Genomic DNA, 187,594 nt, shown 5'->3' with positions numbered 1-187,594 from the left:
TGTGCCTTGGACCATTCTGTCGATAAAATCACCAAAACCGAAGAAATGTCGTCATTATCTCCGATTCTCTGAGTCTCACAAGGGAAATAGCGTTAACAGGAAGTCAACGCACAGCAGAAGTGCAGGTCATAGCGATTCTCTGTTAAAGGGAAGGTCGTGGTTTTCATATTCACAGATCATGTTGACTGCCGTCAAAACGGTCGATTTTCGCAACAAGCGCAATGGCTTAAAAGTTTTCGCGACTCAGGGTCTGTCTTTGCCGCTCAAAACGTGTCGCGACGGAGATCAGAGAGAGAATGCCGGCAATCGACCGATCGCCTGGCGTGAGATCCGAGACGCCGGCGAATCGCGGAGGCCGCATATCCTATCGCAAGCAGAAGAACTCTTATTCGGTCAAAAATGCGATCTCCGCGCCTCACCGTACTGTCGACGCCTTTGACCCTACCTCGGCAAGGATTGCAGAGGCCTGCTTGGAGAGGCGGCCGAAAAGGCGAGGCAGGCATCCGACGCATCCATTGGGGGTTCACCGGATCGCGATCGAGGGCCGGGCGGATCGATTGGACAAGCAAGCGTCCATTCCCAGCGCGGTTTGCCTAAACGACGGGGAAAACGACTCCGACATTATGCGGATGATCCATGCGATGGACTGTTGCACAGTGGTTCTCTCGACAGTTTCTGCCTGCCGTCGTCGGATAGCGATTTCACGCGGTTCGCCGCCCGGATCCGAGAGCCGGGCGTCGATGTTTTCACCTGTGGCGAGCAGAAGACCGGCCGAGAGTTTCCGACTGGCCTGCCAGCGGTTCATCTACACCGAGAACGTTCTTCCCCGGGCGAAACCATAGACGAGCAGAGCCCCGCGCCTGCCGACAACTCGTTGCAGCCAGCAACTGTGACCGTGCCGTTCATCAAAGGTGCTGTCACAAGAGAGCACCGAAGACCGACGTAGCAATCTGCGCACCGTCGGCTCCAGAACCTGGTGTCAGACTTCGACCCACGAACGTTTGGCTTTCGCAAACTCGGCGATCTCATCCGCAAGACAACCAGTTCGAGTTCCCCCAAGCCGCGGCCCGTCGGCATCCGGGTTGAACAGCAAGACCGAAGTCGCGCCGCCACTGTGAGGGGTCGGCGGGGCAGGGAAATGTTGGGATGGCTTTCGTGGAGTTCAGAAACGTCTATCAGTACAAGCGATAATAGGAGGGTTGCTTGGACCGAAAGTCCGGCAAGACTACGATCAAAGGGAAGACGCAATGGCGACCGGTACGGCAAAGTGGTTCAACGCAACGAATGGCTTCGGCTTCATCCAGCCGGACGACGGCAGTACCGATGTGTTCGTCCACATTTCGCGGTAGAGCGGGCTGACCTGCGTGGCCTCAAAGATGGTCAGAAGATTGCCTACGAACTGGTGTCGACATTCATGGTATCCAGATCTTGATTGCAGCGAGATGGATGAATCATGTGAAGTGGATACTTCGACGCTCGTAGCGGGTGACAAAGCGTCGGGAGTGCTTCAGGCGATTGAAGCGTCTTTCGATGCGATTGCGCCGCTTGTAGATGATCCGATCATGCGGGAGCAGCGGCTCTTCAAGATCAGGCCGATCGCATGGGGTAACTGCTCGCCGATTGATGTTGCTCGTCGGAAGACCGGGCCAGTTCGATCCGTGCCAATCCGTTCCTCCCCGGTCGGCCGATCAATACGACACCCTCATCCGCCGCTGTTATCCTGGGAGCGCCGAGACGGAAGGCAGGGCAGGGCAGGGCAGGGCAGGAGAGCGATGCCGCATCACCAGGACTGTCAGCAGACCCCTCATCGACATGATATTCAATGCGAAGTGGGCCTGCTTTTGGGTCGTCGAGCCCGGACGAGAAGGCGGTCAACAAGAGCGCCCGGTCACGAATATCAGCGTGGCTTTTGGCCTCGCGGGCCTTCAGAAGCTTCTCGAGTACACCGCGGCGCGCGCTGGAGCTTATCCGCCAGCGCGGACGGATGGGGGGCTCGCACCGCCGGCCGCATTGCGGTTTCCGGCGATGGTGACGAGAAAGAACCGGGGAACCCAAGCCAGCGGGGTCAGAAGCCGACCAGGATGTCCGACGCCTGTGAACCGTGTCAGGCGCATGCGGCCCGAGCACTCTCAAAGATCCGTCCGGCGGAGTTCAGCTTCAACCGACCGCCATGCCCGTGCCTGAGATCTTCCGAGCGCTTGATCGGATCCCAAAGGTGATGAACCACGAATTTTGGGGAGCAACGGTTCCGGCACCTGGCAGGGAGGGGAGGGGAGAGACCTTGGAAAGAGGGCACCAGACTTCGCGATAAGCGAGATTGGAGGCGAGTGCCTTTAATTGGCCGGCGAGATGCTCGTGCTTTGCGACCTCCGACGGATGTATCGAGCGCTATCTGTTTGGACGGCCGTGTTCGTCGTAGAGATCGTCATGGACGGAGGTCGGCCTGAACGGCGCCATGAACCGGCCGGGCCGCGAGATCCCCGATCGTGTCGATCGGATGGCGGTTCTTCCGCTGCCCTAGTGCGATGTCGTAACCCTCAAGCGCTTGCTCAAGGAGCTTCTCAACCTGCCTACTGGTGCGCCGTGCGGGCGAATGGGTAGTTCTTCGCCCTGGCGCAGAGGACGGAGAGCCGTTCGGAGATCGGTTTGCGCTCTGCGCTACAGATCCAAGAGCTTACATCTGAGCGCAAAGGCGGCTCATTACCGACACCTGCCCTATTGGTGGCAGAAGTAATAGGCCATATCGCTTCTAGTTAACGCGGGATTTACCAAAATTTCAATGCGTTATGATGGTGATAAGTAGTCAAACGACGCTACGTGCTGACGGAGGACGGTGATCTTCACGTGCTGGACGTGATCAAGGGCGAGATCGTTCGCAAGGGTAAGGTCACGGAAGCCTACAGCAAGGACGGCCATTGGCGTGATCCGCGTCCGCGTCTCGCTGTTGCGGACGCCCATCTTGCCATTACCGATCCGCGGCATTCGCTGGTTCGCATCGTCGACGCCGAGAGCTTGAAGGAAGTTCGTGCGATCCCAGTCGAAGGCAAGCCCTTTACGATCGTTGCTGTAGGCGGCTCCGGCGCCTCGCATTGACGCGATGGCCTCGGTCCGGAAGCATTTGTTAGCTTCGGACCGAGCTCATTCCATGGGGAGATGGCGATGCAGCATACCCTCGATGACGACCTGAAGCTCGCGAAAACCAGAGCCTGGTGCTCTCGATTCACGCCGGAAACAAAAGTTCAACGACGGTTCCCTTGCCCGGTAGCGAGGCAATGCGAGCGTCTCCACCGCTTTGGCGTACGAAGCCATAGACCACTGCAAGGCCAAGACCCGCGCCTCCTTCCGCGCCACGCGTGGTGAAATAGGGCTCGAACGCCTTGTCGACGGCCTCCGGCAACATGCCGATGCCGTCATCCGTCACGCTGACGCTGACGCCAGCCTCGCTGCGGGAGCAACGAATAAGGATTGTTCCACCCGCTGGCATGGCCGCAGCGGCGTTGAGACAGAGATTGAGGATCGATTGCTCGAAGAGCGCCGTGTCGATGAAGACGATAGGCAGGCCATCGGCAATTTCGAAGGCAAGCCGGCAATTTTCGCCGATCGCGATTTCCAGCACGTCGGCCATTCCGCGCAGCACGGCGCCAATCTCCACCGCGCCTGGATGGATCGGCTGCTGGCTGCCGATGGAAAGCATGCTCCCGGCCAGCGACCTGCCACGGTCGGCAGCTTTACGGATGCGGGCGAGGTGCCGTTTTTGCCGGTCATTGAAGCCGGTTTCGCGCTCCAGCAGGCCGAGGCTACCGGTGATGATGCCGATCATGTTGCCTACTTCGTGGCTCACCTGGTGGGTCATGCGCATGATGCCGTCGAGGCGTTGGATCTTTGCTGCCTCCGCCTCCTGCCGGTCTATGTCGGTAATATCGCGCGCCAGCAGCACGATTCCGCCATCGGGCTGGCGCGACAGCGACACTTCCGTCACCCGCCCCGCGTCGGAGCGGTGGCGCAGCACCGACCGATCGGAGAGCAGCCCAGCATCGTTTTCGGCCGGCAGGAGGGTCGGCTCGATCTCCGTTAGCGGCGCCACGAAACTGCGGAGCGGCAATTTCCTGGCCGAACCAGACCAGCCGACCAACTCGATGACACGCCGGTTCATGGTGATCGGCCGGCCGCGCGGATCAAACAACGCGATGCCCTCGTTCATGCTGCGGAAGGTGGAGCGGATGGTGCGTGCGGCGGCCTCTGCCGTGCGCCGCAGCTGCGTCACGCGCTCGACGCTCTCCCGGAACGCGCGGAAGGCTTCGAGCAGACGCACGAGCTCGGTTTCCGTGCCGTCATAGCGCGGCGTATCAACATCCTTGCGACCTTCTGCCAGCGCGTTCATGCCGTTCGAAAGGGAGACGATGCCGCGTGAGACGCGCATGACCGATCGGATCGAGACGACGGCCATTGCCAGCACCAGCAGCGAGGCGACGGCGACGATGACGAGGATGCGGCTCAAGGCATCGGAGGTCGAGACGAGGTCATCACTGAGGCTGCGGGCGACGGCCTCGCTTTGGGTTTCAGTCGCATGCGACAGATCGCGTGAGACGTTGTGCAGGCGCGAGACGGCGGCGCGGATGGCGAACATTTCGAGGAGATATCGCGTCTGTGCCTCGAAGACCCGTTCGTAAGGCGCAAGCTCGGCGGCGGCAATCCGGGTGTCAGGCGCAGCGCGTTCGAGGCGCGGGGCGGTTTCCGAGACGTAGCGCCGGCGCAATTCGCCGAGCTGAAAGAGGCTGTCCGAGTTGGAGGCGGATTGCACGATGGCATTCAACCGACTGCGGAAACCGGCATCTGCAATGCCGCTGCCGGTCGCGATCTCGCCGAGCGCTGCCGCAGCCTCCGCCTTGTGCTGCTGGGCCGATTCCGCGTCGCCCGCAAGCGTCGTCGTTTGCGTGCGGATCGTTTCCAGCAGCTCGATGATGCGGCTACTTGCAAAACCCTGCACGACAGCCCCGTCGTTTTCAGGTTGCATGGCGCGCAAAAGCGCGTCGACCTGCACGACGACCGAGCGGCTTTCGCTGGAGACCCGGTAGGGTGAGGTCGCATTCATCAGGAAGGGCGCACTGGAGACGAGATCGGAAACCTGCCGCGAGACCAGCGAGGCCTTGGCGAGACTTGAAAACGCCTGCAGGCCATAGGCGGCCATCTCTTGGCGCGCCCGCTGCAGGCCGTAGACGGCAATGGTCGAAAGGCTGAAGACGAGCACGCAGATGAAGGCGATGGCGAAGGGCAGGCGAAAGGCGATGGAGGAGAGGAAGGGGCGGCTGATCACGGTGCGATCTCGCCATCGTCTGTGTCGAGAACATAGCCCTTGCCGCGGCGCGTCTTGATATGGCGCGGCAGGTCCGGATTGCGCTCGATCTTGCGACGCAGACGCAGCACGAGCACGTCGACATTGCGGTCGATATAGCGCTCGCTTTCCGCGCCCAATCGATCGAGGATATGCGCGCGGCTAACGGGTGTGTTGGGTGTTTCGGCGAGGATTTCGAGCAGCGCGAATTCGGCGCTCGTGAGCGACTTGGCGGGGTCGGTGCGGCAGATGGCGCGGCGGCCTTTGAGATCCACCGACCATTCGCCGAGCTTCAGGGATGTGGGTTCATGCTCCCGCTCACTTTCCCGGTCCGGCTTCAGCGAGGGGATCGTCCGGCGCAGCACGGCCTTGATACGGGCAGTCAACTCGATAGGCTCGAAGGGTTTGACGACATAGTCGTCTGCCGCGGTTTCGAGACCGAGCACCCGGTCCACGGCGCTACCGGCAGCCGTCACCATGACAATGCCGATATTGGCCTGTGCGCGCAGGCGCTGCGCGAAGGTGCGGCCGGAGGTGCCGGGCAGGTTATGGTCGACGAGCACGAGATGCACGGTTTCGCGCGAAAGCACGATCGTGGCCTCTTCCGCCGACGGCGCGGTGAGCGCTGTCCATCCTTCCGCCTCAACCAGGTCGGAGATAAGCTCCGCCATGTCCGGATCGTCCTCGACGATCAGAATGGTTATCCTCTCATTCAACACATGCACGTCCTCCCGCGCCTATTATAGGCAGAGCCGTCACGATCTTCAAAGCGAGCTCTTGTTATGCGGTTTGTCACATTTGTAACCTTTGTCATGTTTTCGACGATGAAGCCGCTCCCGCTGTAAGAACCGTAACCATTCTTCGATTGCGCAGCGAAACAGATGTGACATCCTGACTGCGGAGATTGGGACGCACCGTCCAATGGGAGGAAATTGTGAGAGGCATCACCGCTTTCAGCGCGGTAGCAGCTTTGTGGCTGGCGAGCGCCAGCACCGGCATGGCAGCCCCGTCGCTCACCGTTCTGTGCGGTGTGGACGAGATGTGGTGTGCCGCGATGAAGACGGCCTATGAGGCAAAGACCGGGCTCGAAATTTCGGTGACGCGCAAGAGCACCGGCGATATCCTCAATCAGATCCGCGCGGAGAAAGCGGCGCCTACCGTCGATGTCTGGTGGGGCGGCACCGGCGATACCCATCTGCAGGCCGGTTCTGAAAATCTTCTCGAACCGTATCAGCCTGCCCGTGAGCGCGACATGCTGCCGTGGGCGCAGAACTTCTTCGCCATGTCCGGCGGCCGCTCGGCCGGCATTTATGCAGGCGCGCTCGGCTTTGCCTACAATGCCGACCTGCTGCGCGAGCTGAAGCTGCCCGCGCCGACCTGCTGGAAGGACCTCACGGACGTCGCCTATCGCGGCCGCATCCAGAGCGGCAATCCGAATTCGTCCGGCACCGCCTTCACGGCGCTTGCGACGTTGGTGCAGCTCTTCGGCGAGGACGAGGCTTTCCGTTATCTGGCTGCGCTCAACCGAAATATCGAGCGTTACACCCCCTCGGGGGCTGCGCCCGTCAAGGCGGCGGCGCGCGGAGAAACGCTCATCGGCATTTCCTTCATGCATGACGCCGTCACGCAGAAGCAAGTCGGCTTTCCCCTCGTCATCGTCGCGCCCTGCGAGGGCACCGGCTACGAGATCGGCGCCGTGAGCATCGTCAAAGGCGCAAGAAATATCGAAGAAGCAAAGCGCTTCGTCGATTTCGCGCTGAGCCCGGAAGGGCAGGGTACGGGCGCGGCGTCCGGCCAAAACCAAGTGCCATCCAACGCGAAGTCCAGCCTGCCGCTTGCAGCCCCGGATATCTCGATGATCAAGATGGTGGACTATGACTTTGCCACCTTCGGCTCGCCGGGTGAACGAAGTCGACTGCTCCGCAGGTTCGATGCGGAAATCGCCGTGACAAACTGATCAAGGTCTTTCGACAAACCACAATCCGAAAACATGCACACGCCGCCGCGGGCAGGCCGATGGCCGCGCTGTGTCTTGTTCTTGCGAGAATTAACCCAGGCAACAGGAGGATGCCCCAATGAAAATGAAGACCCTTTCCCTCATGCTCTTCGCCGGCACGGCGCTCGGTGCGCTACCGGCGCAGGCGGCCGGCGAACTCAACCTCATCTGCTCGGCGGACGTCGTGATCTGCGAGCAGATGAAGGGCGATTTCGAGAAGTCGCATAGCGACATCAAGGTGAACATGGTTCGCCTCTCGTCGGGCGAGACCTATGCCAAGGTGCGCGCCGAGTCTCGTAACCCGAAGACCGACATCTGGTGGGCTGGTACAGGCGATCCGCATCTCCAGGCGGCATCAGAAAATTTGACGCTGGAATACAAGTCGTCGAAACTCGACGAACTCAACGACTGGGCGAAGAAGCAGGCAGAAAGCTCCGGTTACAAGACCGTCGGCGTTTATGCCGGCGCGCTCGGCTGGGGCTACAACACGGAAATCTTCAAGACCAAGGGCTACAAGGAGCCAGTCTGCTGGGCCGACCTTTTGGCACCGGAACTGAAGGGTGAAATTCAAATCGCGAACCCGAATTCTTCCGGCACCGCTTACACGGCGCTCGCCTCTCTCGTGCAGATCATGGGCGAGGACCAGGCTTTCGACTACCTGAAGAAGCTGAACGGCAACATATCGCAATATACCAAGTCCGGATCGGCACCCGTCAAGGCCGCAGCACGCGGCGAGACGGCGCTCGGCATCGTCTTCGTGCACGATGCGGTGGCGCAGACGGCTGAAGGCTTCCCGGTCAAGTCGATCACGCCTTGCGAGGGTACCGGCTATGAGATCGGCTCCATGTCGATCATCAAGGGCGCCCGCAACCTCGAAAATGCGAAGGTCTGGTACGACTGGGCGCTGACGGCGGAAGTCCAGTCGCGCATGAAGGATGCCAAGTCTTTCCAGCTGCCTTCCAACAAGAGCGCCGTAATCCCGAAGGAGGCGCCGCGCTTCGAGGACATCAAGCTGATCGACTACGACTTCAAGACCTATGGCGACCCAGCAAAGCGCAAGGCACTGCTGGAACGCTGGGATCGGGAAATCGGCGCCGCCGCCAACTGATGCCCTGACCGGCGGCGCCCGTCTCCCCGGGCGCCGCCTCCTCACACTCAAAGACAGCGAGGTCAGCCATGAGACATGGCAATCGTAGGCTGGACATCGTCCTTGTCCTCGGCGCGGTCGCATTGACCCTATTGCCCTGGTATCGGATCGAGAACGGCTTCTTCGGACTCGGTTGGCTGGCCGCTTTCCCCCTTTCTCCGGAGGCCGCCCCCGGTATCGTGCAGATTTTCGCGCATGGCCGGCTGTGGCTTGCCGGTGCGCTCGTGCTCTTTCTTCTGGCGATCGTGGCCCGCGGCATGGCAGACCCGATGCGCCGCGGCGCCGCGCTCGCCTGGACCGGCGCGATCGGTGTTCTCTTCCTGTCGCTCCAGGGCCTCGCCATCGGCTTGTCCGGCTGGACCTGGACGGTGAGCGAAACGCTCTTCGGCACACTCTCGAACGGCCAGGCTTCCATGGGGGCGGGTGCGGTGCTCTCTGCCATCACCTTCGTGCTGCTCTTCGCCTTCGGCCTTGCCGAGCGCGGTGTCATGAAGGGCGACGCCTTTGTCGTCAGCGCGATTGCGCTGCTCGTCTTCCTCGTCGCAGTCTTCGTCTTCTACCCGATCGGCAGCATGTTCGTCGGCTCGGTGCAGGATTTCGATGGGTCTTTCAATGCGGATAACTTCATCCGTAACGTGCAGGATCCAAGCATCTGGAGCCTCAATTGCCTGATCGGCGCCGGTCGCTGCGGCGTCGCCTGGCGTACGCTCTGGCTCGCCATCATGAGCGGCCTCGGCTCGACCCTGCTCGGCCTCGCCTTCGCGCTCGTCGCCACCCGCACGCGTTTTCCCTTCAAGAAGGGCCTTCGGCTGCTGACGATCCTGCCGATCATCACTCCACCCTTCGTCATCGGTCTGGCGCTCACCCTGCTCTTCGGGCGCGCCGGTGTCGTCACGCAGGGGCTGTCGCAACTGTTCGGCTTCGAGCCCGGGCGCTGGCTCTACGGCCTCACCGGCATCTGGATCGCGCAGGTGCTGTCCTTCACGCCGATCTCCTTCCTCGTGCTGATCGGGGTCGTCGAGGGCGTCAGCCCGTCGATGGAGGAGGCGTCCACGACGCTGCGCGCCGACCGTTGGCGCACGTTCTGGCGGGTCTCGCTGCCGCTGATGAAGCCCGGTCTCGCCAACGCCTTCCTCATCGGCTTCATCGAAAGCATGGCCGACTTCGGCAATCCGCTGGTGCTCGGCGGCAGCAATGGCGTGCTCTCGACGGAAATCTTCTTTGCCGTGGTCGGGTCGCAGAACGATCCGTCGCGCGCCGCCGTGCTCGCAACGGTGCTGTTGCTCTTCACGCTGTCCGCCTTCCTCGCCCAGCGCGTCTGGCTGTCGGGCAAGAACTACGCCACCGTCACCGGCAAGGGCGATAGCGGATCGCATATTGCTCTGCCGCGCGGGCTGTCGATCGGCGTTCACGCCGTCGTCATCCCGTGGATTCTCTTCACGCTCGTCATCTACGGCATGATCCTGATCGGCGGTTTCGTGAAGACCTGGGGTCTCGACAACTCGTTGACGCTCGACCACTACGCCAAGGCCTTCTCGATCAGCTTCGAAAATGGGATTGCCTGGACGGGCGTCGCCTGGAACTCGTTCTGGACAACGATGGAAATCGCGTTGGTTTCTGCCCCGCTGACCGCCGCCGTCGGCCTGCTGACGGCGTACATTATCGTGCGTCAAAAATTCGTCGGCAAGAATGCCTTCGAGTTCGCCCTGATGATGAGCTTTGCCATTCCCGGCACAGTCATCGGCGTCAGCTACATCATGGCCTTCAATCTGCCGCCCTTGGAAATGACCGGCTCGGCCCTCATCTTGATCGCCTGCTTCGTCTTCCGCAACATGCCGGTCGGCGTGCGCGGCGGCATCGCGGCGATGAGCCAGCTCGACAAGAGCCTGGATGAGGCCTCCCTGACGCTCCGGGCCAACAGCTTCCGTACGATCCGCAAGGTCATCCTGCCGCTCTTACGCCCGGCCATCACCGCCGCGCTCGTCTATTCCTTCGTGCGCGCGATCACCTCCATCAGCGCCGTCATCTTCCTCGTCAGCGCCGAGTACAACATGGCGACCTCCTACATCGTCGGCCTCGTCGAGAACGGGGAATACGGTGTGGCCATCGCCTATTCCACCATGCTGATCGTCGTGATGATCACCGTCATCGCCGGCTTCCAGCTCATCGTGGGCGAACGGCGCCTGCGCCGTGAAAACCGCGTCGCCGGCCTCGCCACATCCGCTTCCTCTCGCCAGGAGAAAATCGCATGATCAACCCCAAAGCCGGTTCCGTCGTCTTCCAGAACGTGCGCAAAACGTTTGGAGCCTTCACCGCCATTCCGGACCTCTCGCTCACCATCGAGCGCGGCACGCTCGTCACCCTGCTTGGCCCTTCCGGCTGCGGCAAGACGACGACGCTGCGCATGCTTGCAGGCCTCGAACATCCTTCGGCCGGAAAAGTCCTGATCGGCGGCAAGGACGTCACCATGCTGCCGGCCAATGAGCGCGATGTTTCGATGGTCTTCCAGTCCTATGCGCTCTTTCCGCACATGAATGCGCGCGACAACGTCGCCTATGGCCTGGAATCCTCCGGCTTCAACCGCAAGGAAGCGCGCGAGAAGGCAGAGGAGGGGCTGGCGCTGGTCGGCCTTGCCGGCATGGGCCATCGCCTGCCCGCCGAACTCTCCGGCGGCCAGCAGCAGCGCGTCGCCGTCGCCCGCGCGCTGGTGCTGGAGCCGCAGGTGCTGCTGCTCGACGAGCCGCTTTCCAACCTCGATGCGCGCCTGCGCCGCAAGGTACGCACAGATATCCGCGAACTCCAGCAGCGTCTCGGCTTCACCGCCGTCTATGTCACGCACGATCAGGACGAGGCGCTTGCCGTGTCCGACCGCATCATTATCATGAAGGATGGCGAAGTTGCCCAGTCCGGCGCCCCGCGCGACCTCTATGAATCGCCGGCTTCCGCCTTCATCGCTGATTTCATGGGAGAGGCGAATGTCATCCCATGCGAGGTGGTTGGCATCGATGGCGCAGATGCTGACATCCGCATTGGCGGTTTCAAACATCGTGTGCCGGCGGGTAGGGCGACGCCGGGCGCGGCGAGCCTTGCCGTTCGTCCCGGCGCGATCGCGCTCTCCGAGGGAGGGGGGCACGGGCTTGCCGGCCGCATCCTCCATTCGGCCTATCTCGGAGATCATGTCGAGTACGAGGTCGAAACCGACGTCGGCACGCTCTTCATCGTCGACCACGCCGTCGACCGTATCCTACCGGTCGCCTCCGACGCCACGCTCGGCTTCCGAAGTCGCGGCATCGCCCTTATCAGCACGTGAGAGCCTCTGACACGAGGCCCTGGGCCGAGCCGCGTTCGATGCCCGTTGACCAGGACGATTACGCCTGAATGGAGCCTCGCGTCAAACCGATGTTCGCCCGCCGGAAGGATGAGGTATGATTGATATTCTATCGCTGGAAAATGATTTCGAGGCCGTGATTTTTGATTGCGACGGCACACTTGTTCACACGCCCCCTGTCTATGCGGACGCATGGGCGGCCGGCTTTGCCCTTTCCGGCAAACCGATGAGTGAGGCTTGGTATTTGATGCGGGCCGGAATGTCTGAAGTGGTTCTTATGGACGCCTTTGAGCGAGAATTCGACGTTGTGCTCGATCGCGCATCCGTCATCGCCACCATGCGATCGCACTTTCTCCAGAATGTCCACAATGTGCGCGAAGTTCGCGCGGTTGCTGCAACCGTTCGCCGGTTGGCCGGCTTGCGTCCCATGGCTGTTGCATCCGGCGGTTCGCGAGAAATTGTCACAGCGACCCTACAAGGAACGGGCCTGCGGGAGTATTTCGACCAGGTGGTCACGATCGATGACGTGCCAAATCCAAAGCCGGCGCCGGACCTGTTTCTGCAGGCGGCCGCTTTGTTGGGAATAGAACCAGCCCGGTGTGTCGTGTTTGAAGATAGCGAACAAGGTCTTGAAGCAGCTCGACGGGCGGGTATGAGCGCCATTGATGTGAATCGACTTGATCTCCATGAGCAGCAACAGCTTGCAGATGAATGCCTGAGCATTCGGTCGGTGCAGGCGCATTAATCCTGCGGCAGGTTTTGTCCTAAAGAACCGCCGGGGCCGGCTCTTGCACGCAATTGCAATTTGTGCACAGTCCGGGCAAAGGGAGTTGCCGGTGGTCATGAAGGATTTTGTCAGCGCGCAGGAGGTTGCTGAGAAAGCGGGCGTTTCGCGCTCGGCGGTATCGCGTGCCTTTACCCCGGGTGCCAGTGTATCGGCGAAGACGCGCAGACGCGTGATGGATGCGGCCGAGGCGCTTGGCTACCACGTCAATCATCTGGCCCGGGGGCTGATGACGAATGAAAGCGGCATCGTTTGTCTTATCGTGTCGGAACTCGGAACGCCCTTTCGCTCATCTCTGATCCGGGCGATCACGCAGCAGCTTCAGAATAGTGGAAAGATTGCCATGCTCATTAACACCGACCGTTCCGACGGCAGTGTGGATCGGGCGCTGCGCCAGGCAATTCACTACCGGGCCGATGCGTCGATCATCCTATCCGGACTGCCGGACAAGTCGATCACACAGCTCTGCCTGAGGAATGGTCAACGCCTTGTCCTCATCAACCGTGATGACGACCAGCCGGGGCCGCTGCGCATCAACATCGACGACCAGGAGGCCGCCAGCCGCATCCTCACCGCCTTCATGCGTGCAGGCTGCCAACAACTGGCATTCGCCAATTCCGAGGTCGGAACACCGAGCCTGATGGCGCGCGAGCGCGGTTTCGTTGCGGCGGCTGCGGCCCTCGGCATCGAGGTTGCGGTCGAGCGTCATGGCTCGACTGGCTACGAGGCTGGAAAGGTGGTTGCCCAGAGGCTGCTGACGCGCACGAATCGGCCCGACGCGATCTTCTGCGCCAACGATCTGCTCGCCTGCGGCGTCATGGATGCCGCGCGCCATCAGTTCAAGATCTCTGTTCCTGACCAGCTTTGCATTGCAGGTTTCGACGATATCGAGCAGGCGTCGTGGTCTTCCTACGATCTGACGACCTTCGCACAGCCGGTTGAGATGGTGGCGCGCGAAGCGGTCGCGTTTCTAGCTGCTCCTACCCTTCCGGAAGATGCCGGTGAGGTTAGGTCTCTGAAACTTCATGCCGAACTGGTCTGGCGCGGCTCGATCCGCGGCGGGTGACATATTCCCCCGTCAAACCCTCGCGCGAGTAACCTGGAAAGGCTTCATATCCGTCCTCGGGAAACACATGAAGAACGACGATAAACGCCAGAAAAACAAAGCCGCGGGTTTGCTGCACCAACTTGCGCTCGTGCCCGAGACCTTGTTCAAGGGAGCCTTTCTGCAGCAATATGGCGCGGTCTGCTTTCGCTATCTCGGCGACGAGGACAAGGTCGAGATCCTGTTGGTCACGTCGCGTCAAAGTCGTCGATGGGTCATCCCCAAGGGCTGGCCGATGAGGAGAAAGAAGCCATTCGAAACGGCTGCCACTGAAGCCTGGGAGGAAGCTGGTGTTCAAGGGAGCGTGCGCAAGAAGCCGATTGGCCGATACACCTATCTCAAGGAACTTGGTCCTGACGTGGTTTCGCCATGCATGGTCGACCTGTTTCAGATCGAGGTCGAACGCCTGACGGACGACTTCAAGGAGCGTGGCGAGCGGGTTCTCGTCTGGGTCTCTCCCGATGAGGCAGCCCGGCGCGTGCGTGAACTTGAACTCAAATCGCTCCTCGTGTCGTTTCGACCACATCGACCGAGAGTAAAGATAAAAAATAGGTAGTGAGGGCCGTCCTCGGGCCTTCTGACTGTTCAGACATCCATTTTCCCAGCACGAAGCAGGCGCCGACATTCAAACAGTCTTTCGAAACAGATAGAGCTTGGCTTCATATATTTGGCCCGGCATATCCAGCCATGAACAGGAACCGATACGGCCATGGATCCATCTTCAATCATGAAAACGTCAGAGCAAGGCGCGGGACCGGACATCATCACAGTCGATTCGCGGGAGGTCTATGCCAACCGGTGGATGACGGTCCGCGAGGACAAGATCCTGCGCCGTGACGGGTCGCCCGGGCTCTACGGCTATGTCGACAAACCCGACTTCGTGATGATCCTGCCCTTCGACCGGGGTCTCGTTCACCTCGTTCAACAATTCCGATATCCGATCAAGTCGCGCCAATGGGAATTTCCTCAGGGAAGCTGGGAGGAGAAACCGGACGCCGATCCCGACGAACTCGCCCGCGGCGAATTGCAGGAGGAAACCGGGTTGATTGCGGGCTCATTAATCAGGATCGGCACTATCTACCCACTTTATGGAACGGTGACCCAGAGATGCCATGTCTTCTTCGCGACGGATCTCACGCCAGGGGATAACAAGCTCGAGCATGAAGAACAGGACCTCGTTCGCGCCACCGTTTCGGTTGATGAGCTGCAACGGATGATCCTCGACGGCGATCTCCAGGATGCGGGCACGATTGCCGCTTTCGGGCTTGCCAGGCTGCGGAAGCTTCTGTGACAGCCTCGTCACGATATGTGACGAGGGGAGAACTTTTGCACGTAATCCGCGCAGGCTATGCATGTGCTTCTAAAGATCGCGAGCGGGTATGAAACGGATTGTATTATTCTCGGGCGGCAGCGCCTGTCGATCGATCAATGTGGCGCTGTGCCAACGTGGAGCCGATGTCACCCGCGTCGTGCCTGCTTGGGATAGCGGCGGCAGCTCGAAAGTTATTCGCGAGCGGCTCTCCATCCTCTCAGTGGGAGACATCCGCCAGGCTCTGATGACGATGGCACATGGAGAAGGCTGCGCCGGTGACGTCGTCAAGATCTGCAACGCCCGGGTATCGGCCAATCTTGGCTTTGACGATGCCCGCAAGGAATTCCTCTTCTACGCCGAAGGCCGTCATCCGTTGCTCGAGAGAATGGAGCCGGGCCTGCGCGGTGCAATCCTGAATTATCTGAACACATTCGCCACTTCTGTTGGTCGAGATTTCGACTTCAGGCACGGCAGCGTCGGGAACTTCATTCTGACGGGCGCCTGCGTGGCGCATAATGGAGACGTCAACACGGCGATCTTCGTGTTCAGAAAGCTGTGCGGCATCGTCGGAAACGTATGGCCTTCGTCCTGTGACAACGACTTGGTTCTCTCCGCAACTCTGAGGGACGGTCGGAGGCTTGCGCCGCAGGACGTCATCACATCGATGGGGGCAGGGGATGCAAAGGTTGGGATCGCAGAGGTCGAGCTGGCTGGCGCCGATCAGGCCCTGCCGGTTGCCAACTCGGCTGTGCTGGACGCCGTTGCCCGGGCGGACCTGATTGCCATCGGTCCGGGCAGTCTCTACACGAGTATCCTTCCTCATCTTCTGGTGACGGGCCTCGTTTCAGCTATCGAGAAGGCCAACTGCCCGAAAGTCTTCATCGGCAACATCCTGCAATGCCGGGAGACCATGGGACTAACGCTCGAAGACGTCCTGGCGGCCGCGGATCTGCATGCGCGCAAGGGCGGCGGAACCTCGAATCTGTTCACCTTCGTTCTCGCAAACAGGATGCTGTTTCCCTTCGAGAAGACGGTCGGAACGTTTCCCTATCTCAGAGAGAAACCGCAGGAAAAGAACGGGCGTCACATCATCAAGGGCGAATTCGAAGATGCCTGGAGCCGCGGTCAGCATGACGGTGATGCAACCGCTGCAGCCTTGCTGAAAATCGCATCCGGAGACGCTTCAGATGCATGAGATAACAAGTAGGGTCGACGAGGTCAGGCGCCTCAAGGGTTTCCTGACCATTGCGCAAACGCTGCAGCTTGCAGATCTGGGCGTCACGGTCATCGATCCGTTTTCGACCTTGATTTCCTCTCGCGCCAGCCTGGGGTCTGGCGTCTTCCTCTGGCCTAATGTGACAATCGAGGTCGGCCCGGAGGGATCGGTCAGCATTGGCGCGTCGACCGTGCTTCACAGCGGCGTGCGGATCGAGGCCGGCGCCGGTTCGATTGCCATAGGCGCAAACGGCGATCTCGGTCGGGAGGGGGGCTTTACCCTTGTGGTTGGCGCACAGAGTGACAAAATCGATGTCGGAAACGATGTCCGGTTGAATGGCGGCGGTTCGATTACCCAGAGCGCAACGCTTGGCAACGGCGCGCAGGTTCTTGGTCCGATCCGCATCCAGAATTGCCAGCTTGGCGGCGGCGGCTCCTTTCGCGAGCGTGATCCGGACAAGCGAGGAGCAGTCCTGAAAGGCAGCGGGGTTGCCAGAAACATCGATCTCCCGGCGGGCATGGTCATTCAGGCATTTGGGCTGTTTTCCGAGGCGCCGAAGCGGTGGCAGAGCTATTTTCATCCCCAGAAAGACGAGCGATCCTAAGCCGCTGTGGAAGAGGGGCGACATCGATTGGGCTTCAACATTTTCCAGAGGCCGGCAGATGGTCGGGCGCGCTTGCAACCATCAAGGAAAACGGACGAACAGAACCAAGTGATCACCAGCGATCGCATGACTTGACCCGATTGCACGCGCGTGCAAATATGAGCGCGCGTGCAAAACACCTGAGGGGAATCATATGCATTCAGTATCCGATGCAGCCTTGGCCGAAACCCGCGCGGATTATTGCCGCGCCGTCATCCGCACTGCCGGGGATCTGGTTCTCAAAGGCTTTCATGCCGGAGTGGCAACCGGTCTGTCGATGAAGGGGCCACAAGATTACCTGACGGAAACGGATGCCGCGTCCGAGGCCTTGATCCGCGACAGCATCCTGGCTGGCTTTCCCGGCGACAGCTTCTTTGGAGAAGAAGGCGGCGGCGCAATCGGTGAGCGCGTTTGGGTCGTCGACCCGGTCGACGGTACAGCCAATTTCGCGCGCGGTATTCCGCATTTCTGCATCTCGATCGCCTACGTAGAAAAGGGTGTGACGGAATTTGGCGCCATCTATAACCCCGCGCTCGATGAGTTGTATTTCGCAGAACGCGGCCGCGGCGCCAGTTTGAACGGCAAGACGATTCGGGTCGCTGCGACACAACGTTACGATGCCACTACCATCGAAATGGGGTGGTCGACGCGCGTTGCGAACGAGACCTACCTCGAGGTCGTGAAAGGATTGCTTGATCTCGGCACAAACGTCCGAAGGGCGGGCTCGGGTGCATTGGCTCTGGCCTATGTGGCCGACGGCCGCTCCGACGGATATGTCGAACTGCACATGAATTCCTGGGACTGCCTGGCCGGCCTTCTCCTCGTCAGCGAGGCGGGGGGCGATGTCTGCCCCTTCCTCGATATCGGCAGCCTGGAAAAGGGTGGTCCCGTCCTTGCCGCCGCTCCAGCCATTGCCGCAGGGATCAGCAAGGTCGCCAAAATCCCGCTTTCGACGGCAGGCAATTCGCCTGAGAAAGCACACTTGGGTGGCCCCGGGGCTCTCGCAGGAGCTTGAGAACAAGCTCAATCCGCCGGTAGCGGCGACAGGCGCACGCGGCGCGAAGGAGGACTTGACATGGACGGACCCGTTTACGCTCGCCCGGCGATCAGCCTGATCGCGGAAGGGCTAGGCCCTTTCGGGGCGGCTCTTTTCATTGGCGGGAGCACCGGTGCAAGCGACATTGGTCTCCTGCGCCAGCACCAGATCACGACTGTGGTGAACTGCGCCGTCAATCTCGATATCAACTACGTGCAGGCAGACCAGGGAACGGCTGACCTGCGGGCGTCAGGCTACGGAGATATTCGCTACTACAAAATTGGCCTCATCGACGGGGAGGGCAGCCCTGATACGATGATGCTCGGCGCCTATTACATTCTCGACGGCGCTCTGCGCCAGACCATGCCGAAGCGGCAGACCTACCCCTTTCCCGACGGCGGCAACGTGCTCGTCAATTGTCGAAGCGGGCGCAGCCGCTCTGTTTCGCTGGTTGCGCTTTTTCTGCACAAGCAGCAGCCGCATCTCTATCCAAGCCTGGATGACGCCCTCGCCGTCATCCGCGAGCGGCGCGAGCTGCGTCCCGACGAGTGGTTCGAAACGCCAAAGCCGATGCTCTACGGAGCAGCCCAGCGGGCGTCGGAGTGGATCGACATGATCGAAGAACGCAGGCAACGCAATTCATGATGCCCCGATCCTATCCCGAGATTGCCGTCATCGCGGATGCACATTTTCACGACGTCGATGCCGATTTCGGCTTTTCCGGTGTCAGGATCGGCGGTCGCGCCATGACGATGCGCAGTTGGTCGGACACACGCCAGTCAACGCGAGTCTTCAACGAGAGTGCCGGCGCACTCCTTGCGGCGCTTGAACACGTACAGAAACGTGGCATCCGACATGTCGTGCTGCTTGGCGACTACAGTGACGATGGCCAGCGGGCAACGACGGAAAAGCTCGCCGACATTTTGCAACAGCACAGCCGGGAGCATGGAACGGCCTTCTATGCGCTGCCGGGAAATCACGACATATTCGGCCCGCGCGGCCGTCATCACACCAAGCAGTTCCTGACGGAAGGTGGTCAGGCGATCCTCGTCTCGAGCGATGCCGGACTTGCACGCGAGGGTGCAGTCTTCAGCGACAGGATGTATTGCGAAGGATATCCGGATGGGCTTCGCGCGATGGCGAATTTCGGCTATTTCCGCCGGCCGGAATACATCCATTGGGAAAGCCCTTTTGGATTATCAGATGCTCAGGAGGATAGGGTCTACGAGGTGACGTCGCCGGACGGCGTCAATCGCTATCGGCTCATGGACGCATCCTATCTCGTCGAACCAGAGCCTGGCCTCTGGCTGCTGATGATCGACGCAAATGTGTTCGAGCCCCTCGATGGAGCCTTCGCCGATGGTGAGGAGGCAGCCTTCACCGACAGCACCGCCGGCGGCTGGAATGCCATGCTGCGTGCTAAGCCTTTCATCTTTTCATGGGTCAGCGACGTTACGCGCCGGGCACGTCTTCTCGACAAGACCGTGCTCGCCTTTTCTCACTATCCGGCGCTCGATCCCTTCGACGGCGCTTCCGATGCGGAAAAAACGCTCTTCGGTGAGACCAACGTCGTGCGCCGCACGCCCCGGCGGGAAGTCGAAGAGGCGATCCTTTCGGCAGGCTTGCAGGTCCACTTCAGCGGCCATCTGCACGTTGAAGGCGTCACCACGCGAGGTTACGATAGCAGCCATGTGACCAATATTGCTGTCCCGTCGCTCGTCGCATTCCCCCCAGCATTCAAGGTCATACGACCAACTCGACACCATTTGGCCGTCGATACGGTCGGGCTTTCGGCAATCGCTGTCGACCGTGATCTCCTCTCAGGCTATCGGCTTGAAACCAACGGTCGCCATGAGCGCGGCGCCGATGCGCTGTCTGCTGACAGCTACGGCGCCTTTCTCCAGGCCCACAAGCGGGCGCTGGTCGTCCATCGTTACCTGCCGAAGGAATGGCCAGGCGCGTTCGCGGCAGCGATCCTGGAGATGAATGTCGCGCAGGCAGCACAATGCGTAGCAGGGGGCGCCGCAGGGGAAAGTGACTGTCTCGAACTGTCGAGTTCGGCCCAGGCAGAAGATCTTCCGATGATCGATCTGATCGCCGACTGGTATTGCCTGAGACAAGGCGGGCATCTGTCAATCGAGCATATAGAACCCGAACGACTGGCACTCTACCGGTCGCTGACAAATCAGTTCGGTCGCGCGCCCGACGCCTATGATGGATCGCTTCCTAGCTTTCTTGGCGTTTTCCTCGGAGCACTTGGCCTATTCCTGGACCGCGCGGCAAAGGGCAGACCTAACATCGTTGTCCCGCTCGAAAGGGTTCAGCAGGATGTCCCGGCATAGCAGCGCGACATCGAACGACGATAATGTGAGTTGGAATAAAATAGGGGTCTGACGACGCGTTTGGTCGCCATGAATGCCGGAACGCGAAGCCGGCAGAATGCAGCAGGTGTGATATGGAATCGGCTATCGTCAGCATCAATCTTTTCGGCGCGGTCGCTCTGCTTCTGTTTGGTCTAGCCCAGGTCAAGGGCGGCATGACGCGCGCCTTCGGTACGAAACTTCGTGCGGGCCTTGCCAGGAGTACCAGAAGCGGCACCAGATCCCTTTGCGCTGGCTTCATTGCCACTGTTGCTCTGCAAAGTTCTACGGCCACCGCCTTGATGGTTGCCTCCTTCGTCGAGAAAGACCTGATCGTGCCGGCCATGGCACAGATCGTGCTCCTCGGAGCGAACGTCGGCACCGCTGCGACCGCTTGGATCGTCGCCCTCGGCCTCGGCTGGCTCTCGCCATTGTTAATCCTTGCCGGCGCCATCCTGTTACGGGGCCGCTCCACAGCCCGCCAAGGCACGGGTACGGCACTGGTGGGGATCGGCCTCATGCTGCTGTCTTTGCATCTGCTCTCGGGAGCGACCGATCCCATCCGACAATCGCCGGCGCTCAGCCTGTTCATAACTATGCTCGGAAACGCGTGGCCGGTTGCCTTGATCTTTTCGGCCGTTCTGGCGATCCTGGCATCTTCCAGCCTTGCGATTGTCGTTCTTATTCTTTCACTCGCCGCCGGTGGTGGCATCGACACGGGGCTCGTGATCGTGCTCGTCCTTGGCGCCAATCTCGGAGGCGCGGTTCCGCCCGTTCTTGCCACCCTTCGGGCGCCGACGAGCGCCCGAAGGGTTACACTCGGGAACCTCATCGTACGGGCGATCGGCGTTTGCATCGCCCTTCCCCTTGCAGGCTATGGCGCAGACCTTCTGGAACTGTCGCCGCTGCCGCATCAGAATTTCGCAGTCGACGCACATCTCGCCTTCAATGTGCTCGTCGCTCTCGTTGCCTGGCCTTTGTCGCCATACGTCCTGTCACTGATGTCTCGCCTCCTGCCGGAGGAAGAGAAAAATCTTGAGAACAGCTATCTGGACAGCAATGATCTCGCACGTCCGCTCTCCGCTCTCGCCGGGGCAAGCCGCGAGGTCATGGTGGTCGGCGATCTAGTCGAACAAATGCTGTCGCAGGCGGCTGAGGCGATAAACCGAAACGATTCCTCCACTCTTGCCGGAATCGCAATGCTGGAAGGCCGGGTCGATCGGATTCAACACGCGATCAAGGTCTATATATCCAAGCTTGGTCATGATGGCTTGAGCGCAGAAGAACATCGTCGCTCCATGGGCATCGTTGAATATGCCATCAATCTGGAACACATCGGCGACATTATCGAAAAAGGGATACTCCCGGAAATTGCCAAGAAAATCGAACGTGGCCTGCAATTTTCGCCGGATGGGAAAGAAGAAATCTCCGGCCTGTTCGCTGTTACGTTCGACAGCCTAAGGATGGCACAGACGGTTTTTGCAACACAGAACGCCACGCTGGCGCGCCGGCTCGTCGAAATCAAGGAAGACGTGCGCCGGCTCGAAAAGCAATCGGCCCAACGGCACCTGCAGCGCCTGCGCGAAGAGCGGCCCGAAAGCATTCAGACGAGCTCGCTGCACCTCGATATTCTGCGCGACCTGAAACGCATTCATGCCCATATCGCGGCCGTCGCCCATCCGATCCTCAATCAAAGCGGTCTTTTGATTGAAAGCCGAATCCGCCAGGCCAACTAGCGGGCTGTTGTCCTCTCCACCATGAACACCGACACGACTTGAAGCCGGGTCTCTGTCTCGTCGCTGTCGAGCGCCGTCAGAACTTTGTCTGTCAGGTCGTCAAGCGGTTGGGCAACCGTGGTCAACTGGTAGCTCTTCCAGCTCGCCTGAGGTATGTCATCGAAACCGACGACCGACAGATCTTCAGGCACGCGGCGGCCCATTTCCAGGCGGGCTGCATCCAGAAATCCGAGAGCCATGAGGTCGGTGACGCAGAATGCGCCATCAATAGTCTTGTCCGAAAGCAGTTCGCAGGCGGCCTTATAACCGCTGTCATAGGACGTCGGACCACCCGACCAAGCCACGACCTCTATGCCTTCTATCCCCATGCGCTGGCTGAAAGCGTTCGCCCGACGAACTTGTGACGGGGTCTGGCTGCTGCTCGAGACGACGACGACCTTTTTGCAATCGGCTTTGACAAGTCGCATGGCGGCGAGCTCGGCACCGTGGGAATCGTCGCTTAACACCATGCTCGTATCGGTTCTGTCGAGGCGCTGGTTGATCAGGATGAGGCGAACACCGTTGGCGATGCACTCGTCGATGATCGAGGTTGGAGGCTCCCCCGAAAGAACGATGATTGCTTGAGCCCGGAACTCGAACAGAAGTTCGATGAGGGGTGCAATATCCTTGCGTGCATCTGCTGCGTTGAGGAGCAGGCATTGCAGGCCCCGCCGCAACAGACCGATGCTGAGAAGATCAAGCTGCCTGGAAATGAATGGCGAACTGAGATTGGCGCCAACCACACCGATGAGATTGGAGCGCTCGCTCATCAGACCCTGAGCCAGACGGTTGACGCGATAGCCGAGTTCACCGGCGGCTTTGAGGACCTTGCGTCGCACCGATTTCGATACACTTCCGCCATTGAAAGTGCGCGACACGGCCGAGCGCGAAACTCCCGCGCGCTTCGCCACTTCTTCTGCCGTCACAAATGTTTGTGCCATCAATATTTCCACTCGAACCAGGGTCTTTATCAGTGGCCATAAAGTCCTGGTTTTTCCAATCGAATATTTTCAATCGCCTGCCAGTCACGCTTAGCGGCAGCTGACCAATCAGCATCGCCGGCTGCGCAGGATGAGACCTCACACCATATCGCGGCTGGCCGCCATGCATACCTGTTCGAAAGTACATTTTAAATTGATAAAAATATTTAATGAAAACAACTGGATAACATATTGACCGCGCGTGCATTTTCTCGTTGACAAAGGGCACGTTTCAATGGATCATGCGTTCTATAGAAGAGCATAAATGGAATGCTTATTCCGTTGAGGATGCCTTTGACGAGCGCGCCGGGAGGAGCCGGCTCGCTCGCCGGTGCGCGGGCCTTAGAGGCCTGTGGAAAATTGAATTCTTGCTCGCGCTTTTTGCGCGCAGGGGCATCCCGTTCGCGGGAGCCTTCTGTGCATGCCTTCGCTTGGACGACGTCATGCGAGCAAGGAGATGACGATACGGGAGGTACGATGGCTCTTTTTAGCGAGACGATGAAGGCAAAAGCGCCCGCCACGGGTGTTGGTGCAAAGCCATCCGGATGGCAGGTGTGGCGCTATCGGTTCAAGGTCGCGCTGCGCGAGCCAACGACGCTGATCGGTGTCTTGACGGCCCTGCTGTTCACCTACCTGATCGTCGTTCCGATCATCTCGATCGTTCTGGACGCCATACGCGTCCAGTTTGGCAATGAGCGACGGCTCGGCAAACAGGTCGGCGACCTCACCTTCTATTATCTCGATCGGACATTCTTCTCTCCTGTTGCGACCGACCTGTTCTGGCACCCCCTCGTCAATACCTTGACCGTTGCATTTGGTGCCATAGCCCTTTCTCTGGTGATCGGCACCATCCTGGCCTGGTTGATTAGTCGGACTGACATGTTCGGGCGACGCTGGTTTGCGACCGCGTTGATCGTTCCGTACATGCTGCCTGCGTGGACCTTCGCGCTCGCATGGATGACGCTGTTTAAGAACCGGACGATCGGCGGTCAGCCGGGTTGGTTCGAGGCAATGGGCATGACGCCACCGGATTGGGTCGCCTATGGTCGCTTTCCGATCACAATCATTCTTGCCTTGCACTATACGCCCTTCGTCATCCTCCTTTTTGGTTCTGCGCTCCGTCGCTTCGATTCCCAGCTTGAGGATTCCGCCCGCATCCTGGGCGCCCGGCGTTACCAGGTTGCCTTGCAGGTCATTCTGCCTCTGATGCGGCCGGCTCTCCTGTCAGCAATGGTTTTGATCTTCGCCAAGTGCCTGGGCGAGTTCGGCGTTCCCTACGTCCTTGGCCTGCCCGTCAAGTTCGAGGTGCTTTCGACCTCGCTGTTTCGTAGTATCGCCTCGCGCCAGACTGGCGTGGCAGGTGTCGTCGCAGCCTCGATCATGGTGATCGGCATCATAACGCTGATGATCGACGCACGGTTGGTGCGCGAGGCCCGCCGCTTCGTCACAATCGGTTCGAAGGGGTCTATGAACCGCCAAAGCCGCCTGGGTAAAATGCGGCTTCCGGCGACGGGGTTCGCCGCAGCGATCTTCCTTCTCGGTGTCGGACTGCCGCTGCTGACGCTCGCATTGTCTACCGTCATGAAAATTCCGGCGCAGTTCACACTCGACAACTTCACGCTCGACTACTGGATCGGCACCAATCTCGATACGGTCGCGCTGCAGACGGGCATTCTCTTCAGTCCGGATCTCTGGGCAGCGGCCGGAAACACATTGATGATCGTCGGCCTAGCATCCCTGACCTCGGGTATTCTCGGTCTCTTCGTCGGGTATGTCGTCATCCGTACACCGGTCCGCGCGCTGTCGGTCTACCTCCGTCAAGTGACGTTCCTGCCTTATCTCGTGCCGGGTATCGCGTTTGCCGCGGCCTATCTCTCCTTGTTTGCCGTTCCGCGCGGGCCGATGCCGGCGCTTTATGGGACCGTGACCATCCTCGTGCTTGCCCTTATCGCCGATCAGATGCCCTACGCTTCCCGCGCTGGCATCTCCGCAATGACGCAGCTCGGCAAGGATCCGGAAGAGGCCGCCCAGATCGCCGGTGCAGGGTGGTTGCGGCGCATGATCTCGATCGTGATCCCGATCCAGAAGGGCTCCCTGGTGACCGGCGTGCTTCTTCCGTTCATTTCCGGGATCAAGGGCCTCAGCCTCTTCGTGATCCTCGCCGTCCCGAGCACCGACGTTCTGACCACCTATTCGCTCCGGCTTGTCGATTATCACTACACCCAGGCGGCCAATGCCGTCGTCCTGATCATCGCCGGCATTGCCTATTTTGGCACGCTGCTGGCCCAGAAACTCACCCGCACAAATCTTGCAGAAGGACTTGGAAGCTGATGCCTACGATCAACCTGCGCGGTGCGCAAAAAAACTACGGCGTGAATGCAGCAAACGCGGTCTCGGACCTCGATCTCGAAATTCGCGATGGTGAGTTCATGTGCCTTCTCGGCCCCTCCGGCTGCGGCAAGACGACGACCTTGAGGATGATCGCCGGGCTGGAGAACCTGTCTGGAGGTGAAATTCGCGTCGGAGACAGGCTGATCGATTCCGTTGCCGAGGGCGTTTTCGTTCCTCCCGAAAAGCGCGAGATGGGTCTCGTCTTTCAGAGCTACGCGCTGTGGCCGCATCTAACGATCGAGCGGAATACCGATTTCGGCCTGCGGCTGCGCAAACTGCCGAAAGCCGAGCGTGAGGCCCGCGTGGAAAAGGTCATGCAGGCGCTCGACATCGCCAAATATCGCGATCGCTATCCCTCGCAGCTTTCCGGCGGCCAGCAGCAGCGCGTTGCGCTTGCGCGCATGCTCGCGGTCAATCCGGGCGTGCTGCTTCTCGATGAGCCTCTGTCCAATCTCGACGCTCGGCTTCGGCTGGAGATGCGCGCCGAACTCAAGCGGCTACACAAGGAGTTCAAGACGACCATCGTTTTCGTGACCCATGACCAATGGGAGGCAATGACGCTTGCGACCACGATCGCCGTCATGAACGAGGGCACGCTCCAACAGATGGGGACGCCCAATGACATCTATGACCGGCCGGCCAATCGTTTCGTCGCGGAGTTCGTCGGCAGCCCGCCGATCAATATCCTGACATTCGGACAGCCGGGTGTCTCCGATATCGCCGACAAGGCTGAAGCCTATTTCTCGGCGCGGTATCCTGCACTCTCCGGCATCGGCTCGGTCGGCATCCGGCCGGAGGCGATCGGGTATGTCTTGAAGCTCGAGGACATACCGCAAGGTGATTTTTTCGGCGAGATGACCGTCACTGGCGTCCTGCCGACAGGTGGCAGTTGGATCCTCGAATTGCGGAGCGACAACCATACGCTGTTTCTCACGACCCACGCGCTGCCGCGTATCGACGCCGGGGAGCGCGTGTTTTTCCACGCACCACCTGAGGCCCTGCATGTTTTCGATGCACGCGGAGAGCGAATTACGGAGTCAGATACGCTGCTGAGGCAGCGGCGTCTACAACTGACACCCGCGCAACCAAGAATAGCTTACTGAAGGAGGAGCAGTAATGAAGAGAAACCTGATCGGCGGCATGGGCCGCGTGTTGTGTGCGACTGCCGTTGCGATGGCTTTGGGAGGTGCGGCAAGCGCCGAGGAGTCGTTCGACCTTGATGCGTTGATCGCGGCTGCCAAGAAGGAAAAGCCGATTACGGTCTATGACAGCACCGGCAAGATCGTCGAAATGGCGAAGAATTTTGCCGCGAAATATGGCCTGTCGGCAGAAGGCTCGAAGGTCAAGGCGTCGGCGCAGCTGGAGATGATCATCCGCGAGGCCCGCGCAAACAACATACAGGGCGACGTGTCGATCGTCAGCGACGCTCCGGCTGCCATGGCCCAGCTGATCCCGCAGGGCTTTGCCGAAAGCTGGCTGCCGCCGGACCTGGCCAAGAGCATCCCTGCCGAATATCAGGATCCACTGACGGTCGTCACGAGCGCGAACGTGTGGTCCTATAATACGGCGCTGTTCGACAAATGCCCTGTCGACAACATTTGGGAACTGACCGAGCCGAAATGGAAAGGCAAGGTTGCGATGCAGGATCCGCTCGGAAAAGCGTCCTATGTCGACTGGTTCAACCAGATGGCAGAACATGGCGACGACAAGGTTGCTGCGGCCTACAAGGAGCGATACGGCAAGGATCTTCAGACGGATGAGGCAAGCGCCACCGCAGCATGGGTCAAGGCGCTGGCCGCCAATGCGCCGCTCCTGACCGATGCCGACGCCGCCGCTGCGGACGCCGTCGGCGCCCCCGGGCAGTCTCAGCCCTTCATGGGGCTCATAAGCTCGGCCAAGTTTCGCGATAACGCCGATAGCGGCATGAAGCTCGGCCTTTGCAAGGACCTCAAGCCATGGCTCGGCTGGCTTTATCCCGGCGTAGGCCTGATCACGAAGGGTACCGACAGCCCGAATGCCGCTAGGCTTTTCATCCACTACGTCATGACCGCCGAGGGCATCGCACCGCAGGCTATCGACGGCAAGATGTCGACGAACAAGGATGTCAGCCTTCCCGCCGATGAGCCATCCGGGATCGGCGCGGCTCTAGACCAGTTGCTGCCATACCAGATGGCGACCAGCCTTGACGACTGGGATGCCCGCGAAACGTGGCAGGACTTCTGGCGGATGAACTATCAGAAATAACGAGCCGACCAGGGAGGCACATCATGGCCCATTCGAACCAGACAAGATCGGCATGGCGAGGCTTGCTCGCCGGGACTGCGGTGCTCGTCTTCGCGTCCGCCCTTTCGGCCGCGGCCTATGCCGAAGACACGTTCGATCTTAACGCGCTGATAGACGCTGCAAAAAAAGAACCACCCATCACGGTTTATGCAGTCACCGGCAAGATCGTCGATACCGCCCAGGCCTTCACGAAGAAATATGGCGTGCAGGCGAGCGGCAAGAAGGTCAATGAGGCGACGCAGGTCGAATTGTTGATCCGCGAGCGGCAGGCAGGAAATGTCGTCGGCGACGTCAGTGTGGCAACCGACGTCGCCGCGGCAGTGGGCGAGCTTCTGCCGGAAGGCGTGGTGACAAGCTGGGCGCCGCCGGATCTTCAACAGGATATTCCAGAAAGGCTGCGCAACCCCTTGGTCGTCGCCTCGGATGCGCATGTCTGGACCTACAATACCGAGAAATACGACAAATGCCCGGTGACCAACATCTGGCAACTGACCGAGCCGCAATGGAAGGGCAAGCTCGCCATGCTCGATCTGTTCGACAAGCCGCTCTATGCGGATTGGTTCAACCAGATCGAGATGCATCACGACGTGGATGTCGCCAAGGCCTATGAAGCGCTCTACGGCAAGAAGCTCGACACGAGCAGCCAGAGCGCGACAGCGGCCTGGGTCAAGGCGTTTGCCCAGAACGGACCGCTTCTGTCGGACTCCACCACTGTTGCCGATGCCGCCGGGGCGCCTGGCCAGTCCGACCCTTTCTTCGTGATCACATCGACGGCGAAGTATCGCGACAATGAGGCCAAGGGCCTGAAACTCGGCCTATGCACCGGGGTCCAGCCTTTTTCGGGTTTCCTCTATCCTGGCTTCGGTTTGATCGCCACGCAGACCAAGAGCCCCAACGCGGCAAAGCTCTTTGTCCGTTATCTTATGACCGAAGAGGGAATTGCCCCGCAGACGGTGGATGGAAAGATCTCCGGGAATTCGGCGATTAGCTTGCCGTCCGATGAGCCGTCGGGCATTGCCGCCCATCTCGATGAGCTCATCGCATTCGATGCGTCCACCGCAGCCGCGGATCTCGACAAGCGCGAGGGGTGGCAGGACTTCTGGCGCATGAACTACAAGAAATAAGCCGTAGCAGCCTTTGGCGATCTCCTGGGAGGGAACGATGAATAGAAATGCCAAGATTTCAGTCGCGGCGATCGCCGCCATGGCGACAGCGGTTTTAGCTGTTCCGGCAGTCGCTGGCGATACGGCCGATATCAAAGCTTTGGTCAATGCGGCCAAAGGCGAAAAGCCGATCAATGTCTATGACAGCACCGGCAAGATCGTTGAGATGGCCGAAAACTTCAGCGCCAAATACGGTTTGAAGGCGACGGGCATGAAGGTTTCGGCCAACAGCCAGCTCGAGATGATCATACGAGAAAGTCAATCCAACAACGTTCAGGGCGACGTGGTGTTGATCACCGATGCTCCGGCGGCGTTGGCACAGTTGCTGCCGCAAAAGTTCGTCGAAAACTACCTCCCTGCGGACATGGCCTCCAAGATCCCCAAGCAGTTCCAGAATCCTCTGGCGATCTCGACCAATGCAAACGTATGGGCCTACAACACCGAGGCCTATGACAAATGCCCCGTGGCCAACATCTGGGAGCTGACGGAGCCGAAGTGGAAAGGCAAGGTTGCAATCATCGACCCCCTGACGAAGGGCAATTACACGGACTGGTTCAATCAACTCGATGCCCACGGCAGCGATGCGGTTGCTGCCGCCTATAAGGCGCATTTCGGCAAGGAGCTGCAGACTGATGAAAAGAGCGCTGCTGCCGCCTGGATCAGGGCCCTGGCTCAGAATGCCCCGCTGGCAACAGATAGCGACGACCGGATATCGGAAGCCGTGGGCGCACCAGGTCAGAAGGAACCGTTCTTCGGCCTGTTGAGCTCTGCGAAATTCCGTGACAACGAAGACAAGGGTTACAAGCTCGGCATCTGCACCACGCTCGATCCCTGGGTCGGCTGGAACTATATCAAACTCGGCCTGATCGCCGCCAAGTCGCAAAGCCCGAATACGGCAAAGCTCTTCATCCATTATATCCTGACCGAGGAGGGCATCGCGCCGCAGATGAAGGACGGCAAACTGCCGACCAATAGCGACGTCAGGATGCCGGACGACGAGCCTTCCGGCCTGATGAAGGTCGCCGACAAGCTGCAGGCCTATGACACGTCCACCGGTCTGGATGATTTCGACCGGCGCGAGGAATGGCAGGATTTCTGGCGTGTAAACTACACGAAGTAAGCAATTCCGACGTGAAGCGCGGGAACCTGTTCCCATATGACAGACTGGACATGCCGATGCAAAACCCCACTCGCGTCAACCCGAGCCCCGACAATGAAGACGCGCTTAAGCGATCCCGCAGGTTGATGGAAATCGCCAAAGGCGCGGCGGTAGCCGTACGCGAGCCTCTGCTGCAAGCCTTCCGATCCAATATAGACGTTGACTACAAGGTCGATCTCCACGATGTCGTCACCATCCACGATAAGCGTGCCGAGGCGACGATCCGGGCTTATATTCTCAAGCATGAGCCCAATTCGGCGATCATGGGAGAGGAGGGCGGACAGACGGGCAGTGGGGGTATTCAGTGGTATGTCGATCCAATCGACGGAACGGCGAACTTTGCCCGTGGCCTGGCATTCTGGTGTGTATCGATCGCCGCCGTCATCGGTGGGGAGGTTGTTGCCGGCGCGATCTTCGATCCAGTTTCCGGAATGATGTTCACGGCAGATCTTGCGGGCGCCGATCTGAACGATCGTCCGCTGCGGTCGCGTGCGGTTGCAGAGGAAGCGCATGCGACGCTGATCACCGGCTATCCGGTGGCGCGGGATTTCCGGCTCGACGGTCGCGAGATCGCACTCGCCAATATGGGTGAACTGGTCGAGACCTTTTCGACGTTGCGTCGTCCCGGAAGCGCCGCTCTCAGCATAGCGCATGTCGCCGCCGGATGGGTGGATGCCGCCGCCGGATTTGGCGTCAACGCGTGGGACGTTGCCGCAGCCACGCTGATCCTGAAGAATGCAGGCGGACGATACGAACCGTTGACCCTCGGCAAGGTTCCCGTAGGGGCGGCCGATTTCCTTTGTCCTGGTTACGTCGCTACAGGCGAGGGCGCGCACTACCCGACATTGGAGCGGGTGGCACGGTCCATCTGCGAAAACAGGGCAGCCAGGGCGGCTGCCTAGCAGGATCACCGGCGGCGACGCATCAGTCGATGCGCAGCCTGCCATCAACCATCACTTTTTGAACGCCGCCTGCCTCAAGGGTAGCTGCCGTGGAGACGACACATGCAGAAATCTGAAGCCGCGATTGGACAGGCCGAGAGACACCTGCCCAAACTGAGCCGCATCTATCAATCGCACCCGTTTTACGGCGTCGATATTTTCATATCGGGAAAGGAGGGGGCAAGCGACCTCGGCCTTCTGCGCCGAAACGGCATCACGACGGTAGTCAACTGCGCCGTCAACCTCGACTTCAATTTCGTGCAGCAGGACAAGATCGTCTCGGATCATGAGGGCAGCGTCTATGGGCCGGGGGAGATTCGCTATTACAAGGTGGGCCTCATAGACGGCGCCGGAAATCCGGATACCCAGATGGTTGCCGCCCACTATATCCTTCGTGCAGCGCTTGAACAGATCCTGCCTGACAAACCGTCCTATCCGCTTCGCGAACGTGGCAGCGTTCTCGTCAATTGTCGTGGTGGCCGTTCTCGTTCAGTCGCAGTCGTAGCGCTCTTCCTGCATCTCACGTTGCCAAATGAGTTTCCAACACTGGACGACGCGATCGATTTCGTTCGTCGAAAGCGAGAGTTGCCTGTCGATGAATATTATAAAGCGCCGAAGCCAGTTCTCGCAGAAGCCGCACGGCGGGCGGCTGGGTGGATACGGACGATTGATGCCGCAAAATAGGCTTCGTCTGGCAAGGCTAATGGTTCCAATGCGGTATCGAGCGATATGATAACGAAACGTCAAACTTCCAACAGCCAACCCAAGAACTTGCGCGATCTGAAAAACATGATCGCGGCACGGGTGGTCGTGTTCAACGGGCAGTCGGAACGCGTCATTCGTATCGCGCTCGAAAAACCGGAGTTGATTGCCTTCGGGACATTACAGTCAATCGCCACCGAATGTTCGGTTGCCCCGACGACTATAGTCAGAGTTGCCCGCCTCGCCGGGTTTGCAAACTTCGCGGATTTCAAGGCAATGTATCGGCTACACCTCAGGGGGATTGGGCCCGGGGCAGAGAGCCCGCGCCCCGGTCCTACCGCGCTATTCTAATCCGGACGGCTTGCCGCGCTCAGTCGACATGCTTTTCGCGTAATGTTCAACAGCAAGCCGGTGGATTAGTCTTAACTTCGCTACTGATGTGGTGCGGTCATCGGAGCAGATCTCTTCTAGACCTTCGATGGCAATTCGCGGATCAAGGGTTCGGTCCGATCAAGGCGGTTAATTTTGCATCCGTCAAGCAAAGGCCGTCTTCCCCATGGGAGTTTCAAGCTGAGCGGCGGCGACGCTGCGAATTCTCCGGATGCTGCTCACTCACCGCCGGTTCAAGAAAAAGTTCAAGAATTTCGCGGCCGCCTCGCGATCTTTCGAACCCGAGATTTACCCGTTGCCTTCATATCCTTTGGAACCGATGGCCGCATCCTGGCCGGGTTTGAGAGGGATGCGCTCGATTTCGTTGCTCTGCGTCTTAATAGCTGGTTGAGCGAGAACATCGATGACCTAATCTGCTCGCCTGCGGCGTCATGTGAGCGTCTCTCGCCGCGAATTCCCGCAGGATAAAAGACGCTCCGTGGCAGGCAGGTGGGTCGATGGCGCCTCTCGTCGACCATCATGTAAAGGTTGTTCGCCCCTTCGCCACGTCAGACTTTACTCCGCCTGGCAAGCTGATAGAACGAGCGCCCGCGGAAATCGCCCGGACCCGGGCAGTGCGTTGGAACTATGAAACTGTTTTGTACGTTTTTCGGCCGCCAAAAGGAGTTTTAACGACATGAACATGGTCTCGAAGATTGTGAAATCCCCTGTTGCTCTGTCCGTCGGCGGCTTGCTTGCGGAAGCTCGCGCGGCTCGCGGCTATTCGCTGGATGACGTTGCAGAAACCACTGGTCTGACTGTGGCCGAAGTGACAGCTCTGGAGAACGACACGGATTTCGACGCGTCAAGGATACGAAGGACCGCGGCCGCTCTAGGGGTTTTAGACAAGATTTGAGACGTGCGTCGCGCACTACACAGCTTTTTCACGGCAGCGTCTTATCTGTTGACCCGCAGAGACTGTGTCTCCGATTTAGCAGAACCCGTTCAACTTGAGGATTTTATGGGCGTCGATTGCCGCTTGGAGCTCAGCTTCCGAGTTTCGATCTCCTCGGTTGGCGTCTGGATGATGTAGCTTGAGCATCTGCTTATAGCGGCGCCTGATCTCCTCGGGCGCCGCGTCCTGCGAAAGGCCGAGCGTTTCGAAGGCTTTCGCTTCCAATACCTTGAGCTTACGTCGCTGGAGATCAGTTTTCGTTGCTTGATGTTGGGCAGCACTCTTGCGTGCATTAAGGGCTTTTGCCGTGCCCGAGCGGACGGTCGAAGGAAGCGGCATCTCTGTCGCATGATCAACGCGGGTACCCCACGTCTTACGGGCGCCGCTTGCTGCCTCACTCTGATAGCGGGCGGTCACCGGATCGGACAGATTGCTCGCGAAATTATACCCCTTATTGTATTCTCTCGCATGTTGCGGGCAGAACAGCAGGTACAAACCCTCCGCATCCCGCCCAACGGGCGCACGATTGGTGCCGCCGCTTTCGCAACCGTCCCACTGGCATTTCGACTGGGAAGGCTCGGGGGGAAGAGCTGATTTTTTGCTCGTTGGCCTCAGGCCGACAAAAATTTTCGAATCAAACGTCATCGCGCGTTATATGGTGGTCTTCATGGAAGCGGCAAGCTGCCACGCAGCCTGTCGGCCCGATGCCCGCTCATCGGCCGCACGCAAAAGAGCATCCCGAAGCTCAACGCTATCGATCCATTCGCCTACCTGACCGGCTCGCTCACCGCTATCGTCAGCGGCCCCAAACATTCTCGGATTGCCGAGTTGTTGTCATGGACAGATCAAAACGACGCCATTGCTTGATGCCATAAGTCCGCGGTTCACTCGCTCTCGACGAACATGAGATGGAACTACAGAGGCTGAACTGTGACGAGACAACATTCCGATACAGTTCCGAGGGTGAGCGATGTGGATCAATGCGCCACGACAGTGAGAGCTGTTATGCCTGCCTCTTCGGCCGCGCGCAAAAGCGCTTCGCGAAATTGTTCCGGAGGAATCTGCCCACTGATTGCATCGACACAAGCTTTCACGGCGGCGACATATTCCTCACCGTCATCGGATGGCCAGTCCCTGATCAGGATATCCGCGGCATCGCCGAGCGTCCGGACGATCTTATGCGTGGCCGGGCCGCGTAGAGCTAGTCCGACCGGCTTGAATGCCGACGATGTGTTCCAGCACATTGTCCTCGACCCCTCAAGGTTATGGATACTGCAGTCCCCCCACCGCAGCATACGCGCCTATTCTAAAATTAGGAATTCAAGACTGAATGATCGATGACTGCGTTGACGCAAGCAGGGAGTTCCAAGATCTCGGCAGTTCTTGATCACCCGCTGAACGATCGGATGCCCTTCGCGAAGGCGGTTTTCGATTTCCACCATCCCCAAATTGAGCCTTCGATGAGTGCCGCAACTGTCGAGTATCGTCGATGGTCATGCCCGCAAGTTCGCGGAACAGGCCGACAGCAATCGTCGGGCCCGGCGTTCGTCGCGTCTTTCCTCTTCCACAATAACGAGTCCTATCGCGTCATCAATGCTCACCCCTCGATGGCACTCAAATATCTTGTCATCGACTGGTCCACGATACGAGACCCTTCTCGTTCGATCGTTCGGCCCGAAAATCCACCATAGACCGCCTCGAACCGATATGGGCGTACCGCTTCCCCGATACGTCTCACCGCCTCTGGGCCGAGCGGAATGAGGTTGGGATAGCTGCGCATGAAACTCACATATTTGCGGTCGAGTGTAACCTGCATCGTGTCGCCGGCGAATAAGGCGCCCTGGCCGTCCGCCAGCCAGGGACAGTACATGACTGAACTACCGGGGAAATGGCCGCCGCATCGGATCAGGGTCGACCGACCGAGTTGCACGCTTTCACCCTTCCATTGATTGAGCGCTCCGCCAGACCTTTGTACCCATTCGCCATCGTCGGAATGAATGTAGATCGGCACATCGCCCAGAGCGGAACTCCATTCCATCATCGAGGTGTAGAAATGCGGGTGCGAAATGGCGATGGCGCTCAGACCTCCCAATGCACCAATTCGGTTTATGCTCGCCTCGTCAATGAGACTGAGGCAGTCCCAAAGAATGTTGCCGTCGGGGCTCTCGATCAGGAAGGCGCGCTGGCCGATCGCGAAATCAGGCGAAACCTGAAGGCTGTGGATGCCTCCGGCTTCCTGACGCCAGGTCACATCATGGGTGCGACCAAGTGCTGCGATGTCCGTCCACGCCTGCCCCGATGCAGGAACAAACTGACGATCGTCTTCGCAGATGGGGCACGCGGGCGGCGGCTTTAAGCGCTCGTCGAACTGAGTGCCGCAAGCGGTGCAGATATGAAACCCCATGGTTATGTCCTTCCCCTGCTTTTCCGGCTTTCAAAACAATATGGACAATCCGACACTTGCGTTGCCGGCCGTGAAAAATAACGGGCAACGACCCGATGGCGTGGCCTGCACGGCTCCGTCTAAATAGGGTCAGAGCCTGCCCCTTATCGCAGCGCGCAATATGCCACGTGCAATCCTGCCAGCCGGAACCGTCTTCCTGCAAGTAGGCGAGCATGTCGCTGTCGATTTTGATCGAAACAAGATTTTGTCGGCAGCGCCGTTCGCTCGATGCCCGTTCCCCAGTTTCTTTGCCGTCTCGAACATGTTTCGGCGGCATCCATCGGATCGACCGCGCTGCAGGGCCGGTTTGCCATGGTTGCTGGCGTCGGGGACATTCCGGATCGGGCGCAATTCAGACCCTCCGGCCCAGCCGATGCTGGCGGTCTAAAGCGCAAGCCGCAACTGTGGTGCCGTACGAGAAGCCCGCCGTTTTTCCAGTGACGACAGCGTGACGCCGAGTAGGCGTATGCCTTTTCGCGGCGGGAAGATTGGCGCAAGAAGCAGGTCGACCACCTCGTCCAGATCGGTGATCGCCGGCAGGGGAGCCGGAACGGTTTTGCTGCGGGTGATCTGGCTGAAGTCGGCATATTTGACCTTGAGCGTCACCGTCTTGGCGCCGATCTCATTGGCCTCGCAGTAGCTCCAGACTTTCGAAATCAGCGGCTGAAGCCCTTCGCGCGCGGGCTCAAAGGAATGGATGTCCTGCGAAAACGTGTCTTCCGCTCCGATGGATTTCCGCACCCGATCCGGCTTGACCTGGCGATTGTCGATACCGCGGGCGATGCCATAAAAATACGGTCCTGACTTCCCGAAATGTTCGACGAGGAAGTCGAGCGTTCTCTCCTTGAGGTCCGCGCCTGTTTCGATCCCGAGCCGATGCATCTTCTCGGCTGTTGCCGGCCCGACGCCATGAAACTTCTTGACGGGCAGGCGCTCGACGAAGGCCGGACCGTTCTTCGGCGTGATGACGAACTGGCCGTCCGGCTTGTTCTGGTCGGATGCCATCTTGGCGAGGAACTTGTTGTAGGAAATGCCGGCCGAGGCGGTGAGCCCGGTGGTTGCTTTGATTTTGGCGCGGATTTCCGCAGCTATCTCGGTGGCGATCTCCATGCCTTTGAGATTTTCAGTGACGTCGAGATAGGCCTCGTCGAGCGACAACGGCTCGATCATCGGCGTGTACTCGGCAAAGACCGTCCTTATCTGCAGCGAGACGGCCTTATAGACATCGAAGCGCGGCTTGACGAAGATGAGGTCCGGGCATTTCCGCTGCGCAGTCACCGAAGGCATGGCGGAATGCACACCGAACTTTCTGGCCTCATAGCTGGCGGCCGCCACCACGCCGCGGGCAGCAGGACTGCCGACGGCAACCGGCAAGCCACGCAGCTCCGGATTGTCACGCTGCTCGACCGATGCGTAGAAGGCATCCATGTCGACATGCACGATCTTGCGCGGCCGCACTCGGCTTTCTTCACCCGTCATCCTCTAGCTTCCATCAGCTAGACCACTACCCAAACATGGGAAATGTGCCCCACACTTGTCACCCCCGGGCGTCTGCATGCGCTCGCAGCCCATGGCCATGCGTCGGCGGATTTCCGCGAAGCTGACGCTTGCGCCAAACGCTTTCACCAACAGCCTGCGCTCATGCGCGCAATGGCGGCTGCACAGACGGCAGAGGAGTTCAACCACCGGGACCTTGTGATCTTTCAGTCTAGGGATCGCATCGTCCACAAGCCGCGTTCGGCGCATCCGAAAATAACCTTCCTTGCCATCCGCTTGAATCCGATGGCGATTTTTCTGCCTTGCACTCGTGGTCAACTTCAGCGGTCATATGCGCATTGACTCATTTACGCGTTAAGAACAAATATAGAACATATAGCTCCTACTCAAGCTGAAAACGGGTTGCCGTTGAAGGTAGATCATGAACTCCGCCGCCCAAAGGCCGTCCTTGACAGTTTGCGCGAACAGATCGCGCACCTGGAAAGCGCAGGTCAGCGTAAGCGAGACGTTTTGCCCTTCGGCGTGGCGTCGATCGACGAGTGGCTCCCGGGCGGTGGTTTGGCCTACGGGGCGCTGCACGAGTGCGCTGGCGGCGGGGGTCGGCACCGTCGACGTGGCGGCAGCCACCCTGTTCATGGCCGGGATTGCCGCGCGTACCAAAGGCAAGGTCGTCTGGTGCCTGACGCGTCGCGACCTGTTCTTTCCGGCTCGGAAATCTCCGAACTGTCTACGAACGCGATCCCCGATCCTACGGAAGAATTTCCAGGAGCAGAGGCTGAAGAGCCGTCCAACGATTGGTCGGGAGCTTTGCCCTGACCGGCAGGCAATAAAAAAGGCCGGGGCGAAACCGCACCGACCTTTCAAACATCGCTCTTCACACCAGTGCCAGTACATCCGTGGTCAAAAGCAGATAAGCGACTTCGGCAGTCGCGAACACTCTCGTGGAGCGCTCACCAGCAACGCCGATGACCTGAAGATAGTCGAGCACAGCGTCCGTTTCAAGGCCTGCCATACGAAGCGGCCCGGAGATTACCTTGCTTTAGAACCGCTGGGACCCGCAATAGGCCTCCTTAGCGAAGCAATCCGTCGCGTCCGAACTCCTCCCAGCCTGCCAGTTCCGTGCGAGGTGCCTCGTCGGATCCGGCGACGGTATCCCCCTTGACGGTCTTGCCCTTCTTCAGCGACCGCGTCAACTTCGCCTTATATGCTGCCCGCCGTCGGTTCTCCACCGCCGCCGCCGCATCCTCCTCGCGCCATTCTTCGACGACGCCTCGATCGAGCAGGTCTTCCACGACGCGCGGGTCGAAGACGTGGAACGTGATCTTCCGCGCGCGACCGCGCAGTTTCACCGTGCGCGTTCCAGCACTCGGCAGGCGGCCGTCCTTGAGCCAGCGATGACGCTCATTCGTCTTGATCGAAAGGATATCCTGGATCTCGCGCGGGATTACCGGCAGGCTTTCGATGTCTTTCAGCGCACTGGCGACAACAGACGCCGCTGCATGGAATTCTATCTTGACACTTGCAGGCATCGACAGCGTGAGTTCTCCTTGCTCGATATCGAGCGACTTCATCGAAGCGACCGGGAGCCGTGCACGGAGTTCGAGCAGAATTCCCTTCGCGCGGATCGACGATCCGAGGGTCGCTGCTGGCGGCAGCACCCACGTCTTGACCAGCTCGACATCGTTCTTTTCGTGTTTCGGCATGGCGCCTAGATGGGATCACCAGCGTTCCTCGTCAACGAGCGCGATATTCGCAGGATAAGCCAGGCGCGACCGATCGCTCGTCGCTGCTCACCCAAGTTCCTGGGCAAGCCCGATAAGAAGACCTTCGGGTCCGCGAATGTAGCAGAGCTTGTAGGCGTCCTCATACCGGACGACATCGCCGACAAGCTGGGCGCCGCGCGTGCGCAGCCTCTCAACGGTCTCTTCGACGTCGTCGACCGTGAACATGGCTCGCAGATAACCAAGGGCGTTGACCGGGGCGTTCCGATGATCCGCGACGACATCCGGTCTGAGGAAGCGCGACAGCTCCAGCCGGCTGTGCCCGTCCGGCGTGCGCATCATGGCGATCTCGACGCGCTGATCGCCAAGACCCGTGACACGACCGGCCCATTCGCCTTCGATCGTCGCGCGGCCTTCGAGTTCGAGGCCTAACTCCTGAAAAAAGTCTATTGCCACTGCGAGGTCTTCGACGACAATCCCGATGTTGTCCATTCGCTTAAGCGCCATGCTCTCCATCCTCCGGTTTTCGTTTCGATTTCCTTCTAGGACGTGGATGGGCCATCGGTCCCGACATCGCTATCGAAATCTTTAGGCAAAACATCGGATGGTGTGACAACGGCGCCCAGTTCAGGATCGTTAGCATCCGAATTTCCGAGCCCGACGATGTCGAGGTGATCGTTGACGGCAGTTGCTGCCTATTCCCGCACGTCTGAAGTTCTGGCCGGAAGTGGTCCGCCACGCTCGTCCGGCACAATTCACCTGGCGGCCCACCCGCACCTGCGAGGAATTGCGGCCATTAGCTCGACGGTGGGCGTCGTGCTCACATCTTTTTCTGGCATGCCCGTGCCAAATAGTCGTCAGACGTGTGTCACGTTGATTTCACGCGATTTCCAAAGTGGGCTCTATTAGATTTTTTCGTAATCTCGCCGGGACGCAGAGCGCTTGTCGTTGGATCGCATTTCTGACAGCGCCGATCATCGAAGAGGCAATGAGTTCTCGTGCCGATCAAGCCTTCTCCTCGGCGGCGGTCTGTTCATCTTGGTCATGCTGTAGTGCAGGGAGGTAGCTTAATATGCAATTTCTGATCCATTCAAAGACGATCGCGGAACTTGAATACGACGACAAGGCTTGCCTCTTGCGGGTCGTCTACAAAGACGGACGAGTTCGGTCTGTTCCTGATGTCGCTCCCACACTCGTAATGAAAATCGTAGCGCAGGTTCCCGTCGAGCAATCTCCCTACCTCATGCAGGCCGCAATCTGAAGGTTCCGCGAGCGGAGACGCGGCACTTTCATCTTCCTCACCGACGATCAGGGACCGTGGGCTTGGCTTCCCAAGGCAGGGCGCCTACGATCGCTTTGATAGATACGGTCCAATCGCGGCCATGTCATCTGACGCGGGGATCTGGGAAATGCGCCGCGAGCCACAGGAGCTTCTCCATTCGAGGCTCATGTGCTGGGTGGCGGTCGATCGGGGAATTCGCCTCGACGATCGCAATAAGCAGGAATGGCGCCCGTAAAATCGACTGGACGCATTCGGCGTCTGATTGAGGTAGCCGAAACCGATCGGCCGCTTCCATTATTATCCAAGCCGTTTGTAGCATCGACCTCACCTCCGTGGCGCAAGCCACGGAGGTGAGGTCCCACTTGCTATTCGTCCGCGGTTTGAAAAAGGGAGTATTTGCGCAAAAAAGAAGCACATCATGCGCTCACCGCATAGCTGAGATGAGAGATTGTGGCTGTTTTAAACCGATTGAAGCGCCTATATCTCCATCATCGAAACGGCGCCGGAACCAACCAAGGTTGCTGACGTCAGACAGCCCTCATGAAAGGGGATCATCATGAACGTAGCACGCTCTTTCAACAACTGGCGCAAGTTCCGTCAGACGGTCACCGAACTCGGACGCATGTCCAGCCGCGAACTGCAGGACCTCGGCATCGATCGAGCAGACATTCGCAGCGTTGCCCGCGCCTCGATCGCGCGCTAACCGCCCAGCACGACTTGAATCCACATTAGTTGATGCCCGCTCCTAAGGCGGGCATTTTTGCGTCGAGGGCCGTGCCCCGGCGGCGTATGGAGCTCCAGTCGTATTGGATTCTTGCGGTTTGCGCCTTACGCATGGCTGCAGTGCAACATAAGACATTTGCATCGTCCGGGGTCTGTGTATGATCGTATCTGTCGAAGCAATGCACCTCCTCCCGCAAAGCTTCGCTTTCAGCCGGCCCACTTCTCCTCCCATGGGGCGTCTGTAAAAACAGCGGCACTCCTCCTCCCAGTCGCTGTTCGATCTTCAAAAAGCCTGCCGCACCTCCTCCCGCGGCAGGCTTTTTGTATCAAGCCTCTTCCCGATGCAGATTAAGATCAAGTGCAGCCGTTCCCAACCTCATCACTCAGCCCACCGGACTCGGCTGCCCCTGGCACCGGGCCGGCAGTTCGCTCGAGAGCGATATCCCGCACAGCAACTGCTCTATCGATTGTCGGCCTCGCAGGAGACTCTGATCCAATACCGGCGCCGATGAAGAGGCTGTCAGTCATCGCATCATAAGGAGGTGCCGATCGCTATGAGCCTTCGCCCGCCTCAACGGCTTTAATGAACTCATCGAATGTCCGTCCAAGCACGCGGACCTCTTCCGACCACGCGCCGGCAAAGACAAACGGAACGGAGATGTAACTTCCGCCGATTATCCCATAAGCGGTCGGGCCGCCATTCGAACCAATCAAGAACCGGTCGACCTGAAACTCGAAGAGTTCATAACCGTCGGCCTTGGCAAGCTCCGCGACACTCCACAGAACGAGATATCCTTGACCGACTTCATCGTTGAATCCATTCGAGATGCGCAAGAACGCCTTGTAGTCTTCCGGCAAGATGATCGAGAGCGAAGCCTCACATGCCTCGATCTCCGACAGACTGGCGCCAGGCAATTGATATCCATGCCGCAACTTTCCGAGCATGCGAGACACTCCGGTTCGAAATGCGATAGGCGTTGACGAGCGCAGAATAGGGCATCCCACTCCGCACGCAACCGCGCCTGCGATACGAACCCGCCGGCCGATTCGAAGGCAAGGAATATAAGGTTAGTCTCGACGAGGCTTACGTTACGAGCGTTTAGCCGCCCTGAAATCCGTTGGGCTCGAGCCGATCAGTTGCCGGAACTGTGTCGAAAAATGGAACGCCGAGTGAAAACCCAGGAGACCGGCGATCTCCTTGATCGATTTGTCGGTGTTCACCAGAAGGTCGATGGCCCGCTGGATGCGCACCCTCATCTGATATTGCTTGGCCGACATGCCAGTCTGCTCGCGAAAAAGACGCCGGAAATAGGGATAGCTGACGCCAAGTTCGTCGGCAAGCTGTTCGACAGACAGAGGCTGGCCGCAGCGCTCCATCAGAATCATCCGTGCACGATCGACGAGCCTATCGGCAGCATTGCTATTGAGATCGGCGGGGCGGCATAAAAGGGCCAGCAGTTGAAGGCCGAGGGTCGACAGCAGCGGCTGATTGCGCAGGCAATCGTCCTGCGCCAGCGCGTGAATCGACGCGAAAACACCAGAAATCTCGGAGCTGCTGGCATGGGCCGGCAGCTCGGGGCGCAACAGGCCTGCATCGCGCGCAAAATCGAAGGCGCTTCCCCGGCATTCGATCCAATGTTCGACCCATCCAGTCCGGCGGTCCGGAGCAAAACGGTGCCAGACGCCGGGAAAGAGCAGGAAAATAGAGCCTTCGGCGATGGTAACCTGCCGACGTTCTGGTCCGAACTCCAGCCTGCCGCTGCCCGCGCTGATGTGGACGATCTGATAGGCGCTCAGGATACGGCCACGCGACCAGCTGAAATGGTGGTCGTTGGGATGACGGCTCGGTGGGTAGTCGGAATTCGGTCCGATCTCTGTGTACCCAGTGGAGATGGCCGTACAGCCCCAGGCGGCGCAGAGGCGGTTGTCGGGCATGTAGACGAAGTAGCTCTGCATGATAGCGGCCAAGTCTGAGGATCATATTTTGCATGCAAAAGATCACTTTTGCGGAAATTGCCGACGTGTCAACGAAAATTCCTAGTGTTAACGTCACTATGCAAGGTCAGTTTTAGAATGACGCTGCAAAATATTTGCTGAGATCATCAGCGGGCCGCCGCTGCCGGGGAGGGCAGTGGCCGGGAGGAGAAAGACATGAAAAATCAAGCCACACTGGTGGTGGTTGCCGCGTGCCTTGCGGCTTCCGCTTCTTATGCCGAGGACTTTCACGGGTTCGATCCGGCGAAGTTCGACGGCAAAATGCTATCGACCGAAAATCTGAAGGCGATGGTGGTCGATGCGACCAAGGCAAAGCCGCCGAGAAACGGAAAGAGCTACAGTATTGGTTTCGCCAATCTGCAGCGCGATATCGCCTTCGGCGTGCTCGTCGAAAAGGGGATCCAGGAAAATGCCGATGCTGCCGGCGTCGAACTTGTGATTGCGGATAACCGCCTCGACGGGCCGACTGCGCTCGCCAATGCCAAATCCTTTGCAGAGCGCAAGGTTGACTACGTCATCGAATTTCAGACGGACGCCAATTTCGGGCAGACGGTGATGGATGTGTTCAAACCGGATGGCACGAAGGTCACTGCGATCGACATCCCGATGCCGGGCGCGAGCTTCTTCGGGGTCAATAACCCGAAATCTGGCTTCATGGGTGGGTCCTATCTCGCAACGGCGGCCGCAAAGAAATTCGGCGCCGATGTCGTAAAGACCGGTTATCTGGTCGTCGGCGCTTTACCGCAGTCGGGCGTCATCCCGCGCATGCGCACGGATGGCCAGCGGGCCGGCTTTATGGCGCTGACCAAGGATTTCCCCGCCGATCATATCATCGAGATCGATACCAAGAACACGCTGCAGGAATCTTTTGCGCAGATGAACAATGTCATCGGTCGCATTCCGCCCGGTGCGCCGATCCTCATCATTGCCATCAACGATCAGGCGACGATGGGGATGCTGCAGGCCGTGCGGGCTGCCGGTCGCGTCGATCAGGCAATTGCGGTCGGCAACGGGGCAGATGAGGCCGAGGCGCTCGCCGCCGATCCGAACCTGGTTGCTGCCACTGGTTCATTCCCCGGCAGCTACGGCAACTATCTGATTCCGATCGCGCTCTCCGCTCTTGCCGGAAAGCCGGTTCCGGAGGCGACCTTCGTGACGCACCAAATGGTCACCAAGGCCAATATCTGCAAGTTCTACAAGGAGTTTCCCTGTGCCGGCGAGGCGGATGGATACGTGTTTCCGGAAGCGGAATTTTCAACCTACCTTGCAGACCTGAAGAAGCAGGATTGGCTGAAGGGCTATGAGGCCATTCTCCCTCAGCAATGAGCGAGACAGCGTCAGGGAGCGTGACATGACCGTCCAGAGCACCGAAGGGAGCCGCAATCGGCGGCTCCAGATCGCCAATGTCAGCAAAGCATTTGCCGGCGTGACGGTACTGAAGAACGTGTCGCTTTCTGCCGATGCGGGCGAGATCGTGGCGCTTCTTGGCGCCAATGGCGCGGGTAAGTCTACGCTCATGAAAATCCTCTCCGGTGTCTACACGCTGGACACCGGACAGATTAGAATTGACGACACGGCCAGGAATATCTCCACGCCTCGGGATGCCGTTGCGGCCGGCATCCGGCTGATGCCGCAGGAGCTTTCCGTACATCCGGACCTTTCGGTCGCCGAAAACATCGCGCTTGGCTCCATGCCGAAGCGCCGCTTTTTGGGTATTCCGATGATCGATCAGGTGGCCGTCGACGCACAGGCGCGGGCGCTCCTGAAGCGATTGCGGCTCGACCATATCGAGCCCGGCCGGCGCATGGGCTCGCTGCCATTGTCCGAACAGCGCATTGTCGAAATCGCCCGCGCGCTGGCCGGCAAGGCGCGGATCCTGATCATGGACGAGCCGACGGCGTCGCTGAGTGAGGCAGATGCCGACAATCTGTTCGAGGTCATCGAGGCCCTGAAAGCCCAAGGCGTCACCATCATCTATATTTCGCATTATCTTGACGAGGTCTTCCGGCTAAGCGACCGTATCGTTGTCTTGCGTGACGGCGAGGTCCGAGGTCAGTTCGAAACCCGCGACACCAATCGCGACGAAGTTCTGACGGCGATGCTCGGCAGCGAACTCGGCGACCTCTACCCCGTAAAATCGAAAGTGCTTCAGGACGCAAAGACCGTCCTGTCCGTCGATGGACTGTCACTTCCCGGATGGCTCGACGGCGTGGCATTGACCGTGCGACGCGGCGAGGTTTTCGGCGTCTTCGGCCTTATCGGCTCCGGCGCCGAGAAAATAGGCCGGGCAATCTATGGCGCCGAGCCTGCCGCCCATGCCGAGGCCATTCTGCTGAACGATGTGGACATTGGTCTCTCTGGGCCGCGAAAGAGAGTGCATAGCGGCATCGGGTTCGTGGCCGCAGAGCGAAAGCGCCAGGGCCTGATTGGCAATTTGTCAGTGCGAACCAACACGACACTGCCCTATCTCAGCCTGTTCACGCAATCCGGCGTTGTCGACCAAAAGCGGGAAGACGACAGCACCCGTGAATGGATCAAAACCCTGCGGGTCAAGACCTCAGGTCCGGACCAAGAGATCCGCCTTCTGTCCGGCGGCAATCAGCAGAAGATCTGCCTTGCGCGTTGGCTGCTCGGAAACCCGAATGTTCTGATCCTCGAAGAGCCGACACGCGGGGTCGATCTTGGTGCCCGGCGCGAGATCTACATGGAAATACGTCGGCTGGCAGAGGCGGGGCTGGCGATCCTGATCGTCTCCTCGGATGCGGAAGAGGTGGCGGGGCTCGCAGATCGCAGCCTCGTTCTCGAGGATGGCAAGGTCGTCGCCGAGCTTGGGCAGGACGCAACCGCGACGGATCTGATGCAGGCAGCCGAGCCGCGGGCAGCCCTCCGCGATAGGAATGAACTGGAGAAAACATGACCAACTCGTCTTCCATTCCCGCAGCGTCGGAATCGTCGAAGAGGTCGGCAAAATCACGCAGCGACCTTCTTGGCCGCCCGGCCGCCGGCATCGCTCTCTTGCTGGTGTTCTACGTACTGCTGCTGATCGCCTTTTCGGTTTTCTCCCCCTATTTCCTGACGCTGAGCAACCTGTCCAACATCGGCACCAACATGGCCTTCATCGGGCTGATGGCAGCCGCGGGCACCCCGCTGATCATCGGCGGAGGGCTCGATCTGTCCGTCGCCGCCGTCGCCGGTCTTGCCGGCGTCATTGTGGCGCTGATGCATGCCAAGGGAATCAACATCTGGGCGGGCTGCGGCACCGCTCTCCTCATCGGCTGCGCGGTCGGCGTCCTGAACGGCTTCATCGTCACCCGACTGAAGCTCAACCCGCTCATCGCCACGCTCGGCACAATGAGCATCTTTTCCGGCCTCTCAATGGTGCTGACCGGCGGCCTTTCGAAGCCGCTCTTCATTCCGGCTTTCAACTGGCTCGGGTCAGGGCGCCTTTTTGGAATCCCGTTTCCGATCATCCTGATGCTGTTGGTCTTCATCGCACTTTGGCTGATCCTGTCGAAGACACCGTTCGGACGCTTCGTCTATGCGAGCGGCGGCAATCCGGAAGCAAGCAGCCTGCTCGGCGTGCCCGTCGAGCGGACCCAGATGGTGCTCTATGTCGTCTCCGGCCTTTCGGGGGCGGCAGCTGGCATCATCCTTGCAGCGATGCTCGGCGCCGCAGCACCCAACGCCGCGGGCCAGCACCTGCTCACCATCATCGCCGCCATCATCCTTGGTGGCACCAGCCTCTTTGGTGGACGCGGCAGCGTCTGGGGCACGCTGATTGCCGTTTTGATCCTCGGCACGCTGAACAACGGCCTGACGCTGATGAACGTGTCCTCCTTCTGGCAGGACGTGACCCGAGGCGTCGTCCTTCTAATGGCCGTCGGCCTCGATCAGCTTCGAGTGCGCCTGCAGAGCTGACGTCATTCTCACCCCATCGGAGAAACAGAAATGTCTGAACGCCCCCTGAAGGCCGGCCTTTTCGGTATCGGTCTGGAGGCCTATTGGTCGCAATTCAACGGTCTGGAAGCGCGGTTGCGCGGCTATGTCGATACCGTCGAGGCAAAGCTTGCGCGCCCAGGCGTCGAGGTCGTCAACCTCGGGCTGATCGACGCGCCCGAAAAGGCGATCGAGGCCGGTCACCAGTTTCGCCAGGCCGATGTCGATATCATCTTTCTCTACATCACCACCTATGCGTTGTCGTCGACGGTTCTTCCAGTAGTCCGTCGCGCCAAGGTTCCGGTGATCATCCTCAATCTGCAGCCGACCGCGACCATCGACTATGCCACTTTCAACGCCCTCGGCGATCGGACAGCGATGACCGGCGACTGGCTGGCGCATTGCTCTGCCTGCCCCGTCCCCGAAATCGCCAATGTCTTCCGTCGAGCGGGCATCAGCTTTCACCAGGTGACCGGCGTTCTCACCGGCGATCCCGTCGTCGAAAACGAGATCGACGGCTGGATCGAGGCCGCCCGCGTCGCACATGTGATGGCGCATAACCGGCTCGGCGTCATGGGCCGCTACTACAACGGCATGCTGGATATCTATTCAGATCTCACCGCGCAGGCAGCGGCCTTCGGCACCCATATCGAGGTGCTGGAAATCGACGAACTGGCGCAGTTGCGGCGTGATTTGAGCGAGGAAGACGTCTCCACCTGCTTGGCGACGATCATCGCCGAATTCGATGTCCAGCCGGATTGCGACCCCAAAGAACTGGCACGTGCGGCAAAGACCGCCGTGGCGCTTCGCAAGCTGGTCGATAAGAAATCGCTCGGCTCACTTGCCTATTACTACGAATCCCAGCCCGGCCACGAATACGAGGATATCATCACCTCGGTCATCGTCGGCTGTTCGATGTTAACGGCCAGCGGCGTGCCGGTTGCCGGCGAATATGAGATCAAGAACGCCCAGGCGATGAAAATCATGGACAGCTTCGGTGCGGGCGGCTCATTCACCGAGTATTATGCCATGGATTTCGCCGCAGATGTCGTGCTGATGGGGCATGACGGGCCGGGGCATACGAAAATTGCCCAGGGGCGTACGAAGATCCGGCCCCTCAACGTTTTTCACGGCAAGGTCGGCTCTGGCGTCAGCGTTGAAATGTCGGTTCAGCACGGGCCGGTGACGCTGCTCTCTATCGTCGAAGACGCCGGCAACATCAGGCTGCTTTGCGCCGAAGGCGCCTCTGTGGCGGGCCCGATCCTCGAAATCGGCAACACCAACAGCCGTTATCGATTTCCACTTGGAGCCCGGCGCTTTGTTGAGACGTGGAACGCGCAGGGACCTGCCCACCATTGCGCAGTTGGCGTCGGACACATTGCCGGGCGCATCGAGAAGCTTGGAAAACTCCTGGATCTGGACGTCGTAAAAGTCTGCTGACAAGATGGGAAGCGCGCCACAGTGAGCAACCGCTTCATCGTGCGAAAGCGCTCGCAAGATGCGTTTGGGCCATTGCGGCAAAGCACCTGCCAGTCAGCGTCCGTTCAGTCCCGCGTGCCGGGTAAAGAACTGTCGTGGGCGCTTTTCGGGGGAGCCAAACGCCATAAGCCTGGCCAGCGATGCCAGCTCCTTGACCTGTTCCCCACTCATCTGCGTAACTCTTGCTACGGCTGTTTCGGGCATCTGGGTGTCCTTAGCGGCTCCCTTTGCCCGCGCGTACGACAAAGCGGAGACGACTTAGTTCTCTTGAACGAACATGCGCGTGACAGGACTGCACCGCCTTTCAGATCTCAGAAACCGGCCCGCGCAAAGCCTCGCAATATTATTCCTTCTGCCAAGTGGGCCCTTTTTCTGGAAGTGCCACCGATTGCCCGTCTGGGTCGATCAGCCGCAACTCGCCAAATGACGCGAGCCTGAGCTCTATGCGAGTATCGCCTACCAGTGTACCTGATTACTCTCCGAGCGGATGAGTGATATCCGCTTTGGAGGTCCCCGATGTCAGACCATCGCTTTCCGCCTGCGCCATCGCCTTCACCAGCGCGATGACCGTTTCGCGGATATTGCTGTCGGCGATCTTTAGAAAGGCGCGATTGAGCACCATTCCCTCTTTCGTTCGCAGGAATTCAGTGACCGGGTCCATATTCGCAGCTAGATCCAGCCCTTGCAGCGTCAACGGCTCGGAATTCTCCTGCTCGAAGAAGAAGCTTGGCGACGTCTGAAGCACCTCGGCGATCCGCTGCAGCCGGCTGGCGCCGATGCGGTTGATGCCCTTCTCGTACTTCTGAACCTGCTGAAAGGTCACGCCGATCTGCTCGCCAAGCCGTTCCTGGCTCATCCCGAGCAACTGCCGGCGCATTTTGATACGCGCTCCGACATAGCTGTCTATTGCATTCGCTGTCTTGACATTCATCGTGTGTTTTCAGCCTCGATCGCATTTTCAATCGGCGCAGCTGTAGTATCCCCCGCATGGCTTTTCCATGGTTGTTTTCATATAGCATAGTGGATATGCGACGATCGCGACTGACTGTGATATGAAAGCCCCCCCAAAAAGACGTGAAATCACGCAATAATCACTCGGCGGAAGCGTAAATCGAACCAAAGCCGTACCGATTAGGATAAAACTGGGCTGTAATTGCGTCCCGGCTTGCGTTAAATGCTCTCCAGCGACCGTCGCACGAGAGTCTTCCCAGCCCCGATCGCCCGAAAATCCATCGAATAATAGCGACGTGGCACGGCACCGGCCGTGCCTGTGCAGGAGAAGTATTGATGGCAACCGTTGCCGAGAGCGCGCCTCGTTTCGAAAAAACAACCATGTCTATCCTGATGGCGGTCAGCTTCTGCCACATGTTGAACGACATCATGCAGTCGCTGCTCGCCTCACTCTATCCGCTGTTCAAGGCGAACTACGATCTCGATTTCGTGCAGATCGGCCTCCTCACCATGACGTTCCAGGTCACGGCTTCGCTGCTGCAGCCGCTGGTCGGCATCGTCACCGACCGCTGGCCGATGCCCTATTCGCTGCCGGTCGGCATGGCCAGCACCTTTTGCGGCCTCATTCTGCTCGGCAATGCCGGCAGTTTCACCCTGCTACTGGTTGCCGCAAGCCTGATCGGCTTCGGCTCGGCGGTCTTCCACCCGGAATCTTCGCGTGTTGCCCGTCTAGCCTCTGGCGGCCGCCACGGTTTCGCACAATCCTTCTTCCAGGTCGGTGGCAATGCCGGCCAGGCGATCGGCCCGCTGCTTGCCGCCTTCATCGTGCTGCCGCTCGGTCAGCACAGCGTCTCCTGGTTCGCCGCCATCGCCATGGTCGGCATGGTCGTGCTGAGCTGGGTCGGCAACTGGTACATCAGCCACAGGCGCCAGAATGCCAGCAAGCCGGCAATAAGCCGGACCCTGCCGCTGCCGCAGAACAGGGTCGTCTGGGCGCTGCTCATCCTCGTGCTGCTGACGGCAACGAAGAATGTCTACATGGCCAGCGTATCGAGCTACTTCACCTTCTATGTCATCGACAAGTTCGAACTCACCGTGCAACAGGCACAGCTGATGCTCTTCCTGTTCCTCGGTTCGGTCGCCGTCGGCACCTTCCTCGGCGGGCCGATCGGTGACCGCTTCGGTGCCCGTTTTGTCATCTGGTTCTCGATCCTCGGCGTCATTCCCTTCGCGCTCCTGCTTCCCTATGCCAACCTTTTCTGGACGGGTGTGCTCAGCGTCGTCATCGGCTTGATCTTCGCTTCGGCCTTCTCTGCAATCGTCGTCTTCGCGCAGGAACTGGTGCCCGGGCGCGTCGGGTTGATTGCCGGGGTCTTCTTCGGCTTCGCATTCGGGGCAGGGGGGCTTGGCGCAGCCCTGCTCGGCAGTTTCGCCGACACCCATGGCATCGATTTCGTCTACCGCATCTGCTCCTACCTGCCGCTGCTCGGTCTCCTCACGGTCTTCCTGCCGCGTATTCCCAAGCGGAAACCAGTCTGAGGCGACATCGCTTATGGACAATCGATCGAGCCGGAATGTCACCGACACTCCGGCTCGATTTCGTACATCGCCTTCGCCCATAGGCCCGAACGTATTTTTCTCCTCCTATGGGGAAGAGGGATCACCATTCCTTTAATCCACTATTTTTATAGATAATATTCGTGAGAATAATGACGTCGGTCTCGGCACGATATTGGAAGGAAATGGCATGTCTGCTCACAAACTGGTCGGCCTTGCGGGTAGCTTCAACCGCCCCTCGAAGACCTTTGCGCTTGTCGAAAACGTTGCCGGTCTCGCCGGTGAGAAATACGGCTTCGACACCACCATCTACGATCTGACCGATGTCGGCCCCTCGCTTGGCCAGGCGCTGCGCCGTGCCGATCTCGACAGTCGCGCCAGGGAAGTCATCGATGACATCGTCAATGCCGATGTGCTGGTCATCGGAGCGCCGACCTACAAGGGCAGCTATCCCGGTCTCTTCAAGCATCTGATCGACCTGATCGACCCGCATGAGCTGCGCGCCAAGCCAATCATCATCACTGCGACCGGCGGCGGTGACCGCCATGCGCTGATGGTCGAGCACCAGCTCCGGCCGCTCTTCGGTTTTTTCATGTCTCACACGCTGCCGACCGAGGTTTATGCATCCGACCGCGACTTCACCGATTACCGCGTCTCATCCGATCCGCTGTCCAAGCGGATCAGCGAGGTCATCGGCGAACTCGCGGCCTTCTTTCCCAGCCGGAATCAGGCGCTGATCGCTGCCGAGTAAAGAGCGTCGGCATAAGCTTGAAACGGCGCCACGAAGGCGCCGTTTTCACTTTTGGAGCATGCTCTCAAGCCGCAATTAATCCATAAATTTTGTGGAACTTTATCCTGCCGATATCGATGGCAGGGCAAGAGTTTTTCCGGGCCTTGCTCCACATCAGACATTCGTGCTTCGCTCCCGATCTGCGCATTTGCCATGATCGGCCTGCTCGGGGCGTTCGGCCTCATTCAGTCAGACGGGATATACAATGACCAAGAACAAAAATCTTCGCGCCTTCCACCTTTCGCGCCGGGCGGCTCTTGCCGCCGTCGCCATTTCGGCGGCCGCAGTCTTTTCCTTTGCCGCACCCGCGCCTTCCCATGCCGAGGACAAGTCGATCAAGGTCGGCATCATGGCCGGCGAGGAGGAGGATATTTGGCGCGTGGTCGCAAGCGAGGCGGGCAAGAAGGGTCTCAAGATCGAGACCGTCATCTTCAACGACTACACGCAGCCGAATGAAGCGCTGGAGCGCGGCGAAGTCGATGCCAACGCCTTCCAGCACCAGCCCTATCTCGACAACCAGATCCAGCAGCACGGCTATCACATCGTTCGTGTCGGTTATACCGGGGTCTGGCCAATCGGCCTTTACACCAAGAAATACAAGTCCGTCGCCGAGATCCCGGAAGGTGCCGTCATCGGCGTGCCGAACGATCCCTCGAACGAAGGCCGTGCACTGCGTGTGCTCCAGAGCGAAGGCCTGATCAAACTGAAGGACGGCACCGGTATTCTCGCGACCGTCGCCGATGTCACCGACAATCCGAAAAAGATCGAGATCAAGGAACTCGACGCCGGCATCGTCGGCCGTTCGATCGACGATCTGGATGCCGGTATCGTCAACACCGACTGGGCGCTGAAAAGCGGTCTTTCGCCGGCCGAACGCATTGCCCAGGAGCCGATCGCTGATAATCCATACCGCAACTTCATCGCCGTCAAGGACGACAGCAAGGATGCCGAATGGGTCAAGACGCTTGTGTCTTCTTATCAGAACGACACCGTCAAGGCCGAATTCGAGAAGGTCTATAAGGGCACCGGTCTCAGCGCCTATTGATCAGAGGCTGGGCTGGGGTTAAGGCCTGCCGAGAGGCGGTCCGGGCGTTCTTTGCCCGGGCCGCCTTCAGCATTTGCAAGGAAAAACACATGAATTCCTTTGTTTCCACCACGGCGATCGAGGCAGAGCCGCAAACGGCGACCGAAGAGGTGGTGAGGCTTACCGGTGTGAAGCGGCGGTTCGGGACCACTGCAGCACTCGACGGCATTTCGCTGACGGTGAAGAGAGGCGAGATCCTTGGCATCATCGGCCGCAGCGGCGCCGGCAAATCGACGCTGATCCGCTGCCTGAACGGCCTGGAACGCGCCGATAGCGGCGAGATCCTCATCGAAGGCCGAGATATCACCGGACTTTCAGAACAGGAATTACAGCCGCTGCGGCGCCGCATCGGCATGATCTTCCAGCATTTCAATCTGCTTTCTGCCAAAACCGTCGAAGAAAACGTCGCGCTGCCTCTGAAGATCGAGGGTCTTGCAAAGAGCGAGCGCCTGAAACGGGCGCACGAGCTGCTCGAACTCGTCGGCCTTGCCGACAAGGCGAAGGCTTATCCCGTATCGCTATCCGGCGGCCAGAAACAACGCGTCGGCATTGCCCGGGCGCTGGCGGCACGCCCGGCACTGCTGTTGTCCGACGAGGCGACATCGGCGCTCGATCCGGAAACGACCCGGTCGATCCTGGCATTGCTGAAGGACATCAACCGTAAGCTCGGACTGACCATTCTGCTCATCACCCACGAGATGGAAGTGGTACGCGGCATTGCCGATCGCGTCGCGGTCATCGATGCCGGGCGGATCGTCGAGGAAGGGCAGGTCTGGTCGGTCTTTGCCAATCCGCAGGCTGAAATCACCGGGAGCCTGCTTGGCGGTATCCGCCCGCAGCTTCCTGAGCATATCGCCGGCCGGCTGTCGGCGACGGCGGGCAGCGAAGCGATCCTCAGCGTCGATCTCGCCGGGCCACAGGCGCAGGGCGCGCTATTTGCCGAACTCTCGGCAGCATTGCCGCATTCCTTCCGCCTCGTCCATGGCGGCATCGACCATATCCAGAACCAGCCGGTGGCGCGGTTCTTCATCGCCGTTCCCGCGCGCGACCCCGCGCTTGCCGGAAAAGTCGAACAATTCCTGACGGCCCGGTCCGCCCGGGTGGAGGTGCTTGGTTATGACACCGATCATGCTTGAACTGCTTATTCGCTCCCTTTGGGAGACGGTCCTGATGACCCTCGCCTCGGGATTGATCTCGCTCGTCGCCGGCCTGCCGCTCGCCCTTGCTCTGGTCGCGACAGCGCGCGGCGGCATCGCCGAAAACCTCTGGATCAATCGCATGCTCGGGTCAGTCATCAACGGTTTCCGCTCGGTGCCTTTCATCATCCTGCTGGTGGCGCTGATCCCGCTGACGCGGCTGATCGTCGGCACCGCGCTCGGCACCTGGGCGGCCATCGTGCCGCTCGCCATCGCTGCAACGCCCTACTACGCCCGTATCGCCGAAGTATCGCTGCGCGAGGTCGACCGCGGGCTGATCGACGCCGTGCGCGCCATGGGCGGCAACCGCTGGACGATCATCCGCGAGGTGCTGGTGCCTGAAGCGCTGCCGGGCATCGTCGCCGGTTTCACCGTCACGCTGGTAACGCTGATCGGCGCCTCGGCCATGGCGGGCGCGATCGGCGCCGGCGGCCTCGGCGATCTCGCCATCCGCTACGGCTATCAACGTTTTGAAACCAGCGTGATGATCGCGGTGGTGGCCGTCCTCATCGTGCTCGTCTGCGGAATCCAGTGGCTTGGCGACCGGCTGGTCGCCAGGTTGGACCACCGATAAGTCAGCGCCGGAACTGGGCAGCGGGATGAGCGGCGGGCAACCTGCCGTTCCCGCCGCCGAAAAGCTTCTGCCGCAAGGGTCCTGCAGCATAGTCCGCCTTGAAGACGCCGCGCTCCTGCAGCACCGGGACGACCAAGTCGACAAAATCGCGCAGGCTTTCCGGCGCCACTGTCCGCGCCAGATTGAAGCCGTCGATGCCACCCTCGTCGATCCATGCCGTGAGATGATCGGCGATCTGTTCCGGCGAACCCACTATCGGCTTCATCCGGCTGCCGAGCACCATCTGGTCGATGATGTTACGCAGCGTCACGGGCTTTGGCGCCTGTTTCGTGATGGCCGCAAGCGCCGACTGATTGGCGTTGGTCGAGCTCTGGTCGATGACGTCGTCCAATCCATACTTCGAAAAGTCGATGCCTGTCGAAGCGGAGTAATGCGCAAGCGAAGCCTCAACGCTCGCATGGCGGCGATAGTCCTCCAGTCTGTCCCGTGCTTCCTTCTCCGTCCGCCCGACGACGACGGTGATCAGGCTCAGGATCTTCAATGCGTCGGCGCCGCGGCCGAATTCCTTCGCCTTCGCCCGCAGCGCATCGATGGTCGGCTTGGCCGCCTTGGGATTTGGCCCGGCAATGAAGACGCATTCGGCGTGACGTGCGGCGAAATCCTGCCCGCGTGCCGAGGCGCCGGCCTGGAAGAGCAGGGGCGTGCGCTGCGGCGAGGGCTCGGAAAGATGGATGCCTTCCATCCGGTAATATTTGCCGTCGTGACGGACAGAGCGCACTTTGGAGGGGTCGGCATAGACACCGCCTACCTTGTCGCGCACCACCGCATCGTCGTCCCAGCTCCCTTCCCAGAGCTTGTAGAGTATTTCGAGATATTCCTCGGCCGCATCGTAGCGCGCATCATGTTCCGGCAGCTTGTCGAAACCCATGCTGCGGGCGGCACTGTCGAGATAACCGGTGACGATGTTCCAGCCGATCCGTCCCTTGGTCAGATGATCGAGCGTCGACATGCGCCGCGCCAGCAGGAAGGGTGGCTCATAGGTGGTGTTGACGGTGACGCCGAAACCCAGATGTTTCGTGACATAGGCCATCGCCGAAATCGGGATCATCGGATCATTGACCGGGATCTGCGCGCCCGTCTCGATCACCGGCGCCGGGCTACCCTTGTAGACGTCATAGACACCGACGATATCGGCCAGGAAGATGCCGTCCAGCTTGCCGCGTTCGGCGGTCTTGGCAAACTCTGTCCAGTAGTCCAGATCGGTATAATGCGCTGAGCGGTCGCGCGGATGCGTCCACAGGCCGTGGTTGATATGCCCGACGCAGTTCATGTCAAAGGCATAGATCTGCATGGTCTTCATGAGGCGGGTCCCAAAGCCGGCAATAGAAATCAAGGATTTGCCGCATTAATAATCCTAGAGCATGATGCCGAAAAGTGTGAGCGGTTTTCGGACGACATCATGCTCTAACTATATAATATAGAACAGGATTCAGATTTTGGGCCGGCTCGGCCTAAAATCATCCTGTTCGGGCTCTATCGCACGAGGAGCCGGTGAAATGGTAGGGTGGGAATGAAAAAAGCCGGAGGAACCGCATGACGAAGAAGACGCTGTCGGATTGGGCGGAGCTTGCGCAAAAGGAACTGCGCACCTCGCCCGAGAAGCTGACCTGGCAGACGCCGGAAGGCATTGCCGTCAAGCCGCTCTATACGGCCGAGGATCTTGACGGCGCCGGGCATCTTGGTTCGCTTCCCGGCTTCTCGCCTTTCACCCGCGGCCCGCGGGCGACGATGTATGCCGGCCGGCCCTGGACGATCCGCCAATATGCCGGCTTCTCGACGGCAGAGGAATCGAATGCCTTTTATCGCCGCAATCTGGCGGCCGGCCAGAAGGGCCTGTCGGTCGCCTTCGATCTTGCCACCCACCGCGGGTATGACAGCGATCATCCGCGCGTCGAGGGTGATGTCGGCAAGGCGGGTGTGGCAATCGACAGCGTCGAGGACATGAAAATCCTGTTCGACGGCATTCCGCTGGCTGAAATGTCGGTGTCGATGACGATGAACGGCGCCGTCGTCCCGATCCTTGCCTCCTTCATCGTGGCCGGCGAGGAGCAGGGTGTTTCGCGAGCCGACCTTTCTGGCACCATTCAGAACGACATCCTGAAGGAGTTCATGGTCCGCAACACCTATATCTATCCGCCCGAATCATCGATGCGGATCGTTGCCGACATCATCGACTATACCGCCCGCGAGATGCCGAAGTTCAACTCCATCTCGATCTCCGGCTACCACATGCAGGAAGCCGGCGCGACACTGGTGCAGGAACTGGCCTTCACGCTGGCCGACGGCCGCGAATATGTCCGCGCCGCCATCGCCAAAGGCCTGAGCGTCGACGAGTTCGCCGGCAGGCTGTCCTTCTTCTTCGCCATCGGCATGAACTTCTTCATGGAAGCAGCCAAGCTGCGCGCCGCCCGCCTGCTCTGGACGCGGATCATGGAAGGGTTTCATCCGAAGAAACAGTCCTCGCTGATGCTGCGCACCCATTGCCAGACCTCCGGCGTCTCCTTGCAGGAGCAGGACCCTTATAACAACATCATCCGCACCGCTTTCGAGGCGATGTCGGCCGTGCTCGGCGGCACGCAGTCGTTGCATACGAATTCCTTCGACGAAGCGATTGCGCTGCCGACTGAGTTCTCCTCTCGTATCGCCCGCAACACCCAGCTCATCCTGCAGCACGAGACCGGCGTCACCAAGGTCGTCGATCCGCTCGCCGGCTCCTACTATGTCGAAAGCCTGACGGCCGAACTGGCAGACAAGGCCTGGGCGTTGATGGAGGAAGTCGAGGCACTCGGCGGCATGACCAAGGCGGTGGCAGACGGCCTGCCGAAACGGCTGATCGAGGAAGCGGCCGCACGCCGCCAGGCGGCCGTCGACAAGGGCGAGGAGGTCATCGTCGGCGTCAACCGCTATCGGCTCGACAACGAGCAGCCGATCGACATTCTGGAGATCGACAACAGCGCAGTACGCAAAGCGCAGATCAGACGTATCGAGGAAACCAAGCGGCGGCGCGATGGCAAAGCCGTGCGCGAGGCCTTGGCGGCCCTGGCCGAGATCGCACAGAGCGGCAAGGGCAACCTGCTTGAAGCCGCCATCGAGGCGGCGCGGGCCCGCGCCACGGTCGGCGAGATATCGGATGCGATGCGCGATACCTTCGGCGATCATGCCGCCACGCCAGTGGTGATTAAGGGCGTCTATGGCCAAGCGTATGAAAACGAGCCGGAACTCGCCGTGCTCAAGACCCGCATGACGGAGGTGACGGAAGCCATGGGTCACCGGCCGAAGATCATGGTCGCCAAGCTCGGTCAGGACGGACACGACCGAGGCGCCAAGGTGATCGCCTCGGCCTTCGGCGACATCGGCTTCGACGTGCTCGCCGGTCCCCTTTTCCAGACACCGGAGGAGGCTGCCGGTGTCGCACTCAGCGAAAAGGTCAACGTCGTCGGCGTCTCGTCGCTGGCGGCCGGTCACAGGACGCTGCTGCCGCAGTTGATCGACAGGCTGAGGGAACAGGGCGGTGGTGATATCATCGTCGTCTGCGGCGGTGTTATCCCGCGGCAGGACTATGAATTCCTGCATGAACACGGCGTTGCAGCCGTGTTCGGCCCTGGGACAAACGTTCTCGAAGCGGCAAACTCCGTTCTCGACTTGCTGCAGGGCAAGCGGCGAAACCAGTAGTTTAGAGCAGACCGCGCTTTGCGAGGTTGCTCATCAGCGCCGAAATACCGAAGGTCCAGGGCGGGCATTCGGTGGAGAGGCGCACGGTGTTGACGAGCGCGCCGAGGCCTGCCGAGGAAATCTCGACGACATCGCCGATCTTGTGCGTAAAGCCTTGCTTCGGCGCGTCGCGGTCCTGCGTCGGCGCAAACAGCGTGCCGAGGAAAAGCATGAAACCGTCGGGATATTGATGATGGGCGCCGACCGTCTGCTTGACGAGATCCGTCGGATCGCGACTGATCTGCGACATCGAACTCTTGCCGTGCATCACGAAGCCGTCCTGGCCTGACACCTTCAGGTCGAGTTCAGCCTTGCGTACATCATCGAGGCTGTAGCCGGCATCGAACAAGCGGATGAAAGGACCGATGGAGCAGGAGGCGTTGTTATCCTTGGCCTTGCCGAGCAGCAGCGCCGAGCGGCCCTCGACGTCGCGCAGGTTGACGTCGTTGCCGAGCGTCGCGCCCGTGATTTCGCCGCGGCTGTTGACCGCGAGCACGATTTCCGGCTCGGGATTGTTCCAGGTCGAGATCGGATGCAGGCCGACATCCGCACCCCAGCCGACGGAGGAGAGCACCGGTGACTTGGTGAAGACTTCGGCGTCCGGCCCGATACCGACCTCAAGATATTGCGACCACATGCCTTCGTCGATCAGTGCCTGCTTGACTTTGGCAGCCTCCGGCGAACCGGCCTTCAGATTGGTGAGGCTGCCACCGATCAGCGTGCTGACGCGCTCGCGGATCGAGGCGGCACGCTCCGGACTGCCGGCCGCCTTCTCCTCGATGACGCGCTCGATCATCGACTGCGCAAAGGTGACGCCGCAGGCCTTCACTGCCTGAAGGTCGACGGGCGCCAGGAGATAGGGACGCGCTTCATCCGGCGTGCCGGTGCTGTTGGCGGCGATATCCTGCAACGAGCCGATCGCCTTGCCGCTCGCAGCGCGCACGAAACCAGCAGCGTCCTGTCGCTCGAGCAGCGCGCTCAGTGTCGGCGCCTCGCGCGAGGTGATGTCGACCAGCTCCCCCTCTCGAAGCGTCACGATGCTTGGCCCGGCAACTTCGGGATTCCAGGCTCGGCCGACAAAAAGACCATCCGAAGCGGCGATATCGAGCAGAGGTTGAGACATGGTGGATCTTCCGTCACGGGCGAGCGGGGAGCGCTCTTCAAAACATTGCGGGGTGTTGCCGCCCTCCAGCCCGGCGGCAGCCGAAATCGATCACATTCACGGAGATGGGGCAAGATGCGTCGGGGAAAAAGACTTTCGCCCGATCGGTTCAAGCCGTGGCCCTTTGTCGAAAGACCAAGCGTAAAAACCTGCAAAATAACTATTTAGATACAAATTAATCGTTATATTTCATATGTTTAATTTGCAACTCGGTCGATTTCCCCTTTCATCTCGCCTTGACAGGCGGCGGCTTTCGTTATCTGTTTTGCGCGACATGGAGGAGGCTGGCGTCAGGCGGCCACACGAAAATCCCAGGAGGATATTGCAGCGATGTTGAGATTTGCCGTCGTCGGAATCGACCATGGGCACACGTTCGATCACGTGAAGGGATTGCTGGCCGCGGGCGGCGAGTTCGTCGGCTATTGCCCGCAGACCTCGGTGCCGGCGTTGCGCGAGGCCTTCGAGAAGACCTATCCTGACGCGCCGCAGATCGACAGGCAAAAGCTGTTCGACGATCCGTCGATCGATGTCGTCTGCATTTCCGCGATTCCGCGTGATCGTGCCGGGCTTGCCATCCGCGCAATGAGGTCGGGCAAGGACGTGATGATCGACAAGCCGGGCGTGACCACCTTCGCCCAACTCGAGGACGTCAGGCGTACCGTTGCCGAGACCGGCAAGATCTTCTCGATCTGCTTTTCCGAGCGCCACTGCGTCCGCTCCGCCGTCAAGGCCGGCAAGCTCGTCGCCGAAGGCGCGATCGGCAAGGTGATCCAGACGCTCGGTGTCGGTCCACACCGGCTGCAACTGCCGACCCGGCCGGACTGGTTCTTCGATCCCGAAGCCTTCGGCGGCATCATCGTCGATATCGCTTCGCACCAGGTCGACCAGTTCCTGTTCTATACCGGCTCGACCACAGGCGAGGTCATCGCAAGCTCGATCGGCAATTTCGGCATGCCCGACAAGCCCGCCTTCGAGGATTTCGGCGAGGTGCTTCTGCGTTCCGACAAGGCGGCGGGCTATGTCCGTGTCGACTGGTTCACGCCGGAGGCGCTGCCGACCTGGGGTGATGGGCGCCTGACCATCCTCGGCACCGAAGGTTACATCGAACTGCGCAAATATATCGATATCGCCGGCCGGCCGGGCAAGGATCACCTCTTCCTGGTCAACGGCAAGGAAATGACCCATATCGATTGCAGCGGTGAAAAACTCGATTATTTCGACGCTTTCACCGCCGACGTTGGCAACCGCACGCAGACGGCGATGACCCAGGATCACGTTTTTGAAGTCTGCCGTCTTTCGCTCGAAGCCCAGGCGAAAGCCGCGCGCATCGGCGCTCGCTGAGGAGGATATCATGACCAGAAAATTGCGCGTCGGTGTCATCGGCGCAGGCATCGCTGCGCGGCATCTGGCCGGCTTCGGCTGGAACAAGGAGCTTTTCGAAGTCCCCGTGCTCTGCTCGCTCGACGAGGAGCGCGGCAAGGCGCTGTGCGAGGAGTTCGGCATTGGCGAATACACGCAGGATGCGGATTCGCTGTTTGCCCGTGACGATCTCGACGTCATCGACATTTCGACGCCGCCGAGTTCGCATTTCGAACTTTGCCGCAAGGGTATCGAATCCGGCAAGCACGTGATCTGCGAGAAGCCGCTCTTCGGCTCGATCGCCGAGGTCGACGAGATCGGGCGCATCCTCGATCGTTACCCCGGCAAGAAGCTGATGCCGATCTTCCAGTATCGCTATGGTTCCGGCCTGCAGAAGCTGAAGCTGCTGATCGAACGTGGCTTGGCCGGCAAGCCGTTCCTGACCACGATCGAAACCCATTGGTGGCGCGGGCCGGATTATTATGCCGTGCCGTGGCGCGGCAAGTGGGCGAGCGAACTCGGCGGTGGCCTTCTCGGCCACGCCATCCACGCCCATGACATGCTAAACTATGTGCATGGCCCCTGCGCCGAGGTGTTTTCCTATGGGGCGACGCTGGTCAATCCGATCGAGGTCGAGGATACGGCAGCCCTTTCGGTGAAGATGCAGAATGGCTCGCTGGCGACGCTGTCGATGACGCTGGGTTCGCGCAAGGAGATCTCGCGGTTGCGCTTCTGCTTCAACGACCTCGTCGCCGAAAGCATCATCGAACCCTATACGATGGGCCGTGATCCGTGGACGTTCGTCGCCGGGACAGAGGAACATCAGGCGCGGATCGACGAAGTGCTCGCCGCCTATGTGCCTGGCGAGGATGGCTACACCCGTCAGTTCGAGCTCTTCCATAAGGCGATCGTCGAAGACACCGACCCACCGGTGACGCTGCAGGATGCCCGCAATTCGCTGGAACTGGTAACGGCCGCTTATTTCTCGCAGCGAACCGGACAACCGACGCCGATGCCGATCGCCGCCGATCATCCGCTCTATCGCTCCTGGCTTCCGGCAGGGGAATGGCGGGCTGCGGCCACCGTCTGAACCGGGAAGGGCTCTCCGATGCTGAAATCCTTCGAGCATGTCGGCATGACGGTCGGCGACATGGACCGCACCGTCGATTTCTACTGTGGCCTGCTCGGCCTCAGCCTCGTGCTGCGCAAGACGATGGCGAATGGCATGCAGGTCGCGTTCCTCGATGCAGGCGGCGGCATGCTGGAGGTCTTTGCGCCGCCCGGCGGCGCGTCGAGAGCGGTCGACGTGCCTGAAGATACGGCCGGCGTCCGGCACCTCACCTTCTATTTCGACAATGTCGACGAGGCCTTCGCCCGCCTTGAACAGGCGGGCGTCGAGATCAAGGAGCCGCCGCGCTTCGCCGTCCACTCCGAGATGCTGAACAAGATCGCCTTCGTTCGCGATCCCGACGGCATCATCGTCGAGCTTGCCGAACGCTCTCAGAGCCGCCAGGGCTGACACAGGTGCTGCCGATCGCTTCGCTGCGGGCGGTCAGACCGTCCCGCAGCAGATCGATCAGGCGCCAGACGAGTTTTGCCGCCATGTTAGGCTCTCCTCAGCTCGCCAGCTTGGCGCTAATATAGTTGCGCCAGCCGCCAAGAGCGGTGATTTCCTCGGCACCTTTCACCGCATGCGCCTCGCAGACGAAGCCGGAGACGCTGGAACCGTCTTCGAGCGTCAGCTTACCGATGCCGAGGGGTGCCGGAATCTTCTGGACGAACCTGCCGAAAGCATCGGCCGGCAGTGCCCAGACCTCGACCTCCAGCCCCTGACCCTTGTGGCCGGGCTCGCGCAGCAGCCCCGGTTTCGGCGGCGTGGTATTGGGTAAGACGAAGAGGCGATAATCGCCGGCCGTGCGGCAGGTCCTGACCAGACGCCCGCCAGAGCCTGCCAGTTCGTGATTGAGCGGCATGCCGGTCAGATGCGCACCGACGACCGCAATTTCGATAAAACCGTCATCGCCGGGCACAACACGGCTTGCTTCGGGGATCGCAGCCTGCCGGTCGATGCCCATGCCGGAGCTTGCTGCGCGGTGCAGCGCGTCGGCAAGTGGTGCCAGCGCATCGTCGGTGAAGGCAGGTGCGATGACGGTAACGCCGCCCGGCAGGCCACCTTTTCCGAAGCCGGCCGGAACGGCGATCGCCGCGCAATCGAGCAGGTTGACGAAATTGGTGTAGCGACCGAGGCGGCCGTTGAGCACGACGGGATTGGCCAGCATGTCGGCGACCGTGTAGGTAGTCGGCGCCGTCGGCAGCAGAAGCACGTCGGCCTTTTCCCATTCGGCCTCGGTCTTGCGGCGCAGTTCCTCGAGCCGGTATCGGCCGTTGAAAGCCTCGACCGCGGTCTTGCCCTTGGCACCCTCGATAATCCCTCTGACCGTCGGGTCGAAATCGGCCGCGTTCGTGGCGAGGAAGGTCTCGACCGCCGCCAGACGCTCGGCAACCCATGGCCCGTCGTAGAGGAGGGCGGCGGCCTCGCGGAATGGCGCGTAATCGAAAGGCACGATGGTCGCACCGAGCGCTTTGGCGCGTTCGATCGCCTGGTCGTAGAGCGCCTCCACCTCCTTGTCGCCGAAGAACTCCCGCTCGGCGTCGGTCAGGACGCCGATACGCAAGCCCGATACCGGCAGGTTCGCCGGCTTGGGGCGACGGGAGAAAGGATCGGCATCGTCGAAACCCTCGGCGACCTTGCGGATCGTAACACCGTCGCCGACGGTCGCGGCAAAGATTGTGATGCAGTCGACGCTCTTGCAGGCGGGCACGGCGCCGGTATTCGGCAGAAGGCCCGGCGTTGGCTTGATGCCGACCAGATTGTTGAAGGCAGCCGGCACCCGGCCCGAGCCCGCCGTATCGGTGCCGAGTGCGAAGGCCGCGAGGCCGGAAGCAACCGTGACAGATGATCCGGAGCTCGAGCCACCGGAGATATAGCCCGCATCGAAGACCGAACGCGGCGCGCCATAGGGCGAGCGCGTGCCGTTGAGGCCGGTCGCGAACTGGTCGAGATTGGTCTTGCCGATGATGATGGCGCCGGCTGCCTTCAGCCGCGCAACGACGGTAGCGTCCGCTTCCGGCCGATATTCGTATGCCGGGCAGGCGGCCGTCGTCGGCAGGCCGGCGGCATCGATATTGTCCTTGACCGCGAAGGGCACGCCCCAGAGCGGCAGGCTGTTTGCCTCAGGCGCCCGCGCCATCAAGGCTTTGGCGGCGGCCCGCAGCTCCTCGTCGGGCACCGCCGTGATGAAGATCGCCGGATCTTTCGAGGCGGCGCGGCGGGCGATCACCTCTTCGATGGCGTCGAGCGGCGTCAGGCCGGATTGATAGGCGGCGCGAAGGCTTGAGAGATCGAGGATGGTCGGCAGCATGTCAGCATTCCTCCAGAACGACGATGATATCGCCGGCTTTGACGTTTCTTCCCGGCCCGGCGCGCAGGTCGCGGACGCGGCCTGCCGCATGGGCGGTGACGTTGATTTCCATCTTCATCGATTCGATGATGGCGAGTGTATCGCCGGCCGCAACCGAGGCACCCGGCTCGACCAGCAATTTCCAGATATTGCCGGGTACGGCGCTGGCAACACCGAAGCAGCCGTCGGGAATATCCCCATCCGGACTTTCGCCTGTGCCTTCATCGGTGACGAAGCTGTCGAGCCCGGCTTCCTTCCAGCGTTGGCGCTCAGTATCGAAGGCGGCCTGCTGGGTTGCCTTGAAACGGCCGATCGACGCCGAATTCGCCTGCAATTCCTTCTCATAGGCAGCATAGGAGAATTCCGTCTCCTCGATCCGAATCGGATAGCCGCCATGCGGGAAGGCGGCGCGCGCCTCCGTCAATTCCTGATTGCTAACAGGGAAGAACCGGATCTGATCGAAGAAGTTCAGCAGCCAGGGCTTGCCCCTGGCGAAGGCCGGTGTCTCCCGCCATGTGTTCCAGACCTGGATGGTGCGGCCGAAGAGCTGGTAGCCGCCCGGTCCTTCCATGCCGTAAATGCACATATAGGCGCCGCCGATGCCGACGGCATTTTCCGGCGTCCAGGTGCGGGCGGGATTATACTTCGTCGTCACGAGGCGGTGGCGCGGATCGGTCGGGGTCGCAACCGGCGCACCGAGATAGACGTCGCCGAGACCGAGCACCAGGTAGCTGGCATCAAAGACGATATCGCGGACGGCCTGTTCGTCGGGAAGGCCGTTGATACGGCGGATGAACTCGATATTCGACGGGCACCAGGGTGCGTTCGGGCGCACGAGTTCCTGATATTTGCGCATCGCAAGCTCCGCATCCGGATCGTTCCAGGAAAGCGGCAGATGCACGATGCGGCTCGGCACCGTGACCTCCTGCGCTGCCGGAAGCGTCGCCTCAATCTCGGAGAGCAGCCCCAGCAGACGCCGACGCGTCAGCTGCGTGCCGTCATAATGGATCTGCAGCGAGCGGATGCCGGGGGTGAGGTCAACGACGCCGGGAAGGTGGGCCTCGATGACCGCCTGCATCAGCAGGTGCACCCGTAGCCGCAGCGCGATATCGAGCGTCATCGGCCCATATTCGACGAGCAGATTGTCGTCGCCCTGGCGGCGATAGACGACAGAAACCGGGCCATCCTCGCTGATGCCGAGGATCGGCGAACCTGCTTCTTCCGAGGGCCGCCGCGCCGCCGGGCCAGCGATCGGGTCTTCCGGCCGTACTACTGCATGAAAACGGATGCGGTCGCCGGGCTTGAACTGGCCCATCTTCCATTGCTCGTCGCGGGTAATCACCGCCGGGCAAACGAAGCCGCCAAGGCTCGGACCGTCGGGGCCGAGAATGATCGGCATATCGCCGGTGAAATCGATCGCCCCGATCGCATAGGCATTATCGTGCAGGTTGGAGGGGTGCAGTCCCGCCTCACCGCCGTCGCTACGTGCCCAAACCGGGGCGGGACCGATGAGGCGAACGCCGGTGCGGGCGCTGTTGAAATGGACCTCGTAGGCGGTCGAAAACAGCGTCTCGATATCCCCATCCTGAAAGAAATCGGGAGCCCCGTGCGGGCCATAGACGACGCCGACATCCCATTCGCGCGTCAAGACGGCTGCCTCCGTCGCTGGTCTCACCGGTTCAGCCGGTACTTGGCGGGCAAAGTGCAGCACATGCCCTGTCTTCAGGGTGCCGGTGGCGTTGCCGCCGAATTGGCCAAGGCCGAAGGTCGCGCGCGAGCCGAGCACAACGGGAGCGGCAAAACCACCGGCGACCGCGAGGTAGGCGCGCTGCCCCGGTCCTTCGATCGCACCGATCGACAGAACCTGACCGGCACGGATCAATACCGGGGTGTCATGCGGCAATCTTGCGCCGTCGCATGTCATAGGCATCCGGGCGCCGGCAAGCGCGATCGTCTGGTCGGCATAAAACCGCAATGTCGGACCGGAAACGGTCAGTTCCAGCGCAGCCGTCACATCGTCATTGCCGACCAGCCGGTTGGCATGGCGGAAGGAGCGCTCGTCCATCGGCCCGCTCGGCGGCACGCCGACATGCCAGAGGCCGAGCCGGCCCGGCAGTTCCTGGATGCTCGACTGGGCGCCGGGCGCGAGAACCTCGACGACATCGGGAACGAAGGCGAAGTCGCGTAGAGCCGTCGTTGCCACCTTGGCGCTGGCCAGCAATTCGGAAGCGGCGATCGTTCTCAAATAATCGAGATTGGTCTCGATGCCTGATATCGACGTTTCGGCGAGCGCTGTCTTCAGCTTCTCGATCGCCGCCGGCCGGTCTTCCGCCGCCACGATCAGCTTGGCAAGCATCGGGTCATAGAAGGGCGTGACCTCGGTTCCCGTCTCGATCCAGCCGTCGACACGGGCGCTTTCCGGAAAAATGACCTCGGTCAAAAGGCCAGCGCTCGGTCGGAAATCGGCATGCGGCATCTCGGCATAGATACGCATCTCGATCGCCGCACCCTTCGGCGTCAGGGCCTTAGCACCCGAGAGCACGTCCTCGCCGGCCGCCTGCCGGATCATCCATTCGACGAGATCGATACCGAAGACGGCTTCCGTGACGGGATGCTCGACCTGAAGGCGGGTATTGACCTCGAGGAAATAGAATTCCTCGCGCTGGGGATCATAGATGAATTCGACGGTGCCGGCCGATTCATAGGACACCGAGCCTCCCAAGTCGACCGCCGCCTTGTGCAGCCGCGCCCGTATCTCCGCGGAAAGGCCAGGAGCAGGCGTCTCCTCGACGACCTTCTGGTTCCGCCGCTGCAGCGAGCAGTCGCGTTCGCCGAGCGCGATCACGCGGCCCTTGCCGTCGCCGAAGATCTGCACCTCGACATGGCGCGCTTCGGCAACGAATCGCTCGATGTAGACGCGCGCATCCCCGAAGCTGGCGCGCGCGGTCCGCTGCACGCTTTCGAAGGAAGCCTTGAGGCCGGCGGCATCGGCGCAGAGCTGCATGCCGATGCCGCCGCCGCCCGCTGTGCTTTTCAGCATGACGGGATAACCGACGGTCTCGGCAGCCGAAAGCGCCTCGTCGATACTCTGCAAGAGATCGGTTCCGGGCAGCAGCGGCACGCCGCTCGCCTTCGCCAATTCGCGCGCCGTATGCTTCAGGCCGAAGGCCGACAGATGCTCCGGGCGCGGGCCGATGAAGACGATACCTTCGGCGGCGAGCCGCTCGGCAAAACCGATATTCTCCGAGAGGAAGCCGTAGCCTGGGTGCACGGCCTTAGCGCCCGTCGCCTTGCAGGCGGCAATGACGGCATCGACGTCAAGATAGCTTTCGGCAGCAGGCGCCGGGCCGAGGCGGACGGCCTCATCAGCGGTCAGGGCCGGCTTCGAGAACCGGTCGGCATCGGAATAGACGGCAACTGAGGCAATTCCCATCCTCTTCAATGTGCGGATGACGCGGACGGCGATTTCGCCGCGATTGGCGATAAGGACTTTGGTGAACATCGATCAGTCCTCGCCATCCCAGATCAGCACCCGGATCGGCGTCGGATCGAAACCGTTGCAGGGATTGTTGATCTGCGGGCAGTTGGAGATGACGCAGAGCACGTCCATGTCAGCCACCAGCTCGACATAGTCGCCGGGCGCGGAGATGCCGTCGACGATGGTCATCTCGCCGTTCGGCTTGATCGGCACGTTCATGAAGAAATTGATGTTCGGCACGATGTCGCGCTTGCTCATGCCGTGTTTTGTCACCTCGAGCACGAAATTGTCGCGGCAGGCATGCAGGTATTTGGTGCCGTGGCCGAAGCGCACGGTGTTGCTCTCGCAGGAGCAGGCGCCGGCTGATGTATCGTGGCGGCCGCAGCTGTCGGCCGTCATGACAAGCATGACGTTGCCCTCGTTCGAGATGATCTTCGTGCCGGTGCCGATATAGGCGCCACCTTGCGCCCGCATCGTATCCTGGTTGGAATAACGCTCGGCAAAATCATCGGCGCGATAAAACAGCGTGTCGATTGCCTGTTGGCCGTAGCTGTCCTCGATGCGGATGGTCTGGCCCTTGCGCACGATGCCGGACCACGGCGCTTCGGCCGGGATGAAATGATCCTGCACGGCGTTTTCGAGGCTGCGCGAAGCTGAAGTCTTGATGAAATCGGTCATCGTCATCCTCCCTCAGGCCAGCATCGAGGCGTTGTTCTCGAAGCCGCGAAGGGCTTCGGCGGTCGCCGTTCGCGAGAGGTCGTCGACTGCGGGTGCGGGCGCGCGAAAGCGCGTGACGATCACCGGCTTCGGCGCATAGACCGGGTCGGGATCGAGCGGATGCGGGCAATTGGAAAGGCCGACGATCATGTCCATCTCGGCGCGCAGCTCGGCATAATCGCCGCTGTTGGAGAGTTTGCCGCGCCAGTGGAAGCCACCGTCATCGTCGACGCGGACCGGGGCGAAGAGATTGAGAATCCCAGGGATGTCGCGCCTGGTGAAACCAAGCTTGCCTGCGACGAGCACGAGATTGTCGCGGGTGTTGCGGGTCTTGACGCCGGGATACTTTGCGGCGTTCGAAGCTGCGGTCGAGCCGCCCATCAGGCAGTCGTGGGCGCCGGAGCTATCCTCGATCAGCGAAAACATCACCCGGCCCATGTCTGAGAAGATGACGCGGCCCTTGCCGAGGGCGGTCGTCCACTGCACCTTGACCGTATCGACGAGATTGAGCCGTTCGCTCGTGTCAGCGGCGTTCCAGGCGACGAGCGCCACGGTCGATCCGCCTTCGCCCTGATCGATGCGGAGAGCCTCGCCGCGCTTCAGCGCGCTCGACCAGTGCCAGCCGCCGGGGATGGTTTCCTGATGGATGATTGCAGCCGCATCGATTGCGGGGGCCGGCAGAGGGCTCGGCGCCGGAAAGGCCTTCGGCGCAAATTCCAGCCCCTTCTTCTGATGTTCCTCGTAACGCTGCCGGTTGGCAGCGATCTCCTCGGGCGAACGTCTGACATGCATCATGGTTTTTCTCCTGACGGACTGGAAGCCGGGTCGTCCCGGCGAAGGCCCAGAGAAATGACCGGGCCGTCCCGGTCGGGGCTGAAGATGGAGGGCGCGCCGGCAAGCCTCGGCGGCCAGATCGAGATATCCTTGGTGATCGTCGCGCCGTAGCGCTCCTTTTCCTCCGGGCGGTCACGCTTGCGCTCGAAGGCGACGACGCGCGTCGCCAGCGTGAAGGCTTCGCGCATGTCATGTGTCACCATGACGACGGTCATCTGCGTTTCGTGCCAGAGCCGCTTCATCAATGTGTGGATCTCGGCTCGGATGCCGGGATCGAGCGCACCGAAGGGCTCGTCGAGCAGCAGCACCTTCGGCTTCATGATCAGCGCCTGCGCCAAAGCCAGGCGCTGCTGCATGCCGCCTGATAGTTGCGCCGGATATTTGTCCTCGGCGCCGGAAAGGCCGACTTCGGCAATCAGCCGCCGTGCCTCGTCGATGGCGTCGCGACGGGCGGCGCCGAAAAGCTTGGCCTTGTAGCGGGACGTTGAGAGTTCCCGCCCAAGCAGCACGTTGCCGAGCACGGTTAGATGCGGGAAGACGGAATAGCGCTGGAAGACGACGCCGCGATCCGGCCCCGGCTCCTGCGGTAGGGCTTCGCCGTCCAGCAGGATTGTCCCTCGCGTCGGCCGCTCCTGGCCGAGCAGCATGCGCAGGAACGTCGACTTGCCGCAGCCGGACGGGCCGACAAGGGCGACGAAGGCGCGCGAAGCGACGGTCAGCGACACATCCTCAAGCACGATCTGGTCGCCATATTCCTTCCAGACCTTTTCGATCACCAATTCGCTCATGCCTGCTTCTCCAACTCCGACCAGGGGAAGACGGCGATGCGGATGCGATCGAGGATATAATTCATGATCACGGCGAGCAGCGTGATCCAGACGACATAGGGAAAGATGACGTCCATCGAGAGATAGCGGCGGACGAGGAAGATGCGGTAGCCGAGACCGGAATCCGACGAGATCGCTTCGGCGGCGATCAGGAACAGCCAGGCCGGACCGAGCTGAAGCCGGAGGCAGGTGATCAGCCGCGGCAGGATCTGCGGCAGCACGACACGAAGGCCGATTTGCCAGGAGGAACCGCCGAGCGTTTCAGCCTTGACGATCTGTTCGCGTGGCAGCTCCAGTGCCTTCAGCGCAAGATCACGGATCATCGTCGGCGCGACGCCGATGACGATCAGCGCGATCTTGGAGGCTTCACCGAGACCCATGGCAATGAAGAGGACCGGCAGCAGCGCCAGCGGCGGCACCATCGAGATAACGGCGACGAAAGGGGAGAGCAGCGCCCGGAGATAGGGCAGCATGCCGATCAGCATGCCGATGACGAGCGCGGTGATCGTGGAGATGCCAAGGCCGGCAAACAGACGAATCAGGCTCGCCCCGGTATCGGACCAGAGCAGGTATTGGCCGGTGCGCGGATCGGCGATGAAGGCGAGGCGGTCGATCGCATCGGCAAAACCGGCAAGACCGGGCAGCAGCTTGTCGTTGGCGTTTTCCGCCAGCCGTGCTGCCGAGCCGAAAGTATAGGCAACAATCAGCAGCACGAAGGGCAGCAGCGTCAAGGTAAGCTGCGCACCCCGGCTCGGCCTCGTGTTGATCCAGCGCATAGGGGAAAGCTCCGCTGATGAAGGGTGGGCGGTGCGGTCAACTCCGCACCGCTGCTTTGACATGGCTCAGAGCGAACCGTCGGCGGCGGCCTTCATGTAGGTCTCGGTGAAGCGCAGCTTGACGTTCCCGCTGTCGCCGAGGATCTTGCCATCAGGCATTTCGATGCCGATGACGTCGGCCGATGGCGCGCCATTGCCGAGCAAGCCTTTTTCGAACAGGAAGTTGCGGACGAGATCCATTGTCTTCGGCAGGCTGCCCGACGAAGTGAAGGCAACGGCATCGGCCGGCTTGGCAAACAGCTTGGTGGCGGCAAGCTGGGATTCGAAGCCCTTGAGATCGGTGCCCGATGCCTGGCCCATCGCCTCGCGCGCAGCCTTGCCGTCGGCACTGTCAGCAGTCAGAAGTGCTGCGGTTTCATACCAGATGCCGGCGAGCGCCTTGCCGAAATTCGGATTGTCCTTCAGCACGCCTGAATTGGCGACCATCAGGTCGATGATCTCGCCCGGCACCTGCGAGCTGTCGAAGACCTTCTTGGCCGTGGGATCCTCGAGAATGGTCGAGACCAGCGGGTTCCAGGTGACGACCGCGGTCACGTCAGCCGTCTTGTAAGCGGCGACCATATCGGCGTCGGAGGTGTTGACGACTTTCACATCGCGCTCGGTCAGCTTGATGCTCTCGAGCGCGCGGGCGAGCAGGTAGTGCGAGACGGAAAATTCGACGAGATTGACGTTTTGTCCCTTGATGTCGGCAAGGCCCGCCTTGTCCTTGAGGATGACGGCATCATTGCCGTTCGAGAAGTCGCCGACAATTACGGCTGTCGTATCGACGCCGCCGGCGGCCGGGATCGACAGGCCGTCCATGTTGGTCAGCGTCACGGCGTCGAAGGCGCCTGCGGTATACTGGTTCATCGATTCGACGTAGTCGTTGAACTGGGTGACCTCGATCTTGATGCCGTATTTGTCGGCCCACTTCTTGACGATGCCGTGATCAGCAGCATAACCCCAGGGCATCCAGCCGACATAGATCGACCATGCGACCTTGAAGTCGGTCTTCTGTTCGGCCTTGGCGATGGAGCCCAGTCCCAGCGCCAGGGACGCCGTCAGTGCGGTAATCGATAGAATCTTCGAAAAAGTCTGCATTGAAATTCCCCTTTTGCTTTTCTTCAAAAGGGATCGGCAATGACCATCGTGCCGCCAATCCCTTGGCTTACGAGGTCTCCCGGGCTTTTGTCCCGCCGTGCACCCGGCGGGATGTCTCCCCTGCCGGTGGCAGCTCTCGGACCAGCCACGCCTTGCGACGCCGGAACCCTAGCCACCAACTCTGCAACCATCGAAGCAAAGTGCGTGCCAAATTATAAATCATTGATTTTATTGAGAGTGCGATGGCGCCGATTCCCTCGCAGATGCAATAGTGCATGCACTTGCACAGAAAATGTGCATATTCTCCCACCTTAGGCGTTGGTTCTTTTTTGCCCAGTGAAAAACAAGTCGCAGGCAGACGCACACAGATCGCCGAATTGCGGCTGGCCCTGAGCTAGTTCCGGAAAGCCCCGGCCGGGACCGTCGTCACCAGCCGGATATCGCGGCGGAAGTCCGATGGTGACATGCCGGCGATGTGGCGGAAGGATTTGTTGAAGGCGCTGATCGAGCCGAAGCCACTGTCCATCGCCACTTGCAGTACGTTGGCGCCCTCGCTCATCAGCATCGCCTGGGCGCGCGACAGCCGCAGCAGCGTCACATATTTGCTGAGCGTCATGCCGGTCGATCGCTTGAACAGGTTCATCGCATATTTCGGATGCAGGTCGGCGGCGCGGGCGATATCGACCGAATCGATGTCATGCAGGAAATTGGCGGCGATGAAATCACACATGCGCGCGACGCTGCGCGAGGAATGCGGGTGCGGGTGATCACCTTCGAGACTGATGATGGCCTGCGACGTCATCGAATAAGGTTCGAGCGCGATCCGCTCAATGCGCAGCAGCAGCTCGTCGACGGCGTGCTGGGCCTTGGCCGCGTCGCCGGAATTGGCATAGCGGAACCAGCGGGCGAAGTTTTCGTTGTCGGCGGCATCCGTTGCCGAGGTCAGCAGCGTCTCACCCTTCATAAGCCGGCTGGAAACGCTGATCGGCAGGCGCAGCCGAAAGAAATAGACGAGCGGCAGATGGGCGCCGGCATAGAGCGAATCATCTGAGGATTCGTCCATCTGATGCGGCTGACCACCCCAGAAGAGGCACATTTCCCCGGCGTTCAGCCGGAATTCGTGATCGCTCATCCGGTAGTGCACGGTGCCGCGCATCACATAGTTGACTTCGACCTGCGCGTGCCAGTGCGGCATGGCCATTACAGGCGGATGGGCATGAAACATCTGCAGCGCTGTCGGCAAACCCTCGATGCTGCTCGCGCCGGGCTGATAGATTGCACGTGTCCCGACCTTACTTTCCGCCAAATTCATGTTCCCTTTTTAGGAGACACCCGCTCCCTTACAGATAGTCTAACCGCGTTCGTGAAAGATCGGCAATTGAAAAGGGAGGATTTTCAATGCGCTTCAAACTTCTCGCTGCGACCGCAGCTGTCGCAGTGCTTGCTTCCGGCTCCGCATACGCGCAGTCGGCCAATCTTACCATCTGGAGCTGGAATGTCGCCGCGTCGGCGTTGAAGTCCACGCTTCCAGGCTTCAACAAACAGTTTCCCGATATCAAGATCACCGTCGAGGACCTCGGCAACAGCCAGGTCTTCGATAAGACGCTCGCTGCCTGCGCCGCCGGCGGCGACGGTTTGCCCGACATCGTCAGCATCGAGAATTTCGAGGCTGAAATCTTCTGGAGCCGTTTCCCGGATTGCTTCGCCAATCTGAAGGAGCTCGGCTACACAGCCGATATCCAGGCGAAATTCCCTGATTTCAAGCGCACCGAGCTTGAAGTCGGCGATGTCGCCTATGCCATGCCGTGGGATTCCGGTCCTGTCGCCGTCTTCTACCGCCGCGATCTCTACGAAAAGGCCGGCGTCGATCCGAGCACGATCAGCACCTGGGACGATTTCATCGCTGCCGGCAAAAAGATTTCCGCCGCCAATCCCGGTGTCGTCATGGCGCAGGCCGACTTCAACGGCGACAGCGAATGGTTTCGCATGCTCGCCAACGAACAGGGCTGCGGCTACTACTCGACCGACGGCCAGAATATCACCATCAACCAGCCGGCCTGCGTCGCCTCACTGCAAAAGGTGAAGGAGATGAAGGATGCCGGGACGCTGACGTCGGCCAACTGGGACGAAAAGATCCAGGCCAATACCGCCGGCAAGGCCGCAAGCCAGCTTTATGGCGGCTGGTATGAGGGCACCGTGCGCTCGACCTCTCCCGATCTCAAGGGCAAGTGGGGCGTCTACAAAATGCCGAGCCTGACGGCCGATGGCCCGCATGCGGCCAATCTCGGCGGTTCGTCGCTCGCCATTTCGGCGACATCCGCGAATAAGGAAGCCGCCTGGAAATTCGTCAACTACGCCCTCGGCACGGATGAGGGCCAGATCACCATGCTGAAGGAATTCGGTCTGGTCCCGTCGCTGCTTTCGGCTGAGAAGGATCCCTTCGTCAATGAGCCGCAGCCCTATTGGGGCGGCCAGAAGGTCTGGGCGGATATTCTGGCGACACTGCCGAAGATCGTACCGAGCCGCGGCACCGCCTTCCAGAGCGATGCGGAAGCCATCTTCAAGGCGACGCAGACGAAGTTCTTCGCTGGCGGCTATCCCGATGCGAAGGCGGCTCTCGACGATGCCGCCAACCAGATCGCTTCGGCGACCGGCCTTCCGATCGCGCAATGAATGACGATGCCGGGCGCTTCAGGCGCCCGGCTTTCCCCCGGTTGCAAAGCGGCCGGTCATTCGTTCGTGAGGAGGAGGCTTGATGCCGTTCAGAACCCGGAGCGCCTATGCGTTCCTCGCCCCCTATCTGCTGGTCTTTGCCACCTTCTGGGTCTGGCCGATCATCAATTCGTTCCTGATTTCGTTTCAGAACACGCGAATCAATCCGTGGAAATTCAGTTTCCAGGCCAATTGGGGCCGGCTCTTCTATGACCCGGCTTTCTACAACGCTCTCTACAATACGCTGATCATCCTGGTGATCCAGGTGCCTGTGATGATTGCGCTTGCGACGGTCATGGCCGTAATGCTCAATTCGCCGCTGCTAAAAGCGCGGCCGCTCTTCCGCTTCGCCTTCTTTGCGCCTGTCGTCGTCGGCGAGGTCGCCTATGCTGCCGTCTTCCGGCTCATGTTCAGCCTCGATTTCGGCATCATCAACAAGCTGATCTCGGCCGTCGGTCTCAGCCCGGTCTCCTGGTTCGACAACGCCAATGCCGCCATGGCGCTGATCATCCTTGCCGTCACATGGCGCTGGGCGGGCTACAACGCGATCATCATCCTCGCCGGTCTGCAGTCGATTCCCGACGATGTCTACGAGGCAGCGACACTCGACCGGGTGAGCAAGATCCAACAATTCTTTCATATCACCCTGCCGCTTCTGAAACCGATCATCCTCTTTTGCGTGGTTCTTTCGGTGATCGGCACCATGCAGCTGTTCACCGAGCCCTTCCTGATCACCAATCGTGGCGGTCCCGGCGGCGGTACCGAGACGCTCGGCCTGCTGCTTTATCGCCAGGGCTTCACCTCGCTGAACTTCGGCTATGCCTCGGCGATCGCCTATACGATGGCTGCCCTTGCCGTGGCGATCTCGCTTCTCAATCTCTGGGTCGGGAGGGATCCGAAATGAAATCCAGATCGCAATCCCTTCTGCTGCGCCAGATCGCGTTGCATGCCGCACTGGCGCCGCTTGCAATAATCTGGCTGTTTCCGCTCTGGATGATGTTCGTCTTCTCGACCATGCCCGACAACGGCATCTTCAGCCCTGACATCGTGCTCTGGCCATCGACGAATTTCGTCGAGAATTTCAAGAACCTGCAGGCCGATACCGATTTCATCGGTGCGATGGTGATCTCCATCGGCGTCGCGCTCATCTATACGGTCCTGTCGGTCCTGCTGACTTCGATGGCGGGCTGGGCCCTGGCGCGTTACCGTTTCGTCGGCCGCTCCATCGTCATCGCCATCATCCTCGGTACCATCACGCTGCCGTTTTCGGTGGTCGTCATCCCGCAATTCATCATGGTGGCCCGAGAATTCAAGCTGGCAAACACCTGGGTGGCACTGATCGTGCCACCGTTGTTCAATTCGCTCGGCGTTCTGTTCATGCGGCAGTCCTTCTCGATGATGCCGGGCGAGCTTTTCGATGCCGCCCGCGTCGAGGGCGTCAAGGAATGGCAGATCTTCCTGCGCATCGCCCTGCCGCTGGCGCGCCCGACCATGGCCGCACTGGCGATCATCCTCTTCCTCGCCTCCTGGAACAACTACCTCTGGCCGCTGCTGATCAATTCCAAACCGGGAATGATGACGGCGCCTGTGGCGCTCGGAACGCTGATCGGCCTCACCAAGGTCTCCTGGGGCGGCATCATGGCTGGCGCGGTGCTCCTGACGGCGCCGATCCTCGTCATCTTCGTGGCTCTTCAACGCCATTTCATCGCCGGCATCGCGGCCGGCGCAATCAAATAATCGGGCAAATAATCGGGAGGCTGCATGGCAGAGCTTTCACTCAGCAACATCGTCAAGCGCTTCGGCGGCTTTGAGATCATCCACGGCGCCAATCTGGAGGTGAAGGACGGCGAATTCGTCGTCTTCGTCGGCCCGTCCGGCTGCGGCAAGTCCACGCTGCTCAGGATGATCGCCGGCCTCGAGGACATTACGTCAGGCGAGCTTCAGATCGGCGGCAGGGTCGTCAACGACGTCGAGCCCGCCGATCGCGGCATCGCCATGGTCTTCCAGTCCTACGCGCTCTATCCGCACCTGACCGTCGAGGAAAATTTGAGCTTCGGCCTGCGCATGAATGGCAATCCGAAGGGCGACACCGAGCGGCGCGTGCGCCATGTCGCAGAGATACTGCAGATCACCGAGTTGATGAAGCGTCGGCCGAAGCAGCTTTCCGGCGGTCAGCGCCAGCGCGTCGCGATCGGCCGCGCCATCGTCCGCGAACCACAGGTCTTCCTGTTCGACGAACCTTTGTCGAACCTCGACGCCGAACTGCGCGTACAGATGCGCGTCGAGATATCAAGACTGCACAAGAAGCTCGGTACGACGATGATCTACGTCACCCACGACCAGACGGAAGCGATGACGCTCGCCGACAGGATCGTCGTGCTGCGCGCCGGCAATATCGAGCAGATCGGCGCGCCGCTCGACCTATACGATGATCCCGCCAATCAGTTCGTCGCCGGCTTCGTCGGCTCGCCGAAGATGAATTTCCTTAAGGCCGTGGTGGTTGAGACGCAGCCGGGCAGGGCGGTGATCGCGCTGGAAAGCGACGCCAATACCCGCCTGACGCTGCCGGTCGCCGATACCATCGAAGCCGGCGCAAAAGTGACGCTCGGCATCCGTCCCGAACATTTCGTCGATGCGGGCACGGGCGATGCCGACCTCACCGTCACCATCGACGTCGCCGAACACCTCGGCAATACCAGTTACATCTACGCCACCATAGGCCCCGAGCAACTGATCATCGAGCGGCCGGAATCGCGCGTCGTCGGCAATCGCGACACGCTGACAGTCGGCCTTCCCGCCAACCGCTCATTCCTTTTCGACGGCGCCGGCAAGCGGCTTCGCTGAACTAAAATCCCAGGACACAAAGACGAAAGAGGATTTTCCATGACTTCAGATCAACCGATCCGCTGGGGCATCATCGGCCCCGGCACCATCGCCCGCACCTTTGCCGATGGCGTCGCTCATTCGCGCACCGGCAGACTGGTGGCGATCGCCACCCGCAATCCTGCAAAGCCGGGTCTTGCCGAAGGTTTCCCCGGCGCCCGCATCGTCGATGGTTACGAGGCGTTGCTCTCCGATAAGGAGATCGATGCGATCTATATCGCCGTCCCCCACACCGGCCATGCCGAATGGGCGATCAAGGCGGCACGTGCCGGCAAGCACATCCTGGTGGAAAAGCCGATCGCGCTCTCGGCCTACGATGCCGAAGCGGTTTACTACGAGGCGAAAAAAGCCGGCGTCTTCGCCGGGGAAGCCTTCATGTACCGCGTGCATCCGCAGACGGAGAAGCTGGTCGAACTCGTCAAAAGCGGCGTCGTCGGCACCGTTCGCATCATCCGCTCGAGCTTCGGCTTCAACATGGGCAGCTATAAGCCGGAACACCGGCTTTTCGCCAACGACACCGCCGGTGGCGGCATTCTCGATGTCGGCGGTTATCCGGTCTCGATGGCCAGACTGATTGCCGGCGCCGCGGAAGGCAAGGCCTTCCTCGAACCGGAGAAGGTCTCGGGCGTCGCCCATCTCGGAGAGAGCGGTGTCGATGAATGGGCATCGGCCGTCCTCAAGTTCCCCAACGAGATCATCGCCGAAGTCTCCTGCTCGATCATGGCGCAGCAGGACAATGTGCTGCGCATCATCGGCTCGGAAGGCCGGATCGAGGTCCAGGACTTCTGGTTTGCCTCCGGCCACAAGGGCGGTGTCGGCAAGATCGAGATCTTCAAGGGCAGCAGCCGAGAAACCGTCGAACTCAGGGAGGATCGCTGGCTCTATTCCTTCGAGGCGGACGCGGCCGGCGATGCCATCCGCGCCGGCAAGACTGAATTCAGCTCTCCCGGCATGAGCTGGGCGGATTCGATCGGAAACCTGCGTGTGCTCGACCAGTGGCGTGCCTCGGTCGGCCTCGAATACGGCGTGGAAAAAGCCAGCAAACGCACGGCAAACATTGCCGGCGGCGCGATCGCGCGCGGCAATACCGTTCCGCAGCGTCAGATTCCTGGCATTTCCAAGCCCGCCTCGGTCGTTACACTCGGCTTCGAATTCTTCCCGAACTTCGCCTCTGCCTCGCTGACGCTCGACGCCTTTTACGAAGCCGGCGGCAATGCCTTCGACACGGCCTATGTCTATGGCGGCGGCAAGACGGAAGCGATCTTCGGTGACTGGCACACGAGCCGCAAGGTGGCTCGCGAGGAGATCGTGCTGATCGGCAAGGGCGCCCATTCGCCGCTCTGCTATCCTGATATGATCGCAAAGCAGCTCGACCAGTCGCTTGCCCGGCTGAAGACCGACTATGTCGACATCTATTTCATGCATCGCGACAATACCGACGTGCCCGTCGGCGAGTTCGTCGATGCCATGGATGCCGAGGTCAAGCGTGGACGCATCCGTGGCATATTCGGTGGCTCGAACTGGACAAGGGCGCGCTTCGACGAAGCGATCGCCTATGCCGAAAAGACCGGCAAGACGGCGCCGGCAGCGCTTTCCAACAACTTCTCGCTTGCCGAAATGCTCGATCCGATCTGGGCCGGCTGCGTTGCTGCTTCCGACGACGACTGGAAGAAATGGCTGAACGAGAAGCAGATCCCGAACTTTGCCTGGTCGAGCCAGGGCCGCGGCTTCTTTACCGACCGCGCCGGCCGCGACAAACGGGACGATGAGGAGATCGTCCGGGTCTGGTATTCCGAGCGTAATTTCGGACGCAGGGACCGCGCCATCGAGCTTGCCAACAAGCTCGGCCGCAATCCGATCCACATCGCACTTGCCTATGTGATCGCCCAGCCTTTCCCGGTCATTCCGCTGATCGGGCCGCGCACCGTCGCCGAATTGGAAGACAGCCTCTCGGCGCTCGACATCAAGCTGACGCCCGAGCAGGTGAAGTGGCTGGAAGGCTGAAGCAATAGAGAGGGCGCGGTTTGAACCGCGCCCTTTGCTTTTCTACTTAAGTGGCTCGGAAGCTTTTTTCCTGGCTGCGTCGTCCATCAGCTCATACCACATGGCGTTGAGGACGGCGAAGGCTGCGGCCAGCGGCAGGCCGAGGATCCATGCAAAATACCACATCGTTTCGTCTCCCTCAGTAAGCGTGACTGTTCTTGTCGGTGATGGACTTCTCATCGACCTTGCCCCACAGAACCTTGTAGACCCAGGCTGTGTAGGCGAAGATGATCGGCAGGAAGATCGCCGTCACGACCAGCATGATGAACAGCGTCATGTGGCTGGAGGATGCATCCCAGACCGTCAGGCTCGATCGCGGATCGAGCGAGGAGGGCAGGATGAACGGGAACATCGACAGGCCGACCGTCGAAATGATACCGAAGATCGCCACCTTGCTGAAGAGCAGCGTCATGACCTCGCGCCTTGCCCGCACGGCAATGAAGGCCAGTGCCGCGCCGACGAAGCCGAGGACCGGCGCGATGATCATCCACGAATGGGTGGTGTAGTTGGTCAGCCATGCGCCTTTCTCCAGCGCCACGGTCTTCAGCAGCGGATTGGAGGGGCCGATCGGGCTGATATCGCTGGTGATGCGATAACCACCGACGCCGATCCACAGGAAGAGGCCACCGAGTGCGAAAAGCACGATCACGGCAAGGGCGGCGATGCTGCCATAGCTTCTGGCGCGCTCGGCGACCGGGCCACTCGACTTCAACACCAGCCAAGCCGCACCATGCATCGTCAGCATCGATAGGGAAAGCAAGCCACAGAGCAGCGCATAGGGGTTGAGCAGGGCAAAGAACGAGCCCTCGTAGAAGATCCGCATATCGTCGGCAAAGCGGAAGGGTACGCCCTGCAGCACATTGCCGACGGCCACGCCGAAGATCAGCGACGGCACGAAACCGCCGACGAAGAGCGCCCAGTCCCAGCCGCTCCGCCAGCTGGCGCTTTCCCGCTTCGAACGATATTTGAAGCCGACTGGGCGCAGGATGAGCGCGAAGAGGATCGCGAACATCGCCAGATAGAAGCCCGAGAAGGAGACCGCATAAAGCGGCGGCCAGGCGGCGAAGATGGCGCCGCCGCCGAGGATCAGCCAGACCTGGTTGCCCTCCCAGGTGGCGCCGATGGTGTTGATCGCCACGCGCCGTTCCGCATCGGTCCGGGCAACGAAAGGCAGAAGCGTGCCGACGCCGAGATCGAAGCCGCCGGTCGTCGCAAAAGCGATCAGCAGGATGCCGAGCAGCAGCCACCAGATGAGACGCAGGGTTTCATAGTCGATGAGTTCGTGAAGGATCATGGCAGGTCACTCCGCGGCCGGGACGAGGGTTTCGGAAATCAGAATCGCTTCCGGCTCGTCATCCGGCTCCGGTCCTTGCTTGATCGCCTTGATCATCAGGCCCATCTCGATGACAATCAACACGGTATAAAGTGCGCCAAAACCGATGATGGTCAGAAGCACGGTGCCGGCGCCGAGGTTGGAGACGGCTGCTGCCGTCGGCAGCACGCCTTCGATCACCCAGGGCTGGCGGCCGAACTCGGCGACGACCCAGCCGAGCTCGATGGCGACCCAGGGCAGGGGGATCGCCAGCACGGCAATCCTGAGAAGCAGCGGATATTTGTCGAGATGGCGGCGCGCCGACAGCCAGAAGAAGGTGGCGGTCAGCAGGATGAAGAAGATGCCGAGGCCCACCATGATGCGGAAAGACCAGAAGAGCGTCGGCACGTGCGGGATCGTATCACGCGCAGCCTGAACGATCTGCTCGTCGGTCGCCTGGCGCGGATCGTCGACGTAGCGCTTCAGCAGAAGAGCGTAGCCCAGATCATGGCCGAGATCCTCGAAGGAAGTACGCACTTCCTGCGCAACCTGACCCTGTGCCGGTGCCGAACGGATCTGCATCAGCGCGTCGTAAGCCTTGATGCCGTCGCGGATCCGGGTTTCGGCCTGCTGTTCGAGCTTGTCGATGCCGGGGATTTCGGTGGTCAGCGAGCGCGTGCCGATCAGGCCCATGACCCAGGGAATGTGCACGGCAAAATGCGTCTCGCGCGCCTCCTGGTCGGGGAAGCCGAAGGCGGTGAAGGCTGCCGGCGCCGGTTCCGTCTTCCACATACCCTCGATCGCGGCGAGCTTCATCTTCTGGTTCTCGGTGGCGAGATAGCCGCTCTCGTCGCCAAGCACGACGACTGATAGAGCCGAAGCGAGACCGAAGGAGGCGGCGACCGTCATCGAACGCTTGGCAAGCTCGATATGTCGACCCTTGAGGATATACCAGGCAGAAACACCGAGCACGAAGATCGAGGCGCAGACATAGCCCGCCGACACGGTGTGGACGAATTTCGCCTGGGCAACGGGGTTGAAGACCACGTCGAAGAAGCTTGTGATCTCCATGCGCATCGTCTGCGGATTGAGCGCCGATCCCACAGGGTTCTGCATCCAGCCATTGGCAATCAGGATCCAGAGGGCAGAAAAGTTCGAGCCCAGCGCCACCGCCCAGGTGGCGACCAGATGGCCGACCTTTGACAGCTTGTCCCAGCCGAAGAAGAACAGCCCGACGAAGGTCGCCTCGAGGAAAAAGGCCATCAGGCCTTCGATCGCCAACGGCGCGCCGAAGATGTCGCCGACATAATAGCTGTAATAGCTCCAGTTCATGCCGAACTGGAACTCCATGACGATGCCGGTGGCGACGCCGATTACGAAATTGATGCCGAACAACGTGCCCCAGAATTTTGTCATCTGCCGCCAGATCTGGCGGCCAGTCATGACATAGACGGTTTCCATGATCGCCAAGAGCACGGACAGGCCGAGCGTCAAGGGCACGAACAGGAAGTGGTAAAGCGCCGTCAGCGCGAATTGGAAGCGCGAAAGTGCTACGATATCTAGTTCCATTGTCTTCTCCCACGGTCCCACGGGGTACAGGGCGTTCCTCAGCGCCGACCGGCGCGTGAGGGCATGCGGTCTCGCTCAGTCCGGCCGAAGCCGGTCGAGCGCCTTTTCGAACGCCGCCTCTCCGCGGCGAGAAACCTCTGTGATGCGACCGCCTTCGATAATGGCGATGCGGTCTGCGATCGCCGCCTCGCGGCGAATATGCGTGGCGATCACCAGCGAGCGTCCCGGCGCCATTGCCGACAGACGGCAGAGCACGTCGCGGGCGGTGACGCCATCGAGGCCCTCGGTCGGCTCGTCGAGTAGCCAGAGCGGCGTGTCGCGCAGGAAGAGCCGGGCCAGTGCCAGCCGGCGCGATTGGCCGCCGGAAAGGCCGAGCCCGCCTTCGCCGAGCCGCGTATCGAGCCCCCGCGGCATGGCCTCGATATCGGCAAGCAGGCCGGCGGCGGCAAGCGCTTCGCGAAGCCGGGCCTCGCTCGCATCCGTGTTCGCAAGGAGCAGGTTGCCGCGCAGGCTGTCCTCAAAAAGTTCCGTCCGTTGCGTCAGCAGCGTCGCCGTCATCGCGGCAACGTCTCCCGTCCTTGCCGGTAATTCACCGGAAAGCAGAGCAAGCAGGCTCGACTTGCCGGCGCCGCTGCTGCCGATGACGGCGAGGCGTTCGCCCGGTTGAAGCGCGAGATCGATGCCTTGGAGCGCCGGCACGGCGGAGTTTTCATGGAAGGCTGACCCACCAGTCAGCGAAAAAACGCATCCTGGTGACGGCACCGCCAATGGTTCGGGTGTCGCCGCGACGGCAAGCCGCGGCGCGATGCGCCTTGCCGCAAGCAACGTCCGCCCGAGTTCCAGTGCGCCACGGCGGAGCGCTGCGAAGGGTTCGGTCGCGGCGAAGGCGACCAACAGGCCGAATGCGGCGACCGGGGCAGTGATGGTCTTCGTTTCCGCAAGTACGGCAAGGGCAAGCAGCGATCCTGTCAGCAGCAAGGTCGAGACGAGGCCGAAGCCAAATGTCAGGCCGGTCTCGACGCGGTTCAACTGGTCGTCGGCGCGGGCAGAGTAAGCATCGGCCGCAGCGATGGTACCTGTCTGCGCGGCAAGCCGGCCGGCCATCAGCAGATCGGTCTGGCCGGCAACGAGATCGATCGTCCGCGACCGCAACGCCTCGATGCCGTGGGCGCGTCTGCGGGCATGTTTGCTCGCCGCCCGCCCGGCGATGACAGGCAGCCCGAGGCCGGCACCGGCGAGAAAAAGGCCGAAGCACAGGCCGAACAGGGAATGCATCAGCCCCAGCACTACGCTTGCCGCCAGTGCTGCACCGATCGCCACCGCAGCCGGCACGAGGATGCGCAGGTAGAGGGAATCGAGCGCATCGATATCGGCCGTCAGCCGGAAGAGCAGCCGTGCGGGACGATGTGACAGCGCGCGAGCCGCACCCGGTTCGGCAAAGCCACGAAACAGCCTTTCGCGCAGGGCGGCGAGCACGCCGAGCGTTGCGTCATGGGTCGCAAGCCTTTCGCCGTAGCGCGCGGCCGTACGGACAATGGCAAGCAGGCGGATGCCGGCTGAGGGCGCAAAGACGTCGAAGGTGATGACGGCAGCGGCCGAAAGGCCGGCGAGTGAGGTGGCGGTGATGAACCAGCCGGACAGGCCGAGCAGGGCGATGCCGGCGGTTACCGTCGCTGCCGAAAGTGCTGCGCCAAGCAGCAGCGCACGCCGGCGTTCGGCAAGGAACAGATGCAGAATCGGCTTGAGGTCTGCAGCAAATCCGCTCATTCGGCGGCCTCCCTCATAACGATGTCGGCATCGACGCGCATGGTGCGATGCATGCGGGCGGCAAGCAGCGGATCGTGGGTCGCAACAATAAGGGTGCGGCCCCTGGCGAGCAAAAGCAGGCTCTCGGTCACCTCGGCGGCGGTAGTAGCGTCGAGATGTGCGGTCGGCTCGTCGGCCAGGATAATCCGGAGATGCGGATTGCAGGCCGCCCGCGCAATCGCAAGCCGCAGCGCCTCGCCGCCGGAAAGCCCGATCCCGCCTTCGCCGAGCGGCCGGTTGCCATAGGCGGCGGCGACTTTTCCGAGCCTGGCGGCGTCGAGCGCATCCGTCACGTCGTCGCGCAGGATACCAGGCCTGCCGAGTGCGACATTGCCGGCGATGGTGCCGGCAAAAATATGCGGTCGCTGGCCGATCCATGCCATGCTGGCCCGCAAGGCATGGGTGCTGTCATCCACAAGTTCGACGCCGCCGATGATGATGCATCCGCCGGTGCAGGGCGCTAGTCCTGAAATCAGCGAAAGAAGCGTCGACTTGCCGGAACCGCTGGCGCCGAGAAGCGCCAGATGTTCGCCGGCGGTGATATCGAGGTTGAAACCGTCAAGGATCAACGGTTCGCCGGCGTCGTAGCGAAAATCGACATTCTCAAGGCGGATGGACGGCGCTTCGACGACGGCAGATACCGCCGGCGCGACGTCGGCTGCTCCTCGAATGGACAGGCGGCCGGCAGCGAGGGCGTCCAGGGCCTTCAGCGCCGCCTCGCCGGCCGCCCGATCGTGCCAGACAGCGGAGAGTTCGCGCAGGGGCTCGAAGAAGGCCGGTGCGAGCAGCAGGATGAACAGTCCCTCGGTCAGGTCGAGCCGGCCCACCCAAGTGCCGAAGCGAATTTCGCCGAGCAGGCTGAAACCGACATAGACGGCAATCATCGCCACGCCGAGTGCGGCGAAAAGCTCGAGCACCGCCGAGGAGAGAAAGGCGATCTTCAGCACCGCCATGGTGCGCGTACGCAGCGACTCCGCCTCCCGACGCAGCCGTAGCGCCGTTGCATCGACTGCGTCGAGTGCACGGATGGTCGCCAGTCCGCGCAGCTGATCGAGCAGGAAGCCGTTGAGGCCACCGGTGGCGACGAGCTGTTTTTCGCTGGCCGCCTGGGCGCGCCAGCCGATCAGCGCCATGAAGATCGGGATCAGCGGCGCGGCGAACAGCAAAACCAGCGCGGCAATCCAGGAGACCGGAAGGATGAAGGCAAGGATGACGAGCGGCACAAGGCTCGCCTTCATGCGCGCCGGCTGGAATCGGGCGAGGTAGGGCACGATCAGTTCGGCCTGTTCGCCAATGACGCTTGCGGCTTTGCCGGAGGCAGGTCGGCCGCGATCGACCGGCGACGACATGGAAAGTGCCGCGACGGCGATCTGCCGCCTGCGGCTGAGTTCGGCGCGGGCGGCTTGAAAAGCCAGGCGGCCGCCGACTGCGTCGAGACAGCTTCTTGCAAATCCGAGGACGAGGATGCCGAGGGCTGGCCAGAGAACGTCATGCAATCCGCCGCCATCGGCGATGCGGCCGACCGAGACGGCCAGCAACCCGGCCTGCGGGATCCAGACGGCGGCGGCCAGCGACTGCAGCATCGCCGCTCTGCGCAGCCCGCCTTTCGCATCATCTGGGCCGGTGACAGGCGAGACTATATCGCCGTCCGGCAGCGGCTCGGCCTCTTGTCTGTCCTTCGCGTCGAAGAAAGCAGTGCCCATGGCGCTAACTCCTGTTCGCAGGATTCGGCCGGCGGCTGCGGCCGAGCGAAACGACCCGGTCCTTGGCCTCCAGAAGCTTGGTCACTTTCGCGCCGAGCGAGAGTAGCGTTGCAAGCCTTTCTGTTTCAAGTTGTTTTACGTCGTCATACCAATGCGTCAGTTGCTCGATCAGCGTGTGCATCTCGCTCATGCGCTGCTGCGCATGGCGTTCGGCTTCGCTGGCCGGCCGCTGCATCAGGATCTCACGCAAAACCGACAGCGTCGGATCGACTTCACGCTTCTTTCGCTCCTCGGCAAGCGTCCTCAATATCTGCCAGACATCATCAGGCGTGGTGAAGAAGTCGCGGCGATCGTCTGGCTTGTGTTTCAGGATGACGAGGTTCCAGGCCTGCAGTTCGCGCAGGCTCATCGACACATTGGAGCGCGAGATGCCGAGTGACTCGGCGATCTCTTCGGCGCAGACCGGCGCGGGCGAGACGAAGAGCAGGGCATAGATCTGGCCGACCGTGCGGTTGATTCCCCAGCGCGATCCCATTTCGCCGAAATGGAGAACGAAGGACTGAACGAGAGGCGGAAGATTCATGGTCGTTTCCGTTGCGTCTGTGATTTCAGAAATTTCTGAAATCACTATACTGACTTTCGCGTCTCGCCGGCAATCGGCAAGGCAGGCCTGCGTCAATTTGGATGTCCGTTCGTTGATGGTGGGCTAAAGCGCGTCACGTTCAATCGGATTCATGCGACGCGATTTAGTCTTTGTTTTAATGCATGTTGTTATCCCAAAACCGCTGCACATTTTTGGGCGACATGCAGTAGATATAGCCGGGTGCGGCGCAGGCCGATTTGACTTGGATCAAGTCTACAGCACTTGCAGCGATGGCGCAGAATCGCTCGGCAATGCGCGGTGGATGCCGAGCGTTCTGGTTGGATCGTAATGTCTTGGTGGCTTTACTTCCTGATTTCAATTGAAGCCGTAAGCCCGAAGTGGTTATCGAGGCGCACCGCCTTGAGATTGTTCCCACAATGTTTCCGTGATGTACTTTACATATTGCTAAAGTAGTGTTCAGCTAACCTCGGGGATCAATCCCGCCGGGATGGCCACGCAAACAGACTTACATATACATTTCTGTTTCGAATAGCTTCGCTCAAGGCTCGGCAATACACCCTCAGCCATCGGGCCGCAGGTGCAACAGAATACGCAGCTGTTGATTTCAATGGAGGGTATTCGCAATGACCGCTAATCTTAAATCCGTAACCGGGGCAGCTGCAGTTGTAGCCGGCGTCTTGGCAGCCTGCTTCTGTCACCCAGTCTGGTCGCAGGAGGCCGAACATACTGATATCGGGGATCTCGACAAAGAAAAAGCCGCGCAGCTTTTCCCGAAACAGCGGCCTTATTCGCCTTACGCCGACAGAAATTTTCCAACGCGCCCCTTCTTTGGGGACACGCACCTTCACACCTCATTTTCGATGGATGCCGGAGCCTTCGGCGCGAGGATAGGTCCTCGGGACGCATATCGGTTTGCCAGGGGCGAACAGATCACAGCTTCCTCGGGACAGCCTGCGAAGCTTTCGCGTCCTCTGGACTTCCTGGTGGTCGCGGACCACTCCGACAACATGGGATTCTTCCCCGATCTGTTTGCCGGCAAACCAAACTTGCTCGCCGATCCGACGGGGCGCAAATGGTACGACATGTTGCAATCGGGCAAGGGCGCGGGCGCCGCGATCGAAATTATTGTCGCGTTCTCCCACGGCAAGTTCCCGAAAGACCTCATGTATTTTCCGGGAACCGACTCCTATCGAAGCGCCTGGCAGGACACGGTCGCTGCCGCAGAAGAATTCAACGAGCCGAACCGCTTCACGGCCTTCATCGGTTATGAATGGACCTCGAATACCAACGGCAACAACCTGCATCGCAATGTTATTTTCCGTGACAATGCTGACAAGGCAAGCCAGGTCGAGCCGTTCACTGTGTATCCGCCATTTGGCAGCGACAATCCTGCCGATCTTTGGAAATGGATGGCGGCCTACGAGCAGAAGACGGGAGGTCGGGTGCTGGCAATCGCGCATAACGGCAATCTCAGCAATGGCCTGATGTTTCCCATCGTCGAGCAGTTCGGCAAGAAGATCGACGTGGATTATCTCCAGACCCGCGCCAAGTGGGAACGTCTCTACGAAGTGGCGCAAACCAAGGGATCAGGTGAGGCACACCCCTTCCTGTCGCCGAACGACGAGTTCGCGGACTTCGAAATCTGGGACAAGGGCAATCTGGACGGTAGTGTGGCCAAGACGAACGAGATGCTCGAATTCGAGTACGCGCGTTCTGCTTACAAGAACGGGATGAAGCTCGAACAGCAGCTCGGCACCAATCCCTACAAGTTCGGGCTGATCAGCAGCAGCGACGCCCATACCGGGCTCGCCGCAATGGAGGAAGACAACTTTTTCGGCAAGACGACGCCGCAAGAGCCTAGTCCACATCGCATGACGGCGACTTTCGTCGACAACAAACAGACTGGTGTCAAGATCATGGACTGGGAGGTGTCTGCGGCGGGCTACGCGGCCGTGTGGGCCACAGAAAACACCCGGGCCGCTGTGTGGGATGCTATGCAGCGCAAGGAAACCTATGCGACGACTGGCCCGCGGATGGTGGTTCGCTTCTTCGGAGGATGGGATTTCGAGGCAAAGGACGCGCAGAACCGTATGCCGGCAGAGATCGGCTATACAAAGGGCGTGCCGATGGGCGGTGATCTCACCGCCGCACCGACCGGCAAGGTGCCGACATTCCTGGTTGCCGCCCTCAAGGACCCGATCGGAGCAAACCTAGATCGCTACCAGATCGTCAAGGGATGGTTGGACAAGGACGGCAATGCGCAAGAAAAGGTATATGACGTCGTCTGGTCCGATGACCGGAAACCTGCTGCAGATGGGAAATTGCCTCCTGTCGGCAATACGGTGGATTTATCGACCGCCACGTGGACAAATACGATTGGTGATCCCGAACTTATGGCTGTTTGGAAGGACCCGGAATTCGATCCGACGCAGCGGGCGTTCTATTACGGCCGGGTGATCGAAATCCCCACACCCCGATGGACTGCCTACGACGCATACCGCTTCGGCGTAAAGCCTCTGCCCGGCACCGCAATGACGCTGCAGGAGCGCGCCCTTACGTCACCGATCTGGTACAACCCGTCATGACGACGTGAACGTGGTAGGATGGCTTGAAAGAGGTGGCGGCGTTCGATTGCCACCTCGTCAATCTGGGAGTCACCCGCGTTTTTCGTACCAGTCTAAAGCGCGTCGCGATCTTTCAGATTCGCTCATCGCGCCTTAGGTCTTGGTTTTTACGCATGTCGTGAGCGCAAAACCGCTGCACATTTTTGCGCGACATGCATTAGCAATCAATGGCCGGAGGGCCTGCCTCATGCTCATCCGTAAAGTCCTGGTTGAACCCCTGTTCCACTTCCTGATTCTTGGCGTCGTCGTCTTCAGCCTCTATACGCTGACACGTCAGCCTATGACTGTTGGAGAGGATCTGGCCATCGTTGTCGACGAGGGCCAACTCGCACGCATGTTCGACACCTATTCCCGCACCTGGCAACGTCCACCGACGGAGGACGAATTGAAGGGACTCGTCGAGGGTTACATCAAGGAGGAAATCTTCTACCGCGAGGGTCAGAAGATGGGTCTCGCCCAGGACGATACCGTCTTCCGGCGGCGCATGCAGCAGAAGATGGAATTTCTGCTCGAGCCAAGCGTCGAGGAGCTGGCGCCAAAACCGGGGGAACTCGAAGCCTATTTCACGGCGCATGCGCAAGACTACCGGCTGCCTGAAAAGCTCGCCTTCCGGCAGATATTTTTCAGGAGCGAACGCACGGGTGACAAAGGCGATCTGAGCGCAACCGCGGTGCTTTCGAAACTCAAATCCGACGCCGCGTCGATTGATATGACCTCTCTCGGCGACTCCTCGCTCCTGCCGGAGAGGACGGCGCTCAGCGACGCCGAACTGATCGCGACCAGCTTCGGTCAAGACTTCGTGTCCGAATTGGCGTCCGCGCCTGAAAACCGATGGTACGGGCCGATCCGGTCGGCATACGGCGCTCATCTCGTCTTCGTTTCAGAACGGCTCATGAGCCATCCGCTCGCACTTTCCGACGCTGGGACCGCAGTGCTTGCAGATTGGGAAAGTGCCCGACGCAAAGACATCGCTGACGCACGCTATGCGGCGATGAAGAAGCGGTACGACATCGAGATCAACTGGCCGCGAGACATCGACACATCGCCGATCAAGACATCGAGTCTGCCATGAGCCGCATCCTCGGTCTGTTTTTTGGGTGTTTACTTTGGGCCACTTGTACTGCCAACGCCCATGAACTTCGCCCGGCCTTTCTCGAAATCAACGAGATCGCGCCGGAAAGCTATGCGATCACCTGGAAGGTGCCGGCGCGCGGTGAATACAAAATGGCATTGTCCGTTCACTTGCCGGACGCTTGCCAGCAGATGACCGACCCGGTCGGAGGCTATATCGACACTGCCTATGTCAGCCGATGGCAAGTAAAATGCCCAGGCGGGCTCAGTGGCAAAACTGTATTCATCGGCGGACTATCATCGACATTTACCGATGCGCTGGCAAAGCTAACCAACCTGGACGACACGACCCAAACAAGCCGCATCGCCCCTTCCGATCCGAACTTGACGATCGCTAAAAGCCTGACGCCCTGGGGCACGGCAAAGACCTATTTCTTCCTCGGCGTCCAGCATATCCTGGAAGGCGTCGATCACCTGCTGTTTGTCTTTGCTCTGTTGCTGCTGATCCGCAACCCGCGAATGCTGCTGCTTACCATCACCTCATTTACCGTGGCGCATTCGATCACGCTTGCAATCGCCTCGCTGGACGTCGCCCGACTCCCACAGCCGCCCGTCGAGGCGCTGATCGCATTGAGCATCATGTTCGTCGCTGCCGAGATCATCCGAAGCGGTCGCGGCAGGCGCGATCTTTCCAGCCGTTATCCCTGGATTATCAGTTTCGTGTTTGGCCTCTTGCATGGCTTCGGCTTTGCCGGCGCCCTGCGGGAAATCGGCCTTCCACAGAAAGATGTGCCTTTGGCCCTGTTCACGTTCAATCTGGGGGTGGAAGCCGGTCAACTGGCTTTCGTCGCGATTGCACTGCTCGCCGTGGCCAGCTTTAGGCTTGTACGTTTATTTGATTTTTCGCGCATGCACTTCTGGCTTGCCTACCTGATCGGCACCGTCTCGGCCTTCTGGTTCGTGCAGCGTGTGGCTGGTTTTTAGCCGACAAATCGCCACTAGCGCATCGGCCTGAAAATCAGAATCGGTTTTCAGGCCGATGCGTCGATTCAAAATGTTACAGCGTCCTTTTCGCATCTGAAAAGACACGCGGCAGCTGTAATGGCGCTTTTGACCAAGCGCCTGGGCATCATCTGTCTTGCCGGCGGCTCAGATCACGCCCGTCAGGATGCCGACACCGGCAACAGCGGCGAGGCCGCCGGCCGTCCGCACGACGAAGGGACCCTGACGCTCACCGATGCTGGCGATCAGTAAGCCGAGACCGAGGCCGGCGGCATGGAGAAGCGCGGTCGCGAACATGAAGCCGGCGGCATAGGCGGCACCACCGGCGTCTTCCGGCATTTCCGCGCCGTGCGCATGCCCGTGGAAGATCGCGAAGAGACCGACGATACCCATCGCTACCGCAGTCGGAGCCTTGACGTTGAGCGCCACGATTGCGCCGAGGACGATGACGGAAAGCGCAATGCCAACTTCAACGAAGGGAAGGTTCACGCCTGCTATACCGAGCCCGCCGCCGACAGCCATGACAAGGACGAAGGTCGCCGGCACGAGCCCGACCGCACGGCCGCCGAGCTGGAATGCGAAAACACCGACCATCACCATGGCAAGGATATGGTCGAGACCGGAAATAGGATGGCTGAAGCCGTGCATGAAGCCAGAGGTCTGACCGACACCGGTATGAGCATAGGCAACGGCCGGAAGTGCTGCGGCGGCAAGGGCGAACAAACCGGTCTTTAATGCTGATTTCATTGTTCGATTCCCTTGAGTTTTGAAGATCCTGCGGCCGCCGAACACCGGGCATGGTTCTAAAGTCGCGGGGACTAGGCTAATTCAAAGAATTTATACCGTCAAATAAAAATGCCAAGAAATACCAAGCCAATTCAACTGCTTATCTGATAGGCAAATGCCACTTTCGATAGCTTCTCCCGGCGCGACGCGCCTCAAGATCGAACTGGAAACAACTCCGCACAGAGGCTATCAATCGTCCGGCAGAGACGGCGCAGACTGCCGCGATGGAGGAGACGCCCATGACGAATACCGAACGGCCGCTGGCGATCAGCGCGCCCGAGCCGCGCACGCTCGATCTGATCTTCAGCGACAAGGCGCGCGCCGAACTGCAGGAGAAATATGAGATCGTCGAGGCCGACCCCGAGAACATCGCCGGGCTCGGCGACGACATCCTCGGCAGGGCACGCTACATCATCGGCCAGCCGCCACTTTCGGCCGAAACGCTAGCCAGAATGCCGGCCTTGCGCTCGATCCTCAACGTCGAAAGCAATCTGCTCAACAACATGCCCTATGAGGTGCTCTTCCAACGCGGCATCCATGTCGTGACGACAGGGCAGGTCTTTGCCGAGCCGGTCGCCGAAATCGGCCTCGGTTTCGCGCTGGCCTTAGCGCGCGGCATCGTCGATGCGGATGTCGCTTTCCGCCAGGGCACGGAACTCTGGGGCGGCGAGGGAAATGCAAGCGCGCGGCTGATCGCCGGCTCCGAGATCGGCATCGTCGGCTTCGGCGATCTCGGCAAAGCGCTGCGCCGGGTCCTGTCCGGCTTCAGAGCCAAGATCCGGGTGTTCGATCCCTGGCTGCCACAATCGATCCTCGAGGAGAACGGCGTCGAGCCTGCAAGCCTCGATGACGTCCTGACAAAGAGCGATTTTGTCTTCGTCGCCGCTGCCGTGACCAGCGAGAACAGGGGATTTCTCAGCGCTGAGGCCTTCGCCAGCATGCGCAAGGGCGCGGCCTTCATCCTGCTCAGCCGCGCTGATGTCATCGATTTCGATGCGTTGATGGCAGCTGTCTCTTCAGGCCATATCGTCGCGGCGAGCGACGTCTACCCTGAGGAACCGTTGCCACCCGATCATCCGGTGCGGAGCCTAAAGGGTTTCATCCGCTCGGCGCATAGGGCCGGCGCCCTCGACAGTGCCTTCAAGAAGATGGGCGACATGGTGCTCGAAGACATGGACCTGATGGATCGCGGCCTGCCGCCGATGCGCTGCAAGCGGGCGGAACGCGAGACGGTCTCCCGCATGCGTTCAAAACCGGTCGCGGTGAATTAGAGCATGTCGCGCAAAAGTGTGGAGCGGTTTTGCGATACCGCCTACGCAAAAGCAAAGATCTAAAGCGCGAGGCGAATCTGAAAGATCGCCACGCGCTTTAGAGCAAAATACCGATTTCGCGCGTCGCTTTAGGCGGCGCGCTGCTCGGCACCCTGGATCGCCGCAAGCTTCCAGTCAGCGCCGGACTTGCGCACGAAAGTCCAAACCTCGGTGCTCTCGCTTGGACGGCGATCGTCGCCGGAAACGACGCGGCCGCTGTCGCGCTCGACAATGGCGTCGATCGAGGAATAACGCATGGCGAGCGTCGCATATTCCTGGCCGTCCTCGCGCCAGGCCTCGGCAATATCGCCCTGCAGCAGCTTGACATCGGAGACGCGGTTGCGCACGCCGTTGGTGGCATTTTCGCCGAGTTCCTCAGCGAGATAGGACATCGCCTCGGGCGTCGTCAGCCGGCGCAAGGTACCGTAATCCTCGGCGCCGTAAGCGGTCTGCACTTGGGTCAGCAGTTCCTCGAACTGATCGAGATCGGCTTGCGCCAGCCCGATCTCGTCGCTCGGCCGATTGCCGCGCGACTGCCCGCCGAAACCGCCCCCCGAACCGATCGTCGGGATCTGGAACGACGACTTATTCGTGGGCGACATGTTATAGGACCGGCTCTGGCCTCCGACGCCGTAGGAAGGCTGGCGGCGGTTGGCGAAATAACGCATGGCGAGCATGACGGCGCCGCCGATCAGCGCGATCTGCAACAGCATGCCGAGCAAGCCGAAGCCGCCGCCGAAACCGTGACCGAGCAGCATGCCGAGAAGGCCGCCGGCAATCAGGCCGCCGATCATCGAACGGCCGAAACCGCCGAACAAGCCAGGGCGCTGGGCGCCAAGAGGCTGCTGCGCGGTGGCAGGTGCCGTGGTCTGCGAACGCGGCGTCATCGACCGTTCGATCGGTGCTGTGGCCCCAGGTGCGGTGCTGGTGACCGGCGGAGCCTGGAAGGTGCGCGTGCCGCGGCTTCCGAAACCGCCGCTGCCGGCGCGGCGCGCTTCTGCATCGTCAAGGGAAGCAAAAACGGTAGCGCTCGTCAGTGCGGCAATGGCCGCGATCTTGGCAAAACGCGAAACGGCACTCGGCATTCCTGATCTCCTGTCATGCACAATCACGGCATATCGAGAGCTAATATAGGTACTCTTTCCCGAGTGTGAAGCTCCCCGGATGCGTTACTGGCAGACATCGACCCAGTTGGCGCCAGTCAGCTCAGCCAGCCGTCCGGTTTCGATGCGTACGGCCGAGTTGGTCGAGCCGGCGGCCGGCACGACTTCATCGAAGCGTTTCAGCGAGATATCGCAATAGATGGGCAGCGGCGAGGGCAGGCCGAAGGGGCAGACGCCGCCGACCGGATGGCTGGTGACTGCCACAACCTCTTCGGCATCGAGCATGCGCCCCTTGGCTCCAAACGTGTCCTTGAACTTGCGATTGTCGAGCCGCGCCGTGCCGCCGGCTACGACCAGCATCATCTGCTCGCCGACGCGCAGGCAAATCGTCTTGGCGATCTGGGCCGGCTCGACGCCATGGGCTTCGGCGGCAAGCGCAACCGTCGAGGAGCTCTCGGCGGTTTCGATGATTTCGATATCGGGTGCGTGGGCGCTGAGGAAGGCGCGGACAGATTCAAGGCTCATGACGTGATGCTAGCCCAGGAAATACGCAATTTGAAGCGTAAAAGACGCCTGCCGAAAACCGCCGCTTGCAAGTCGCGCGGACATCGTCATAATAATTTTGCACACGTGCTCAATTTTGTCATTCGGCCGTTACGTTCAACCCCTAGAGCGGGATACGCCACGTTTTCGTGGGGTTTCGGAACGGTCATCATCAGCAGTGCTGACCCGTCAAGAGGCCTCACACTGCTCTTCTAGGGAGACGAAGAAGATGACTATTTTGCCGACACTGAAATCCCTTGCCGTCGCAGCCGCCATCCTGGCGTCGACGTCTGCAATTGCACTCGCCAAGGACGTTCACATCAGCGTCTGGGCCGGCGGCACCGGCCCGAACGACGTCTATCGCCTCGACGCCATCGAGATCGCAGCCCAGCAGCTGCAGCGTGAAGCCGCTCTTAAGGGCGAAGACCTGAAGATCACCGTCGAGAAGAAGCCTTATTCGGCCTGGGAGGACTTCAAGCAGGCGCTGACCCTTGCCGCCGAAGCCAAGACCGCTCCGAATATCGTCGTAAGCGGCCATGAAGACATAGCACCCTGGTCGCAGGCCGGGCTGATCGTACCGATCGAGGATTATGTCGATCTCGACTCTTGGCCGCTCAGCGACATCTATGAAAACCTGTTGCAGATCGCGTCCTATAACGGCACCGTCTACGGTATCCCGCAGGACGCCGAATCCCGTCCGATGTTCTTCTGGAAGCCTTACATGAAGGCGATCGGCTACAGCGACGCCGATCTGGATGCGCTGCCGCAGAGCGTGCAGGACGGCAAGTACACCATGAAGAACCTGCTCGAAGACGCCAAGAAGATGCAGGATAAGGGCCTCGTCCAGCCCGGCTATGGTTTCTATCCGCGCACCAGCAACGGCCCTGATTACTGGCAGTTTTACACCAGCTTCGGCGGCACGATGGAAGAAGGCGGCAAGCTCGTTTTCGACAAGGCCGCGATGACCCGCACCTATCAGTTCTTCGCCGATGCCGTGAAGAGCGGTGTTACCAAGAAGAACCACATCGGCATGCCGGGCGACCAGTGGTGGAAGGAAGTCGCCACAGGCAAGGCCGGCATCTGGGACGGCGGCACCTGGCACTATGCTCGCCTTGTCAACCAGGAAGGCCTGAAGGACTTCTTCGGCAACGTGATCTTCACGCTGATCCCCGCCGGCGAAGGCGGCAAGGCCAACACGCTGACCCATCCGCTCGTCTACCTGCTGACCGCAGGTCACGACCAGGAAGACACTGAGATCGCCGCCCAGTTGGTTAAGATCGCCTCCGAGCCACGCATCAACGCGCTGCATGCAGTCAAATCGGCCCATCTCGGCATCTCCAAGTCGGAATCCACCGTCGAATTCTATTCGGCCGACCGCTGGACCCGCGAAGCCACCGAGCGCCTGCTGCCACATGCCAATGCGATGCCGAACAATTCCGATTTCGGCAAATATTGGAACATCATGTGGAAGAACCTCGAAGCATCCTGGACCGGCGCCAAGACCGTAGACGCCGCGGTCGGTGATGCAGAGAGCGAGCTGAAGAGCACGCTCGGCGACAAGATCGTCATCCGCTAAGGTCGAAGCACTCTTCCGGGCGGCGGTAACCCGCTGCCCGGTCGGTCCGCGATGAGGGGCTTCCATGAAATCGTCCAGAACGCTCGGACTGGTGATGATCGCGCCTGCGGCGATCATGATCGTTCTTTTCTTCCTGATGCCGGTCGTTCTGACGGCGGTCTTTTCGATGACCAGCATGACGACGGCGACCGGTATTTCCGGCGGCGTCTATCAGATCGCACCCAACTCCATGATTGCGCTAAAATCGGCAATACCGGACATTGCCGCCGAGATGGCCGAACCGCGCTACACGATCGACGAGGCGGGCCTCAAGGCCGTCGAAGGACTCGGGCTTGCGCCGGGGATTGCTGGGGAATTGCGCGCCAAACATGCAGGTGAGGTGTTCACGGCACGCCGCGACGTCGAGCGCATGCTCAAGGATCTCGCCGACCGGCCTTCGACGCGCGACGTCAAGCAGATTTCCGAACAGTTCAACCGCTCCGTCCTCAACACCCGCTTCGACAGCAAGGAGCAGCTCTTTTCGGCGCTGGATAGTCTGGGTTTCAAACTGACACCGGAGCAGAAGGAAACGGTCGCCAAGGCCACTTATACCGGCTGGGTTTGGACGACCGACAATTTCTCGCGCATGACCACCTCACCCGATATGGCGCGTGTACTCTTGAATACCGTGCTCTACGTCGCGCTGGTGCTGATGCTGTTCAATGTCGGTTATGCGCTGCTACTTGCCATTTGGACGCATTACATGCCGCCGACGCCGGCCTCGATCTTCCGCGGCATCTGGCTCCTGCCGCGCATTACCCCTGTCGTCATCTATGTCATGCTATGGAAGTGGCTTGCCTGGGATACCGGCTTCATTTCGATCCTGATGGGCAAGTTCGGCTATCCGCCAAAGAACTACCTTCTCGACAACGCTTACAACGCCTGGTTCTTCGTCGTGTTGATCAACGGCTTCATCGGCGCCTCGATGGGCATGCTGGTGTTCTCCTCGGCGATGAAGGCCATTCCGAAGAGCCAGTTCTATGCGAGCGAGGTCGACGGCGCCTCGCGCTGGCAGCAGATTCGCTACATCATTCTGCCACAGATGCGCTGGCCAATCCTCTTTGTTACCTGCTACCAGACCTTGTCGCTGCTTGCCTCCTTCAATGAAATCCTGCTCGCCACCAATGGCGGACCGGGCAATGCGACCGAGGTCTGGGCGCTCTCGGCCTATCACACTGCGCTGAGGAACTATGCCGGCAACCTCGAATACGGGTTGGGTGCCGCCATGGCCTTGGTGCTCGTCGTCATCGGCGTGACGCTGTCGCTCCTCTATCTGCGCGTCTTCAACTACGGCACGCTTGTCGCCAAGCCCTTGATCGAGGATTGACCATGGCCGAACGATCGCAGCCCTCGGCAAACTACCGCAGCTGGCCTGTCATAACGGCGCTGACCATCGTCAGCCTGCCGCTGCTCCTGATGTATGTCTATCTCTTCCTCGACACGGTGACCGTGAAGCAGGCGGACGCACTGCTGCCCTCCGGCTTGACGCTCGACCACTGGCGCTTCCTCTGGCAGACGACGGAGGGCAAGGCGAACATCTGGCAGGTGACCGTGAATACGCTGCTGTTTGCGGCCTGCACCACCAGCCTCGTGCTCATCGTCTCGTCGATGGCGGGCTACGTGCTATCGCGACTGAACGTCCCGGCACGCGGCTTCTTCCTCGCCGGCGTCATGGTCCTGCATGCCTTCCCGTCGGTGACGCTGATCATCGCCATCTTCATCGTGCTGCAGATGATCGGTCTCTACAATTCGCTGATCGGCGTCATCCTGGTAAAGGCGGCGATCGACCTGCCGCTCGGCATCTGGTTGATGAAGGGCTTTTACGACACCGTGCCCTGGGAAATCGAAATGGCCGGCGTCGTCGACGGCGCCTCGCGCTTCCGGGTCTGGCGCAGCCTCGTGCTGCCGCAGGTCAAGCCCGGCATCATGGCGCTTGGCCTCTTCTCCTTCCTCTCCGGCTGGGGCGAGTTCATCCTGCCGCAGGTGCTGGCACCTGGTAATCAGGTGCAGGTGCTTTCGGTCTATCTCGCGGCCTTCCTCGCCGACGACAACAACTATGATTTCAACATGTTCAAAGCCGTCGGCGTCTTCTACCTCGTTCCGGTGCTGATCGTTTACGCGCTCTTCAACAAATACCTCATGAACATCTATGGCGGCGGGAGCAAAGGCTGATGCGAATCCTCCTCGACAATTTTTCGAAGAGCTTCGGCTCCACCAAGGTCATCGAGAACATGACCCTCGAAGTCGGCAACGGCGAGATGCTGGCGCTGCTCGGTCCTTCCGGCTGCGGCAAATCGACGACGCTGTTTTCCGTCTGCGGCATCCATCGGCCAAGCGGCGGACGCATCCTCTTCGGCGACCGCGACGTCACCGACCTGCCGAGCCAGGCTCGCAATGTCGGCGTCGTTTTCCAGTCCTATGCGCTCTATCCGCACATGACGGTTACCGAGAACATCGGCTTTCCGCTGAAGGTGAAGGGCATGCCGGCTGGCGAGATCCGCAAGGAGGTCGACCGTATCGCGGCTCTCGTTCAGATCGGTAACTTGATGGGCCGCAGGCCGGCCGAGCTTTCCGGCGGCCAGCAGCAGCGCGTCGCCCTGGCGCGCGCGCTGATCCGCAAGCCCGATGTGCTGCTGCTCGACGAGCCGCTCGCCAATCTCGACGCCAAGCTGCGCCTCGAAATGCGATCGGAAATCCGCCGCCTGCAGCGCGAAACCGGCATTACCGCCATTCTCGTCACCCACGACCAGGTGGAGGCGATGAGCATGTGCGACCGCATCGCCATCATGAAGGAGGGCGAGATCGTCCAGATCGCCACGCCGGCCGAAATGTACAATGATCCGAAGACCGCCTTCGTCGCCGGCTTTCTCGGCAATCCGCCGATCACCTTCCTGCGCGGCATCGTGGACAAGGGCGCATTCACAATCCCGCAAAGCGAGATCCGCGTGCCGCTGCCCGATACCGTCGGTGCCGCCGAAGGTACCAAGCTGATGCTCGGCGTCCGGCCCGAGCATTTCACGCCGGCAGGCGACATCGCCGTCCCGGGCAAGGTCACCTTCGCCGAAACGCAGGGCCGCGAGAACCTCTACGACGTGGCTCTTGCCGGCGGACCGCTGTTGCGTTCGATCCAGCCGGTGCGTAGCGATGTTCACGTCGGCGACGACGTCCGCTGGGCGATCGACAGCCGCGGCATATTCGTTTTCGACGAAAATGGCAGGAGGCTCTGATGACCCGCGATTTCTCGGTATTCTTCCAGCGTTACGGTTGGCCAACGGCCAAGGGCCGGCTTCCCTTCTGCATCGGCCATCGCGGCGCCAGTGGCCATGAACGCGAGAATACAATAGCCGCTTTCCGCCGTGCCGCCGAACTCGGCGCGGAAATGTGGGAGCTCGACACGCAGCTGACCAAGGACGGCGTAGTCGTCGTCTCGCATGACGACCATCTCGAGCGTGTCTTCGGCATCGACCGCCGCATTTCCGAAATGACGGCGGCAGAGCTCGCCCGCCTCGACGGCGTCGACGTGCCGAGTTTTTCGGAGGTGGCCGCACTCGGCCGCGAGACCGGAACCGGTCTCTATGTCGAGCTGAAGGCGCCTGGAACCGGCCTGCGCTGCTGGCAGCACCTTGTCGAGATGAACCAGCGTTTCGCCTGTCTCGGCTCCTTCGACACGGCACAGGTGCGCGAACTTCGCGACGCGGCCTGCGATTTTCCGCTTTCGGTGCTGATCCGGGTCGGCCACGATCCGCACGCGCTCGGCGACGAGGCCGGCGCCGATATCCTGCATCTGTGCTGGGAGAGGGCAGGCGAACGTCCGCAGGATCTGGTGAGCGAGGTGTTGATGCGCCGCGCCTTCGAGGCTGGCCGCGAGATCGTGCTCTGGCACGAGGAACGGCCGGCCATCCTCGATGACCTCATGAAGCTTCCGGTTCTCGGCATCTGCACGGATCTACCCGATCTGATGCGGCCGCCTGCGGCTAAGGAAAAAGCAATTGACAGACAGGGATAAGGGACCGCGCAAGGTAACCTCCTTCGACGTGGCGCGTGTGGCCGGCGTCTCGCGCGCTGCCGTGTCGCGCGCCTTCACGCCGGATGCCAGCGTCTCGCCGAAGACGCGCGAGAAGGTCTATCAGGCCGCCAAGGAACTTGGCTACCGGGTCAACTATCTTGCCCGAAGCCTCACCAACAAACGCTCCGATCTCGTCGGCCTTGTCGCTGCCGGCCTCGACAATCCGTTCCGCACGCTGCAAATCGAAAACCTGGCAAGAGTGCTGCTCGCCCGCAATTTCCGCCCCATCCTACTGCCGACCTCGCCGGAGGCTGATACTTCGACGGTCATTGGCCAGCTGCTGCATTACGCCGTATCAGGCGTCATCGTCACCTCGGACGCACCGCCGACCGAGATCTGCGAGCAGTGCGCGGCCGAGGGTGTGCCGATCGTGCTGATCAACAAGGGCAACGACATTCCCTTCGTCGACCGCATCATCTCCGACGACCGCATGGCCGGCCATCTCGCCGCCACCCACCTGATCGACAGCGGCGTGCGAAAGCCCGCCGTGATGGCTGCCCCTGCCATATCCTATACGGCGCGGCGGCGCAGCGAGGCCTTCATCGCACGCTGCAAGCAGCTCGGCGTCGAGGCGCAGTTTCTGCAGGTCAGGATCAACGACTACCGGAGCGGGTACGATGCTGCAACCGAACTTGCCGCATCCGGCATCGACGGGCTGTTCTGCGCCAACGACTACATGGCCTGCGGCGTGGTCGATCGCATCATGCAGGGCCGCGGCCGCGAGGATGCGCCGCCGCTCTCCATCATCGGCCATGACGACATTCCTCAGGCGAGCTGGGCGGCCTATGATCTCACGACCATCCGCCAACCCTGCGACGTCCAGGCCGAAAAGACGGTCGACCTGCTGATGAGCCGCATCGTCGAGCCGGACCTGACGGCGCGTGTCGAATTCACGCCGGTGACACTGATCAGAAGAAGGACTGCCTGATGAACTCCGTATTCGACGCCGCCGCCATCCGCGCACGGGCGGAGGTCGCCATCACCGTTGCCCTCGATGTCGGACGGGAGACGGCCCGGTTTCGGCACGATTCCGACCCCGGCGCGCTTGCCGTCGAGAACAAGGGATTGCAGGATTTCGTCACCGTTGCCGACAGGAGGGCCGAGCAGGCGATCCGCGAAGGGCTGCTCTCGCGCTTTCCGGATGACACTTTCATGGGCGAAGAGAGTGGCGGACGATCGGGTAAGGGCGGCACCTGGGTCGTCGATCCGATCGACGGCACGACCAACTATATCAGAGGCTTCCGGCACTGGGGCGTTTCGATCGCCTTTGTCGTCGGCGGACAGGTCGAGATCGGCGTGGTCTACGACGCCGCCGGCGACAAGGTCTTTCACGCCGTCCGCGGCGGCGGCGCCTTTAAGGACGGTTTGCCGGTGCATGCGGCTGCGACCGCCGATCCGGCAAATGCGCTTGTCATTCTCGGCCATTCCCGCAAGACGAGCTTCGACGACTATCTTGCGCTCTCCAAACGGCTTCACGAACGCGGCATGGATTATCGCCGCACGGGTGCGGCCGCGATCGACCTCGTTCGTGTCGCCGAGGGTGCTGCCGATCTCTATTACGAACGCCACCTCAATGCTTGGGACATGCTCGCCGGCGCGTTGATCGCCGAAGAGGCCGGCGCTGCGGTGGCGATGCCGCCGGTCGAGAGGCTGCTTGCGCAGGGCGGACCTGTCATCGCCTACTCGCCGGGGCTTGCTGGCGAGTTCGCGTTCATCCTCGACATCGAGGGGCTATAGATAGACCACTCCCGGCGACGGGATCCGCCCGATTTCTGAGACTGCGAACTTTGCCCGGAACGCCCGTTACGCAACAACGCGATTGCGACCGGTCTTTTTCGCCGCATAGAGATTCTGATCGGCGATCGCCAAAATCTCGTTCGGAGACTTGGCAGACAGGGTACCGGCGACACCTATGCTGATCGTGACGTGCAGCCCGTTGCAGATCTCAGACCAATCCCATCGTTCAATGGCTGAACGCAGCCTCTCGCAGAGATCTGCGGCCCCTCGGGGAGCGCCGGCGAACAGGACGACGAATTCCTCGCCGCCAAACCGAATTGCCTGATCGGTAACGCGCAACTGGCTGCGCAATATGGTTCCAATGGCACTCAGGACCCGGTCACCGATCATGTGAGAGAAGTCGTCGTTGATCGACTTGAAGTGATCGACATCCAGCATCGCGATCGAATATGGACGCTTCTCAGATGTCAGCGCTTTAAAGCGGCTGTCGAGATATTTGCGATTATAGAGCCCGGTCAGTGCGTCCAGATAGACGGCATTTGCAAGGAGATCGGTTTGCTCCTGCAATTTCTGATAGGATGCCTCCAGCGTTTCTGCGCGCTTCGACTCCGTTTCGGCAACTTCCTTGAACCGTTTGGTTTCATAGTAGATTTCAGCGAGACGTGCGCGTCGCTGCGTACTCTCGGCGCTATTGCGCAAATAGGCTTGGTGGTATTTTTTATGGGCCGCCAGCGCCGGATCGAACTGTCCCAGCCCCTCATAGGCCTGCGACAGATAAAGATAGATCTGGACATAGGAATCGAAACTGCCGCCGGCGTCGATCAGCTCCACCGCCTCGAGCAGCGGCGACAGGGCTTCGGTGAATTTTCCGGAATTGTTGTAGATCTGGCCCAAAGTGTAGAGATATTGCTGCCTGTCCCTGACATAGCTGTTCTCTTGAAACAGCCGATAGCGGGCCATGCACTGGAGCGCCTTCTCATGCTCGCCCAGGTGGCTGTAGAATTCGGCTTGGTTGCCGAGACAGAGGCGAGCGGCCCAGCTGTCGCCGATCTCGATTGCGATGTCGAGCGCCTGTTCGGTCAGTGCCAGCGCCCTGACCAGCATCTGGTGTTCTTCCTCCGGCTGGCCGAGCGCCCGCGCGATATATCCACCTTCCGAATGAGCGCCGCCGAGATTGATAAGCCACCAGCATTCATAGTTCTTATTGCCAATCGATCTGGCGAGTTCGACAGATCTCTCGCTCATCAAGATGGCCCGGTCGGGCTGTTTGTTGCACCAGAAGATAATCCCTATGACGTTGGTGGCCAGGCTTTGTGCTTTCGGATCCGCGGCCTTGTCGGCCAGATCCAACGCGCGGGTCGCTTCTTCGATCGCTTCCTCCGGCAAGCCCAGTTCCAAGAGCAACCATCCGAAATAGGCCCGGGCACAGGCTTCCTCTTTGCGCTCCCCGTGCAATTTCCAGAAGTCTATCGCCCGCCGGACATGCGTCAGCCCAAGTTCGGCCTTGCCGATTTGAAAACAGTACCAGGCAATATCGGTGTCGCATTGCGCGGCGAGCCGATCGTCGCCCCGCGCCTTGGCATCAACAGGAATTTTGCCGGCCAGCGTGAGGGCCTCAACCGAACGGCCTGTACATCCAAGATGCCACGCTTCCTGTAAGCTGGAATTTGCTTGTCGAGTATTTGCTTCGGCATCAACAATTTGCATATCGGACACCAACATTTGTCTGCTGGCTATGGATAGCATCAGAAGTTTAAAATGATGCAAACTGCAAAAAGCAGGCGACAAACCTAGAAACAGGGTAGCGAAAGCCTCTCACACCTTTCGGCATCATGCTCCAACGCCCACCGGTTAATTCGCCATGCGGCGGCCCCAGCCGCGTTCAGTCGCCGGCGCCTCGTCGGTGGTGATCTGATCCGGCTTCAGGGCCATCAGCGCTGAAAAGCCTCGCCATTCCTCTTCGCTGAAACCGGCCTCCGGATCCTTCAGGGTGAAGGTCCAGGCATCAACGCGTTTGCCTTCGTCCCGGCAGAGCGCGATCAAGTCGAGACCTTGATTGGCGGCATCAAGGATCAGCGGCCAGTGCAGATAGATCGTGTCCGGTTCAGTCGGGCCGCGCAGGTCAGCGCGCAGTTCCGTCTCGACCGCCTTCCAGCCGTTGGCCATCCTGATATCGTAGAGCTTGTTGGTCGGATCGATGCCGCGCAGGAGATGGGGAAGCTTCTCCTTGACCGCGATGATGAGGTCGAGACTGTCGCCGCTGACAATCACCGAGGCGGCGATATCCCTAAAATGCGCGGCCAGATGCGCGACGCCCTTGGCGCCGATCGCTTCAAAGTCATCCTTCATGTCGAATTGCAGCAGTGCGGCTGGATGCGTCGATTGCATCATGGCGGCAAGATCCTCGCTGAGGATCAGCGGCCGGTCGCCCTCTTGCATCCTGATATCGCTGAGGTCACCGATACTCTTTTCGGCGACCGGTCCATGTCCTGTCGTCTCGCCTTCGAGATCCTTGTCGTGCAGCACGACGAAACCGCCGTCGGCACGTACGCGCAGATCGAGCTCCATCGAAGCGCCTGCTGCAAATCCCTCCGCCATCACTTCGGCTGAGAACAACGGATCGGCAAACCGTTTGCGCAACCGGTGCCATTTCAGGCGGGTCCGGTGCCCCTCATGTGAAATCTCCAGGCCCTGCGCATCCAGCAATCTTGTCATCTGCACCAAGTCTCCGCGATACTACTCTCCTGCCTTGATGAACCATGATTATCAAGGGCCGAATACGGCTTTCATCGACTGTAGGCTGCGGATATTGCCTCCGAGGCGGCTGATATATCCGAGGGATGGCCTGCCTGCCTGAGAGCGGCGCCATACGCCACGACATTCGACAGCACCGTCTGGAATGCGGCGCGCGAACCCGTGTGGTTCAGCCGCACGAGACGGGCCGGCGCTGTTCCAACGCCTTCGCTCAGCTCGACCCCGAGCTGCCCGGCAGCTGCGATCAGCGCGGCAGGCGCGAGCGCCTCCGGCACCGGCACTGCCGTGACCAGGTTCGACGCCTTTACTGCCGGCACCCATCCCGGGGCACCGAGCGCGGCAAGCCCCGCTCGCGTCGCCGATGCCGCCAGCGCATGGCGAGCGACCACATTCTCCAGACCCTCGGCCTCGATGCGGTCGAGCGCTGTCTCCAGCGCGAAGAATTCCAGCGACGCCGGTGTTCCCGGCAGGCCACGCCGGCCGCCGTCGATCCAGCTCTTCAGATCGGCCAAAGACAAGATCGAATCGCGCGGTGCGCCGTCACTGAGGATCAAATCCCAGGCCCTGCCGCTGACCGAAAGCGCGGACACGCCAGCCGGACCGCCGAGCGCCTTCTGTGGCCCGATCACGGCGATGTCGATGCCGAGACCGTCGACATCGAGCTGATGGCCGCCGACCGATGCGACCGCGTCGACAACCGTGACGACGCCGCGAGCCCGGGCAAGCGCCAAGATCTCGGGCAGGGGGTTGAGAATGCCGCTTGCGGATTCCGCGTGCACCAGCGCGAGAACATCGATCTTCGGACCTGTCTGGAGCGCTTTGGCGACTGTTTCGATCTCGATCGGCAGGCCCGGTTCGGCGACGATATCAGCGACCGACGCGCCACCCCGCCGCAGCCATTGACCGAACCAGCCGCCATAGGGACTGGTGATGATGTTGAGTGCTGAAAGGCCGGGGCGCGCAAGGCTGAGCGCCGCCGCCTCCAGCGCCACCACCGCCTCGGCCTGCACCAGTAATATATCGTTGCGGCTGCACAATATGTCGCCGATCCTGTCGGCAAGGACGGCGTAGCGCTCCGCGGGATAGGAGGGCACGGCATGCAGGGGATTCCAACCAAGATCGGACATGGATACTTCCTTCAGCAAAGATCGGTCACGAGACGGGGGACGGCGCCCACGAGCGCGCGGGCGGCCTCCGATTGCGGAGCGGCAACGACCGCCGCTGCCGGACCGGTCTCGACGATCCGTCCGCCATCGATAACGGCGATGCGGTGGGAAACGGCGCGCACCACGGCCAGATCGTGCGAAATGAACAGACAGGCAATGCCCTGTTCTTTCTGCAGATCGACCAGAAGCTCCAGGATCCTGCCACGCACGGTGACGTCGAGCGCCGAGACCGCCTCGTCGAGCACCAGCATCGACGGCCGCGTCGCAATCGCCCGCGCAATCGCCACGCGCTGGCGCTGGCCGCCGGAGAGCGAACGCACCGGCCGGGCGGCATGATCGGCGGTGAGGCCGACACGCTCTAGCAGATCGACGATCTCGCCGGGGCGCCGGTCTTTTGCGACGCCGTGGATGCGAAGCGGATCGTCGAGCACTGCACTAACGCTCGCCAACGGATTGAAGGCGGCGAGCGGATCCTGAAACACCATCTGCATACGCGCCCGCCGGCGGCGTAAAGGCGCGCCATTCAGCGCGAGCCAATCCTCTCCCTCGAAGCGAATCGAGCCGGCATCGGCAGCAACAAGCCGCAGCAGGATGCGCGACAGCGTCGATTTTCCGCTGCCGGAGGCGCCGACGAGGCCGAGCGTTTCCCCAGGCGCGATCGTCAGCGACACATTGTCGAGAGCGGCAACCTGGCGGCCCGCAGAAGCAAACCCTTTCGACAGGTTTTCGACGGAAAGCAGCACATCGTTCATGGTAGCTCCTCCGCGATCAGCGGCGGCGTCGCGAGGTCACGATGGCTGGCGATGAGGGCGGCGGTATAGTCGCTCTTGGGCGCTGAAAGCACCGAACGGACGGGGCCCGCCTCGACTAGCCTCGCATTGCGGAAGACGGCGATGCGATCGACGAAGCCGGAGACCAGCGCGATGTCATGGGTGATGAAGAGAAGCGTCATGCCATCCTCGCGCACCAGCCCGTCGAGCAGCCGGACGATCTCGGCCTGGACGACGACGTCCAGCGCGCTGGTCGCCTCGTCGGCGATCAGCAGCGCAGGCCTCGCGGCAATGGCCGCCGCAATCGCCACGCGTTGGCGCTGGCCGCCGGAAAGCTGATGCGGAAAGGCCCGCATCGCCTTGTCGGGCTGCGGTATCCGTACCCGCTCGAGTAATTCTTCGGCCCTGGCATAGGCCTGTTTCCAGCTGAGGCCGAGGTGGCGCCTGGCGCCCTCGGCGATCTGCTCGCCGATCGTCAGGACGGGATTGAGGCTGGAGCCCGGATCCTGGAAGACGAAGCCGAAATCGCGGCCGGGACGAGGCGGATGGCCAAGTGCAGGCCAGAGCATCTCGCCCCGGACCTTAGCGCCCTCCGGCAGCAGGCCTGCAAGCGCGCGGGCGAGCGTGCTCTTGCCGGAGCCGCTTTCGCCGATGATCGCCAGCCTTTCGCCGGCGGCGATATCGAGATCGACACTGTCGAGCGCGGCAGCAGCGCCGCGCCCATAGGTGACTGAAAGCTGCCGCAGGCTGCAGAAGATGCCGCTCATGCCGCCCTCGCATCGTTATCGCCGAGCGCCTTGCCGAGACCCTCGCTGAAGAGATGGACGCCGAGCACGGTGATGGCGAGCGCCGCGCCCGGTATGACGGAGAGATAGGATGCCGAGCGCAGCACGCTGCGGCCCTCGGCGATCATCGAACCCCAGGTGGCGATATTGGGGTTGCCGAGGCCAAGGAAGGACAGCGCTGCCTCGGTGAGGATCGCGCCGGCGACGATGGTGGCGGAGAGCGCCAGCACCGGCGGCAGCGCGTTCGGCAGGATTTCCCGGAAGGCGATCTCGGCCGGATGCATGCCGATCACCCTTGCCGAGGCGACGTAATCCTGCTCGCGGATGGCAAGCACCTGCGCTCGCGTCAGCCGCGCCGGATCGGCCCAGGTGCCGAGCGCAATGGCAATGACGACGACAGGCGTCGAGACGCCGATGGTGCTGACGAAGGCAAGGGCAAGCAGAAAAGCCGGCACGATCTGGAAGGCGTCGACCACGCGCATCAGCGCTTCGTCGACGAGCCCGCCGGCAAAACCGGCGGCCATGCCGACGCAGAGCCCAAGCACCATGGCCGAAAACGCTGCCGCAAGGCCAACGGCCAGCGAGGTCCGCGCGCCATAAAGCAGGCCCGCCAGCACGTCGCGGCCGAGCCGGTCGGTGCCGAGCGGAAAAGCCGGATCGGTGAAGGGCGTCAGCAGCGCACGGCCGGCAATCTTCAGTGGATCGCCCGGTGAAAGGATAGGGGCGAGCAGCCCGGCCGAAAGCAGGACGAGAAGGATCACAAGCCCGATCACGCCTTCCGGCGTGCGCAGCAGGCGGCTCATGTGCCGCCCTCCGAAGCGCCGATGCGCGGGTCGAGTGCTGCATAGACGAGATCGACGAGGAAATTGACGGAAATGACGAGGACGGCGCTGGTGACGACGATGCCCATCAACAGCGGCGCGTCGCGGCCATTGACCGCCTCTTGCGCCAGACGCCCGAAACCCGGGATCGCAAAGACGCTCTCGATCACCACGCTGCCGCCGAGCATCGCCGCCGATTGCAGTCCGAGCATGGTGACGAGCGGCAGCAGCGCGTTGCGCGCCACGTGGCGCAGCACGATCCGGCTCCGCGACAGGCCCTTGGCGCGGGCGAAGAGCACGAAATCGAGCTTCCACGCCTCGACCATGCCGCTGCGCATCACCCGCAGGAACAGAGCGAGATAGATCAGCGCGAGCGCGCCGACCGGCAAAACGAGGTGATCGGCGATATCGAGCGCGCGCGAAAATCCTGTCTTGCCGGAAGCGATCGTCTCGACGCCGGCGATCGGAAACCAGCGCAGCTTCACCGAAAAGGCGATACTCAGAACCAGGCCGAGCCAGAAGCTTGGAATGGCATAGACGATCAGCGAACCGATCGACAGCAGCCGATCGCGCATGCTGCCCGGCCGCGCGCCGGCAAGAATGCCCAGCGCCGAGCCGAGGCCGAAGGAGAGCGCGGTGGCGCTGCCCATCAGGAGCAGCGTATTGGGCAGGCGCTCGGCAATAAGCGCGCCAACCGGCCGGCCGAAGGCGACCGACCAGCCGAGATTGAGCCGCGCCAGCGATGAGAGATAGAGCCAGAGGCGCGCAAGCATGGACTGGTCGAGACCGTAACTCTCGCGCAGCGACTGCCTAAGTGCCGCATCGCCGCCGCCGATCGAGCCGAGATAGGCGTCGACCGCATCGCCCGAGGCTGACTCAAGCAAGAAAAAGGTGAAGATCACCACGATCAGCAGCACCGGAATACTACTGATCGCCCTGCGCCTCAGGAGGATGATGGCTCGTTTCACGCCTGACAGGGCCTCTGGAAGGGAATTGCCGCCGATCCTATCACGATTGCAGCGCGGTATCGCCCCAGTTCGAGACGGCCCAGCGCGGATTGTTCGAGACGTTAAGCACGGTGTCGCGCGCAACGGTTATGAAGCCCCATTCAGCGACGTTGATCAGCGGCAGGTCAGCGACGACGAGCTGCTGGAACTTGCGGTAGAGATCGGTGCGCGCCGCCGTGTCGACGGTTTCGGAGGCCTGCTTGATGATCTTGTCGAGCTCCGGATTGACGTAGCCGCCCTGGTTGGAAAAGGGCACGCCGGCTGGGGTGCCGGACTGGACGAGAATGGTGGTGGAGATCGCCGGATCGCCGCGGAAAACCGGTGGGCCGACGGCGAGGTCGAAGTCGTGGTCGGTATAAACAGCCTTCTGGTGTGCGGCCGCATCGGCATTGACGATCTCGGCATTGATGCCGATCACGGCCAGCGCCTGGCGAAGATAATCGCCGAACTGGCGGGTCTCGTTGAAATAGGGCGCGGGGCGGAGCTTCAGCGTAAAGCGGTTGCCATCAGGGCCCTGCTTATATCCGGCCTTGTCGAGAATGTCGTTGGCCGCAGCCGGATTGAAATCATAGGCCGCGACGTCAGGCGTATAAAACTGCAGCGCATTCTTCGGCACCGGGCCGGTCGCGGCGGCGGCGTAACCCAGGAAGATCGTGTCGACCACGAATTTCTTGTCGATCGCCTGCGCGATCGCCTGACGGACCCTGAGGTCGGCCAACTCCTTGCGGCGGTGATTGATCTCGACGACGAGCTGATAGGTCAAAGCCTCATAGCCCTTCGAAATCACCTTGATGCCGGCGACCTTCGAGATGCGGTCGAGATCGGCCAGCGGCACCGCCGAGAAGGCGGCAAGCTGGATTTCCTCGGCTTCGAGCGCCGAACCCGCCGCTTCGCGATCGGGCAGCACGCGGAAGACGATCTCATCGAGTTTCGGCTGGTCCTTGTCCCAATAATTCTCGTTGCGCGCCAGCCGGTAATATTCGCCAGGCTTGTGTTCGGCGAACTTGAACGGGCCGGTGCCGATCAGCGTGTTGTTGGCCGGGTTGGTGGCGATGTCGGTGCCGTCGAAGATGTGCTTGGCGACGACGCTGGTGACGACAGGCAGCGCGTTGCGGATCAATTGGAACGGCGTTGGCTTGGAGAAGCGGAAGATGGCGGTGTAATCGTCGGGCGTGTCGACGGCTTCGAGATTGGCGAAGACCAGGCGGCCGAGATTCTGCAGCGGCTTCCAGATATTGAGCGCGGAGAAGGCGACATCGACTGAGGTGAACGGCTTGCCGTCGTGCCAGGTGACGCCGTCGCGCAGCTTGAAGGTGACGGAGAGGCCGTCATCCGAGCCCTCCCAGGAGGTGGCAAGGCGCGGCGCAAGCCCGTCCTTGCCGTCGAACGACGCTTCGGCCAGCGGCTCGATCACCTTGCTTGCGACGAAGAAGACGCCGTTCGAGGCGACGATCGCAGGATTGAGGTTCTTCGGCTCGGAATCGGCCGCAACGATCAGCCGGCCGCCGGCGGGAGCAGCTTGCGCAAGCGCCTGTCGGGCGAGCGCCGTCGAAGCAAGCAGCAGGGCAGTGCCCTTCATCAGCGTGCGCCGCGAGATAGATGATACGGTCATGACCCCTCCTGGTCGGTGAACAATTCGCCAGACTATATTCGAAGCGAAAAGATCATTGCGACGGATATTAAATTCAAATGCGCAAGCCGGGCGAGATATTTTTCTGCCCTGTGCGCATTCGCCCGAGCAATCACTGCCGGTCAGCCGCCGGCGGCAAGCCTGACCGGTTCTCCCGCCAGATTACGATAGGCAGCACCCGGATGCGGCGCGACAAGGCGCGGCCCCGCTCCCCCAAGCTTTTCCCGCAACGTCCCCTTGGCGTAGTCGGTCTTGTAAACGCCGCGCTTTTGCAGTTCCGGCACCAGCAGATCGACGGCATCCTCGAAACTCTCGGGCGTCACGGCATAGGCGAGGTTGAAGCCGTCGACATCGGTATCCTCGATCCATTCCTGCATCAGGTCGGCGACCGTTTGCGGTGAGCCGACGAAAACAGGGCCGAAACCGCCGATGCCGACCCAATCGGCCATTTCGCGCACGGTCCATTCCTTGGTGGGATCGATTGTCGTGAAGGTTTCGACGGCCGATTGCACCGCATTGGTATGGCGGTGGCGCAGCACCTCGTCCGGTCCGAACTGGCCGAAATCGATGCCGGTCCAGCCGGAGATCAGCGTCAGCGCGCCCTCGAAGGAGGCGTATTTGCGGTATTCGTTGAACTTCCGCTGCGCCTCCGCATCCGTTTCGCCGAGGATCACGGTCTGCAGGTTGAAGGCAAGGATTTCGCGCGGGTTGCGGCCGATCCGTTCGGCCGCCTCGCGGACATTGGCGACATAACGCTTCAGCACAGGCTTCGACGGCGACGCGACGAAGATGCACTCGGCATGGGCGCCGGCGAAATCCTTGCCGCGGCTGGAAGCACCGGCCTGATAGAGCACTGGCGTGCGCTGCGGCGAGGGCTCGCTCAAGTGAATGCCGGGCACGTTGAAATGCTTGCCGGCATGGCGGATCGGGTGGACCTTGTCAGGATGGGTGAAGATACCGCTTTCCCGGTCGCGGACGACGGCGCCATCCTCCCAGCTTCCCTCCCAGAGCTTGTAGCAGACCTCGAGATATTCCTCGGCGAGGTCGTATCGGTCATCATGCTTCGTCTGCGCCGGCTGGCCGATATTGAGCGCGCCGCTGTTGAGATAGGAGGTGACGATATTCCAGCCGACGCGCCCCTTGGTCAGATGGTCGAGCGTCGATATGCGGCGGGCGAAGGTGTAGGGGTGCTCGAAGGAGAGCGACGCCGTGAGGCCGAAGCCAAGATGCTCGGTCTCGTAGGCCATGGTTGGGATCAGTTGCAGCGGATCATTGACCGGCACCTGCGCCGAATGGCGAAGTGCGGCATCGACATTGCCGTTCAGCACATCGTAGACACCGAGCACGTCGGCGATGAACAGCCCATCGAACTTGCCGCGCTCCAGCGTCTTTGCCAGATGCACCCAGTAGTCGAGATCCTTGTAGGTTGAGGACTTGTCGCGCGGATGGCGCCAGAGCCCCGGCGACTGGTGTCCGACGCAATTCATGTCGAAGGCGTTCAGCCTGATTTCGCGGGTCATGTTTTCTTCCTTGGAATTAGGGATTGCTGCGGCCGAGGCCGTAGGTCAGCGCTAAGGCTCCGACGAGCACGGCGCCCTTGACGAAATCCTGGGTGTAGTAAGGGGCGTTCAGCATGGTGAGGCCGTTCAGCAGCACGCCGACGAAGACCGCGCCGGCAATGGTGCCAAGCACGTTTGGACGCCGCAGGTTGAAGACGGCAAAGCCGATCAACGCGGCGGCGACCGAATCCATCAGCAGCGAGCCGCCGGACGAGATATCACCACGCCCGACGCGGGCGGCGATGACAATGCCGCCGAGCGATGCCAGCGTGCCCGATAGGACATAGGCAAGCGTCTTCAGCCGCACCGTCGAGGCGCCGGCAAGCCGGGTCGCGACCTCATTGCCGCCGGTCGCAAACAGCAGCCGGCCGATGCGAGTGCGTTCGGTGAGAATGAAGAGTGCGATGGCGACCACCGCCATCAGCACCACGGCAACGGGCAGGGTGCCGAGGATGCTGTAGCGGCCGATCAGCAAAAAGGCGGGGTCGTAGGCGCCGGTCGCCTTCGAGCCGTCAGGCAGGGTGAGGCCGGCCGAAATCGATCGGCCGGCGGTCGGGATCAGCTGCAGGCCGGAAAGCAGGAACATCATCGCCAGCGTCGCCAACAGATCCGGCACCTTCAGGCGCACGATGAGGAAGGCGTTGACGAAGCCGATCAGGGCGCCAAAGGCGAGCACCAGCGGCACCGTCGCATAGGCATCAAGGTGCCAGACGATCATCGCATAACTCGCCGCCATCACGCTCGATGCGGCGACCGCGCCGATCGACAGGTCGAAACCGCCGACAGCCAGCGTCACGGTGACGCCGGCGCCGAGGATGGCGACGACGGACACCGCCTGCAGGATGCTCATCAGATTGGCGATATTGATGAAGGCGGGTTGGGCAATGGTGAAGCCGACGATGAGCAGCGCCAGCAGGATGAACACCGCGCCCGCACGCAGGAACGCCCCGAGGGCGGCGAGACGGCCGTTATCGGCTTGCGGCGAGGCCCTCGGCCGGACGCTTGCCTGTGGAAGAGTGTCGTCATCGATCGTCGTCATGCGGATATTCCCTGGATGGCGGAATGAAAAGCCTCGCCGGCCGCCGGTCTCAACACGTGGCGGTCGATGACGAGGATGCGGTCGGCCACTTCATAGGCCTCCTCCGGATCGGAGGTCGCAATCAGCGTCGCCCGATCGGTGCGGGTGCGGATCGCCTGGATAATGTCGCGGCGGGCGCCGACGTCGACACCCTGGAAAGGTTCGTCGAGCAGCAGCAAACGGCTCGGTTCCGCCTCCCAGCGGGCGATCACCGCCTTCTGCTGGTTGCCGCCGGACAGTGACCAGACCGAGGCGAGCGGACCCGCGGCCTTGATACCGAGACGAGTGATCGCCAGTTCGGCTTCGCGTCGTTCACGGCCGCCGACAAGGAAACCGCGCGGATACCATTTGCCAAGATGCGGCAGGCTGATCGTCGCCGACAGCGAATGGCCGGGCCATGCCGGCGGCATCAGCGAGGAACGATGACGGTCTTCGGCCGCCATCGCCACACCTGCGGCGATCGCCTCGGCCGGGCCTTTCGGCCGGTAGGGCCGACCGCCGAGGAACATCGCACCGCCGGCAAGCGCCGTCACCCCGAAGATCGCCGACAGCAGCCGGCTCTTGCCGGCGCCGAGCACACCGGTCACCGCCACCACCTCGCCCTCATGCAATGACAGATCAAAGGAGGCGGCCCCAGAGAGCAGGCTGATATCACGCATCTCCAAAATCACTGGTCCGGTCGCGGGCCGCACATCCGGCCGGGCCGCATCCAGTCTGCGGCCGATCATCGTCTCGATGGCGCTCGAAAAATCGATCGGCCGTGAGAAGGTGCCGACGACGCGGCCGCCGCGCATGACGAGCGCGCGGTCGGCGATGGCTTCGAGATCGGCGGTGCGGTGCGAGATATAGAGGATCGCTAGTCCCCGCTTGCGAAACCTCAGCAGAATATCGAAGAGGCGGCGGCTTTCCTCTCCGGAAAGGCTCGCCGTCGGCTCGTCGAGGATGAGGAGGTCGGCGCGGTTGGCAAGCGCCCGGGCAATCGCCACCAGTTGCCGATCGGCGCTGGCGAGGTCACCGAAATCACGGTCCAGCGGCAGGGTGAAGCCGGCGGCATCGAGCATGGACTGCGCGGCACGGCGGATGCCGGCGCGCGAGACGAAGAAGGGTGTGCTGCGATCGCCAAACCGGTTGAGCAGCAGGGCATCGGCAACGGTCAGACCGGGCGCGCCGACGAGATCCGTCGACTGATGCACCGTGACGACACCGGCCCTTGCTGCTTCGGCCGGGCTACGCGGCGCAAAGGCGCGGCCATCGAGGCTGACCATGCCGCCATCGGCCGGAAGCACGCCGGAAAGGATCTTGACCAGAGTCGATTTTCCCGCGCCGTTTGCGCCCATCAGCGCCACGATCTCGCCGCGTTCCATAGAAAAATCAGCGCCGGCAAGCGCCCGCGTCGACCCGAAACTGCGGGTGATATTTTCAATGTGAAGAAGCGGCATCGATAAAGGTCCGAGACTGCAATCGAAGCCGGAGTGTGCCCTGTCCGGGCGGTCGAACTCCAGGCACGCCTTTCCCCGGCGAACTGCCCTCGGGAAACAAAGAATCTCCCACAGCCCATAAAATCGGATCATTTACTCTACTAAAAACATAGAGATTATATCTAATAATCCGACGCGTCGCGAGGGCTGCCAGACCTGTCAGACGACGCTCCCGATTGCTAAAAGGAACGCGACGATGAAATCCCTCGCACGGCTCGCACTGTCCGCCGCCGTCATTCCGTTCATTTTCATTCAAGGCGCAAAAGCCGACGGTCTGTCCGGCGCTCCTGCCCCTTTCGACAAGGGCGGCGTCAAAGTAGCGCTGATCAGCTACATCTCGGCCGGCGATTTCTTCCAGGCGTACCAGGCAGGGGCTGAAGCCCAGGCCAAGGCGCTGGATATCGACCTGCGCATCTTCCCCGGCCGGCAGGATGCCGCCGAGCAGCGCGAACAGATCCTTCAGGCGATCAATCTCGGCGTCTCCGGCATCGTCATCGACCACGGCCTGCCGGAATCGCTCGGCGACGTCGTGCAGCAGGCGCTCGACAAGGGCATCACAGTCGTGGCCTTCGACGTCAACCTCAACAACCCCAAGATTCCGCAGGTGGAGCAGAGCGATCACGAACTCGCGTCACTGGCGCTCGAACAGGTGGTGAAGGACAACGGCAACAGCTTCAACGCCGGCTACGTCTATGTCGCGGGCTTTGCGCCGCTCGACCGCCGCAACGAAGTCTGGGACAAGTTCAAGTCGGACAATAAAGGCGTGGTCGAAAAGGCCCGTTTCGGCAATGTCAGCGACACGACGGCGACCTCGACCGCCGATCAGGCGAAGGCCGTGCTCACCGCCAATCCCGATATATCGGTCATCTTCGCCCCCTATGACGAATTCGCCCGCGGTGTGAAGCTCGCCGCCAACGACCTCGGCATATCAAACAAGCTCAAGATCTATTCGGCCGACGTCTCGACGGCCGATATCCAGGAAATCACCGAGGAAGGCAGCCCTTGGGTCGCGACCGTGGCGACCAATCCTGCCGTCGTCGGCGCCGTCTCCATTCGCGCCGCAGCACTCGAAATCGCCGGACAGACGGTTCCCCACCAAATCACCGTGAAGCCAACGCTTCTGACGCAGGAAAGCCTGCGCGCAGCCGGTGTCAAGACGATCGAGGAGCTGGCCGAAAAGATCCCGGCCTTCAGCACGAGCGATGCGGCGACCGCCAACTGGATTCCGGACAAGCTTTTCTGAGGAGGTCACCCTCGATCCTTCCGGCGGGAGCCTCGTCTCCCGCCGGATCATCTTTTTGGAGAATTGGAGTTCCGCCTATGAGCCAGTCCAATGTCGTCTTCGCGACCAGCCGCAACCCGACGCGCGAAGACCTCTTTGCCCGTGCGCAGGATATCTCTGCCGACCTTTCCGGGCGCGCCGCAGACCTCGATCGCGAAGGCCGCCCGCCGCTTGGCGAAATCGTCAAATTGAAGAATGCCGGCCTGCTCAATGCGCTGCATCCCCGTGAGATCGGCGGCGGTGGCCTCGATTGGGTCGACGGGCTGAGGCTGGTGCGCATTCTCGCGCGTGGCGAGAGCTCGATCGGCCAGCTGCTCGGCTACCACTATGTCAACAGCCAGTACATCTATTGGGCCCTTGATACCGCACGCGCCCATGCGCTGGGCAGCGATACGGTCGCCAGGAACCTCTATTGGGGTGCGGCCGTCAATCCGCGCGATCCCGGGCTGGTGCTCACCCGTCGCGGCAACGGCTATGTGCTGAACGGACGCAAGTCCTTCTCCACGGCAGCGCGGGTCTCCGATTACATCAATGCCAATGCGACGCTCGACGACAAGATCGCCGGTTTCGCCGTGCCGACCAATCGTCAAGGTTACGTCGCCAATGACGACTGGGACAATATCGGTCAGCGCCTGTCAGACAGCGGTAGCGTCGAATTTCATGATTTCCCCGTTTACGAGGAGGATTTCGTCGGCGTACCCGCCGCACCCGACGCAGCACCGCCGGTGCTGTCGACCTTCAATACGCCGTTCATCCAGCTGGTCTTCGTTAATTTCTATCTCGGCACCGCGGAAGGCGCGCTGCACGCGGCCGTCGATTACGTCCGCAACACGACCCGGCCGTGGATAACCTCCGGTGTCGAGCGGGCGGCGGATGATCCTTATATCCTCGAACGCGTCGGCGAATTCACTGCCGCGCTGAAGGCCTCGGCGGCCCTTGCCGACAGTGCCGCAGCCGCCGTGCAGGCGGGTCTTGCCCGCGGCCGCGACGTCACCGAGCGCGAGCGCGGCGCCGCGGCGGCGGAAGCCTATGGCGCCAAAGTCCACGCCACTCATGTCTCGCTTGACATCACGTCGCGCGTCTTCGAGCTGACGGGCGCACGCTCAACAGCCGACAAATACCGCTTCGACCGTTTCTGGCGCAATGTCCGCACCCATACTCTGCACGACCCGGTCTTCTACAAGGCGAGGGAAGTCGGCGAATTCGTGCTGAACGACAAGATACCGCAGGTCAGCCTCTACAGCTGAGGCGACCACTCTTCCATCGAAGAACGAAGCCCCATTGCCGGCATCGGCAATGGGGCTTTTCCTTGGTAGGAATGGAGGTTTCAGAGCGCACCGTTCTTCGGTGGCGTTACGCCGTTCAAATGGTAGTTGCCAACGACGTGATATTTCCAACGCACGGGATCGTGTAGCGTATGGGTGCGGGCATTGCGCCAGTGGCGGTCGAGGTTGAGGCCTGTTTGTACTGACGAGGTTCCGGCAAGCTCGAAAAGCGTGTTCGAGGCCTCGAGCGCCACTTCGGTCGTCAGTACCTTCGCCGCAGCGACTGCAAGCGTGGCCGCGATCACCTTTTCCTCCGTCGTCTCGACCTGCGCGGCATCGACCTTGTGCCCGGCGCGCTCCACCAGAGCCGTTGCGGCTTCCAGCCGGATGGCGATCTGGCCAACCTTGGCGATCGTCAGCGGATCGTCTGCGGCACGCTCAAGGCCGCTATCCATCCAGGGGCGTGATTTCGTCCTGACGAACTCCAGCGTTTCGGCAAAGGCCGCCCGTGCAATACCGAGATCGACGCCGGCATGGATGATCTGACCAACGGAGCCGATCGTCGTCGGCCGCTCGAAGCCCTTGTGATGGAAAACCACGGAATCGGCGCTGACATAGACATTGTCGAGGATCGTCGTACCGCTGCCGGTGGTGCGCTGGCCAAAACCGTCCCAGTCGTCGACGATCTCGACGCCTTCAGTACCCTTCGGCACGAAGGCCATGGTCAACCGGTCCTCCGGATCGAGCGCGAAGATGGTGATCCAGTCGGCGAAGAGGACGCCGGTCGAATAGAATTTGCGGCCGTTGATCCGGTAACCCGGACCGTCGCGGGTGATGCGCGTGTTGTAGTGGCCGACCGTCTTGGTGCCGCGCTCGGACAGCGCATTACCGAAACGGTCGCCGGCCAGCACGCGGCCGAAGAAATAGCGCTGCTGCTCCTCGCCGCCGTCGGTTCTGAGCGCCTCGAGAATATAGAAATGGTTCTGCGGGATCTGGCCGATCGAACCGTCCGCCTCAGACAGGATCGCGGTGACCTCGGCAAGCACGGCGTTGGAGACGTCAAGCCCGCCATATTGCGCCGGTACGGTGATCGCCAGAAGGCCGGACTGGGCGAGAAGATCGAGTTCACCAAACGGCAGGATCCGTTCGGCGTCGCGCTCGGCGGCGCGTGCGGCAAATTGTGCCGCCAGTCTGCGGGCGGTGGCGATCGCCTCATCATCGCTGCCGATACGGTCGGCCACGGGCCGGATCTGATCTGCTTGCCTTAGCACGGTGTTCATCGATGTCTCCACTTCTGACGATGCTATCGGTGAAAGAAATCGAGCGTCGAGATAAGAGCATAAATTCTATAGACGTCATCGAAAATGAAAAGTGTTTGCTTATCAGCCTCCGGCGGTCGCGATTAGGCTTCCGGTCTGGCGTTCGCGCGAAAACGCGGGTCGGAGAAGCAATGAAATTCCTGCCGGAAATTACCACCGCCGGCCTCGATTTGATTTCACCGACCTCCTACGTAACCGATATCCGATGCGTCGCCGCAGCGGCTCCAGACAGAACGCCCAATGCGGGGCAGGCGGCCGCCTTGCCCGATCCATGAGGAAAGTCATGACCCCACGGCAGTTGCGCCTCGGCGCCTTCATGCGTCCCGTCAGCCTGCATACCGGCGCCTGGCGCTATCCCAGTTCTTATCCCGACGCCAATTTCAATTTCGCGCATCTGAAGTCCTTCGCACAGGCGCTGGAACGGGCGAAATTCGACGCCTTCTTCATGGCCGATCATCTTGCCGTGCTCAACATGCCGGTCGAGGCGCTCAGGCGCAGCCACACCGTGACCTCCTTCGAGCCCTTTACGCTGCTCTCGGCGCTGGCAGCGGTGACGGAGCGCATCGGCCTCGTCGCCACGGCCTCCACCACCTTCGACGAGCCCTATCACATTGCCCGGCGTTTCGCCTCGCTCGACCATATCAGCGGCGGCCGCGCCGGCTGGAACATCGTCACGACGTCGAACCCTGATGCCGCGCTCAATTTCGGCCTCGACGAACATGTGGAGCATGGCGAGCGGTATCATCGCGCCCGGGAATTCTACGACGTGGTCACCGGGCTCTGGGACAGCTTCGCCGACGATGCCTTCATCCGCGATCGGGAAAGCGGCCTGTTCTTCGATCCGGCAAAGATGCATGTGCTGGGCCACAAGGGCGAGGAACTGAGCGCGCGCGGGCCACTCAATATCGCCCGGCCGCCGCAGGGTTGGCCCGTCATCGTCCAGGCCGGCCAGTCGGACCCCGGCCGCCAGCTTGCCGCGGAAACCGCCGAGATGGTCTTCTGTTCGCCGCGCGATCTTGCCGCGGGCAGGGCGCTTTATGCCGATATCAAGGGCCGCATGGAAGCCATCGGCCGTAACCGCGAGCACCTGAAGATCCTGCCCGCCGCCTTCGTCATCGTCGGCGACAGCATCGAGGAGGCGCGCGCCAAACGCGCCACGCTCGACAGTCTGGTGCATTACGACAGCGCCATCGCCTCGCTTTCAATCGCGCTCGGCCATGACGCTTCGGGCTTTGATCCCGACGCGCCGCTACCGGCCGATATTCCCGACACCAATGCCAGCAAGACCGGCCGGGCACAGGTGCTGAAGCTTGCCGCGGAGGAAAATCTGACGGTGCGTCAGTTGGCGCAACGTTTTGGCGGCTATGCCGGCCTTGCCTTCGTCGGCACGCCTGCCAGCATCGCCGACGAGATGGAACGCTGGCTTGATGAGGAAGGCTCGGATGGTTTCAACGTCGTGTTCCCCTATCTGCCGCAGGGTCTCCTCGACGTCACCGACCGGCTGGTTCCCGAGCTGCAGCGCCGCGGCCTGTTCCGTAGCGAATACGAGGGCACGACGCTGCGCGAACATCTCGGATTGCCGCGGCCTGAGAACCGGTTCTTTGCAGCAGGTACATGAAGGGGCTCGCTTCTGTTTTCCGGAAGCAAGCCAATAGTGCTCAGGCCATGACCTCAACCCGAAACGCGTCGCTTTCGCCCGCCATCAGTTCGAGGGGCCAGATGATGTTGCGGTCGCCTCCCGGATAGAAATCTCGATAGACCGGCATGGTGGCGAGAAGCATCCGGGCGAGCGCGACGCCGAGATCGTAGAGCGACATTCGAAAGCAGCTGAGCGAGGGCTGCAGGAACCGTGCGCGCGGAGCGTCGCGGAAGCCGATCACCGCAAGGTCGCGGCCGGGCATGACGCCCGATTCCATCAGGCGGCGGTAAAGGCCGATCGCCATCAGCTCGTAGATCAAGATCACCGCCGTCGGCCGCTCTTCGAGCAACAGCAGCTCATGGGCCGCCAGATAGCCGCCCTGTTCGCTCGACTTGACGCGGATGACGAGCGAGGGGTCGAAGGGAATATCGTGCCGCTCAAGCGCCCGGCAATAGCTGTCGATAAAGAGATAGCCGAGGTTGGCCTCGCTCGACGGCGCGGTGATCGCGATCCGGCGGTGGCCCAGCGCGATCAGCCGCTCGACGGCATGGTCGGCCACGCCCTCGAAATCGAGATCGATCCAGGGGAAATTGTTGGCCGAAAGGCTGCGGCCGAGCGCGACGAAGGGGATTTTCGCCCTCGACAGAAAATCAATGCGCCGATCGACGCGCTGCGTGTCCGAGATGATCATCGCATCGACGATGCGCCGCGCCACCATCCGCTTCAGATATTCGTGCGGGTCCTCGTCGCTCGGGCAGGGCAGCATGATGAGGTCGAGCTTGTGGCGGGCAAAGACGCTTTGCAGGCCGCTGGTGACGCCGAGGAAGAAGTTGTCGGCGTTCTCGACCGTTTCCTTGCTGGATTCGATCATCAACCCGATGACCTTCGTCTCCCCCTGCCTCAGGCTCCGCCCGGACTGATTGGCGACATAGCCGAGTTCCTTGGCCGCCGCCAGCACCCGCCGGCGGGTTTCCTCATTGACATCGGGCTTGCTGTTCAGCGCACGGGAGACCGTGCCGATCGAGATATCCAGGTATTCGGCAAGCTGGCGAATCCCCTTCATCGGCCGCGATTTTCTTTCGGTCTGCAATTTCGCATTTTGCCTCTATTGACACGGTAAAATGTTTCCGCATACAGTCGTAAACGTTTACGGAGTGCGTGTCATCAGGAGTTGGCGCCATTCTTTCGGAGGAAATCGTGAAATTCAGTGCCATTTTGTGCGGGTGCGGAGCTATGTCCAAAGGTTGGTTGCGCGCCATCGCTTCCAACCCTCTGCTGGCCGAATCCATCACCATCGTCGGCCTTGTCGACCTGAACCGGGAGACGGCCGAAAAGCTTGCCGCGGAGTTCGGCCTTGAAGGCGCCGTCATCGGTTCGGACCTGTCTGCCGTCATCACTGCCACGAAGGCTGATCTGGTCTTCGACATCGTCATTCCGGCTGCGCGCTACGACGTCGTTTCGACGGCACTCAAGGCCGGCTGCCATGTGCTCAGCGAAAAGCCGATGGCGGCCTCGCTTGCCGAGGGCGCTGCGCTGGTCGATCTTGCCGCCGAGACCGGCCGTATCCACGCTGTCATCCAGAACCGTCGCTTCATATCAGGCGTCAGGCGCCTGCGTCGCTTCGTCGACAGCGGCGCGATCGGCGAACTCACCGGCATCCATTGCGACTTCTTCCTGGCGCCGCATTTCGGCGGCTTCCGCGAAGAGATGGACAATGTCCTGCTTCTCGACATGGCAATCCACACCTTCGATTCGGCGCGCTACGTCGCCGACCGGAAGCCGCTCGCCGTCTATTGCGTCGAGCGCAATCCGAAGGGTTCGTGGTACCGGCACGGCGCCTCGGCCAATGCCATTTTCGAATTTACCGACGACATCGTCTTCACCTATCGCGGCTCCTGGTGCGCCGAGGGCGAGCGCACCAGCTGGGAAAGCCAGTGGCGTCTCGTCGGCTCGAAGGGGATGCTCACCTGGGATGGCGAGGAGAGTTTCAAGGCGACTGTTGCCGGCGAAGAGCCCGGCCTTTTGCATGGTTCCGCTGCCGTAAACGTTCCCGGTCCGGAACATGACGAGGAAACCCATGGCCACGCCAGCGTCATCGCCGACTTCATCGCGGCGATCGGCACCGGCAAACGGCCCGAGACGGTCAATTCCGACAATATCCGAAGCCTTGCCATGGTCTTCGGCGCAATCGAAAGCGCCAAGACGGGCAGGCGCGTCGAAATTTCAGCATAGGATGACGTGACGTGAGCAACCCTGCAAAATCCATTCGTATCGGCACCATGGTCAGCGGCAACAAGGGCGATGCCGCCGCGCGCATCGGCGAGATCGCCGGCATGGGCTTCGAAAGCTTCGAGCCCTTCTTCTGGCAGACGACGAAGGGCCAGGACCTGGCCGAGCTCGGCAAGCGTTGCCTCGATGCGATCGGCGACCGCGACATCACCATCTCGACGCTCGGCATGTTCGGCAATCCGCTGGAAGAGACCGCAATCGACCTCGAGACGCTGGAGGGCTGGAAACATTGTATCGACAATGCCCATCACTTCGGCGCCACCTGCGTTGCCGGCTTCACCGGCCGCATCCGCGGCAAGCCGCTGACAGACAGCCTGCCTCGCTACAAGCAGATCTGGAGCGAGCTTGCCAAGCGGGCGGCCGACAAGGGCGTCAAGATTGCTTTCGAGAATTGCGCCATGGACGGCAACTGGGCGACCGGCGACTGGAATATCGCGCATAATCCCGACGCCTGGGAACTGATGTTCAACGAGACGCCTGACGATAATATCGGGCTGGAGTGGGAGCCGTGCCATCAGATGGTCTATCTGATCGACCCTTTGCCGCAGATCCGCAAATGGGCGCACAAGTTCTTCCACGTCCACGGCAAGGACGCGACCATCCGCTGGGAGGTCATCAAGGAACACGGTATCTTCGGCAAGGAGAAATTCGTCTTCATGCGCACGCCGGGCTTCGGCGACAGCAACTGGACCGACATCATTTCTGAACTGCGCCTCGCCGGCTGGTCGGGCTCGATCGACATCGAAGGCTGGCACGACCCGGTCTATCGCGACGCGCTTGAAATGACCGGCCAGGTCTATGCGCTGAACCACCTCAAGCATGCCCGGGGCGGCGAATTCGTCGTCGACCCCATCTGATGATATCGTTTCCGGCAAGGAGGAATTGCCGGAAACGGGGATAACCACAAAGGAGGAGAACCATGGCTATCCACAAATATGCAATTCTGGGCGCTCTCGCACTTGCAGGCGTCTCGCTGTTCGGTCTTTCGGCCAAGGCCGAAGACGTCACACTGACGCTCTGGTCGCTGGATAAGGACACCCAGCCGGCGCCGAACCTCGTCAAGGAGTTCAACGCCCAGAACAACGGCATCAAGATCGAATATCGGCTGATCCAGTTCGACGACGTCGTCACCGAGGCGATGCGTGCCTATGCGACCGGCCAGGCGCCCGACATCATCGCCGTCGACAATCCGGAGCATGCGCTGTTTTCGTCGCGCGGCGCCTTCCTGGATCTTACCGACATGATCGCCAAGTCGACCGTCATCAAACCGGAGAATTATTTCCCCGGCCCGCTGAAATCGGTCGAGTGGGACGGCAAGTATTTTGGCGTGCCGAAGGCGACCAATACGATCGCGCTTTACTATAACAAGGACATGTTCAAGGCCAAGGGCCTCGACCCGAACAAGCCACCGCAGACTTGGGACGAGCTCGTCGAGGACGCGCGTAAGCTGACCGACCCCGCCAAGAACGTCTATGGTCTCGCCTTCTCGGCCAAGGCCAACGAGGAGGGCACCTTCCAGTTCCTTCCCTGGGCTCAGATGGGCGGCGGCAGCTATGAGAACATCAATGCCGAAGGCGCGGTGAAGGCGCTCGGGATCTGGAAGACGATCATGGACGAGAAGCTCGCTTCTCCCGACACCTTGACGCGCGGCCAGTGGGATTCGACCGGCACCTTCAATTCCGGCAATGCGGCAATGGCGATCTCGGGCCCGTGGGAGCTCGACCGCATGACGCAGGAAGCGAAGTTCGACTGGGGCGTCACGCTGCTCCCGGTTCCCAAGGAAGGGGCTGAACGCTCCTCGGCCATGGGCGACTTCAACTGGGCGATCTTCGCCACCAGCAAACATCCGGCCGAAGCCTTCAAGGCGCTCGAATATTTCGCCTCGCAGGACGACAAGATGTTCAAGAACTTCGGCCAGCTTCCGGCCCGTTCCGACATCTCGATCCCCGAGACCGGCCAGCCGCTGAAGGATGCAGCCCTCAAGGTCTTCCTCGAACAGCTGAAATACGCCAAGCCGCGCGGCCCGCATCCGCAATGGCCGAAGATCTCCAAGGCGATCCAGGACGCCATCCAGGCAGCACTGACCGGCCAGATGAGCCCGAAAGACGCGCTCGACCAGGCAGCCGACAAGATCAAGGCAGTACTAGGCTGATCATTGGCTGCAAGCGAGCCGCTTGCTCCCTCTTCTCCCCAGCGGGGAGAAGAGGAACCGGAAGCAACGCGTCTTTTAACCGGATGAGCCTCGGTTCATCGCATCATTTCCTCCCGGCAGGGGCCGTCTTCCGCAGCATGCGCCAGGCGGCCCCGTTCGGAGTATCGGAGGACCCATGAAGAGGATCCTGATGAGCGTCAGGGACGGCCGCGGTTTCGATATCGTGCTGGTCGCTTTCCCGCTCGGCTTTCTGTTCCTGATGGCGGGGCTGCCGCTGATCTACAATGTCGTGATGAGTTTCCAGGAGGTCGACATGTTCAGCCTCGGGACCTTCTCGCGTCCCTTCGTCGGCTTCAAGAATTATACCGACCTCTTCGCGCAGCCGGAGACGCTGCCGATCCTCTACAACACCGTCATCTTCGTCGTCGGCTCCATCGCCGGCCAGTTCCTGATCGGCTTCGGCCTGGCGCTGTTCTTCTGGGTCAATTTTCCCGGCGCCTCATGGATGCGCGGCCTGTTCCTCGTCTCCTGGGTGATGCCCGGCCTCGTCGTCGGCGCCATCTGGAACTGGATTCTGTCGGGCGATTTCGGCGTGCTGAATTTCATTCTCAAGGAAAGCGGCATTATCTCGGGTAACATCTTCTGGCGCTCGGACCCGCATTATTCGCTTTATGCCGTCATCATCGCCAATGTCTGGCTCGGCACCTCGTTCAACATGATCCTGCTTTCCGTCGGCCTTGCCGGCATTCCCGCCGATCTCTACGAAGCCGCCGAACTCGACGGCGCCAATGTCTGGCAGCGCTTCTGGACGATCACGCTGCCGATGATGCGCTCGACCATCGGCGCCATCATCGCACTTGGCCTGATCTTCACGTTACAGCAATTCGATCTTTTCGCCGCGATCACGTCGGGCGGGCCGAACAATTCATCGAACGTCACGCAATATTGGGCCTGGGATCTCTCCTTCCGCCAATACGACTTCGCCAAGGGCGCAACGATCTCCGTCATCATGATCGTCTTCGTCATGTTCGCGTCCGTCGTCTATGTCCGGTCCACACGCCACGAGGTGCGCGGATGATTACGACGAATCGCGACCGCCTGATGCTCGCCATATCGATCGTCATGGCGGCGATCTATCTGTTCCCGCTCTACTGGATGTACATCACCGCGCTGAAAAGCGGCTCGGAGATGTTCGCGACGCCGCCGAGCTTCTGGCCGGCTGCACCCCAATGGGGCACCTATGCCTATGTCTGGGAAAGCCGCGACATGGGCCGTTATCTCTGGAACTCGCTGGTCATCGCGCTCGGCTCCATGGCGCTCATCACGCTGCTTGGCGTCGGCTGCGCCTATGTGCTCGCCAGATACCGCAATGTCTGGGTGGATATCGGTCTGTTCCTGATCCTGATGCTGCAGGTCCTACCGGCATCGCTGATGATCACGCCAATCTTCGTCGGCTTTTCGCAGATCGGCATGCTGAATTATCCACGCCTTGCCGTCATCATCGCGGTCGCGGCAAAGAGCATGCCCTTCTTCGTCATCCTGGTGCGCGCCACCTTCATGAGCGTTCCCCAGGAGTTGGAGGAGGCGGCTCTCGTCGACGGCAATTCGCGCGTCGGCGCCTTCTTCAACATCGTGCTGCCGCTTGCCCGCAACGGCATCCTGGTCAGCGCCATCCTGATCTTCATGCAGGCCTTCGGCGAATTCGTCTATTCGAAGTCGATGATCCAGGCGGTCGACCTTCAGCCGGCAAGCGTCGGCCTCAATTCCTTCATGGGGCCGAACACCAACGAGTGGAACAACATCATGGCCTACGCCACGATGTATGTGACGCCGATCCTTGCCATCTTCGTTCTCTTGCAGCGCCGCATCGTATCCGGCCTCACCTCTGGAGCCCTCAAATGACCACACAGATCGAGCTCAGAGGCGTCAACAAATATTACGGCGCCTTCCACGCCCTGAAGAACATCGACCTTTCGATCGCCAAGGGCACTTTCGTCGCGCTCGTCGGCCCCTCGGGCTGCGGCAAGTCCACGCTGCTGCGCTCGCTTGCCGGCCTCGAAAGCATTTCGTCGGGCGATCTCAGGATTGCCGGCGAGCTGATGAACGGCGTGCCACCACGCAAGCGCGACGTCGCCATGGTGTTCCAGTCCTATGCCCTCTATCCGCATATGACGGTCGAGGAGAACCTGACCTACAGCCTGCGCATTCGCGGCATCGCCAAGGCCGAGGCCAAGAAGGCGGCCGAGGACGTGGCGGCGACGACCGGTCTTTCGCATCTCCTGAAGCGCTATCCGCGCGAGCTCTCTGGCGGTCAGCGCCAGCGCGTCGCCATGAGCCGCGCCATCATCCGCCATCCCAAGGCCTTCTTGTTCGACGAGCCGCTGTCCAATCTCGATGCTGCGCTGCGCGTCCACATGCGCAAGGAAATCCGGTCGCTGCACGACCGGCTGCACGCAACCTTCGTCTACGTCACGCACGACCAGGTCGAAGCGATGACGATGGCCGACCATGTGGTGGTGATGCGCGACGGCATCATCGAACAGCAAGGCGCGCCGCTCGACCTCTACGACCGGCCGGCGAACCGGTTCGTTGCCGGCTTCATTGGCTCGCCGGCCATGAATTTCATTCCCGCGATCGCCGCGGAAGACGGCAAGAGCCTGATCCTGGACTTCGGCGCGGTGAAGCAGACGCTTGCGATATCACGTGCCATCGAACCCGGCCGCAAGCTCATCGCCGGCATCCGGCCGGAGCACATCGGCGTCGTCGAGCCCGGCCATGGCAGCTTCGACGTGCCGATCGCCTTCGTCGAATCGACCGGCTCGTCGACCTTCATCGTCGCGGAGACCCAGCCGGAACTGACAATCGTCGAGACGCGCCGCGACAGGGTCAAGGCAGGAGACATGATCGGACTTTCGGTCGATCCGGGCCAGGTCCATCTCTTCGACGCGTCGACGGATCACCTCATATAAAGGCAGCAGCCCTCGGCTTGGAATTGTCATAAAATCGAACCCGGCGACGCCGTCGAGCCAGATCTCGAAAGCATCACCGGCGACTGGCTGCGCGACAAGCTCGACCGGACGATCGCCTGAGGGCTTGTCCGGTCGAGCTTCGATCGGATCGCAAGAAAAACGAATGCCGCACGATCATCGCTGTTGACAACGGGGCACAATCGATATTGTCTTGTAAAGCGGTTTACTAAACCGCTTTACAATAGGTTCAGTCAATGGCCAAGGGAACGACACCAAGTCTGAAGGATGTTGCGGCAGCGGCCGGCGTGTCGATCACCACCGTGTCGCGTTTCGTCAATGGCAGTCTCGATCTTCCCTTTCAGACCAAGAAGCGCATCGAGGATGCGATCAAGACGCTGAACTACCGGCCGAACCCGCATGCGCGTCGCTTAAGCAGGGGGCGCTCGGATACGATCGGCCTCGTCGTGCCCGATATCGCCAATCCCTTCTTCGCGACGCTCGTCGCCGCCGTGGAGCAGGCGGCCGATGAAAAGAAGCTCGCGGTCTCCTTGCACGCCACCCTCAACCGGCCGGGACGCGAGATTGAATATCTGCAGCTGATCGAGCGCAATCACGTCGACGGTCTGATCTTCGTCACCAACCACCCCGACGATGGCGCGCTTGCCGCGCTGATCAACGGCAGCGGCAAGGTTATTATCGTCGATGAGGACATTCCCGATTCGAAGGCGCCGAAGCTATTCTGCGACAATGAGCAGGGCGGCTATCTCGCCGGTCAGCACCTGGCCGAACAAGGCCATCGCCATGTCCTCTTCATCGGCGGCGACGAGCGTATGATCAGCGCCCGCAGGCGCTATGACGGCCTGCTGAAGGCGCTCAGGGAGCGGCATGGCGGCGAGGCCCGAGCCGATCGCTATGCCGGCGAATATACGATCGAATATGGCCGTGCGGCGGCACTCGACTATCTCTCCGGAGACCGAAAAGCGACGGCGATCTTTGCCAGCTCCGACGAGATCGCCATCGGGCTGGTCGAGGTCTTCAGAAGCCGAGGCGTCTCGATCCCAGGCGACATCTCAGTCATCGGCTTCGACGACGTCGGTCCGCTTCATCTCTTTGCGCCGCCGCTGACGGCCATCCGCCAGCCGGTGCGTGAGATCGGCCGGCGGTCGCTGGAGCTGCTTCTGGAAACCAATTGGCACGAGTGGAAACCATCCGCCTCGGAAGAACTCCTGCCTGTCGAAATCGTGGTGCGGAACTCCGTTGCGCCGCCCGCGAAATAATAATCAGCAACGTCAAAAAACCAAAAGAGGATGAGAACATGACACTGAATTTGACAAGACGAACGATGATCGCAGCCGCCGGCTTCACGGCATTGACCTTCATCGGCCTGTCCAGCGCCGCGGCGCAGGAAAAGAAGACTGTCGCGCTGGTGCAGATCAACCAGCAGGCGCTTTTCTTCAATCAGATGAATGAGGGCGCCCAGAAGGCGGCCGATGCCGCTGGCGTCAAGCTGGTGATCTTCAACGCCAACAACGAGACGACGGCGCAGAACAGTGCCATCGAAACCTACGTCCAGGAAAAGGTCTCCGGCCTTGCCGTCGTGGCGATCGACGTCAATGGCATCATGCCGGCGGTCAAGCAGGCGGCCGATGCCGGCATTCCGGTCGTCGCCATCGACGCCATCCTGCCTGATGGTCCGCAGAAGGCGCAGATCGGCGTGGACAATGCCGCAGCCGGCGCCGACATGGGCAAATACTTCCTCGACTACGTCAAGGCGAACATGGGCGGCAAGGCCAAGCTCGGCGTTGTCGGAGCGCTGAACTCGTTCATCCAGAATATCCGCCAGGACGGCTTCGAGAAGACCCTGAAAGGCGTCGACGGCATTGAAATGGCCGGCGTCGTCGACGGGCAGAACATCCAGGACAACGCCCTTGCGGCGGCAGAAAACCTGATCACCGCCAATCCTGACCTGACCGCGATCTACGCCACCGGCGAGCCGGCCCTGATGGGGGCGATCGCCGCCGTCCAGAGCCAGGGCAAGCAGGATAAGATCAAGGTGTTCGGCTGGGATCTGACTGCCGAAGCCATTGCCGGCATCGATGCCGGCTTCGTCGTCGCCGTCGTCCAGCAGGATCCGGCCGCAATGGGCGGTGCCGCCGTCGACGCGCTCGTCAAGGCCTCGGCCGGCGAAGCCGTCACCAAGACGATCTCGGTGCCGATCACCATAGTGACCAAGGAGAATGTGGAGCCGTACCGGGCCGTCTTCAAATGATCGAAAGCGGACAGCGTGACATCGCTGCCGCCGGTTCCGGAGGCGTCGCATCCTCCGGAACCGGAACATCCGGCGGCACCCGATCCGACCCGCGCATCTCGCTGCGCGGCATCCGCAAGTCGTTCGGCTCGCACCAGGCCCTGCGCGGCGTCGATCTCGACATCTTCCCCGGCGAATGCCTGGGCCTTGTCGGCGATAACGCCGCCGGCAAATCGACGCTGACGAAAATCATCTCGGGAACCTACATTCCCGATGCCGGCACGATCAGTATGGAAGGCGAAGAGGTTCGCTTCTCCGGCCCCGCGGATGCGCGTGGCAGAAACATCGAAATGGTGTTCCAGGATCTCAGTCTCTGCGACCATATCGATGTCGTAGGCAATCTCTTCCTCGGCCGCGAACTCAGCCGCGGGCCGTTTCTCGACACCAGGACGATGCTGTCCGAAGCCCGCAAGATGCTGGATTCGCTTGAGATCCGCATCCCGAGGCTGACCGGCAAGGTCGCCCAGCTCTCCGGCGGGCAGCGTCAGGCGATCGCGATCGCACGCGCTGCCTCCTTCAAGCCGAAGGTGCTGATCATGGACGAGCCGACGTCGGCACTTGCCGTCGCCGAGGTCGAAGCGGTTCTGGCCCTGATCAACCGCGTCAAGGCGAACGGGGTTTCGGTGATCCTCATTACCCACCGGCTGCAGGATCTCTTTCGGGTCTGTGACCGAATTGCGGTGATGTACGAGGGCACGAAGGTGGCCGAACGGCAGATCGGTAGCACCAATCTCGAAGATCTCGTCAGGCTGATCGTCGGTGAAGGAGCCAGACAATGACGGCTTATACGGAACGCGGCCACGGCTCGCGCGTCGCCGATTTCTTCGGCGAACACGCACAGGTCCTGTCGATCGCCATCTTCTTTCTGGCCTGCATGATCTTCTTCTCGATCGGCAGCGAAACCTTCTTCACGCTCGGCAACATCCTGAACATCGTGCGGCAGGCTGCTCCCATCCTGATCGTCGCCATCGCCATGACATTCGTCATCATCACCGGCGGCATCGATCTTTCGGTCGGCTCGCAGGTCGCCCTCATCAACGCGGTCGCGGCGATCGTTATGGCGATGGGTGTTCCCTGGCCGTCGGTGGTCATCGGCATGATCGTGCTCGGCGGCTTCATGGGACTGGTCCAGGGCTGGTTTGTCGCCTATCAGGGCATCCCGGCCTTCATCGTGACACTTGCCGGCCTATCGATCCTGCGCGGTCTGGCGCTCTATCTGACCCAGGGCTATTCCATTCCGATCAAGGATGCGCCGGGCTTCTTCGCGCTCGGCCGGGGCGAAATCCTCAGCTTCCCGATCCCCGCGGTCATCGCCGTCATCATCGCCATTCTCGGTTACGTCGTTATCACCGCGACCAAGTATGGCCGCCAGGTCGTGGCGGTCGGCTCCAATGCGGAGGCGGCGCGGCGTGTCGGCATGCCCGCCAAATGGATTATCGCCTCAGTCTATATCATCTCCGGCGTCGCCTGCGCCGTCGCCGGCCTGTTGATCGCCGCTCGCCTCGGCTCCGGCTCGTCCAATGCCGCCGTCGGCTTCGAGCTGCAGGTGATCGCGGCCGTCGTGCTCGGCGGAACGTCGCTGATGGGCGGACGCGGCACCATTCTCGGCACCGTACTCGGCACGCTGACCATCGCCGTCATCGGCAATGGCCTGATCCTGATGCACATATCGCCGTTCTTCACCCAGATCGTCACCGGCGCCATCATTCTCGTCGCCATCTGGCTGAACACGCGCATCTTCACGGCCAATTTCCATTTCCGGCTGGGCAGGAAAGGATGAAGCTATGAGCGAACAGGCAGCAGAAAGCCTGTCCGAAGCGCATGTCCGCTCCGGCAAGGTGATGACCGTCACCGGCCCGATTTCGGCGGATGCGCTCGGCGTGACGCTGATGCACGAGCATATCCTCAACGATTGCCGCTGCTGGTGGCACGCGCCGAAGACACCGGAACGGCAATATCTCGCCGAAAGCTTCGTCTGCATGGAGATCCTCGGCGAACTCCGGCAGGACCCCTTCGTCAACAAGCACAATATCACGCTCGACGACGAACATCTGGCGGTGACCGAACTCAAGGATTTCGCGACGGCGGGCGGGCGCACCGTGGTGGAGCCGACCTGCAAGGGCATCGGCCGTGATCCGCTGGCGCTCCAGCGCATCTCGAAAGCATCCGGCCTCAACATCGTGATGGGGGCGGGTTATTACCTCGGCTCCTCGCATCCGGAAGGCGTCGCGGCAATGAGCGTCGATGAGATCGCGGGTGAAATTGTCCGCGAGGCGAGGCAAGGCGTCGACGGCACCGGCGTCAGGATCGGCCTGATCGGCGAGATCGGCGTCTCCTCGGATTTCACCGCCGAGGAGGAAAAGTCGCTACGCGGTGCGGCGCGTGCGCAGGTGCTGACCGGGCTTCCCCTGATGGTGCATCTGCCGGGTTGGTTCCGTCTCGGCCACCGCGTGCTTGACGTGGTCGCCGAAGAGGGGGCGGATCTCCGCCATACCGTGCTTTGCCACATGAACCCGTCGCATGACGACATCGCCTATCAGAGCGAGCTGGCGGAGCGTGGCGCCTTCATCGAATACGACATGATCGGCATGGATTTCTTCTATGCCGACCAGCAGGTGCAATGCCCGAGCGACGAGGAGGCGGCGCGTGCGATCGTGCGTCTCGTCGAGGCCGGATATCTCAACCGGATTCTTCTGTCGCATGACGTCTTTCTGAAGATGATGCTGACGCATTACGGCGGCAATGGCTACGCCTATATCCTTCGCCATTTTCTTCCCCGTCTGGAGCGGCACGGCCTCGATAGGACGGTTCTCGACGAGATGATGCGCGGCAATCCGCGCCGCGTCTTTCATGCCGGAGCGTAGCTCCATCCAATCAATCGATCACAGGTAACCGCAGACCATGACCAAGAAAATCCTCCTTGTCGGCGAGAGCTGGGTCAGCTCCGCCACGCATTACAAAGGCTTCGACCAGTTCGGCAGCGTCACCTTCCATCTCGGCGCCGAACCGCTGGTGAAAGCGCTCGCCGGCAGCGCCTTCGAGCTCACCTATATGCCGGCGCACGAGGCAGTGGAGAAGTTCCCCTTCGATATGGCGGGGCTCGATGCCTATGACGCCATCATCCTCTCGGATATCGGCGCCAATTCGCTGCTGCTGCCGCCGGATGTATGGCTGCATTCGCGCACGGTGCCGAACCGGCTGAAACTTCTGAAGGCATGGGTGGAAAAGGGCGGCGGCCTGCTGATGGTCGGCGGCTACTTCTCCTTCCAGGGCATCGACGGCAAGGCGCGCTGGCGGCGCACCCCCGTCGAAGACACGCTGCCCGTCACGTGCCTGCCTTACGACGACCGCGTCGAGATCCCCGAGGGCACGGTTGCCGAGGTGGTGAAGCCGGAGCATCCGACGGTGCAGGGGCTTGAAGGCGCCTGGCCGGTGCTTCTCGGCGTCAATGAGGTCGAAGTGCGAGCCCGCGCCGATGTCGAGATCGTCGCGCGCCTGCCCGAGGATCAGGGCGGCCATCCGCTGCTCGTCGTCGGCACGCATGGCACTGGCCGGACGGCGGCCTGGACGTCGGATATCGGCCCGCACTGGCTCTCGCCCGCTTTCTGTGAATGGGAGGGCTACGGCCGGCTCTGGAAGAACATCCTCGGCTGGCTCACCGAAAAGCAGGCGTGATGTCGGCACGCGCCAGGAATTGGAAAGGGAGGAATGACATGCAGGAAATTTCGGACAGGCCGTCCCACGCCATCAGGGATATCTTCGGCAGGGACAAGGTTCTGATCGGCATGATCCATTGCCCGGCCTTTCCGGGCGCGCCGCGCTACCGAGGGGCTGCGATGAATGCGATTTACGACGCCTGCATGCGCGACGCCGAAGCCTGCATGGAAGGCGGCCTGCATGGGCTGATCATCGAAAATCACGGCGATGTGCCGTTTTCGAAGCCCGAGGATATCGGCCCCGAGACGACCGGCTTCATGTCTGTCGTCACCGACCGGATCGCGCGCGCGGCCGGCATTCCGCTCGGCGTCAACGTGCTGGCCAATGCGCCGATCCCGGCTTTCGCCATCGCCATGGCCGGTGGCGCCAAATTCATCCGCGTCAATCAGTGGGCCAATGCCTATGTCGCCAATGAAGGTTTTATGGAGGGCAGGGCCGCCGAAGCCATGCGCTACCGCTCGCTGCTGAGGGCCGAACACATCAAGGTCTTTGCTGACAGCCACGTCAAGCATGGCAGCCACGCCATCGTCGCCGACCGTTCGATCCAGGAGCTGACGCGCGATCTCGCCTTCTTCGATGCCGACGGCGTCATCGCCACCGGCCAACGGACCGGCAATTCGGCAACGATGGAGGAGATCGAGGAAATCGGCGCGGCGACACACCTGCCGCTGCTCGTCGGCTCCGGCGTCAACAAGGACAATATCGTCGATATTCTCGCCCGCACCAATGGCGTCATCGTTGCGTCTTCGTTGAAACACGGCGGCGTCTGGTGGAACCCGGTCGATATCGAGCGCGTGCGCGCCTTCCGCGCGGCGGCCGAACCGGGCCTGGAGGGCTGAGCATGGCGGCAGAGAGCCTTTCGGCCCGCATCCTGCGCGAGAACAACGCTGTCCTTGGCGCGATGCTGAACCACCGCTTTGTCGAGGACGTGAAGAACGACAGGCTGAGCAAGGAGGCTTTCGAGCGTTATCTCGTCTATGAAGGCGCCTTCGTCGACAGCGCCATCTCGATCTTCGCCTATGCGGCGGCGACCGCCAACACCATGACGCAGAAGCGCTGGCTGATCGCGGTTCTCGACGCGCTTGCCAACGAGCAGATCGCCTATTTCGAACGCACCTTCGCCGGCCGCGGCATCGATCCCTCGTCCTTCGACACCGGCATCGCCGAGGTCGAGGCCTTTCGCGCCGGCATGTTGGAAATCGCTCGCCAAGGCGGCTTCCTCGACACGGTCGCGGCGATGTTTGCGGCCGAGTGGATGTATTGGACCTGGTCGAAGGAAGCAGCTAACCGCCCGATCAGCGATCCCCTCTTGAAGGAATGGGTCGACCTGCATGTCGATCCGAATTTCGCCGCCCAGGCGCAATGGCTGAAGAATGAACTCGACATGGCAGGAGAAACGCTGGAAGAGGATGAGAAAGCGCGGCTCAGCGCAATCTTCGGCCGGGCGATGCAACTCGAGATCGATTTTCACGATGCGCCTTATCTTTAGCTTCACCTTGCGAAAGCGGATGCATGCGCGCCTACATAGTCGGTAACGTCGCCATCGACGAAACCATCGCCGTCTCCGAACTTCCCGTTATCGGTGCCTCCATCCTCGGCAATGCCGGTGGCAGCGATCTCGGCGGCAAGGGCACGAACCAGGCGGTCGTCATGGCCCGCTGCGGCGTTCCGACAACGCTGGTGGCGCCCATCGGCAGGGATGCGAGGGCCGATACAATACGCCATTACCTCGCGGACGAACCGCTTCGGAGCGAACTGATCGAAATGGAAAATGCATCGAGCGATGTCTCGATCATCTTCCGGCTGCCGGGCGGCGAAAATGCCATCGTCACGACGACGGAAGCGGCGCAGAGCCTGTCCCTGTCCGATGTCAGGCGGATCCTGTCGACGGCCGGCCCTGGCGATCTTATGATGCTGCAGGGCAATCTGTCCGACCAGACGACCCGCGATATCCTGGAGCATGCAAGAGCGATGGGCATGGTCACCGCCTTCAATCCCTCGCCGGTGCGCTCTTATTTCTCTGATCTTTGGGGGTTGATCGACATCGCCTTCCTCAACAAGGGCGAGGCGCAGACCCTGACGGGAACGACGGGCGGGCAGGCTGCCGAATATCTGCTAAGCCGGGGCCTGCGAGACGTCGTTCTGACGCTCGGCAGCGACGGCGCGATGCTCGTGAACCGGCACGATAGTGTCGAAGTACCGGCCCAGGTCTGCGATGTTGTGGATACAACGGGCGCAGGCGATACCTTCATGGCCGCAGCACTGGCATCCTGCGTGATGCGCGGGCAGAGGCTGGACCGTCTAGCCATCGAACACGCAGCCGCGGCCGCAGCCATCACCGTCTCAAGACATGGAACAAGAAAGGCGTTTCCGACCACTTCCGAGCTTGAAGCGATCCTGAGATAACCGGCACGGTGTGACGAGCGCTTCATAAAACCATCATCAGCCTCTGCGAAGGGATGGCTTCTCGCGATTCCCTCCGCTACATCCGGACCTTCCTCATGACATCACCCTCGATTACCGCGCGTCTTTCCCCGACCGCCTCGTCCCGCCTCGTTGTGCTTGCCGAAACGGTATTGAAGGCGGGCGAGACCGCCCGTGGCTCGCTGCGGCGACGAACGTCGGCAGAAATGCTCGCCAAGGCGCCGCGCGATTATCAGACCGAAATCGATGTCGCCGTCGAGCGGATCATCGTCGACGAGATGACGAAGGCCTTCCCGGACTATGCCATCCAGGGCGAGGAAGCCGTCGGCAACCGCACGGCGGGTCCAGAAACGCCGATCATCTACATCGACCCGATCGACGGCACGACCAATTACGCCTGGGGCATTCCGCATTTCGGCATGACGATCTCGATCGTCGAAGGCGGCAGGCTCGTCATGGGCGTCGTCTATGACGCCATGCAGGACGAGCTGTTCAGCGCCGAGATCGGCGGCGGCGCTTATCTCAACGGCGAGCGTATCCGCTGCGCCGATGTCGGCGACATCGAGAATGTGCTTGTCGGCGCCGGGCTGCCGATCCCCGGCCAGGTCACGGCGGTTGCGGAAGCGACCTATTTCGAAGCCATCAAACGGCTGATGGCCAATACGGCGGGTTTGCGCCGCCTCGGCTCGGCAGCCTTGTCGATCGCCTATGTCGCCTGCGGCCGGCTGGACGGATTCTTCGAGGACGGGCTCGCGATCCATGATTTCGGCGCCTCGGCGCTGCTGGTCGAAGAGGCGGGCGGCATCGTCACCCGGTTTTCCGGGGCCGAAGTCAACGGGCAGGGCGATATCCTTGCCGCCAGCAAGGCGCTGCATCCCTGGCTGCTGGAAGGCTTCCAGAGCAAGGCGTGAACCGGCGCGCCCGAGCGTCTAAACTCGCAGGAGCTCTTCGATCTCCACATCGCCCTTTGCCGGCATCGACTGATGGACGAGCTCGTTGTCGCGGAAGACGAAAAAGCCGGCGAAACGCGGCTCGACCCTCATCCCGGCCCGGATGCGATCGTCCGGCGCCACCATCGCCTTCAGACGGCTGCCGTCGGCAAGATCGACATCGACCATCTTGTGGGTGCCGACATCGACGATGCGATGGACTGTCGCGGCATCGACCCGCTCCGAGGGACGGATGGTCAGCGCTTCCGGGCGGGCGGCCAGCGTCACCGGCCCATCCTCGACAGGAACCGCAAGCGGGAAGAGCGGATGTTCGCAGACGCCGTTTCTGGTCTGACTCTGGACAAAATTCATCGAGCCGATGAAACCGGCGACGAAGGCCGTCTGCGGCTGCCGGTAGATGGTGCTCGGCGGCGCGATCTGTTCGGTGCACCCGTCGCGCATGACGACGATGCGGTCGGCGAGCGCTAAGGCCTCGTCCTGGCCATGGGTGACGAAGAGCGTGGTGATGCCGAGGCGCTGCTGAATATCGCGCACTTCCTCCCGCAGCCTTTCTCGTAAGTGCTGGTCGAGGCTGGCGAAGGGCTCGTCGAGCAGAAGGATCTTCGGCTCAAGCACCAGCGAGCGGGCAAGCGCGACGCGCTGCTGCTGACCGCCTGACAGTTGCGTCGTCATCCGGCGGCCGTAGTCGGCAAGGCCGACCAGCGCAAGCGTATCCTCGACACGCTCACGGATTTCGGATTTCGGCAGCCGGCGGAGCTTCAGGCCGAAGGCGATGTTGTTGAAGACATCCATGTGCGTCCAGAGCGCATGGCTCTGGAATACCATACCGGTCGGGCGTCGCTCGGGCGGCAGCGTCGTCACATCCTTCGCGTCGATGCGGATCGTTCCGCCGCTCGGGCGCTCGAAGCCGCCGATCATCCTGAGAAGCGTCGACTTGCCGGAACCGGATGGGCCAAGCAGGCAGACGAGTTCGCCGTCGCCCACTTCGAGCGAGAAGTCGCGAACGGCAAAGGTGGTCCCGAACAGCTTCGAAACGCCCTCGATCGAAAGATGTGCCATTCTCAAACCCTTCCTTGAACCGGTACGCGCCTCATGCGCCGAAGCCTCGTGCGAATGCGCCGGTGCCGATCACGCGGCGGGCAAACATCAGCGCGATGAAGGACGGCACCCACAGCATGACTGACAGTACGGCGCCGTATTGCACGACGATCTGGTTGTTGATGAAGCTGATCATCAGCACCGGCATGGTGCGGATCTGAGGCGCGCCGATCAGCCAGGCACCTTCGGTCTCGTAGAAGGTGCCGACGAAGGTCAAAAGCAGTGCGGCTGCGATCGTGGGTCCGGCCTGTGGCAGGGTGATCGACCAGAAGACGCGCAGCGGGGTTGCGCCGGCATCGCGCGCCGCCTCTTCCATGCGCCGGTCGACATTCTGGAAGGCTGCGACCGGAATCCAGATCATCAGCATCAGCGTGCCGACAAGCTGGATCAGCACGACGCCCCAGAAGGTGCTGATCAGGCCGAGCTGCAGAAAGATGCCGGCAATGGCGACGAGCAGGCCGAATTTCGGAAAGGCATGCGATGCGAGGAAGGAGAGAAACAAGATATTCCTGCCGGGAAAACGCATGCGCGCGAAGGCGTAAGCGGCGGGAAGGCAGATGATGGCGGAGAGCAGGGTCACCGTCGCCGTCAGCCGCAGGCTGAGGAAGAGCGCGTCCCAGACATCCCCGCGCGCCAGCGTCTGGCCCCAGAAGCGCAGGCCGAATTGCTGCGGGATCACCGAGGGATAACGCCAGACCTCGGTGAAGGCCCAGGTTCCGACGACGATCAGCGGCAGCGCGATGAACAGCGTCAGCAGGCATGCGAAGAGCAGGCCGATCCAGTCGAAGCGCAGGCCGAAGCCCGATCTGCCCGCATTCATGGCTGGGCCTCGCGGTTGCGGGCGATCGACCTGATATAGAGGATGCCGAAGATCAGGCAGAAGCCGAATGTGATGACGGCCTGGGTCATGGCGTTCAGCGGGTCGTTCATGTCGGCGAAGGTCCGCTGCATGAACGGCCCCATCATCTCCGGCGACGCCCCGCCGAGTACATAGGGAAGGGTGAAGGCGGAGAAGATGCCGAGCACGGCGAAGGAAGCGGTCACCAGCAGCGAATTGCCCATGCGCGGCAGAATGATCGAGATGAAGACACGAAGCGGCCTTGCGCCGACATCCCTTGCGGCTTCGACGGCGCTGTTCGAGACGGAGGAGAGCCCTGATGTCAGCATCAGGACCGTCAGCGGGAGATTGTCCCAGACGAGGCCGATGACAGGCCCCCACGGCGTCAGATAGGGGGTGCGCAGCTTGGGCAGGCCGATGGCGTTCAGCAGCAGGTCGACGGTGCCGTTCGGCCCGATGGTGCGGATCAGCGCATAGGCGAGAATGATCGACGGCACGAACATCGGGAAGATTGCCAGCGCCTGCACATAGGCGGCAAGACGCCCTTGCGAGAAGCGGAGGTAAAGCGCGATCGGAAGGCCGATCGCCAGAAGCAGAATGCCACAGACGGCAGTGGTCCAGAGCGTCAGCCACAGATTGCCGAGGCTGTAGCCGTCGGTGAAGAAGAAGCGGTAGGAGGCAACAGAAAACTCCGTCGCGCCGTCAGGGCCACGAACGAAGATCGTGCCGAAGACCGCCGAAAAGATCGGGAAGACGATCAGCCATGCGAGCAGGAAGACCGGCAGGGCAACGAGGAGGAGCCCGATGGAGCTCCCCCTGTTGATGGACCGGTGACGACGCAGAACCGCCCGTGCAATGTCAGTGGACATCAGGTGCGGCTGATGCCTGGAGCGACGTTGCGATACCAGCCGTCATTGATCGTCGTTTCCCAATTGCCGCCTGGGAAGGTCGGAATGGTCGACGGAATGACGTCGGCATATTTCTTGCGAAGGTCGTCGGAAATGTGGTCCCAGGAAATAGCCGGGAAGCCGCCGATCTCGGTGATGATCGCTTCCTGCATTTCCTTCGTCAGCATGAATGCGGCCAGCTTCAGGGCCGCATCCTTGTTGGCGCCGTTGGAGAAGACGGTGATGCTGGAGAAGCCGCCGCAAAGGGCGAGATCGGTAAGCTGCACCAGGCCGGTCGTATCAGGCAGCACACCCTGGGAGATCGCCTGCAGCACCTGGTCCGACCAGACCGGCACCATGGTGACGACGCCCTGGGCGAGCAGCTGGATCGACTGGGTGTTGCCGGCTGTATAAGCGCCCTTGTCGTAGAGCGCAGGGGCGAGGTCGTTGAGGATCTTCCAGGCCGGCGTCAGCGTCTCAGTGGCGAAGTCGGCGGTGAAATTGTCGATCTTGAACTTCTTCGGATCGCGGCCGTTCGCCTCATGGATCGCGCGGCGAACGAAGTTGCCGCCCGAACCGCCCTTGTCGGGTCTGTTGTAAATGAACTGGCCCGGATTGGCCTTGATCCAGGCGGTGAGCTGATCCCAGCTCTTCGGTGCATCCTTCGGATCGAGCTTGGTCTTGTCATAGGCGAGCAGGACCTGCGAACCACGATAGGGCAGCGAATAGGGCGTGTCGAAGGCAAGCGGGTTGATGCGGTCGTAACCGTCGACGTTTTCGGCGGAGAACTTGACCCAGAGCCCGGCGTCGATGCCGCCGGACGGCAGCCGCGGATCGAACTGCTCGAAAAGATCGGCCTGCGGATCGGTCTTCGTCTTCAGCGCGGCGAGCGCGCGGTCGCCGATGGCGCGCAGTCCATTATTGTCGCCGGCATCGGTCACCTTCAGGGCAAGACCCGGATGCGCTTTTTCGAAGGCCGGGCGGATGACGTTGTTCCAGAGGTCGACGATATTGGCATCCGAACCACTGTAGAGATCGATCGTTCCGGCCGCAGCCGATGCGAAACGCGGAAGAGCCAGCAGACCGGCTGCAGCGGACGATGTGATCAGAAATTCGCGTCTATTCATAACCCGTCTCCATCAGGTGTCGAGGCTGCGCCTCCGCAGGATGTCTGGGGCCTTGCTAGCGCCGGCGCGTAACATCGACATGACAGGGGCGGGCGTATCGGCGGAAAATTGCACAGCTGTGCTCTTTGCACCGTGTGGAAATCGGCGGCAGGAGACACTATCTCTTGCGGAAAAGGAGATATCCAATGACCGAAGAACGTGCAGTCCTCGCCGGTGGTTGCTTCTGGGGCATGCAGGACCTCATCCGCCGATACAAGGGCGTGATTTCGACCCGCGTCGGCTATACCGGCGGCGATGTGCCGAATGCCACCTACCGCAACCACGGAACCCATGCCGAGGCGATCGAGATTATCTTCGACCCCGCAAGGATCAGCTATCGGGAAATCCTCGAATTCTTCTTCCAGATCCACGACCCGAGCACGCGCAACCGCCAGGGCAACGACGTCGGCTTGAGCTACCGCTCGGCAATCTTCTACGTCACCCCTGAGCAGGAGCGCGTCGCCAGAGATACGATCGCCGATGTCGATGCATCGGGCCTCTGGCCCGGCAAGGTCGTCACCGAAGTCGTGCCGGTCAGCGATTTCTGGGAAGCCGAACCCGAGCATCAGGATTATCTGGAGCGGATTCCGAACGGCTATACCTGCCATTTCGTCCGGCCCGGCTGGAAACTGCCGGTCCGCCAGAAGATCGCCTGAAATTGATCAGGCTCCCATCGCCGCGCGGCTGGTTTCCAGAAGCGCGGCGACGAGATTTGTCCTCGGCGAGGATCGCGTCACCACGATGCCGACGGTGCGCACGGCGGACGAGCGGGGCAGGGGCAGCTTGAGGATATCAAGGCCAGCCGGCCAGGGCGGCGCCCAATCCGGCACGATCGAGATTCCGAGACCGCGGTCCACCATCACCGCGATTGCCTCCAGCGCGTCGAGCTCATAACGCTCGACCGGGCGGATGCCGATCTCGCGCAGATACTCGTCGGCGATGTGGCCACCCCACTGGTTGCGGTCGTAGCGGATGAAGGGCAGGGTCTGCAGCAGTTCGAGCGGATCCGCCCCTTCGCAATCCCGCGGAGCGATCAGCACCAGCGGTTCCTGGCGCAGTTTGTTGAAAGTCAGCGTCTTCTGCATCGGAAATCGCGGCTCGATGATGAAGGCCGCATCCAGCGCGCCGTTTAAAACCTCGGCATAGAGGTCCATCGACGCGCCCGGCTTGAGGAAGATCTCGATCAGCGGGTAATCCTGGGCGAGACGGTGGAGAATGTCGGGAACGAGGCCGGTCAGCGCCGTATTGATCGCACCGATCCGCATCTCGCCCGAAATCGTCGCCGTACCGGCCATCGCCTTCAGGTCGCGTGTGTCGCGCACCAGATCCCTGCAGCGGTCGAGAATGGCAAATCCCGCCTCCGTCGGCCGCATGACGCGGCCGGAGCGCACCAGCAGCCTCACCCCGAGCTCGGCCTCCAATGCGCGGATACGCTGGGCAACAGCCGCAGGCGTGAGGTTCAGCCGCTGGGCGGCCTCCGCCAGCGAGTGCCGCTCGGCAACGACAATGAAAGTTTCGAGAAAACGTGTGTCCATCGATAGTTTTTCTATCTCTTGAACGAAGCAGAAGCGATATTTTATTTACGATCCATTGCTCCGAAAGATGGCCCGACCATATGAGGAGATGAAATGGATTTCGGCCTGAAGGACAAGACGGCCCTGGTGCTTGGCGCCGGCGGCGGACTGGGCAGCGCGATTGCCGTCAAACTTGCGCGCGAAGGCGCCAGAATTGCCGCAGCGGATATAGATCTCGCCGCCGCTGAGAAGACCGCGGCTTCGGTTGAATCCGAAGGCGGTAAGGCGCTGGCGCTGCAATGGGATCTCTCCGATCTCGGATCGATCGATGCGCGTGTCGCTGCAATCGAGCGCCAGTTCGGACCGGTCGATATCCTCATCAACAATACCGGCGGCCCGCCGCCGACCACCGTCTCCGGCCAGGATCCGACGCTCTGGAACCAGTATTTCCAAAGCATGGTCCTCTCCGTCATCGCCATTACCGATCGCGTGCTGCCTGAGATGCGGGCGCGCAAATGGGGGCGCATCGTCACCTCGACCTCGTCGGGCGTGGTCGCGCCGATCCCCAATCTCGGCCTCTCCAACGCGTTGCGCCTGTCATTGGTCGGCTGGTCGAAAACGCTGGCGCGCGAGGTCGGACGCGACGGCATCACCGTCAACATCGTCCTGCCGGGCCGGATCGCCACCGGCCGCATCACCTTCCTCGACGAGCAGAAGGCCAAACGCGAAAGCCGCTCCATCGATGACGTCGTCGCAGAAAGCACCGGCAGCATTCCGCTCGGCCGCTATGGCCGGCCGGAAGAATATGGCAATGTCGTCACCTTCCTGGCGAGCGAACCTGCCTCCTATCTCACCGGATCGGTGATCCGCGTCGATGGCGGCATGATCCAGAGCATCTGACAGAAACCGAATTGGAACCGAATACCGATGGCCCTCAACGCTGAAGCGATAGCAACTCTCAAGACCGTCTCGACGGCGACCCTGACGACCGTTCTTCTGAAGAAGGGCCTGCGGAACGTCTGGATCCGCGGCGCCGTTCCCCTGAAGCCCGGCCAGCCGCGCATCGTCGGCCCGGCCTTCACCCTGCGCTTCGTTCCGGCCCGCGAAGATCTGGCGACGCCGGCATCCTGGGCCTCGCCGATCTCGACCCGCGCCGCGATCGAAGCGATGCCGGAAGGCTGTGTCGCCGTCGTCGACGCGATGGGCGTCACCGATGCCGGCATCTTCGGCGATATCCTCTGCGCCCGCATGCAGAAGAGAGGCGTTGCCGCACTCGTCACCGACGGCGTCGTGCGCGACCTTGCCGGCGTGCTCGACACCAATCTGCCGGTCTGGTGCCGCGGCGTCGCAGCACCCCCATCGGTCGCCGGCCTTACCTTCGTCGCCTGGCAGCAGCCGATCGGCTGCGGCGGCGTGGCTGTTTTCCCTGACGACATCATCGTCGTCGACCAGGACGGCGCGGTGCTGATCCCAGCCGATCTGCTCGACGTCGTGCTGACAGAAGCGCCGGAACAGGAGCGCATGGAAGCCTGGATCATGACCAGGATCGATGAAGGCGTATCGCTGCCCGGCCTCTACCCGATGAACGCCGAAACCAAGGCGCTTTACGAGGCCTCGAAGAAGTAAAGCACCGGGCCAGGGCGGATTGTAGTGGGCACGGTTTCGCCCAGCCCGTAACCCAACGTGAATTGCTTTGCGACAGAAATTTCCCCGATTTTTCTGCGGTGGCGATTTTTGTCGCGAACTTAGGATTTTTGCAACATTTGAACGGCCGGCTCCGACCCCATCTCGGCCGTTCATGGCAGGAGGCGAGGACGCCTAGAGCGGACTTTGCAGGTCGACATTGACTTGGATCATATCTGTCACATGTTTCGGGACTTTCGCGACAGGAATCCATGGAGTCGGTTCTGCCGATGACACCTGATGAAATGAAGATCGTGCGGCGAGCTTATGCGAAGCAGATCACGGCGGCTGCGAGAGTTGCCGATGAGCGTGTTGAAACAGCTTTTGCCGAAGTGCCGCGGGAAGATTTCCTTGGTCCCGGTCCGTGGCCGATCTTCCGAATGCGAAAAGCCTATGTTCCGACCCCGGCCGCCGACCCGGTTTACCTCTACACGGATGACGTTGTTGGTATCGTCCCTGAGCGCCACATCAACAACGGACAACCGTCACTTCATGCCTTCCTGCTTTCGCAGGCTGCGCCGCGAGCGGGCGAGCATATCGTGCATGTTGGCGCTGGTGCCGGCTACTATTCTGCGATCATGGCGAAACTCGTTGGCGCATCCGGCAAGGTGACGGCGATCGAGTTCGAGCCGGAGCTTGCCGCACGCGCGAAAGCAAATCTCGCTCCCTATCCGAATGTTTCCGTAGTTCCGGGCGATGGCAGTTCCGTGGCTTTCGATACAGCCGATGTGATCTATGTGAACGCGGGCGCGACCCGGCCCGCGAATATCTGGCTGGACCGGCTCAATAATGGCGGAAGGCTGATCCTACCGCTTACGACCGATCTTGGATTTACCAGCAGCAATTGGAGCAACATGCACCTTCGCGGTGCGGTGTTCCTCGTGATGCGCAGGGGTGAGGAATTTCACGCGCAATGGATTTCGCCGGTCGCCATCTTCCCCTGTGAAGGAATGCGCGATGAGGAATCGGAAAAAGCGCTCGCGGCGGCGTTCGAAAGCGGGGAGCACAAGCGGGTGACCCGGCTGTATCGTACTGATGAGGTGCCGGTCGAGCGATGTTGGGTTCGCGCTCCCGGCTGGTGCCTAACCTATGCTTAGGAGACGGTTCGGCATCATACCGTCGCGTAATTCCTAAATTCCGCGACAGTACCGGAAGCTCTGATTTTCCAGGGATTTTCTGTCGCCTTCGCGGCCCTTTTGTTTTGGCGCAGATGGAAGCTCCTCCGGTAAGCCGGAAAGCCTCCGCAGCATCTCAATAACGAGGCACGTAATCCAACCCGCCGTCGATCCGTGCCGGGCGTCCGTCGAGGAAAAGCTCGCCGATGCGCGGCGCCGAGCGGGCGATGACCTTGCCGCGGCGGATGACCGCCAAGCGGTTCGGCTTCAGCCGCAGCGCTTCCAGCGTGTCGCTGGCCTGGAGGATGACGAGGTCGGCGTTGCATCCCTTTTCCAAGCCGTAATCTGCAAGCCCCATCGTCTTCGCCGAATTGACGGTCAGTGCGTCGAAGATCCTCTTTTTGTCGTCGATGCCGGCCATCTGCGCGACGTGAATTGCCATATGGCCGACCTCCAGCATGTCGCCCGATCCCATCGAATACCAGGGGTCCATGACGCAATCGTGCCCGAAGGACACGTTGAGCCCGGCGTCCATCAATTCCCTAACGCGGGTCATGCCACGGCGTTTCGGATAGGTGTCGTGCCGGCCCTGCAGCATGATGTTGATCAGCGGATTGGGGATGACGTTGATCTCGGCCTCCGCCATTAGCGGAATGAGCTTGGAGACATAATAATTGTCCATCGAATGCATCGAGGTCAGATGCGAGCCGGCAACGCGCCCCTGCAAGCCGAAGCGGATGGTTTCAGCAGCCAGCGTCTCGATATGGCGCGAAAGCGGATCGTCGGTTTCGTCGCAATGGATATCGACAGGCAGGCCGCGATCGGCGGCGATGCGGCAGAGCGCCTCGACGGACGCCGTGCCTTCGCCCATCGTCCGTTCGAAATGGGGAATGCCGCCGACGATATCGACGCCCATGTCGAGGGCCCGGTTCAGCGCATCGATCGCGCCCGGCGAGCGGTAATAGCCGTCCTGAGGGAAGGCGACCAATTGCAGATCGATATAGGGCGCTACCTTTTCGCGAACCTCGATCATCGCCTCGACGGTCACCAGCCTGGGATCACTGGTATCGACATGGCTGCGGATGAAGAGCAGGCCCTGCGTGACCGCCAGATCGCAATAGCGCAGCGCGCGATCGACCAGTTCCTCCTTCGTCACGATCGGGCGCAGCTCCCCCCAGAGCGCAATGCCTTCGAGCAGGGTGCCGGACACGTTCATGCGCGGCAGGCCGAGCGATAGGGTGGCGTCCATATGGAAATGCGGATCGACAAAAGGCGGACTGACCAGCCGGCCGGTCGCGTCGATTTCTTCTCCCGCCTGCGCCTGGAGATTACTCTCAATGGCAACGATCTTGCCGCCCTGGATGCCAATATCAATACCCTTTCGGCCATCGGGGAGATTTGCATTTCTGACGATCAGATCGAACATCGGAGCCTCATTGAGTGTGGGCGGTTTCATCGTTCGCCGCGGCGATAGGGCTGCATCAGTGCCTGCGGAACGCGGGCGCGGCGGGCCATGACGGCAAGGGCGGCAATGGAAAGGATATAGGGCGTCATCAGAAACAGCTGATAAGGCACGAGCCCGCTGAGTGCGGTTTGCAGCCGAAGCTGGAAGGCGTCGAAGAAGGCAAAGAGCAGGGCGCCGAACAGCGCGCGGCCCGGCCGCCACGAAGCGAAGACGACGAGCGCGATGCAGATCCAGCCACGCCCCTGCACCATGGTCGGGAAAAAGCTGTTGAACGCCGACAATGTCAGGAAGGCGCCGCCCATTCCCATCAGCGCGCTTCCCATGATGACGGCGCCATAACGCACCTTCATCGGATTGACGCCCTGGGCTTCGGCCGCATGCGGGTTCTCGCCGGTCATGCGGATTGCAAGGCCGACGGGCGTGCGGAAGATGATGTAGGCCATCAGCAGGGCGATAATGATCGCCAGATAGGTCGGCGCCGTCTGGGTGAAGAAGGCCGGCCCGATGAAAGGCAGCGTCGAGAGACCCGGAATGGCGATCGGCTGGAACGGCACGATGGTGGGTGGGGTATTGGCAAGCGGCACGATCAACCGGAAGACATAGTAGCTGAAGCTGGAGGCAAACAGCGTGACGCCGAGACCGGAGACGTGCTGGGAGAGGCCGAGCGTCACCGTCAGGCCTGCATGCAGCAGACCGAAGACGCCGCCGGCCAGCGCCGCAATCAGCAGGCCGGTCCAGAGATCGGCGCCGTGATAGACGGAAAGCCAGCCAATCATCGCGCCGAAGGTCATGATGCCTTCGATGCCGAGATTGAGCACACCGGCCCGTTCGCAAAGCAGGGCGCCGAGCGTGCCGAAAATCAGCGGCGTGGCGATCCGCAGGATTGCCGCCCAGAGCCCGGCGGAAGCAATGATGTCGAACAGCTGCATCATCGCCGGATCCTGTATTGGGTAAAGAACAAGGCAATCAGCATCGTCAGCAGCGACAGCGCCACCGTGACATCGGCGATATAGGTCGGGATGGCGAGGCCGCGGCTCATGCCATCCGCGCCCACGAACATGGTGGCCGTGAAAATGGCGGCGAAGACGACGCCGAGCGGATTGAGGTTGGCGAGCATGGCGACAACGATACCGGCATATCCGAAGCCGGGCGACAGATCGGTCGTCACATAACCCTTGACGCCCATGACCTCGATCGCGCCCGCCAACCCTGCAAGCCCGCCCGAAAGGCAGGCAACCTTCACCAGCGTCCTGCCGAGCGGGACGCCGGCGAAGACTGCACCTCCGGGATTGAGGCCCGCAGCGCGCGACTGCATGCCGAACACGGTGCGGGACTGGACGAAATGGACGACGACCGCCAGTGCGATCGCGATCGCAAAGCCGATATGCAGGCGCGAGCGGGCGATCAGCTTGGGCAGCATGGCGTGATCGCTGACGGATTGCGACTGCGGCCAGCCGAAGGCGAGCGGGTCTTTGAGGATGCCGTCGATGAGCATCGAGACGAAGAGCACGGCGATGAAATTCAGGAGCAGGCTGGTGACGACTTCATCGACCGAGAAGCGCAGCCTGAGCCAGAGCGGGATCAGGATCAGCACCATGCCGGCAATGGCGCCGACCAGCAGCAGTAGCGGAATGAGGATAGGTGCGGGAAGATTGCCGAGCAATTTCGAGCTTGCCGCGGCAACGGCGATGGCGCCGAGATAGAACTGGCCTTCAGCGCCGATATTCCAGAGCCGCGCCCGGAAAGCGACGGCGGCGGCAAGCCCCGTCAGCATCAGCGGCGTTGCCCGCGTCAGCGTTTCGGTCGCTGACAGCCGCGAGCCGAAAGCACCGGTCAGGATGCGCCAATAGGCATCGAGAACAGGCGCGCCGGCGATTGATATCAGGATGCCAGCCAGCGCCAGCGCTGCGATGACCGCGATCACAGGGGTGACGATCAGCAGGTAAAGCGGACCGTGTTCGCGGCGCTCAAATCGCATGGCCGGCCTCTGGGGTTTCCTGCCATTCGCCGGCCATCATCAACCCCAGCCTGCGGGCATCGGCGCTTTCGGCCGCGACGGGCGGGGACAGGCGGCCGCCGACGATTGCCTGTATGCGATCGGCAAGCGCGATCATCTCGTCGAGGTCTTCGGAGATCAGCAGCACGGCCGTGCCCTGCCGGCGGGCTTCGAGCAGACGGGCGTGCACGGCCGCCACCGCTCCCTCATCGAGGCCACGCGCGGGCTGCGCCGCGATCAGGATGCGCGGCCGCCGATGCAGGTTGCGGCCGAGAATGAGTTTTTGCATATTGCCGCCGGAGAGCAGCCGGGTGCGGATCGCCGGCCCGCCGCCGCGGACATCGAAGCCGTCGATAATCTCCTTCGCGAAGGCCATGCCCGCCTTGCGGTTGACGAGGCCACGGCGAGAAAACGCCGGCGATGCGATGCGCTCGAGCACGGCGTTTTCCCAGATCGCCATTTCGCCGATCACACCCTCCTCGTTGCGGTCCTCGGGAATGCGGCCGATGCCGGCTTCGACGACATCGGTAACACCAAGATTGCCGATGGCTTTCCCGAACAGCAGAAGGTCGCCGGCGCTGCGCGACAGTATGCCGGAAAGAAGATGCGCCAGTGCCGCCTGACCATTGCCGGAAACGCCGATGATGCCGAGGATCTCGCCCTGATGCAGGCGGAAGCTGATCGATTTCAATCGATCGACGCCGTCGATACGCACCGTCACATCGACCGCTTCGAGGGCAACGGCACCGGGTGTGGAAGGCTCGCGTACGGGCCGCGTCACGCGGCGCCCGACCATCAGTTCGGCGAGTTCCGCCTTGCTGGTGTCCGACGCCTTGCGTTCGGCGACCATCTTGCCGCCGCGTAAGACCACGATGCGGTCGGCCGCCGCCATGACTTCGTCCAGCTTGTGGGAGATGAAGATCAGCGACAGGCCCTGGCGGGCCATTTCCCTTAGCGTCGTGAACAGCCGTTCAGCCTCGATATTGGTCAGCACCGCCGTCGGCTCGTCGAGGATCAGGATGCGGGCGTCGTTATAGAGCGCCTTGAGGATCTCGACGCGCTGCTGCTCGCCGACCGACAAGTCGCCAAGGCGGGCATCCGGATCGACCTTGAGGCCGAAGCGCTCGGAAATTGCCAAGAGTTTCTTCCGCGCCGCCGACGTTCCCGAGCGCCAGGACCACAGCCTTTCGGTGCCGGTCATGACATTTTCGAGGACGGTCAGATTGGGCGCCAGCGAGAAATGCTGATGCACCATGCCGACGCCGGCGCGGATCGCCGCACGCGGCTTGCCCTGCGGCACCTCCGTGCCCTCGATCAGAATGCGGCCGGCATCCGGCATGTAATGGCCGAAAAGGATGCTCATCAGCGTGGTCTTGCCCGCGCCGTTCTCGCCGAGCAGGGCCACGACCTCGCCCTTTGCAAGCGTCATGGAAATATCGTCATTGGCAAGATTGTCGCCGAAGCGCTTGCTGACGCCGATAATTTCCAGCACAGGCCCGGTCATGACGGTAGTCCTGTAACGGGAAAACGATGCTGCCATCGCCCCTCGGCCTCCAGGCGCCCGGCAAGCGACAGGAGGCGCGGCTCGTGACCCATCGGCGCCATGATCTGCACCGGCAGCGGCATGGCATGCTCATCCTGTCCGAAAGGCAGTGTCAAAGCAGGAAAACCCGAAATATTGGCGAGGCAGGCAAGCGGCGCAAATGCCGTCATCCGCTCGAGATGCAGATCCGTGTCGGCATGATCGGACGGAAAGGAGCCAATCGCAAGAGGCGCGGAAGACAGCATCGGCATGAGGATGCAATCGACCGTGTCGAACAGCGCCCAAAGGTTACCGCTCACCAGGACGGCCTCGCTCAGCGTGTTCCAAAGCATGGTGGCCGACAGCGCTCGTCCGCGCGCCGCGAAAGCCTGCGTCAGAGGCTCGGCCCTGCCTTCATCGAGAGCCGCCGCCTTCATGAGTGCTGCGAGATTGACCGAGACGATATCGGCGAAGGCGCGGCCGCTTGAAGCGACGCTCCAATCGAACTCGGCCCAGTTCAGCGGAACAATGACGTGTCCGTCGCTTTCGAGCGCACGGGCCGCATCTTCGACGGCTGCGAGCCGATCACCCTCCGTCGGATAGGTCGACCCGGTATCAACAAGCAGGCCGATCCGCAAACGGCCGTTATCGCTGTCGACAGGGGAGGGGTCGGGAAAAGGTCCTCGCGATTTGCCGCTCAGCCTGTCGAAAATCAGCGCCGTATCCTGCACCGAACGGCAGACCGCGAGTTCGCTTGCGATACCGGCCAAGTGGTTGCCGAAGGATGGCCCGCCGGGGATGGCGCCGCGCGTCGGCTTCAGTCCGACGAGGCCACAGCAGGCGGCTGGCACACGGATCGAGCCGCCGGCATCGGTGGCATGCGCAATCGCGACGATCCCGGCGGCAACCGCTGCCGCCGCACCGCCGGAAGAGCCGCCCGCGGTTCGTGCCGGATCGAGTGGGTTGCGACAGATCGGTCCGATCGCCGGTTCGCTGGCAAGCGACAGGCCGAATTCCGGGCTCGTCGTCAGGCCAAACAGACAGAAGCCGGCGTCGCGGAAACGGGCAGCCAGATCGGAATCCGCTTCGCCGCCCTTTCTTTCGAAAAGACCGGAACCGGCCGTTACCGGCAGCCCGGCAAAGGGGCCGCCAAGATCCTTCGCCAAGGTCGGCACGCCGGCAAAGGGCCTCGCGGCAAAGCGATCGGGCGCGCTCCGCCGCTCACTGTCGCGGTCGTCGGCCGAGGCAAGGCCCATGGCGGCATCGAGATAGGCGATGGCGCCGAGCGGCTCCTGCAGCACGGCCGCGGCAAGGGACGCCTGCATCGCCTCTGCAGCGCTCAAGCTGCCATGCCTGATCGCTGCCGCCAGATCCGTCGCATCGCCACGCATCAGCCGAATTACTTCGGCTCGTCCATCATCTTCGGAACTTCGAAGGTGCCGGCCTTGATCTCCGCCCGCTTGGCTTCCATGGCAGCCTCAGCCTCGGCGGGCGCCACGCCCTTCACGAAGACGATATCGCTGCCGCCTTCCTTCATCAGGCCGTAGGACGTGTAGTTCCTACCGACCGGCTTTCCGGCAGCGACATCGGCGATCGCAGCGTCCAGGATCGGGCGGAAATACCACATGGCGTTGGCGAATACCGTGTCAGGATAACGCGGCGTATAGTCGATCAACGAGCCGACCGACTTGATGCCGCGCTCCTTGGCGGCATCGGCAGTACCGATGCGCTCGCCGAACAGGATGTCGGCGCCGGCATCGATCTGGGCAAGACCGGCTTCGCGGGCCTTCGGCGGATCGAAGAAGGTGCCGATGAAGGAGACCAGGTGCTTGGCATCGGGATTGACCGCCTTGACGCCGGCTGCGAAGGCGTTGATCAACATGTTGACCTCGGGGATCGGAATGGCGCCGACCGAACCGACGACATTCGACTTGGTCATCTTGCCGGCCAGCATGCCGGCGAGATAGGCGCCGTCATGGTTCCAGGTGCCGAAGACGCCGAAATTGTCGCCGGCCTGCTCGCCGCTCGAACCCAGCACGAAAGCGGTATCGGGATAATCGGCCGCGACCTGCCGGGCTTCTTTCTCCACCGCATAGGCCTCGCCGATGATCAGCTTGTTGCCCTGTTCGGCATATTCGCGCATGGCGCGCGGATAATCGGTGCCGGAGACGCCTTCGGAGAAGACATATTCGATCACGCCTTCCTTGGCGGCGTCCTGCAACGCCTTGTGCAGACAGGAGTTCCAGGCGTTTTCGACCGGCGACGCATGGATGCCGGCAACCTTCAGCGGCGCAGCAGCCCTTGCCAGCGGGGCAAAGCCGCTGACCCCAAGCGCAATGCCGGACGCGATCACTGCCCGGCGTGAAATCAGGATATCTTTGGTCATTGATTGTTCCCCTTTTTTACCATTTGGTTCAAAAATCATAGTAGCGCCCAAAAATGTGTCAAGCGGCAAACAGGCTTAAAAATCAGGCTGTTCAGTCCCCAGTGCAGCCTGTCTTCATCAGCCAATTTTTTCCGAGTTCGGATAGCGTCACGGCTTAGTTGAAAGGACGTGGCATGGCACGCTACGCCGGCAAGTTCTCAAGAAGTCAGGGCTCTCTTCCAAAAAAAGCGCTTTTCCGGGTCAGCGCGACAGACCCTGGGCCGAATATACAGGGCGTTACGACTTGGCGCGACGACATTGGCAGGATATGCAGGGAGGATAGGGGTTGGGGAAAATGATAATGGGGGAAGAAGAAGGCGCCTCGCGGCGACCGATCGCGAGCCGGTCGTCGTCCTGGGCCATCGGCCTCAGCGCGTGGCTGGCGCGCAGCGGCGCGACACCGAACGGCATTTCGCTTTTATCGGTCGTATTCGCGGGCATAGGCGCAGCGCTCATTGTTTTCACAACACATCCGATTGCCATGGTTTGCGCCGCGATCTCGGTGCAACTGCGGCTCGTCTGCAATCTGCTGGACGGAATGGTCGCGATCGAAGGCGGCAAGAAAACCAAGAGCGGGCCGCTCTATAATGAATTCCCCGACCGGGTCGCCGACAGCCTGTTTCTCGTCGCGGCTGGCTATGCCTGCGGCTTTGGCTGGCTCGGCTGGCTGGCTGCGCTGCTCGCCGCACTCACCGCCTATATCAGGGTCTTTGGAGGATCGGTCGGTCTTCCCCAGGACTTCAGCGGCATCATGGCCAAGCAGCGCCGCATGGCGGTGCTGACGGCGGGCCTCCTCGCCCAGAGCGTCGAGACGCTGGCATCAGGCAGCCACTGGTCGCTGATCTTGGCATCCGCGGTCATCGCGGCCGGCAGCCTTGTCACCTGCATCACACGCACGATAACGCTTGCCCGTTCCCTGGAGAGACTATGATCGCGCTCATCCGTCGCCTTCTCGTGCTGTTCGTCCGTATCCTGGTCGGCGCCCGAAGCGAGTGGCGGGGCTGCGCGCCCGATCCCAGCCGCCGCATCTATTTCGCCAATCACAACAGCCACATCGATACCGTCGCCGTCATGGCCGCCCTGCCATATCAGGTGCGCCGCATGACCCATCCGGTTGCGGCGCGCGATTATTGGGGAACCAGCGCCTTTCGCCGTTTCATCGCGGAGAAATGCCTGCGTGCCGTCCTGATAGACCGCAAGCCTCCGCCGGACAGCGATCCGCTGGCTCCGTTAGAGCGTCTGCTCGAGGAGGGGCATTCGATCCTGATTTTTCCTGAGGGAACGAGAAGCACCACCGATGAGATCGCCCCGTTCCGCAGCGGCATCTATCGCCTCGCCTGCCGTTTTCCGGATGTCGATCTCGTGCCGATCCATCTCGACAACCTGCAGCGCATCCTGCCGAAGGGAAGCATGCTGATCGTCCCGATCACCTGCACGGCGCGCTTCGGCAAGCCGCTGCGCGTCGAACCAGGCGAGGAAAAGACCGAATTCCTGGCTCGTGCCCGCGCCGCGGTCATTGAGCTCGCGGATGGGGGGCATGCCGCATGACCAGCCTTTTCTCCATCGTGCTGGCCGCCATCCTCGGCCTGCTTGCCGTCGCCTCGGCCATCGGTTTTGTCCTTCAGCGGCGCGCGACCGAACCCGGCTCCATCGCCACCGTCCAAAACCTCAACGCCCGTATCCGCTCCTGGTGGATCATGGTCGCGGTGTTCGGCGGCGCGATCCTGCTCGGCGACACGGCGACGGTCATCCTGTTCGCATTCCTGTCCTTTATGGCGCTTCGCGAGTTCTGGACCCTGACACCATCGCGGCGCGGCGATCATCTGGCGCTTTTCCTGTCCTTCTTCGTTGTGCTGCCGCTGCATTACGTGCTGCTCGGAACGGAGTGGTACGGCCTGTTTGCGATCTTCATCCCGGTCTATGCCTTCCTGATCCTGCCGGCGGTGGCGACCTTGACGGGTGACGTCAACGAATTCCTCGCCCGCAGCGCCAGGGTGCAATGGGGACTGATGCTGACGGTCTATTCGATCAGCCACGCTCCCGCCCTGCTCATGCTGGAGACCGGCACGCCGTCGGCGCTCCTTCTCGTCTATCTGGTCGTGGTCGTACAGCTCAGCGATGTCTTCCAATATGTCTGGGGCAAGCTCCTTGGAAAGCACCGCTTCTCGCCGAATATCAGCCCGTCGAAGACGATCGAAGGGCTGGTCGGAGGCGGCGCCTCGGCCATCCTCGTGGGAACGCTGCTTTATCGGCTGACGCCGTTTTCGCCGCTGCAGGCCGCAGCCATCAGCACCGTCATCGTCGTCGCGGGCTTCTTCGGCGGTTTCGTGCTCTCTGCCATCAAGCGCGATCTCAATGCCAAGGACTGGGGCTATGTGATCGAGGGCCATGGCGGCGTGCTTGACCGCCTGGACTCCATCACCTTCGCTGCACCGCTGTTCTTCCACATCGTCCGCTATTGGTTCACCACGTAGAAGCTGGTTCTGGCTAAAACCGATCCATGTCCTCGAGGCTCTCGAACAGTTGGCGCTGAACATCCCGCTCCTGCCTGCTGATGGCGGTCATCAGCTTGCCCATCGTTCCCCGCAGGCCGTGCAGCTCGTCGACCAGCTCCATGACGATATCGACGCCGGCTTCGTTGACGCCCATGTTTGCCATGAGGTCCAGGATCAGCCGGGCGCGTGCGATGTCGGCGTCACGAAATTGCCTTTGGCCGCCTGAGATCTCCGGGATCAACCAACCCTGTTCGATCCAGAGATCGAGCTGGACGATGTCGATTTTCAAGTAAAGACGGAATTCGAGATCATTCATGATCAAGCCTCCATGTTCTCTCTCGGATCGTAGGAGTTTGCCGTCGCCCATTCCTTCATGAAGGCCGTCAGCCGCTCATCCGAGGCGTCGGGCAGCACGATCTTCAGCGAGATGTAGACGTCGCCGTGTCCGCCGCCGCGTTTTGCGACACCTTTGCTCTTGAGACGCAGGACCTTGCCCGTGTTCGAATGAGGCGGCAGCGTCAGATTGACCGGTCCCGACGGCGTCGGCACGCGAACCTTGCCACCAAGCACGGCCTCACTGAGGGAGATCGGCAGTTCCAGGCGGATATCGTCGCCGTCTCGCGTAAAGAAGCGGTGCGGGCGCACACGGATTTCGATCAGGGCATCGCCCACCGGCCCACCGCCGGTGCCCGGCTCGCCCTTGCCGCGCAGCCGCAAGGTCTGGCCGTCGCGCGTCCCCGGCGGGATCTGTACGTCGAGCGCCGGACCATTCGGCATCTTGACCTCCGTCCTGGTGCCGTTGACGGCCTCGAGAAAGTCGACCTCCATGGAAAATTGCCGGTCACGGCCACGTCCACGGGTCTGGCCGCCGCCGGAACGACGTGAAAAGAAGCTGGCGAAGATATCGTCGGCATCGCTGAAATCGGCAAAGCCGGCGCTGTTGTGGTAGGGATCGCCTGGCCCGCTCTTCGACGCGTAGTCGCGGTAATAATTGCGCTGCGCCCGCTCGGCGCCCGTTATATCGATCTCGCCGCGGTCGAAGCGTCCGCGTTTTTGCTCGTCACTCAAGATCTCGTAGGCCGTTGAAATTTGCTTGAACCGTTCCTCAGCTTTTTTGTCGCCGGGGTTAAGGTCGGGGTGAAGTTTCTTGGCGAGCTTGCGGAACGCGCTTTGAATATCCTTTTGCGTCGCATCCCGCTTCACGCCTAGAAGCTCATAGGGATCCTGGCTCATACATATCTCCGGTCGGGCAGCGAATACTGCTGGTTGGCTCAGCAATGATATAGGTTGTCGGGCCGCCGCCGGGGAGGGGAGGCCGGTCACTGTGATCGACTTCATCAATCCGCAGCGGGACTAGAACAACGCTGCGTCTTCCACTTGAGGCGCCCAGCCTTCATGCGCGGGATCGGGTCGCCGATCGATCAGAACCGAGCACCCGGCATGGCGCACAACCTTGTCGACGATCGAGGAGAAGACGAAGTCGGTGATATCGGTCACATGGGATGAAACCAGGATAAGATCGGCCGATTTCTCCCTTGCGCTGGAGACGAGTAGGGAGGCGGCAACGCCGATACGAACCTCGATCATCGCCGGAATTCCCAGCTCCTTGCAGAGCGATGCTAGCTTCTTTTCGGCGTCGACGATGGCGGTCGTTTCGAATTCCTCGGGAAGCTCCGTCAGGTGACGGCGGGGGATATGCTCGATGACGTGCATGACGACGATGCTTCCGCCTTCGTCCATCAGCGCAGCAGCCCGGCGCAGAAGGCGGCTGGCCGTTTTGCGGGAACCCATGCCGATGCCGCAGATGATCGTCCGATACATTGAAATCCATATCCTCGAATGTGAATGATAGCACCGATCATACCGGTGTCGACCGTCCCGACATTGACGAATATCAAGAAAAAGTGCCGCTAGGCAGCGGGCATGAAACGGCCAGCTGCTTCTGAACAGACCTCCGGCTGAATCGTCGCAGTTGACGGCATGGTCTCCGGCAACATTTCTAACCCAGTGTCGTCACTTATTGAGGTTCACATGCCGAATTTTGCGATTATCGGATCGGGTGCGATGGGAAGTGCCGTCGCCAAAAGGTTGATCGACCACGGCGCTACGGTGCTGACCTATCTCGAGGGCAGGAGCGAGCAGACGATTGCGCGGGCAAAGGCAGCCGGCATGGTGCCGGTCGGCCGCCAGGAGCTGACGAAGGCCGAGCTGATCTTGTCGATCGTTCCGCCGGCGGAGGCGATCAAGGTTGCCGAACTCATCGCGGACATATCGTCGGGGATGCAGGCGCCGCCTCCCTTCATCGACCTCAACGCGATTGCGCCGAAAACGATGCAGGCTTTGGCGGCACGCTTCGAAGGCAGCGGCGGCGAGGTGCTTGACGGTGCGATCATCGGCGGGCCGCCGGTTCCCGACAAACCAGGTCCGACCATCTATATCAGCGGCGATACCGCGGGGCGAAGCCGGCTGCTCGAGGATTACGGCCTGCGGATCCGCAGGCTCGACGGGCCGCTCGGCGCCGCCTCGGCACTAAAGATGTGTTATGCCGGCATCAACAAGGGATTTATCGGCCTTGGCACTGCCATGCTGCTTGCCGCATCGCGTTCGGGTGCCGCCGAAAGCCTGAAGGTCGAGCTCTCGGAAAGCCTTCCCGACGTCGACCGCAAGCTCTCGAGATCCATTCCCGACATGTATCCGAAAGCCTATCGATGGGTCGCCGAAATGCAGGAGATTGCCGATTTCCTCGGCGAGGACGATCCGGCGGCGAACATCTTCCGCGGCATGGCGGACGTCTTTGCCAGGATGGCCGGCGACGTGGAGGGCAGCCGCGTGCTCGTCGGGCAGTTGGACGAAATCCTCGCGCGCCCCGACATCGATCGCTGACCGCAACAGCCTTATAGGTGCTTGGCTACGTCCATTCTTTGATGAAGGATGTGCACGACGAATGATCTGGCCTGCATCGTTGCTTTTGAAACTCAGAAAATGAGAGCCAACAGAGACCTTTCGTACCCTTTCCGAATATCCGAGGGGCGGCTCATCCGTCTTCCCTCCGCCAGTTCGTGGCAGGCGTCTCTTAGTCCTGGATGTAACGTCTGCTGATCGACATTCCAACTTGTCGCCGCATAATCCCAATATCGGTTTCCGCAGCAGGAGAAATATGATGCCTGTCATTTCGCCTCGAATGCCGCACGTTTGCGAGCGTTGAACGCATCGAAATCAAAGGGCGTGGCAGGGCCGGATTCCTCGCCTTCAATCAAGGCGTCCTGTAATGCCTTCACTTTGGCTTCGTGTTCTTCAAGTAGGCGAAGGCCGGCCCGAACAACGTCTGTGGCTGAACCATAGCGGCCAGCCTGGACTCGCGTATCGATGAAGCTGGTGAAATGCTCGCCGAGCGATATCGACGTATTTCTGGCCATGCTGAACCTCCTTTAAGCCAATATACAATTTGGTACATAACAAAACCCAGTCTTCACAGCGTGAATCTGATCCCTGGCCAACTCTGACGATTGTGTGAAACCGCGCCAACACCTCTGACAAAACCTCACCGCCTCTGCTATGTCAGGAAAAATGCGGCGGCCCACCGGCGTCGCGCGCTGTCCGACCAATGCCAGGAGTTTGAAAGATGAGCGGTTCTTCCGAATATACACCCCCGAAAGTCTGGACCTGGAACAAGGCGAATGGCGGCCAATTCGCCAGCATCAATCGCCCGATCGCGGGGCCGACGCATGACAAGGAGCTTCCGATCGGCCGTCATCCGCTGCAGCTCTATTCGCTCGGCACCCCGAACGGCCAGAAGGTCACCATCATGCTCGAGGAGCTGTTGGCTCTCGGTCATAGCGGTGCCGAATATGACGCCTGGCTGATCAAGATCGGCGATGGTGACCAGTTCGGAAGCGGCTTCGTCGCGGTCAATCCCAATTCCAAGATACCGGCGCTGATGGACCGCAGCGGATCAAAACCGATCCGCGTCTTCGAATCCGGTGCGATTCTCACCTATCTCGCCGAGAAGTTCGGCGCCTTCCTGCCGACGGAACCGAGCGAGCGAGCCGAATGCCTGTCATGGCTGTTCTGGCAGATGGGAAGCGCGCCCTATCTCGGCGGCGGTTTCGGCCATTTCTACGCCTATGCGCCGACGAAGATCGAATATGCGATCGACCGCTTCGCCATGGAAGTGAAGCGTCAGCTCGACGTGCTCGATCGTCGCCTCGCCGAAAGCGAATATCTGGCAGGCAGCCAATATACGATCGCCGATATTGCCGTCTGGCCCTGGTATGGCGGCCTGGTGAAGGGCTGGACCTATGGTGCAGCAGAGTTTCTGCAGGTCGAGGACTATAAGAACGTGCTGCGCTGGGCCGACACCATCCACAGCCGGCCAGCCGTGCAACGCGGCCGGATGGTCAACCGCCTCTCCGGCGAGCCCTCGAGCCAATTGCATGAGCGCCACGACGCCAGCGACTTCGACACCAGGACGCAGGACAAGCTCGCGGCCGCCGAGTAAGCAAGCGGCCCCAGCCTACGTGTCGCAGCAACAAATGATGCTCCGCCGCCCTGGAGGTGGCGGAGCATCTACATGCTGCCCGAACTCAGTTCTTGACCGTGTCTTCCAGGAAGAAGCGGCCGAGCGGGTTCTGATAGAAGTTCTCGATATTCTTGCGCGAGACGTTGATATAGGGGCTGTAATAGAGGTCGATCCAGTTGACGTCGTCCTTGGCCATCTTCTGCAGATCGACATACATCTGCTCGCGCTTCTTCGGGTCGAGCTCGAGACGCGCCTTGGCGACCAGTTCCTTCACTGCCTCGCTCTTGTAATTGGTCGAATAATTGTTGTTGGAATCGTGGCCGAGGACGAAGGTGGTCTTCTGGTCCGGATCGAGAATGTCGTTTGTCCAGTAGTTGACCGAAACGTCGTAGTCGCCAGCAACGATCATGTCCCATTCCTGGCTCGGGTCGACCTTCTGCAGATTGGCGGTGATGCCGGCCTTCTGCAACTGCTGCTGGACCAGAACGGCCGTCTGTTCGTCGACTTCGTCGCCGGCACGGACCAGATAATTCAGCGTCAGGTCCGAGGCGCCGGCGGCCGCCAACAGCTCCTTTGCCTTTCCGGGATCATAAGGCCGCTGCAGATTGTCGGCATAATAATAGAGAGCGCCCTTTGGAATATAGGAGTTGGCGACCGTTCCCTGGCCGAAGGTGACGGTATCGACGATCGCCTTCTTGTCGATCGCGAGATCCAGCGCCTGGCGGACTTCCTTTTTGCCGAGCGCGCCATGCGCATGGTTGATCAGCAGATGATCCTCACGGGTCGAAGCGTCTATATCGACGTTGAGGTTCGGGTCCTTCTTCAGCTCCTCGACCCGAGAAAAGGGAACGAAGATCGCCGTATCCAACTCGCCGGCCTGGACGTTCAGCATGCGGGTATTGTCGTCAGGCACCGAGATCCACTCGACACCGTCGAGCTTCACCCGGTCCGCCTGCCAGAAATTCGGGTTCTTCTTCAGGATGACGCGGTCGCCGCGCCGCCATTCCTCGACGGTGAACGCGCCGGATGCGATCGGCTTTTCACCATAGGCGTCGGCGCCCAGCGATTCCATGCCCTTCTTGGAGATAACGGAGGCATTCGGCAGCGCCAGCGTCGAAAGGAACGGCGCGGACGGGTTCTTGAGCTTGATCGTCAGCGTATGCGCGTCGGTCGCCACGGCCGTGTCGATCACCTTGTAGGAATCGCTCCAGAGCGATGCAGCGTCATCGCGGATGCGCAACAGGCTGTAGGCCGCATCTTCCGCCGTCAGCGGCGAACCGTCGGAAAATTTCGCGTCGCGGATCTTGAACGTGTAGGTCAGTCCGTCATCCGAGGTGGTCCAGCTTTCGGCAAGGCCCGGCTCCAGTTTCGTGCCTGTCTTGTCGACGCGGATCAGCACGTCGTAGACGTTGGAGAACACCCAGTTGTCGATGTTCTGCGCGGTCTTGATCGGATCGAATGTCGTCGAATCCTCGCGGCGGCCGATGGTGAGTACACCGGCGGCCTCGGCATAGCTTGCGCTGAGCGTCAGACCGGCGAGCAAGGCTGCAAGCCCAATTGATTTCCACCTGTTTGTCATGAGTTCGTTCCCTTCGTTGTTATGGCATGCGTTTGATTGATTGAATCGGCATCGAATGCGGATCGTCCTTGCCGTCGGCGTCTTGAAGCAGCCGCTTGTCAGGATCGATGTCGGGAATGGCGGCGATCAGCGCCGCCGTATAGGGATGTTTCGGCCGCGCGAAGACCTCTTCGGAGCGACCTTCCTCGACGATCTCACCGCGGTACATCACGACGACGCGTTCGCAGAGATTGCGGACGATCGCGAGATCATGGGCGATGAAGATCAGCGTCAGGTTCATCTTCGCCGTGAGCTCGCGGAAGAGCTCGATGATCTGCGCCTGGATGGTGACGTCGAGGGCGGCCACGCATTCGTCGGCGATGATCAGCTTCGGATCGACGGCGAGCGCACGGGCGATGCCCGCGCGCTGGCACTGGCCGCCGCTCATGCTGCGCGGTTTGCGGCCGGCGAATTCGCGTTCGAGGCCGACGAGATCGAGCAGTTCGCCGATTCGAACAGGGATATCGGCCCTGGCGACCTTGCCCTGTACCTTCAGCACCTCGGCCAGCATCTGCCCGATCGTCAGCCGCGGATTAAGCGCATTATAGGGGTCCTGGAAGACCATCGCCGTCTCGCGCCTGAGCTTTGCCAGGCCAGCGCTTTTCTGTAGCGCCAGATCGACGCCGTCGAAGGTGACGTGACCCGAGGAAAGCGGTGTGAGGCCGAGCACGGCGCGGGCAAGCGTGCTCTTGCCGCTGCCGGATTCACCGACGATGCCGACCGTCTCGCCCGGCATGATCTGCAGGCTGACGCCGGCAACGGCGCTGACCGTCTTGGCACCGCCCCTGAGCAGGGCGCCGCCGGCTCTGAAGCGCACGTGGAGATCATCGATTTCGAGCAATGGTCTCGCCGGCTGGCTGGCCGCGGCAAGCTCGGGCAACGATGCTGATATCGCGCCCGGCAGGGAAGGGTGGCTGTTGATCAGGTTGATCGTATAGGGATGCTGCGGCCGCGCCAGGATCGTCCGCTTCGGCCCCTCTTCGATGAGCTTGCCGCCACGCAGCACGGCGATGCGGTCGCAAGTCTGGGCGACGATACCGAGATCGTGGGTGATCAGAATGATCGACAGGCCGCGCCGATCACGAATGTCAATCAACAGCCGCAGGATCTGCGCCTGGATGGTCACGTCGAGCGCCGTGGTCGGCTCGTCGGCGATCAGGATCTTCGGATTGCAGGACAGCGCCACGCCGATCATCGCCCGCTGCCGCATGCCGCCGGAAAATTCATGCGGATAGCTATCGTACTGGCGCTTCGGATCGGGGAAGCCCACTTGCGCCAGGATTTCCGTCGCCGCGATACGGGCCTCGCGGGCGCCGAGGCCCTGGTGATAGCGGATGCCCTCGGCGATCTGATCGCCGATCCGCATCACCGGGTCGAGATGGCTGGTCGGGTTCTGGAAGATCATGCCGATCTCGCCGCCGCGCACTTTCAGCATCTCGCCATCGTCGATCCGCATGAGGTCGCGCCCCTCGAGCAGCACGCTACCGCTTTCGATCTTCAGCAGCGAGGAGGGCAGCAGACGCACCAGGGAACGGCAGAACAGGCTCTTGCCTGAGCCGCTCTCGCCGACGAGACCGAGGATCTCGCCCTTGCCGAGGTCGAGCGAGACCGCATCGAGCAGCGTGCGCGGGCCGGAATCGACATGTGCCCTGACGGTGAGATCACGGACGGACAGCACGGAGCCGCTCATTCATGCACCCCCAGCAGTTCGCCGAGCGCATCGCCCAGCATGCTGAAGCCGAAGGCGAGGCAGACGATGGACAGGCCGGGAAATAGCGTGATCCACCATGCCGTGGTGATGAAGCTCTGTCCTTCCGCGACCATGACGCCCCATTCGGCGATCGGCGGCTGGACGCCGAGGCCGAGATAGCTGACGGCAGCGCCGCTGAGCAGCACCAGCGTCGCATCGGACATCGAAAAGACGATCGAGCCGGCAATCGCGTTCGGCAGCAGGTGGCGGAACATGATGCGCGGGCGGCTGAAGCCGAGGCTGACGGCGGCAACGGCATAGTCGCTGCCTTTCAGCACCAGCATCTGCGCCCGGATCAGCCGCGCATAGGAGACCCAGCCGACCAGCGCCATGGCGATGTAGAAACTGCCGAGGCCGGGGCCGAGGATGGCGATGATCGACAGCATCAGCACCAGGAAGGGGAAGGCGAGGATGATATCGACGAGGCGCATGAACAGCGCATCGACGATCCCGCCGAAAAAGCCGGCGATCGTGCCGACCGTCGTGCCGATCACGAAGGGGAAGATGACGCCGATCAGCGCCATCTGCAGGTCGAGGCGGGCGCCCCAGATGACGCGGGAAAGGATGTCTCGGCCGAAATTGTCGGTGCCGAAGGGATGCAACAATGACGGCGCCTGCAGGCGCACCTCGGCATTCTGCATGATCGGGTCGTAGGGCGCGACGATGGGCGCGCCGATTGCCACCAGCACGAAGAACAGCAGCAGGCCGGCACTGAGCAGAAGCATCGGCCGCCGGCCGAAGAACCGGCGCCAGCCGGGGGATGCGGGGGCGGTCGCCTCGATGCTCATAGCTTCACCCTCGGATCGACGGCGACAGTGACGATGTCGGCGATGAAGTTGATGAGCACGGTGGCGCAGGCAAAGACCATGGCGACGCCCTGCACCACCATGTAGTCGCGTGAAAAGATCGCCCTGACCAGCAGCTGTCCCATGCCGGGCAGCGCAAAGACGCTCTCGACCACCACCGTGCCGCCGATCAGCCAGCCGATATTGACGGCGAGCAGGTTGATCGTCGGCACCAGCGAATTCGGCAGGACGTGCCGCCAGAAGACGATACCTTCGGGCATACCGCGGGCGCGCGCCGCCGTCGCGACATCCGACTTCAGCTGCTCGATCATCGCCGCCCGCAGGCTGCGCGTCAGCACCGTCGAAAGCGATAGCGCGACGGTCAGGCTCGGCAGCACGAGATGCGATAGCTTTTCGCCGATCGTCGCACCATAGCCCGAAACCGGCAGCACGCCGAGTTCGACGCTGAACAGGATGATCAGCATCAGCCCCAGCCAGAAGGGCGGAAAACCGATGCCGAAGGTCGAGACGATGCGCACCGCATGATCCGGCGCCCGGCCGGCATTGCGTGCGGCGATCGCCGACATCGGTACCGCGATCAGGACCGAAAGCACGACGCTGGAGACGACGAGCGCAAGCGTCGGCTCGATGCGGGTGACGATCAGCTTCAGCACGTCGATCTTGTAGAGGATCGACTTGCCCATCTCGCCATTGGCGAGGTTCTTGAGGAAATAGACATATTGCAGCCACATCGGCTGGTCGAGCCCATACTGGGCGCGGATACTGGCAAGGGCCGCCGGCGTCGCGCGCGTGCCGAGGATGTTGCGCGCCGGATCACCGGGGATCAACCGGACCAGAATGAAAGTGATGACGCTGATGCCGAAGATGACGGGCAGGAACTGCAGCGGTCGCGTCAGAACGAATTTATAGCGATGCATGACGGCGATCGCCCCTTTGTCTTCGTCTTGTTCGGTCCGCTTCCTGTTGCATCAGCCTGCCTCGTGCCGGGCGAGAAAATCGAGAAGCGCCGGATAATAATCCTGCGGGTTCTCATAGAACGGCATGTGGCTGGCATTGGCAAATACCTTCAGCTCGGCATTCGGCAGCGCAAGCTTCATCCTCAGCGCACAGGCCGGCGTCAGCTCGTCATGTTCTCCCGTCGTGATGAGCACCGGCAGCGTCAGCCGCGGCAGGTCGGGTATACGGTTCCAGTCCTTGAGGTTGCCGATATAGAGAAACTCGTTCGGCCCCTGCATCGTCTCATAGGGCGCCATGTTCCAATCGTCGAGCGAGCGGCGCACCGGCGCCGGCCATTCCGGCAGACGGCAGACATGGCGGTAGTTGAGGATGGTGACGGCGGCGAGATATTCCGGATGATTGTAGGTGCCTTGCGCCTCGTGCTTCTGCATCATCGAGACAGTTTCGGGACCGAGTGCCGCGCGCAGCCGTTCCAGTTCCGAGATCAGATGCGGCATATCGGCGACGGTATCTTCGAGGATCAGCGTCTTGAGGTTTTCGGGATAGGTCAGCGCGTATTCGATCGCCAGCCAGCCGCCCCAGGAATGGCCGAGCATGTGGACCTTGCCGAGCCCCAGCGCCTTGCGCACCGTCTCCGTCTCTTCGACATAACGGCCGATCGTCCAGAGCGAGAGATCGTCCGGCCGGTCGGAAGCGCCGGTGCCGAGTTGGTCGAAGGCGACGACGCGATAGCCCTTGTCGATGAGACAGGAATGCGCCTCGCGCAGGTAATCGCAGGGCAGACCCGGCCCGCCGTTCAGGCAGAAAACCGTCTCGCTGCCGGTCCCGAAACTATAGGCAACGACGCGATAGCCATCGACATCGATCTCGAATCGCTCGTCCGGCCGTATTTCACGCCACATTGATCGCTCCGGCAGAAGATTTCCCTTGCTCAATATTTGGGCACGGCTAAATTTTTACCTTAAACCGCATTCAGTGCCAGCTATAAGAAGTGATAGGGTGGGCCGCAATGCCGAACCCCGGGAGCAGCCCATGCTTGACGACCCCATTCGTGACGACCCCATTCTTGACGATATCGGAACGATCAGACGGCAGTTTACAGCGCACGAAACGCTTGATGGACGCATCGACCAGGCCTTCGAGGCGATGAAGCAGATCGGCTTCGAGGCGCTGATCTACGACTATACACCGGTGCCTTACGATCTCGACGGCGCGATCATGATACCATCGCTGCTGAAGCTGCGGAATATCTCCGACGATATGCACGATTACTGGTTCAATCGCGGCTATTTCCGTATCGATCCGGTGCAGCAGGTGGCGCTGCGCACCTCCGCGCCCTTCTTCTGGAACTACGACCCGGACGCCGACACGCTGATCAACCGTTTCATGACCGAAGACACCGCGCCGGTGACGCGCTATTTGAGCGAACGCGATATGTCGACCGGCGTCACCGTTCCGGTTCATATGCCACGCGGCGACTATGCGACCGTCACCGGCATCCGCTTCGGCCGGAACAAAGATTTCGAACGGCACGCACTGCGCTATATCGCCGACTTCAACCTGCTTGCCCATGTTTTCCATGAGACCGCCTATTCGCTTTTCGACACGCGGGCGAAGAGCGTCGGCACGATCCGCCTGACCGAGCGGGAACGTGAATGCCTGCGCCATTCGGCGGAAGGTTACTCCGCCAAGGAAATTTCCCGCATCATCGACCGTTCGGTACCGACCGTCGTGATGCATCTGAACGCCGCGACAAAGAAACTCGGCGCCCGCAACCGAACCCAGGCCGTGGTGCGCGCCACCCATTACCGCCTGCTCGAAGACCGGCCTACCCATAATTGGCCACCCTATAACTTGTGATAGCTGCCTTCACCGTTGCCGCCGCGTTATGCTTTTTTTCATGACGCCAAGAGATGGAGACACCGGTGGGCGAAGTCACGACCAAAGAAGCTTACCTGCCCTTTCGCGACTATCGCACCTGGTATCGCGTCACCGGTTCGCTGGAGAGCGGCAAGCTGCCCCTCGTCGTCGCCCATGGCGGGCCTGGCTGCACCCATGATTATGTCGATTCCTTCAAGGATATCGCCGCCCTCGACGGCCGTCCGGTCATCCATTACGACCAGCTCGGCAATGGCAATTCCACCCGACTTCCGGAAAAAGGCCCGGATTTCTGGACGGTCGGCCTGTTCCTCGAGGAGCTGGACACGCTACTTTCCCATCTCGGCATTCGGGATCGTTATGCCTTCCTCGGCCAGTCCTGGGGCGGCATGCTCGGCGCCGAACATGCGGTGCGCCAGCCGCAAGGTCTGAAGGCGCTTGTCATCGCCAACTCGCCGGCCAACATGCACACCTGGGTTTCGGAGGCGAACCGGCTGAGGCAGGAACTGCCGAAAGAGGTGCAGGACACGCTGCTGAAGCATGAGCTGGCGGGAAGCCTCACCGATCCGGACTATATCGCCGCCTCACGCGTCTTCTATGACCGCCATGTCTGCCGCGTGGTGCCGTGGCCGCCTGAAGTGGCGCGGACCTTTGCAATCATGGACGAGGACAACACCGTCTACCGCAACATGAACGGCCCGACCGAATTTCACGTCATCGGTACGATGAAAGACTGGACGATCGAGAACAGGCTGGACCGCATCGAAGCCCCGACGCTGCTGATCTCGGGAAAATACGACGAGGCGACGCCCCTGGTGGTAAGGCCCTATCTCGAACGCGTTCCGGGCTGCGAATGGGTGCTCTTCGAAAATTCCAGCCATATGCCGCATGTCGAGGAAAAGCAGCTTTGCCTGGCGACCGTTTCCGGTTTCCTGTCCCGGCACGACTGAGAAAAATCGTTCCCGCCGACAGCACCATTTCTTGCCGCGGAGGTGACGCTTGAGATAGTCTTGGTCCCATTCGAGCGAACGGAACGGACCGATGAACGATCATTCGCCGACAGGAAGTGCCACAATCCTCGCAACGAGCAGGGGGCGCGGCTGGCACGGTCTGGAGGCTGAGCTGCTACGCATTCCGCCCGGCAGCACGCATATTTCAGGCACGCCCTACCATCGTCTCGGGGTCCACGTCGGCCGGCCGGTGCGGGCGCAATGCCGCTGTGACGGGCGGGAGCATCGCCGACTGCAGAAGCATGGGGATATCGACGTGGTGCCAGCCGGCCTCGATGGCGTCTGGGAGGACGACCGCGAATGCATGATCCTGCGACTGAAGATCAGCAAGGATCTTTTCCATCGGGCCGCCATCGACCTCGGCCGCGACCCCGCGACGGCAATCGTGCCGCAATTTCAACTCCGTGATCCGCGGCTCGAGGCAGTCGTCTGGGCCTTGAAAGCGGAACTCGAAGCGAATGTGCCGTCCGACAATCTCTACGCCGATACGCTGGCGACGGCCCTCGCGCTCCGTCTGGTCGAGGCGGGCAGCGGCAGCTCTCGTCCAGTGGATAGCGGCAGAGCGCTCTCGCCCCGTCAGAAGCGGATGCTTGCCGACTACATCGAGGATAATCTCGACACGTCGCTTTCGCTTGCAGACCTGGCGGGTCTTGCCGGACTGAGCCTCTCGCATCTGAAGACGCAGTTTCGAAACAGTTTCGGGATGCCGCCGCATCAATATGTGATGCACCGCCGGATCTCGCGTGCCGATGCACTGATCCGGAGCTCCAGCCTGCCGCTGAGCCAGATCGCGCTGGAAGCAGGCTTCGCGCATCAAAGCCATATGGCAAACAGCATGAAGCGGCTGCTTGGCATCAGCCCCGGCACCATCACCCGCTGGCGCAATTGAAAAAATTGGCCGATCCTGCAACGGATCGGCCGAATGCGCAGGCAATGCCCCTTAGCGCCAGTGCATCATCCTTCGACTGCGAACAGACGAAGGAATGATCATGTTTGTCATCTTCGGCGCCACCGGCAAGGTCGGCAAGGCAACGATAACAAGACTTTCAGCCGAGGGCGCGCCCGTGAGGGCAGTGCTCCGTGATCCCGCCAAGGCCGCACCCCTTGCGGCGCTCGGATGCGAGATCGCCATGGCCGAGGTTGGCGATTCCGATGCCATGGCGCTCGCGATGAGAGATGCGGCGACTGTACAGCTCATCTGCCCGATCGACCCTCGCGCCGCCGATGCCAGCCTCCAGATGCTGCAGTCGATCGAGCGGATGGCGGAGGCGATCGACGCCGCCCGGCCGCCGCGCGTCCTGGCGATCTCGGATTACGGCGCGCATCTGACGATCGACACCGGCATTACCAGCCTGTTCCGAGCGATGGAAGAGCGGTTCCAGCAGTGCAGCACCAGGATGGTCTTTCTGCGTTCGGCCGAACATATGGAAAACTGGGCACGCTACCTGAAGATCGCCAATGAGACCGGCATAATGCCGAGCATGCACCTACCGTTGTCGCGACCTTTCCCGACCGTCTCAGCCGCCGATATCGGCGATATGGCCGCCGACCTTCTACTGACCGGCGAGGGTTATCGCTCTTCGCCACGGATCGTCCATGGTGAAGGGCCGCGCGAATACACGGCGCTCGAGATCGCGGCAGCCTTGGGGCGGTTATTGACCCGGCGCGTCGTCGCACGCGAACTGCCGCGTGCCGATTGGCTGGCAACGCTGATGCGCGCAGGACTCTCGGAAAGTTATGCCGAGCTGATCGTCAGGCTCAGTGACGCGCACAACAAGGGCCTGATCGGAGCCGAAGCCGGCATCGGCGAAATCCGCCGTGGCCGCACGGAGCTTTCCGCTGCCCTCGAAACATTTCGTCCTGACGTCGGGCAGGCTGTGTTGTGATAGTCTCAATCACGTGACGCATGAAGAGGAGTCCGGCCGGGGACGGCCGCTCCCGAGAACCTTCTATCCGCGAACCAGCCATTTCTTGGCAACGCGGCAAGCCATCGTATAGGCCGGGTCGAAGACGTTGCCGACGTCATAACGCACCACCTGGCCGAGCAGATGGCTGGCCGCCGTCCTGTCCAGCCCATAATCCGATGCCAGCCAGGTCAGCATTTCGCTGGTCGCGTGCTGGAGCGCTTGATCGAGTGGCCGGGCGTTGCCGATGGTGAAGATGTCTTCGGCGGTTTCCCCGCGCGGCCAGACCAGTCCGGCCTTCTTTTCCACCGTCAGCCGCACCGTGACCTCGAACGTCGTCTCGATGCCGGTTCCGACGATCTCGCCATCCCCTTGCACGGCATGGCAGTCGCCCAGAAAGAACAGGGCGCCGTGGGCCGCTACGGGCAAGCGGAGGGTGGTGCCGGGGCCGAACAGCCGATAATCCATGTTGCCGCCATATTCGCCGCTGGTCGCGGTCGATATCGCCTGGCCGAGGCTGGGCGCCACGCCGAAACAGCCGATCATCGGGGCGAGAGGCAGAACGAAATTTTCAAGACCTGCAACCGGTTCGGAAAGCCGGACGGTCAAGTCTTCGCGATCGATCGCCCAGATGGCGATGTCGCGCGGCGGCAGGTCGCGAACCGCCTCGGGATCGACCACATTGGCCGCGACGACGCTGCGGGTAAACCCCGTGTCCCTGGTCGGGATCATGCTGATGATCTCGACCTTCAGCGCGTCCCCGGGCTCGGCACCTTCCACGAAGATCGGGCCGTTCATCGGATTGGGCCCGGATGCCTGCTTGGTGCCGTCCTTGTCATGCCCGGCGGCGTCGAGCGTCTCGGTAACCACGGTATCGCCGTCGGCGATGTGCAGGGCCGGCGGAAGAGAGCCGATGACATTGTGAAAGCTCGTCGGAATGAAGCGGTGAGTGGTCATGAAAATACAGCTCTCGCTCGTTTCGAATGTCATGAGCCTGCGGCTGAACTGCCCGGCGGAGAGAATTCGAGACTACTGCATAATTGCTTAAACCGGAATCGACTTAAGGATAAATTATGCAGCAATTCAAAGTGCTACAGCATCCTTTGCGCGTCTTTTCCGACACGCGGCGCTATAGATCAGAGATTGCCGCCACTGACGAAGTCGGGAGCGCCGAAGCCGCCGTCCAATCCATTTTGCGTCGTCGGTCCGATCACGGATGCGACCATCGACGAAGTGGATAGCCGCCTACCCAAATACGATGCCTCAGCGCGACCGTTACTGCATGTACCAGCCATGGCTGACGACGAGTGACTGGCCGGTGAGAGCATTGGTTTCGAAACCGGCAAAGAGCAGCGCCACTTCGGCGACATCGTCGACCGTCGTAAACTGTGCATCCACCGTGCCGCCGAGCATTACCTTCTTGATGACCTCGTCTTCGGAAATTCCGAGTTCCTTTGCCTGTTCCGGAATTTGCTTGTCGACCAGCGGCGTCCGGACGAAGCCGGGGCAGATGACGTTGGCACGCACGCCATCCGGTCCGCCTTCCTTGGCGACCACACGAGCAAGGCCGAGCAAGCCGTGCTTGGCGGTGACGTAGGCCGATTTCAGCGGCGAAGCCTCATGCGAATGCACCGAGCCCATATAGATGATCGCGCCGCCCTTCTGCGCTTTCATGTGGGGAACGCAAGCCTTGGTGGTGAGGAACGCGCCATCGAGATGGATGGCAAGCATCTTCTTCCAGTCGGAAAAGGCGTAGTCCTCGATCTTGTTGACGATCTGGATGCCGGCATTGGAGACGAGCACGTCCACCCGGCCCCACTTGGCTACGACGGCGGCGACGCCGGCGTTCACGGCTTCCTCGCTGGTCACGTCCATCGCAAGACCGATCGCCTCGCCCGGGCCGGCAGCCGTCAGATCCTTGGCCGCCGCTTGCGCCGCCTCGAGCTTCAGGTCGGCAATGACGACCTTGGCACCCTCTGAAACGTATTTCCTTGCGATCGCCAGCCCGATACCGCTGGCCGAGCCCGTGACGATGCAGACCTTGTCCCTGAGCTTCATGGTTTGGACTCCCTATTTTGCAAAAAATCATGGACCACTTCGCCGAGGCCCAGCGTCAGGTCCGAGAGAATATGGATGGCGGATTTGACCTCAAGCACCGGCAGGTCGGCGACCGGCGCCAGCGCATGCGGAAACAGCGCCAGGGCGCCCGGACCTTCCCACGCGCCTTTCACCGTCAAATCCTCCAGATAGTAGCGCACCAGTTCGCAGATGCGCGGTGTGCAATCGACATGTGGAATGATCTTCAGCATGAAATTCGGCTGCTTCAGGCTTTCGAGGGTTTTCGCCTTGTCAAGTGTTCGATGCTTGAAGCCCATCGTTGCGGTGGCGACGCGCTGACCGCCATAGTCGAGCGTGCCGACCAGCGCATCCTTGACGGATGTCAGCGACGGCTCGGCCAGTTTCTTCGGAAAGCCCCAAATCTCGCGGCCACCGGCGATCGGCGCGTCGTCGTTGAGGTACATAGAATGCACGTAACCGCCGTGTACGCCTTCATAGGTCACCGGGATGACCTGGCCGGATTCGGTATAGTCGCCAAAGCCGGTCGAGTCCGGCATGCGGATGAATTCGTACTTCACCAGCGGCTCATCGAACTGCAGCGGCTCCGGCACGACCCGGCGCAGGGCCTCCGGATCGGTGCGATAGGTGATGATCATGTATTCGCGATTGACGAACCGGTACGGCCCTGGCGGGTAGGATGGACTCGTCAGCGGCATGGCAAAGGCATTACGAACGACATCTTCAATTTTCATGGTTTTTCCCACGCAGGCGTTGCTCGGCAAGGTCGAAAATCCGTATCCCATTGTTCGGACGCGTTCGGTTGAGCCACTCTGGATGGTTTAGCGTCTCGACCACATCGTCATGGCCGGCCTTCCAGTGTTCCTCCACGGAGAGCCGCGAAAACTCATAGTCCTTGGATCCGGTTTCGTAGGCGGCACGCCTATAGATCAGGTGCACCATGGTGACGGCGCAATCATTGCCGATCCTTTCAAGAAGCTTCGCATCAGGATCGTCCTTCAGCTCAGGCGGCAGCTTTTCCATCAGCCGCTTGGCCGCCATGCGCACCGACTGAAGCTTGCGGAACTGGTCGGTGTTGAGCCGGGTGCGGCTGGAAAAACGGATTTCCTTCTCGCGGGCATCGACGTCAAAGACATCCTTGGGCAGCACGCCCTTGGCGCTGAACAAATCGACCTGGAAGATGCAGAGATCTGTCTCCAACTCGCTACCACCGAGAATGCGCTGCAGCGGCGTATTGGAAACGATACCTCCATCCCAATAATAGCGGCCGTCGATCTCGACGGGCGCAAAACCCGGCGGCAACGCCCCGGAGGCGGCCACGTGTTTGGGCGAAAACGCGCAATCGCGGTTGTCGAAATAATTGAAGTTGCCGCTAACAACGTCGACTGCGCCGAGGCTGAGACGGATGGCACCTGAATTGATCAGGTCGAAATCGACCAGACCGGCGAGGGTCTCCTGCAACGGCGCGGTGTCGTAAAGGCTGATCGCGGCCATCGGGTCGCCCGGGATGTTCCATGGCGCAAAGACGCGCGGCGTGAAAAAACCGGGAACGCCGGTCAAAGACCCCAGAAAAGCGGAGGATTCGTTGAACCATTTGCGCATCGCATTGCCATTGCCGAGAAAATGGCCGGGCAGGCCGGACGATACCCGATGCCAGAAGGTCCTGAGGTTATCGACACGCTGATCGACGGGGCTTCCGGCAATGATGGCTGAGTTGATCGAGCCGATGGATATCCCGGCCAGCCAGTCGGGGCGGATGCCAGCCTCATGCAAAGCTTCGTAAGCGCCGGCCTGGTAGGCACCCAAAGCACCACCGCCCTGAAACACCAGCACGGTTTTCTCTGTCGGAATAGTACTCACGGGACGCTTTTCCTTAAATGCTGCAGCTGCTAACAAATAGCACAGGGAAGGCCATCGAGCTGCACAGGGCAGATTAAGTTTTAGTAATGCAGAAAAGCTTCTTCAGTAATCGTATTCTAAGTTATTTCAGAGGCTTGCTAGTCAAAAGCTGCGCATTCGTCGCAACCATTGAAGCATTTAGTTAGTCCTGCCGAGGGCATCTTGCAATGCAACAAAATGTGACAACGTTGGCTGTGTGGAGGTGTAGACTGCGAATTCACCCACGCCAGGCCAATCCCTCATTTCAGGCTTGCTACGCCGTTCGACCAGCGTCGTCAGCTGGTTCAATCAACGAAGTCTCGCTTCGAGACAGGAGCAATCTTATGTTCCATAATAACTATTACGCCACAATTTATTGTAGCCGCAAAGTTAAAGTGTCCTGTTTCTGCAAAGTTGGAATGTCACTCTCCCCTTGTTTGATGACCTGGGAGATTGCGGATGGGACTGATTGCGATGAGCGAGCGTGATCTGCAGCGGATCGAGATTCTATCGAATGTGATCGCCGGCCGGATGACGATGGTGTCGGCGGCACATGTGCTTGATCTGAGTACGCGCCAGGTGCGTCGTCTGCTGGAGCGGATCAACACGGGTGGTGCGGCGTCGATCCGGCACAAAGCGATCGGCCGACCGTCGAACAACCGGATCAGCGACGGGGTTCGGGATTACGCCGTGACGCTGGTTGGCGAACGCTATGCAGACTTCGGACCAACCTTGGCGGCCGAGAAGCTTGCCGAGCGCGATGGGTTGCGGGTGTCGCGCGAGACGTTGCGCAGCTGGATGGTGGATGCGGGCCTGTGGCTCTCGCGCAAGCAGCGGCGGACGTTTCATCAGCCGCGCTTGCGGCGTGAAGCCTATGGCGAGTTGGTGCAGATTGACGGGTCCGAGCATCGCTGGTTCGAGGACCGCGGTGATCCATGCTCGCTGCTGGTGTTCGTCGACGATGCGACGGGCAAGCTGATGCAGTTGCGGTTCGTGCGCTCGGAAAGCGCCTTCAGCTATTTCGAGGCGCTGGCGCTTTACCTGCGCGATCACGGCGCGCCTGTGGCTTTCTACTCCGACAAGCATTCGGTGTTCCGGGTGGCGAAGAAGGAGGCCAAGGGTGGCCAGGGCATGACCCAGTTCGGGCGGGCGCTTTGTGAGCTAAACATCGAGATTCTTTGCGCAAATTCGAGCCAGGCGAAGGGTCGTGTCGAGCGGATGAACCGGACGTTGCAGGATCGACTGGTCAAGGAACTGCGGCTGGCGGGGATTTCCGGCATGGACGACGGCAACGCTTTCCTGTCCGGTTTCATTGAGCGCTACAATGGGCGATTTGCGATTGTCCCTACCCGGTCCGATAATCTGCATCGGCCGATGAATCTTGCGTCGGACCGGCTGAAGGAGATCCTGTGCAAGCGTGAGCAGCGCTATGTCGGATCGCAGTTGACGTTCTCGTTCGAGCGCCAGCGGATCATGCTGGAAGAGAGTGATGTGACGCGTGGCCTGGTTGGCCGCTATGTCGAGACCTATGCCTATGCCGATGGCCGGCTGGACGTGCGCTGGAAAGGTCATTCCCTGCCCTACAAGACGTTCGACAAGGACCAGCGGGTGACGCATGCGGCGATCACCGAGAACAAGCGGCTCGGCGATGTCCTGGCCTATATCAAGGAGCGTCAGGAGCAACTGCCGGCGCCCAAGGTCAGGACCAACAGCGAGAAGAATGGCTACACGCCGCGGGGCCGCAAGCCGGGTCGGAAGACGGATTTCATGAACGATCCCGCCGTCATTGCCCGACGGCGACAAGCGCTCTCTGACCTCGATGCGGCGGAATGACTGGCTGCTCCAACTGTCAAAGCTAAAGCCGAAGGGGAGCATCTCACCCGCCCCCTCCCTTCCCTTGCAACCGGGTCCAGCCGGTCTGGTCGGGGGCTTGCCTTAGCGCAAGTGGACATGCCGAGTGTCGCATTTCTAAATAGCTGAAGACGCGCCCAAAGTGACACTTCTACTTTGCACACAAACGGACATTCCAACTTCCCCGCCACATTTATGTAGCCGCAAAGTTAAAGTGTCCTGTTTCTGCAAAGTTGGAATGTCACTCTCCCCTTGTTTGATGACCTGGGAGATTGCGGATGGGAATGATTGCGATGAGCGAGCGTGATCTGCAGCGGATCGAGATTTTGTCGAAGGTGGTCGACGGACACATGACAATGGTAGCGGCAGTGCATGTGCTCACTCGGGATCTCGCCGGGGCGAACTGATCCGTCACATCCTACGGTTCGCGTATTGCGTTATCGAGGCCACGCAGCAGCGGATACAGGAAATAGGAGATCACAGTACGGTTGCCGACCTTGATTTCCGTGGACACGGTCATGCCGGGAAGTAGCCGCACCGGCATGCCTGCTGCATTCAGCCGGGTATCGGCAAGCAGGATCCGCGCCTTGAAGAAGGGGGCGGCCGGCTGGCTCGGGGTCTCTGTTTGCTCCTGTTGGCCGGTGAGGAAGGTGTCCTGGCTGATGGTTCTCACCTCGCCCGTGGCGGTGCCATATTTCTGGAAGGGATAGGCGTCGAGCTTGATGCGGGCTTCCTTGCCGACGGCTACGCGACCGATGTCGCGCGTGTTGATCGAGACTTCGGCTTCGAGCGGCACGTTGATCGGTACCAGCGTCACGACCGGTTCCGCCTCGCGCACCACTGAACCGACCGAGCGGTGGGCGAGATCGAGCACGACGGCATCGGCGGGTGCGGTCAGCGCCACCATGTTGCGGCGCAGTTCCATCTTTTTCAGTTCCTCGTCAGCCATGTCACGCTGGCCGCGCAGTTCCACCAGCTGCTCCATTGCGGCGCGGCGGAAATCCTCGATGAAGGCCTGGCGGTCGGCTCGGAGCTTGGCATAGGCGTGGGCGGCCTCGTCTGCCCGGCCGCGGACAGCGGTCAGGTCGGACTCGACGTCAAGGCGAGCGTCACGCGAGCCGAGCAACGTGATCAGCGAGCCGCTCTGCTTGTTATAGAGCCGCTCCCGCGCTGCCTCGATCTGAGAGAGCCCATCGCGCCTGTCGTTGAGCACGGCCTCCTGGTTCCTGCTCGCCGCAAGAGCGGCCGACTGGCCGGCGATTTGCTGCTCGAAATTCTGCAGCTGCGCCATGTAGAAGGCCTGTCGCTGGCCGAAGAGCTGCGCCTGCAGCACCTGGTCGGGCGCATCTCCCGCCATCTTCGTGTAGTCGTCGCCGGCAAGCTCGGCCTCGATGCGCCTCACCTGCGCGTCGAGCGCGGAGAACTTCGCCTGCTGCTGGTCGACATCGGCCTGGCTGAAAGTGGCGTCGAGGGTCGCGAGCGTCTGCCCGGCATGCACCACTTCGCCGACCTTCACCTCAATCGTGCGGATGATCGAGGTTTCGAGCGGCTGGACGACGATCGTCGGCTGGGTGGTGACGAGCTTGCCGGGCGCAATCACCACCTCATCGATCGACGAGACCGAGGCCCAGATGATCGCCGAAACAATCAGCGCCGTCACGCAGTACAGCGTCATCCTTGCAATGCGCGGCGGGGCGCGTTCCTCCAGCTCGACGGCGTCGGACTGGAATTCTGCAATTGCCGGCGGCAACGGCGGGCGGGCGGTGAGCTCCCTGCCCTTCCCCGAAGGGCCCTTGTCTGAAGGGCCTTTGCCTGAAGGGACCGGCAGGTTTTCGCTGGGTTTTCTAATGTGCGCGTTCATGCGACCTGCCTCATCTGCTGGGACCACAGGTGACGATAGGTCATGCAGCGCGATACGAGCTGATCATGCCGGCCGATATCGGCGACCTTGCCACGCTCGATGACGAGAATGGCATCGGCATCGACGAGCGTCGAAAGCCGGTGCGAGACAATGATGACGGTGCGGCCGGCGGCGATGCGGCTCAGATTATCGCGGATGATCGCCTCACTGTCGGGGTCGAGCGCGCTCGTCGCCTCGTCGAAGATCAACAGCTTCGGATCGGTGATAAGCGCGCGGGCAATGGCAAGCCGCTGCTTCTGGCCACCTGACAGGTTGGAGGCGTTTTCCTCCAGCATCGTGTCAAAGCCGCGCGGCAGGCGCTCGATGAACTCCTCGGCGCCGGCGATGCGGGCGACTTCCATGATCTCTTCGATGCTGGCATCGGGCTTGGCGGCGGCAATATTCTCGCGCACCGAGCCGCGAAACAGGAAACTATCCTGCAACACGACGCCGATGCTCGTTCTCAGATGCACGAGATCGATCTCGCGGCTGTCATAGCCATCCATGCGCACGAGGCCTTCCTGGCTCTGATAGAGCCCCTGGATGAGCCTTGTGATCGTCGTCTTGCCCGAGCCGCTCTTGCCGACCACGCCGAAGAGGCAGCCCGCGGGAATGGCGAAAGAGACATTGTCCAGCGCCGGCGCGCTATCCGGGCCGTAACGGAAGCTGACCCTGTCGAATTCGATGCGGCCCTGCAGATGCGGCCGAACACCTCGCCCGCGGCCCGCCTGCTCCGGCCGCTGGTTCATGATCTCGCCGAGCATGCGCACGGAGAGCGCGACTTCCTGATATTCGTGCACCATTGTGACGATCTGCACCAGTGGTCCCGAGACCCGGCCGGCGAGCATGTTGAAGGCGACCAGCGCGCCGATCGTCATCGCGCCGCTGAAGACATCGAGCGCGCCGAGGCCGATGATTGCGACGCTCATCAGCTTCTCCAGCAGCCCGGTCATCGCCTGGGCGATGGTCGAGATCTTGTCGACCCGGAAACGCACGGAGATCGACTGGGCCGAATAATCGTCCCACACCTTGCGCTGGCGCGGCTCCAGCGCCAGCGATTTGACGGTGCGCATGCCGTGCACGGTTTCCACCAGCAATGCCTGCCGGTCGCCTTCGGCCTGGTAAAGCGCCTGCAACCGGCGCTGGAACGGCCCGACGAGCATCATCACCACGAGCCCGACGAGGGCGGCGAAACCGAGCACGACAAGCGTCAGCTTGACGCTGTAGAGAAGCAAGATCGGCACGAAGACCAGCAGCGAAACGCCGTCCAGGAGCGTAAGAAACAGCCGGCCGGTCAGGAATTCGCGGATGCGCCCAGTCTGCTGCATATGCTTGACGAGAACGCCGGCCGAGGCATGCTCGAAGAGCGCGATCGGCAGATTGAGCAGATGGCCGAAGGTGCGGGTCGCGACGCGGATGTCGATCCTGTTCGTCGCATAAAGCAGCAGATAACGGCGCAGGAAGGTGAAGGTCGCGTCGAAGACGAGCGCGATCGCGATGCCCACCGTCAGAACCGTCAGCGTCGCATAGCTCTGATGCACCAGCACCTTGTCGATGACGAGCTGAAAGAAGATCGGCGTGGTCAGCCCCAGCCCGTAAAGCACGAAGGCGGCGAGCGCGACGTCGCGGAAGAAGCTGCGCTGCTTGATGATCTCGGGGACGAACCAGCGGAAGCCGAAAGGCCGATCCTCATCGGACATGCGATAGTTGCGCTTCAGCAGGATCACCGATCCGAGCCAGGCCTTGGCGAACTGCTCTTCGCTGAGCATCATCACCTCGGCGCGTGATGCCAGCGGGTCGAGAACGCGGATTCTCTCATCCTCCCCGCTCCCGACAGCACCGGCGATGACCACCCAATTGCCGTTCGTCAGCTCAGCGAGCACCGGGAAGGCCTCGCCGAGTTGGAACAGGGATCGCCAGTCGAGCGTCAGATGCCTTGCTCTGAGGCCGGCATCCTTGGCCATGCGCAGCAACTGCCGCATGGCAACGGGATCGTTGCCGACGGCATAATCGTGCTGCAGTCGTTCAGGAGCAAGATCGACGCCGTGATGACGCGCTACGAGCGCAAGACAGTGCAGGTTGGTATGCAGAAAACCACTCATGGCCCACCCGAAACAATACGAGACCGAGGCTTCGATTTGAAAAGTTAGAGCGTCTTTGTGCGTCCGAATGGACGCACGGCGCTCTAGACCTGTTTTATCAGTTGAAGTTCGGCGAGGCGTTCGAAGCGCCGGCCTGCACCGTCTGAATATCGGCAGCCGCCGCAGCTGGCATATCGCCGATGCGACGGACCGCACCCGACTCGACCAACCCGCCAAGCGCCTTCTGCATGAGATCGACGGCATTGGCGAAGGCATCGACCGGCATGATGATGCGCTGGCGGAAGACCGGCTTCGGATTGTTGTTGGCGTCACGATCGGTGGCCGAGAGCGACATCAGGTCGATGCGCACGATCGTTCCGGTGATGGTGATTTCGCCGATGCCATCTGCATAAAGTTCGTTGCTCATTGTTCTCTCCTTTGGTTGATAATCAAAACGTCTTCACCTTAGGGCGCCTTACGTCCATTAGGACGCTCTAACTATTTCAATGTGCGTGCTGCCACGCCGGAAACGGGTCCCGAAGCCCGGCGGCGGTCTGCGGATCGAAGCCTGTCTCCTCACCGGTCAGGCAGTCGTCGAGCGCGGTGCGGATGGCTTCCTCGTCGAAGCCGGCGCCGATGAAGACCAGTTCCTGGCGGCGGTCGCCCCAGACCTCGTCCCAATGCCGGTCGAGCAGCTGGCGGAATTGAGGATGGCGCGGCCAGTGTGCTTTCGGCACCGACGCCCACCAGAAGCCCTTGGTGTCGATGCGGCACTGGGTGCCGGCAATCGACAGCAGGCCGATCTCGTTGGGCCTCGTCGCCAGCCAGAAATGACCCTTCGCGCGGATGAGGCCCCGCCATTTCCTGTCGAGAAAATCCCGCAGCCTGGAGGGATCGAACGGCCGGCGGCTGCGATAGACGAAGCTCGAAATACCGTATTCCTCGGTCTCCGGCACATGATCGCCCCAACCGAAGAGTTCCTTGTGCCACAGCGGATGGCGGGCAGCTCTCGCTTCGCTGAAGAGGCCGGTATTCAGGATAGCGTCGAGTTTTAGCCGGCCGAAGCCGGTTTCGATGACGCGGGCGTCGGGATTGAGTGCGGCTACGATGCGGCGAACCTCGGCAAGAGCTACGGGCGTCACCTCCGTGGCCTTGTTGATGACAACGACGTCGGCAAATTCGATCTGCTCGACAAGGAGCTCGACGAGCCTACGCTCGTCATCTCCGTCCCGGCTCTCGCCAAGATCCCTCAGGAATTCCGCGCTGGCATAATCGGCCAGCAGATTGACCGCATCGACGACGGAAACCATCGTGTCGAGCCGCGCGACATCGCAGAGTGCCGCGCCGCTCTCGTCGCGGAAGGAGAAGGTTGCTGCGACCGGCAGAGGCTCGGCAATGCCGGTGCCCTCGATCAGCAGATAGTCGAAACGGCCAGCGCTAGCGAGCCGGCGGACCTCGCTCAGAAGATCGTCGCGCAAAGTGCAGCAGATGCAGCCATTGGTGAGCTCCACCAGCGTCTCGTCCGTCCGCGACAGGTTGGCTCCGCCGTCTCGGACGAGATCGGCATCGATATTGACCTCGCTCATGTCGTTGACGATCACGGCGACTCGACGTCCCTCGCGATTGTGCAGAACATGATTGAGGACCGTCGTCTTGCCGGCGCCGAGAAACCCGGCAAGGACCGTGACCGGAAGTCTGTTGTCTGCATTCGTCATCGGTACTCCCCGCTCGCTTTTCTACGCCGCGAGCTGCGGTCTGAATGCTACGTCCACATAGTAGTTTGTGCTGTTATAGCTGGCACTCGGGAACAACCCGCTCGACCCATAGGCATAGACGCCGTTACTGCCGCTGAGCGCCCTGAGATCGCCATTCGTCACATCGGCGCTGAAGTAATTGCCGGTCGCCGAATAATTGCCGTTGGTGCTGTAGGAAACGACATAGGTCGTATCCGCGGCGACCTCGACCTGCTGGGTGAGTGTCGCGGTCTGCCAGCCGCTTGCCGTTTCGTTGCTGAAGGCGACGCTACCGAGCAGCGTGCCCGAAGCAGTCCAGAGATAGCCGTTATGCGGGCCTGTATTGTCGACACCCTTGTAGAAGCGGATGCCGGTGATCCAGCCTGCCGTATCGGCCTGGAATTTCATGCCGAGATTGACCTGCTGATTGTCGTTGGTGGAGACGATTGCAGGCGTTGCATTGGCGGCAAAGAGATTCTGCTCCGGGCCTGCAGCCGGGTTGTTGATGATGAGCGCAACCTGGGCCGTGGCCGTGCCGCCCTTGCCGTCTGATATCGCGTAGCTGAAGCTCGCCGGTCCCGAATAGGCTGCGGTCGGCGTGAAGGTCACCGTCTGGGCCTGGGCATTGTATGCGACCGAGCCGTTGACGCCGCCGCTGACACCAGTGATCGTGAGCGGATCGCCATCGGCATCGCTGTCGTTTGAAAGCAGCGCCGACGCCTGGATGGTGATCGGCGTGCCCGTATTTGTCGAGTAGCCGCTGTCATTGGTTGCGACCGGAACTGAATTCTGCGCGCCCTGCTGATAGAGCACGTCCACCCAGTAATTGCTGGCATTGTAGGAGGCGGTCGGGAACAGGCTGCCCGTGCCATAGGCATAGACGCCGTTGCCGCCGCTGACCGAACTTGCCGGCGCCGTCAGCGCGCCGCTCGTAAAGTCCGTCGTGAAGTAGTTTGCGGTTGCCGAATAGAAGCCGTTCGAATGGTAGCTCGCCACATAGGTGACGCCGGCCGTGACATTGATCGGCTGCGTGAAGGAGACCGTCTGCCAGCCGCTTCCCGTCTCGTTGATGAAGGTTGCCTGGCCAAGGAGCTGGCCGCTCGTGGTCCAGAGCGAGCCGACATGCGTGCCGGTATCCTGAGCGCTCTTGTAATAGGTGAGCCCCGTGATCTGGCCGTTGGCGGAAGCGATGAACTTGACGCCAAGTTCGACCGAGTTGGCGTCGTTGGCGGCGGCTGCACCCGACGTGTCGGCGCTTGTAAACAAGCTCGAGGTCGTGCCGCCGCCGGGCTGCGAATTGACAGTGAGGCTGACGGTGGCCGAGGCCGTGCCGCCATGGCCGTCCGAGATCGAATAGGAGAAGCTTGCGACGCCCGTATAGCCCGAATTCGGCGTGAAGATCACCGAGTTGGTCTGGCTGTTGAAGGTCACCGTTCCGTTGACCGCGCCATTGGCGCCAGTAATGTTCAGCGGGTCGCCATCGCTGTCGCTGTCGTTGGCAAGCAGGTTGGCCGCGGTAATCGACAGGGCCGTGTTGGCATAGGTCGTGTAGCCGTTGTCGTTGGCGGCAACCGGCACCGTGTTGCCCGTCGACTGGTTGAAGACGACATCGACCCAGTAATTCGACGACTGGTAGCTCTGGGTCGGGAAGGTTGAGCCCGATCCGACGGCATAGACGCCGTTCGTGCCGGCCAGCGCCGTCAGCGAGCCGTTGGTATGTGCCGTGTTGAAATAGCCTGCCGTTGCCACATAGCTGCCGGTCGTGTGGTAGGAGGCGACATAGGTCGCACCCGCCGTGATCTGAAGCGGCGTGGAGAAGGTTGCTGTCTGCCAGCCGGAAAGCGACTCGTTGGTGGAGGTGACCGTGGCGACGAGCGTGCCGTCGGCCCTCCAGATAGAGCCAGTGTGCACGCTGGTGTCGCCGGCAGCCTTGTAATAGTGGATGCCCGAGATCGTGCCGTTTGCGGAGGCGACGAACTTCATGCCGAGTTCCATCGCCGTATTGTCGTTAAAGCTGCCGCCGGTCGGTCCCTCACTGCCGGTAAACAGCGTCTCGCCGGCCGGACTTGGCTGAACCGTGAGGCTGACATTGCCCTGATCCGTGCCACCGCGGCCGTCCGACAGCGTATAGGTGAAGCTTGCCGGCCCCGAATAATTGCTAGCCGGCGTGAAGGTGATGGCTCCGGTCTGCGTGTTGAGAGCAACCGTGCCGTTCAGCGCATTGCCGACGGCGGTGATGGTCAGCGCATCGCCATTGGCGTCGACATCATTTGCTGCGAGTGCGGCAATCGAGATAACAAGCGTCCCGTTATGGCCGATGATCAGCCCGCCGTCGTCGGTTGCGACCGGCTGGCTGTTCGGGCCGGCACCGAAGACCACGTCCACCCAATAGTTGGAGCCGCCGGGGCTCTGGCCGGGGAACGTGCTGGTGCCGCTATAGGCAAAGACACCGCCGCCATCGACGGCCTTCAGCGCGCCGCTAGCATAGGGCTCGTTGAAATAATTCTCGGTGACGGAGAAGAATCCGTTGCTGTGATAGGAGGCCACATAGGTCGTGCCGGCGGCGATCTGGATCGGCGAGGAGAACATCACCGTCTGCCAGCCGGAGAGCGATTCACCCGCCGACACGCCTGTTGCGAGCAGCGTTCCGTCGCCGGACCAGAGGCTGACGACGTGGTCGCCGGTATTGTAGAAGCCCTTGTAGAAGCGGATGCCCTGCACCGAGCCTGCCGTCGTTGCCTGGAAGCGCAGGCCGAGCTCGACCGGATCTCGATCGATTGCCGTTTCCACCGCAGGCTTTTCCGCCAGCGTCCACAGGCCCTGTGTGCCCGGCAGGGTGACAGTAACCTGCTTGCCGGCCGATGGTGCCTCCAGATTGACGCTGTCGTCGACGGCGCGCGACAGGATCGTATAGGTGCCGCTCGCCTGGACGACCCAGTTATAGCTCCAGCTCTCGCGGCCGGTGGCCTTGAACCAGTGCTGGCCGCCATCTGTGGAGATCTCGACACCGGCAATGATGCCGCCGCCGAAATCCTGCGCCGTGCCGGTGATGGTGACGCGCTGCCCTTCGACGAAGCTGGCACCGATGATCGGCGAGCTGATCGACGAGGTGGGCTTCAACGCGTCGGTCGATTGGGTCGCGAGGATCAGGCTCGCATCGAGCGTAGTCGGCTGGATGCCCATGTCCGCGAACATGTTGACCATCGCCTGCTGCACGTTGGGATCGGTCGGCGTCTCCGCTCCCTGGTGGTTGGCGTTCAGGCCCCAGGACCAGAAGACGGTGCCGGCGCCGAAGACGAGCGCGCCGCTTTCGGCCCGGTACATGGTGAGGCTATGGGTCGCCTGCGCATCGCCGACCGTCGTGCCGTAGTCGCGCAGATAGGTGCTGACCGCGATCGAGGAGAGCGACAGGTTGATAAGGCCATCCGGCCGGAAGCCGTTTTCGACGTCGGAATCCCACTCGTAGCCGAGCAGGTTCTGCACGAGATTGAAGGTCTCGCCCTCCTCAAGCTCGGCGACATCGGTGTTGCGCCAGAAGCGCAGGTTCGAATAGTCGTAGGGGATGGTGATCGTATCGGAACGGTAGCTGTCCACCTGGAACAACGTGCCGGTCAGCGAATTCTCCGGCTCCTGCCCCGGATCGGTATAGCGCGGATCACGCCAGGTGCCAGTGCTGGTACTGCTCGGATCCGTGCTCGTGCCCCAGGTCTCCTTGTAACAGACCATGGTGCGATAGGCCTGGCCGCTGCCGTCGATACTGCTTTCCCAGCGCACCTTCCAGTAGCACTCGTTGCCGCTCCAGAAGGCGAGGTTCACACCCGCATCGCGGGCCGCCTCGACATTGGCACGCTGTTCGGCCGACCAGTATTCGTCATGACCGACGGAGAGATAGGCATCATGGTTCAGCAGCAGGCTGCCGCTGCGCGTCGCATCGACGCCGGAGATATAGGAAACATCGTAGCCGTTCTGCTCCAGCCACTGGATCGCCGAAGACTCGACACCGAAGATGAAATCATGCGAGCCGCCGATCGGGCTGGTATTGGTGATGATCGGGCGGTTGTAGCTGACGGCCGAGGCGCGGCCGATCGCGGTCAGCCCGCAGCTGCAGTTCGGCGGCAGGTAGCCGATCATGTCGGCCGGATCGACGGGGACTTCGCCGTAATAGAGGCTGGCGCCGCCCCAGGCATTATAGGCCTGCCAGGTGGTATCGGATGTCTGGAAGACGATATCGCTGGTCGAGGCATCGTCGCGCACGACGAAGGGGATGATGCTTGCATCCTCGGTGCCATCCTCGCGCACGAGCTTGGCGAAATAGACGCCCGAAACGGCGTCGTCGGGAATCTCCCAGCTCGCCGATACCGACCAGTTGCCGCAATCGATGAGGCCGAGCGACATGTCGACGATCGGGTGCGGCTGGATCTGCGCCGATGTCAGCGATTGCTCTATCGAGTCAACCTTGCGCGCGCCGGCTCCGCCGTAATAGCCAATGCGGTAAATATCGATGCGGTAGTGGGTGGAATCGGTGGCAATCTTGAAATCGACCGTCTGGCCGATATTCGTGCTGATTTCGGTGGCAAAACCCTGAATGGTGCCACCGCCATCGCCCTCCAGACCCCACTCGCTGATCGGGTTGCCCTGTTTCAGGTTTTCGAGCGCGATTTTGTTGGGCGTCGCCGCAGCCGAAACCGCCGCTGCCGCCAATGCTGTCGGGGCCGCGGTCGTCTCAGCAGAAACGTCCTGGCTGGGCTCCAGAGAGACAGATGCTATCGAGGCCTGAAGGCGCAACGAAGTCGCGCCCAGAGTGCTGGAAGTGCTGACCGGCGCCGCGGTCTTGGCGCTTCCGGTGTCGGCATCGGTGGTAACGCCCGTCAGCGCGGGAGCGGCGGGCAGTGTCGCAGCCTCCTCGGACGGATCCGGGGCAAGCACGGTGCGTTGCGGTGTCGAGGAAGGCGTCTGGAACACCGTCGCAGCGGACGCCGTCTTCGTGAAACTGTCTTGCGCGCCGCTATCTCCCGCAGGCGCCGGCATCGCCGTCGACGATGCGGAGGATGATTGCGTGTCGCCTGATGAAATCAGGGAAGATGTGACAGTGCCTGAGAAAGAGGATTGGACGGTTGCGCTGTCCTGATTGGCAAAGCCGTAGGAACCCTGAGTGCTTGAAGACACCACGGTCGCAGTTCCAACCAATGCGGTCCAGACAGAGGGTGGGTGACAGACGCTCGGCGTGCCGCCGGCAGTACTTAGATATTCGCGATTCCTCACATGAAATCTCAGCAAGAGCGGCGTCCCCGTTTCCCGTCGACCAGCATTGGACGAAATCATCCTGCCAGCTTTCGAAGGGGAACGTACGACAGCAATCTGGGGTATTTGGGTGATACTCCGTACTCCGATATGATGACCCACACCGCATACCCGACCCGACAAGCCCGCAAAGCAGCCTCCGGCTACTGCTCAGTGGCCGACTCTGGGTGAAGAGAAATTCTAGTTCGGTATTGTCTCGCCGGTCCGGCCGGTCGAGCCGGTACTTTTGCGTCGACCCCGGTACTCCCGCGTCCCGTGCTACCAGGCCGGAAACGGATCTTCGAGAGCCGACCAGTCCCGCGGGTCCGAGCTGGCCAGGCAGTCGTCCAACGCGGTGCGGACGCCTGTCTCGTCCATATCAACACCGATGAACACGAGCTCCTGCCGACGGTCGCCCCAAGCGCTGTCCCATCGGCTCTCGAGATGCTGGCGAAACTGTTGATGGCTAGGCCAGTCTTGTCGGGGAACGGCCGCCCACCAGAGCCCCATAGGCTCACAGCGCCGTTGCACCCCGGCAACCGACATCAGACCCACGTGACGCGGGCGC

General features: G+C 61.3%; 164 protein-coding genes, 4 pseudogenes and 1 riboswitch (1 of these 169 running past the window's edge). Of the genes and pseudogenes, 92 read left to right on the top strand and 76 right to left on the bottom strand.

Translation table 11 applies throughout. The features are described 5' to 3' along the window. The first annotated feature begins 1,247 nt into the window (after positions 1-1,247). Together AC244Q_RS33515 and AC244Q_RS33510 are read left to right on the top strand one after the other, a co-directional pair. A pseudogene (locus AC244Q_RS33515) lies at positions 1,248-1,432 on the top strand (cold-shock protein). 1,382 nt (positions 1,433-2,814) lie between these two features. Continuing rightward, a pseudogene (locus tag AC244Q_RS33510) lies at positions 2,815-3,093 on the top strand (hypothetical protein); the annotation flags it as partial. A gap of 127 nt (positions 3,094-3,220) precedes the next feature. Here the strand turns inward: AC244Q_RS33510 and AC244Q_RS33505 are convergent. Continuing rightward, on the bottom strand, positions 3,221-5,314 hold the full coding sequence (locus AC244Q_RS33505; RefSeq protein WP_128407551.1) for an ATP-binding protein: 2,094 nt from the start codon (positions 5,312-5,314) through the stop codon (positions 3,221-3,223). Then, on the bottom strand, positions 5,311-6,051 hold the full coding sequence (locus AC244Q_RS33500; protein WP_012759964.1) for a response regulator: 741 nt from the start codon (positions 6,049-6,051) through the stop codon (positions 5,311-5,313). The genes AC244Q_RS33505 and AC244Q_RS33500 overlap by 4 nt, the downstream gene beginning before the upstream one ends. Before the next feature lie 215 nt (positions 6,052-6,266). On the opposite strand from AC244Q_RS33500, the gene AC244Q_RS33495 reads away from it, so the two are divergent. The 14 genes from AC244Q_RS33495 (at position 6,267) to AC244Q_RS33430 (ending at position 21,995) form a co-directional block, all read left to right on the top strand. Then, positions 6,267-7,289 carry an ABC transporter substrate-binding protein gene (locus AC244Q_RS33495; RefSeq protein WP_128407552.1) on the top strand — a complete coding sequence of 341 codons (1,023 nt, stop codon included), beginning with the start codon at positions 6,267-6,269 and terminating at the stop codon, positions 7,287-7,289. A 118-nt stretch (positions 7,290-7,407) separates the two neighbouring features. Continuing rightward, on the top strand, positions 7,408-8,436 hold the full coding sequence (locus AC244Q_RS33490) for an ABC transporter substrate-binding protein (protein WP_012759966.1): 1,029 nt from the start codon (positions 7,408-7,410) through the stop codon (positions 8,434-8,436). 68 nt (positions 8,437-8,504) lie between these two features. Then, the gene (locus tag AC244Q_RS33485) at positions 8,505-10,727 is read left to right on the top strand and encodes an ABC transporter permease (protein ID WP_128407553.1); all 2,223 of its coding nucleotides are present in this window, start codon (positions 8,505-8,507) and stop codon (positions 10,725-10,727) included. Continuing rightward, positions 10,724-11,785, top strand: coding sequence for an ABC transporter ATP-binding protein (locus AC244Q_RS33480; protein ID WP_012759968.1), 1,062 nt, complete (start codon positions 10,724-10,726; stop codon positions 11,783-11,785). Before AC244Q_RS33485 ends, AC244Q_RS33480 begins: the two co-directional genes overlap by 4 nt. A gap of 115 nt (positions 11,786-11,900) precedes the next feature. Next, the gene (locus tag AC244Q_RS33475; protein WP_017997282.1) at positions 11,901-12,548 is read left to right on the top strand and encodes an HAD family hydrolase; all 648 of its coding nucleotides are present in this window, start codon (positions 11,901-11,903) and stop codon (positions 12,546-12,548) included. Positions 12,549-12,645: 97 nt separating this feature from the next. Further along, positions 12,646-13,653, top strand: a complete 1,008-nt coding sequence (locus AC244Q_RS33470; protein WP_012759970.1) for a LacI family DNA-binding transcriptional regulator — start codon at positions 12,646-12,648, stop codon at positions 13,651-13,653. Between the two features lie 67 nt (positions 13,654-13,720). Next, positions 13,721-14,248, top strand: a complete 528-nt coding sequence (locus AC244Q_RS33465) for an NUDIX hydrolase (protein ID WP_012759971.1) — start codon at positions 13,721-13,723, stop codon at positions 14,246-14,248. Positions 14,249-14,401: 153 nt separating this feature from the next. Then, positions 14,402-14,983 (top strand): NUDIX domain-containing protein, encoded by a 582-nt coding sequence (locus AC244Q_RS33460; RefSeq protein ID WP_128407554.1) that lies wholly within the window; start codon positions 14,402-14,404, stop codon positions 14,981-14,983. Between the two features lie 88 nt (positions 14,984-15,071). After that, a complete protein-coding gene (locus AC244Q_RS33455; RefSeq protein ID WP_026157705.1) occupies positions 15,072-16,199 on the top strand; it encodes a gluconeogenesis factor YvcK family protein in 1,128 nt (375 codons plus the stop codon). After that, positions 16,192-16,824 carry an LbetaH domain-containing protein gene (locus AC244Q_RS33450; protein ID WP_128407555.1) on the top strand — a complete coding sequence of 211 codons (633 nt, stop codon included), beginning with the start codon at positions 16,192-16,194 and terminating at the stop codon, positions 16,822-16,824. The genes AC244Q_RS33455 and AC244Q_RS33450 overlap by 8 nt, the downstream gene beginning before the upstream one ends. Positions 16,825-17,017: 193 nt before the next feature. Beyond that, positions 17,018-17,878: an inositol monophosphatase family protein gene (locus tag AC244Q_RS33445; RefSeq protein ID WP_128407556.1), complete on the top strand. Its 861-nt coding sequence runs from the start codon at positions 17,018-17,020 to the stop codon at positions 17,876-17,878. 60 nt (positions 17,879-17,938) lie between these two features. Then, positions 17,939-18,544: a dual specificity protein phosphatase family protein gene (locus AC244Q_RS33440; RefSeq protein ID WP_128407557.1), complete on the top strand. Its 606-nt coding sequence runs from the start codon at positions 17,939-17,941 to the stop codon at positions 18,542-18,544. Beyond that, positions 18,541-20,241, top strand: a complete 1,701-nt coding sequence (locus AC244Q_RS33435) for a metallophosphoesterase family protein (RefSeq protein WP_017997274.1) — start codon at positions 18,541-18,543, stop codon at positions 20,239-20,241. Before AC244Q_RS33440 ends, AC244Q_RS33435 begins: the two co-directional genes overlap by 4 nt. 113 nt (positions 20,242-20,354) lie before the next feature. Continuing rightward, entirely contained in the window at positions 20,355-21,995 is a 1,641-nt protein-coding gene (locus tag AC244Q_RS33430; RefSeq protein WP_128407558.1) for a Na/Pi cotransporter family protein, read from the top strand. Here the strand turns inward: AC244Q_RS33430 and AC244Q_RS33425 are convergent. After that, positions 21,992-22,975 carry a LacI family DNA-binding transcriptional regulator gene (locus tag AC244Q_RS33425; protein ID WP_097624466.1) on the bottom strand — a complete coding sequence of 328 codons (984 nt, stop codon included), beginning with the start codon at positions 22,973-22,975 and terminating at the stop codon, positions 21,992-21,994. The two genes, AC244Q_RS33430 and AC244Q_RS33425, sit on opposite strands and share 4 nt — an antisense overlap. Before the next feature lie 516 nt (positions 22,976-23,491). Between AC244Q_RS33425 and AC244Q_RS33420 the strand changes: the two genes are divergently transcribed. The 8 genes from AC244Q_RS33420 to AC244Q_RS33385 all read left to right on the top strand — a co-directional run bounded on the left by AC244Q_RS33420 (position 23,492) and on the right by AC244Q_RS33385 (position 32,938). Then, positions 23,492-25,345, top strand: coding sequence for an ABC transporter permease (locus AC244Q_RS33420; protein WP_128407559.1), 1,854 nt, complete (start codon positions 23,492-23,494; stop codon positions 25,343-25,345). Next, positions 25,345-26,508, top strand: a complete 1,164-nt coding sequence (locus AC244Q_RS33415; RefSeq protein ID WP_128407560.1) for an ABC transporter ATP-binding protein — start codon at positions 25,345-25,347, stop codon at positions 26,506-26,508. The genes AC244Q_RS33420 and AC244Q_RS33415 overlap by 1 nt, the downstream gene beginning before the upstream one ends. Positions 26,509-26,521: 13 nt before the next feature. After that, positions 26,522-27,649: an ABC transporter substrate-binding protein gene (locus tag AC244Q_RS33410; RefSeq protein WP_128407561.1), complete on the top strand. Its 1,128-nt coding sequence runs from the start codon at positions 26,522-26,524 to the stop codon at positions 27,647-27,649. 23 nt (positions 27,650-27,672) lie between these two features. Continuing rightward, positions 27,673-28,812, top strand: coding sequence for an ABC transporter substrate-binding protein (locus AC244Q_RS33405; RefSeq protein WP_128407562.1), 1,140 nt, complete (start codon positions 27,673-27,675; stop codon positions 28,810-28,812). Positions 28,813-28,891: 79 nt separating this feature from the next. Beyond that, positions 28,892-29,971, top strand: a complete 1,080-nt coding sequence (locus AC244Q_RS33400; RefSeq protein WP_431673835.1) for an ABC transporter substrate-binding protein — start codon at positions 28,892-28,894, stop codon at positions 29,969-29,971. 56 nt (positions 29,972-30,027) lie between these two features. Beyond that, positions 30,028-30,912 (top strand): inositol monophosphatase family protein, encoded by an 885-nt coding sequence (locus tag AC244Q_RS33395; protein WP_128407563.1) that lies wholly within the window; start codon positions 30,028-30,030, stop codon positions 30,910-30,912. Positions 30,913-31,014: 102 nt separating this feature from the next. After that, on the top strand, positions 31,015-31,635 hold the full coding sequence (locus AC244Q_RS33390; RefSeq protein ID WP_017997265.1) for a dual specificity protein phosphatase family protein: 621 nt from the start codon (positions 31,015-31,017) through the stop codon (positions 31,633-31,635). Between the two features lie 1,084 nt (positions 31,636-32,719). Next, positions 32,720-32,938: a helix-turn-helix domain-containing protein gene (locus AC244Q_RS33385; protein ID WP_017997054.1), complete on the top strand. Its 219-nt coding sequence runs from the start codon at positions 32,720-32,722 to the stop codon at positions 32,936-32,938. A 75-nt stretch (positions 32,939-33,013) separates the two neighbouring features. On the opposite strand, the gene AC244Q_RS33380 is transcribed toward AC244Q_RS33385, so the two are convergent. Next, positions 33,014-33,622 (bottom strand): J domain-containing protein, encoded by a 609-nt coding sequence (locus tag AC244Q_RS33380; RefSeq protein ID WP_128407564.1) that lies wholly within the window; start codon positions 33,620-33,622, stop codon positions 33,014-33,016. Between the two features lie 96 nt (positions 33,623-33,718). Between AC244Q_RS33380 and AC244Q_RS33375 the strand changes: the two are divergent. Next, a pseudogene (locus tag AC244Q_RS33375) lies at positions 33,719-33,844 on the top strand (transposase domain-containing protein); the annotation flags it as partial. Positions 33,845-33,954: 110 nt separating this feature from the next. Here the strand turns inward: AC244Q_RS33375 and AC244Q_RS33370 are convergent. The 4 genes from AC244Q_RS33370 to AC244Q_RS33355 form a co-directional block, all read right to left on the bottom strand. After that, positions 33,955-34,221: a DUF982 domain-containing protein gene (locus AC244Q_RS33370; RefSeq protein ID WP_012759978.1), complete on the bottom strand. Its 267-nt coding sequence runs from the start codon at positions 34,219-34,221 to the stop codon at positions 33,955-33,957. Between the two features lie 353 nt (positions 34,222-34,574). After that, positions 34,575-35,381: a hypothetical protein gene (locus AC244Q_RS33365; RefSeq protein ID WP_017997260.1), complete on the bottom strand. Its 807-nt coding sequence runs from the start codon at positions 35,379-35,381 to the stop codon at positions 34,575-34,577. A gap of 423 nt (positions 35,382-35,804) precedes the next feature. Continuing rightward, entirely contained in the window at positions 35,805-36,899 is a 1,095-nt protein-coding gene (gene dinB / locus AC244Q_RS33360) for a DNA polymerase IV (RefSeq protein ID WP_128407565.1), read from the bottom strand. Between the two features lie 3 nt (positions 36,900-36,902). Further along, entirely contained in the window at positions 36,903-37,166 is a 264-nt protein-coding gene (locus AC244Q_RS33355; RefSeq protein WP_128407598.1) for a hypothetical protein, read from the bottom strand. Positions 37,167-37,325: 159 nt separating this feature from the next. Between AC244Q_RS33355 and AC244Q_RS33350 the strand changes: the two are divergent. Continuing rightward, positions 37,326-37,626: pseudogene (locus AC244Q_RS33350) on the top strand (hypothetical protein); the annotation flags it as partial. A 361-nt stretch (positions 37,627-37,987) separates the two neighbouring features. Here AC244Q_RS33350 and AC244Q_RS33345 read toward each other — a convergent pair. Beyond that, positions 37,988-38,620, bottom strand: a complete 633-nt coding sequence (locus tag AC244Q_RS33345) for a hypothetical protein (protein WP_128407566.1) — start codon at positions 38,618-38,620, stop codon at positions 37,988-37,990. An 87-nt stretch (positions 38,621-38,707) separates the two neighbouring features. Beyond that, positions 38,708-39,145 carry a VOC family protein gene (locus AC244Q_RS33340; protein ID WP_128407567.1) on the bottom strand — a complete coding sequence of 146 codons (438 nt, stop codon included), beginning with the start codon at positions 39,143-39,145 and terminating at the stop codon, positions 38,708-38,710. 565 nt (positions 39,146-39,710) lie between these two features. Here AC244Q_RS33340 and AC244Q_RS33335 point away from each other — a divergent pair. Next, the gene (locus tag AC244Q_RS33335; RefSeq protein WP_017997253.1) at positions 39,711-39,899 is read left to right on the top strand and encodes a hypothetical protein; all 189 of its coding nucleotides are present in this window, start codon (positions 39,711-39,713) and stop codon (positions 39,897-39,899) included. A gap of 577 nt (positions 39,900-40,476) precedes the next feature. Continuing rightward, positions 40,477-40,623 (top strand): DUF1127 domain-containing protein, encoded by a 147-nt coding sequence (locus tag AC244Q_RS33330; protein WP_003552150.1) that lies wholly within the window; start codon positions 40,477-40,479, stop codon positions 40,621-40,623. A 572-nt stretch (positions 40,624-41,195) separates the two neighbouring features. On the opposite strand, the gene AC244Q_RS33325 is transcribed toward AC244Q_RS33330, so the two are convergent. Further along, on the bottom strand, positions 41,196-41,588 hold the full coding sequence (locus AC244Q_RS33325; RefSeq protein WP_113545323.1) for an SMI1/KNR4 family protein: 393 nt from the start codon (positions 41,586-41,588) through the stop codon (positions 41,196-41,198). A 144-nt stretch (positions 41,589-41,732) separates the two neighbouring features. Beyond that, the gene (locus AC244Q_RS33320; protein WP_032997060.1) at positions 41,733-42,599 is read right to left on the bottom strand and encodes a helix-turn-helix domain-containing protein; all 867 of its coding nucleotides are present in this window, start codon (positions 42,597-42,599) and stop codon (positions 41,733-41,735) included. A gap of 195 nt (positions 42,600-42,794) precedes the next feature. Between AC244Q_RS33320 and AC244Q_RS33315 the strand changes: the two genes are divergently transcribed. The 4 genes from AC244Q_RS33315 to AC244Q_RS33300 are packed head-to-tail and all read left to right on the top strand — an operon-like array spanning position 42,795 to position 48,014. Continuing rightward, complete coding sequence (locus AC244Q_RS33315) at positions 42,795-43,964, top strand: sugar ABC transporter substrate-binding protein (RefSeq protein ID WP_128407568.1); 1,170 nt, start codon at positions 42,795-42,797, stop codon at positions 43,962-43,964. 25 nt (positions 43,965-43,989) lie between these two features. Then, a complete protein-coding gene (locus tag AC244Q_RS33310; RefSeq protein WP_128407569.1) occupies positions 43,990-45,555 on the top strand; it encodes a sugar ABC transporter ATP-binding protein in 1,566 nt (521 codons plus the stop codon). Next, on the top strand, positions 45,552-46,556 hold the full coding sequence (locus AC244Q_RS33305; RefSeq protein ID WP_113545325.1) for an ABC transporter permease: 1,005 nt from the start codon (positions 45,552-45,554) through the stop codon (positions 46,554-46,556). Before AC244Q_RS33310 ends, AC244Q_RS33305 begins: the two co-directional genes overlap by 4 nt. Positions 46,557-46,586: 30 nt before the next feature. Then, positions 46,587-48,014: an arabinose isomerase gene (locus AC244Q_RS33300; protein ID WP_128407570.1), complete on the top strand. Its 1,428-nt coding sequence runs from the start codon at positions 46,587-46,589 to the stop codon at positions 48,012-48,014. Positions 48,015-48,525: 511 nt separating this feature from the next. Here the strand turns inward: AC244Q_RS33300 and AC244Q_RS33295 are convergent. After that, entirely contained in the window at positions 48,526-48,984 is a 459-nt protein-coding gene (locus AC244Q_RS33295) for a helix-turn-helix domain-containing protein (protein WP_128407571.1), read from the bottom strand. Between the two features lie 356 nt (positions 48,985-49,340). On the opposite strand from AC244Q_RS33295, the gene AC244Q_RS33290 reads away from it, so the two are divergent. Together AC244Q_RS33290 and msuE are read left to right on the top strand one after the other, a co-directional pair. Beyond that, positions 49,341-50,543 (top strand): MFS transporter, encoded by a 1,203-nt coding sequence (locus tag AC244Q_RS33290; RefSeq protein ID WP_128407572.1) that lies wholly within the window; start codon positions 49,341-49,343, stop codon positions 50,541-50,543. Between the two features lie 208 nt (positions 50,544-50,751). Further along, positions 50,752-51,312: an FMN reductase gene (gene msuE, locus AC244Q_RS33285; RefSeq protein WP_128407573.1), complete on the top strand. Its 561-nt coding sequence runs from the start codon at positions 50,752-50,754 to the stop codon at positions 51,310-51,312. Here msuE and AC244Q_RS33280 read toward each other — a convergent pair. Continuing rightward, positions 51,288-51,506: a hypothetical protein gene (locus tag AC244Q_RS33280; RefSeq protein WP_128407574.1), complete on the bottom strand. Its 219-nt coding sequence runs from the start codon at positions 51,504-51,506 to the stop codon at positions 51,288-51,290. The two genes, msuE and AC244Q_RS33280, sit on opposite strands and share 25 nt — an antisense overlap. A gap of 50 nt (positions 51,507-51,556) precedes the next feature. On the opposite strand from AC244Q_RS33280, the gene AC244Q_RS33275 reads away from it, so the two are divergent. The 3 genes from AC244Q_RS33275 (at position 51,557) to AC244Q_RS33265 (ending at position 54,205) form a co-directional block, all read left to right on the top strand. Continuing rightward, positions 51,557-52,396, top strand: coding sequence for a MetQ/NlpA family lipoprotein (locus AC244Q_RS33275; protein ID WP_128407575.1), 840 nt, complete (start codon positions 51,557-51,559; stop codon positions 52,394-52,396). 89 nt (positions 52,397-52,485) lie between these two features. Further along, positions 52,486-53,571 carry a methionine ABC transporter ATP-binding protein gene (locus tag AC244Q_RS33270; RefSeq protein ID WP_026157700.1) on the top strand — a complete coding sequence of 362 codons (1,086 nt, stop codon included), beginning with the start codon at positions 52,486-52,488 and terminating at the stop codon, positions 53,569-53,571. Next, complete coding sequence (locus tag AC244Q_RS33265) at positions 53,552-54,205, top strand: methionine ABC transporter permease (protein WP_128407576.1); 654 nt, start codon at positions 53,552-53,554, stop codon at positions 54,203-54,205. The genes AC244Q_RS33270 and AC244Q_RS33265 overlap by 20 nt, the downstream gene beginning before the upstream one ends. A gap of 1 nt (position 54,206) precedes the next feature. On the opposite strand, the gene AC244Q_RS33260 is transcribed toward AC244Q_RS33265, so the two are convergent. Next, the gene (locus tag AC244Q_RS33260; RefSeq protein ID WP_128407577.1) at positions 54,207-55,565 is read right to left on the bottom strand and encodes an LLM class flavin-dependent oxidoreductase; all 1,359 of its coding nucleotides are present in this window, start codon (positions 55,563-55,565) and stop codon (positions 54,207-54,209) included. A gap of 233 nt (positions 55,566-55,798) precedes the next feature. Between AC244Q_RS33260 and scpA the strand changes: the two genes are divergently transcribed. Next, positions 55,799-57,937, top strand: coding sequence for a methylmalonyl-CoA mutase (gene scpA, locus AC244Q_RS33255; RefSeq protein ID WP_128407578.1), 2,139 nt, complete (start codon positions 55,799-55,801; stop codon positions 57,935-57,937). A 1-nt stretch (position 57,938) separates the two neighbouring features. On the opposite strand, the gene AC244Q_RS33250 is transcribed toward scpA, so the two are convergent. Continuing rightward, positions 57,939-59,099 (bottom strand): fumarylacetoacetate hydrolase family protein, encoded by a 1,161-nt coding sequence (locus tag AC244Q_RS33250; protein WP_128407579.1) that lies wholly within the window; start codon positions 59,097-59,099, stop codon positions 57,939-57,941. Positions 59,100-59,468: 369 nt separating this feature from the next. On the opposite strand from AC244Q_RS33250, the gene AC244Q_RS33245 reads away from it, so the two are divergent. The 3 genes from AC244Q_RS33245 to AC244Q_RS33235 are packed head-to-tail and all read left to right on the top strand — an operon-like array spanning position 59,469 to position 62,016. Then, positions 59,469-60,479, top strand: coding sequence for a Gfo/Idh/MocA family protein (locus tag AC244Q_RS33245; protein ID WP_128407580.1), 1,011 nt, complete (start codon positions 59,469-59,471; stop codon positions 60,477-60,479). 10 nt (positions 60,480-60,489) lie between these two features. Beyond that, the gene (locus AC244Q_RS33240; RefSeq protein ID WP_128407581.1) at positions 60,490-61,587 is read left to right on the top strand and encodes a Gfo/Idh/MocA family protein; all 1,098 of its coding nucleotides are present in this window, start codon (positions 60,490-60,492) and stop codon (positions 61,585-61,587) included. Positions 61,588-61,605: 18 nt separating this feature from the next. After that, positions 61,606-62,016, top strand: a complete 411-nt coding sequence (locus tag AC244Q_RS33235) for a VOC family protein (RefSeq protein ID WP_128407582.1) — start codon at positions 61,606-61,608, stop codon at positions 62,014-62,016. Positions 62,017-62,113: 97 nt separating this feature from the next. On the opposite strand, the gene atzF is transcribed toward AC244Q_RS33235, so the two are convergent. The 8 genes from atzF to AC244Q_RS33195 form a co-directional block, all read right to left on the bottom strand. Then, complete coding sequence (gene atzF / locus AC244Q_RS33230) at positions 62,114-63,919, bottom strand: allophanate hydrolase (protein WP_128407583.1); 1,806 nt, start codon at positions 63,917-63,919, stop codon at positions 62,114-62,116. Between the two features lies 1 nt (position 63,920). Further along, on the bottom strand, positions 63,921-67,460 hold the full coding sequence (uca, locus tag AC244Q_RS33225) for an urea carboxylase (RefSeq protein WP_128407584.1): 3,540 nt from the start codon (positions 67,458-67,460) through the stop codon (positions 63,921-63,923). A 3-nt stretch (positions 67,461-67,463) separates the two neighbouring features. Continuing rightward, on the bottom strand, positions 67,464-68,114 hold the full coding sequence (locus AC244Q_RS33220) for an urea amidolyase associated protein UAAP2 (protein WP_128407585.1): 651 nt from the start codon (positions 68,112-68,114) through the stop codon (positions 67,464-67,466). Positions 68,115-68,126: 12 nt separating this feature from the next. Continuing rightward, positions 68,127-68,948 (bottom strand): urea amidolyase associated protein UAAP1, encoded by an 822-nt coding sequence (locus tag AC244Q_RS33215; RefSeq protein WP_128407586.1) that lies wholly within the window; start codon positions 68,946-68,948, stop codon positions 68,127-68,129. Further along, complete coding sequence (locus AC244Q_RS33210) at positions 68,945-69,775, bottom strand: ABC transporter ATP-binding protein (protein WP_012760009.1); 831 nt, start codon at positions 69,773-69,775, stop codon at positions 68,945-68,947. Before AC244Q_RS33210 ends, AC244Q_RS33215 begins: the two co-directional genes overlap by 4 nt. Beyond that, on the bottom strand, positions 69,772-70,590 hold the full coding sequence (locus AC244Q_RS33205; protein ID WP_128407587.1) for an ABC transporter permease: 819 nt from the start codon (positions 70,588-70,590) through the stop codon (positions 69,772-69,774). The genes AC244Q_RS33210 and AC244Q_RS33205 overlap by 4 nt, the downstream gene beginning before the upstream one ends. A gap of 66 nt (positions 70,591-70,656) precedes the next feature. Then, a complete protein-coding gene (locus AC244Q_RS33200; RefSeq protein WP_128407588.1) occupies positions 70,657-71,730 on the bottom strand; it encodes a putative urea ABC transporter substrate-binding protein in 1,074 nt (357 codons plus the stop codon). A gap of 74 nt (positions 71,731-71,804) precedes the next feature. Beyond that, positions 71,805-71,913: riboswitch (guanidine-I (ykkC/yxkD leader) on the bottom strand. Between the two features lie 211 nt (positions 71,914-72,124). Beyond that, positions 72,125-73,042 carry a helix-turn-helix domain-containing protein gene (locus AC244Q_RS33195; RefSeq protein WP_012760012.1) on the bottom strand — a complete coding sequence of 306 codons (918 nt, stop codon included), beginning with the start codon at positions 73,040-73,042 and terminating at the stop codon, positions 72,125-72,127. A gap of 86 nt (positions 73,043-73,128) precedes the next feature. On the opposite strand from AC244Q_RS33195, the gene AC244Q_RS33190 reads away from it, so the two are divergent. The 5 genes from AC244Q_RS33190 (at position 73,129) to AC244Q_RS33170 (ending at position 79,329) form a co-directional block, all read left to right on the top strand. Then, a complete protein-coding gene (locus AC244Q_RS33190; protein WP_017997227.1) occupies positions 73,129-74,403 on the top strand; it encodes an extracellular solute-binding protein in 1,275 nt (424 codons plus the stop codon). 82 nt (positions 74,404-74,485) lie between these two features. Continuing rightward, complete coding sequence (locus AC244Q_RS33185) at positions 74,486-75,346, top strand: carbohydrate ABC transporter permease (RefSeq protein WP_012760014.1); 861 nt, start codon at positions 74,486-74,488, stop codon at positions 75,344-75,346. Next, positions 75,343-76,179 (top strand): carbohydrate ABC transporter permease, encoded by an 837-nt coding sequence (locus AC244Q_RS33180; protein WP_012760015.1) that lies wholly within the window; start codon positions 75,343-75,345, stop codon positions 76,177-76,179. Before AC244Q_RS33185 ends, AC244Q_RS33180 begins: the two co-directional genes overlap by 4 nt. A gap of 24 nt (positions 76,180-76,203) precedes the next feature. Further along, positions 76,204-77,286 carry an ABC transporter ATP-binding protein gene (locus AC244Q_RS33175; protein WP_012760016.1) on the top strand — a complete coding sequence of 361 codons (1,083 nt, stop codon included), beginning with the start codon at positions 76,204-76,206 and terminating at the stop codon, positions 77,284-77,286. 39 nt (positions 77,287-77,325) lie between these two features. Continuing rightward, positions 77,326-79,329 (top strand): aldo/keto reductase, encoded by a 2,004-nt coding sequence (locus AC244Q_RS33170; RefSeq protein WP_128407589.1) that lies wholly within the window; start codon positions 77,326-77,328, stop codon positions 79,327-79,329. A 42-nt stretch (positions 79,330-79,371) separates the two neighbouring features. Here AC244Q_RS33170 and cydX read toward each other — a convergent pair whose 3' ends face one another. The 6 genes from cydX to AC244Q_RS33140 all read right to left on the bottom strand — a co-directional run bounded on the left by cydX (position 79,372) and on the right by AC244Q_RS33140 (position 86,341). Next, positions 79,372-79,494, bottom strand: coding sequence for a cytochrome bd-I oxidase subunit CydX (gene cydX, locus AC244Q_RS33165; protein ID WP_012760018.1), 123 nt, complete (start codon positions 79,492-79,494; stop codon positions 79,372-79,374). A gap of 13 nt (positions 79,495-79,507) precedes the next feature. Continuing rightward, positions 79,508-80,662, bottom strand: coding sequence for a cytochrome d ubiquinol oxidase subunit II (gene cydB / locus AC244Q_RS33160; protein ID WP_012760019.1), 1,155 nt, complete (start codon positions 80,660-80,662; stop codon positions 79,508-79,510). Positions 80,663-80,668: 6 nt separating this feature from the next. After that, positions 80,669-82,249, bottom strand: a complete 1,581-nt coding sequence (locus AC244Q_RS33155) for a cytochrome ubiquinol oxidase subunit I (RefSeq protein WP_128407590.1) — start codon at positions 82,247-82,249, stop codon at positions 80,669-80,671. A gap of 75 nt (positions 82,250-82,324) precedes the next feature. After that, positions 82,325-84,016, bottom strand: coding sequence for an amino acid ABC transporter ATP-binding/permease protein (locus AC244Q_RS33150; RefSeq protein ID WP_012760021.1), 1,692 nt, complete (start codon positions 84,014-84,016; stop codon positions 82,325-82,327). Further along, positions 84,013-85,758 carry a thiol reductant ABC exporter subunit CydD gene (gene cydD, locus AC244Q_RS33145; protein ID WP_012760022.1) on the bottom strand — a complete coding sequence of 582 codons (1,746 nt, stop codon included), beginning with the start codon at positions 85,756-85,758 and terminating at the stop codon, positions 84,013-84,015. The genes AC244Q_RS33150 and cydD overlap by 4 nt, the downstream gene beginning before the upstream one ends. A 4-nt stretch (positions 85,759-85,762) precedes the next feature. Further along, on the bottom strand, positions 85,763-86,341 hold the full coding sequence (locus AC244Q_RS33140) for a GbsR/MarR family transcriptional regulator (RefSeq protein ID WP_012760023.1): 579 nt from the start codon (positions 86,339-86,341) through the stop codon (positions 85,763-85,765). 644 nt (positions 86,342-86,985) lie between these two features. Here AC244Q_RS33140 and AC244Q_RS33135 point away from each other — a divergent pair. The 3 genes from AC244Q_RS33135 (at position 86,986) to AC244Q_RS33125 (ending at position 91,041) form a co-directional block, all read left to right on the top strand. Next, positions 86,986-88,947, top strand: a complete 1,962-nt coding sequence (locus AC244Q_RS33135; RefSeq protein WP_012760024.1) for a DUF3604 domain-containing protein — start codon at positions 86,986-86,988, stop codon at positions 88,945-88,947. Between the two features lie 226 nt (positions 88,948-89,173). Next, on the top strand, positions 89,174-90,058 hold the full coding sequence (locus tag AC244Q_RS33130; protein ID WP_128407591.1) for a peptidyl-prolyl cis-trans isomerase: 885 nt from the start codon (positions 89,174-89,176) through the stop codon (positions 90,056-90,058). Further along, positions 90,055-91,041, top strand: coding sequence for a HupE/UreJ family protein (locus AC244Q_RS33125; protein WP_128407592.1), 987 nt, complete (start codon positions 90,055-90,057; stop codon positions 91,039-91,041). The genes AC244Q_RS33130 and AC244Q_RS33125 overlap by 4 nt, the downstream gene beginning before the upstream one ends. Before the next feature lie 165 nt (positions 91,042-91,206). Here the strand turns inward: AC244Q_RS33125 and AC244Q_RS33120 are convergent, their stop codons facing one another. After that, positions 91,207-91,806: a HupE/UreJ family protein gene (locus AC244Q_RS33120; RefSeq protein ID WP_012760027.1), complete on the bottom strand. Its 600-nt coding sequence runs from the start codon at positions 91,804-91,806 to the stop codon at positions 91,207-91,209. Between the two features lie 278 nt (positions 91,807-92,084). On the opposite strand from AC244Q_RS33120, the gene AC244Q_RS33115 reads away from it, so the two are divergent. Next, positions 92,085-93,116, top strand: coding sequence for a hydroxyacid dehydrogenase (locus tag AC244Q_RS33115; protein ID WP_026157697.1), 1,032 nt, complete (start codon positions 92,085-92,087; stop codon positions 93,114-93,116). 128 nt (positions 93,117-93,244) lie between these two features. Here the strand turns inward: AC244Q_RS33115 and AC244Q_RS33110 are convergent, their stop codons facing one another. Beyond that, entirely contained in the window at positions 93,245-94,240 is a 996-nt protein-coding gene (locus AC244Q_RS33110) for a Tim44 domain-containing protein (protein ID WP_128407593.1), read from the bottom strand. A gap of 84 nt (positions 94,241-94,324) precedes the next feature. Then, the gene (locus AC244Q_RS33105) at positions 94,325-94,783 is read right to left on the bottom strand and encodes a YbaK/EbsC family protein (protein WP_017997214.1); all 459 of its coding nucleotides are present in this window, start codon (positions 94,781-94,783) and stop codon (positions 94,325-94,327) included. Positions 94,784-95,030: 247 nt separating this feature from the next. On the opposite strand from AC244Q_RS33105, the gene AC244Q_RS33100 reads away from it, so the two are divergent. The 7 genes from AC244Q_RS33100 to AC244Q_RS33070 all read left to right on the top strand — a co-directional run bounded on the left by AC244Q_RS33100 (position 95,031) and on the right by AC244Q_RS33070 (position 102,219). Then, positions 95,031-96,377 (top strand): extracellular solute-binding protein, encoded by a 1,347-nt coding sequence (locus AC244Q_RS33100; protein ID WP_003552053.1) that lies wholly within the window; start codon positions 95,031-95,033, stop codon positions 96,375-96,377. A 64-nt stretch (positions 96,378-96,441) separates the two neighbouring features. Further along, on the top strand, positions 96,442-97,743 hold the full coding sequence (locus AC244Q_RS33095; RefSeq protein WP_012760031.1) for a carbohydrate ABC transporter permease: 1,302 nt from the start codon (positions 96,442-96,444) through the stop codon (positions 97,741-97,743). A gap of 2 nt (positions 97,744-97,745) precedes the next feature. After that, on the top strand, positions 97,746-98,588 hold the full coding sequence (locus AC244Q_RS33090; protein WP_026154681.1) for a carbohydrate ABC transporter permease: 843 nt from the start codon (positions 97,746-97,748) through the stop codon (positions 98,586-98,588). Continuing rightward, positions 98,588-99,643: an ABC transporter ATP-binding protein gene (locus tag AC244Q_RS33085; protein WP_017997213.1), complete on the top strand. Its 1,056-nt coding sequence runs from the start codon at positions 98,588-98,590 to the stop codon at positions 99,641-99,643. Before AC244Q_RS33090 ends, AC244Q_RS33085 begins: the two co-directional genes overlap by 1 nt. Continuing rightward, complete coding sequence (locus AC244Q_RS33080; protein WP_128407594.1) at positions 99,643-100,422, top strand: glycerophosphodiester phosphodiesterase; 780 nt, start codon at positions 99,643-99,645, stop codon at positions 100,420-100,422. Before AC244Q_RS33085 ends, AC244Q_RS33080 begins: the two co-directional genes overlap by 1 nt. Beyond that, positions 100,406-101,410, top strand: coding sequence for a LacI family DNA-binding transcriptional regulator (locus tag AC244Q_RS33075; protein WP_128407595.1), 1,005 nt, complete (start codon positions 100,406-100,408; stop codon positions 101,408-101,410). Before AC244Q_RS33080 ends, AC244Q_RS33075 begins: the two co-directional genes overlap by 17 nt. After that, complete coding sequence (locus tag AC244Q_RS33070) at positions 101,410-102,219, top strand: inositol monophosphatase family protein (RefSeq protein ID WP_017997211.1); 810 nt, start codon at positions 101,410-101,412, stop codon at positions 102,217-102,219. Before AC244Q_RS33075 ends, AC244Q_RS33070 begins: the two co-directional genes overlap by 1 nt. 66 nt (positions 102,220-102,285) lie before the next feature. Here AC244Q_RS33070 and AC244Q_RS33065 read toward each other — a convergent pair whose 3' ends face one another. The 11 genes from AC244Q_RS33065 to AC244Q_RS33015 form a co-directional block, all read right to left on the bottom strand. Beyond that, a complete protein-coding gene (locus AC244Q_RS33065; RefSeq protein ID WP_128407596.1) occupies positions 102,286-103,941 on the bottom strand; it encodes a GGDEF domain-containing protein in 1,656 nt (551 codons plus the stop codon). Between the two features lie 129 nt (positions 103,942-104,070). Next, complete coding sequence (locus tag AC244Q_RS33060; RefSeq protein WP_172643745.1) at positions 104,071-104,934, bottom strand: glycerophosphodiester phosphodiesterase; 864 nt, start codon at positions 104,932-104,934, stop codon at positions 104,071-104,073. A 71-nt stretch (positions 104,935-105,005) separates the two neighbouring features. After that, on the bottom strand, positions 105,006-106,100 hold the full coding sequence (locus AC244Q_RS33055) for a pyridoxal-phosphate-dependent aminotransferase family protein (RefSeq protein ID WP_012760039.1): 1,095 nt from the start codon (positions 106,098-106,100) through the stop codon (positions 105,006-105,008). A gap of 11 nt (positions 106,101-106,111) precedes the next feature. Continuing rightward, positions 106,112-106,891: an ABC transporter ATP-binding protein gene (locus AC244Q_RS33050; RefSeq protein ID WP_012760040.1), complete on the bottom strand. Its 780-nt coding sequence runs from the start codon at positions 106,889-106,891 to the stop codon at positions 106,112-106,114. Continuing rightward, positions 106,888-107,676 carry an ABC transporter ATP-binding protein gene (locus AC244Q_RS33045; protein WP_017997207.1) on the bottom strand — a complete coding sequence of 263 codons (789 nt, stop codon included), beginning with the start codon at positions 107,674-107,676 and terminating at the stop codon, positions 106,888-106,890. The genes AC244Q_RS33050 and AC244Q_RS33045 overlap by 4 nt, the downstream gene beginning before the upstream one ends. After that, entirely contained in the window at positions 107,673-108,497 is an 825-nt protein-coding gene (locus tag AC244Q_RS33040) for an ABC transporter permease (RefSeq protein ID WP_017997206.1), read from the bottom strand. Before AC244Q_RS33040 ends, AC244Q_RS33045 begins: the two co-directional genes overlap by 4 nt. Further along, positions 108,494-109,483, bottom strand: a complete 990-nt coding sequence (locus AC244Q_RS33035; RefSeq protein ID WP_017997205.1) for an ABC transporter permease — start codon at positions 109,481-109,483, stop codon at positions 108,494-108,496. The genes AC244Q_RS33040 and AC244Q_RS33035 overlap by 4 nt, the downstream gene beginning before the upstream one ends. Before the next feature lie 40 nt (positions 109,484-109,523). Beyond that, the gene (locus tag AC244Q_RS33030; protein ID WP_017997204.1) at positions 109,524-111,134 is read right to left on the bottom strand and encodes an ABC transporter substrate-binding protein; all 1,611 of its coding nucleotides are present in this window, start codon (positions 111,132-111,134) and stop codon (positions 109,524-109,526) included. A 140-nt stretch (positions 111,135-111,274) separates the two neighbouring features. Beyond that, positions 111,275-112,672: an LLM class flavin-dependent oxidoreductase gene (locus tag AC244Q_RS33025; protein WP_113545351.1), complete on the bottom strand. Its 1,398-nt coding sequence runs from the start codon at positions 112,670-112,672 to the stop codon at positions 111,275-111,277. Between the two features lie 16 nt (positions 112,673-112,688). Further along, on the bottom strand, positions 112,689-113,750 hold the full coding sequence (locus tag AC244Q_RS33020) for an ABC transporter permease (protein ID WP_128405778.1): 1,062 nt from the start codon (positions 113,748-113,750) through the stop codon (positions 112,689-112,691). Continuing rightward, positions 113,747-115,228 (bottom strand): sugar ABC transporter ATP-binding protein, encoded by a 1,482-nt coding sequence (locus AC244Q_RS33015; RefSeq protein WP_128405779.1) that lies wholly within the window; start codon positions 115,226-115,228, stop codon positions 113,747-113,749. The genes AC244Q_RS33020 and AC244Q_RS33015 overlap by 4 nt, the downstream gene beginning before the upstream one ends. 235 nt (positions 115,229-115,463) lie before the next feature. Here AC244Q_RS33015 and AC244Q_RS33010 point away from each other — a divergent pair, with 235 nt between their 5' ends. Together AC244Q_RS33010 and AC244Q_RS33005 are read left to right on the top strand one after the other, a co-directional pair. Next, a complete protein-coding gene (locus tag AC244Q_RS33010; RefSeq protein ID WP_012760048.1) occupies positions 115,464-116,510 on the top strand; it encodes a substrate-binding domain-containing protein in 1,047 nt (348 codons plus the stop codon). Positions 116,511-116,587: 77 nt separating this feature from the next. Next, a complete protein-coding gene (locus tag AC244Q_RS33005) occupies positions 116,588-117,796 on the top strand; it encodes an acyl-CoA dehydrogenase family protein (RefSeq protein ID WP_012760049.1) in 1,209 nt (402 codons plus the stop codon). Between the two features lie 80 nt (positions 117,797-117,876). Here the strand turns inward: AC244Q_RS33005 and AC244Q_RS33000 are convergent, their stop codons facing one another. Further along, positions 117,877-119,094, bottom strand: a complete 1,218-nt coding sequence (locus AC244Q_RS33000; protein ID WP_012760050.1) for an SfnB family sulfur acquisition oxidoreductase — start codon at positions 119,092-119,094, stop codon at positions 117,877-117,879. A 170-nt stretch (positions 119,095-119,264) separates the two neighbouring features. Between AC244Q_RS33000 and AC244Q_RS32995 the strand changes: the two genes are divergently transcribed. After that, a complete protein-coding gene (locus AC244Q_RS32995) occupies positions 119,265-119,408 on the top strand; it encodes a hypothetical protein (protein ID WP_017997197.1) in 144 nt (47 codons plus the stop codon). A gap of 8 nt (positions 119,409-119,416) precedes the next feature. Continuing rightward, positions 119,417-120,751: an LLM class flavin-dependent oxidoreductase gene (locus AC244Q_RS32990; protein WP_128405780.1), complete on the top strand. Its 1,335-nt coding sequence runs from the start codon at positions 119,417-119,419 to the stop codon at positions 120,749-120,751. A 40-nt stretch (positions 120,752-120,791) separates the two neighbouring features. Here AC244Q_RS32990 and AC244Q_RS32985 read toward each other — a convergent pair whose 3' ends face one another. Beyond that, positions 120,792-121,835: a substrate-binding domain-containing protein gene (locus tag AC244Q_RS32985; protein WP_128405781.1), complete on the bottom strand. Its 1,044-nt coding sequence runs from the start codon at positions 121,833-121,835 to the stop codon at positions 120,792-120,794. Positions 121,836-121,969: 134 nt separating this feature from the next. Between AC244Q_RS32985 and AC244Q_RS32980 the strand changes: the two genes are divergently transcribed. From AC244Q_RS32980 to AC244Q_RS32905, 16 genes are all read left to right on the top strand, one after another. Further along, complete coding sequence (locus AC244Q_RS32980) at positions 121,970-123,004, top strand: Gfo/Idh/MocA family protein (protein ID WP_017997194.1); 1,035 nt, start codon at positions 121,970-121,972, stop codon at positions 123,002-123,004. Between the two features lie 11 nt (positions 123,005-123,015). Further along, entirely contained in the window at positions 123,016-123,918 is a 903-nt protein-coding gene (locus tag AC244Q_RS32975) for a sugar phosphate isomerase/epimerase family protein (protein WP_012760055.1), read from the top strand. A gap of 62 nt (positions 123,919-123,980) precedes the next feature. Continuing rightward, positions 123,981-125,213, top strand: coding sequence for an ABC transporter substrate-binding protein (locus AC244Q_RS32970; protein ID WP_128405782.1), 1,233 nt, complete (start codon positions 123,981-123,983; stop codon positions 125,211-125,213). Positions 125,214-125,388: 175 nt separating this feature from the next. After that, the gene (locus AC244Q_RS32965) at positions 125,389-126,291 is read left to right on the top strand and encodes a carbohydrate ABC transporter permease (RefSeq protein WP_003552007.1); all 903 of its coding nucleotides are present in this window, start codon (positions 125,389-125,391) and stop codon (positions 126,289-126,291) included. Continuing rightward, entirely contained in the window at positions 126,288-127,115 is an 828-nt protein-coding gene (locus AC244Q_RS32960) for a carbohydrate ABC transporter permease (protein WP_017997193.1), read from the top strand. Before AC244Q_RS32965 ends, AC244Q_RS32960 begins: the two co-directional genes overlap by 4 nt. Continuing rightward, positions 127,112-128,182, top strand: a complete 1,071-nt coding sequence (locus AC244Q_RS32955) for an ABC transporter ATP-binding protein (protein ID WP_012760059.1) — start codon at positions 127,112-127,114, stop codon at positions 128,180-128,182. The genes AC244Q_RS32960 and AC244Q_RS32955 overlap by 4 nt, the downstream gene beginning before the upstream one ends. A gap of 254 nt (positions 128,183-128,436) precedes the next feature. Beyond that, positions 128,437-129,459 (top strand): LacI family DNA-binding transcriptional regulator, encoded by a 1,023-nt coding sequence (locus AC244Q_RS32950; RefSeq protein WP_017997192.1) that lies wholly within the window; start codon positions 128,437-128,439, stop codon positions 129,457-129,459. Positions 129,460-129,497: 38 nt separating this feature from the next. After that, positions 129,498-130,451 carry an ABC transporter substrate-binding protein gene (locus AC244Q_RS32945; RefSeq protein ID WP_012760061.1) on the top strand — a complete coding sequence of 318 codons (954 nt, stop codon included), beginning with the start codon at positions 129,498-129,500 and terminating at the stop codon, positions 130,449-130,451. Continuing rightward, complete coding sequence (locus AC244Q_RS32940; RefSeq protein ID WP_012760062.1) at positions 130,448-131,269, top strand: ATP-binding cassette domain-containing protein; 822 nt, start codon at positions 130,448-130,450, stop codon at positions 131,267-131,269. The genes AC244Q_RS32945 and AC244Q_RS32940 overlap by 4 nt, the downstream gene beginning before the upstream one ends. After that, positions 131,266-132,270, top strand: coding sequence for an ABC transporter permease (locus tag AC244Q_RS32935; protein WP_017997190.1), 1,005 nt, complete (start codon positions 131,266-131,268; stop codon positions 132,268-132,270). The genes AC244Q_RS32940 and AC244Q_RS32935 overlap by 4 nt, the downstream gene beginning before the upstream one ends. Positions 132,271-132,274: 4 nt before the next feature. After that, complete coding sequence (locus AC244Q_RS32930; protein ID WP_012760064.1) at positions 132,275-133,354, top strand: phosphotriesterase family protein; 1,080 nt, start codon at positions 132,275-132,277, stop codon at positions 133,352-133,354. A 37-nt stretch (positions 133,355-133,391) separates the two neighbouring features. After that, a complete protein-coding gene (locus AC244Q_RS32925; protein WP_012760065.1) occupies positions 133,392-134,165 on the top strand; it encodes a glutamine amidotransferase in 774 nt (257 codons plus the stop codon). 38 nt (positions 134,166-134,203) lie between these two features. Continuing rightward, positions 134,204-135,046 (top strand): BtpA/SgcQ family protein, encoded by an 843-nt coding sequence (locus tag AC244Q_RS32920; RefSeq protein WP_012760066.1) that lies wholly within the window; start codon positions 134,204-134,206, stop codon positions 135,044-135,046. A gap of 2 nt (positions 135,047-135,048) precedes the next feature. Next, positions 135,049-135,696, top strand: coding sequence for a TenA family protein (locus AC244Q_RS32915; RefSeq protein WP_017997188.1), 648 nt, complete (start codon positions 135,049-135,051; stop codon positions 135,694-135,696). Positions 135,697-135,719: 23 nt separating this feature from the next. Next, complete coding sequence (locus AC244Q_RS32910) at positions 135,720-136,613, top strand: ribokinase (RefSeq protein ID WP_017997187.1); 894 nt, start codon at positions 135,720-135,722, stop codon at positions 136,611-136,613. Between the two features lie 95 nt (positions 136,614-136,708). Continuing rightward, positions 136,709-137,542, top strand: coding sequence for an inositol monophosphatase family protein (locus AC244Q_RS32905; protein ID WP_026157694.1), 834 nt, complete (start codon positions 136,709-136,711; stop codon positions 137,540-137,542). Positions 137,543-137,560: 18 nt separating this feature from the next. Here the strand turns inward: AC244Q_RS32905 and AC244Q_RS32900 are convergent, their stop codons facing one another. The 4 genes from AC244Q_RS32900 to AC244Q_RS32885 are packed head-to-tail and all read right to left on the bottom strand — an operon-like array spanning position 137,561 to position 141,531. Further along, complete coding sequence (locus AC244Q_RS32900) at positions 137,561-138,640, bottom strand: ABC transporter ATP-binding protein (RefSeq protein WP_128405783.1); 1,080 nt, start codon at positions 138,638-138,640, stop codon at positions 137,561-137,563. Between the two features lie 31 nt (positions 138,641-138,671). Continuing rightward, positions 138,672-139,499, bottom strand: a complete 828-nt coding sequence (locus AC244Q_RS32895) for an ABC transporter permease (protein WP_017997184.1) — start codon at positions 139,497-139,499, stop codon at positions 138,672-138,674. Beyond that, entirely contained in the window at positions 139,496-140,386 is an 891-nt protein-coding gene (locus tag AC244Q_RS32890; RefSeq protein ID WP_017997183.1) for an ABC transporter permease, read from the bottom strand. The genes AC244Q_RS32895 and AC244Q_RS32890 overlap by 4 nt, the downstream gene beginning before the upstream one ends. Continuing rightward, complete coding sequence (locus AC244Q_RS32885) at positions 140,386-141,531, bottom strand: extracellular solute-binding protein (RefSeq protein WP_017997182.1); 1,146 nt, start codon at positions 141,529-141,531, stop codon at positions 140,386-140,388. Before AC244Q_RS32885 ends, AC244Q_RS32890 begins: the two co-directional genes overlap by 1 nt. Positions 141,532-141,716: 185 nt before the next feature. Between AC244Q_RS32885 and msrA the strand changes: the two genes are divergently transcribed. Next, complete coding sequence (gene msrA / locus AC244Q_RS32880; protein ID WP_012760071.1) at positions 141,717-142,226, top strand: peptide-methionine (S)-S-oxide reductase MsrA; 510 nt, start codon at positions 141,717-141,719, stop codon at positions 142,224-142,226. Positions 142,227-142,232: 6 nt separating this feature from the next. Here msrA and AC244Q_RS32875 read toward each other — a convergent pair whose 3' ends face one another. Next, entirely contained in the window at positions 142,233-143,105 is an 873-nt protein-coding gene (locus AC244Q_RS32875) for a LysR family transcriptional regulator (protein WP_113545361.1), read from the bottom strand. A 93-nt stretch (positions 143,106-143,198) separates the two neighbouring features. Between AC244Q_RS32875 and AC244Q_RS32870 the strand changes: the two genes are divergently transcribed. The 3 genes from AC244Q_RS32870 (at position 143,199) to AC244Q_RS32860 (ending at position 145,864) form a co-directional block, all read left to right on the top strand. After that, the gene (locus tag AC244Q_RS32870; protein ID WP_012760073.1) at positions 143,199-143,984 is read left to right on the top strand and encodes an SDR family oxidoreductase; all 786 of its coding nucleotides are present in this window, start codon (positions 143,199-143,201) and stop codon (positions 143,982-143,984) included. 27 nt (positions 143,985-144,011) lie between these two features. Continuing rightward, a complete protein-coding gene (locus tag AC244Q_RS32865) occupies positions 144,012-144,710 on the top strand; it encodes a ribonuclease activity regulator RraA (protein WP_017997180.1) in 699 nt (232 codons plus the stop codon). Positions 144,711-144,979: 269 nt separating this feature from the next. Continuing rightward, on the top strand, positions 144,980-145,864 hold the full coding sequence (locus tag AC244Q_RS32860; RefSeq protein ID WP_128405784.1) for a protein-L-isoaspartate O-methyltransferase family protein: 885 nt from the start codon (positions 144,980-144,982) through the stop codon (positions 145,862-145,864). Between the two features lie 154 nt (positions 145,865-146,018). On the opposite strand, the gene AC244Q_RS32855 is transcribed toward AC244Q_RS32860, so the two are convergent. Genes AC244Q_RS32855 through AC244Q_RS32830 form a run of 6 tightly spaced genes read right to left on the bottom strand, consistent with a single transcriptional unit; the run spans position 146,019 to position 153,251 of the window. Then, positions 146,019-147,308, bottom strand: coding sequence for an amidohydrolase family protein (locus AC244Q_RS32855; RefSeq protein WP_020487149.1), 1,290 nt, complete (start codon positions 147,306-147,308; stop codon positions 146,019-146,021). A 26-nt stretch (positions 147,309-147,334) separates the two neighbouring features. Beyond that, positions 147,335-148,279, bottom strand: a complete 945-nt coding sequence (locus AC244Q_RS32850; protein ID WP_017997178.1) for an ABC transporter permease — start codon at positions 148,277-148,279, stop codon at positions 147,335-147,337. Next, entirely contained in the window at positions 148,276-149,325 is a 1,050-nt protein-coding gene (locus tag AC244Q_RS32845; RefSeq protein WP_017997177.1) for an ABC transporter permease, read from the bottom strand. The genes AC244Q_RS32850 and AC244Q_RS32845 overlap by 4 nt, the downstream gene beginning before the upstream one ends. Next, the gene (locus AC244Q_RS32840) at positions 149,315-150,847 is read right to left on the bottom strand and encodes an ABC transporter ATP-binding protein (protein ID WP_017997176.1); all 1,533 of its coding nucleotides are present in this window, start codon (positions 150,845-150,847) and stop codon (positions 149,315-149,317) included. The genes AC244Q_RS32845 and AC244Q_RS32840 overlap by 11 nt, the downstream gene beginning before the upstream one ends. Then, positions 150,844-152,256 carry an amidase gene (locus AC244Q_RS32835; RefSeq protein ID WP_128405785.1) on the bottom strand — a complete coding sequence of 471 codons (1,413 nt, stop codon included), beginning with the start codon at positions 152,254-152,256 and terminating at the stop codon, positions 150,844-150,846. Before AC244Q_RS32835 ends, AC244Q_RS32840 begins: the two co-directional genes overlap by 4 nt. Before the next feature lie 8 nt (positions 152,257-152,264). Then, complete coding sequence (locus AC244Q_RS32830) at positions 152,265-153,251, bottom strand: BMP family protein (RefSeq protein ID WP_017997174.1); 987 nt, start codon at positions 153,249-153,251, stop codon at positions 152,265-152,267. A 340-nt stretch (positions 153,252-153,591) separates the two neighbouring features. On the opposite strand from AC244Q_RS32830, the gene AC244Q_RS32825 reads away from it, so the two are divergent. From AC244Q_RS32825 to AC244Q_RS32815, 3 genes are read left to right on the top strand one after another with little or no spacing between them, the layout of a single operon-like run. Continuing rightward, entirely contained in the window at positions 153,592-154,221 is a 630-nt protein-coding gene (locus AC244Q_RS32825) for a CDP-alcohol phosphatidyltransferase family protein (protein ID WP_017997173.1), read from the top strand. Beyond that, positions 154,218-154,838 (top strand): lysophospholipid acyltransferase family protein, encoded by a 621-nt coding sequence (locus tag AC244Q_RS32820; RefSeq protein ID WP_128405786.1) that lies wholly within the window; start codon positions 154,218-154,220, stop codon positions 154,836-154,838. Before AC244Q_RS32825 ends, AC244Q_RS32820 begins: the two co-directional genes overlap by 4 nt. Then, a complete protein-coding gene (locus AC244Q_RS32815; protein ID WP_128405787.1) occupies positions 154,835-155,764 on the top strand; it encodes a phosphatidate cytidylyltransferase in 930 nt (309 codons plus the stop codon). The genes AC244Q_RS32820 and AC244Q_RS32815 overlap by 4 nt, the downstream gene beginning before the upstream one ends. 13 nt (positions 155,765-155,777) lie before the next feature. On the opposite strand, the gene AC244Q_RS32810 is transcribed toward AC244Q_RS32815, so the two are convergent. The 3 genes from AC244Q_RS32810 to AC244Q_RS32800 all read right to left on the bottom strand — a co-directional run bounded on the left by AC244Q_RS32810 (position 155,778) and on the right by AC244Q_RS32800 (position 157,606). Continuing rightward, positions 155,778-156,101: a chaperone modulator CbpM gene (locus AC244Q_RS32810; protein WP_128405788.1), complete on the bottom strand. Its 324-nt coding sequence runs from the start codon at positions 156,099-156,101 to the stop codon at positions 155,778-155,780. Positions 156,102-156,103: 2 nt separating this feature from the next. Continuing rightward, entirely contained in the window at positions 156,104-157,018 is a 915-nt protein-coding gene (locus AC244Q_RS32805) for a DnaJ C-terminal domain-containing protein (protein WP_128405789.1), read from the bottom strand. 120 nt (positions 157,019-157,138) lie between these two features. Beyond that, the gene (locus AC244Q_RS32800) at positions 157,139-157,606 is read right to left on the bottom strand and encodes a universal stress protein (protein WP_128405790.1); all 468 of its coding nucleotides are present in this window, start codon (positions 157,604-157,606) and stop codon (positions 157,139-157,141) included. A gap of 159 nt (positions 157,607-157,765) precedes the next feature. Here AC244Q_RS32800 and AC244Q_RS32795 point away from each other — a divergent pair, with 159 nt between their 5' ends. Next, positions 157,766-158,668 (top strand): NAD(P)-dependent oxidoreductase, encoded by a 903-nt coding sequence (locus AC244Q_RS32795; RefSeq protein ID WP_128405791.1) that lies wholly within the window; start codon positions 157,766-157,768, stop codon positions 158,666-158,668. 284 nt (positions 158,669-158,952) lie between these two features. On the opposite strand, the gene AC244Q_RS32790 is transcribed toward AC244Q_RS32795, so the two are convergent. After that, positions 158,953-159,201 carry a type II toxin-antitoxin system ParD family antitoxin gene (locus tag AC244Q_RS32790; protein ID WP_128405792.1) on the bottom strand — a complete coding sequence of 83 codons (249 nt, stop codon included), beginning with the start codon at positions 159,199-159,201 and terminating at the stop codon, positions 158,953-158,955. A 206-nt stretch (positions 159,202-159,407) separates the two neighbouring features. Here AC244Q_RS32790 and yghU point away from each other — a divergent pair, with 206 nt between their 5' ends. Continuing rightward, complete coding sequence (gene yghU, locus AC244Q_RS32785; RefSeq protein WP_128405793.1) at positions 159,408-160,283, top strand: glutathione-dependent disulfide-bond oxidoreductase; 876 nt, start codon at positions 159,408-159,410, stop codon at positions 160,281-160,283. Positions 160,284-160,368: 85 nt separating this feature from the next. Here yghU and AC244Q_RS32780 read toward each other — a convergent pair whose 3' ends face one another. Genes AC244Q_RS32780 through AC244Q_RS32760 form a run of 5 tightly spaced genes read right to left on the bottom strand, consistent with a single transcriptional unit; the run spans position 160,369 to position 166,337 of the window. Continuing rightward, positions 160,369-161,883 carry an ABC transporter substrate-binding protein gene (locus tag AC244Q_RS32780; protein ID WP_128405794.1) on the bottom strand — a complete coding sequence of 505 codons (1,515 nt, stop codon included), beginning with the start codon at positions 161,881-161,883 and terminating at the stop codon, positions 160,369-160,371. A gap of 19 nt (positions 161,884-161,902) precedes the next feature. Continuing rightward, positions 161,903-163,612 carry a dipeptide ABC transporter ATP-binding protein gene (locus tag AC244Q_RS32775; RefSeq protein ID WP_128405795.1) on the bottom strand — a complete coding sequence of 570 codons (1,710 nt, stop codon included), beginning with the start codon at positions 163,610-163,612 and terminating at the stop codon, positions 161,903-161,905. Beyond that, positions 163,609-164,460, bottom strand: a complete 852-nt coding sequence (locus AC244Q_RS32770) for an ABC transporter permease (RefSeq protein WP_128405796.1) — start codon at positions 164,458-164,460, stop codon at positions 163,609-163,611. Before AC244Q_RS32770 ends, AC244Q_RS32775 begins: the two co-directional genes overlap by 4 nt. Beyond that, positions 164,457-165,395: an ABC transporter permease gene (locus AC244Q_RS32765; RefSeq protein ID WP_003549356.1), complete on the bottom strand. Its 939-nt coding sequence runs from the start codon at positions 165,393-165,395 to the stop codon at positions 164,457-164,459. Before AC244Q_RS32765 ends, AC244Q_RS32770 begins: the two co-directional genes overlap by 4 nt. Before the next feature lie 51 nt (positions 165,396-165,446). Next, on the bottom strand, positions 165,447-166,337 hold the full coding sequence (locus AC244Q_RS32760; RefSeq protein ID WP_017997160.1) for a proline iminopeptidase-family hydrolase: 891 nt from the start codon (positions 166,335-166,337) through the stop codon (positions 165,447-165,449). A gap of 160 nt (positions 166,338-166,497) precedes the next feature. Here AC244Q_RS32760 and AC244Q_RS32755 point away from each other — a divergent pair, with 160 nt between their 5' ends. The 4 genes from AC244Q_RS32755 to AC244Q_RS32740 all read left to right on the top strand — a co-directional run bounded on the left by AC244Q_RS32755 (position 166,498) and on the right by AC244Q_RS32740 (position 170,209). After that, the gene (locus AC244Q_RS32755; protein WP_028743398.1) at positions 166,498-167,295 is read left to right on the top strand and encodes a helix-turn-helix transcriptional regulator; all 798 of its coding nucleotides are present in this window, start codon (positions 166,498-166,500) and stop codon (positions 167,293-167,295) included. Positions 167,296-167,360: 65 nt separating this feature from the next. Then, entirely contained in the window at positions 167,361-168,263 is a 903-nt protein-coding gene (locus AC244Q_RS32750) for a proline iminopeptidase-family hydrolase (protein WP_113545376.1), read from the top strand. Positions 168,264-168,354: 91 nt separating this feature from the next. Further along, positions 168,355-169,212 carry a helix-turn-helix transcriptional regulator gene (locus AC244Q_RS32745; RefSeq protein WP_128405797.1) on the top strand — a complete coding sequence of 286 codons (858 nt, stop codon included), beginning with the start codon at positions 168,355-168,357 and terminating at the stop codon, positions 169,210-169,212. Positions 169,213-169,306: 94 nt separating this feature from the next. After that, a complete protein-coding gene (locus AC244Q_RS32740) occupies positions 169,307-170,209 on the top strand; it encodes an NAD(P)H-binding protein (RefSeq protein WP_128405798.1) in 903 nt (300 codons plus the stop codon). A 63-nt stretch (positions 170,210-170,272) separates the two neighbouring features. Here AC244Q_RS32740 and AC244Q_RS32735 read toward each other — a convergent pair whose 3' ends face one another. From AC244Q_RS32735 to AC244Q_RS32720, 4 genes are all read right to left on the bottom strand, one after another. Next, positions 170,273-171,184 carry an acetamidase/formamidase family protein gene (locus tag AC244Q_RS32735; protein WP_128405799.1) on the bottom strand — a complete coding sequence of 304 codons (912 nt, stop codon included), beginning with the start codon at positions 171,182-171,184 and terminating at the stop codon, positions 170,273-170,275. Positions 171,185-171,502: 318 nt separating this feature from the next. Further along, positions 171,503-172,285, bottom strand: a complete 783-nt coding sequence (locus AC244Q_RS32730; RefSeq protein WP_012760101.1) for a 3-hydroxybutyrate dehydrogenase — start codon at positions 172,283-172,285, stop codon at positions 171,503-171,505. Further along, positions 172,282-173,037, bottom strand: a complete 756-nt coding sequence (locus tag AC244Q_RS32725) for an acetoacetate decarboxylase (protein ID WP_128405800.1) — start codon at positions 173,035-173,037, stop codon at positions 172,282-172,284. The genes AC244Q_RS32730 and AC244Q_RS32725 overlap by 4 nt, the downstream gene beginning before the upstream one ends. Further along, positions 173,027-174,163: a DUF3734 domain-containing protein gene (locus AC244Q_RS32720; protein WP_128405801.1), complete on the bottom strand. Its 1,137-nt coding sequence runs from the start codon at positions 174,161-174,163 to the stop codon at positions 173,027-173,029. The genes AC244Q_RS32725 and AC244Q_RS32720 overlap by 11 nt, the downstream gene beginning before the upstream one ends. 477 nt (positions 174,164-174,640) lie before the next feature. On the opposite strand from AC244Q_RS32720, the gene AC244Q_RS32715 reads away from it, so the two are divergent. Together AC244Q_RS32715 and AC244Q_RS32710 are read left to right on the top strand one after the other, a co-directional pair. Then, complete coding sequence (locus AC244Q_RS32715; RefSeq protein WP_128405802.1) at positions 174,641-176,014, top strand: ISNCY family transposase; 1,374 nt, start codon at positions 174,641-174,643, stop codon at positions 176,012-176,014. 296 nt (positions 176,015-176,310) lie between these two features. Beyond that, on the top strand, positions 176,311-176,439 hold the full coding sequence (locus AC244Q_RS32710) for a hypothetical protein (RefSeq protein WP_012760105.1): 129 nt from the start codon (positions 176,311-176,313) through the stop codon (positions 176,437-176,439). Between the two features lie 11 nt (positions 176,440-176,450). Here AC244Q_RS32710 and AC244Q_RS32705 read toward each other — a convergent pair whose 3' ends face one another. The 6 genes from AC244Q_RS32705 to AC244Q_RS32680 all read right to left on the bottom strand — a co-directional run. Beyond that, the gene (locus tag AC244Q_RS32705; protein ID WP_012760106.1) at positions 176,451-177,893 is read right to left on the bottom strand and encodes an HlyD family type I secretion periplasmic adaptor subunit; all 1,443 of its coding nucleotides are present in this window, start codon (positions 177,891-177,893) and stop codon (positions 176,451-176,453) included. Next, positions 177,890-180,034 (bottom strand): peptidase domain-containing ABC transporter, encoded by a 2,145-nt coding sequence (locus AC244Q_RS32700; protein WP_012760107.1) that lies wholly within the window; start codon positions 180,032-180,034, stop codon positions 177,890-177,892. Before AC244Q_RS32700 ends, AC244Q_RS32705 begins: the two co-directional genes overlap by 4 nt. A 97-nt stretch (positions 180,035-180,131) precedes the next feature. Then, positions 180,132-180,440 (bottom strand): hypothetical protein, encoded by a 309-nt coding sequence (locus AC244Q_RS32695; protein WP_012760108.1) that lies wholly within the window; start codon positions 180,438-180,440, stop codon positions 180,132-180,134. A gap of 76 nt (positions 180,441-180,516) precedes the next feature. Next, entirely contained in the window at positions 180,517-181,728 is a 1,212-nt protein-coding gene (locus tag AC244Q_RS32690) for a GTP-binding protein (RefSeq protein WP_128405803.1), read from the bottom strand. A gap of 21 nt (positions 181,729-181,749) precedes the next feature. Then, the gene (locus AC244Q_RS32685) at positions 181,750-187,068 is read right to left on the bottom strand and encodes a DUF4082 domain-containing protein (RefSeq protein WP_128405804.1); all 5,319 of its coding nucleotides are present in this window, start codon (positions 187,066-187,068) and stop codon (positions 181,750-181,752) included. Positions 187,069-187,305: 237 nt separating this feature from the next. Continuing rightward, positions 187,306-187,594 carry the final stretch of a GTP-binding protein gene (locus AC244Q_RS32680; protein ID WP_206641037.1) on the bottom strand. 935 nt of this gene lie beyond the right edge of the window, so the window shows 289 of its 1,224 coding nt (coding positions 936-1,224); the start codon falls outside the window, past its right edge; its stop codon occupies positions 187,306-187,308.

It is taken from the genome of Rhizobium sp. CB2179 (genome assembly GCF_057653455.1).
Note: the sequence above shows the minus strand (reverse complement) of the source record. Positions and strands in the feature narration are given on the sequence as shown.

Excerpts from the sequence above, each read along its gene's own strand:
- AC244Q_RS33030 (WP_017997204.1), bottom strand. The coding sequence starts at position 111,134 with ATGACCGTATCATCTATCTCGCGGCGCACGCTGATGAAGGGCACTGCC.
- AC244Q_RS33475 (WP_017997282.1), top strand. The coding sequence starts at position 11,901 with ATGATTGATATTCTATCGCTGGAAAATGATTTCGAGGCCGTGATTTTT.
- AC244Q_RS33195 (WP_012760012.1), bottom strand. The coding sequence starts at position 73,042 with ATGAATTTGGCGGAAAGTAAGGTCGGGACACGTGCAATCTATCAGCCC.
- AC244Q_RS32870 (WP_012760073.1), top strand. The coding sequence starts at position 143,199 with ATGGATTTCGGCCTGAAGGACAAGACGGCCCTGGTGCTTGGCGCCGGC.
- AC244Q_RS32700 (WP_012760107.1), bottom strand. The coding sequence starts at position 180,034 with ATGAGTGGTTTTCTGCATACCAACCTGCACTGTCTTGCGCTCGTAGCG.
- AC244Q_RS32810 (WP_128405788.1), bottom strand. The coding sequence starts at position 156,101 with ATGAATGATCTCGAATTCCGTCTTTACTTGAAAATCGACATCGTCCAG.
- AC244Q_RS33420 (WP_128407559.1), top strand. The coding sequence starts at position 23,492 with ATGGCTCTTTTTAGCGAGACGATGAAGGCAAAAGCGCCCGCCACGGGT.
- AC244Q_RS32985 (WP_128405781.1), bottom strand. The coding sequence starts at position 121,835 with ATGAAGGGGATTCGCCAGCTTGCCGAATACCTGGATATCTCGATCGGC.
- AC244Q_RS33315 (WP_128407568.1), top strand. The coding sequence starts at position 42,795 with ATGAAAAATCAAGCCACACTGGTGGTGGTTGCCGCGTGCCTTGCGGCT.
- AC244Q_RS33055 (WP_012760039.1), bottom strand. The coding sequence starts at position 106,100 with ATGTCCGATCTTGGTTGGAATCCCCTGCATGCCGTGCCCTCCTATCCC.
- AC244Q_RS32990 (WP_128405780.1), top strand. The coding sequence starts at position 119,417 with ATGACCCCACGGCAGTTGCGCCTCGGCGCCTTCATGCGTCCCGTCAGC.
- AC244Q_RS33340 (WP_128407567.1), bottom strand. The coding sequence starts at position 39,145 with ATGGCGCTTAAGCGAATGGACAACATCGGGATTGTCGTCGAAGACCTC.
- AC244Q_RS33325 (WP_113545323.1), bottom strand. The coding sequence starts at position 41,588 with ATGCTCGGAAAGTTGCGGCATGGATATCAATTGCCTGGCGCCAGTCTG.
- AC244Q_RS33275 (WP_128407575.1), top strand. The coding sequence starts at position 51,557 with ATGACCAAGAACAAAAATCTTCGCGCCTTCCACCTTTCGCGCCGGGCG.
- AC244Q_RS33400 (WP_431673835.1), top strand. The coding sequence starts at position 28,892 with ATGGCGACAGCGGTTTTAGCTGTTCCGGCAGTCGCTGGCGATACGGCC.
- AC244Q_RS33390 (WP_017997265.1), top strand. The coding sequence starts at position 31,015 with ATGCAGAAATCTGAAGCCGCGATTGGACAGGCCGAGAGACACCTGCCC.
- AC244Q_RS32955 (WP_012760059.1), top strand. The coding sequence starts at position 127,112 with ATGACCACACAGATCGAGCTCAGAGGCGTCAACAAATATTACGGCGCC.
- AC244Q_RS32845 (WP_017997177.1), bottom strand. The coding sequence starts at position 149,325 with ATGCGATTTGAGCGCCGCGAACACGGTCCGCTTTACCTGCTGATCGTC.
- AC244Q_RS32895 (WP_017997184.1), bottom strand. The coding sequence starts at position 139,499 with ATGAATGCGGGCAGATCGGGCTTCGGCCTGCGCTTCGACTGGATCGGC.
- AC244Q_RS32885 (WP_017997182.1), bottom strand. The coding sequence starts at position 141,531 with ATGAATAGACGCGAATTTCTGATCACATCGTCCGCTGCAGCCGGTCTG.
- AC244Q_RS32820 (WP_128405786.1), top strand. The coding sequence starts at position 154,218 with ATGATCGCGCTCATCCGTCGCCTTCTCGTGCTGTTCGTCCGTATCCTG.
- AC244Q_RS32855 (WP_020487149.1), bottom strand. The coding sequence starts at position 147,308 with ATGTTCGATCTGATCGTCAGAAATGCAAATCTCCCCGATGGCCGAAAG.
- AC244Q_RS33240 (WP_128407581.1), top strand. The coding sequence starts at position 60,490 with ATGACCAGAAAATTGCGCGTCGGTGTCATCGGCGCAGGCATCGCTGCG.
- AC244Q_RS33005 (WP_012760049.1), top strand. The coding sequence starts at position 116,588 with ATGAGCCAGTCCAATGTCGTCTTCGCGACCAGCCGCAACCCGACGCGC.
- AC244Q_RS32915 (WP_017997188.1), top strand. The coding sequence starts at position 135,049 with ATGGCGGCAGAGAGCCTTTCGGCCCGCATCCTGCGCGAGAACAACGCT.
- AC244Q_RS32725 (WP_128405800.1), bottom strand. The coding sequence starts at position 173,037 with ATGAAAATTGAAGATGTCGTTCGTAATGCCTTTGCCATGCCGCTGACG.
- AC244Q_RS32825 (WP_017997173.1), top strand. The coding sequence starts at position 153,592 with ATGGGGGAAGAAGAAGGCGCCTCGCGGCGACCGATCGCGAGCCGGTCG.
- yghU (WP_128405793.1), top strand. The coding sequence starts at position 159,408 with ATGAGCGGTTCTTCCGAATATACACCCCCGAAAGTCTGGACCTGGAAC.
- AC244Q_RS33135 (WP_012760024.1), top strand. The coding sequence starts at position 86,986 with ATGACCGCTAATCTTAAATCCGTAACCGGGGCAGCTGCAGTTGTAGCC.
- AC244Q_RS33425 (WP_097624466.1), bottom strand. The coding sequence starts at position 22,975 with ATGGCACAAACATTTGTGACGGCAGAAGAAGTGGCGAAGCGCGCGGGA.
- AC244Q_RS33180 (WP_012760015.1), top strand. The coding sequence starts at position 75,343 with ATGAAATCCAGATCGCAATCCCTTCTGCTGCGCCAGATCGCGTTGCAT.
- dinB (WP_128407565.1), bottom strand. The coding sequence starts at position 36,899 with ATGACGGGTGAAGAAAGCCGAGTGCGGCCGCGCAAGATCGTGCATGTC.
- AC244Q_RS33020 (WP_128405778.1), bottom strand. The coding sequence starts at position 113,750 with ATGACGACGATCGATGACGACACTCTTCCACAGGCAAGCGTCCGGCCG.
- AC244Q_RS33280 (WP_128407574.1), bottom strand. The coding sequence starts at position 51,506 with ATGGCAAATGCGCAGATCGGGAGCGAAGCACGAATGTCTGATGTGGAG.
- AC244Q_RS32800 (WP_128405790.1), bottom strand. The coding sequence starts at position 157,606 with ATGTATCGGACGATCATCTGCGGCATCGGCATGGGTTCCCGCAAAACG.
- AC244Q_RS32875 (WP_113545361.1), bottom strand. The coding sequence starts at position 143,105 with ATGGACACACGTTTTCTCGAAACTTTCATTGTCGTTGCCGAGCGGCAC.
- cydB (WP_012760019.1), bottom strand. The coding sequence starts at position 80,662 with ATGATCCTTCACGAACTCATCGACTATGAAACCCTGCGTCTCATCTGG.
- AC244Q_RS33125 (WP_128407592.1), top strand. The coding sequence starts at position 90,055 with ATGAGCCGCATCCTCGGTCTGTTTTTTGGGTGTTTACTTTGGGCCACT.
- AC244Q_RS32710 (WP_012760105.1), top strand. The coding sequence starts at position 176,311 with ATGGGAATGATTGCGATGAGCGAGCGTGATCTGCAGCGGATCGAGATT.
- AC244Q_RS33015 (WP_128405779.1), bottom strand. The coding sequence starts at position 115,228 with ATGCCGCTTCTTCACATTGAAAATATCACCCGCAGTTTCGGGTCGACG.
- AC244Q_RS33190 (WP_017997227.1), top strand. The coding sequence starts at position 73,129 with ATGCGCTTCAAACTTCTCGCTGCGACCGCAGCTGTCGCAGTGCTTGCT.
- scpA (WP_128407578.1), top strand. The coding sequence starts at position 55,799 with ATGACGAAGAAGACGCTGTCGGATTGGGCGGAGCTTGCGCAAAAGGAA.
- AC244Q_RS32950 (WP_017997192.1), top strand. The coding sequence starts at position 128,437 with ATGGCCAAGGGAACGACACCAAGTCTGAAGGATGTTGCGGCAGCGGCC.
- AC244Q_RS32890 (WP_017997183.1), bottom strand. The coding sequence starts at position 140,386 with ATGTCCACTGACATTGCACGGGCGGTTCTGCGTCGTCACCGGTCCATC.
- AC244Q_RS33250 (WP_128407579.1), bottom strand. The coding sequence starts at position 59,099 with ATGTCTCAACCTCTGCTCGATATCGCCGCTTCGGATGGTCTTTTTGTC.
- cydX (WP_012760018.1), bottom strand. The coding sequence starts at position 79,494 with ATGTGGTATTTTGCATGGATCCTCGGCCTGCCGCTGGCCGCAGCCTTC.
- AC244Q_RS33050 (WP_012760040.1), bottom strand. The coding sequence starts at position 106,891 with ATGAACGATGTGCTGCTTTCCGTCGAAAACCTGTCGAAAGGGTTTGCT.
- AC244Q_RS32740 (WP_128405798.1), top strand. The coding sequence starts at position 169,307 with ATGATCATGTTTGTCATCTTCGGCGCCACCGGCAAGGTCGGCAAGGCA.
- AC244Q_RS32970 (WP_128405782.1), top strand. The coding sequence starts at position 123,981 with ATGGCTATCCACAAATATGCAATTCTGGGCGCTCTCGCACTTGCAGGC.
- AC244Q_RS33110 (WP_128407593.1), bottom strand. The coding sequence starts at position 94,240 with ATGCCGAGTGCCGTTTCGCGTTTTGCCAAGATCGCGGCCATTGCCGCA.
- AC244Q_RS32945 (WP_012760061.1), top strand. The coding sequence starts at position 129,498 with ATGACACTGAATTTGACAAGACGAACGATGATCGCAGCCGCCGGCTTC.
- AC244Q_RS33210 (WP_012760009.1), bottom strand. The coding sequence starts at position 69,775 with ATGAGCGAATTGGTGATCGAAAAGGTCTGGAAGGAATATGGCGACCAG.
- AC244Q_RS32960 (WP_017997193.1), top strand. The coding sequence starts at position 126,288 with ATGATTACGACGAATCGCGACCGCCTGATGCTCGCCATATCGATCGTC.
- AC244Q_RS33155 (WP_128407590.1), bottom strand. The coding sequence starts at position 82,249 with ATGGAACTAGATATCGTAGCACTTTCGCGCTTCCAATTCGCGCTGACG.
- AC244Q_RS32690 (WP_128405803.1), bottom strand. The coding sequence starts at position 181,728 with ATGACGAATGCAGACAACAGACTTCCGGTCACGGTCCTTGCCGGGTTT.
- AC244Q_RS33245 (WP_128407580.1), top strand. The coding sequence starts at position 59,469 with ATGTTGAGATTTGCCGTCGTCGGAATCGACCATGGGCACACGTTCGAT.
- AC244Q_RS33355 (WP_128407598.1), bottom strand. The coding sequence starts at position 37,166 with ATGCGCCGAACGCGGCTTGTGGACGATGCGATCCCTAGACTGAAAGAT.
- AC244Q_RS32965 (WP_003552007.1), top strand. The coding sequence starts at position 125,389 with ATGAAGAGGATCCTGATGAGCGTCAGGGACGGCCGCGGTTTCGATATC.
- AC244Q_RS33395 (WP_128407563.1), top strand. The coding sequence starts at position 30,028 with ATGCAAAACCCCACTCGCGTCAACCCGAGCCCCGACAATGAAGACGCG.
- AC244Q_RS33405 (WP_128407562.1), top strand. The coding sequence starts at position 27,673 with ATGGCCCATTCGAACCAGACAAGATCGGCATGGCGAGGCTTGCTCGCC.
- AC244Q_RS32900 (WP_128405783.1), bottom strand. The coding sequence starts at position 138,640 with ATGGCACATCTTTCGATCGAGGGCGTTTCGAAGCTGTTCGGGACCACC.
- AC244Q_RS33485 (WP_128407553.1), top strand. The coding sequence starts at position 8,505 with ATGAGACATGGCAATCGTAGGCTGGACATCGTCCTTGTCCTCGGCGCG.
- AC244Q_RS33480 (WP_012759968.1), top strand. The coding sequence starts at position 10,724 with ATGATCAACCCCAAAGCCGGTTCCGTCGTCTTCCAGAACGTGCGCAAA.
- AC244Q_RS33300 (WP_128407570.1), top strand. The coding sequence starts at position 46,587 with ATGTCTGAACGCCCCCTGAAGGCCGGCCTTTTCGGTATCGGTCTGGAG.
- AC244Q_RS32830 (WP_017997174.1), bottom strand. The coding sequence starts at position 153,251 with ATGACCAAAGATATCCTGATTTCACGCCGGGCAGTGATCGCGTCCGGC.
- AC244Q_RS33120 (WP_012760027.1), bottom strand. The coding sequence starts at position 91,806 with ATGAAATCAGCATTAAAGACCGGTTTGTTCGCCCTTGCCGCCGCAGCA.
- AC244Q_RS33025 (WP_113545351.1), bottom strand. The coding sequence starts at position 112,672 with ATGACCCGCGAAATCAGGCTGAACGCCTTCGACATGAATTGCGTCGGA.
- AC244Q_RS32930 (WP_012760064.1), top strand. The coding sequence starts at position 132,275 with ATGAGCGAACAGGCAGCAGAAAGCCTGTCCGAAGCGCATGTCCGCTCC.
- AC244Q_RS32735 (WP_128405799.1), bottom strand. The coding sequence starts at position 171,184 with ATGACCACTCACCGCTTCATTCCGACGAGCTTTCACAATGTCATCGGC.
- AC244Q_RS32910 (WP_017997187.1), top strand. The coding sequence starts at position 135,720 with ATGCGCGCCTACATAGTCGGTAACGTCGCCATCGACGAAACCATCGCC.
- AC244Q_RS32770 (WP_128405796.1), bottom strand. The coding sequence starts at position 164,460 with ATGAGCATCGAGGCGACCGCCCCCGCATCCCCCGGCTGGCGCCGGTTC.
- AC244Q_RS33455 (WP_026157705.1), top strand. The coding sequence starts at position 15,072 with ATGAAACGGATTGTATTATTCTCGGGCGGCAGCGCCTGTCGATCGATC.
- AC244Q_RS32795 (WP_128405791.1), top strand. The coding sequence starts at position 157,766 with ATGGTCTCCGGCAACATTTCTAACCCAGTGTCGTCACTTATTGAGGTT.
- AC244Q_RS33290 (WP_128407572.1), top strand. The coding sequence starts at position 49,341 with ATGGCAACCGTTGCCGAGAGCGCGCCTCGTTTCGAAAAAACAACCATG.
- AC244Q_RS33385 (WP_017997054.1), top strand. The coding sequence starts at position 32,720 with ATGAACATGGTCTCGAAGATTGTGAAATCCCCTGTTGCTCTGTCCGTC.
- AC244Q_RS33310 (WP_128407569.1), top strand. The coding sequence starts at position 43,990 with ATGACCGTCCAGAGCACCGAAGGGAGCCGCAATCGGCGGCTCCAGATC.
- AC244Q_RS33435 (WP_017997274.1), top strand. The coding sequence starts at position 18,541 with ATGATGCCCCGATCCTATCCCGAGATTGCCGTCATCGCGGATGCACAT.
- AC244Q_RS32995 (WP_017997197.1), top strand. The coding sequence starts at position 119,265 with ATGAAATTCCTGCCGGAAATTACCACCGCCGGCCTCGATTTGATTTCA.
- AC244Q_RS32860 (WP_128405784.1), top strand. The coding sequence starts at position 144,980 with ATGGAGTCGGTTCTGCCGATGACACCTGATGAAATGAAGATCGTGCGG.
- AC244Q_RS33200 (WP_128407588.1), bottom strand. The coding sequence starts at position 71,730 with ATGCAGACTTTTTCGAAGATTCTATCGATTACCGCACTGACGGCGTCC.
- AC244Q_RS33220 (WP_128407585.1), bottom strand. The coding sequence starts at position 68,114 with ATGACCGATTTCATCAAGACTTCAGCTTCGCGCAGCCTCGAAAACGCC.
- AC244Q_RS33365 (WP_017997260.1), bottom strand. The coding sequence starts at position 35,381 with ATGGGGTTTCATATCTGCACCGCTTGCGGCACTCAGTTCGACGAGCGC.
- AC244Q_RS32925 (WP_012760065.1), top strand. The coding sequence starts at position 133,392 with ATGACCAAGAAAATCCTCCTTGTCGGCGAGAGCTGGGTCAGCTCCGCC.
- AC244Q_RS33440 (WP_128407557.1), top strand. The coding sequence starts at position 17,939 with ATGGACGGACCCGTTTACGCTCGCCCGGCGATCAGCCTGATCGCGGAA.
- AC244Q_RS33205 (WP_128407587.1), bottom strand. The coding sequence starts at position 70,590 with ATGCGCTGGATCAACACGAGGCCGAGCCGGGGTGCGCAGCTTACCTTG.
- atzF (WP_128407583.1), bottom strand. The coding sequence starts at position 63,919 with ATGCTGCCGACCATCCTCGATCTCTCAAGCCTTCGCGCCGCCTATCAA.
- AC244Q_RS33345 (WP_128407566.1), bottom strand. The coding sequence starts at position 38,620 with ATGCCGAAACACGAAAAGAACGATGTCGAGCTGGTCAAGACGTGGGTG.
- AC244Q_RS32815 (WP_128405787.1), top strand. The coding sequence starts at position 154,835 with ATGACCAGCCTTTTCTCCATCGTGCTGGCCGCCATCCTCGGCCTGCTT.
- AC244Q_RS33450 (WP_128407555.1), top strand. The coding sequence starts at position 16,192 with ATGCATGAGATAACAAGTAGGGTCGACGAGGTCAGGCGCCTCAAGGGT.
- AC244Q_RS33080 (WP_128407594.1), top strand. The coding sequence starts at position 99,643 with ATGACCCGCGATTTCTCGGTATTCTTCCAGCGTTACGGTTGGCCAACG.
- AC244Q_RS32840 (WP_017997176.1), bottom strand. The coding sequence starts at position 150,847 with ATGACCGGGCCTGTGCTGGAAATTATCGGCGTCAGCAAGCGCTTCGGC.
- AC244Q_RS33100 (WP_003552053.1), top strand. The coding sequence starts at position 95,031 with ATGACTATTTTGCCGACACTGAAATCCCTTGCCGTCGCAGCCGCCATC.
- AC244Q_RS33415 (WP_128407560.1), top strand. The coding sequence starts at position 25,345 with ATGCCTACGATCAACCTGCGCGGTGCGCAAAAAAACTACGGCGTGAAT.
- AC244Q_RS33060 (WP_172643745.1), bottom strand. The coding sequence starts at position 104,934 with ATGACAAGATTGCTGGATGCGCAGGGCCTGGAGATTTCACATGAGGGG.
- AC244Q_RS32695 (WP_012760108.1), bottom strand. The coding sequence starts at position 180,440 with ATGAGCAACGAACTTTATGCAGATGGCATCGGCGAAATCACCATCACC.
- AC244Q_RS32765 (WP_003549356.1), bottom strand. The coding sequence starts at position 165,395 with ATGCATCGCTATAAATTCGTTCTGACGCGACCGCTGCAGTTCCTGCCC.
- AC244Q_RS33260 (WP_128407577.1), bottom strand. The coding sequence starts at position 55,565 with ATGAAGACCATGCAGATCTATGCCTTTGACATGAACTGCGTCGGGCAT.
- AC244Q_RS33235 (WP_128407582.1), top strand. The coding sequence starts at position 61,606 with ATGCTGAAATCCTTCGAGCATGTCGGCATGACGGTCGGCGACATGGAC.
- AC244Q_RS32865 (WP_017997180.1), top strand. The coding sequence starts at position 144,012 with ATGGCCCTCAACGCTGAAGCGATAGCAACTCTCAAGACCGTCTCGACG.
- AC244Q_RS33320 (WP_032997060.1), bottom strand. The coding sequence starts at position 42,599 with ATGCAGAGCTACTTCGTCTACATGCCCGACAACCGCCTCTGCGCCGCC.
- AC244Q_RS33470 (WP_012759970.1), top strand. The coding sequence starts at position 12,646 with ATGAAGGATTTTGTCAGCGCGCAGGAGGTTGCTGAGAAAGCGGGCGTT.
- AC244Q_RS32790 (WP_128405792.1), bottom strand. The coding sequence starts at position 159,201 with ATGGCCAGAAATACGTCGATATCGCTCGGCGAGCATTTCACCAGCTTC.
- AC244Q_RS32775 (WP_128405795.1), bottom strand. The coding sequence starts at position 163,612 with ATGAGCGGCTCCGTGCTGTCCGTCCGTGATCTCACCGTCAGGGCACAT.
- AC244Q_RS32935 (WP_017997190.1), top strand. The coding sequence starts at position 131,266 with ATGACGGCTTATACGGAACGCGGCCACGGCTCGCGCGTCGCCGATTTC.
- AC244Q_RS32705 (WP_012760106.1), bottom strand. The coding sequence starts at position 177,893 with ATGAACGCGCACATTAGAAAACCCAGCGAAAACCTGCCGGTCCCTTCA.
- AC244Q_RS32715 (WP_128405802.1), top strand. The coding sequence starts at position 174,641 with ATGGGACTGATTGCGATGAGCGAGCGTGATCTGCAGCGGATCGAGATT.
- AC244Q_RS33105 (WP_017997214.1), bottom strand. The coding sequence starts at position 94,783 with ATGAGCCTTGAATCTGTCCGCGCCTTCCTCAGCGCCCACGCACCCGAT.
- AC244Q_RS32730 (WP_012760101.1), bottom strand. The coding sequence starts at position 172,285 with ATGAAGCTCAGGGACAAGGTCTGCATCGTCACGGGCTCGGCCAGCGGT.
- AC244Q_RS33090 (WP_026154681.1), top strand. The coding sequence starts at position 97,746 with ATGGCCGAACGATCGCAGCCCTCGGCAAACTACCGCAGCTGGCCTGTC.
- AC244Q_RS33380 (WP_128407564.1), bottom strand. The coding sequence starts at position 33,622 with ATGACGTTTGATTCGAAAATTTTTGTCGGCCTGAGGCCAACGAGCAAA.
- AC244Q_RS33295 (WP_128407571.1), bottom strand. The coding sequence starts at position 48,984 with ATGAATGTCAAGACAGCGAATGCAATAGACAGCTATGTCGGAGCGCGT.
- AC244Q_RS32850 (WP_017997178.1), bottom strand. The coding sequence starts at position 148,279 with ATGATGCAGCTGTTCGACATCATTGCTTCCGCCGGGCTCTGGGCGGCA.
- AC244Q_RS33215 (WP_128407586.1), bottom strand. The coding sequence starts at position 68,948 with ATGATGCATGTCAGACGTTCGCCCGAGGAGATCGCTGCCAACCGGCAG.
- AC244Q_RS33430 (WP_128407558.1), top strand. The coding sequence starts at position 20,355 with ATGGAATCGGCTATCGTCAGCATCAATCTTTTCGGCGCGGTCGCTCTG.
- AC244Q_RS32780 (WP_128405794.1), bottom strand. The coding sequence starts at position 161,883 with ATGACAAACAGGTGGAAATCAATTGGGCTTGCAGCCTTGCTCGCCGGT.
- AC244Q_RS33000 (WP_012760050.1), bottom strand. The coding sequence starts at position 119,094 with ATGAACACCGTGCTAAGGCAAGCAGATCAGATCCGGCCCGTGGCCGAC.
- AC244Q_RS33095 (WP_012760031.1), top strand. The coding sequence starts at position 96,442 with ATGAAATCGTCCAGAACGCTCGGACTGGTGATGATCGCGCCTGCGGCG.
- AC244Q_RS33270 (WP_026157700.1), top strand. The coding sequence starts at position 52,486 with ATGAATTCCTTTGTTTCCACCACGGCGATCGAGGCAGAGCCGCAAACG.
- AC244Q_RS33115 (WP_026157697.1), top strand. The coding sequence starts at position 92,085 with ATGACGAATACCGAACGGCCGCTGGCGATCAGCGCGCCCGAGCCGCGC.
- AC244Q_RS33045 (WP_017997207.1), bottom strand. The coding sequence starts at position 107,676 with ATGAGCGGCATCTTCTGCAGCCTGCGGCAGCTTTCAGTCACCTATGGG.
- AC244Q_RS33065 (WP_128407596.1), bottom strand. The coding sequence starts at position 103,941 with ATGTTGGTGTCCGATATGCAAATTGTTGATGCCGAAGCAAATACTCGA.
- AC244Q_RS33175 (WP_012760016.1), top strand. The coding sequence starts at position 76,204 with ATGGCAGAGCTTTCACTCAGCAACATCGTCAAGCGCTTCGGCGGCTTT.
- AC244Q_RS32685 (WP_128405804.1), bottom strand. The coding sequence starts at position 187,068 with ATGATTTCGTCCAATGCTGGTCGACGGGAAACGGGGACGCCGCTCTTG.
- AC244Q_RS32805 (WP_128405789.1), bottom strand. The coding sequence starts at position 157,018 with ATGAGCCAGGATCCCTATGAGCTTCTAGGCGTGAAGCGGGATGCGACG.
- AC244Q_RS32940 (WP_012760062.1), top strand. The coding sequence starts at position 130,448 with ATGATCGAAAGCGGACAGCGTGACATCGCTGCCGCCGGTTCCGGAGGC.
- AC244Q_RS32760 (WP_017997160.1), bottom strand. The coding sequence starts at position 166,337 with ATGTGGCGTGAAATACGGCCGGACGAGCGATTCGAGATCGATGTCGAT.
- AC244Q_RS33335 (WP_017997253.1), top strand. The coding sequence starts at position 39,711 with ATGCAATTTCTGATCCATTCAAAGACGATCGCGGAACTTGAATACGAC.
- AC244Q_RS32835 (WP_128405785.1), bottom strand. The coding sequence starts at position 152,256 with ATGCGTGGCGATGCGACGGATCTGGCGGCAGCGATCAGGCATGGCAGC.
- AC244Q_RS33150 (WP_012760021.1), bottom strand. The coding sequence starts at position 84,016 with ATGAGCGGATTTGCTGCAGACCTCAAGCCGATTCTGCATCTGTTCCTT.
- AC244Q_RS33460 (WP_128407554.1), top strand. The coding sequence starts at position 14,402 with ATGGATCCATCTTCAATCATGAAAACGTCAGAGCAAGGCGCGGGACCG.
- AC244Q_RS33370 (WP_012759978.1), bottom strand. The coding sequence starts at position 34,221 with ATGTGCTGGAACACATCGTCGGCATTCAAGCCGGTCGGACTAGCTCTA.
- AC244Q_RS33010 (WP_012760048.1), top strand. The coding sequence starts at position 115,464 with ATGAAATCCCTCGCACGGCTCGCACTGTCCGCCGCCGTCATTCCGTTC.
- AC244Q_RS33490 (WP_012759966.1), top strand. The coding sequence starts at position 7,408 with ATGAAAATGAAGACCCTTTCCCTCATGCTCTTCGCCGGCACGGCGCTC.
- cydD (WP_012760022.1), bottom strand. The coding sequence starts at position 85,758 with ATGGGCACTGCTTTCTTCGACGCGAAGGACAGACAAGAGGCCGAGCCG.
- AC244Q_RS33085 (WP_017997213.1), top strand. The coding sequence starts at position 98,588 with ATGCGAATCCTCCTCGACAATTTTTCGAAGAGCTTCGGCTCCACCAAG.
- AC244Q_RS32745 (WP_128405797.1), top strand. The coding sequence starts at position 168,355 with ATGAACGATCATTCGCCGACAGGAAGTGCCACAATCCTCGCAACGAGC.
- AC244Q_RS33130 (WP_128407591.1), top strand. The coding sequence starts at position 89,174 with ATGCTCATCCGTAAAGTCCTGGTTGAACCCCTGTTCCACTTCCTGATT.
- AC244Q_RS33265 (WP_128407576.1), top strand. The coding sequence starts at position 53,552 with ATGACACCGATCATGCTTGAACTGCTTATTCGCTCCCTTTGGGAGACG.
- AC244Q_RS33185 (WP_012760014.1), top strand. The coding sequence starts at position 74,486 with ATGCCGTTCAGAACCCGGAGCGCCTATGCGTTCCTCGCCCCCTATCTG.
- AC244Q_RS33330 (WP_003552150.1), top strand. The coding sequence starts at position 40,477 with ATGAACGTAGCACGCTCTTTCAACAACTGGCGCAAGTTCCGTCAGACG.
- AC244Q_RS32920 (WP_012760066.1), top strand. The coding sequence starts at position 134,204 with ATGCAGGAAATTTCGGACAGGCCGTCCCACGCCATCAGGGATATCTTC.
- AC244Q_RS33465 (WP_012759971.1), top strand. The coding sequence starts at position 13,721 with ATGAAGAACGACGATAAACGCCAGAAAAACAAAGCCGCGGGTTTGCTG.
- AC244Q_RS33410 (WP_128407561.1), top strand. The coding sequence starts at position 26,522 with ATGAAGAGAAACCTGATCGGCGGCATGGGCCGCGTGTTGTGTGCGACT.
- AC244Q_RS33170 (WP_128407589.1), top strand. The coding sequence starts at position 77,326 with ATGACTTCAGATCAACCGATCCGCTGGGGCATCATCGGCCCCGGCACC.
- AC244Q_RS33445 (WP_128407556.1), top strand. The coding sequence starts at position 17,018 with ATGCATTCAGTATCCGATGCAGCCTTGGCCGAAACCCGCGCGGATTAT.
- uca (WP_128407584.1), bottom strand. The coding sequence starts at position 67,460 with ATGTTCACCAAAGTCCTTATCGCCAATCGCGGCGAAATCGCCGTCCGC.
- msuE (WP_128407573.1), top strand. The coding sequence starts at position 50,752 with ATGTCTGCTCACAAACTGGTCGGCCTTGCGGGTAGCTTCAACCGCCCC.
- msrA (WP_012760071.1), top strand. The coding sequence starts at position 141,717 with ATGACCGAAGAACGTGCAGTCCTCGCCGGTGGTTGCTTCTGGGGCATG.
- AC244Q_RS33140 (WP_012760023.1), bottom strand. The coding sequence starts at position 86,341 with ATGAATCTTCCGCCTCTCGTTCAGTCCTTCGTTCTCCATTTCGGCGAA.
- AC244Q_RS33040 (WP_017997206.1), bottom strand. The coding sequence starts at position 108,497 with ATGAGCCGCCTGCTGCGCACGCCGGAAGGCGTGATCGGGCTTGTGATC.
- AC244Q_RS32905 (WP_026157694.1), top strand. The coding sequence starts at position 136,709 with ATGACATCACCCTCGATTACCGCGCGTCTTTCCCCGACCGCCTCGTCC.
- AC244Q_RS33305 (WP_113545325.1), top strand. The coding sequence starts at position 45,552 with ATGACCAACTCGTCTTCCATTCCCGCAGCGTCGGAATCGTCGAAGAGG.
- AC244Q_RS33070 (WP_017997211.1), top strand. The coding sequence starts at position 101,410 with ATGAACTCCGTATTCGACGCCGCCGCCATCCGCGCACGGGCGGAGGTC.